211 protein-coding genes, 4 tRNA genes and 11 pseudogenes (1 of these 226 cut by a window edge) are annotated in these 224,125 nt (G+C 63.5%); 157 read left to right on the plus strand and 69 right to left on the minus strand.

The window, feature by feature from the left end:
• Positions 1–2,407, plus strand: the 3' portion of a protein-coding gene (locus OEW28_RS16115; RefSeq protein WP_263735831.1) for a calcium-binding protein. 422 nt of this gene lie to the left of the window's left edge; 2,407 of the gene's 2,829 nt are visible here — the last part of the coding sequence; its start codon lies beyond the left edge, outside the window; the stop codon is at positions 2,405–2,407.
• A 2-nt stretch (positions 2,408–2,409) separates the two neighbouring features.
• Here the strand turns inward: OEW28_RS16115 and OEW28_RS16120 are convergent, their stop codons facing one another.
• Together OEW28_RS16120 and OEW28_RS16125 are read right to left on the minus strand one after the other, a co-directional pair.
• A complete protein-coding gene (locus OEW28_RS16120; RefSeq protein WP_263735832.1) occupies positions 2,410–3,336 on the minus strand; it encodes a glycosyltransferase family 2 protein in 927 nt (308 codons plus the stop codon).
• Between the two features lie 65 nt (positions 3,337–3,401).
• Entirely contained in the window at positions 3,402–4,184 is a 783-nt protein-coding gene (locus OEW28_RS16125; protein ID WP_263735833.1) for an ABC transporter permease, read from the minus strand.
• 73 nt (positions 4,185–4,257) lie between these two features.
• Here OEW28_RS16125 and OEW28_RS16130 point away from each other — a divergent pair, with 73 nt between their 5' ends.
• Both OEW28_RS16130 and OEW28_RS16135 read left to right on the plus strand, forming a co-directional pair.
• Complete coding sequence (locus OEW28_RS16130; RefSeq protein ID WP_263735834.1) at positions 4,258–5,469, plus strand: sugar transporter; 1,212 nt, start codon at positions 4,258–4,260, stop codon at positions 5,467–5,469.
• Entirely contained in the window at positions 5,466–6,152 is a 687-nt protein-coding gene (locus tag OEW28_RS16135; RefSeq protein ID WP_263735835.1) for an ABC transporter ATP-binding protein, read from the plus strand. The genes OEW28_RS16130 and OEW28_RS16135 overlap by 4 nt, the downstream gene beginning before the upstream one ends.
• A 12-nt stretch (positions 6,153–6,164) precedes the next feature.
• On the opposite strand, the gene OEW28_RS16140 is transcribed toward OEW28_RS16135, so the two are convergent.
• Complete coding sequence (locus OEW28_RS16140; protein ID WP_263735836.1) at positions 6,165–6,650, minus strand: VOC family protein; 486 nt, start codon at positions 6,648–6,650, stop codon at positions 6,165–6,167.
• A 98-nt stretch (positions 6,651–6,748) separates the two neighbouring features.
• Positions 6,749–7,783 (minus strand): tryptophan--tRNA ligase, encoded by a 1,035-nt coding sequence (gene trpS, locus OEW28_RS16145; protein WP_263735837.1) that lies wholly within the window; start codon positions 7,781–7,783, stop codon positions 6,749–6,751.
• Between the two features lie 87 nt (positions 7,784–7,870).
• Between trpS and OEW28_RS16150 the strand changes: the two genes are divergently transcribed.
• The gene (locus OEW28_RS16150; protein ID WP_263735838.1) at positions 7,871–8,557 is read left to right on the plus strand and encodes a rhomboid family intramembrane serine protease; all 687 of its coding nucleotides are present in this window, start codon (positions 7,871–7,873) and stop codon (positions 8,555–8,557) included.
• Here the strand turns inward: OEW28_RS16150 and murJ are convergent.
• From murJ to OEW28_RS16165, 3 genes are read right to left on the minus strand one after another with little or no spacing between them, the layout of a single operon-like run.
• Positions 8,548–10,092, minus strand: coding sequence for a murein biosynthesis integral membrane protein MurJ (gene murJ / locus OEW28_RS16155; RefSeq protein ID WP_263735839.1), 1,545 nt, complete (start codon positions 10,090–10,092; stop codon positions 8,548–8,550). The genes OEW28_RS16150 and murJ overlap by 10 nt on opposite strands.
• Complete coding sequence (locus tag OEW28_RS16160; RefSeq protein WP_412174811.1) at positions 10,092–12,878, minus strand: [protein-PII] uridylyltransferase; 2,787 nt, start codon at positions 12,876–12,878, stop codon at positions 10,092–10,094. The genes murJ and OEW28_RS16160 overlap by 1 nt, the downstream gene beginning before the upstream one ends.
• Complete coding sequence (locus OEW28_RS16165) at positions 12,862–14,025, minus strand: penicillin-binding protein activator (protein WP_263735840.1); 1,164 nt, start codon at positions 14,023–14,025, stop codon at positions 12,862–12,864. The genes OEW28_RS16160 and OEW28_RS16165 overlap by 17 nt, the downstream gene beginning before the upstream one ends.
• Before the next feature lie 90 nt (positions 14,026–14,115).
• Between OEW28_RS16165 and rsmI the strand changes: the two genes are divergently transcribed.
• The 4 genes from rsmI (at position 14,116) to OEW28_RS16185 (ending at position 17,264) form a co-directional block, all read left to right on the plus strand.
• Positions 14,116–14,976, plus strand: coding sequence for a 16S rRNA (cytidine(1402)-2'-O)-methyltransferase (gene rsmI / locus OEW28_RS16170; protein WP_263735841.1), 861 nt, complete (start codon positions 14,116–14,118; stop codon positions 14,974–14,976).
• The gene (locus tag OEW28_RS16175; protein WP_263736031.1) at positions 14,973–15,326 is read left to right on the plus strand and encodes a YraN family protein; all 354 of its coding nucleotides are present in this window, start codon (positions 14,973–14,975) and stop codon (positions 15,324–15,326) included. The genes rsmI and OEW28_RS16175 overlap by 4 nt, the downstream gene beginning before the upstream one ends.
• Positions 15,327–15,393: 67 nt before the next feature.
• A complete protein-coding gene (gene gshB, locus OEW28_RS16180) occupies positions 15,394–16,341 on the plus strand; it encodes a glutathione synthase (RefSeq protein WP_263735842.1) in 948 nt (315 codons plus the stop codon).
• Positions 16,338–17,264, plus strand: a complete 927-nt coding sequence (locus tag OEW28_RS16185; protein ID WP_263735843.1) for an alpha/beta hydrolase — start codon at positions 16,338–16,340, stop codon at positions 17,262–17,264. The genes gshB and OEW28_RS16185 overlap by 4 nt, the downstream gene beginning before the upstream one ends.
• Here OEW28_RS16185 and OEW28_RS16190 read toward each other — a convergent pair.
• On the minus strand, positions 17,261–18,775 hold the full coding sequence (locus tag OEW28_RS16190; protein WP_263735844.1) for a YifB family Mg chelatase-like AAA ATPase: 1,515 nt from the start codon (positions 18,773–18,775) through the stop codon (positions 17,261–17,263). The genes OEW28_RS16185 and OEW28_RS16190 overlap by 4 nt on opposite strands.
• A gap of 58 nt (positions 18,776–18,833) precedes the next feature.
• Positions 18,834–19,715 carry a glutathione S-transferase gene (locus tag OEW28_RS16195; protein ID WP_263735845.1) on the minus strand — a complete coding sequence of 294 codons (882 nt, stop codon included), beginning with the start codon at positions 19,713–19,715 and terminating at the stop codon, positions 18,834–18,836.
• A gap of 152 nt (positions 19,716–19,867) precedes the next feature.
• Here OEW28_RS16195 and coaBC point away from each other — a divergent pair, with 152 nt between their 5' ends.
• From coaBC to OEW28_RS16235, 8 genes are all read left to right on the plus strand, one after another.
• Positions 19,868–21,073: a bifunctional phosphopantothenoylcysteine decarboxylase/phosphopantothenate--cysteine ligase CoaBC gene (gene coaBC / locus OEW28_RS16200; protein ID WP_263735846.1), complete on the plus strand. Its 1,206-nt coding sequence runs from the start codon at positions 19,868–19,870 to the stop codon at positions 21,071–21,073.
• A 50-nt stretch (positions 21,074–21,123) separates the two neighbouring features.
• A complete protein-coding gene (gene dut / locus OEW28_RS16205; protein WP_263735847.1) occupies positions 21,124–21,591 on the plus strand; it encodes a dUTP diphosphatase in 468 nt (155 codons plus the stop codon).
• Between the two features lie 37 nt (positions 21,592–21,628).
• Positions 21,629–22,675, plus strand: coding sequence for a HesA/MoeB/ThiF family protein (locus OEW28_RS16210; RefSeq protein WP_263735848.1), 1,047 nt, complete (start codon positions 21,629–21,631; stop codon positions 22,673–22,675).
• Positions 22,676–22,760: 85 nt separating this feature from the next.
• On the plus strand, positions 22,761–24,782 hold the full coding sequence (locus OEW28_RS16215; RefSeq protein WP_263735849.1) for a M3 family metallopeptidase: 2,022 nt from the start codon (positions 22,761–22,763) through the stop codon (positions 24,780–24,782).
• Positions 24,783–24,918: 136 nt separating this feature from the next.
• Positions 24,919–25,998: an NAD(P)/FAD-dependent oxidoreductase gene (locus OEW28_RS16220; RefSeq protein ID WP_263735850.1), complete on the plus strand. Its 1,080-nt coding sequence runs from the start codon at positions 24,919–24,921 to the stop codon at positions 25,996–25,998.
• Between the two features lie 2 nt (positions 25,999–26,000).
• Positions 26,001–26,657, plus strand: a complete 657-nt coding sequence (locus OEW28_RS16225) for a class I SAM-dependent methyltransferase (RefSeq protein ID WP_263735851.1) — start codon at positions 26,001–26,003, stop codon at positions 26,655–26,657.
• A 94-nt stretch (positions 26,658–26,751) separates the two neighbouring features.
• Positions 26,752–27,087: a carboxymuconolactone decarboxylase family protein gene (locus tag OEW28_RS16230; protein WP_263735852.1), complete on the plus strand. Its 336-nt coding sequence runs from the start codon at positions 26,752–26,754 to the stop codon at positions 27,085–27,087.
• A 79-nt stretch (positions 27,088–27,166) separates the two neighbouring features.
• Positions 27,167–27,934, plus strand: coding sequence for a GH25 family lysozyme (locus tag OEW28_RS16235; RefSeq protein ID WP_263735853.1), 768 nt, complete (start codon positions 27,167–27,169; stop codon positions 27,932–27,934).
• A 62-nt stretch (positions 27,935–27,996) separates the two neighbouring features.
• Here OEW28_RS16235 and OEW28_RS16240 read toward each other — a convergent pair whose 3' ends face one another.
• Both OEW28_RS16240 and OEW28_RS16245 read right to left on the minus strand, forming a co-directional pair.
• Positions 27,997–30,498, minus strand: coding sequence for a GcvT family protein (locus tag OEW28_RS16240; RefSeq protein ID WP_263735854.1), 2,502 nt, complete (start codon positions 30,496–30,498; stop codon positions 27,997–27,999).
• A 125-nt stretch (positions 30,499–30,623) separates the two neighbouring features.
• Complete coding sequence (locus tag OEW28_RS16245) at positions 30,624–31,256, minus strand: TetR/AcrR family transcriptional regulator (RefSeq protein ID WP_263735856.1); 633 nt, start codon at positions 31,254–31,256, stop codon at positions 30,624–30,626.
• 125 nt (positions 31,257–31,381) lie between these two features.
• On the opposite strand from OEW28_RS16245, the gene OEW28_RS16250 reads away from it, so the two are divergent.
• The 12 genes from OEW28_RS16250 (at position 31,382) to OEW28_RS16305 (ending at position 43,840) form a co-directional block, all read left to right on the plus strand.
• Complete coding sequence (locus OEW28_RS16250; RefSeq protein WP_263735857.1) at positions 31,382–32,632, plus strand: Zn-dependent hydrolase; 1,251 nt, start codon at positions 31,382–31,384, stop codon at positions 32,630–32,632.
• Positions 32,633–32,726: 94 nt separating this feature from the next.
• On the plus strand, positions 32,727–34,184 hold the full coding sequence (gene hydA / locus OEW28_RS16255) for a dihydropyrimidinase (RefSeq protein ID WP_263735858.1): 1,458 nt from the start codon (positions 32,727–32,729) through the stop codon (positions 34,182–34,184).
• A 2-nt stretch (positions 34,185–34,186) separates the two neighbouring features.
• Positions 34,187–34,987 carry an ABC transporter ATP-binding protein gene (locus OEW28_RS16260; RefSeq protein ID WP_263735859.1) on the plus strand — a complete coding sequence of 267 codons (801 nt, stop codon included), beginning with the start codon at positions 34,187–34,189 and terminating at the stop codon, positions 34,985–34,987.
• A gap of 141 nt (positions 34,988–35,128) precedes the next feature.
• A complete protein-coding gene (locus tag OEW28_RS16265) occupies positions 35,129–35,992 on the plus strand; it encodes an ABC transporter permease (protein WP_263735860.1) in 864 nt (287 codons plus the stop codon).
• The gene (locus OEW28_RS16270; protein ID WP_263735861.1) at positions 35,989–36,840 is read left to right on the plus strand and encodes an ABC transporter permease; all 852 of its coding nucleotides are present in this window, start codon (positions 35,989–35,991) and stop codon (positions 36,838–36,840) included. The genes OEW28_RS16265 and OEW28_RS16270 overlap by 4 nt, the downstream gene beginning before the upstream one ends.
• Positions 36,841–36,861: 21 nt before the next feature.
• Complete coding sequence (locus tag OEW28_RS16275; RefSeq protein WP_263736032.1) at positions 36,862–37,842, plus strand: ABC transporter substrate-binding protein; 981 nt, start codon at positions 36,862–36,864, stop codon at positions 37,840–37,842.
• A 53-nt stretch (positions 37,843–37,895) separates the two neighbouring features.
• On the plus strand, positions 37,896–38,108 hold the full coding sequence (locus tag OEW28_RS16280; protein ID WP_263735862.1) for a hypothetical protein: 213 nt from the start codon (positions 37,896–37,898) through the stop codon (positions 38,106–38,108).
• Positions 38,109–38,117: 9 nt separating this feature from the next.
• Positions 38,118–38,291 (plus strand): hypothetical protein, encoded by a 174-nt coding sequence (locus tag OEW28_RS16285; RefSeq protein ID WP_263735863.1) that lies wholly within the window; start codon positions 38,118–38,120, stop codon positions 38,289–38,291.
• A gap of 85 nt (positions 38,292–38,376) precedes the next feature.
• Positions 38,377–39,687 carry a helix-turn-helix transcriptional regulator gene (locus tag OEW28_RS16290; protein ID WP_263735864.1) on the plus strand — a complete coding sequence of 437 codons (1,311 nt, stop codon included), beginning with the start codon at positions 38,377–38,379 and terminating at the stop codon, positions 39,685–39,687.
• Positions 39,688–39,749: 62 nt separating this feature from the next.
• Positions 39,750–40,019 carry a hypothetical protein gene (locus tag OEW28_RS16295; protein ID WP_263735865.1) on the plus strand — a complete coding sequence of 90 codons (270 nt, stop codon included), beginning with the start codon at positions 39,750–39,752 and terminating at the stop codon, positions 40,017–40,019.
• Positions 40,020–40,021: 2 nt separating this feature from the next.
• Positions 40,022–42,712: a sensor histidine kinase gene (locus OEW28_RS16300; protein ID WP_263736033.1), complete on the plus strand. Its 2,691-nt coding sequence runs from the start codon at positions 40,022–40,024 to the stop codon at positions 42,710–42,712.
• Between the two features lie 81 nt (positions 42,713–42,793).
• Positions 42,794–43,840 carry a FliM/FliN family flagellar motor switch protein gene (locus OEW28_RS16305; RefSeq protein WP_263735866.1) on the plus strand — a complete coding sequence of 349 codons (1,047 nt, stop codon included), beginning with the start codon at positions 42,794–42,796 and terminating at the stop codon, positions 43,838–43,840.
• Between the two features lie 12 nt (positions 43,841–43,852).
• On the opposite strand, the gene OEW28_RS16310 is transcribed toward OEW28_RS16305, so the two are convergent.
• From OEW28_RS16310 to OEW28_RS18880, 4 genes are read right to left on the minus strand one after another with little or no spacing between them, the layout of a single operon-like run.
• A complete protein-coding gene (locus OEW28_RS16310) occupies positions 43,853–44,278 on the minus strand; it encodes a protein tyrosine phosphatase family protein (RefSeq protein WP_263735867.1) in 426 nt (141 codons plus the stop codon).
• Between the two features lie 10 nt (positions 44,279–44,288).
• A complete protein-coding gene (locus OEW28_RS18870; protein ID WP_318527577.1) occupies positions 44,289–44,465 on the minus strand; it encodes a DUF6691 family protein in 177 nt (58 codons plus the stop codon).
• Complete coding sequence (locus OEW28_RS18875) at positions 44,402–44,668, minus strand: DUF6691 family protein (RefSeq protein WP_318527565.1); 267 nt, start codon at positions 44,666–44,668, stop codon at positions 44,402–44,404. The genes OEW28_RS18870 and OEW28_RS18875 overlap by 64 nt, the downstream gene beginning before the upstream one ends.
• The gene (locus tag OEW28_RS18880) at positions 44,665–44,985 is read right to left on the minus strand and encodes a YeeE/YedE family protein (RefSeq protein WP_318527566.1); all 321 of its coding nucleotides are present in this window, start codon (positions 44,983–44,985) and stop codon (positions 44,665–44,667) included. Before OEW28_RS18880 ends, OEW28_RS18875 begins: the two co-directional genes overlap by 4 nt.
• A gap of 145 nt (positions 44,986–45,130) precedes the next feature.
• On the opposite strand from OEW28_RS18880, the gene OEW28_RS16320 reads away from it, so the two are divergent.
• Together OEW28_RS16320 and OEW28_RS16325 are read left to right on the plus strand one after the other, a co-directional pair.
• Entirely contained in the window at positions 45,131–45,454 is a 324-nt protein-coding gene (locus OEW28_RS16320; RefSeq protein WP_263735868.1) for a TraR/DksA family transcriptional regulator, read from the plus strand.
• A gap of 117 nt (positions 45,455–45,571) precedes the next feature.
• The gene (locus OEW28_RS16325) at positions 45,572–47,653 is read left to right on the plus strand and encodes an enoyl-CoA hydratase-related protein (protein WP_263735869.1); all 2,082 of its coding nucleotides are present in this window, start codon (positions 45,572–45,574) and stop codon (positions 47,651–47,653) included.
• Positions 47,654–47,672: 19 nt separating this feature from the next.
• Here the strand turns inward: OEW28_RS16325 and OEW28_RS16330 are convergent, their stop codons facing one another.
• Complete coding sequence (locus OEW28_RS16330) at positions 47,673–47,888, minus strand: hypothetical protein (protein ID WP_263735870.1); 216 nt, start codon at positions 47,886–47,888, stop codon at positions 47,673–47,675.
• Positions 47,889–48,031: 143 nt separating this feature from the next.
• On the opposite strand from OEW28_RS16330, the gene OEW28_RS16335 reads away from it, so the two are divergent.
• Both OEW28_RS16335 and OEW28_RS16340 read left to right on the plus strand, forming a co-directional pair.
• Positions 48,032–48,292, plus strand: a complete 261-nt coding sequence (locus OEW28_RS16335) for a DUF2312 domain-containing protein (RefSeq protein WP_263735871.1) — start codon at positions 48,032–48,034, stop codon at positions 48,290–48,292.
• 98 nt (positions 48,293–48,390) lie between these two features.
• Entirely contained in the window at positions 48,391–49,830 is a 1,440-nt protein-coding gene (locus tag OEW28_RS16340) for a PhoX family protein (RefSeq protein WP_263735872.1), read from the plus strand.
• A 48-nt stretch (positions 49,831–49,878) separates the two neighbouring features.
• Here the strand turns inward: OEW28_RS16340 and OEW28_RS16345 are convergent, their stop codons facing one another.
• Positions 49,879–50,751: a hypothetical protein gene (locus OEW28_RS16345; RefSeq protein ID WP_263735873.1), complete on the minus strand. Its 873-nt coding sequence runs from the start codon at positions 50,749–50,751 to the stop codon at positions 49,879–49,881.
• An 89-nt stretch (positions 50,752–50,840) separates the two neighbouring features.
• Here OEW28_RS16345 and OEW28_RS16350 point away from each other — a divergent pair, with 89 nt between their 5' ends.
• The 14 genes and pseudogenes from OEW28_RS16350 to OEW28_RS16415 all read left to right on the plus strand — a co-directional run bounded on the left by OEW28_RS16350 (position 50,841) and on the right by OEW28_RS16415 (position 64,161).
• Complete coding sequence (locus OEW28_RS16350; protein ID WP_412174812.1) at positions 50,841–52,529, plus strand: ABC transporter permease; 1,689 nt, start codon at positions 50,841–50,843, stop codon at positions 52,527–52,529.
• Between the two features lie 47 nt (positions 52,530–52,576).
• A tRNA-Thr gene (locus tag OEW28_RS16355) sits at positions 52,577–52,652 on the plus strand.
• Between the two features lie 215 nt (positions 52,653–52,867).
• A complete protein-coding gene (locus OEW28_RS16360; RefSeq protein ID WP_263735874.1) occupies positions 52,868–54,292 on the plus strand; it encodes a circularly permuted type 2 ATP-grasp protein in 1,425 nt (474 codons plus the stop codon).
• Between the two features lie 3 nt (positions 54,293–54,295).
• Positions 54,296–55,237: an alpha-E domain-containing protein gene (locus tag OEW28_RS16365; protein WP_263735875.1), complete on the plus strand. Its 942-nt coding sequence runs from the start codon at positions 54,296–54,298 to the stop codon at positions 55,235–55,237.
• Positions 55,238–55,240: 3 nt separating this feature from the next.
• Positions 55,241–56,038, plus strand: a complete 798-nt coding sequence (locus tag OEW28_RS16370; protein ID WP_263735876.1) for a transglutaminase family protein — start codon at positions 55,241–55,243, stop codon at positions 56,036–56,038.
• A gap of 141 nt (positions 56,039–56,179) precedes the next feature.
• The gene (locus OEW28_RS16375) at positions 56,180–56,473 is read left to right on the plus strand and encodes a ribbon-helix-helix domain-containing protein (RefSeq protein WP_263735877.1); all 294 of its coding nucleotides are present in this window, start codon (positions 56,180–56,182) and stop codon (positions 56,471–56,473) included.
• Positions 56,474–56,563: 90 nt separating this feature from the next.
• Positions 56,564–56,959 carry a VOC family protein gene (locus tag OEW28_RS16380; RefSeq protein ID WP_263735878.1) on the plus strand — a complete coding sequence of 132 codons (396 nt, stop codon included), beginning with the start codon at positions 56,564–56,566 and terminating at the stop codon, positions 56,957–56,959.
• A 32-nt stretch (positions 56,960–56,991) separates the two neighbouring features.
• Positions 56,992–57,513, plus strand: a complete 522-nt coding sequence (locus OEW28_RS16385; protein WP_263735879.1) for a Twin-arginine translocation pathway signal — start codon at positions 56,992–56,994, stop codon at positions 57,511–57,513.
• An 18-nt stretch (positions 57,514–57,531) separates the two neighbouring features.
• Positions 57,532–59,100: a GMC family oxidoreductase gene (locus OEW28_RS16390; RefSeq protein ID WP_263735880.1), complete on the plus strand. Its 1,569-nt coding sequence runs from the start codon at positions 57,532–57,534 to the stop codon at positions 59,098–59,100.
• A gap of 69 nt (positions 59,101–59,169) precedes the next feature.
• Positions 59,170–59,559, plus strand: coding sequence for a MurR/RpiR family transcriptional regulator (locus OEW28_RS16395; RefSeq protein ID WP_318527568.1), 390 nt, complete (start codon positions 59,170–59,172; stop codon positions 59,557–59,559).
• A 157-nt stretch (positions 59,560–59,716) separates the two neighbouring features.
• Positions 59,717–59,911 (plus strand): annotated as a pseudogene (locus OEW28_RS16400) (carboxymuconolactone decarboxylase family protein); the annotation flags it as partial.
• A gap of 166 nt (positions 59,912–60,077) precedes the next feature.
• Positions 60,078–60,151 (plus strand) — tRNA-Gly (locus tag OEW28_RS16405).
• Positions 60,152–60,379: 228 nt separating this feature from the next.
• On the plus strand, positions 60,380–62,170 hold the full coding sequence (locus tag OEW28_RS16410) for an ABC transporter transmembrane domain-containing protein (RefSeq protein ID WP_263735881.1): 1,791 nt from the start codon (positions 60,380–60,382) through the stop codon (positions 62,168–62,170).
• Between the two features lie 92 nt (positions 62,171–62,262).
• Entirely contained in the window at positions 62,263–64,161 is a 1,899-nt protein-coding gene (locus OEW28_RS16415) for an acyl-CoA synthetase (protein ID WP_263735882.1), read from the plus strand.
• Between the two features lie 4 nt (positions 64,162–64,165).
• Here OEW28_RS16415 and OEW28_RS16420 read toward each other — a convergent pair whose 3' ends face one another.
• The 6 genes from OEW28_RS16420 to OEW28_RS16445 are packed head-to-tail and all read right to left on the minus strand — an operon-like array spanning position 64,166 to position 70,020.
• Entirely contained in the window at positions 64,166–65,101 is a 936-nt protein-coding gene (locus tag OEW28_RS16420) for a hypothetical protein (RefSeq protein WP_263735883.1), read from the minus strand.
• Complete coding sequence (locus tag OEW28_RS16425; protein ID WP_263735884.1) at positions 65,101–65,835, minus strand: sulfite exporter TauE/SafE family protein; 735 nt, start codon at positions 65,833–65,835, stop codon at positions 65,101–65,103. Before OEW28_RS16425 ends, OEW28_RS16420 begins: the two co-directional genes overlap by 1 nt.
• Before the next feature lie 5 nt (positions 65,836–65,840).
• On the minus strand, positions 65,841–67,154 hold the full coding sequence (locus OEW28_RS16430) for a TRAP transporter large permease (RefSeq protein WP_263735885.1): 1,314 nt from the start codon (positions 67,152–67,154) through the stop codon (positions 65,841–65,843).
• A 9-nt stretch (positions 67,155–67,163) separates the two neighbouring features.
• Positions 67,164–67,706, minus strand: a complete 543-nt coding sequence (locus OEW28_RS16435; protein WP_263735886.1) for a TRAP transporter small permease — start codon at positions 67,704–67,706, stop codon at positions 67,164–67,166.
• A 60-nt stretch (positions 67,707–67,766) separates the two neighbouring features.
• Positions 67,767–68,738, minus strand: a complete 972-nt coding sequence (locus OEW28_RS16440; RefSeq protein WP_263735887.1) for a TRAP transporter substrate-binding protein — start codon at positions 68,736–68,738, stop codon at positions 67,767–67,769.
• A gap of 31 nt (positions 68,739–68,769) precedes the next feature.
• Complete coding sequence (locus OEW28_RS16445) at positions 68,770–70,020, minus strand: NAD(P)/FAD-dependent oxidoreductase (protein WP_263735888.1); 1,251 nt, start codon at positions 70,018–70,020, stop codon at positions 68,770–68,772.
• 171 nt (positions 70,021–70,191) lie between these two features.
• Between OEW28_RS16445 and OEW28_RS16450 the strand changes: the two genes are divergently transcribed.
• Both OEW28_RS16450 and OEW28_RS16455 read left to right on the plus strand, forming a co-directional pair.
• On the plus strand, positions 70,192–70,887 hold the full coding sequence (locus OEW28_RS16450; RefSeq protein WP_263735889.1) for a GntR family transcriptional regulator: 696 nt from the start codon (positions 70,192–70,194) through the stop codon (positions 70,885–70,887).
• Positions 70,887–71,606: an aspartate/glutamate racemase family protein gene (locus OEW28_RS16455; RefSeq protein WP_263735890.1), complete on the plus strand. Its 720-nt coding sequence runs from the start codon at positions 70,887–70,889 to the stop codon at positions 71,604–71,606. Before OEW28_RS16450 ends, OEW28_RS16455 begins: the two co-directional genes overlap by 1 nt.
• 3 nt (positions 71,607–71,609) lie before the next feature.
• Here OEW28_RS16455 and OEW28_RS16460 read toward each other — a convergent pair whose 3' ends face one another.
• Entirely contained in the window at positions 71,610–73,220 is a 1,611-nt protein-coding gene (locus OEW28_RS16460; RefSeq protein WP_263735891.1) for a phospholipase D-like domain-containing protein, read from the minus strand.
• Positions 73,210–73,899 carry an SOS response-associated peptidase gene (locus OEW28_RS16465; RefSeq protein WP_263735892.1) on the minus strand — a complete coding sequence of 230 codons (690 nt, stop codon included), beginning with the start codon at positions 73,897–73,899 and terminating at the stop codon, positions 73,210–73,212. Before OEW28_RS16465 ends, OEW28_RS16460 begins: the two co-directional genes overlap by 11 nt.
• Positions 73,900–74,124: 225 nt before the next feature.
• Between OEW28_RS16465 and OEW28_RS16470 the strand changes: the two genes are divergently transcribed.
• The 8 genes from OEW28_RS16470 to OEW28_RS16505 all read left to right on the plus strand — a co-directional run bounded on the left by OEW28_RS16470 (position 74,125) and on the right by OEW28_RS16505 (position 80,551).
• A complete protein-coding gene (locus tag OEW28_RS16470) occupies positions 74,125–75,309 on the plus strand; it encodes a tyrosine-type recombinase/integrase (RefSeq protein ID WP_263735893.1) in 1,185 nt (394 codons plus the stop codon).
• A gap of 71 nt (positions 75,310–75,380) precedes the next feature.
• The gene (locus tag OEW28_RS16475) at positions 75,381–76,001 is read left to right on the plus strand and encodes a hypothetical protein (RefSeq protein ID WP_263735894.1); all 621 of its coding nucleotides are present in this window, start codon (positions 75,381–75,383) and stop codon (positions 75,999–76,001) included.
• A gap of 71 nt (positions 76,002–76,072) precedes the next feature.
• Positions 76,073–76,330, plus strand: a complete 258-nt coding sequence (locus tag OEW28_RS16480) for a helix-turn-helix transcriptional regulator (RefSeq protein WP_263735895.1) — start codon at positions 76,073–76,075, stop codon at positions 76,328–76,330.
• A gap of 104 nt (positions 76,331–76,434) precedes the next feature.
• A complete protein-coding gene (locus tag OEW28_RS16485; RefSeq protein ID WP_263735896.1) occupies positions 76,435–76,713 on the plus strand; it encodes a winged helix domain-containing protein in 279 nt (92 codons plus the stop codon).
• Positions 76,710–77,006 (plus strand): hypothetical protein, encoded by a 297-nt coding sequence (locus tag OEW28_RS16490; RefSeq protein ID WP_263735898.1) that lies wholly within the window; start codon positions 76,710–76,712, stop codon positions 77,004–77,006. The genes OEW28_RS16485 and OEW28_RS16490 overlap by 4 nt, the downstream gene beginning before the upstream one ends.
• The gene (locus OEW28_RS16495; protein WP_263735899.1) at positions 76,996–77,805 is read left to right on the plus strand and encodes a hypothetical protein; all 810 of its coding nucleotides are present in this window, start codon (positions 76,996–76,998) and stop codon (positions 77,803–77,805) included. The genes OEW28_RS16490 and OEW28_RS16495 overlap by 11 nt, the downstream gene beginning before the upstream one ends.
• Positions 77,806–77,819: 14 nt before the next feature.
• A complete protein-coding gene (locus OEW28_RS16500) occupies positions 77,820–78,086 on the plus strand; it encodes a hypothetical protein (protein ID WP_263735900.1) in 267 nt (88 codons plus the stop codon).
• A complete protein-coding gene (locus OEW28_RS16505) occupies positions 78,083–80,551 on the plus strand; it encodes a hypothetical protein (protein WP_263735901.1) in 2,469 nt (822 codons plus the stop codon). The genes OEW28_RS16500 and OEW28_RS16505 overlap by 4 nt, the downstream gene beginning before the upstream one ends.
• 684 nt (positions 80,552–81,235) lie before the next feature.
• On the opposite strand, the gene OEW28_RS16510 is transcribed toward OEW28_RS16505, so the two are convergent.
• The 3 genes from OEW28_RS16510 to OEW28_RS16520 form a co-directional block, all read right to left on the minus strand.
• Positions 81,236–82,081 (minus strand): hypothetical protein, encoded by an 846-nt coding sequence (locus OEW28_RS16510; RefSeq protein WP_263735902.1) that lies wholly within the window; start codon positions 82,079–82,081, stop codon positions 81,236–81,238.
• A gap of 51 nt (positions 82,082–82,132) precedes the next feature.
• Entirely contained in the window at positions 82,133–82,639 is a 507-nt protein-coding gene (locus OEW28_RS16515) for a hypothetical protein (RefSeq protein WP_263735903.1), read from the minus strand.
• 746 nt (positions 82,640–83,385) lie between these two features.
• On the minus strand, positions 83,386–83,961 hold the full coding sequence (locus tag OEW28_RS16520) for a hypothetical protein (protein ID WP_263735904.1): 576 nt from the start codon (positions 83,959–83,961) through the stop codon (positions 83,386–83,388).
• A 279-nt stretch (positions 83,962–84,240) separates the two neighbouring features.
• Here OEW28_RS16520 and OEW28_RS16525 point away from each other — a divergent pair, with 279 nt between their 5' ends.
• Both OEW28_RS16525 and OEW28_RS16530 read left to right on the plus strand, forming a co-directional pair.
• Complete coding sequence (locus tag OEW28_RS16525; RefSeq protein WP_263735905.1) at positions 84,241–85,050, plus strand: DNA-processing protein DprA; 810 nt, start codon at positions 84,241–84,243, stop codon at positions 85,048–85,050.
• Complete coding sequence (locus tag OEW28_RS16530; RefSeq protein WP_263735906.1) at positions 85,047–85,694, plus strand: hypothetical protein; 648 nt, start codon at positions 85,047–85,049, stop codon at positions 85,692–85,694. Before OEW28_RS16525 ends, OEW28_RS16530 begins: the two co-directional genes overlap by 4 nt.
• Positions 85,695–85,977: 283 nt before the next feature.
• Here OEW28_RS16530 and OEW28_RS16535 read toward each other — a convergent pair whose 3' ends face one another.
• The 3 genes from OEW28_RS16535 to OEW28_RS16545 all read right to left on the minus strand — a co-directional run bounded on the left by OEW28_RS16535 (position 85,978) and on the right by OEW28_RS16545 (position 86,956).
• A complete protein-coding gene (locus OEW28_RS16535) occupies positions 85,978–86,298 on the minus strand; it encodes a hypothetical protein (protein ID WP_263735907.1) in 321 nt (106 codons plus the stop codon).
• 56 nt (positions 86,299–86,354) lie between these two features.
• A complete protein-coding gene (locus OEW28_RS16540; RefSeq protein ID WP_263735908.1) occupies positions 86,355–86,735 on the minus strand; it encodes a hypothetical protein in 381 nt (126 codons plus the stop codon).
• Positions 86,736–86,881: 146 nt separating this feature from the next.
• Positions 86,882–86,956, minus strand: a tRNA-Thr gene (locus OEW28_RS16545).
• A 90-nt stretch (positions 86,957–87,046) separates the two neighbouring features.
• Between OEW28_RS16545 and OEW28_RS16550 the strand changes: the two genes are divergently transcribed.
• From OEW28_RS16550 to OEW28_RS16635, 19 genes and pseudogenes are all read left to right on the plus strand, one after another.
• Positions 87,047–87,214, plus strand: coding sequence for a hypothetical protein (locus tag OEW28_RS16550; RefSeq protein WP_263735909.1), 168 nt, complete (start codon positions 87,047–87,049; stop codon positions 87,212–87,214).
• A 4-nt stretch (positions 87,215–87,218) separates the two neighbouring features.
• Positions 87,219–88,487 (plus strand): UDP-N-acetylglucosamine 1-carboxyvinyltransferase, encoded by a 1,269-nt coding sequence (gene murA / locus OEW28_RS16555; protein WP_263735910.1) that lies wholly within the window; start codon positions 87,219–87,221, stop codon positions 88,485–88,487.
• A 3-nt stretch (positions 88,488–88,490) separates the two neighbouring features.
• The gene (locus OEW28_RS16560; RefSeq protein WP_263735911.1) at positions 88,491–88,967 is read left to right on the plus strand and encodes a DUF2948 family protein; all 477 of its coding nucleotides are present in this window, start codon (positions 88,491–88,493) and stop codon (positions 88,965–88,967) included.
• A gap of 104 nt (positions 88,968–89,071) precedes the next feature.
• Complete coding sequence (gene hisD / locus OEW28_RS16565; RefSeq protein ID WP_263735912.1) at positions 89,072–90,382, plus strand: histidinol dehydrogenase; 1,311 nt, start codon at positions 89,072–89,074, stop codon at positions 90,380–90,382.
• Complete coding sequence (locus OEW28_RS16570) at positions 90,382–90,861, plus strand: UPF0262 family protein (protein ID WP_263735913.1); 480 nt, start codon at positions 90,382–90,384, stop codon at positions 90,859–90,861. Before hisD (OEW28_RS16565) ends, OEW28_RS16570 begins: the two co-directional genes overlap by 1 nt.
• A gap of 2 nt (positions 90,862–90,863) precedes the next feature.
• Positions 90,864–91,331 carry an arsenate-mycothiol transferase ArsC gene (locus tag OEW28_RS16575; protein WP_263735914.1) on the plus strand — a complete coding sequence of 156 codons (468 nt, stop codon included), beginning with the start codon at positions 90,864–90,866 and terminating at the stop codon, positions 91,329–91,331.
• 395 nt (positions 91,332–91,726) lie between these two features.
• Positions 91,727–92,125: a ketosteroid isomerase-related protein gene (locus OEW28_RS16580; RefSeq protein WP_263735915.1), complete on the plus strand. Its 399-nt coding sequence runs from the start codon at positions 91,727–91,729 to the stop codon at positions 92,123–92,125.
• Positions 92,122–92,709 carry a GNAT family N-acetyltransferase gene (locus tag OEW28_RS16585; RefSeq protein ID WP_263735916.1) on the plus strand — a complete coding sequence of 196 codons (588 nt, stop codon included), beginning with the start codon at positions 92,122–92,124 and terminating at the stop codon, positions 92,707–92,709. The genes OEW28_RS16580 and OEW28_RS16585 overlap by 4 nt, the downstream gene beginning before the upstream one ends.
• 82 nt (positions 92,710–92,791) lie before the next feature.
• Positions 92,792–93,685 (plus strand): carbon-nitrogen hydrolase family protein, encoded by an 894-nt coding sequence (locus OEW28_RS16590; RefSeq protein WP_263735917.1) that lies wholly within the window; start codon positions 92,792–92,794, stop codon positions 93,683–93,685.
• 83 nt (positions 93,686–93,768) lie between these two features.
• Positions 93,769–93,987, plus strand: coding sequence for a translation initiation factor IF-1 (gene infA, locus OEW28_RS16595; protein ID WP_037209844.1), 219 nt, complete (start codon positions 93,769–93,771; stop codon positions 93,985–93,987).
• A gap of 1 nt (position 93,988) precedes the next feature.
• Entirely contained in the window at positions 93,989–94,567 is a 579-nt protein-coding gene (locus OEW28_RS16600; RefSeq protein ID WP_263735918.1) for a Maf family protein, read from the plus strand.
• Positions 94,564–95,616, plus strand: coding sequence for a ribonuclease E/G (locus OEW28_RS16605; protein WP_263735919.1), 1,053 nt, complete (start codon positions 94,564–94,566; stop codon positions 95,614–95,616). The genes OEW28_RS16600 and OEW28_RS16605 overlap by 4 nt, the downstream gene beginning before the upstream one ends.
• Positions 95,613–95,789 (plus strand): DNA gyrase inhibitor YacG, encoded by a 177-nt coding sequence (locus tag OEW28_RS16610; protein ID WP_263735920.1) that lies wholly within the window; start codon positions 95,613–95,615, stop codon positions 95,787–95,789. Before OEW28_RS16605 ends, OEW28_RS16610 begins: the two co-directional genes overlap by 4 nt.
• Positions 95,790–95,871: 82 nt before the next feature.
• Positions 95,872–95,947, plus strand: a tRNA-Phe gene (locus tag OEW28_RS16615).
• A 61-nt stretch (positions 95,948–96,008) separates the two neighbouring features.
• Positions 96,009–96,197 (plus strand): annotated as a pseudogene (locus OEW28_RS18885) (DUF6538 domain-containing protein); the annotation flags it as partial.
• Positions 96,198–96,591: 394 nt separating this feature from the next.
• Complete coding sequence (locus OEW28_RS16620) at positions 96,592–96,903, plus strand: hypothetical protein (protein WP_263735921.1); 312 nt, start codon at positions 96,592–96,594, stop codon at positions 96,901–96,903.
• Between the two features lie 105 nt (positions 96,904–97,008).
• The gene (locus tag OEW28_RS16625) at positions 97,009–97,224 is read left to right on the plus strand and encodes a DUF1127 domain-containing protein (protein ID WP_263735922.1); all 216 of its coding nucleotides are present in this window, start codon (positions 97,009–97,011) and stop codon (positions 97,222–97,224) included.
• A 170-nt stretch (positions 97,225–97,394) separates the two neighbouring features.
• Positions 97,395–97,811, plus strand: coding sequence for a site-specific integrase (locus tag OEW28_RS16630; protein ID WP_263735923.1), 417 nt, complete (start codon positions 97,395–97,397; stop codon positions 97,809–97,811).
• A 705-nt stretch (positions 97,812–98,516) separates the two neighbouring features.
• Positions 98,517–98,657 carry an exonuclease domain-containing protein gene (locus tag OEW28_RS16635; RefSeq protein ID WP_412174813.1) on the plus strand — a complete coding sequence of 47 codons (141 nt, stop codon included), beginning with the start codon at positions 98,517–98,519 and terminating at the stop codon, positions 98,655–98,657.
• 33 nt (positions 98,658–98,690) lie between these two features.
• Here OEW28_RS16635 and OEW28_RS16640 read toward each other — a convergent pair whose 3' ends face one another.
• Both OEW28_RS16640 and OEW28_RS16645 read right to left on the minus strand, forming a co-directional pair.
• Complete coding sequence (locus OEW28_RS16640; RefSeq protein ID WP_263735924.1) at positions 98,691–101,714, minus strand: efflux RND transporter permease subunit; 3,024 nt, start codon at positions 101,712–101,714, stop codon at positions 98,691–98,693.
• Positions 101,711–102,889, minus strand: a complete 1,179-nt coding sequence (locus OEW28_RS16645) for an efflux RND transporter periplasmic adaptor subunit (RefSeq protein WP_263735925.1) — start codon at positions 102,887–102,889, stop codon at positions 101,711–101,713. The genes OEW28_RS16640 and OEW28_RS16645 overlap by 4 nt, the downstream gene beginning before the upstream one ends.
• 481 nt (positions 102,890–103,370) lie before the next feature.
• Here OEW28_RS16645 and OEW28_RS16650 point away from each other — a divergent pair, with 481 nt between their 5' ends.
• The 9 genes from OEW28_RS16650 (at position 103,371) to OEW28_RS16690 (ending at position 112,675) form a co-directional block, all read left to right on the plus strand.
• Positions 103,371–103,559, plus strand: coding sequence for a hypothetical protein (locus tag OEW28_RS16650; protein ID WP_263735926.1), 189 nt, complete (start codon positions 103,371–103,373; stop codon positions 103,557–103,559).
• Between the two features lie 204 nt (positions 103,560–103,763).
• The gene (locus OEW28_RS16655; protein ID WP_263735927.1) at positions 103,764–106,370 is read left to right on the plus strand and encodes an ATP-binding protein; all 2,607 of its coding nucleotides are present in this window, start codon (positions 103,764–103,766) and stop codon (positions 106,368–106,370) included.
• Positions 106,371–106,973: 603 nt separating this feature from the next.
• Positions 106,974–108,116, plus strand: coding sequence for an aminomethyltransferase family protein (locus OEW28_RS16660; RefSeq protein WP_263735928.1), 1,143 nt, complete (start codon positions 106,974–106,976; stop codon positions 108,114–108,116).
• A 196-nt stretch (positions 108,117–108,312) separates the two neighbouring features.
• Positions 108,313–108,453 (plus strand): entericidin A/B family lipoprotein, encoded by a 141-nt coding sequence (locus OEW28_RS16665; protein WP_263735929.1) that lies wholly within the window; start codon positions 108,313–108,315, stop codon positions 108,451–108,453.
• Between the two features lie 19 nt (positions 108,454–108,472).
• Positions 108,473–109,240: a flavodoxin family protein gene (locus OEW28_RS16670; RefSeq protein ID WP_318527571.1), complete on the plus strand. Its 768-nt coding sequence runs from the start codon at positions 108,473–108,475 to the stop codon at positions 109,238–109,240.
• 139 nt (positions 109,241–109,379) lie between these two features.
• On the plus strand, positions 109,380–110,330 hold the full coding sequence (locus OEW28_RS16675; protein ID WP_263735930.1) for a complex I NDUFA9 subunit family protein: 951 nt from the start codon (positions 109,380–109,382) through the stop codon (positions 110,328–110,330).
• Between the two features lie 106 nt (positions 110,331–110,436).
• On the plus strand, positions 110,437–110,637 hold the full coding sequence (locus OEW28_RS16680) for a hypothetical protein (RefSeq protein WP_263735931.1): 201 nt from the start codon (positions 110,437–110,439) through the stop codon (positions 110,635–110,637).
• A gap of 19 nt (positions 110,638–110,656) precedes the next feature.
• Complete coding sequence (locus OEW28_RS16685; RefSeq protein ID WP_263735932.1) at positions 110,657–111,979, plus strand: glycine cleavage T C-terminal barrel domain-containing protein; 1,323 nt, start codon at positions 110,657–110,659, stop codon at positions 111,977–111,979.
• Between the two features lie 135 nt (positions 111,980–112,114).
• Complete coding sequence (locus OEW28_RS16690; protein WP_263735933.1) at positions 112,115–112,675, plus strand: type 1 glutamine amidotransferase domain-containing protein; 561 nt, start codon at positions 112,115–112,117, stop codon at positions 112,673–112,675.
• A gap of 20 nt (positions 112,676–112,695) precedes the next feature.
• On the opposite strand, the gene OEW28_RS16695 is transcribed toward OEW28_RS16690, so the two are convergent.
• Genes OEW28_RS16695 through OEW28_RS16715 form a run of 5 tightly spaced genes read right to left on the minus strand, consistent with a single transcriptional unit; the run spans position 112,696 to position 117,263 of the window.
• Positions 112,696–113,427: an SDR family NAD(P)-dependent oxidoreductase gene (locus tag OEW28_RS16695; RefSeq protein WP_263735934.1), complete on the minus strand. Its 732-nt coding sequence runs from the start codon at positions 113,425–113,427 to the stop codon at positions 112,696–112,698.
• Complete coding sequence (locus OEW28_RS16700; RefSeq protein WP_263735935.1) at positions 113,424–113,972, minus strand: DUF3833 domain-containing protein; 549 nt, start codon at positions 113,970–113,972, stop codon at positions 113,424–113,426. The genes OEW28_RS16695 and OEW28_RS16700 overlap by 4 nt, the downstream gene beginning before the upstream one ends.
• Positions 113,969–115,231: an MFS transporter gene (locus tag OEW28_RS16705; RefSeq protein WP_263735936.1), complete on the minus strand. Its 1,263-nt coding sequence runs from the start codon at positions 115,229–115,231 to the stop codon at positions 113,969–113,971. Before OEW28_RS16705 ends, OEW28_RS16700 begins: the two co-directional genes overlap by 4 nt.
• Positions 115,228–115,986 (minus strand): DUF1365 domain-containing protein, encoded by a 759-nt coding sequence (locus tag OEW28_RS16710; RefSeq protein ID WP_263735937.1) that lies wholly within the window; start codon positions 115,984–115,986, stop codon positions 115,228–115,230. The genes OEW28_RS16705 and OEW28_RS16710 overlap by 4 nt, the downstream gene beginning before the upstream one ends.
• The gene (locus OEW28_RS16715) at positions 115,983–117,263 is read right to left on the minus strand and encodes an NAD(P)/FAD-dependent oxidoreductase (protein WP_263735938.1); all 1,281 of its coding nucleotides are present in this window, start codon (positions 117,261–117,263) and stop codon (positions 115,983–115,985) included. Before OEW28_RS16715 ends, OEW28_RS16710 begins: the two co-directional genes overlap by 4 nt.
• 57 nt (positions 117,264–117,320) lie before the next feature.
• Here OEW28_RS16715 and OEW28_RS16720 point away from each other — a divergent pair, with 57 nt between their 5' ends.
• From OEW28_RS16720 to OEW28_RS16745, 6 genes are all read left to right on the plus strand, one after another.
• Entirely contained in the window at positions 117,321–118,022 is a 702-nt protein-coding gene (locus OEW28_RS16720; protein WP_318527572.1) for a sigma-70 family RNA polymerase sigma factor, read from the plus strand.
• Positions 118,019–118,654 carry a ChrR family anti-sigma-E factor gene (locus tag OEW28_RS16725; RefSeq protein ID WP_263735939.1) on the plus strand — a complete coding sequence of 212 codons (636 nt, stop codon included), beginning with the start codon at positions 118,019–118,021 and terminating at the stop codon, positions 118,652–118,654. Before OEW28_RS16720 ends, OEW28_RS16725 begins: the two co-directional genes overlap by 4 nt.
• A 39-nt stretch (positions 118,655–118,693) precedes the next feature.
• Positions 118,694–119,356, plus strand: coding sequence for an SDR family NAD(P)-dependent oxidoreductase (locus OEW28_RS16730; RefSeq protein ID WP_263735940.1), 663 nt, complete (start codon positions 118,694–118,696; stop codon positions 119,354–119,356).
• 245 nt (positions 119,357–119,601) lie between these two features.
• Complete coding sequence (locus OEW28_RS16735; RefSeq protein ID WP_263735941.1) at positions 119,602–120,744, plus strand: efflux RND transporter periplasmic adaptor subunit; 1,143 nt, start codon at positions 119,602–119,604, stop codon at positions 120,742–120,744.
• A gap of 14 nt (positions 120,745–120,758) precedes the next feature.
• Complete coding sequence (locus tag OEW28_RS16740) at positions 120,759–123,860, plus strand: efflux RND transporter permease subunit (protein ID WP_263735942.1); 3,102 nt, start codon at positions 120,759–120,761, stop codon at positions 123,858–123,860.
• A 191-nt stretch (positions 123,861–124,051) separates the two neighbouring features.
• Complete coding sequence (locus tag OEW28_RS16745) at positions 124,052–126,088, plus strand: DEAD/DEAH box helicase (protein ID WP_263735943.1); 2,037 nt, start codon at positions 124,052–124,054, stop codon at positions 126,086–126,088.
• A 115-nt stretch (positions 126,089–126,203) separates the two neighbouring features.
• Here OEW28_RS16745 and OEW28_RS16750 read toward each other — a convergent pair whose 3' ends face one another.
• Entirely contained in the window at positions 126,204–126,668 is a 465-nt protein-coding gene (locus tag OEW28_RS16750) for a trimethylamine methyltransferase family protein (protein WP_263735944.1), read from the minus strand.
• A 277-nt stretch (positions 126,669–126,945) separates the two neighbouring features.
• A complete protein-coding gene (locus OEW28_RS16755) occupies positions 126,946–127,842 on the minus strand; it encodes a LysR family transcriptional regulator (RefSeq protein ID WP_263735945.1) in 897 nt (298 codons plus the stop codon).
• 130 nt (positions 127,843–127,972) lie between these two features.
• Here OEW28_RS16755 and OEW28_RS16760 point away from each other — a divergent pair, with 130 nt between their 5' ends.
• The 4 genes from OEW28_RS16760 to OEW28_RS16775 all read left to right on the plus strand — a co-directional run bounded on the left by OEW28_RS16760 (position 127,973) and on the right by OEW28_RS16775 (position 131,573).
• Positions 127,973–128,548: an NADPH-dependent F420 reductase gene (locus OEW28_RS16760; protein ID WP_263735946.1), complete on the plus strand. Its 576-nt coding sequence runs from the start codon at positions 127,973–127,975 to the stop codon at positions 128,546–128,548.
• Between the two features lie 24 nt (positions 128,549–128,572).
• Positions 128,573–128,995 carry a DoxX family protein gene (locus tag OEW28_RS16765; protein ID WP_263735947.1) on the plus strand — a complete coding sequence of 141 codons (423 nt, stop codon included), beginning with the start codon at positions 128,573–128,575 and terminating at the stop codon, positions 128,993–128,995.
• Positions 128,996–129,046: 51 nt separating this feature from the next.
• Positions 129,047–129,871 carry a 4,5-DOPA-extradiol-dioxygenase gene (ygiD, locus tag OEW28_RS16770; RefSeq protein WP_263735948.1) on the plus strand — a complete coding sequence of 275 codons (825 nt, stop codon included), beginning with the start codon at positions 129,047–129,049 and terminating at the stop codon, positions 129,869–129,871.
• A gap of 130 nt (positions 129,872–130,001) precedes the next feature.
• Positions 130,002–131,573, plus strand: coding sequence for a trimethylamine methyltransferase family protein (locus OEW28_RS16775; protein ID WP_263735949.1), 1,572 nt, complete (start codon positions 130,002–130,004; stop codon positions 131,571–131,573).
• A 38-nt stretch (positions 131,574–131,611) separates the two neighbouring features.
• Here the strand turns inward: OEW28_RS16775 and OEW28_RS16780 are convergent, their stop codons facing one another.
• The 4 genes from OEW28_RS16780 to OEW28_RS16795 form a co-directional block, all read right to left on the minus strand.
• On the minus strand, positions 131,612–132,550 hold the full coding sequence (locus OEW28_RS16780) for a LysR substrate-binding domain-containing protein (RefSeq protein ID WP_263735950.1): 939 nt from the start codon (positions 132,548–132,550) through the stop codon (positions 131,612–131,614).
• 154 nt (positions 132,551–132,704) lie between these two features.
• Positions 132,705–133,184: a thioesterase family protein gene (locus OEW28_RS16785; RefSeq protein WP_263735951.1), complete on the minus strand. Its 480-nt coding sequence runs from the start codon at positions 133,182–133,184 to the stop codon at positions 132,705–132,707.
• The gene (locus OEW28_RS16790) at positions 133,181–134,047 is read right to left on the minus strand and encodes an amidohydrolase family protein (RefSeq protein ID WP_263735952.1); all 867 of its coding nucleotides are present in this window, start codon (positions 134,045–134,047) and stop codon (positions 133,181–133,183) included. Before OEW28_RS16790 ends, OEW28_RS16785 begins: the two co-directional genes overlap by 4 nt.
• A complete protein-coding gene (locus OEW28_RS16795; RefSeq protein WP_318527573.1) occupies positions 134,037–135,020 on the minus strand; it encodes a nuclear transport factor 2 family protein in 984 nt (327 codons plus the stop codon). Before OEW28_RS16795 ends, OEW28_RS16790 begins: the two co-directional genes overlap by 11 nt.
• A gap of 141 nt (positions 135,021–135,161) precedes the next feature.
• Here OEW28_RS16795 and OEW28_RS16800 point away from each other — a divergent pair, with 141 nt between their 5' ends.
• The 15 genes from OEW28_RS16800 to OEW28_RS16870 all read left to right on the plus strand — a co-directional run bounded on the left by OEW28_RS16800 (position 135,162) and on the right by OEW28_RS16870 (position 149,094).
• Positions 135,162–136,211, plus strand: coding sequence for an ABC transporter ATP-binding protein (locus OEW28_RS16800; protein WP_318527574.1), 1,050 nt, complete (start codon positions 135,162–135,164; stop codon positions 136,209–136,211).
• Positions 136,212–136,265: 54 nt separating this feature from the next.
• Positions 136,266–137,474 (plus strand): ABC transporter substrate-binding protein, encoded by a 1,209-nt coding sequence (locus OEW28_RS16805; protein WP_263735954.1) that lies wholly within the window; start codon positions 136,266–136,268, stop codon positions 137,472–137,474.
• Between the two features lie 81 nt (positions 137,475–137,555).
• Positions 137,556–138,578, plus strand: a complete 1,023-nt coding sequence (locus OEW28_RS16810; RefSeq protein WP_263735955.1) for a carbohydrate ABC transporter permease — start codon at positions 137,556–137,558, stop codon at positions 138,576–138,578.
• Entirely contained in the window at positions 138,578–139,732 is a 1,155-nt protein-coding gene (locus OEW28_RS16815) for a carbohydrate ABC transporter permease (RefSeq protein ID WP_263735956.1), read from the plus strand. The genes OEW28_RS16810 and OEW28_RS16815 overlap by 1 nt, the downstream gene beginning before the upstream one ends.
• Positions 139,729–140,265: an ester cyclase gene (locus OEW28_RS16820; protein WP_263735957.1), complete on the plus strand. Its 537-nt coding sequence runs from the start codon at positions 139,729–139,731 to the stop codon at positions 140,263–140,265. The genes OEW28_RS16815 and OEW28_RS16820 overlap by 4 nt, the downstream gene beginning before the upstream one ends.
• A 5-nt stretch (positions 140,266–140,270) precedes the next feature.
• On the plus strand, positions 140,271–141,599 hold the full coding sequence (gene hisD / locus OEW28_RS16825) for a histidinol dehydrogenase (protein WP_263735958.1): 1,329 nt from the start codon (positions 140,271–140,273) through the stop codon (positions 141,597–141,599).
• The gene (locus OEW28_RS16830) at positions 141,596–142,648 is read left to right on the plus strand and encodes an ester cyclase (RefSeq protein ID WP_263735959.1); all 1,053 of its coding nucleotides are present in this window, start codon (positions 141,596–141,598) and stop codon (positions 142,646–142,648) included. The genes hisD (OEW28_RS16825) and OEW28_RS16830 overlap by 4 nt, the downstream gene beginning before the upstream one ends.
• Complete coding sequence (locus OEW28_RS16835; RefSeq protein WP_263735960.1) at positions 142,648–143,412, plus strand: SDR family NAD(P)-dependent oxidoreductase; 765 nt, start codon at positions 142,648–142,650, stop codon at positions 143,410–143,412. Before OEW28_RS16830 ends, OEW28_RS16835 begins: the two co-directional genes overlap by 1 nt.
• On the plus strand, positions 143,412–144,434 hold the full coding sequence (locus OEW28_RS16840; RefSeq protein ID WP_263735961.1) for a LacI family DNA-binding transcriptional regulator: 1,023 nt from the start codon (positions 143,412–143,414) through the stop codon (positions 144,432–144,434). Before OEW28_RS16835 ends, OEW28_RS16840 begins: the two co-directional genes overlap by 1 nt.
• Positions 144,431–145,420 carry a nuclear transport factor 2 family protein gene (locus tag OEW28_RS16845; protein ID WP_263735962.1) on the plus strand — a complete coding sequence of 330 codons (990 nt, stop codon included), beginning with the start codon at positions 144,431–144,433 and terminating at the stop codon, positions 145,418–145,420. Before OEW28_RS16840 ends, OEW28_RS16845 begins: the two co-directional genes overlap by 4 nt.
• Positions 145,421–145,579: a hypothetical protein gene (locus OEW28_RS16850; protein WP_263735963.1), complete on the plus strand. Its 159-nt coding sequence runs from the start codon at positions 145,421–145,423 to the stop codon at positions 145,577–145,579.
• A 12-nt stretch (positions 145,580–145,591) separates the two neighbouring features.
• Entirely contained in the window at positions 145,592–146,560 is a 969-nt protein-coding gene (locus OEW28_RS16855; RefSeq protein ID WP_263735964.1) for a cupin domain-containing protein, read from the plus strand.
• 17 nt (positions 146,561–146,577) lie between these two features.
• Positions 146,578–147,702 carry a cobalamin-independent methionine synthase II family protein gene (locus OEW28_RS16860; RefSeq protein ID WP_263735965.1) on the plus strand — a complete coding sequence of 375 codons (1,125 nt, stop codon included), beginning with the start codon at positions 146,578–146,580 and terminating at the stop codon, positions 147,700–147,702.
• A complete protein-coding gene (locus OEW28_RS16865) occupies positions 147,699–148,406 on the plus strand; it encodes an alpha/beta fold hydrolase (RefSeq protein ID WP_263735966.1) in 708 nt (235 codons plus the stop codon). The genes OEW28_RS16860 and OEW28_RS16865 overlap by 4 nt, the downstream gene beginning before the upstream one ends.
• Positions 148,399–149,094 (plus strand): RraA family protein, encoded by a 696-nt coding sequence (locus OEW28_RS16870; protein WP_263735967.1) that lies wholly within the window; start codon positions 148,399–148,401, stop codon positions 149,092–149,094. The genes OEW28_RS16865 and OEW28_RS16870 overlap by 8 nt, the downstream gene beginning before the upstream one ends.
• A 510-nt stretch (positions 149,095–149,604) precedes the next feature.
• Here the strand turns inward: OEW28_RS16870 and OEW28_RS16875 are convergent.
• Positions 149,605–150,138: pseudogene (locus OEW28_RS16875) on the minus strand (ISKra4 family transposase); the annotation flags it as partial.
• 92 nt (positions 150,139–150,230) lie between these two features.
• Here OEW28_RS16875 and OEW28_RS16880 point away from each other — a divergent pair.
• The 4 genes and pseudogenes from OEW28_RS16880 to OEW28_RS16895 form a co-directional block, all read left to right on the plus strand.
• A pseudogene (locus tag OEW28_RS16880) lies at positions 150,231–150,854 on the plus strand (IS5 family transposase); the annotation flags it as partial.
• Between the two features lie 409 nt (positions 150,855–151,263).
• Positions 151,264–154,065, plus strand: coding sequence for an MFS transporter (locus tag OEW28_RS16885; protein WP_263735968.1), 2,802 nt, complete (start codon positions 151,264–151,266; stop codon positions 154,063–154,065).
• Positions 154,066–154,083: 18 nt separating this feature from the next.
• Positions 154,084–155,109: an ABC transporter substrate-binding protein gene (locus OEW28_RS16890; RefSeq protein ID WP_263735969.1), complete on the plus strand. Its 1,026-nt coding sequence runs from the start codon at positions 154,084–154,086 to the stop codon at positions 155,107–155,109.
• 121 nt (positions 155,110–155,230) lie between these two features.
• Complete coding sequence (locus OEW28_RS16895) at positions 155,231–156,229, plus strand: ABC transporter substrate-binding protein (protein WP_263735970.1); 999 nt, start codon at positions 155,231–155,233, stop codon at positions 156,227–156,229.
• A gap of 368 nt (positions 156,230–156,597) precedes the next feature.
• Here the strand turns inward: OEW28_RS16895 and OEW28_RS16900 are convergent, their stop codons facing one another.
• From OEW28_RS16900 to OEW28_RS16910, 3 genes are all read right to left on the minus strand, one after another.
• Positions 156,598–156,786 (minus strand): hypothetical protein, encoded by a 189-nt coding sequence (locus OEW28_RS16900; protein WP_263735971.1) that lies wholly within the window; start codon positions 156,784–156,786, stop codon positions 156,598–156,600.
• A 107-nt stretch (positions 156,787–156,893) separates the two neighbouring features.
• On the minus strand, positions 156,894–157,787 hold the full coding sequence (locus OEW28_RS16905) for an MBL fold metallo-hydrolase (protein ID WP_263735972.1): 894 nt from the start codon (positions 157,785–157,787) through the stop codon (positions 156,894–156,896).
• A gap of 45 nt (positions 157,788–157,832) precedes the next feature.
• A complete protein-coding gene (locus OEW28_RS16910) occupies positions 157,833–158,156 on the minus strand; it encodes a MoaF-related domain-containing protein (protein ID WP_263735973.1) in 324 nt (107 codons plus the stop codon).
• Positions 158,157–158,251: 95 nt separating this feature from the next.
• On the opposite strand from OEW28_RS16910, the gene OEW28_RS16915 reads away from it, so the two are divergent.
• From OEW28_RS16915 to hpaR, 8 genes are all read left to right on the plus strand, one after another.
• Positions 158,252–159,736, plus strand: coding sequence for an aldehyde dehydrogenase (locus tag OEW28_RS16915; protein ID WP_263735974.1), 1,485 nt, complete (start codon positions 158,252–158,254; stop codon positions 159,734–159,736).
• Positions 159,737–159,761: 25 nt separating this feature from the next.
• Positions 159,762–161,024, plus strand: a complete 1,263-nt coding sequence (locus OEW28_RS16920; protein WP_263735975.1) for a Tm-1-like ATP-binding domain-containing protein — start codon at positions 159,762–159,764, stop codon at positions 161,022–161,024.
• Complete coding sequence (locus OEW28_RS16925) at positions 161,021–161,614, plus strand: GNAT family N-acetyltransferase (protein ID WP_263735976.1); 594 nt, start codon at positions 161,021–161,023, stop codon at positions 161,612–161,614. The genes OEW28_RS16920 and OEW28_RS16925 overlap by 4 nt, the downstream gene beginning before the upstream one ends.
• Before the next feature lie 154 nt (positions 161,615–161,768).
• Positions 161,769–162,158 carry a 5-carboxymethyl-2-hydroxymuconate Delta-isomerase gene (locus OEW28_RS16930; protein ID WP_263735977.1) on the plus strand — a complete coding sequence of 130 codons (390 nt, stop codon included), beginning with the start codon at positions 161,769–161,771 and terminating at the stop codon, positions 162,156–162,158.
• A 62-nt stretch (positions 162,159–162,220) separates the two neighbouring features.
• Complete coding sequence (gene hpaD, locus OEW28_RS16935) at positions 162,221–163,204, plus strand: 3,4-dihydroxyphenylacetate 2,3-dioxygenase (RefSeq protein WP_263735978.1); 984 nt, start codon at positions 162,221–162,223, stop codon at positions 163,202–163,204.
• A 178-nt stretch (positions 163,205–163,382) separates the two neighbouring features.
• Complete coding sequence (gene ald / locus OEW28_RS16940) at positions 163,383–164,495, plus strand: alanine dehydrogenase (protein ID WP_263735979.1); 1,113 nt, start codon at positions 163,383–163,385, stop codon at positions 164,493–164,495.
• A 4-nt stretch (positions 164,496–164,499) separates the two neighbouring features.
• Positions 164,500–166,374 (plus strand): SulP family inorganic anion transporter, encoded by a 1,875-nt coding sequence (locus OEW28_RS16945; RefSeq protein WP_263735980.1) that lies wholly within the window; start codon positions 164,500–164,502, stop codon positions 166,372–166,374.
• 293 nt (positions 166,375–166,667) lie between these two features.
• Positions 166,668–167,105, plus strand: a complete 438-nt coding sequence (gene hpaR, locus OEW28_RS16950; RefSeq protein ID WP_263735981.1) for a homoprotocatechuate degradation operon regulator HpaR — start codon at positions 166,668–166,670, stop codon at positions 167,103–167,105.
• A gap of 324 nt (positions 167,106–167,429) precedes the next feature.
• On the opposite strand, the gene OEW28_RS16955 is transcribed toward hpaR, so the two are convergent.
• The 7 genes from OEW28_RS16955 to hpaE all read right to left on the minus strand — a co-directional run bounded on the left by OEW28_RS16955 (position 167,430) and on the right by hpaE (position 175,678).
• The gene (locus OEW28_RS16955) at positions 167,430–168,893 is read right to left on the minus strand and encodes an iron-containing alcohol dehydrogenase (RefSeq protein ID WP_263735982.1); all 1,464 of its coding nucleotides are present in this window, start codon (positions 168,891–168,893) and stop codon (positions 167,430–167,432) included.
• Positions 168,894–168,956: 63 nt separating this feature from the next.
• On the minus strand, positions 168,957–170,027 hold the full coding sequence (locus tag OEW28_RS16965) for an aldolase/citrate lyase family protein (RefSeq protein ID WP_318527576.1): 1,071 nt from the start codon (positions 170,025–170,027) through the stop codon (positions 168,957–168,959).
• Positions 170,028–170,038: 11 nt separating this feature from the next.
• On the minus strand, positions 170,039–170,839 hold the full coding sequence (gene hpaH, locus OEW28_RS16970) for a 2-oxo-hept-4-ene-1,7-dioate hydratase (protein WP_263735983.1): 801 nt from the start codon (positions 170,837–170,839) through the stop codon (positions 170,039–170,041).
• Positions 170,839–171,693, minus strand: a complete 855-nt coding sequence (locus OEW28_RS16975; RefSeq protein ID WP_263735984.1) for a fumarylacetoacetate hydrolase family protein — start codon at positions 171,691–171,693, stop codon at positions 170,839–170,841. Before OEW28_RS16975 ends, hpaH begins: the two co-directional genes overlap by 1 nt.
• On the minus strand, positions 171,690–173,087 hold the full coding sequence (locus tag OEW28_RS16980; protein WP_263735985.1) for a pyridoxal phosphate-dependent decarboxylase family protein: 1,398 nt from the start codon (positions 173,085–173,087) through the stop codon (positions 171,690–171,692). Before OEW28_RS16980 ends, OEW28_RS16975 begins: the two co-directional genes overlap by 4 nt.
• A gap of 188 nt (positions 173,088–173,275) precedes the next feature.
• Positions 173,276–174,130 carry a 3,4-dihydroxyphenylacetate 2,3-dioxygenase gene (hpaD, locus tag OEW28_RS16985; RefSeq protein ID WP_263735986.1) on the minus strand — a complete coding sequence of 285 codons (855 nt, stop codon included), beginning with the start codon at positions 174,128–174,130 and terminating at the stop codon, positions 173,276–173,278.
• 39 nt (positions 174,131–174,169) lie between these two features.
• Complete coding sequence (hpaE, locus tag OEW28_RS16990; protein WP_263735987.1) at positions 174,170–175,678, minus strand: 5-carboxymethyl-2-hydroxymuconate semialdehyde dehydrogenase; 1,509 nt, start codon at positions 175,676–175,678, stop codon at positions 174,170–174,172.
• A 293-nt stretch (positions 175,679–175,971) separates the two neighbouring features.
• On the opposite strand from hpaE, the pseudogene OEW28_RS16995 reads away from it, so the two are divergent.
• A pseudogene (locus OEW28_RS16995) lies at positions 175,972–176,094 on the plus strand (IS6 family transposase); the annotation flags it as partial.
• Between the two features lie 224 nt (positions 176,095–176,318).
• On the opposite strand, the pseudogene OEW28_RS17000 reads toward OEW28_RS16995, so the two are convergent.
• Positions 176,319–176,432, minus strand: a pseudogene (locus OEW28_RS17000) (IS6 family transposase); the annotation flags it as partial.
• A gap of 127 nt (positions 176,433–176,559) precedes the next feature.
• On the opposite strand from OEW28_RS17000, the pseudogene OEW28_RS17005 reads away from it, so the two are divergent.
• A pseudogene (locus tag OEW28_RS17005) lies at positions 176,560–177,006 on the plus strand (aldehyde dehydrogenase (NADP(+))); the annotation flags it as partial.
• A 252-nt stretch (positions 177,007–177,258) separates the two neighbouring features.
• Here OEW28_RS17005 and OEW28_RS17015 read toward each other — a convergent pair.
• The 6 genes from OEW28_RS17015 to OEW28_RS17040 form a co-directional block, all read right to left on the minus strand.
• Positions 177,259–178,212: a sugar kinase gene (locus OEW28_RS17015; protein WP_263735988.1), complete on the minus strand. Its 954-nt coding sequence runs from the start codon at positions 178,210–178,212 to the stop codon at positions 177,259–177,261.
• Positions 178,213–178,227: 15 nt separating this feature from the next.
• Positions 178,228–179,274 (minus strand): L-idonate 5-dehydrogenase, encoded by a 1,047-nt coding sequence (locus tag OEW28_RS17020; protein WP_263735989.1) that lies wholly within the window; start codon positions 179,272–179,274, stop codon positions 178,228–178,230.
• 10 nt (positions 179,275–179,284) lie between these two features.
• Positions 179,285–180,562 carry a TRAP transporter large permease gene (locus OEW28_RS17025; protein WP_263735990.1) on the minus strand — a complete coding sequence of 426 codons (1,278 nt, stop codon included), beginning with the start codon at positions 180,560–180,562 and terminating at the stop codon, positions 179,285–179,287.
• Between the two features lie 4 nt (positions 180,563–180,566).
• Positions 180,567–181,061, minus strand: a complete 495-nt coding sequence (locus OEW28_RS17030) for a TRAP transporter small permease (protein WP_263735991.1) — start codon at positions 181,059–181,061, stop codon at positions 180,567–180,569.
• 65 nt (positions 181,062–181,126) lie between these two features.
• On the minus strand, positions 181,127–182,098 hold the full coding sequence (locus OEW28_RS17035) for a TRAP transporter substrate-binding protein (RefSeq protein ID WP_263735992.1): 972 nt from the start codon (positions 182,096–182,098) through the stop codon (positions 181,127–181,129).
• The gene (locus OEW28_RS17040) at positions 182,095–182,841 is read right to left on the minus strand and encodes a GntR family transcriptional regulator (protein ID WP_263735993.1); all 747 of its coding nucleotides are present in this window, start codon (positions 182,839–182,841) and stop codon (positions 182,095–182,097) included. The genes OEW28_RS17035 and OEW28_RS17040 overlap by 4 nt, the downstream gene beginning before the upstream one ends.
• Before the next feature lie 102 nt (positions 182,842–182,943).
• Here OEW28_RS17040 and uxuA point away from each other — a divergent pair, with 102 nt between their 5' ends.
• The 3 genes and pseudogenes from uxuA (at position 182,944) to OEW28_RS17055 (ending at position 186,401) form a co-directional block, all read left to right on the plus strand.
• Positions 182,944–184,155: a mannonate dehydratase gene (gene uxuA / locus OEW28_RS17045; RefSeq protein ID WP_263735994.1), complete on the plus strand. Its 1,212-nt coding sequence runs from the start codon at positions 182,944–182,946 to the stop codon at positions 184,153–184,155.
• Positions 184,152–185,618 carry a mannitol dehydrogenase family protein gene (locus OEW28_RS17050; protein ID WP_263735995.1) on the plus strand — a complete coding sequence of 489 codons (1,467 nt, stop codon included), beginning with the start codon at positions 184,152–184,154 and terminating at the stop codon, positions 185,616–185,618. Before uxuA ends, OEW28_RS17050 begins: the two co-directional genes overlap by 4 nt.
• Before the next feature lie 104 nt (positions 185,619–185,722).
• A pseudogene (locus OEW28_RS17055) lies at positions 185,723–186,401 on the plus strand (IS6 family transposase).
• On the opposite strand, the gene OEW28_RS17060 reads toward OEW28_RS17055, so the two are convergent.
• Positions 186,389–188,038, minus strand: a complete 1,650-nt coding sequence (locus tag OEW28_RS17060; RefSeq protein ID WP_263735996.1) for a thiamine pyrophosphate-binding protein — start codon at positions 188,036–188,038, stop codon at positions 186,389–186,391. The pseudogene OEW28_RS17055 and the gene OEW28_RS17060 sit on opposite strands and share 13 nt — an antisense overlap.
• A 10-nt stretch (positions 188,039–188,048) precedes the next feature.
• Positions 188,049–189,611 (minus strand): class I adenylate-forming enzyme family protein, encoded by a 1,563-nt coding sequence (locus tag OEW28_RS17065; RefSeq protein WP_263735997.1) that lies wholly within the window; start codon positions 189,609–189,611, stop codon positions 188,049–188,051.
• A 161-nt stretch (positions 189,612–189,772) separates the two neighbouring features.
• On the opposite strand from OEW28_RS17065, the gene OEW28_RS17070 reads away from it, so the two are divergent.
• Together OEW28_RS17070 and OEW28_RS17075 are read left to right on the plus strand one after the other, a co-directional pair.
• Positions 189,773–191,317 carry a winged helix-turn-helix domain-containing tetratricopeptide repeat protein gene (locus OEW28_RS17070; RefSeq protein ID WP_263735998.1) on the plus strand — a complete coding sequence of 515 codons (1,545 nt, stop codon included), beginning with the start codon at positions 189,773–189,775 and terminating at the stop codon, positions 191,315–191,317.
• A 43-nt stretch (positions 191,318–191,360) separates the two neighbouring features.
• Positions 191,361–191,782: pseudogene (locus OEW28_RS17075) on the plus strand (ATP-binding protein); the annotation flags it as partial.
• A gap of 56 nt (positions 191,783–191,838) precedes the next feature.
• Here the strand turns inward: OEW28_RS17075 and OEW28_RS17080 are convergent.
• Positions 191,839–192,123, minus strand: a pseudogene (locus tag OEW28_RS17080) (IS6 family transposase); the annotation flags it as partial.
• 427 nt (positions 192,124–192,550) lie between these two features.
• Between OEW28_RS17080 and OEW28_RS17085 the strand changes: the two are divergent.
• The 10 genes from OEW28_RS17085 to OEW28_RS17135 all read left to right on the plus strand — a co-directional run bounded on the left by OEW28_RS17085 (position 192,551) and on the right by OEW28_RS17135 (position 203,231).
• Entirely contained in the window at positions 192,551–193,363 is an 813-nt protein-coding gene (locus OEW28_RS17085; RefSeq protein WP_263735999.1) for a class I SAM-dependent methyltransferase, read from the plus strand.
• A 737-nt stretch (positions 193,364–194,100) separates the two neighbouring features.
• Positions 194,101–195,111, plus strand: a complete 1,011-nt coding sequence (locus OEW28_RS17095; protein WP_263736000.1) for a LacI family DNA-binding transcriptional regulator — start codon at positions 194,101–194,103, stop codon at positions 195,109–195,111.
• A 96-nt stretch (positions 195,112–195,207) separates the two neighbouring features.
• Positions 195,208–196,857, plus strand: a complete 1,650-nt coding sequence (locus tag OEW28_RS17100; protein WP_263736001.1) for a GMC family oxidoreductase — start codon at positions 195,208–195,210, stop codon at positions 196,855–196,857.
• A gap of 63 nt (positions 196,858–196,920) precedes the next feature.
• Positions 196,921–197,439 (plus strand): VOC family protein, encoded by a 519-nt coding sequence (locus OEW28_RS17105; RefSeq protein WP_263736002.1) that lies wholly within the window; start codon positions 196,921–196,923, stop codon positions 197,437–197,439.
• An 84-nt stretch (positions 197,440–197,523) separates the two neighbouring features.
• Positions 197,524–198,936, plus strand: coding sequence for an extracellular solute-binding protein (locus OEW28_RS17110; protein ID WP_263736003.1), 1,413 nt, complete (start codon positions 197,524–197,526; stop codon positions 198,934–198,936).
• Between the two features lie 65 nt (positions 198,937–199,001).
• Positions 199,002–199,892 carry a carbohydrate ABC transporter permease gene (locus tag OEW28_RS17115; RefSeq protein ID WP_263736004.1) on the plus strand — a complete coding sequence of 297 codons (891 nt, stop codon included), beginning with the start codon at positions 199,002–199,004 and terminating at the stop codon, positions 199,890–199,892.
• A 4-nt stretch (positions 199,893–199,896) separates the two neighbouring features.
• Positions 199,897–200,721, plus strand: coding sequence for a carbohydrate ABC transporter permease (locus tag OEW28_RS17120; protein WP_263736005.1), 825 nt, complete (start codon positions 199,897–199,899; stop codon positions 200,719–200,721).
• Positions 200,722–200,730: 9 nt separating this feature from the next.
• Entirely contained in the window at positions 200,731–201,798 is a 1,068-nt protein-coding gene (locus OEW28_RS17125; RefSeq protein WP_263736006.1) for an ABC transporter ATP-binding protein, read from the plus strand.
• A gap of 9 nt (positions 201,799–201,807) precedes the next feature.
• Positions 201,808–202,806, plus strand: coding sequence for an MDR/zinc-dependent alcohol dehydrogenase-like family protein (locus OEW28_RS17130; RefSeq protein WP_263736007.1), 999 nt, complete (start codon positions 201,808–201,810; stop codon positions 202,804–202,806).
• Positions 202,803–203,231 (plus strand): GlcG/HbpS family heme-binding protein, encoded by a 429-nt coding sequence (locus tag OEW28_RS17135; protein WP_263736008.1) that lies wholly within the window; start codon positions 202,803–202,805, stop codon positions 203,229–203,231. Before OEW28_RS17130 ends, OEW28_RS17135 begins: the two co-directional genes overlap by 4 nt.
• On the opposite strand, the gene OEW28_RS17140 is transcribed toward OEW28_RS17135, so the two are convergent.
• A complete protein-coding gene (locus OEW28_RS17140) occupies positions 203,228–203,869 on the minus strand; it encodes a TetR/AcrR family transcriptional regulator (RefSeq protein ID WP_263736009.1) in 642 nt (213 codons plus the stop codon). The two genes, OEW28_RS17135 and OEW28_RS17140, sit on opposite strands and share 4 nt — an antisense overlap.
• Positions 203,870–204,125: 256 nt before the next feature.
• Between OEW28_RS17140 and OEW28_RS17145 the strand changes: the two genes are divergently transcribed.
• From OEW28_RS17145 to OEW28_RS17180, 8 genes are all read left to right on the plus strand, one after another.
• Entirely contained in the window at positions 204,126–205,235 is a 1,110-nt protein-coding gene (locus tag OEW28_RS17145; protein ID WP_263736010.1) for a sugar ABC transporter substrate-binding protein, read from the plus strand.
• Positions 205,236–205,304: 69 nt separating this feature from the next.
• Positions 205,305–206,270, plus strand: coding sequence for an ABC transporter permease (locus OEW28_RS17150; RefSeq protein ID WP_263736011.1), 966 nt, complete (start codon positions 205,305–205,307; stop codon positions 206,268–206,270).
• A gap of 9 nt (positions 206,271–206,279) precedes the next feature.
• Positions 206,280–207,785: a sugar ABC transporter ATP-binding protein gene (locus OEW28_RS17155; RefSeq protein ID WP_263736012.1), complete on the plus strand. Its 1,506-nt coding sequence runs from the start codon at positions 206,280–206,282 to the stop codon at positions 207,783–207,785.
• Positions 207,786–207,794: 9 nt separating this feature from the next.
• Positions 207,795–208,736: an ABC transporter permease gene (locus OEW28_RS17160; RefSeq protein ID WP_263736013.1), complete on the plus strand. Its 942-nt coding sequence runs from the start codon at positions 207,795–207,797 to the stop codon at positions 208,734–208,736.
• Between the two features lie 12 nt (positions 208,737–208,748).
• Positions 208,749–209,774, plus strand: coding sequence for a zinc-dependent alcohol dehydrogenase (locus tag OEW28_RS17165; protein ID WP_263736014.1), 1,026 nt, complete (start codon positions 208,749–208,751; stop codon positions 209,772–209,774).
• Positions 209,775–209,785: 11 nt separating this feature from the next.
• Positions 209,786–210,349, plus strand: coding sequence for a hypothetical protein (locus tag OEW28_RS17170; protein WP_263736015.1), 564 nt, complete (start codon positions 209,786–209,788; stop codon positions 210,347–210,349).
• A gap of 47 nt (positions 210,350–210,396) precedes the next feature.
• Positions 210,397–211,899 (plus strand): aldehyde dehydrogenase family protein, encoded by a 1,503-nt coding sequence (locus OEW28_RS17175; protein WP_263736016.1) that lies wholly within the window; start codon positions 210,397–210,399, stop codon positions 211,897–211,899.
• A gap of 1 nt (position 211,900) precedes the next feature.
• On the plus strand, positions 211,901–213,511 hold the full coding sequence (locus OEW28_RS17180; protein WP_263736017.1) for a GMC family oxidoreductase: 1,611 nt from the start codon (positions 211,901–211,903) through the stop codon (positions 213,509–213,511).
• Between the two features lie 64 nt (positions 213,512–213,575).
• Here the strand turns inward: OEW28_RS17180 and OEW28_RS17185 are convergent, their stop codons facing one another.
• Complete coding sequence (locus tag OEW28_RS17185; protein WP_263736018.1) at positions 213,576–214,394, minus strand: aldo/keto reductase; 819 nt, start codon at positions 214,392–214,394, stop codon at positions 213,576–213,578.
• Between the two features lie 135 nt (positions 214,395–214,529).
• Between OEW28_RS17185 and OEW28_RS17190 the strand changes: the two genes are divergently transcribed.
• Genes OEW28_RS17190 through OEW28_RS17205 form a run of 4 tightly spaced genes read left to right on the plus strand, consistent with a single transcriptional unit; the run spans position 214,530 to position 218,468 of the window.
• Positions 214,530–216,110: an acyl CoA:acetate/3-ketoacid CoA transferase gene (locus tag OEW28_RS17190; protein ID WP_263736019.1), complete on the plus strand. Its 1,581-nt coding sequence runs from the start codon at positions 214,530–214,532 to the stop codon at positions 216,108–216,110.
• Positions 216,110–216,895, plus strand: a complete 786-nt coding sequence (locus OEW28_RS17195; RefSeq protein ID WP_263736020.1) for an enoyl-CoA hydratase/isomerase family protein — start codon at positions 216,110–216,112, stop codon at positions 216,893–216,895. The genes OEW28_RS17190 and OEW28_RS17195 overlap by 1 nt, the downstream gene beginning before the upstream one ends.
• Entirely contained in the window at positions 216,892–217,203 is a 312-nt protein-coding gene (locus OEW28_RS17200; protein ID WP_263736021.1) for a Dabb family protein, read from the plus strand. Before OEW28_RS17195 ends, OEW28_RS17200 begins: the two co-directional genes overlap by 4 nt.
• Entirely contained in the window at positions 217,203–218,468 is a 1,266-nt protein-coding gene (locus OEW28_RS17205; RefSeq protein WP_263736022.1) for a glycerate kinase type-2 family protein, read from the plus strand. Before OEW28_RS17200 ends, OEW28_RS17205 begins: the two co-directional genes overlap by 1 nt.
• 12 nt (positions 218,469–218,480) lie before the next feature.
• Here the strand turns inward: OEW28_RS17205 and OEW28_RS17210 are convergent, their stop codons facing one another.
• Positions 218,481–218,936: a MaoC family dehydratase gene (locus OEW28_RS17210; protein ID WP_263736023.1), complete on the minus strand. Its 456-nt coding sequence runs from the start codon at positions 218,934–218,936 to the stop codon at positions 218,481–218,483.
• A complete protein-coding gene (locus OEW28_RS17215) occupies positions 218,933–219,946 on the minus strand; it encodes an aldo/keto reductase (RefSeq protein WP_263736024.1) in 1,014 nt (337 codons plus the stop codon). Before OEW28_RS17215 ends, OEW28_RS17210 begins: the two co-directional genes overlap by 4 nt.
• Positions 219,947–220,086: 140 nt before the next feature.
• Between OEW28_RS17215 and OEW28_RS17220 the strand changes: the two genes are divergently transcribed.
• The 5 genes and pseudogenes from OEW28_RS17220 to OEW28_RS17240 all read left to right on the plus strand — a co-directional run.
• On the plus strand, positions 220,087–221,217 hold the full coding sequence (locus OEW28_RS17220) for an acyl-CoA dehydrogenase family protein (RefSeq protein WP_263736039.1): 1,131 nt from the start codon (positions 220,087–220,089) through the stop codon (positions 221,215–221,217).
• Positions 221,214–221,984, plus strand: a complete 771-nt coding sequence (locus OEW28_RS17225; RefSeq protein WP_263736025.1) for a 3-ketoacyl-ACP reductase — start codon at positions 221,214–221,216, stop codon at positions 221,982–221,984. The genes OEW28_RS17220 and OEW28_RS17225 overlap by 4 nt, the downstream gene beginning before the upstream one ends.
• 12 nt (positions 221,985–221,996) lie before the next feature.
• A complete protein-coding gene (locus OEW28_RS17230) occupies positions 221,997–223,148 on the plus strand; it encodes a dihydrodipicolinate synthase family protein (RefSeq protein ID WP_263736026.1) in 1,152 nt (383 codons plus the stop codon).
• Positions 223,148–223,990 (plus strand): sugar phosphate isomerase/epimerase family protein, encoded by an 843-nt coding sequence (locus OEW28_RS17235; RefSeq protein ID WP_263736027.1) that lies wholly within the window; start codon positions 223,148–223,150, stop codon positions 223,988–223,990. Before OEW28_RS17230 ends, OEW28_RS17235 begins: the two co-directional genes overlap by 1 nt.
• A gap of 22 nt (positions 223,991–224,012) precedes the next feature.
• Positions 224,013–224,125, plus strand: a pseudogene (locus OEW28_RS17240) (electron transfer flavoprotein subunit beta/FixA family protein); the annotation flags it as partial.

Consider the following 224,125-nt stretch of genomic DNA (forward strand, 5'->3'; position numbering starts at 1 on the left):
GCCCGCGGCGGCAGGACTGGCGGTCTGGTCCATCGCGCCCGGCTCAAGCGTGCTCACGCAGGGGAGTGGGTTCGCAGACACGGCATCCACCTATCTGACGGCGCCGAACGTCCTTGCCTCCGCCACGATCGGAGGCCAACCCTGGGTCTTTGCAGCCTCGGCAATCGATCACGGTGTGACCGCGCTGAGGCTGGGATCTGGCGGCACGCTGACACATGCCGGTTCCCTTGGCGCTGCCGAGGGATTTGGCCTGAACGCGCCCGCGGCGCTTGAGGTCGTCCAGCAGGGCGGCCAAGGCTATCTGATCGTTGCCGACACCGGCAGTTCTTCGCTTTCAGTTCTGCGGCTGGATGCGACCGGCCTGACGCCGACGGACTTCGTGATCGATACGCTATCCACCAGGTTCCAGTCCGCGGGCACCCTGTCGGTGCTGACTGTCGATGACAGAACCTACATCGCCGTAGGGGGCGCCGATGATGGCGTTTCGATCTTTCGGCTTCTTCCGGACGGCCGGCTTTTTCTGGAAACGACGATCGCGGACACAGCGGGAACGTCGCTTGCCGATGTCGCTGCCCTTCAGCTTGCTCTTGTCGGGTCGGAAGTTCAGCTGTTCGTGGCATCCGCTTCCGAGGATGGGATCAGCCAGTTCCGTATTCAGCTTGGCGATCGGGGTCTTGACCTTGTCGGCGGGCCGGGGGCTGAGGCCCTGTCCGGATCGGCATCGAATGACGTTCTGTTCGGTGCGGCGGGCGACGATACCCTTGTGGGTGGCGCGGGCAACGACATCCTGATCGATGGAGCGGGGGCGGACATTCTGCGAGGAGGGGCAGGAGCGGATGTGTTTGTCCTCTATGCGGACGGCGTTTCTGATCGGATCGAGGATTTCGACATCACGGCGGACCGCCTGGACCTGTCGGACTGGCTGATGTTGCAAAGTGTCGGCCAACTGATGATCGAGGCGACGGCGACGGGTGCCGTCCTGCGCTATGGCTCTGAAGTGCTGGAAATTCTGACGCATGACGGCAGCGCGCTTCTGCCGGGACAGTTCAACAACGCAAATATCCTCAACCTGCCGCGCCCGGCGGTCGAACTCATTCATCGCGGCCGCGTGCTGGCGGGTGGACCCGGCGCGGATGCGATCGCCGGATCCATCTTTGCCGATCTCATTTCTGGTGGCGCCGGCGATGATACGATCAGCGGGGGTGATGGCGAAGACAGCCTTGCAGGCGGCGCGGGCGCCGACCGTCTGGATGGCGGGGCAGGGTCCGACTGGGCGGACTACTCGGCCGCGACGGGGCCCGTCACGGTCGACATGGTCACGCCCGCCAACAATCGGGGCGAGGCGCAGGGGGACACATACATCTCGATCGAGAATGTTCGGGGCACGGCCCTGGCCGACGATCTGCGCGGGGATGGCGGCGCCAATCTGCTTGAGGGCGGCGCGGCGAACGACTGGTTGACCGGTCGGGGCGGAGACGACACGCTGCGAGGCGGCAGCGGCACCGACAACCTGGTCGGAGGCGAGGGTGCCGATCTTCTGGACGGGGGCGAGGGACTTGACCGGGTCGTCTATTCCGACGCGACTTCGGGACTTCGAGTCGACCTTCTCTACCCCGGAACGAACACCGGGATTGCCGCTGGCGACATTTTCGTCTCGGTCGAAGCCGTGCGTGCGTCGGCCCATGACGATCAGGTCTACGGCGATCAGGGGAACAACACCCTTGATGGCGGAACCGGCAACGACGTGATCTATGGGCGCGGCGGCAACGACTGGCTTCTGGGCCGCGCGGGCAATGACCTCGTGGACGGGGGGGATGGAAACGACATCCTGCTTGGCGGCCCGGGTGCCGATCGGTTCGTGGGAGGTGCGGGCACGGACCGCGTCCACTACGGGGACTCGGCCGTGGGTCTCGTCGCGGACCTGATGACACCGGCGAACAATACGGGGATCGCTGCGGGCGACACGTATTCCGGGATTGAGAACCTGCAAGGGTCACAGGGCAACGACACTCTTCGCGGGGACGGGGGCGACAACATGATCCTTGGTGCGCGCGGCGACGACCTGATCTACGGGCGGGGCGGCAACGATTTCCTTGTCGGGCTGGATGGCAACGACACCTTGTTCGGGATGTCGGGGGACGACACGCTGGAAGGCGGGGCGGGTGCGGACACCTTCGTGTTCGAGCCGGGCAACGGAATCGACCGGGTCAAGGATTTCCAGGTCGGGCAGGATGTCCTTCGCTTCGATCCCGCGCTTGCTGTGGGGATGGATGCCTTGGATCTGATCTCGACATACGGTCATATGACCTCCGCCGGCGCGACCTTCGATTTCGGCGGAGGCGATGTGCTGATCATCCGGAATGTCGCAGATCCCATGGATCTGATCCACGACATGGTGATCGGCTGAGATCACATGCGCCCGATTGCGGCCGCGAGGGCCAGTGACAGGTCACCCGCGCGGCTTTGCCGGAAGAATCCTGCCGCCTTCAGGCGCCGCAGCGCCGTCAGTCCGCGGTCGCGGCGAAGGCGCTGGAACGCATCCAGGCAGTCACGATTTTCCTGCGTCAGCAGCGGGGCGGTCCGCATCAGCTCTGCCGAATTCGCACAGTTCCAGGCTGCGAACCGCCCGCCCAACAGTTGGGAAAGGCGACGGAAGCGGGCCGCAAGCGACAGGTTGGCGCCGATCTGGTTGGCATCGTGCTGACGATACAGCACCGTGGCTACGGGGTCGAAAACGATCTGCCCGCCCGCGCCGGAGATCAGCTGATAAAGCCACCAGTCATGGCATGTGGCGCCCTCCGCGGGTCCCGCGTCAAGCGCAAGCATCCGCGCCAGCCCGTTCAGGACCATCGTATTGCCACCCGCGATGCTTTGAACCAGTGCATTGCGAAAGCTCGGACGGTGGCGCGGCAAGGGAGAAATGCCGCGGATTGTCAGCGTCTTGTCCGCGATCCACGTCCGGCTTCCATACAAGGCGGCCCTGTCCTCGCTTGGCGCAAGTGCCGCGAGCGCACGGCTGAGCTTGCCCGGAAGCCAGACGTCGTCCTGATCCGCGAAGGCAAAGTAATCCGCGCTGATCCTTGCGTCGCACAGCAGAGAAAGGAAGTTGACCGTGCTGCCGCGCGCGGGCCCCTTGCGCCAGACGATGCGGCGTCCGGGGTGCGAGCGGGCGAATTCCGCGACGATGCCAAGGGTCCCATCGCTCGATCCGTCGTCCGAGACATGCAGCGACCAGTCATCGTGATCCTGCGCCGCGATGGAATCGAGCTGCTCACGCAGATAGCGTGCGCCGTTGTAGCTGGCCAGCAGGATGGCGACGTGACTGGATTTGTGCATCGGGGTCCCCGGATTGTGCGATGCTGGCAGCATTGGCGGCCAATGGTTAACCGATCCCCTTCATCTCAGATCTGAAGCAATTTCCCGGTTTGCCCCCGGATCAGGATCATCCCGGCCAGAAACAGCGTGGCCGCCACCCCCATCACATAGGCCGCCGAGGCAAATGCGCCGGGGTCGGGGCCGAAAAAGCCATCGCGCATCATCTCGACCACATGGGCGACGGGATTGAGCCAGAGCCATTCCGACAGCCCTTCAGGGATGCGCCGTGCGGTGAACAGGATGCCCGAGACCAGAAAGACCGGTCTGTTGAGGACCGACCATATTTGTCGCCAGGTCGGGAAGATCGCCGCGAGCGCCGCGTTCAGCGTCCCCATCCCCGTCCCAAGCGCAGCGGCCAGCGCAAGCGACAGGGCGATTCTGTCCGGCGCGATCTCCGGCAGCTGCGGCTGCGCCATAACGATGGGGATCAGAACCGTGGCTGTGACCGCCACGTGGGTCAGCGTCTCAAGCGCGGCGCGGGCAAGAAGCACGTCGGTGGGCCGGACCGCTGGATAGGTCAGCAGGCCGCGGTTCGATTGAAGCGCCGCCATCAAGGCGGACGTTAGCGAATTGTACATCAGGAACGGGATAATCCCGGTGGCATAGAAAAGCGTGAAGCTTGACCCAAGCGGAGGTTTCGGCGCGATGAGCGCGAAGGCAAGCGACAGGATCACGATCCCCCCGACCGGCTCTGCCAGGGCCCAGGCATACCCGCCCCATGATCGTCCGAAGCGCGCGCAGGTTTCGCGCACGACCAATGCCGCGATGATCCTTGCCGTTTCGCGGTGCCGGGGGGTGGCTGCACGCATCCTACGTTCCTTTCGTGTCTGTGCGACAGGCGCGATCCTGCCCATCGATGGTTAAAAAAACGGAGTGCCTCTGATGTCCCAGGCCGCCCTTGCGTCATCCCTTCGCGCGGTGCCGGTATTCCCGGCGGCTCCCGATAGTTCGCAGCGCCCGCCCGAGCCCCTGGCGCGGGCGACCTTGCGCGGCGCGGCGCGTCGCCGCCGTGGTTGGCTCCGGCTCAGTTTCGCCTTGGTGGTGTTGCTTCCCGCAGTTGCCGCGGCGACCTATCTGTTTGGATGGGCGCAGGATCAGTATCATTCCCGTGTCGCGTTCTCGGTCCGGTCCGAGTCGGGGCCGGTTCCGATCGAGCTTGGCCTTCTGGCCGCCGTCGGCGGGGCGGCGCAGGCCCAGGCCCCGGACTCGGACATCCTGTTCGACTACATCATCAGCGAAGCGATGGTCGCGGCGATCGACCAAGACCTGGATCTGACCCGGATCTTCCACCCGTTCGAGGGCGATCCCGTGTTCACGCTGGCGCCCGATGCGAGCCGCGAAGACAAGGTCGATTACTGGCAGCGGATGGTGCGGGTGCGCCGCGATGCCGCCACAGGGGTTCTTGACGTCGAAGTGCGCGCCTTCAGGCCAGAGGATGCCCAGGCGCTGACGGCGGCGATCTACCGGGAAAGCGATGCCCTGGTGAACCGGTTGTCCGAACAGGCCCGCGAGGACGCCATCAGATACGCCACAGCGGACCTGGCGGAAGCAGAGACCCGGCTGCGCGACAAGCGGCGTCTTCTGGCCGAGTTTCGCGACAGCAACCGCATCGTCGACCCAGAGGCGGACATTGAAGGTCAGATGGGCCTGCTCAACGCTCTGCAATCCGAGCTTGTGCAGACGCTTGTCGAGAGGGACATGCTTCTGACGTACGCCAAGGCCGACGACCAGCGCGTCGCGCAGGCCAATCGGCGGGCCGATGCGGTCAGCAACCGCATCGAAGCCGAGCGGGAAAAGCTGGGGCTCGAAGGAGACACGCGCGCGATGGCGGCGCTTCTGGGCCGATACGAGGAATTGCGAACCGATCTGGAATTCGCGGCTGGCGCCTATACTCAGGCTCTGGCCGGCCATGCCGCCGCCCTGGCCGAGGCGCGGCGCAAGGCGCGCTATCTGGCGGCGCATGTCTTACCCACGCTTCCCGAAAGCGCGATCTATCCCCGCCGCACCCTTCTGTCCGGTCTGGTGGTCCTTGCGCTTACGCTTGCCTGGGCGATCGGGGCGGTTCTTTGCTACAACATTCGTGACGCACGTTGAGCTGTCTCGCGGTCGCCCAGCCGGATGTCGGCATAGAAATATCGGACCTTTCAAAGGGATTTCCGACGCCAGTCGGCTGGAAGTCCCTGTTTTCGGGTTTGACGGTTGCCCTGCCTGCGGGCGCGAGGATCGCGCTGCTTGGCGCAAACGGCGCCGGAAAGTCGACGCTGCTTGCAATCCTTGCCGGCACAATCAGGCCCGATCGGGGACAGGTCCGCACAGGAGGGCGCATCTCGTGGCCGCTGGGTTTTTCGGGTGGCTTCGCAAGCGATCTGACGGGGCTTCAGAACGCCCGCTTCGTCGCGCGGATTCACGGGGCGGATACCGATTCGATGGTCGATTTCGTCACCGAGTTTTCCGAGCTGGGCTCTGACATGCGCCTGCCCGTTCGTGCTTACTCCGCGGGAATGCGCGCGCGCCTAGCCTTCGGGCTTTCGATGGCGCTCGATTTTGACTGGTACCTGGTGGACGAGATCATCGCGGTCGGGGACCAGCGGTTTCGTGCGCGGGCGGAGGCGATGTTCCGGGAACGGTTGGCCCGCTCTGGCCTGATCATGGTGTCCCATGCACCGGCGATCCTGCGCCAGTATTGCCACGGCGCGATCCTGCTGCATCGCGGTCGGGCCGAGGTGTTCGACGATATCGAACCGGCGCTGGCACGTCAGTCCGCGTTGGCGGGCTGACCCGGCAGGTCTTCAGGTCGCCTCTGCCAGCAGGGCTTTCAGATCCAGTGGCCCGGTGACCATTGCAAGCTCGCCATTGCCGTCACGCGGCCAGTCGGCCTGATCCCGATCTCGGTAAAGCTCCACCCCGTTCCCGTCGGGGTCCCGCAGATAGATCGCTTCGCTCACGCCATGGTCGGATGCGCCGTCAAGCGGATAGCCCGCCTCGACCAGGCTCTTGAGAACCCGCGCCAGATCGCGGCGCGAGGGGTAGAGGATCGCGGTGTGGTAAAGGCCGGTGTGACCCGGTGCAGGCGGCGTGCCGCCCCGGCTTTCCCAGGTGTTCAGCCCGATGTGGTGATGGTATCCCCCGGCCGACAGGAAGGCAGCGCCCTTGCCATAGCGTTGCGTGACCTCAAGACCGAGCAATCCGGAGTAAAAACCGATCGCGCGTTCCAGGTCGGCCACCTTCAGGTGAACGTGGCCGATGCGCGTGCCCGCCGGTGCCGTGTAACCCATGACGTACCCTCTCTGTCGCGAACGCAGTATGGCACGACCGGCGCGCACGGGAAGGCGCGCAATCGCATGGGCGCTGTGCGGAGAATGACAGGCCCGGCTCAGGCCCGCGACCGGATCATTCCCACGATGTCGTAGGTCTGCCTCAGGATGGGCGAGGCGATCGCGTTGGCCCGGTCCGCCCCGTCACCCAGAGTGCGATCGATCTCGGCGGGGTCCGCCATCAGACGCTTCATCTCTCCCGAGATGGGGGCGAGCTTGGCAACGGCAAGATCGACCAGCGCCGGCTTGAACGTGCCAAATCCCTTGCCGCCGAACTCCGCGATGACCGCCTCGGTCGTCATGTCCGCAAGGGCTGCGTAGATGTTGACCAGGTTCTTGGCCTCTGGCCGGTCCTTCAGTCCCTCCAGCGTTTCGGGCAGCGGCTCGGGATCCGTCTTGGCCTTGCGGAACTTCTGCGAGATCGCATCCGCCTCGTCGGTCAGATTGATCCGGCTCGCGTCGGAAGGGTCGGATTTCGACATCTTCTTCGACCCGTCGCGCAGGGACATGACGCGCGTCGCCGCGCCTTCGATCACCGGTTCGGTGATGGGGAAGAAGTCAACGCCGTAATCGTGGTTGAACTTGGCCGCGATGTCGCGTGTGAGTTCCAGATGCTGCTTCTGGTCTTCGCCGACGGGCACGTGCGTCGCGTGATACAGAAGGATGTCCGCCGCCATCAGCGAAGGGTAAGCGAACAGGCCCAGGCTTTCGGCCTCGGCGTTCTTGCCCGCCGTCTTGTCCTTCCACTGCGTCATCCGGCCCATCCAGCCCATGCGCGCGACGCAGTTGAAGATCCATGCCAGCTGAGCATGGCCCGGCACCTGGCTCTGGTTGAAGAGGATGGAGCGCCGGGGATCGATGCCTGCCGCGATGAAGCCTGCCGCTGCCTCGCGCGTCTGGGCGCGCAGCTTTTCCGGGTCCTGCCAGACGGTGATCGCGTGCAGATCGACGAGGCAGTAGATCGTCTCGATGCCTTCGTTCTGCTTCTCGACGAAGCGTTTGAGAGCGCCCAGGTAGTTGCCCAGCGTCAGACCGCCCGACGGCTGGATGCCCGAAAAGATGCGCGGGGTGAATTTGGAGGTCGCCTCGGCCATGGTCCGTCCCACTTGTCCGTCTGGAAATTTGTGCCCCGCTCGCGTATCGCAGGGGGGAAGTCCCGTCAACGCCGGAAGGAGATCGCGATGCGGCCAGGTTATGACGAAGCACCGCTGAACCCTCTGCCGGGGGTGGTGTGGCTCTTGCTGCTGCCGCTTGTCGCGATGGAGGCGGTGATCGGACTTGGCAGGGCCGGGCTGGCCGGCGGCGGCATGGGCGAGGCTTGGCGCAACGACGCGCTGCAACGCTTCGCGCTGCCGCCACAGTTGCTTGAGACGATGATCGACACCGGACAGTATCCGCTCGACGGGCTCTGGCGGTTCGTAACCTACATCTACGTCCACGGAAGTTTCACGCACGCGATCTTCGTCTTGGTTTTCCTACTGGCGCTCGGCAAGATGGTGGCAGAGGTCTACAAGGCCTGGTCGGTCCTGGTGATCTTCTTCGGCGCGGGCATCTTCGGCGCGATCATCTATTCGCTGGTGCCGGGGATCAGCTATCCGCTTTTCGGGGGATACCCGGCCGTCTACGGGCTGATCGGCACCTTCACCTTCATGCTGTGGGCACGGCTCGGCGCTGAGAACGCCAACCGCTACCGCGCCTTCACGCTGATCGGGTTCCTGCTGGGTATCCAGTTGTTGTTCGGGCTGCTCTTTGGCGGAACACCCGACTGGATCGCGGACCTTGCGGGGTTCGGCTTCGGTTTCGGTGCGTCCTTCGTCGTGGGGCCTGGCGGTCCCGCGCATCTGCTGCAGCGTATCCGTCAGCGCTGACGCGACAGCCCCGCGCGCAGATCGGACGGGCGGAATGCGCCCGTCAGCACGGCGGCGATCGCAAAGCTTGCCATCCCGCCAAGTACCAGAAGGAACAGCCCAAGAATGCGGGCGTGTTCGCGCTGAAGCATGTCCGACATCAGGATGGACAGGCCCCAAAGGCAAAGGCCCATAAGCGCGGCGGCCAGCATCGTGCGCGGCAGGCGCCTGCGGAAGCGTTCGTCCGCCTTGGCCGCGTCGCCCATGTGGCGCACACCCCACCAAAGCTGCGCCGTCATTGCCCAGCCCGACAAGGTCGTGCCCCAGGCGGCTGCGCTGAAACCGATCAGCGGGGCCAGGCCGATGGCAAGAGCCGCGTTCACAACCATCGAGTGCACCGCGAAACGAAACGGGGTCCGCGTGTCTTCGCGCGCGAAATACAGCGGTTGCAGCACCTTCTGCAGGACGAAGGCCGGTAGGCCCAGGCCGTAGATCGCCAGCACATGGGCGGTGGGCAAGGTGTCGGATGCCTGGAATGCGCCTCGCTCGAACAGGACCGAGATGAGCGGGACGGGGATCACGACCAGCGCCACAGCCGCCGGGATTGTGAGGAACAGCGCGAACTCCAGCGCCCGTGACAGGGCGTGGCGGCTGCCGCCGATGTCGCCGGTCTTCAGCCTCCGCGACAGGTCAGGCAGCAGGACGATCCCGATGGCGATGCCGACGACGCCAAGGGGAAGCTGGTAAAGCCGGTCGGCGTAGTTCAGCCAGGCGATGCCCCCTTCGAAAAAGCTGCCGACCTGGCGCCCGACCAGCAGGTTTATCTGGACCACGCCGCCCGCCAGCACCGATGGCGCCGCGATCGCCAGCAGCCTGCGCAACTCGGGCGTGAAGCGCGGACGCCGGAAGCGAAGCGGAAAGCCCATTCGCGCCGCGGCGATCCAGACCAGCGCCAACTGCGCCAGCCCGGTGATCGGGGTCGCCCACGACAGGGTGAGCCCCATGTCCCAGCCCTGATCGCGCGCGACCACCATCGCCGCGATGAAGATCAAGTTCAGCAAGACCGGCGCACCGGCCGCCGCGATGAAGCGTCCGCCCGCGTTCAGAAGCCCGGAAAGCAGCGCGGTCAGCGAGATGAAAAGGATGTAGGGAAAGCAGATGCGCCCGAACTCGACCGCCAGCGGAAGGCGTTCGTCCCCCGCGAATCCACCCGCCATGGCAAGCACCAGCCAAGGCATCGCGACCATCGCCACGACCGAGACGCCGGTCACCACGATCGCCAGGCCGGTGAATGCGTCCTCGGCAAAGCCGCGGGCGTCTTCGCCGGATTCCAGCTTCTTGGAGAACATCGGCACGAAGGCCGTGTTGAAGGCGCCCTCGGCGAAGAAGCGGCGGAACATGTTGGGCAGCGAAAAGGCGACCAGAAAGGCCTCGGCCACCGGACCGGTGCCAAGATAGGCCGCGATCAGCATGTCGCGCAGGAATCCCACGACCCTGCTGACCAGCGTCCAGGCCCCAACGGTCAGAAACCCCCTGACAAGGCGGATCGGCTGCATCAGGCCTGCGCCCTTTCCGCGCCTTCGCGGATCGCCTGCTGCAACTTGCGTTCAAGGCTTTCGCGCTTGGCCTTGGTGTGCAGCTTCAGCCCGAACATGTCCTTGACGTAGAACGTATCGACGACCTGGGCCCCGTAGGTCGCGATCACGGCCGAGGCGATGTAGATGTTGTTGTTCGCCAGCGTCCGGGTCAGGTCGTAAAGCAGCGCGGGACGGTCGCGCGTATCGACCTCGATGATCGTGTAGATCTCGGAGCCTTCGTTGTCGAAGGTGATGTGGGTCGGGAACCGGAACTGGCGTTCGCGCTTCTTGATCTTGTCACGGGTCCTCAAAGCCTCGCGCGCGACGACCTCCCCTTTCAGTGTCCTTTCGATCGTGGTTCGCAGCCGGGGCAGGTGTTCTGCCTCGTAGGGGTGGCCCTCGGCGTCCTGCACCCAGAAGGCGGCGGTTGCATAGCCATCCTTTGACGTGTAGGTGCGCGCGTCCACCACGTTCGCCCCGACAAGGGCAAGCGCCCCTGCCAGGCGTGAAAAGATGCCGGGATGGTCGGCAAGCGCGAAGCACGCCCGTGTCGCGTCCCGGTCCAGGTCGGGCTTGATGTCGATGCGGATCTCATCGTCCGCGATCCCGCGCAGAAGCTGCGCGAAGACGGCCTGGGTTTCGGTCGAAAGCCCCTGCCAGTAGGGGCCGTAATGCCGCCCGGTTTCCTTGCGCAAGTCCTTGGCGTCCCAGCCTTTCAACGCCTCGCGCAGTGCGCGCTTCTGTTCGTCCTGCCGTTTTTCGCGGTTGACCGATTCCAGTCCCGCCTCAAGCGCGTCCGAGGTTTCGGCATGGAGCCTGCGCAGCAGCATCGCCTTCCAGTTGTTCCAGGTGTTCGGCCCCACGCCGCGGATGTCGCAGACCGTCAGCACGGTCAGAAGATCAAGCCGTTTCTTGGTCTTCACCACCTTGGCGAAATCCCTGACCGTCCGTGGGTCCGAGATGTCACGCTTCTGCGCCATGTCGGACATGAACAGGTGATAGCGCACCAGCCATTCGACGGTTTCGCATTCTTCCGCGTTCAGACCAAGCCGCGGCGCCACCCGCCGCGCGATCTGCGCACCCAGGATGGAATGATCCTCGGGTCGGCCCTTGCCGATATCGTGCATCAGAAGCGCCACGTAGAGCACGCGCCGGTTCACGCCCTCTTCCAGGATCGACGAGGACAACGGCAGTTCCTCGATCAGTTCCTTCCGCTCGATCTGCGCCAGGGTCGAAATCGTCTGGATCGTGTGTTCGTCCACCGTGTAGTGATGGTAGACGTTGAATTGCATCATCGCGACGATCGGCTCGAACTCGGGGATGAAGGCCGAGAGGATGCCAAGTTCGTTCATGCGCCTGAGCGCGCGTTCAGGGTTTCCGTGTTTCAGAAGCAGGTCAAGGAAGATGCGCGTGGCTTCCCGATCCTCGCGCATGTCGTCGTCGATCAGGTGCAGGTTCGCGGTCACGACACGCATCGCGTCGGGATGGATCAGGTAGCCCGTGCGCAAGGCCTCTTCGAAGATGCGAAGCAGGTTCAGCTTGTCCGACAGGAATTCGCGTTCGTTGCCGATGGCAAGGCGCCCATTCTCGATCCGGAACCCCCAACGCAGCTTCTTGCGGCGCCGGAAGAAACCGGCAATCGCCGCCTCGCGCTTGACATGCCGTGCTTCAAGCACGGTCAGGAACACGCGCGTCAGTTCGCCTACATGGGTCGCATGGCGGAAATAGTCCTGCATGAAGTGTTCGACCGCGCGCCGGCCGCCCGTGTCGCGGTAGCCCATGCGGGATGCGACCTCGACCTGAAGGTCAAAGGTCAGCTGATCCGCCGCACGCCCCGTGATCAGGTGCAGGTGGCAGCGCACCGCCCAAAGAAAGTTCTCCGCCTCCTGGAAAGCGCGAAACTCGTCCGCGCGCAGCAGCCCGACATCGACCAGTTCGGCCGAACTGCGGACGCCATGAATGTACTTGCCAATCCAGTAAAGCGTCTGAAGGTCGCGCAGCCCGCCCTTGCCTTCCTTGACGTTGGGTTCAAGCATGTAGCGCTGGCCGCCTTGGCGTTTGTGCCGTTCGGCGCGCTCCTGAAGCTTGGCCTCGATGAACTCGGGCGCAGTGTTCTTGAAAAGCTCGCCCCGCAGTTTCTTGCGCAGATCCTCGGAAAGGGGTTGGTGACCGATCAGGAAGCGACGCTCGAGAAGCGCGGTGCGGATCGTGTAATCCTCGCGCCCCAGCCGAAGACAGTCCTTCACGGTGCGGCTGGCATGGCCGACCTTCAGCCGCATGTCCCACAGGATGTAGAGCATGGATTCGATCACGCTCTCTGCCCAGGGCGTCATCTTCCAGGGTGTCAGAAACAGAAGGTCGACATCCGAAGAGGGGGCCATCTCGGCACGGCCATAGCCGCCGACGGCAAGCACGGCGATTTTTTCGGCCTCTGTCGGGCTGGACAGCGGATGCAGAAGGCGCGTGGCCGCGGCAAAAGCCGCGGCCACCACCGCATCGGTCAGGGCGGCATAAGCCCGCGTGATGGTCCGCGCGTCACGCGGCGCGGCGCGCAGCGTCGCCTCGATCGCCTGTAGCCCGTCCTGGCGGCCGGCGGCCAGCGCCTTGACGATCGCTGCCCGCTTCGCGCGAATGTCGGTCAGCTCTGCCGTTTCCGCGGCCAGCGCGGCGATCAGCGCTTCGGTGTCCCAAAGCGTCAGATGGCCCAGAATTGGCCCGGCCTCTTGCCCTGGTGCGGGGGCGGCCGCCTCAGAAACCGGCGCCACCGAAGCTTCTCGGAGCTGGGTCGATGATGACGATCTGGCCGTTGCGGATCTCTGCCACGGCCAGGGCTCGTTCGTTGGTGCCATCCGGCAGGAGCCTGAAGACCCCGTTCACACCGGCGAAGCCCGCGCTCTGGGTCAGCGCCGCCCCGGACAGGGAATTCCCCGAGCCCGATCGGGCAAGCGCCCCGATCGCCGCGATTCCATCATAGGCAAGCCCGGCGATGGGCAGCGGCACCGATCCGTATCTGGCCGCGAAGCGCGACTGGAAGGATGACGAAGGCGCAGGATCGGGAAGCGCGAACCAGCCGCCCTGCAGCCCGGACAGGGTCAGGTTGGCAGGCGAGGTGTCCCACCGCGTCAGGCCGATCAGCTTGACCGCGTTCGTGTCCAGGCCGTTTTCCGGCAGGAGTTGCGCCAGCAGTTGAAGGGCGCCGCCGCTGTCCGCGGTCAGAAATACCGCGCTCGCGCCGGAGGCGTTGATCCGCGCCACGATGCCGGGCGCCGCGCTGATGATCCCCTGTTGCGAGAACTCGTAGCTCATCGTGCCCGCGCTGCTTGCCGGAGACCGCGCGATCGCCGTTTCGATGGCGCGCCGACCCGTTTCGCCAGCCGGGGTTCGCTCGTGCAGGACAAAGATCCGGTCGCGGCCTTGCGCGGCGGCAAGGCGGACAAGCCGGTCTGCGGTGTTGGGATAGGTCTGGCCAAGAACGAAGACATTTCCACCCGCGATGTCGGTCACGTTGGAAAAGGCCAGAACGTTGACGCCAGAGCCAGCGACAGCCCTGCCGGCCGCGTTCGCCGACTGGGCGTAGACCGGACCCAGGATGATCGCGGCGCCGTCCGCCACGGCGTTCTGCGCCGCGTTTGCCGCCCCGGCCGGGTTGGCGGCGGTGTTGTAGACCCGCAGATCGACCGAGGCGCCCTGAAGGTCGCCCGCCGCCATTTCCGCCGCCTGACTCAGGTTCTGCGCCAGGACCTCGTCCGACGCGTTGCCCGATCCGCCCGGCACCAGAAGGGCCACCGGCACGGGTTTTCCGGGTTGCAAGCCACCGCCGCCCATGGGACCCGGGCCGCAGGCGGTCAGCGACAAAAGCGACAGCGCCAGCCATGTCAGAGGCTTGCGGGCGGATTTCAAAACGGCGAACATGGAAAAGACCTCATCCTGGCGCAGCAGAAAGTTGCGCCGACCCTATGCGTTTCGCGGGGTGAAGTAAACTTTGCAACGGGCCTTGTAACCATGACCGGCGAAATTCAGAAACTGGCGCCGGGGCTGTATTTCGTCTCGACCCCGATCGGCGCGGCCCGCGACATAACCCTGCGCGCGCTCGACATCCTGGCCTCCGCCGACGTGATCGCCGCCGAGGATACGCGAACACTTCGCCATCTGCTCGAGATCCATGGCATTTCCGTCGGCGGGCGCCCCCTGGTCGCCTACCACGACCACAACGGGGACGAGGCGCGTCCGCGTCTGCTTCGCGCCCTGTCCGAGGGCAAGTCGGTCGCCTATGCCTCCGAGGCCGGGACGCCCCTTGTCGCCGATCCGGGGTTTCAGCTGGGCCGCGCAGCGGCCGCGGCGGGGCACATGGTGACCGCGGCGCCCGGCGCTTCGGCGGTGCTTTGCGCGCTGACAGTATCGGGGCTGCCAAGCGACCGTTTCCTGTTTGCGGGTTTCCCGCCTGCCGCCGAGGGTGCGCGCCGCCGGTGGCTTGCCGACCTTGCGGCGACACCCGCTACGCTGATCCTTTATGAATCTCCGAGGCGCGTAGGGGATTTGTTAACCGAACTGGCCCAAGGCTTCGGTGGGGACCGGCAGGCCGTGGTCTGCCGCGAACTGACAAAGAAGTTCGAAGAGGTGCGGCGCGGAACCTTGTCCGCCCTTGCCGAGGAGTTCGCCGCGCGCACGGTCAAGGGCGAAGTCGTCGTGCTGGTGGATCGCGCGCCCGAACGCGCCGTTGATGCGGCGGACATGGAGGCGATGCTGTGCGAGGCGATGAAGACCCTGTCTGTCAAGGACGCCGCGGCGATGGTGGCGGAGGCCCTGAAACTTCCCAAGCGGGAGGTGTATCAGGCGGCGCTGAAACTCGGGCGCGACGGATAAGAGGGCAGGCCGCCTTTCTTGCGGGGCAATCCGCCGAAGAGCAGGTGGCGCGGCGCTACATCGCCGCCGGGGCGTCTGTCGCTGCGCGGCGCTGGCGCAGCAAGGCCGGTGAAATCGACCTGATCCTGCGTGAGGGTGCCCGGGTCGTATTCGTCGAGGTCAAGTTCTCCGAAACGCTTTCCCGAGCCGCTGAAATGCTCGGCCCGCGCCAGATCGCCCGGCTTCGCGCTGCGGCACAGGTCTTTGTCGCCGGAGAGCCGTTGGGGCAGGATACGGAAATGCGCTTTGACGTCGCGCTTGTCGATGCGCGCGGGCACGTCGAGGTGATTGAAAACGCGCTTGGGATTTGACGCCGGACGTTGCATCCGGCAGTCCCATGCGCCATCACTCCGCTGACGGACAGGAGCGGGGGACGCCATGGCACTCAAGGTAGCAATCCAGATGGATCCGATCGGACCCATCAACATCGACGCGGACTCCACCTTTCGCATCGCGCTTGAGGCCCAGACGCGCGGGCATGAGCTTTTCTACTACACGCCCGACCGCCTGTCCTATCGCGCAGGCCGCATCCTTGCGCGCGGATGGCCGCTGACCCTGCGCCGGGAAAGGGGCAATCACTTTACCCTGGGTCAGGAGACCGAGGTGGATCTGGCCGATTGGGATGTCGTCTGGCTGCGCCAGGATCCCCCCTTCGACATGAGCTACATCACCAACACCCACATGCTCGAACGGCTGACCCCCGGCACGATGGTGGTCAACGACCCTTTCTGGGTGCGCAACTGTCCGGAAAAGCTGCTGGTGCTCGATTTCCCTCACCTCACCCCGCCGACGCTGATCGCCCGTGACCTGGCGACAATCCGGTCCTTCAAGGCCGAGCACGGAGACATCATCCTCAAGCCGCTATATGGCAACGGCGGCGCGGGTGTCTTCCGGCTTGATCCGAACGACCGCAACCTCGCCTCGCTGCACGAACTGTTTGCCGGTATCAACCGGGAACCGTTGATCGCGCAGAAATACGTTCCTGCCGTGGTGAAGGGCGACAAGCGCATCATCCTGGTGGACGGCAAACCGGTGGGTGCGATCAACCGCGTGCCCGCCGAGGGCGAAACCCGGTCGAACATGCACGTGGGCGGGCGGCCCGAAAAGGTAGGTCTGACCGAGCGCGACCGCGAGATCTGCGCCGCGATCGGGCCCGCGCTGCGCGAAAAGGGCCAGGTATTCGTGGGCATCGACGTGATCGGCGACTGGCTGACCGAAATCAACGTGACCTCGCCCACCGGCATCCAGGAGCTTGAACGTTTCGATGGAACCAATGCCGCCGGGATGATCTGGGAGGTGATCGAGGCGCGGCGGACGGGGCGGTGAGCATCAGGCTCAGGCTGCTGAACGCGGGGCTCAAGTCGATCGTCAAGCCTTCGCTGCGGCGACAGTCAGAGCCCACCCGCGCCCGCGCAGCCTTCGAGATCGTTGCACGCCTCGCGTTTGCCCGCCCGCGCGGCGTGGCGATTCGGCGAAGCGAGGGTTGCGGCATGACGCCACCCGCTGTCCGGTTCACGCCACCTGAACCGGCGGCCAAGGTCCTGCTCTATTTCCATGGCGGCGGGTTTGTCGCCGGATCGCCCCGCACGCATGGCGGGATGCTGGCGCATCTTGCGCGTGGCGCCGGTATCGAGGTTTGCGCCCCCGACTACAGGCTTGCGCCAGAGCATCCCTTCCCTGCGGCCTGGGACGATGCGCGTGCCGCGTGGGACGCGCTGATCGACGACGGTCTAAGCCCTTGCGACATCGCGCTTGGCGGCGACAGCGCTGGCGGCGGGCTCGCCCTGTCGCTGCTCGCCGACTTGTGCCGCGAGGGCATGCCACCCGCCGCGACGATCGTCTTTTCGCCACTGACCGACATGACCGGGTCCGGCGCGTCGATCCAGAAGAATGCCGGAACCGAAGTTCTTTTGCCGTTCGAGCGCTTCGATGAGTTGATGCGCATGGCGTTGGGGCCGCACGACCCGGAGGATCCACGCGCTTCGCCGCTTTTTGCCGATTTTCCAAGCTGTTCGCGGGTTTTCTTCGCAGTCTCGGATGCCGAGGGGCTTTTCGACGACAGCGCCCGGCTTTTCGCGCGCCTCAAGTCCGAAGGCGTGCGGACGGAACTGCACATCGGACGTGCCTGCCCCCACGCGTGGCCGATCTTCGCAGGGCGTCTGGCCGAGGCCGATGAAACGCTGCGCGTGGCCTGCGGCTTTCTGAGGAATGCCCTTGGCATGACGGCGATGGCGGCGGAACTGCGCTAAAGCGATCTGGCGAGCGTCAGGCGATAGCTGACCGCCTCGGCTACATGAGGTTTGCGAACCGTGCCTGAGCGATCCAGATCCGCGATGGTGCGCGCGACGCGCAGAACGCGATGGTAGCCGCGCGCCGAAAGGCCGAAGCGCTTGGCGATCTTCAGAAGCAGGTCCTTTCCCTCCGGGTCCGGTTCGGCGATCTCTTCCAGCAGCCTGCCCTCTACCTCGGCGTTGACGCGGATGTCGGGGTGATCCTTGAACCGCGCCGATTGGATTTCCCGCGCTGCTGACACTCTGATGGCAACATCGGCGGAGCTTTCCCCCGTCGCCGGCAGGTCCAGATCGGTGAAGGATACCGGCGGCACCTCGACCCGCAGGTCGATCCGGTCCATCAAAGGCCCAGACAGCCGCCCCAGGTAGTCTTCCCCGCACAGGGGGCTTTTCGGACAGGCGCGGGCGGGGTCCGACAGGTAGCCACAGCGGCAGGGGTTGGCGGCTGCCACCATCAGGAAGCGGCAGGGGTAGCGCACATGGGCGTTGGCGCGGGCAACGACGACCTCCCCCGTTTCGATCGGCTGGCGCAGGGTTTCAAGCACGGGCCGTGGGAACTCCGGCAGTTCGTCCAGGAACAGGACACCGTTGTGCGCAAGGCTGATCTCGCCCGGTTTCGCGCCGCGCCCTCCGCCCACGATGGCCGCCATGGATGCCGTGTGGTGAGGCTCCCGGAAGGGGCGGGTGCGGCTGATGCCGCCCTCGTCAAGCAGCCCGGCAAGCGAATGTATCATCGAGGTTTCCAGCGCCTCGACCGGGGACAGAGGCGGCAGGATGCCGGGAATGCGTGCGGCAAGCATGGACTTGCCTGACCCCGGCGTGCCGACCATCAGCAAGTGATGCCGGCCCGCCGCGGCGATCTCGAGCGCGCGTTTCGCGCGTTCCTGACCCTTCACGTCTCGCAGGTCGCGCGTGCCGGATGCGGCCCGCACTTCCCCTGGGGTCGCGACGGTGATCGGAGACCGGCCCGCGAAGTGGCCCAGCACCTCGGCCAGGGAGGCGGCGGCAAAGACCGGCGTCGCCGTGACCCAGGCCGCCTCCGGCCCGCAGGGCTTGGGACAGAGGAGCCAGCGTTCCTCTTCCGCCGCCGCCATCGCGGCGGGAAGCGCGCCCGCGACTGCGACCAGCCGGCCGTCCAGCGACAATTCGCCCAGCGAGACGGTTCGCTCCGCATCCTCGCGCGGGATGATGTCGATTGCCGCCAGCAGCGCCAGCGCGATGGGCAGATCGAAATGCGACCCTTCCTTGGGAAGGTCGGCCGGCGAGAGGTTCACCGTGATCTTCTTCGAGGGCAGTGCAATGGAGAGCGCCGTAAGGGCGGACCGCACGCGGTCGCGCGCCTCGCTGACGGCCTTGTCGGCAAGGCCGACGATGGAAAAGGCCGGAAGCCCGTTCGCGACGGCACACTGTACCTCGACGATGCGCGCCTCCACGCCCTCGAAGGCCACCGTGAAGGTGCGCGCAACCATCCGTTCCAACTCCGCTATCGAATGGTTAACCGGTAGCGGCGCGACGGTTTAGAAAGGGTTAACGTGGCGCGCTGGCCTCCGACATCTCCATGAATTTCGGCCAGACCTCGGGATCATGCATCGTCTTGTCACGGCAGAACGCGTTGCAGAACCCCCAGACCCGCCCCTCAAGACGCAGGAAGTGGCTGACCGGCTTGCCGGAATAGGGGCAGGCTTCATTGAGCGAAGGACCCTTGCAAGCTTCCGCCTTCAGGGGCGTCGGGCCGGGCCAGGGGCGTTCGGCATAGGGTTTGTAGTAGCTGGGCTGCACGAGGTTTTCGGCCTGTCCCATGGCCCGCCAGCGGCGGAAGGACGGATCCGTCAGATGCGTCATGACATAGTCCTGCGCCGCCTTTGAAACCGGCAGGTTGTAGGTGGCGATCCGCGTGGCCACCGGGGCGAAGAACGCATCCGCAGCGGTGTAGCGACCGAAAAGCCAGGGGCCGCCTGCGCCGAACCGATCGCGGGCGCGGGACCAGATCAGCTCGATCCGGGCGATGTCGGCCAGAACCTCGGCGCGCGGGGCGCTGTCCTGATAGCTTTTCAACAGGTTCATGGCGCAGTCACCGCGAACCGCCGTGAAGCCCGCGTGCATCTCGGCGACCATGTATCGCGCCATGATCCGGGCGGCCGGATCATCGGGCCAGAGACCCGCATCGGGGTGCCGTTCGACCAGGGTCTCAAGTATGGCGATGCTTTCGCCGATCACCTCACCCTCCGGGGTGCGGACAGCGGGCACCAGCCGCGCGGGCGCAAAATCCTCAAGCAGGCGCTGCACCTGGTCGGTGTAAAGCACGCAGGTGCGGACCTTGACCGGGATTCCGAACTTCTCGAAGAAAAGCCAGCCCCTGAGCGACCAGCTTGAATAGCTGCGGTCCCCGATGGCAAGTTCATAGGTCATCTGAATCTCCCTGTTCGGCGCACCCTAGCCACGGCGCGCGCGGTGCGCACGCGATGATTTGTGGCGCCGCGCATCACGGATCGTGAACCATGCCGCGGCTTGTCATCCCGCGCCCCCGGGCCTAATCCTGATGCAGGCAAGGGAGAGGGCCGATGCTGACGGGCAAGCGTATCCTTCTGGTGATCGGCGGCGGCATCGCGGCCTACAAGTCGCTGGACCTGATCCGGCGGCTGCGCGAACGCGGCGCCTCGGTGACGCCGGTCCTGACCCGGGCGGCGGAGGAGTTCGTAACCCCCCTGTCGGCGGGCGCGCTTGCCGGGACGAAATGCTTTCGCCACCTGTTCGACCTGACGGACGAGGCCGAGATGGGCCATATCGAACTGTCGCGTTCCGCCGATCTGGTCGTCGTCGCGCCCGCGACCGCGGACCTGATGGCGAAGATGGCCGGGGGGCACGCGGATGATCTGGCGTCCACTCTTATGATGGCGACGGACAAGCGGGTGCTGGTGGCACCGGCGATGAACGTGCGGATGTGGCTGCACCCGGCGAACCAGCGCAACATCGCCCTGCTCAGGCGTGACGGCGTGCTTTTCTGCGGTCCGAACGAAGGGGACATGGCCTGCGGTGAATTCGGCCCGGGCCGCATGGCAGAACCACTGGAAATCGTGGCGTCGGTGCAGGCGGCATTGGGCGAGGGGCCGCTGAAGGGGCGCCACGTCATTGTGACCTCGGGGCCGACCCACGAGCCGATCGATCCGGTTCGCTACATCGCCAACCGGTCCTCGGGCACGCAGGGCACGGCGATCGCCGGGGCGCTGCGGGACCTTGGCGCGAAGGTGACGTTCGTCACGGGCCCCGCCAGCGTTCCGCCCCCGACCGGCGTCGAGGTGGTGCGGGTTGAAACCGCGCGACAGATGCTGTCGGCAGTCGAGGCCGCGCTGCCCGCAGACATTGCTGTGTTCGCGGCTGCCGTGGCCGACTGGCGTGTGGATAACGCGGCGGGGTCGAAGATGAAGAAGGACGGGACGGGTCGGGCGCCCGCGCTTGAATTCGCAGAAAACCCCGACATCCTTGCGACCGTGTCGAAGATGGCGACCGGACGCCCGGCGCTTGTGATCGGATTTGCCGCCGAAACGGATGACGTCATCGCAAATGCCACCGCAAAGCGTGACCGCAAGGGCTGTGACTGGATCGTCGCGAACGACGTTTCCCCCGCGACGGGGATCATGGGCGGGGAGGAGAACGCGGTGACGCTGATCACCGCGGCGGGTGGCGAAGAATGGCCCAGGCTCCCCAAGGACGAGGTCGCGCGGCGGCTTGCCGCGCGCATCGCCTCGGTCCTGGGGGCGGATGTCTAGGCTGGGACCTGGCGGCGGGCGATGTCGATCGGGAATGAAGGGGGCAGGCGATGGTGCCGGTGATCCGGGTGATGCGAGAGGACTGGGCGGATCCGTCCGTGCAATTGCCATCCTACGAAACCGCCGGCGCGGCCGGCGCCGACATTCGCGCGAACCTGCCACCCGAGTTGCGGGTAATGGGGTTCGAACTGGCCCCGATGCAGCGGGCGGTGGTGCCGACGGGCCTGCGGGTGGAAATCCCCGAAGGCTACGAGGCGCAGATCCGTCCCCGTTCGGGGCTGGCTTTGAAGCACGGGATATCCCTGCCGAACACGCCCGGAACGATCGACAGCGACTATCGCGGGCCCTTGGGGGTACTGCTGATCAATCTCGGGTCAGAGCCCTTCGTCATCGGCCATGGCGAGCGGATCGCGCAGATGATCGTCGCCCCCGTCGTTCAGGCCCGGTTCGAGGCCGCCGACGCGTTGGGACAGACGGTTCGCGGAGGGGGCGGGTTCGGCTCTACCGGGCGCGCATGAAGGACCTCTGGTCAGGTCGTGATTGGTGGGAGTTGGCATGACGGTTTTCCTGATAGCGGCGGCGATGGTGGGCTTCGGCCTTGCGCTGCGGCTGCCTGCGCGCATCGTCTGGGTCATGCTCGGCACGCTTTGGGTCGCGGTCATGATCGTTCACCTTGCCCTGCCGGGTGACCATGCCCTGACACGCGCCATCGGCGGCAGCTTCGGGCACTGGCTGGTCGCGGGCGGCGGCGTTATCCTGATCCTTCTCTACCGCGCGGCCCTGTCCGCGATCCGCGCGCGCGCGCGTCCAGCTCCGGATGCGCCGGCCCGGCCCGGCACTTTCAGCCCCGCCGAACTGGACCGCTACGCCCGCCACATCGTCCTGCGAGAGGTCGGCGGACCCGGCCAGAAGCGGCTGAAGGGGGCGAAGGTTCTTGTCGTGGGCGCCGGGGGGCTGGGATCGCCCGCGCTTCTTTACCTGGCCGCCGCAGGTGTCGGGACGATCGGTGTCGTCGACGATGATACCGTCTCATCCTCGAACCTCCAGCGCCAGGTCATCCACACCGATGCCCGCATCGGCCAGCCCAAGGTCTTTTCCGCCGAGGCGGCGATGAAGGCGCTCAACCCCTTCATTGACGTGCGCCCCTACAACCGGCGACTGTCCGCGGAAGATGCGGCCGCCCTGTTCGACGAGTATGATCTTGTCCTGGACGGATCGGACAATTTCGACACCCGCTACATGGTGAACGCGGCCTGCGTCGCGGCGGGCAAACCGTTGATCTCGGCTGCGATCACCCAGTGGGAGGGGCAGATTTCCATCTACGACCCCGCGCATGGCGCCCCTTGCTACGCCTGCATCTTTCCGGACCGGCCAGCCGACGGCCTTGCGCCCGCCTGCGCCGTCGCGGGGGTGATGGGGGCGCTGCCGGGGGTCGTCGGCGCCATGATGGCCGTAGAGGCGATAAAGGAGATCACCGGCGCGGGCGATGTGCTGCGTGGTCGGATGCTGATCTACGACGCGCTTTACGCCGAGGCGCGCGGGATATCTCTCAAGCGCAACCCGGACTGTGCGGTCTGCGGTAGCGGCGTCGGACCGGCCTGACTGCGGGTCCTGACTGTCGGAACGGCGGACGCTCTGGCAATTCGCCACGGGCCCCCATAGCTTGCGGGTGTAAAGGAGATCCCTGATGACCAATCCGCTGCTTTCCGACTGGACCGGAGACTTCGCCCTTCCGCCGTTCGCCGCGATCCGGGATGAAGATTTCGGACCCGCCTTCGACGCGGCGCTGGCCGAGGCCCGGGCCAATATCGCCGCGATCGCCGAAAGCGCGGATGCGCCGAGCTTTGCCAACACCATCGCCGCGATGGAACTGGCCGAGGAAACACTGTCGCGCGTTGCGGGCGCATTCTACAACCTTGTCGGCGCCGACAGCACGCCCGCGCGCGAGGCGCTTCAGCGCGATCTGGCGCCGAAGCTTTCAACCTTCGCCTCTGAAGTGACGATGAACGAACGGCTCTTTGCCCGGATCGAGGCGCTGTGGCAGGCGCGCGACAGTCTGGGTCTGGCTGCCGAAGAGGCGCGCGTGCTGCACCTGACCCGGCGCAGCTTCGTCCGAGCGGGTGCCAGGCTTGAAGGCGCGTCGCGGGACCGGATGACCCAGCTCAAGGCGCGCCTTGCGGTCCTGTCCACCGAGTTCACGCAGAACCTTCTGGCCGACGAACGCGACTGGTTCATGCCACTTGAGGCCGCCGATCTGGAGGGCCTGCCCGACTTCGTTGTGGCCAACGCACGCGCCGCGGCGGAAGAACGCGGGCGCGAAGGCCATGTGGTGACGCTCAGCCGGTCGCTGATCGTTCCTTTCCTGCAGTTTTCGTCGCGCCGCGCCCTGCGCGAGAAGGCCTATGAGGCCTGGACGGCGCGCGGCGCGAATGGGGGCGCCACCGACAATCGCGCCATTGCCGCCGAAATTCTGAAGCTGCGGGAAGAGCGGGCGAAGCTCTTGGGCTATGACAGTTTCGCCGCCTACAAGCTTGAGACCGAGATGGCCAAGACCCCGGACCGCGTGCGCGATCTACTGATGCGGGTCTGGGACCCCGCCCGGGCAAAGGCGATGGAAGACGCCGAAGTTCTGACCGGCATGATGCACGACGAGGGCATCAACGGCGCACTCGAACCCTGGGACTGGCGCTACTACGCGGAAAAGAGGCGGGCGCGGGACCACGCGCTGGATGAGGCGGCGCTGAAGCCCTACCTGTCGCTCGACGCGATGATCGCGGCTGCCTTCGATTGCGCGTCGCGGCTTTTCGGCCTGTCGTTCCGGCCGCTGGATGTAGCGCTCTACCACCCCGATGCCCGCGCCTGGGAGGTCACGCGCGACGGGCGGCACATGGCGGTCTTCATTGGCGACTATTTCGCAAGGCCCTCCAAGCGCTCGGGCGCCTGGTGTTCGGCCTTCCGCCAACAGCGCAAGCTTGGGGGCGAGGTGCGCCCCGTCGTCGTGAACGTCTGTAACTTCGCCAAGCCCGCGCAGGGGGAACCCGCGCTTCTGTCCTGGGACGACGCGCGGACGCTTTTCCACGAGTTCGGACACGCGCTGCACCAGATGCTGTCGGACGTGACCTACGAAATGATCTCGGGGACATCGGTCGCCCGCGATTTCGTCGAATTGCCCAGCCAGCTTTACGAGCACTGGCTGGAGGTGCCCGAGGTGATCGAGACCCACGCGCGCCATGTCCGGACGGGCGAGCCGATGCCGAAGGATATGCTGAGCCGTCTTCTGGCGGCCCGGAACTTCGATCAGGGGTTCGCCACGGTGGAATACGTGGCCTCGGCCCTGGTCGATCTGGCCTTCCACGAAGGGGCCGCGCCCGAGGATCCGATGGCCGCCCAGGCCAAGGTTCTGGACCGGATCGGAATGCCCTCGGCGATCCGCATGCGCCACGCGACTCCGCAGTTCGCGCATGTCTTCGCGGGCGATGGCTATTCGGCTGGATATTACAGCTACATGTGGTCCGAGGTCATGGATGCCGACGCCTTCGAGGCCTTCGAGGAGGCGGGCGATCCCTTTGATCCTGCGACGGCCGAAAGGCTTGAGAAATGGGTGCTGTCGGCGGGCGGTTCGCAAGAGGCGGAAACGCTCTACATCGGGTTCCGGGGCCGGATGCCCGGAGTCGAGGCGCTGCTGCGGGGGCGGGGGCTGTTGGACTGAAATCGGCAACCCAGCGAGTGGTTCGACATGCCGCGGTGAGTTCGGAATCAACCCCGGAAAACGGCTTGCGAAGATTTCTGCAAGGGCCGTTTAGACGCCCCTTTTTCTTTCCCGCGCGCGGTGACATGGTGCCGCCATGCTTACCGATATTCTGATCATCGGCGGTGGAATCGCGGGCGTTTCCGCGGCGGCGCGCCTGTCCCATCTGGGCTCGGTGGTGCTGGCCGAGGCCGAATCCGCCTTGGCCTGGCACGCCTCGGGCCGGTCTGCGGCGCTTTATGAACCGGGCTATGGCACCGGCGCCGTGACCGATCTGACCCGGGCAAGCGGCGCCTACCTTGCCGAGGCGAATGGCGGCGTGCTGTCGCCGCGCGGCCTGATGATCGTGGGGGGCGCCGGTGACGACGCCGTGTTCGCGGCAGAGGCCGGCGCGATGGCCCTGGCCCCGATAACCTTGGATGAAGCCCGAGCCATGGTGCCGATCCTGTCGCCCGATCGCGTGGCGATGGCGGCCTATACAGACGCGGCGCGCGACATCGACACGGATCTTCTGATCCAGAACTTCGCGCGCGAGGCGCGTGCCAACGGCGCGAGGATCGAGACGGGGCTTGCCGTAACCGGCATCGAACGGTTGGCCGGGGGCTGGCGCGTCGTCACCGCCCAGGGCGACATGACCGCGCGCATCCTTGTCAACGCGGCCGGGGCTTGGGCGGACGGCATCGCGCGCATGGCGGGTGTCAAGCCCCTTGGCCTTCAGCCCAACCGTCGATCGATGGTGCGTATCCCGGGCCCGGCGAACCAGGACGTCGCGCGCTGGCCGATGATCTTCGGCGCGGGCGAGACCTGGTACATGAAGCCCGATGCCGGGGCGCTGATCGTGTCGCCGGCCGATGAACATCCGATGGATCCGCACGACGCGTGGGCCGACGACATGGTGCTGGCCGAAGGCCTTGCGCGGTATGAGGAATTCGTGACCGAACCCGTGACGCGGCTTCTGGCGTCCTGGGCGGGGCTGCGGACCTTTTCGCCCGACCGCGTTCTGGTGATCGGCGAGGATCCGGTGGCGAAGGGATTCTACTGGCTGGCAGGGCAGGGCGGATACGGTTTTCAGACCTGCCCCGCGGCCAGCCGCCATATCGCCGATCTGATCGGGGGCTGTACGCCTGAAATCGGTATCGCGGCGACAGCGCGGCTGTCGCCCGCACGGTTCGCCTGACGATGCCGCCGCGCCGGCTGAAGCTTGGCTATGCGACCCCTGCCAAAGGCGGTGACGCACGGCTATTCGCGCCGTCTGCCGAACGAAACGCCGGGGCGATCATTGACGTTCTGCATCGCCATGCGCCGGCACGTGGACGCGCATTGGAACTTGCCGCGGGGACAGGGCAGCATTCGGCCGCCTGCGCCGCGGCCTTTCCCGATCTGAACTGGCAGCCCACGGATGGTGCCGAGGCGGCACTTGCCTCGATCGCGGCCTGGCGTGACGCGGCGGGCCTGGCGAACCTGGCCGAGCCCGCGCTTCTCGACGTCTCCGCACCCGGATGGGGGGCGGCCAGAGCCGGGCAGGACCTGGTCCTGGTGGCGAACCTTCTGCACCTGATCAGCGCCGCAGAGGCCAAGACGGTTCTGGGCGGGATCGGCCAGGCCCTGGCGCCGGGCGGCACGGCGGTGATCTACGGCCCCTTCCGCCGGCAGGGAAGGCTCACAAGCGAAGGCGACATCGCCTTTGACGCCGATCTGCGCCTTCAGGATCCCGAGATCGGCTACAAGGATGACACCTGGGTCATTCGGTCGGCCAGCGAAGCGGGGCTTGATCTGGTGGCGGTCGAGCAGATGCCCGCCAACAACATGTGCTTCATCTTTCGGCGGCAGGGGTGAGGCGACATCACATTCCTATTTCGGAATGGATTGACCTTGATCAAGGCGAACGGCGGCATGACGTGGAACTCCGGCCCGAAAGCAAGGAGTGATCATGAGCTATCGGGAAGAGATTGATGAAATGCGTGGCGAGCTGCGGGTCCTGAACAAGGCCGTTCCAGCCGCGATGGGCGGCTTTGCCGCGCTGTCGAAGGCAGTCAAGGACAACGGTCCGCTCAGCGTCAAGGAAAAGGAATATGTGGCGCTTGGCATGGCCGTGGCGCTGCGCTGCGAGCCTTGCATCAACTTCCACGTCGAGGCGCTGATGAAAGCGGGCGCCACGAGAGAGGAACTGGGTGACGTACTGGCAATGGCGGTGCAGATGAGCGGCGGGCCAGGCGTGATGTACGCCGCTCACGCGCTTGCCTGCTGGGACGAACTCGCGGCCTGAACGGGGTTTCGTCGACGGTGACAGAGTCGTCGATTTCCGCTATGATGATGCCAAACGCGAAGAACAGCGTGAGGCAGACATGAGGGCAGTATCCAGCCTTGTAGCAGCAGCCATTGCCGCCGTGACGCTTGTCGGCTGCGGCGGCGGCCATCCGCACGGCATTCCCAGCCGGTTCGACGATGCCGATCCCTACGCTTGGCGCCAGAACGCGCCCGACACCTATCCTGTGCACGGTATCGACGTGTCGCGCTGGCAAGGGGCGATCGATTGGCACAGGGTGGCGGGTTCGGGCGTGGGCTTCGCCTTCATCAAGGCGACCGAGGGCGGGGATGTGGCGGATCCGCTTTTCGACAACCATTGGCGGGGCGCCGCGGCGGCAGGCATTCCGGCTGGCGCCTACCATTTCTATTATCATTGCCGCGGCGGGGCAGAGCAGGCGCGATGGTTCCTGGAAAACGCGCCGCCACGCGCGGGAACGCTGCCCCCAGTGCTGGACATCGAGTGGACCCAGTCGCGCAACTGCCCGCGCCGTCCTGATCCCGAAACCGTCAGGGCCGAGGCGCAAGCCTTTCTGGATACGGTGAGGCTGGCCTGGGGCAAGACGCCGATCATCTACACCACGGTCGATTTCTGGGAACAGAACCAGCTTTGGCGGCTGGGCAACTACCCGTTCTGGCTTCGCTCGGTCGCGGGGCATCCGCATGACACCTTCGGCCACCGCAACTGGACCTTCTGGCAGTATACCGGCACCGGGCTTGTTCCCGGCGTGCGTGGGCAGGTCGACCTGAACGCCTTTGCCGGAAGCGAGGCCGCCTGGCAGGCCTGGCTGGCGGCGGCCACGCTCTGACGCGAAAGGGGCCGGTTTCCCGGCCCCTTTCCAGTTCTCCGTCCCGGACGATCGGCCCCGGATCAGCCGTTGACGCGGATACGCTCGTTCTTCGGGTCGAACGGGCTGTCCTCGACGACCTCGGCATCCCATTCCTGGCGCAGCATCCGCACCTTCAGCTTGGTGCCGACGGCGGCCAGATCCGGACGGACGTAGCCCATGCCGATCTGCTTGCCGAACGCGACCGAGTAGCCGCCCGAGGTCAAGCGCCCGATCTTCTCGCCGTTCAGCAGCAGCGCTTCCTTGCCCCACGGATCGGTGTCCGACGGACCGTCGATCAGAAGCGTGACGCACATCGCGCGGACGCCGGTGTCGATCATCGCCTGTTTGCCGTGGAAGTCCTTCGACATGTCGATGAACCGGTCAAGACCAGCTTCCGCCGGGGTGGCGTCGCGGCCCAGCTCGGTGCCGAAGGCGCGGTAGGACTTCTCCTGGCGCAGCCAGTTCTGCGCGCGCGCGCCGACCAGCTTCATGCCGTGCTTTTCGCCCGCCGCAAGCAGCAGGTCCCAAAGGTAGCGCTGCATCTCGATCGGGTGGTGAAGTTCCCAGCCAAGCTCACCGGTGTAGGCCACGCGGATCGCGTTGACCGGGCACATGCCCAGCTCGATCTTGCGGGCGGAAAGCCAGGGGAAGCGCTTGTTCGACAGCGCGGTTTCCGGCTCTGCGTCCTTGATGATCTCTTTCAGGATGTCGCGCGACTTCGGACCGGCGATGGCGAAGACGCCCCACTGGGTGGTCACATCGTTGATATCGATGTGGCCGCCACCGTTCGCCATGAAGTCCTCGGCCGACTTGCGCAGGAAGTCCGCGTCATACGCGGTCCAGGCGCCGGCGGAGACAAGGTAGTAGTCGTTCTCGCCGTTGCGGACGATGGTGTATTCGGTCCGCGTCGTGCCTGCCGACGTCAGCGCGTAGGTCAGGTTGATGCGGCCGATCGCCGGCAGCTTGTTGCAAGTGAACCAGTCTAGGAACGCCGTCGCGCCGGGTCCGCGCACGGTGTGCTTGGTGAAGGCGGTCGCGTCGATCAGGCCGGCGGTCTCGCGGATCGCCTTGGCTTCATCGACGGCGTATTGCCACCAGGCGCCGCGCCGGAACGAGCGGGAATCGTGGTCGAACGACGCGGGCGCGTCCTTCGGGCCGTAGTAGTTGGGGCGTTCCCAGCCGTTCACCTGGCCGAACTGCGCGCCAAGCGCCTTCTGGCGGTCATAGACCGGCGCGGTGCGCAGCGGGCGGCAGGCTTCGCGCTCTTCGTCCGGGTGGTGCAGAACGAAGACGTGGTCGTAGCACTCTTCGTTCTTGCGCGCGGCATATTCGGTCGTCATCCAGCTGCCGTAGCGCTTGGGGTCAAGCGAGGCCATGTCGATTTCGGCTTCGCCGTTGACCATCATCTGCGCCAGGTAGTAGCCGGTACCGCCCGCCGCGGTGATCCCGAAGCTGAAGCCTTCGGCCAGCCACATGTTGCGCAGGCCCGGGGCGGGGCCCACCAGCGGGTTGCCGTCCGGCGTGTAGCAGATCGGGCCGTTGAAGTCGTCCTTCAGACCCACGGTTTCCGAGGTCGGGATCCGGTGGATCATCGACATGTACTCTTCCTCGATCCGCTCCAGGTCGAGCGGGAAGAGGTCGGCGCGGAACGATTCCGGCACGTCGTAGAGGAAGCGCGCCGGGGCGCCCTTTTCATAGGGGCCAAGGATCCAGCCGCCGCGCTCTTCGCGGACATACCACTTGGCGTCGGCGTCGCGCAGCACCGGGTGCTCCGGGTTGCCGGCGGCGCGCCAGGCCTGAAGTGCCGGATCGGGCTCGGTGACGATGTACTGGTGCTCGACCGGGATCGCCGGGATCTTGATGCCCAGAAGGCGGGCCGTGCGCTGAGCGTGGTTGCCGGTGGCGGTGACGACGTGTTCGGCGTGGATTTCAGCAGTTTCCTCGCCGGGCACAAGGTTGCCGCCCTTTTCGACCATCTTCGTGACCGAGACGATCCATTCGGAGCCGGTCCAGCGGTAGCCGTCCACCTGCCACTTGCGCTCGATCGTGACGCCCAGCTGGCGCGCGCCCTTGGCCATGGCCTGGGTCACGTCGGCGGGGTTGATGTAGCCGTCCTGCGGGTGGAAGAGCGCGCCTTTCAGGTCCTCGGTCCGGACCAGCGGCCAGCGCTCCTTGATCTGGGCGGGGGTCAGGAATTCATGGTAGACCCCGGCGGTTTCTGCGACCGACGAATAGAGCATGTATTCGTCCATCCGCGCGTCGGTCTGCGCCATGCGCAGGTTGCCCACGACCGCGAAGCCCGCGTTCAGGCCGGTTTCCGCCTCGAGCGTCTTGTAGAAGTCGACCGAGTACTTGTGGATGTGCGTCGTCGCGTAGGACATGTTGAACAGCGGCAGAAGGCCGGCGGCGTGCCAGGTCGAGCCCGAGGTCAGCTCGTCCCGCTCCAGCAGCATCGTGTCCCATCCGGCTTTCGCAAGGTGATAGGCGATCCCGCAGCCGACGGCTCCGCCGCCGACGACTAGGGCTTTGACATGGGTTTTCATGGGCCGACTCCTCGGGTCAAATGATTGGACCCTATCTGCCAGAGGCACCGTTTTCTTGAAAGGTCAGCCCGACGCTTGTTGAATGAAAAGCGACACGGCGCACGGTCGTTTTCAGTCGTGAGCGATTACAGCGCCCCGATCCCGCGCAGGATGATCGTCTTGACGCTGGCCTTCGCCGCCTTCCACTGCTGATCTGAAAGCGGCATCCCGCCGTTCAGCGTCTCGATCTGATGGCCGAAGTCGGCGTAATGCTGCGTTGTCGCCCAAAGCATGTAAAGCAGGTGGTTGGGGTCGATGGGCGCCATCTTGCCCTCGTCGATCCACTTTTGGATCAATCGGGCCCGTCCGGCGGTCCAGTCGCGCAGCGTGGTTTCCAGGTAGTCCTGGATGACCGGTGCGCCGTGCATGACCTCGCTTGCCCAGACCTTTGAGCCGAACGGATGACGGCGCGAGATTTCCATCTTGGCATCAATGTAGGCGCCGATCGCCTCGACCGGTCCGGGCGCATTGTCGAAGCTGTCGGCGGCGTGCAACCAGATTTCGAAGATCTGCTGCACCACCTTGCGGTAAAGCTCTTCCTTCGTCGCAAAATAGTAGTGCAGGTTGGCCTTGGGCAGCCCGGCCATGTCGGCGATCAGTTGCATCGTCGCGCCGCCGAAACCGGCTTCGGCAAAGACCTTTTCGGCCGCCGCCAGGATCCGCGCCTCGTTTTCCTGCCGGATCGCGCCGCGCTTCGATATGCGTTCGACTTCGGTCATGGCCTCCAAGATAATCGTTGACCGGTTGGTCAGGTTGTGGTGCTTTTAACCTTGACCATATGGTCAGGAAGCGAGTCGTCGCAAGGGGCATCAAGATCCCGGTCGGGCGACCAAGGGAGATAGCCATGGCAGCACCCGGAGAGAACCTCCGCATAGATCCCGCGCGACTGTGGGACAGCCTGATGGAGATGGCCAAGATCGGTCCCGGCGTCGCGGGTGGCAACAACCGCCAGACCCTGACCGACGCCGACAGCGAGGGCCGGCACCTGTTCAAGAAGTGGTGCGATGCGGCGGGCATGACCATGGGCGTCGACACGATGGGCAACATGTTCGCGACCCGCGCGGGCGAGGACCCGGACGCGGCGCCGGTTTACATGGGCTCTCACCTTGATACCCAGCCCACGGGCGGCAAGTACGACGGTGTCCTTGGGGTTCTGGGCGCGCTGGAATGCGTGCGCACGATGAACGACCTTGGCATCAGGACGAAACATCCGATCGTCGTCGTCAACTGGACGAACGAGGAGGGAACGCGCTTTGCCCCCGCCATGCTCGCCTCGGGCGTGTTCGCGGGCAAACACACGCAGGACTTTGCCTACGACCGCGAGGATCACGACGGCAAGAAATTCGGCGACGAGTTGAAACGCATCGGCTGGGTCGGCGATGAGCCGGTCGGCGACCGCAAGATCCACGCGCTGTTCGAATTGCATATCGAGCAGGGTCCGATCCTTGAGGCCGAGGGCAAGGACATCGGCGTCGTCACCCACGGGCAAGGCCTGCGCTGGATCGAGTGTACGGTGACGGGCAAGGAGAGCCACACCGGATCGACCCCGATGCACATGCGCAAGAACGCAGGCCGGGGTTTGGCGCTGGTCACCGAGCTTGTCCACGAGATCGCGATGAAGAACCAGCCGAACGCGGTGGGCGCGATCGGCCATATCGATGTCTATCCCAACAGCCGCAACATCATCCCGGGCCGCGTCGTCTTTACCGTCGACATGCGGACCCACATTCTGCCCAAGCTGAACGCGATGGTCGATGAGCTGATGGCGCGCGCCCCCAAGCTCTGCGCCGATATCGGCGTGGGGTTCGAGGCCAGGATCGTCGGCCAGTTCGACCCGCCCGCCTTCGACGAGGGCTGCGTGGCGGCCGTGCGCAACGCGGCCGAGCGGCTGGGCTACAGCCATATGGATATCGTCTCGGGCGCCGGCCATGACGCCTGCTGGATCAACGACGTAGCACCCACCGCGATGATCATGTGCCCCTGCGTGGACGGTCTGTCCCACAACGAGGCCGAGGAGATCACCCCGGAATGGGCGGCTGCGGGCACGGATGTTCTCCTGCACGCGGTCCTGGAGACGGCGGAGGTCGTGGGGTGAGCGCAAAGCCGGGGGCGCTGCCCCCGGACCCCCGGGATATTTGAGAAAAGAAGAAGGGGCGGATCGCCGCCATTCTGACAGGAGAGTGAAAGTAATGGCGACCACAGTCATCAAGAACGGCACCATCGTCACCGCCGATCTGACCTACAAGGCGGATGTGCTGGTCGAGGGCGGCAAGATCACCCAGATCGGCGAGAACCTGAAAGGTGACAAGGTGCTCGACGCCACCGGCTGCTATGTCATGCCCGGCGGCATCGACCCGCATACGCATCTGGAGATGCCCTTCATGGGCACCTACTCAAGCGATGATTTCGAAAGCGGCACCCGGGCGGCGCTGGCGGGCGGGACGACGATGGTGGTGGACTTCGTGCTGCCCTCGCCGGGGCAGGGGCTGCTGGATGCCAAGCAGATGTGGCACAACAAGTCTGGCCGGGCGAATTGCGATTACAGCTACCACATGGCCGTTACCTGGTGGGGCGAGCAGGTCTTTGACGAGATGAAGACGGTGGTCGAAAAGGAAGGCATCACCACCTTCAAGCATTTCATGGCCTACAAGGGCGCGCTTATGGTCAATGACGATGAGATGTACGCCTCGTTCCGCCGACTGGCGGAACTGGGCGGCATCGCGCTGGTGCATGCCGAAAACGGCGACGTGGTGGCAGAGTTGCAGCGCAAGCTTCTGGAAGAGGGAAACACCGGCCCCGAGGCGCACGCCTATTCCCGCCCCCCGCAGGTCGAGGGCGAGGCCACGAACCGCGCGATCATGATCGCGGACATGGCGGGTGTGCCGCTTTACGTCGTCCACACCTCCTGCGAGGAGGCGCACGAGGCGATCCGACGCGCGCGGATGCAGGGCAAGCGCGTCTGGGGCGAGCCCTTGATCCAGCACCTGACGCTGGATGAAAGCGAGTATTTCAACCAGGACTGGGATCACGCCGCCCGCCGCGTGATGTCGCCGCCTTTCCGCAATCGCAAGCACCAGGAAAGCCTGTGGGCGGGCCTGCAATCCGGGTCGCTTTCCGTGGTCGCGACCGACCACTGCGCCTTCACGACCGAACAGAAGCGGTTTGGGGTCGGCGACTTCACCAAGATCCCGAACGGAACGGGGGGGCTTGAGGACCGGATGCCGATGCTCTGGACCCACGGGGTCGCGACCGGCCGGCTGACACCGAACGAATTCGTCGCGGTCACCTCGACCAACATCGCCAAGATCCTGAACTGCTATCCGCGCAAGGGCGCGGTGCTGGTGGGCGCGGATGCCGACCTTGTCGTTTGGGACCCCGAGAAGGAGAAGGTGATCAGCGCCGGGACCCAGCAGTCAGCGATCGACTACAACGTGTTCGAAGGGCAGAAGGTGAAGGGTCTGCCGCGTTATACGCTGACGCGCGGGGTCGTTGCGGTGAACGACGGCAAGGTCGAGACGCGCGAGGGTCACGGCGAGTTCGTGCGGCGCGAGGCCGGCAACCCGGTCAACAGGGCGCTGTCGAGTTGGAAGGAACTGACCGCGCCGCGCCCGGTCGCGCGCAGCGGCATCCCGGCCAGCGGGGTCTGACGGTGAAGGATACTGTCGCCACCGCAAGGCCGGTGATCGAGGCGAAGGGTCTGGGTCTGACGTTCCAGACCAACGACGGCCCCGTCCACGCTCTGACGGATGTGAACCTCACGATCGGCAAGGGCGAGTTCGTCAGCTTCATCGGGCCGTCGGGTTGTGGCAAGACGACGTTTCTTCGGTGTATCGCCGCGCTGGAACATCCGACGCAAGGGGCGCTGACGGTCAACGGCACCTCACCCGATGCGGCGCGTCAGGCGCGGGCCTATGGCTATGTCTTCCAGGCGGCGGGGCTTTATCCCTGGCGCACGATTGCAGGGAATGTGAAACTTCCGTTGGAAATAATGGGATATTCCAAGGCCGAGCAGAACGAACGTGTTCGAAAAGTGCTATCCTTGGTGGACCTCGACGGCTTCGGGAAGAAGTTCCCGTGGCAGCTTTCAGGGGGGATGCAGCAGCGCGCCTCGATCGCGCGTGCCCTGGCCTTCGATGCCGACATCCTGTTGATGGACGAACCCTTCGGCGCGCTGGACGAAATCGTGCGCGACCGGCTGAACGAAGAGCTGCTGAAGCTTTGGGCGGCGACGGGTAAGACCATCGGTTTCGTCACCCATTCCATCCCCGAGGCGGTCTATCTGTCCACGAGGATCGTCGTAATGAGCCCACGGCCGGGACGGATCACCGACGTGATCGAAAGCACGTTGCCAAAGGAACGGCCTCTGGAGATCAGGGATTCTAGGGAATTCATCGAGATCGCGCACCGCGTGCGGGAAGGGCTGCGGGCGGGGCACGGCGATGAGGTCTGAGCTTCGCATGAACCCATTCGGCCGACACCGCGGACATCGCCCGCCCTGGGCCGGGTGCGGGGGGCTGTCTGCCCCCCGGTCGCCGGCCGCGCCGGCGACGCCCCCCGAGGATACTTGGGAAAAGAAGACGGGGCGGGTTGCATGAGGTCGGTCCTGCCCATCCTTGCCGTGCTTCTTGCCATCGTCGCGGTCTGGTACATCGCGGCGATCAGGATGAACTCGACCTGGACCTACGACCAGGCGGCACGGGCGGAAACCGAGGTTTCCTTCGCCGAGGTCGTGGTCGACACGATGGCGCAGGAGCGCCCGGTTCTGCCCGCGCCGCATCAGGTGGCGGTTGGCCTGTGGGAGGGTTTGTTCGGTCAGAAGTTCACTTCGAAGCGCAGTCTTGTCTATCATGGCTGGATCACGCTCTCGGCCACGCTGGTCGGGTTTGCGATCGGCACGGGGCTGGGTATCCTGCTGGCCGTGGGGATCGTTCACAACCGGGCGATGGACCTGTCGGTCATGCCCTGGGCGATCGCAAGCCAGACGATCCCGATCCTGGCCATCGCGCCCATGGTGATCGTGGTTCTGGCATCGGTCGGCGTGACCGGGCTTTTGCCGAAGGCGGTGATTTCCGCCTATCTGTCGTTCTTTCCGGTGGTCGTGGGCATGGTAAAGGGGCTCAGAAGCCCGGACCGCATGCAGCTTGACCTTCTCAAGACATATAACGCGAGCCGTTGGGCCGCGTTCTGGAAGTTGCGGCTTCCCGCGTCGATGCCTTACCTTTTCGCCTCGCTCAAGGTGTCGATGGCGGCGTCGCTTGTCGGCGCCATCGTGGGTGAGCTGCCGGCCGGGGCGACTTCCGGATTGGGCGCGCGGCTTCTGTCGGGCAGCTACTATGGCCAGACGATCCAGATATGGGCCGCGTTGTTCGCGGCGGCGATACTGGCGGCCGGATTGGTCATCGTGATCGGCGCGATCGAGAAGGTGGCGCTACGTCGGATGGGAATGGTGCGATGACGTGGCTTTGGGGTGCGATCCTGTTCTGGCTGGGTGCCTGGGGCCTCAATGCCTGGGCCGCGAACCAGCCCTTCGCGCGGACCCGCGCGGGCAAGCTGGCGATACCCGCTCTGTTCGGCGTGACGCTGCTGGTTCTTTGGGAAGGCATTGTGCGCGGGCTGGACGTGCCTGGCGTCATCCTGCCCGCGCCGTCCGTCATATGGGGAACGATCACGACCTCTGTCCCGACGCTTTGGCAGGATTTCGTCCAGACGATCTTGAAGGGCGGGCTGTCGGGCTATGTGATCGGTTGTGGCGCGGCGATCGCGACGGCGATCGCCATCGACCGCTCGCCCTTCCTGCAAAAGGGCCTGCTGCCGGTCGGAAATTTCGTCGCGGCCCTTCCCATCGTCGGCATCGCGCCGATCCTTGTCATGTGGTTCGGCTTCGACTGGCAGTCGAAGGCGGCGGTGGTCGTCGTGATGGTCTTCTTCCCCGTGCTGGTGAACACGGTGGCGGGGCTAGCCGCGACCGACCGGATGCAGCGCGACCTCATGGCGACCTATTCGGCCAGCTATTGGCAGACCCTGATGAAACTGCGTCTGCCGGCGGCCATGCCGTTCATCTTCAACGGGCTGAAAATCGCGACGACCCTTGCCCTGATCGGGGCGATCGTTGCCGAATTTTTCGGCTCTCCCATCAAGGGGATGGGATTTCGCATCTCGACCGCCGTTGGCCAGCTTGCGCTGGACATGGTTTGGGCGGAGATTGCCGTGGCGGCCCTGGCCGGTTCGGCATTCTACGGGCTTGTGGCGCTGATCGAGAAAGGCGTCACCTTCTGGCATCCGTCGCAGCGGGCGCGGAGCTGACAACAGGGGAGCAATGACATGATGAAATGGACGGTTTCGGTTCTTGCGGCGGGGCTTCTGGCCACCGCGGCGCAGGCGGCCGACGACGTGACGCTGCAGCTGAAATGGGTCACGCAAGCCCAGTTCGCAGGCTATTACGTCGCCAAGGACAAGGGCTTCTATGAGGAAGAGGGGCTGAACGTCACGATCCTTCCGGGCGGACCGGACATCGCGCCCACGCAGGTGATTGCGGGCGGCGGCGCCGACGTGATGATCGACTGGATGCCCTCGGCGCTTGCGGCGCGGGAAAAGGGCCTGCCGCTGGTCAACATCGCGCAACCCTTCAAGTCCTCGGGGATGATGCTGACCTGCCTGAAGGAAACGGGCGTCACGGGGCCTGAGGATTTCAAGGGCAAGACGCTGGGCGTCTGGTTCTTCGGCAACGAATACCCGTTCCTGTCGTGGATGGCGACGCTTGGCATTCCGACCACGGGTGGCGCGGACGGAGTCGAGGTTCTGAAGCAGGGTTTCAACGTCGACCCGCTTCTTCAGAAGCAGGCGGCCTGCATCTCGACCATGACCTACAACGAATACTGGCAGGTCATCGATGCCGGGATAAGCCCGGATGACCTCGTCACCTTCAAGTACCAGGACGAGGGCGTGGCGACGATGGAGGACGGGCTTTACGTGCTTGAGGGCAACCTTCAGGACCAGGCGTTCGAAGACAAGATGGTTCGCTTCGTCCGCGCGTCGATGAAGGGATGGAAGTGGGCCGAAGAAAACCCGGACGAGGCGGCGATGATCGTTCTGGACAACGACGAAACCGGCGCCCAGACCGAAACCCACCAGAAGCGGATGATGGGCGAGATCGCCAAGTTGACGGCCGGCTCCAATGGCGCGCTTGATCCTGCCGACTACGAACGCACGGTTGCGACGCTTCTTGCAGGCGGATCGGATCCTGTGATCTCGAAAGCGCCCGAAGGGGCCTGGACGCACCAGATCACGGACAAGGCGCTTCAGTAAACCTTTGCACCTGAAAGGCTCGGCGCGGGACGGCAACGTCCCGCGCCTTTTTCATGCCGATGCCGGATGTCGCCGCCGGTCCCGGAACTGTCTTCGCCGCGATCGCAAGGGTTGCCGGTTGCATCGCGATCCTGGCGCCACGCGACAAGTTCACCATTGCCAGGATGGTGGCCATTGATGTTGCTCAATTCGTCCCGGTGCGGGGGCTTTGGTCTTGCTCTTGGAGCCGGATCGGGGTCTATCTGGCGCTGGCAGGTCAGATCTAGGGGGATGGCATGGCGATGCATTCGGGGCTTCGGAAAAGCGGGCGCGCAGTGCTGGCTGCCGTGGCATTCACGGTTGTGGCGATGGTCGCGGCTTGTGACCGGGACAAGGTCGAGCTGACCCAGTGCGAAGGCGATTTGCCCGAGATCGCGCGGACCTCGGACGTCGCGCCGCCGAACTGCTGATCGGTAAAGCAGCTGGCAAGCCCCTATCCTTGCAATGGATTTCTGTTAATCTTGCAGCCGCTGCGCAAGGCTGGGAGGAACGGATATGGCGCGCGGGGCGCTGACGGGATCGCGGGTGCGCGAACGGCGCGCGCTGGCCGGTCTGAAGCAGGCCGATCTGGCGCGGGCAGCTGGCATATCCGCGGCTTATCTCAACCTGATAGAACACAACCGCCGCAGGGTCGGGCCGGAACTTCTGTCGCGACTGGCTGCGGCGCTTGGCGTCGATGAAACCTCGCTTGCCGAAGGCGGCAAGAGTGCGCTGTTTGACGCACTGCGCGAGGCCGCGGCCGGGGTCGGGGCGGGCGAGGTGCCGCCGGAGGTCGAACAGATCGAGGAATTCGCGGGCCGCTTTCCGGGTTGGGCGGCGCTGCTGGCCGCGCGGCAGCGCCGGGTCGGGGACCTGGAACGGACCGTCGAGGCGCTGACCGAGCGCATGGCCCATGATCCGCATCTGTCGGCCTCATTGCACGAGGTTCTATCTGCGGTGACGTCGGTCCGCTCGACCGCGGCGATCCTTGCGGAAACAGAGGATATCGAACCGCGCTGGCGGGCGCTATTCCATCGGAACCTCGGCAACGATTCCCTGAGGCTGTCCGAGGCCGCGGCGGCGCTTGTCGCCTATCTCGACCTTGCCAAGGAGGCAGAGACAGGCCCGTCCTCGCCGCAGGAGGAGGTCGAAGCCTGGTTGGCGAACCAGAACTACCACGTCGCGGCGCTTGAAGGCGCGTCTGCCCCCGCGCCCGAGGACCTGGTTCAGGGGGCCGTGGACCTGGCCACGACGCCCGCGCGGCGCCTGGCCGTGCAGCACCTGACTCGCTATCGGCAGGATGCGCTTGCGATGCCGCTTGGCGCATTCCGCAAGTCGGTGGCGGAGCTTGGGCAGAATCCCTCGGCCCTTGCCCGCGCCTTCGGCACGCGCCTGACGCAGGTATTCCGGCGCCTTGCAAGCCTGCCGCCCGACGAGGGCATGCGGCAGGTCGGGCTGGTCGTCTGCGACGCGGCTGGGGCGTTCACCTTCCGCAAGCCCGCGCCGGGCTTCGCCTTGCCGCGCCATGGTGCGGCCTGTCCGCTCTGGCCGCTCTACGAGGCGCTGGCCCGGCCCGGTGTTCCGATCCGGGCGGTGATGGAGGTGGCGGGCCGTGTGCCGCAGCGCTTCGAGGTCTTTGCGATCGGAGAGGTGAGCCATCCGCAGGGCTTCGACGGGCCGACGGTGTCAGAGGCGGCGATGCTGGTCCTGCCCGCGGCAACGGTCCGGACCGATGCCGAACTGATGGTCGGGGCCGCCTGCCGCATCTGTCCGCGCGCCGATTGCGCCGCCCGGCGCGAGCCCTCGATCCTGCTTGAGGGCGTTTGACGGTTTTCTTTGACAGGCGGGGCGCGCAGTCGCGATGATCGCCGCAATGGGGGAGGTGATGCATGAGCCGTAAGCCGAGGCCGCTCTTTCTGGAACGGCGAAGCTATCGACGCAGGCGCCTTTCGGATGCCGCGCGCATTCTTCCACTGCTGGGATTTGTCCTTTTCCTCGTCCCGATCCTGTGGTTGCCCGCCGAAACGCCTGCGCCCGATACGGGCCGTGGCGGCGTCTATGTTTTCGCCGTTTGGTTCCTGCTGATCATCGCCACATTCGGGCTGTCGCGCGTCCTGTCGGATGACGAGGACGCCAAGCGCCCCGACGGGGATGACTGATGGTGCCTTTCAACATCCTCGTCGCGGTCTGCCTGTTCTATGTTCTGGTGCTGTTCGTTGTCGCCTGGGCGGCAGAGCGGCGCGCCGAACGCGGACGGGCGCACTGGCTGCGGTCCCCCACGATATACACGCTGTCGCTGTCGATCTATTGCACGGCTTGGACCTTCTACGGGGCGGTCGGCTATGCGGCGCGATCCGGCCTGGAATTCGTCACGATCTACCTTGGTCCTTCGCTGATCATGGTGGGCTGGTGGTGGTTTCTCAGAAAGCTTGTCCGCATCGGCCGCAGCCAGCGCGTGACCTCGATCGCCGACCTGATCTCGTCGCGCTACGGCAAGTCGAACCTGCTTGGCGTGATCGTGACCTTGATCGCGGTTGTCGCGGCGACCCCCTACATCGCGCTTCAGCTTCAGTCGGTCACGCTGTCCTTCGGCGTGTTCGCCTCGGGCACGCCCGAGGGCTGGGGGCTGCCCGATCAGGGCGCGACCGCGCTTTGGGTGGCGGGGGGGCTTGCGATCTTCACCATTCTTTTCGGAACGCGGAACCTTGACGCGAACGAGCGTCACCATGGTGTTGTGACCGCCATCGCGCTTGAAGCGGTGGTCAAACTGGTGGCACTGCTGGCGGTGGGGATCTTCGTCGTCTGGGGGGTGGCCGGAAGCTGGGCCGAAGTCTTTGCCCGCATCGACGCCTCACCCATCGCCGACTGGGAGCTGAAGCCCGCGCGGTGGATCGGGCTGACGATGGTATCCGCCGCCGCCGTCCTGACACTTCCGCGCATGTTCCAGGTCATGGTCGTCGAAAACTCGGACGAGCGGCATCTTGAGACCGCTTCCTGGGCGTTCCCGCTGTACCTGCTGCTGATGAGCCTGTTCGTCGTTCCCATCGCTGTCGTCGGCCTGTCGGTCCTGCCGCCGGGATCGAACCCCGACCTGTTCGTGCTGACGCTGCCCTTGGCCTTCGATCAGGGAAAGCTGGCGATGCTGGCATTCCTGGGCGGGTTCTCTTCGGCAACGTCGATGGTGATCGTGGCGGCAATCGCGCTGGCCACGATGGTCTCGAACCATATCGTGGTGCCGCTCTGGCTGGCCTTCCGCGAAGGGGGGGCGCGCGCGCCGGGCGATGTGCGTGGGATCGTCCTGACCTCCCGACGGGTGTCTATCGCGGGCATCCTGGCGCTGGGATATATCTACTACCGCCTGTCGGGCGGGTCCGCGGCGCTGGCGGCGATCGGCCTGATCGCCTTCGTGGGCGTTGCGCAGATCCTGCCCGCGATGATGGGCGCGATCTTCTGGCGGGGCGCCACGGGCCGTGGCGCGGCACTTGGGCTGGTGACGGGCTTCCTGGTCTGGCTCTACACGCTCTATCTGCCCTCTTTCGGCGAAGAGGGGCTTTTGTCCCATGCCGTCCTGGCTGAAGGGCCGTGGGGAATATCCTGGCTCAGGCCCCAGGCGCTGTTCGGGTCCGAGGCGCTGGACCCGCTTCTGCACGCGGTCTTCTGGTCGCTGGCGTTGAACACGCTGGCCTTCATCGCGGGTTCGCTGCTCAGCTTTCCCACGCCTCTGGAGCGTCTTCAGGGGTTGGCGTTCGTCAACGTCTTCGATCATGCCCCGGGCCAGGGCGGATGGTCGCGCGGCGGGGCCGAGGCCGAGGACCTTCTGGCGATGTCGCAGGGCATCCTTGGCGCAGAAGAGGCGCAGGAGTTCTTCCGTGCCGAAGCGGCTGCGCAGGGGCGTGCCGGCTTCCTGCCCGACACCACGCCCGAGTTCATCGAACGGCTTGAGCGGCGGCTGGCGGGCTCGGTCGGTTCGGCGACGGCCCATGCGATGATCGCGCAGTTCGCCGTCGGCGCTGCCGTATCCGCGCAGGACCTGATGGCTGTCGCCTCCGAGGCGCAGCAGATCATGGAGTATTCCGCGCAGCTTGAAGCCAAGTCAGAGGAACTGGCCCGCACCGCGCGGCAGCTTCGCGACGCGAACGACAAGCTGACGGAACTGTCGGTGCAGAAAGACGCCTTCCTCAGCCAGATCAGCCACGAGCTGCGGACGCCCATGACGTCGATCCGGGCGTTTTCCGAGATCCTGATGGATGAGGACCTGCCGGCGGACATGCGCAAGAAGTACGCCTGCATCATCCAGGACGAGGCGATCCGTCTGACAGGGCTTCTGAACGACCTGCTCGACCTGTCGGTACTTGAGAACCGCAAGGTTCAGCTGAACGTCCGTGTCGCGAACCTGCACGATCTGATAGATCGCGCACTGCAATCCGCGGGATCGACGCGGCCGGAGCGGTCCTTCCTGATCCACCGCGACATCGCTTCCGAGCACATGCCTGTCTTTACCGACACCGATCGGCTGGTGCAGGTCTTCATCAACCTGATTTCCAACGCGCGAAAGTACTGCGACGCCGAGCGGCCAGAACTGACGATCAAGGTGCGGCGCCGGTCATCCCGGATCGAGATCGACTTCATCGACAACGGCGCAGGCATACCGAAGAAGTCCCAGACGCTGATCTTCGAGAAATTCGCGCGCCTGACGGACACGAGCCGCGCGGGCGGTGCCGGCCTTGGCCTTGCGATCTGTCGCGAGATCATGGTCAACCTCGGAGGATCTGTCGCCTATCTGCCCGGACAGGGCGGTGCGGCCTTCCGGGTGACCCTGCCGGTGCGCAAGGGGGCAGAAAAAGCCGCCTGACACGGCCGGGCGACGTGTCGCGTCAACCAATCGCTAACCGCTTCCTGCGACACCTCGCAAAAGGGGCGCGAGGCGTATCGGATGGCTGAGGCCGCGGCAACTGCAGTGAAGCGCAAGCTCATGGCCAAGGGGGGCGGCGGAGACGCCGTGCTTCATGCCTTTGGCCAGGCTATCGCCCGCGCGGCACATGACCTGTTCGCCTTGTCCCTAAGGGTGAATGCGCAGTCGATCTCGCTCAGGTCCCTGACCGAACTGCCCGAACTTCTTGAGGATCACGCCCTGCTGACCCTGCTTGACGGCCCGAAGGAAGCGATCGGGCTTTGCGCGGTGGGGGCAGGGCTGTTGTCTGCGTTGATCGAGATGCAGATGACCGGGCGAATTGGACCGACCGCGCCTGATCAGCGGCGTCCGACCCGCACCGATGCGGCCATGATCTCGCCCTTTGTCGACGCCGTGCTGATGGGCGTGACGGCTGCGCTTGAGGAAAGCGATGACCGCGTTTGGGCCAGCGGGTTCAATTATGCCTCCTGCCTTGAGGATCCGCGGCCGCTTCAGCTCTTGCTTGAGGATGGTGCGCTCAAGGTGTTGCGGATCGGCCTTCTTCTGGGCAACGAGGCGATCCGGGAAGGTAGCATCCTTCTGGCCTTGCCTTCCAACGGCAGGGCACAGGCGCCGGCGTCCGGCACCGGAAACGCTGCGGAAGGCGCGCGCGACTGGAGCCAGAGCCTGGAACGCGCTGTTCTTGGGGCTCCGGTCGTGGCGGAAGCCTTGCTGGGACGCATCCGCTTGTCGGCGCAGGGGATGCTGGACCTGAGGCCCGGAATGCTGCTGCCCCTGCCTTCCGAAAGCATCGGGCGGGCAACACTGGAAGTCGGCCTGGGCGGGACGTTCGCGCGCGGCCGATTGGGGCGCATGCGCGGGATGCGCGCGCTCAGGATCGACGAACTCTCGGAGATCGCAGCGCCGGAGCCCGCGGTCTTCGTCACGCCGCTCCCCCCTCCGATGCAGGGGCTTGGCAGCGCCCGAAGTTCCGCCGCGACAGTCGGGGCGGACAGGGCAGACCATGCCCAAGACAACGCGCGCGATGCGCGCGCGCGCCTTGAACGGACTGCGCGCCAAGCCAGCTAGGCCAAGGGCGTGTCAACGCTGGGCGAGATCCGAAAGACGTGCGCGAAACGGTTCAAGGTCGTATCCCCACTTGGCGGGGCGCGCGATCAGTTCGTCGGTGGGCAGCTTGCCGGCCTGGCTGAACGCCCAGGCGATCGAGGACCGGTTGCCCGAGGCGCAATAGGCAAGGACCGGCCCTTCGGTTTCGGCCTGAACCCGGCCCTGGGTCGCGATGTTGTCCGGGGTGAACGCGCCCGGGATCAGCGGGTTCTCGATGAAGGTCATGCCCGCAGCCTCGACCACGGCGCGCATGTTGTCCGCGCAGATCGCATCGGGGATTTCAGCATCCGGCCGGTTGCAGATGACGGCCACGAACCCGGCAGCCTTCAAGGCGGGGACATCCTCCGGCAGGATCTGCGGGGACACCGCGTAGGTTGGGGTCAGGTAGCGGAATTCCATTATCGTCTCCTCAGCCGGCAGCAAGGCGGTCGATCCGCACCCGCAATACTGGTGCCGCGACCATACCTGCCAACATTGCGATAAGGAAGAGCAGGCCGTTCCATCCGCCAAAGGGCAGGATCGCTACCGAAGGGCCTGGGCAAAGGCCCGCAAGGCCCCGGCCGAAGCCGAGGAAAAGCGAGCGGATGACAAGGGCCTGGTCGGCCTCGCGGAAGGGGGCGGAGGGGGGGGCGGGGTCAGCGCGCCGCCGGACATCGGGGACCTGCGGCGCGGTGCGATCCGCCAGGCGATGGCCATGGGGATGATCGCCGCGGCCAGGACGAAGGCCAACGTCGGGTTCCAGTTGCCGAAGACGTCGCGCCAGCCGATGACTTTCGTCGTGTCGGTCATGCCAGATACCATTGGGCCCGCCGCGTGCCCGCGCCCACCATCAGCCCCGCAGCGATCAGGATCAGCGGCCGGGTCGTCAGATGAGTGGCGGGCTTGCCCAGCACCAGCCAAAGCAGGCCGGGCACGAGCGCGAGGCTCGAAAGGTAGGCAAGGTTCTCAAGCGCCGAGGCTCGGCTGGCGCGTTGTTCGCTTCCATCGGCAAGACCGCCGATGATCCCGGAAGCCCCCATGATCCTGCCGTTCAGCCACAGGTATGCCGCGGCCGCGGTGCCGATCATCGCGCCGCCGACGAGTCCCCAAATCCAGTCCGACTGCATCCGTCACCCTCTTGTGTCCAACCATCGAGATCGTCGGGCCCGTCCCGGCTGAAATGGGGAAGTCATCACGCCTCCGGATTGACTTGCGTCAATGCCCAGTTTGGCAGAGCCTGTGTAATTGAGAGACAGGATCAAGGAGACGCATATGAAATCCGTCGCAACCCGCAAGGCAGAACTTGAAGCGCGCCGCAAGGCGCTGCTGTCTCGGATCGAGGAGATCGGACAAGAGCTTGACGCCCATGACTCGAAGGATTGGGAGGAGCTCGCCGTCGAGCGGGAAAGCGATGAGGTGCTTGAGGATCTGGGCAACTCGGCCCAGAACGAATTGCGCATGATCGACGCGGCGATGCACCGCATCGAGGACGGTGAATACGGCTTCTGCGTCCAGTGCGGCAACGAGATCACCGAAGAGCGGCTTGATCTGCTGCCTGCTACCCCATTCTGCCGCGACTGTGCGCAGCTCCGCTGACCGCGCGACGCCAAGGTTGCGAAATGCGGCGGCGGCGATAAGCTCCGGTCAGGGCAGCAGTGCGTTCCGTATCTGACTGAATCGGGCGCAACCGGGATCGGCGAGGCGCGTGCAGGCATGGCAGAGCTGGTAAGGGCCGTGAACAGCGATGGCATCGCCTTGCTGCGCATTGTCAACCCGCCGCTCAACCTCTTGTCTCAACCGGTTCGCGTGGCCCTTTTGGCCGCGCTCGAGGCCGCCGAGGCCGATCCGTCGGTCGAGGCGATCGTTCTTGCCGCCGAAGGCCCGAACTGGTCCGCGGGCGAGGACATCAAGGAACTTGACCTGCCTGCCACCCGTCCGTCGTTGTCAGACGTGTGCGACGCCGTCGCGGCCAGCCTGAAGCCTGTCGCCGCCGCCATGCGTGGCAGTGTTTCGGGCGGCGGGCTGGAATTGGCGCTCGCGGCGGGGACGCGCGTGGCATCGGCGGATGCGCGCTTCGGATTTCCGTGGGTCGCGCTTGGCATGGCGCCCGGTGCGGGCGGGACCCAGCGTGCGCCGCGCCTGATCGGCGCACGCGCGGCGCTGGAGTTGATGCTTGGCGGGCAGATGATGTCGGCGCAAGGTGCCCGCGCCGCAGGTCTGATCGATGCGGTTTCGGATGATGCGGTGAGTGCCGCAAAGGATATTGCACGTGCGATGGCGGGTGGCGCGCCGCCCCCGGTGCGTCCGGCCACCGCCGATGGCGTCGACCGTCCCGGCGCCTATCTTGCCGCCGTCGCCGAGGCCCGCGCCGCACTGCGCGACACGCAAACCGAGGCGCCTGCCCGCATCATGGAGTGCATCGAGGCCGCGGCCCTGCTGCCCGAGGCCGAGGGGTATGAGTTTGAACGGGTCGCCTACGAAGAATTGCGCGCCAGCCCCGAAGCCGCTGCATTGCGCCATCTCCACCAGGCCGAGCGCCGCTTGCTGCGCAACCCCGACCTGGGCGCGATCGAGATCGCGCCGCGCCGCACGGTTGCCCTTGCAGGTGAGACCCTGGTCGTGGCCGATCTGGCGCGCGATCTGCTGCATCGGGGCTGGCGCGTCACCCTGTTCGATCCCGCGACCGAGATCCTCACCCGCACGATCGGATTGGTTGCCGCCCGCTTTGAGCACGACGAGGCACAAGGGCGCATGTCTGCCGCCGCGCGCCAGGAAGCCTGGGCGCGCTTCGACGGCGCGACCGAGTTCCGTGATTTGCAGGGGGTCGATGTCGTATGCGACCTGTCCGATCTTGCCGGGCGCGAAGCCGAAGCGCGCATGGCCGAGTTCGGACGCGTCGCGGCAGAGGGCGCGATCCTCGCGACTTCGGCGACCGGGCCGAATCTGGACAAGGCGATCGCGGTCTCGCGGCGGCCAGCGGCCGTGGTGGGCCTGCGCCCGGCCGGACCCGAGACGTCGCGCCTGTTCGAAATCGCCGCAAGCCGGATCACCGACCGGGAAATCCTTGCAGCCGTTCTGGGTCTGCTGGTGCAAAGCGGGCGGAGCGCTGTTCGGACCGGACTTGGCAGCGGCAGTTTGGGGGAACATCTTTTCGGCGCGTTGCGGTTCGCCGCCGACACGCTGCTGGAAGAGGGCGCCAGCCCGTACCAGGTCGATGCCGTGATGGTCGCGCAGGGGTGGCATGCTGGCCCCTACGCGGCGCTCGACCGGCAGGGGCTTATCTCGGATCTTGAGTGGCGCGCGCGGCTTGAGGCCGAAGAGGTCCGCCCGCTTGGAAACGCGGGGATCGGGCTTGCGCTGCTGGAACTGGGCCGGGGCGGGGTCGCCACCGGGGCGGGCTACTACCGCCACGAGGCAAGGGACGGCGAGCCCGTTCAGGACCCGGACGTCCTGCGGATTCTCGCGGAACATCGTGGCGGGCCGGGGCGGACGATTTCCGCGCAAGAGATACGTACGCGTCTTGGCGCAGCACTTGCCAACGAGGGCGCGCGGCTTATCGAAGAGGGGCTGGCCCGGCGCCCTTCGGACATCGATATTGTCGCGATCCTTGGGATGGGCGCGCCAAGGACAACGGGCGGGCCGATGCATGCGGCAGAGCGCGCGGGGCTTCTGACGGTTCGAAACGTGCTGCGCAAGCTGGCCCAAGGGCGCGACGAACGGTTCTGGCGCCCTGCCGCGATCTGGGATGAAATGATCCGGTCGGGGCGCCGCTTTGCCGATCTGAACGGCGCGTGACGCGGTCGCCGCAGTTGTCTTATCCCAGGACGATCCCGACCACGACCATCATCAGGCCGATGGCGGAAAGCAGTAGCGCCCCCAGGTTCCAGGCGATCACGCGCTGAATCCTGGCGCGCAGCTCGGCGTCGTCCAGTCCCGCGCGCCGCGCCTTCGCGACGCTGACGATACAGGCCACCAGACCCGCCAGCCCCAACAGCGTCACTGCAGCACCTGTCCAGATCAGCCAGCCCATGTCGCCTCCTTGTCTGACGCATCCTGCCCTAGCGCGGGGCGCGGCAGAGGGCAAGTCCATGGCGCGCCGCGACCGCCTGCGGCCCCTTGAAGCGGCGCGCCCTAGGCTTTAGTCAGGACGCCTGTCCGAAAGGGAGTCCCAGGATGAACCAGCCCGTGTCCGACGCCACCTACAACGTCACCGCCGACGAACTGCGTCAGTTCATCGAGCAGTACGAGCACCTGGAGGCCGAGAAGAAGGACGTCACAGAGCAGCAGAAGGAAATCATGGCCGAAGCGAAGGCGCGGGGCTATGACACCAAGGTGATGCGCAAGATCATCGCGCTCAGGAAGCGTGACAAGGATGACATCGCCGAGGAAGAGGCCGTGCTGGAAATGTACAAGGCCGCGCTTGGCATGAGCTGAAGCCGGGACGCATTTTCATCGTCACGTCACCAAACCGAGAAAATTCCATCAAACTCGTGCTGCATGGAATGCCCACGGAAAACTTTCTGGGGGTAACCATGAAAAGCCTTGCTCTTCTTTGCCTGTCTTCAAGCCTTCTGGCGGTGACCACGGCTTCGGCCGAAGATTTCGGCGCCGGCCGCGACATCGCTCTTGCCGAAAATGCCGCCGGTCTTTTCGGCGTGGCCGGGCCCTTGGCGGCCTCGACAGAGCCTTCGGTCGAGACGGGCTACCGCGTGGCGGACCAGTCCGCTGGCGATCAGCTTCTGCTGGCCTCGGGCCTGAGCGCTGAGTACGTCACCCGCGCGGCCGGCAATCATCTGGACATGATGGTCTTCTGGCCTGCCGAAAACCCCACTCACATGGTTGCCTGCATCGAGGGCAAACGGGAAGAGATCGCGGCTGGCAAGTTCAACCCGGCGATCCAATCGATCGATCTGGCGAACGGTGAGGTGCGGACCCTTGTTCGGGGCATGGACCGTTGCGACGGGATCCGCACGACGGCCTGGGGCACGATCCTTGCGACCGAGGAAACCGACGATGGCGCAGCGTGGGAGATCATCGATCCGCTCGGGCTCGACAATGCCGTGATCTCGGATCGCGAAGGCGGCATTGCCTCGGATCCTGCGCGGCTGGTCAGGCGGCCGAAACTGCCGGTGATGGCCTGGGAGGGCCTCACGGTCACGCCCGAGGGCGTGGTGATCGGCGGCGATGAGCTGCGACCGGGAACCGCGGCGGCAGACGTCGATGGCGGCGCGATGTTCAAGTTCGTGCCGGCCGTGGCGCATGGCGGTGGGGCGATCGAAAGCCTTGACCAGTCGCCCCTGGCCGATGGCAGATCCTATGCGATGCAGGTGTCTTGCGTGAAGGGCAAGGTCCAGGCCGGGCAGGGCTGCGAGGTCGGCAACGCGCTTTGGGTGGAAATCGACCCGACGAACGCGCGCGCCGATGCCGACGCCAAGGGCGCGACCGGGTTCTACCGCCCCGAAGATCTGCATGCGGATCCGACCTTTGCCGGCGAAGGTGTCCGCTTCTGCTGGACCAACACCGGTAACGAAGGTGCGGGCCACTACGGCGAGGTGCTCTGCGCCATCGACCGAGAGCCGATGGCGACGCCGCAACCCGACGCCGAGGGCAAGCTGGCCATGACCGTGAAGGTCAACCGCTTCATCGAGGGCGACCCCGAGCTGAATTCGGTCGACAACCTGGACTTCCAGCCGGTGACGGGGATCCTCTACGTCGTCGAGGATCACGAGAATGGCGATGTCTGGGCCTGTCTGCCCGACGGCTGGGACCGTGACCTGAAGTCCGACGGTTGCGTCCGCGTGCTATCGGTCAAGGACAGCTCGGCCGAACCGACCGGCTTCATCTTCGCGCCCGATGGTCGCACGGCCTATGTCTCGATCCAGCACTCGGACGATACGAACATGCCGATGGTCGACGATTACGCCACCGACGACCTGATCCGCATCACGGGTTTCCAGGCAGTGGCCAACTGAACCCCCGACAGGATTGCGAAGGGCGGCGTTTCCGCCGCCCTTCTTGCATCATGGCCAAAGGAACTCGACCCGCGGAAAGGACGCGATCGCGGCGACGTCGGCATCATATTCGGCCGTCATCTGGTCGATCAGAGTCTGGGACCAGCCGGGCAGTTCTATGGCCTCTTCCGCCGCACCCTCGCGCAGGTGCGCCGCGAGCACTTCGGCGGTGATCGCGCGGCGGCTTTCGATGTCGCGCGGGGCGGTCGACAGACGGGACTCGAGCGTGGCCAAGCCCGCGGGCGTCAGCAGGGTCGCGAGAAAGTCGTTCTCTCCCTCAAGCGCGATTTCGGGGTTCAGATCGGCCATGCGGCGCAGCAGTTCGGGCCACACGAACGGAAGGTCCTCATCGCACCAGAGGACAAGCCGCGCATCGGGGACGCGCTCGAATATACGCTCGATCACGGGGCGCCAGCGCATTTCCAGCGGGTGGGCGGCCCCCATCACGTCGCGATAGCTTTGCCCCCGCTGCATGCGCACCAGCGCGGGCACCAGCGTGGCGGGATTGCGCAACCCGATGTGGAATTCGCACGCACCCTCGGCGAAGATTCGCGACAGCGCGGCAACATTTCGCGGCGCGTTGGCGTAAAGGCCGTCCTCTCCGATCGAATGCATGGGAATCGACATGAGGAAATCGTGGCTGAAGATCAGGCGGCTGGCCGGGGTTCCGTCCAGCAGGTCCTCGATGATCATCTGCCCCGCGTCCTGCCCCAGAAGCCCGCCCGAGAGCGACTGCATGGCGCGGCGCAGAACCGGCCTGAACTGCGCAGGCGAAGGTACGGCGACCCCGCGGTCGACCAGAAGCCCGCGATTCTTGAGAAGCGCCTTCAGGATACGGCCTTCGTCGGTGCAATGCGCGCCGATGTGATAGATGACCTGCATACCGAAACGGTTCCCGTCTGTGTTCGACCGGGGCGGACAGTATACGGGCTTTCTGGACAGGAAAACCGCTTTCGGCTAACCCCGTCGCCATGACCAACGACATGCCAGCCCCGATCCCCGGTTCGATCGCCCCCGGCGCGCGCAAGCGGGCGGGCAGCGGGGTCTGGTCGCTGGCGGCGCTGGTCATCGCCGCGCTCGTTCTGCTGCCGATCCTGTCGGTCGTGGCCATCGCCTTTCATCCCAGCGAAAACATCTGGCCACATCTGCTGTCGACGACCTTGCCGCGCTACCTGGGCAACACCACGCTGCTCACGCTCGGGACGGGCGCGCTTTCGGCCGCTGTGGGCGCGGGGGCGGCCTGGCTTGTGACGATGTACCGCTTCCCGTTTTCGCGGCTGATGGAGTGGCTGCTGCTTCTCCCGCTGGCCATTCCGGCCTATGTCGGCGCCTATGCGCTTGTCGACTTCCTGGAATATTCCGGGCCCGTTCAGACCACGCTGCGCGAGGCGATGGGCTGGACCTCGGCGCGCGACTACTGGTTCCCCGAAGTCCGTTCGCGCCTGATGGCTATCGTCGTGCTGTCGGCGGCGCTTTATCCCTATGTCTACATGTTGGCCCGCGCGGCCTTCCGCGAACAGTCCGCCGGCAGTTACGAAGTTGCGCGCGCTCTGGGCGCCGGACCTGTCGGGTTGTTCCTGCGCGTCGGGCTGCCGCTTGCCCGTCCGGCAATCGCCGCCGGCGCCGCCATCGTGATGATGGAAACGGTCAACGATTTCGGCGTCGTCGATTTCTTTGGCGTCCAGACGCTGACGACGGGCATCTTCTCGGTCTGGCTGGAATCCATGAACGCCGGCGGTGCGGCGCAGATCGCCTGCGTGATCCTGACGATCATCCTGGTGCTTGTGGCGCTGGAAAAGGTCAGCCGCCGCCATTCGCGCTACTACCACTCCGCCCGCCAGCCGCGCCCGATCGCGCGGGTCGAACTGAAGGCGGGCGCGGGGCTGCTGGCCTTGGGCCTGTGCGCGCTGCCCTTCGCCACGGGCTTCCTGCTGCCGGTCGGGGTCATCGGGGCCCACGCACTCGACAATCCCGAGGCATGGGTCAGCAAGGGGCTGGTGCGGGCGTTCCTGAATACCCTGACGGTGGCTGGATCGGCGGCGGCGGTGACGGTCCTGGGCGCGCTTCTGATGGTCTATGGCGTCAGGCTAACCGGGCGGCGGCTGCCCCGGCTGCTGCTGCCCGCCACGACGATCGGCTACGCCGCGCCCGGCGCGGTGCTTGCGGTCGGCATCCTGATCCCCATGGCGGCCTTCGATCACGCGGTGGCCGATACGGTGCTGTACCTGACCGGCTTCGATCCGGGCCTGCTGATCACCGGTTCCGCGGCCGCGATCGTGTTCGCCTATTCCGTTCGCTTCTTCGCCATCGCGCAAGGTGCGCTGGATACCGCCTTCGGGCGCGTCTCGCCTTCGCTTCCCATGGCCGCGCGATCGCTTGGCCGCACCGCCGGCGGCTCGCTGCGCGAGGTCTATCTTCCGCTGATGAAAGGCTCGGTCGGAACGGCGCTCTTGCTGGTCTTCGTCGACGGGGTCAAGGAATTGCCGGCAACGCTTCTGCTGCGTCCTTTCAACTACGATACACTGGCCACACGTGTGCATGAGAAGGCGAGTCTCGAGAATCTGGGCGACGCGTCCCCGCCCGCGCTGCTGGTGATCGGGGTCGGACTTCTGGCCGTCGGACTGATGGCGCGCGCCCAGATGCGCCCCGGCTCAACCTGAGGCTTCCTCTTGCGTGGACCGGGCAACGCGTTTATTCCAGCCGCAGTGCCCCTATAGCTCAGCTGGTAGAGCATCTGATTTGTAATCAGAGGGTCGGCGGTTCAAGTCCGTCTGGGGGCACCAGTTTCCAACATCGATGAACTGTGGTTCTTGCGGCCATTCGAGGCGTGGCGGCCTGGATCTTGGGCAGCCAGATGCCGCGGCGCATGGCCCAGGATGTGCCCTTTATGCTTGCAAAGGCCAAGTGCGCAGCGCAGAAATTAGGCAATCCTGGATTGTCCCGGCGGCGGCGTTCAGCATGCATGGATTCCGGCGGACTTGCGCGCCGATGGTGGGTCATGAGCCAAGAATCGATCTTTGACGAAATGTGGGGGCGCGAGGGAAGCTTGCGCGATCCCTACCGCAGGTTCAGCGGCTGGCTGGACGGCGAGGATCCGAAGCGGCTTCGCGCCAAACAGCGCGAGGCCGAAGACCTGTTCCGGCTGACGGGCATCACTTTCAACGTCTATGGCCGCGCCGAGGCCGAAGAGCGGCTGATCCCCTTCGACATCATCCCGCGCATCGTTTCGGGCGCCGAGTGGACCCGGCTGTCGCGCGGGATCGAACAACGCGTTCGGGCGATCAACGCCTTTCTGTTCGACATCTACCATGGACAGGAGATCATCAAGGCGGGGCGCTTGCCGCTAGAGATGATCAGCCGCAACGAAGCCTTCCTGCCCCAGATGATCGGCGTTTCGCCTCCGGGCGGGATCTACACCCATATCGTCGGTATCGACCTGGTGCGCACCGGGCCGGATGAATTCTACGTTCTTGAGGACAATGCGCGCACGCCGTCCGGGGTCAGCTACATGCTGGAGAACCGCGAGACGATGCTGCAGATGTTCCCCGAGCTTTTCGCCCGCAACCGGGTGCAGCCGGTCCAGACTTATCCGGCCGATCTCTTGCGCTCGCTCGCGGCCTGCGCGCCGGAAAACACCGGTGCCAACCCGACCGTCGCGGTCCTGACACCAGGCATCTACAACTCGGCCTATTTCGAACATGCGTTCCTGGCCGATCAGATGGGAATCGAGCTGGTCGAGGGGCAGGACCTTCGCGTGGTGGACGGCCGCGTTGCGATGCGGACCACGCGGGGCTACAAGGCGATCGATGTCCTGTACCGCCGGGTGGACGACGATTTTCTCGATCCCCTGAACTTCAATCCCGAAAGCGCGCTCGGCGTGCCGGGGATCATGGACGTGTATCGTGCGGGCGGCATCACGATCGCCAACGCGCCGGGCACCGGGATCGCCGACGACAAGGCCATCTATTCCTACATGCCCGAAATCGTCGAGTTCTACACGGGGGAGCGTCCGCTTCTGGGCAACGTGCCGACCTGGCGCTGTTCCGAAAGGGAAGCCCTGGCCTATGTGCTTGACCACCTGGATGAACTGGTGGTGAAAGAGGTCCATGGCTCGGGCGGCTACGGCATGCTGATCGGGCCGACGTCAAGCAAGAAGGAACTGGCGGCGTTCCGCCAGAAGCTGATCGCGCGGCCCTCCAACTACATCGCGCAGCCGACGCTCAGCCTTTCGACCGTGCCGATCTTTTCGCGCGCGGGACTGAGCCCCCGGCATGTGGACCTGCGGCCGTTCGTGCTGATGAGCCCGGACGGCATCAAGATCACGCCCGGCGGCTTGACGCGCGTCGCGCTCAAGAAAGGGTCGCTTGTCGTCAACTCCTCGCAGGGGGGCGGCACGAAGGACACCTGGGTGCTGGAGGACTGACGGTTGCTGGGCAAGACGGCCAACGGGCTTTTCTGGATGTACCGTTACCTCGAACGGGCGGAAAACACCTCCCGCCTGATCGAGACGGGCCAGCGCATCGCGCTGACGCGTCTTGGCGCCTCTGCCGAGGAGTGGCGCTCGATCCTGGAAACGGCCGGTGTCTACTCGGGCTACGCTTCGGTCCATGACACGCTGTCGAAAGAAGCTGCGATCGACTGGATGCTGCGCGATCCGGCCAACCCTTCCTCCGTGCTCTCGTCGATCGCGGCGGCGCGTCAGAACGCGCGGATGGTTCGCACGGCGCTGACACACGAGGTATGGGAAGCGACGAACAGCGCCCACATGCGCGCGCAGGAGCTTCTGTCTCGAAAGGTGGGCGAACGAGACCTGCCCGGCGTTCTCGGTTCCATCCGGCAACGTGCGGCGCTGGTGCGCGGGGCGACCCACGGGACGATGCTGCGCAACGACATCTACGATTTCGCCCGCATCGGCACTTTCCTTGAGCGCGCGGACAACACGGCGCGGATCCTTGACGTGAAGTACTACGTCCTGCTGCCTTCGGTGTCCGCCGTCGGTTCCACCGTGGACAACGTGCAATGGGAAACGATCCTGCGCGCCGTGTCGGGGCGCGGCGGCTTTCGAATGGAATACGGCGCCAGCGCCGGTCCACGCGAAATCGCCCAGTTCCTGATCCTGGACAAGCGGATGCCGCGCAGCCTGGCCTTCTGCCTTGGCAAGATCCGCGACAATCTGGGCTATCTCGACGGGGATTCCGGCCAGCGCTCGCCCGCGCTTGCCAAGCTGGATCACATCGAAACCACCTATCTGAGCCACGATATCGACGCGGTCTTCGATTTCGGCCTGCACGAATTCATCCAGAAGATGCTGACTCTTCTGGCGGAGATCGGCCGCCAGATCGAGATCGACTACAGATTTTACGAGTGATCCATGCGCCTGAAAGTCTCCCACGCGACGCGCTACCGTTTCGATCACCCGGTCAGCTACGGGCTTCAGCAACTGCGCAAGACGCCCAGGGCGAGCGACGCCCAGACGGTGCTGGCCTGGACGACCTCGGTGACCGGCGGAAAGAAGGAACTGTCGTTCGATGACCATCACGGCAATCGGGTCGAGTTGATCAGCTTCGAACGCGATGTGAGCGAAGTGGTCGTCGCAAGCGAAGGTGAAGTGGAGCTTCGCGACACCAATGGCGTCGTTGGGCGGCACGCGGGTCCCGCGCCCCTGTGGCTTTACGCCCGCGCGACCCGTCGCACGCAGGCCGGCGCCGGGGTCAAGGCTCTGGTGCAGGCGGTCGAAGGGGACGGAGCGCTTGCGCGGATGCACCATCTGATGGGGACGGTCCTGGACGCGGTCCGTTACGAGGTCGGCGCCTCTGACCCTGGCTGGGGGGCTGAAGCGGCGCTTGGAGCCGGGCGGGGCGTGTGTCAGGATCACGCCCATGTGTTCATCGCCTGCGCGCGCGAGATGGGCGTGCCCGCGCGTTATGTTTCCGGCTACCTGATGCTGGACGGCCGTATCCAGCAAGAGGCGATGCACGCCTGGGCCGAAGCCCATGTCGAAGGACTGGGGTGGGTCGGCTTCGACGTGGCGAACGGGATCTGCCCCGACGATCGCTACGTTCGCGTGGCGACCGGGCTTGACTACGCCGATGCGGCACCCGTGATCGGCACGCGCATCGGCGGGCAGGGCGAGGCATTGGACATCCAGATCCAGGTTTCCCAGCAGTAGCTCCATTCGCCATCGGGCTTTTCGATTTGATGGGACCCGGAGTGCGCGCAGTTTCCGTCCGTGCGAAACCCCGCAAAAAGTTGACGATCCGGCGATTCGGTCACAGAATGTGTGCCTTCGCGACCATGTCGAAGGTGGACCATGTGCGAGATCTTTGCAGGGCAGGACCCGAACCGCTATGAGTGCGTCACGCGTCGCTTGCGGTTGAACGGCCAAAGCACATCCATCCGGCTCGAGCGTTCGTTCTGGCGCATTCTTGACCGGATCGCCGAGCGCGAGGGCCTGACGACCCCGGCCTTCATTTCGCGCCTTCACTCCGAAGTGCTTGAGCTTCATGGCGAAGCTCCGAACTTCACCTCGCTGCTGCGGTGTGCCTGCACCATTCATCTTGGCGAATACGAACAGGATGCCGGCGCGCGGATTGCCGCCGAATAGGAACTTTTTGCGCCTGTAGTACCCCGCTACTACCCGTCGCCTGAATTGGTCATTTAGTCTTACCAAAATCGCAAGAATTTTGGAGGGCCAATGGCAAAGGCGATTCATTCGATGATCCGCGTTCTCGACGAGGCGCGCTCGGTCGATTTCTACTCTCGCGCTTTCGGGCTCTCTGTCGCCGACCGGCTGGACTTCGAGAGCTTCACCCTTGTCTATCTCTCGAACCCCGAGACGAGCTTCGAGCTTGAGTTGACGGTCAACAAGGGCCGGACCGAGCCCTATGAGCTTGGCGACGGCTACGGCCATCTTGCCGTTTCGGTGAGCGACATCGACGCAGAGCACGCACGGTTGACGGCGGACGGTCTGGCGCCCCGCAAGCTTGTCGATTTCAAGAACGGCGACGTCACGGTCGCGCGCTTCTTCTTCATCGCTGACCCCGACGGCTACCAGATCGAGGTCATCCAACGTGGCGGCCGGTTCCTGTAACCGGCCATGTTTTTTGCTCAAGGGAGGACATGATGAGCAAGATCGAACGGCAAGGCTTGACCCGCCGCGCGCTGCTGGCGCGTTCGGTTGCGGCCGGCGCCCTGGTCGTCGCAGGGGCCGGCTTCATCGCTGCCCCGAACGCGGCCTGGGCGGTCGAAGTCAGGGTCATTTCCGAGCACCAGATGGCGACCCTGGTCCAGATGGCGCGCGATATCTATCCGCACGACAGGATCGCGGATCAGTTCTACGCGATCGCCGTCAAGGGCTACGACGCCGAAGAGCGCAAGGCGCTTGTCGAAGAGGGTGTGGCGGCGCTTGACGCGGCTGCGCAAGCCGCCGGCCATGCCGACTACGTCTCGATGGGCTGGGAGGAAGACCGCGTCAAGATACTGCAGGCCATGGAGGATTCCGGCTTCTTCCAGACCGTCCGCGGCGGCCTGGTGACCGGACTTTATAACCAGAAGGAAGTCTGGCCGATCTTCGGCTACGAGGGCGAATCCTTCTCTCAGGGCGGCTACATCGAGCGCGGCTTCGACGACATCAATTGGCTTTGACCACGGAGGAGTGGAAACATGGTCGCGAAATTTGATCTGACCGACGACTCCGTCGTGGTTGTCATCGGCACCGGCGCTGGCGGCGGGGTGCTTTCGAACGAACTGGCGCAAAAAGGCGTCAAGGTCGTCGCCCTTGAGGCAGGCGGGCGCTATCTACCCGAGGACTACATCAACGACGAATGGGAAAGCTTCGGGCAACTTGCCTGGACCGACCCGCGGACCACGTCGGGCGACTGGCGCGTTGCCAGGGACTTCTCGGGCCTTCCGGCCTGGATCGTCAAGGCGGTGGGCGGCACGACGACCCACTGGGCCGGTGCCTCGATCCGCTTTCAGGAACATGAGTGGAAGGCGCTTTCGACCTATGGTGCCGTCGAGGGGGCAAACCTGCTGGACTGGCCGATCGACGCGGCCGAGATGGCGCCATGGTACGAAAAGGCCGAAGCCAAGCTGGGCGTGACCCGCACCGGCGACCGTGCGGGCCTTCCCGGCAACAACAACTTCAAGGTCTTTGAAAAGGGCGCCAAGGCGCTTGGCTATACCGAAGTCCATACCGGCCGCATGGCGATCAACTCAGCCGACTACGACGACAGGATGGCATGCCAGCAGACCGGCTTCTGCTTCCAGGGCTGCAAATGGGGCGCCAAGTGGTCGGCCGCCTACACCGATATCCCGCGCGGCGAGGCCACCGGCAATCTCGAAGTGCGCGACCACGCCCATGTGGCCAGGATCCTGCACGACGAAAGCGGCAAGGTGACGGGGGTCGAGTACTTCGACAAGGACGGCAACCTGCAGATGCAGAAGGCGCGGATCGTCTGCGTCGCGGGCAACAGCTTCGAAAGCCCGCGCCTGCTTCTGAACTCGGCGTCCGAGATGTTCCCGAACGGGCTTGCCAACAGCTCGGATCAGGTCGGCCGCAACTACATGCGCCACACGACCGGCTCCGTCTACGCGGTTTTCGAAAAGCCTGTCCGGATGTGGCGGGGGACCACGATGGCGGGCATCGTGCAGGACGAGGCGCACCATGATCCATCGCGCGGGTTCGTCGGCGGGTACGAGCTTGAAACCCTCTCGCTCGGGATCCCGTTCATGGCGGCGTTCCTCAATCCGGGCGGCTGGGGCCGTTCCTTCACCACAGCGCTCGACAGCTATGAAAACATGGCCGGCATGTGGATCGTGGGCGAGGACATGCCGCAGGCGACCAACCGCGTCACGCTGTCCGACGTGAAGGATCAGTGGGGCCTGCCCGTCGCCAACGTGCACTTCAGCGATCACCCGAACGACGTCGCTATGCGCAACCACGCCTACAAGCAGGGCATGGCGATCTACGAGGCCGTGGGCGCGACCCGCACATTCCCGACGCCCCCCTATCCGTCGACGCATAACCTTGGCACGAACCGCATGTCGGAAAAGCCCGAGGACGGGGTCTGCAACAAGTGGGGTCAGACTCACGACATCGCGAACCTGTTCATCTCGGACGGCAGCCAGTTCACGACCGGCGCTGCGGAAAACCCGACGCTGACCATCGTGGCACTCGCGATCCGTCAGGCGGACTTCATCGCGCGCGAAATGGCTGTGGGCAGCATCTGATAGCGCTGTCGCTTGGATCTCTGCCGGGCCGCGTGGTTTCGCGGCCCGGCAGGTCAGCCCTTCACCGGAATGGTGGAGTTTCACGCCATCCCGCAGGCGGGTTCGAATGCCGCTGACGACATCGCCTGGGCGGATGGCCGCGACGTCCTGATAGCTATGACTTGCCACCCTTACAGGCGCGAGGCGGTCGAAACGGTGAAGATCGCCCGCGAGCAGGGCGTCACGGTAATCGCGATTTCCGACAGTCCGGCAAGCCCGATCTCGGTGCTCGTCCAGCATCGCTTTGGCGTATCGGTCGATACGCCGCAGTTTTTCCCCTCGTCGGTCTCGCCGATGGCGCTGCTCGAAACGCCCCTGAGTTTCGTAATAGCGGTCGCAAGCCCCGAGATCGTCGAGCGGGTCAAGAAGTTCCACAAACAACGGCATCAGCTTGGTCTCTACCTGGAGGATCCCGACTAAACGCTCCGCTCCTCCATTCGCTAGAAGCGCGCTACCACACCGACCCCACGATCTTCGCGGCCGAGGGCGCAAGCTGAACCGTCCGGGCGCCTTCCTTGAGCCGACGGTGCTGCAGGTCACCCCTGACATGACCATCGCAAAGGACGAGGTGTTCGGAATGAACCTCGCCATGATCGGCGCGCTTGGAAAGATGCACGAATGGGACGTGCACTGCCGCGGCGCCGTCAACAACCGCGTCACCAAGGAGGAGATTCGCGCCATCATCCACGTGATCGGCATCTACTGCGGCGTTCCCCGGGCGTTGGAATGTTTCCGCGTCGCCCGGAAGGTGCTGGAAGCCGACAACACGTGAAAACTGGCGCAGCCGTTTGGGTCGGCCGAAGCCGGTGGATCCGCCGGGCCGGCGATCGAGAGGGCGCGAAAATCACTCTGGCGTCACTTCATGCAGGATGCGCCGGCGGATATGGCGATCGCTCCCTTGACGCGAACCGGAACCTGCATTAGCTAGCAGGTCCTGCGCGGGCGTTGTGTAATGGTAAGACCCTTGCCTTCCAAGCAAGAGACGCGGGTTCGATTCCCGCCGCCCGCTCCAACCCACATCCAGCAGATGCAAGGTGCACTTCGCCGTACGTCCGGTCGCTGACCTTCGTGCGAAGGCCCGTGCTGTTCAACCACGACAGCACATCGCTTATCGCGCGCAACCGCTTTGGCTCGCCCATCCTGTCGTCTTCGTGTCTGTTCGCGTGCGCAGCGAGGTCTTTTTTGCACCTTGTTCCCGGCTGGACCTGCGCCTAAACCCGGTTCGTCAACAGGAGGTTTCATGGCGCGACGTTCCGATCCGACACCGTCCGACCGGCAATCGTCCCAGCGTATGCGATCCCTGGGCGCGCTCTGGCCGTTTCTCAGACCCTATCGCGGCCTGGTGGCCCTTGCGATCTGCGCGTTGGTCCTGACGGCTTCGGTGTCCCTGATCCTGCCGCTTGCGGTGCGCCGCGTGATCGACCAGTTCAACGGCGCGACCGAACTTCTGGACAGCTACTTCCTTGTCGCGCTTGGCTTCGCGGCGCTTTTGGCCGTTGGCACGGGTGCGCGCTACTACCTGGTTACGCGGCTGGGTGAGAGGGTCGTGGCCGACATCCGGCGCGCGGTTTTCGACCGCGTCATAGGGATGAGCCCATCCTTCTTCGAACGCATCCTGACGGGCGAGGTGCTGAGCCGCATCACCACGGACACGACGCTGATCCTGTCGGTGATCGGATCGTCGGTTTCGATCGCACTGAGGAACTTCCTGATCCTGATCGGTGGGGCTGGGCTGATGTTGCTGACGTCGCCCAAGCTGACGATCTATGCGCTGCTGATCGTGCCGGTCGTGATCGTTCCGATCATCCTTCTTGGGCGGCGCCTGCGCGCGCTCAGCCGCGAAAATCAGGACTGGATCGCCGAAAGCTCGGGCAACGCGTCAGAGGCGCTGCTGTCCGTGCAGACCGTTCAGGCCTTCACGCACGAGAGCGAAAACCGGGCGGCGTTTGCCGATGTGACGGAACGCTCGTTCCTGTCAGCCAAGAAGCGGATCGGCACGCGGGCGGTCATGACGGTGATCGTCATCTTCTTGATCTTCGCCGGCGTGGTCGTGGTTCTTTGGTCGGGCGCGCGCGATGTGCGCGCAGGCGGGATGAGCGTTGGCGAACTTGTTCAATTCGTCATTTACGCGGTGATGGTCGCGGGCGCGGCGGGCGCGCTGTCGGAAATCTGGGGCGAATTGCAGCGAGCGGCTGGCGCGACGGAACGTCTGGGCGAATTGCTCGCAGCCGAGGACAGCGTCAGGGACCCTGCCCAACCCGTCGCGTTGCCGCGGCCCGCGACCGGGGCGGTCGCATTGGAAGGCGTGACTTTCCGCTATCCGGCGCGGCCCGAGATATCTGCGCTCGAGGGGGTGGACCTGTCAGTGCGGCCGGGCGAGACGGTGGCGCTGGTCGGTCCTTCGGGTGCCGGCAAGACCACGGTGATCCAGCTTCTGCAGCGGTTCTATGATCCCGACGAGGGGCGAGTGACGATCGACGGGATCGATCTGCGCGACATGGCGCGTTCGGACTTCCGCCGCGCGATCGCGCTGGTGCCGCAGGATCCGGTCGTCTTCGCGACGACGGCGCGCGAAAACATCCGCTTCGGCCGGCCGGACGCGACCGACGCCGAGGTGGAGGCAGCGGCCCGCGCCGCCGCCGCCCATGATTTCCTGTCCGCGCTACCGCAGGGCTACGACAGCTATGTCGGCGAACGCGGCGTGATGCTCTCGGGGGGGCAGAAGCAGCGCATCGCGATCGCGCGCGCGATCCTGCGCGACGCGCCGATCCTGCTTCTGGACGAAGCGACCTCGGCGCTGGATGCCGAAAGCGAGGTCGCGGTGCAAAAGGCGGTCGAGGCCGTGGCGCGCGGGCGCACCACGCTGATCGTCGCCCACCGACTGGCGACCGTGAAGAAGGCCGACCGCATCGTCGTCTTCGACCAGGGCCGTATCGTGGCCCAGGGCACGCACGACAGCCTTGTGAGCGAGGGCGGGCTTTACGCGCGCCTGGCGCGGCTTCAGTTCACGGAAGGCCAGGCGGCGGAATAGGGGCCGCGTACCGTTTCGCTGCGTCGCGCTTGCCGCAGGATGCTTTTGACCGCATCTTTTCCCGAAGGCCCGGAAAGGGCAGGGGAGGAGAGATGACGAAATTCGTGACCCGCGCGGACCGTGACGCGATCGAGCGGGAAATGCCATGGGGCGAGCGCGACCTGCCGCAGACCCTTCATGCCTTTCTCGCTCGGACGGCAGGGCTATACGGCGACCGCAATGCGCTGAGCTTTCAGATCCTTGCCGATCCCGGATCCAAGGCGGAAACGCTGACCTGGGCCGACCTTCACGCCCGCGTCACGCGGGCCGCCAACCTGTTCCGAAGCCTTGGCGTCGGGGAAGGGGACGTGGTGGCCTACCTTCTGCCCAACGCGACCGAAACCGTGGTCACGCTTCTGGGCGGGGCGATCGCGGGGATCGTCAATCCGATCAACCCGTTGCTTGAGCCCGAACAGATCGCAGGGATCCTGCGGGAAACCGGGGCCAAGGTCCTGGTCACGCTCAAGGCGTTCCCCAAGACGGACGTGCCGCAGAAGGCCGCCGAGGCCGTGCGGCTGGCGCCGAACGTGAAGACGGTGCTTGAGGTTGACCTGAGCCGCTACCTGCCGTTCCCCAAGCGCTGGATCGTGCCCTTCGTCCGGCCCGAGAACCCGATCGCGCACCAGGCCGTCGTGAGGGATTTCAAATCCGAATGTGCCAGGATGCCCGGCGACCGGCTTTCCTTCGCAGACAGCGCGGGCGACAGGGTTGCCGCCTATTTCCACACGGGTGGTACGACCGGGCTGCCCAAGGTGGCGCAGCACAGGTATTCCGGCATGATCTACAACGGCTGGCTTGGCGGCACGCTGCTGTTCGATGAAACCGACGTTCTGATCTGTCCGTTGCCGCTGTTCCACGTCTTCGCAGCCTATCCGGTCTTCATGTCCGCGATCTGGTCGGGGGCGCATACGGTCTTTCCGACGCCGGCGGGGTACCGGGGCGAGGGCGTCTTCGACAACTTCTGGAAGCTGATCGAGCGGTGGAAGGTCACGTTCCTGATCACGGTTCCCACGGCCATCGCGGCTTTGATGCAGCGCCCGGTCAATGCGGATGTCTCCTCGCTCAAGATCGCGATTTCGGGCTCTGCCCCCTTGCCGATCGAGCTTTACAACCGCTTCAGGGCCGCAACGGGTGTCGAGATCGCCGAAGGCTATGGCCTGACCGAGGCGACGTGCCTTGTGTCCTGCAATCCGCCCGAGGGCGACAAGAAGGTGGGATCGGTCGGTCTTGTCCTGCCCTATTGCGACGTGCGCATCCTGAAGTGCGAGGCGGACGGCACGGTCAGCCACGAATGCGCGACCGACGAGGTGGGGGAAATCTGCGTGTCCAGTCCCGGCGTTCTGACAGGATCCACCTACACCGAGACATCCAGGAATGCCGGGTTGTTTGCCGAAGGACGATTGCTGCGGACCGGAGACCTGGGCCGGATCGATGCGGACGGCTACCTGTGGATCACGGGGCGGTCGAAGGACCTGATCATCCGGGGCGGGCACAACATCGACCCCGCGATCATCGAGGACGCGCTGATGGGCCACCCTGCCGTGGCCATGGCGGGGGCGATCGGCCAACCCGACGCCTTTGCGGGCGAACTGCCCTGCGCCTATGTCGAACTGGTCGCCGGGGCATCGGTCACGCCGGCTGAACTGGTCGCCTTCGCGGCAAAGAACCTGGCTGAACGCGCGGCGCTGCCGAAGCACGTCGAGATCCTGCCTGAGTTGCCCAAGACGGCGGTCGGCAAGGTTTTCAAGCCCGCGCTGCGCAAGCTGGCCATCCGCCGTGTCTACGATGCAGCACTGCGCAAGGCGGGTCTGGCCGTCTCGGTCGTCGATGTCTATGAGGACAAGCGGCGCGGCCTTGTCGCACGGCTGCGGCGCGAAGGCGAGGTGGACGAAGAGCAGCTTGGACACGTTCTTGGCGGCTTCACGCGGCCCTGGGAATGGAGCGAGGACTGAAGGTCTACGCCGCCCGCGCCCGGTGAAGCCCCCGGGCGAACAGGGGCGTCAGGTACATCGGCACCTGGTAGCAGCCGACGAAGACCATGAGCGGTGCAAAGACCTCGGGCGGGAGCGCGACAAGGAACAAAAGCACGTTGCGATTGCCTGCGACGATGCCGAATGTCCCTGCCTCGGCCCCCGCGCCACGGGCGCGCAGGACGGCCGATGTCGCTGCCTGCAGGCCAAGGTTCAGCGCGAAGGCGAAGGCCAGCCAATAGCCAAGTCGAAGCGGATCGGACACTAGAACCGGGCCCACCTCTGCCATCAGCCCGATGACGATGACGGCACCCAGCATCGCGCCCGCGCCATCGGCCGCGCGGATCTGCGGCTCGCGCGCTTCGGGCAGCAGCAGCGCGCGCAGGGCGAATCCGGCCCCCGCGCCCAGAAGGATCGTCGCAAGCAGCCTGCCCTCGGCAATCAGGACGCCTGTGCCGGCACCCACTCCGGGCAGCGCGGCAAGAACCGGCAGGGCCGTGAGCGGCAGCAGAGCGGTTCCCAGAACCAGCTGACGCAGCGCAGGTTCTGGCGGCAGACCGCTGAGCACCGCGAGTCCGGGCCCCATGCCGACGGGGGGCGCCGACATGACGAGCAGGGCGATCGCGGCCTCTGGGCGGTGCAGCAACCCGGCGGCCCACAGGCAACCAAGCGCGGTCAATGGCAGCAAGAACTGAAGCGCCAGCGCGATTCTGAGCGTGAGGACCAGATCCGACAGTGCCCCCACCGCGCGGGACAGCCCGATACGGAACGCCGCCAAGCCGATCAGCGCCGCCGCCATGGGGCCAAGCCAGGGGGCTATGTCACGCGCAAGGTCCGGCAGGCTCGCCCCCGCGAGAAGCCCGAGGATCAGCAGCAGCCGGCCATGGCGCGCTGCAAGTCGCAGGAGGCCGCCGCCGGTCATTACAAAATCGCCCTGAGCGTCAGCAGGACGGCCGCCAGCGCGCTGGCGGCAAGCATCAGGCCACGGTAGCGTCGGTCGAAGATGCCGTCGAAACGTCTGGCGGTCCAAAGCCCCGCGACCATTGCCGGCGCCATCAGGGCCGCCAGCCCCGCATCACCCCAGCCCAGCCGTCCCGCGCCCCAAAGACCCGCAAGCGATGCCGCGCAGCCCAGGGTGAAGAAGGCGGCCAGCGTCGCGCGCGCCTCGCGTGGCGGTCGGTCCTTGTAGATCAGCGCCAGCGGCGGCGCGCCGACCGAGGTCAGTGTGCCCATCAGCCCCGACAGCGCCGCCAGGGCCACGAGCTTGGGCATGGAGAACCGCAGCCTCCATCCAGCGGCCGAAAGCACGACGGCCAGCCCGATCATCCCTGCGAATGCCAACGAGAACGCACGGGGGTCTGACGTCCCCGCGATGAAGGTCGCGGCAAGCGCCACGCCCGCGATCCGGCCCGCGGTGCCTGTCCAGACCTCGCGCCACTGGATGAGTGGCGGCGCCTGCAGTGCGACCCAGAGCGATGATGCAAACCCCAGGATCAGCGCCGGGGCCGGCACCAGTTCGGGGTCGAGCAGCGCAAGAAGCGGCGCGGCGGCAAGGCCAAACCCCATGCCAAGCCCCGCCTGCACGATCGCGGCGAAGAACACGATCCCCAGCACGGCGGCCAGCAGCAGCGGAGATCCGGCAAGGATCGGTTCCACCGCGGTTACCCCGGCGTCTGGCGCATGTTTTCGGGCAGCCAGGTCGCGAGTTCCGGGAAAGCGATCAGCACGAAGACCATGACGACCATGATCAGGAACATCGGGAAAGCCGCCCGCGCGATGAAGTTCATCTCGTGCCGTGTCATGCCCTGCAGGACGAACAGGTTGAAGCCGATGGGCGGAGTGATCTGCGCCATTTCCACCACCACGACGATGAAGATGCCGAACCAGATGATGTCGATCCCCGCCTGCCGGATCATCGGCTCGACCACCGCGATGGTCAGCACGACCGAGGAGATGCCGTCAAGGAAGCAGCCGATGACGACGTAGAAGACAAGAAGCGCCATCAGAAGCTCGAACCGCGTCAGGTTCAGTGATCCGATCCATTCCGCCAGCGCCCGCGGCAGGCCGGTAAAGCCCATAGACAGTGACAGGAACGAGGCGCCGGCAAGGATCAGCGCGATCATCGCCGACGTCCGGGTCGCGCCCATCAGGCTTTCCTTCAGGCTCTTCCAGGTGAGAGAGCCCTGAAACCCCGCCAGGGCCATCGAACCCAGAACCCCGAACGAGGCGGCCTCGGTCGCGGTGGCGAAGCCCAGGTACATGGAGCCGATGACCAGAAGGATCAGCATGAGGACCGGTATCAGGAAGCGGGAGTTCGAGAGCTTTTCGGCAAAGCTCATCGAGGGCTCGGCGGCCGGGCGGTAGGTTCCGGAGATCCGTGAATAGATCGCGATGTAGCCCATGAAGAACATTGCAAGCACAAGGCCCGGCAGGATGCCCGCGATGAAAAGCTTGGTGATCGATTCATTGATCGTCACGCCGTACACGATCAGCGTTAGCGAGGGCGGGATCATTAGCCCCAGCGTCGCCGCCCCCGCCAGCGTACCGATGACCATGTGTTCGGGGTAGTCGCGCCGCAGAAGTTCGGGGATCGACATCTTTCCGACCGTCGTCAGGGTGGCCGCCGATGATCCCGAAACCGCCGCGAAGACGGTGCAGCCGACGACGTTCGTGTGCAAGAGCCCGCCGGGCAGCCGCGCCATCCAGGGGCTGAGCCCGCGGAACATGTCCTGGGACAGGCGTGTTCGGTACAGGATTTCCCCCATCCAGATAAACAGCGGCAGCGCGGTCAGCGACCAGGACGACGAAGACCGCCAGATCGTGGTCATCATCGCGTCGCCCACGGGGCGGGTCGTGAACAGCTCCATCCCCACGAATGCAACGCCCAGAAGGGCGAGACCGATCCAGACGCCAGATCCAAGCAACAGGAACAGGGTGAAAAGAAAGATGGCGAGCGGCCAGAATTCATGCGCCACGGTCCGCTCCTACTCTGCGTGGGATTGATCGGCGAGCGTTTCGCGGATGTTGTCGCGCCCGGTCAGGATCAACGTGACAAGGTTGTCCGCGAAAGCCACGGCCAGAAGGCACGCGCCGAAGGCCATGGGCGTCTGCACGATCCACAAGTGCATGGCGTCCTGGCCCTGGCTCACGTCCTTGAGCTTCCAGGACCAGTACACCAGCCGGACCGCGTACCAGGCCAGGTAGGTCGACGCCGCGCTGGCGATGACAAGACACCACAGCTCCCCCCAGTAGCGGTGTCGTCCGAGCGCCGTCAGCGCCAGCCCGACGCGGATATGCGCGCCGGAATTCAGCGCCGAGGCGAATGCCAGGAACGACGCAGTCGCCATCAGGTAGCCCGCGTATTCGGACGAGCCGGGAAACGTGAAGGCGAACCACCGCGCGCACATCTGCACCACGATCACGACCAGGATCCCGATCAGGCAGAGCGCCGCGACAGCGCTTGCCGCAGTGTAGATCCGGTCCAGCGTGCGACGCAGGATGCCTGAATTCGGGTCCGCTTCGGCCATTGGCCCCTCCTTTGCCAGGCGGCGGGACGGGGCGTTTGCCCCGCCCCGCGCTGTTTGAGGTCAGTTTCCGCGATAGGCGGCGATGGCGGCCTTGCCGTCTTCGCCCGCGCTGGCCAGCCACTCCTCGGTCATGGTGGCGCCGAATTCCTGCAGCCCGGCCCTGAGTTCGTCCGACGGGCCGCTGACCGTCATGCCGTTTTCCGCCAGCGTCTTGAGGTACTGATCAGTCAGTTCCTTGGCGCGCGCCTCGCCCGCGGCGGCCGCCTTGGCGCCGCAATCCATCAGCGCCGCCTTGCCCGCGTCGTCCAGCGCGTTGTAGGCGTCCTTGTTCACGAAGATCGTGTTGCGCGGCAGCCAGGCCTGAACGTCATAGAAGTGCGTCAGGCTTTCCCAGACCTTTGAATCCACCCCGGTCGAGCCCGAGGAGATGAAGGCCTCGGCCACGCCGGTCGCCAGCGCCTGGCTCAGTTCGGCGGCTTCGATCTGGACCGGGACCATGCCCGCCAGTTCGGCGATGCGCGCCGTCGCGGCGTTGTAGGCGCGGAATTTCACCCCGGCCATGTCCGCGACCGAATTGACCTCTTTCTTGAAGTAGAAGCCCTGCGGCGGCCACGGCACCGAATAGACATAGACCAGGTTCTGTTCGTCCAGCGCCGCCGCGACGGCGTCCTTGGCCGCGGCCCAAAGCTTGTCGGACTCGTCGAACGATGTGGCAAGGAATGGGATCGAGTCGACACCGAAAAGCGGATTTTCGTTGGCGTGCGCCGACAGCAGACGTTCGCCGATCGGGGCCTGCCCGGTCTGGACCGCGCGCTTGATGTCGTTGCCCGCAAACAGCGAGCCGCCGGCGTGAACCACGATGTCGATGCCGCCCTGCGTCGCATCCCTTACGCAAGAGGCGAAAGCCAGCCCGTTTTCCGAGTGATAGTTCGTCGCCGGATAGGCCATCGGCATGTCCCAGGTTTCCGCCGAAAGCGCGGTCGCGCCCAGGCAGAGGGCGGCGGTGGCCATGAGCGTCGCGGTGATCTTCATGTCTTCCTCCTGTTGGTTCTTGTCTTGCGGGTCATTGAAAGCGGTCGGGTGCATAGGGTGCAAGGTTTATGTTGGGCGTCTCGCCGCTGATCAGCCCGGCAAGGATCCGGCCGGTCCGTGGCCCTGCCGTCAGCCCGATGTGGTGATGGCCGAAGCCCGTGAACGCGCCGCGCATCGCCGGCACCTTGCCGATGAAGGGAAGCGAGTCGGTGGGCGCTGGCCGATGCCCCAGCCATTCGTCCTTGCGGCTCCATTTCAGGTCCGGCATCGCGGCGCGGACCTGGCGTTCCAGAAGCCGCAGCGGCGCGTCCGAGGCCGGGGCGTCGAGCCCTCCGAATTCGACGATACCGGCAAGGCGCAGACGGCCCTCCATCGGCGTGATGACGAACTTGCCCGAAGCGACCATGTTGGCGGACCTCGGCGTGATCGAGGGGTCCCAAAGTTCGACATGATAGCCCCGTTCGCTTTCCAGCGGGACGTTCAGGCCCAGTTGGCGGCCGAGTGTGCCGGACCAGACGCCGGCGGTCAGGACCACGCGATCCGCCGCGATGGTGTCGCCGCCCGCGCGCACGCCTGTGACCTGGCCGTCTTCCGACAGGATCGCCGTCGCCTCGGACCGCAGCAGCCGCCCGCCCAGGCGCTCGACATGGGACGCGAGGGCCGAGACATAGCCGCCGGGGTCCTTGATGCGGCCGTGATCGCCGAAACTGGCGGCAAAGCCGATTTCGGGACCAAAGGCCGGTTCGTAGTCGCGCCATTCCCGACCCTCAAGCTCGCGCCAGCGCAGCCCCATCTCGCGGCGCAGGCCGAACCCGAAGGCGTCCCCCTGATAATGCGCCCTGTCTCGGTAAAGGAAGTTGTAGTCGCAGGGCACGATGTAGCCCTCGGCCCCGGTGCCTTCCGCAAGCTGGCGGTGCTGCTCAAGGCTGTCGCCGACGATGGGGGTCAACCCCTGGGCGATGCGGCGGGCATCGGCGGCGTTCGCGTGACGCAGGTAGGGGAACAGCCAGGGCAGAAGACGCGGCAGGTAGGACCAGCGAAGGAACAGCGGCTGGTTCGGGTCCAGAAGCATCCGCGGGGCCTTTGCGAGCAGTCCGGGCGCCGTGACCGGAACCACCGAGCAGGATGCCAGGACGCCCCCGTTTCCGTAGCTGGTGCCCCCGGCGGGACCGCGCGGGTCCAGGATCGTGACCTGGTGGCCCTTGCGCTGCAACCAGATCGCCGTCGCGACGCCGTTGATCCCGGCGCCGATGATCGCGACATGCAGCGGGCTCTGGGTCATCCGTGCAATCCTGTGGCAACACCCGGACGGTCCTTGAATGTTTCATCGGCGGACGGCCGGGCAGTGGATAAGCGTAGGCTGGCTTTGAATGTCGGGCTGTATTCAGGGATGCATCTTGTGGAGCGGGGTGCCCTGTGTCAACCTGATCCGCGAAGGATGCGAGGGGGCGAAATGGCCGAGGGCCGGGTCGAGGCGCTTTATGCGGCGATCAAGGAAAGGGCGGTCACATTCCGCATCCGGCCGGGCGAACGCATCAACGAAGGCGCACTGGCGCAGGAGCTCGAGGCAAGCCGGACCCCGCTGCGCGAAGCGTTGAATCGGCTGGTCGCCGAACGGCTGGTCGACTTTCATCCCGGCCAGGGCTTTTTCTGCCGCGCGCTTGAGCCGAACGCGATCCATGACCTTTACGAGCTGCGCGAGGCGCTGGAAGTACTGTCGATCCGCCTGGCCTGCCGCAGGGCGGAGGATGCGACGCTTCGGCAGCTGGCCGACAGCCTTTACGCGCAGGATACCGGCCTGGCCGGTCGCACCGTCGGCGAGGTGACCGAGGCGGACGAATCCTTTCACCTTGCGATCGCGCGCGCGGGCGAAAACGCGGAGCTTGTCCGCCAGATCGAGGCGGTGAACGATCGCATCCGGTTCATCCGCTGGGTGGACATGGGCCACAGGGTTGCCGCGACCAAGGCCGAGCACAGGGACATGGCACAGGCGCTGCTGGCCCGCGCCGAGGATCGCGCAGCCGCCATCATGCAGGCGCACATCGCCAAGCGCATGGATCAGATCGTGGCCGCTGTGAAGGAGGGCTATTCCGCGATCTATGTCGACGGGCCGCAGACGGTTTTCGGCCGCGTTCTGGAGGCCGATTGATGAAGGTGAGCGGTGGCAAGGCCGTCTACGGTGCCGCGGTCGGCATCCTGATGCTTGAGGCACGCTTTCCCCGCATTCCCGGCGACATGGGCAACGCGCTGACCTGGCCCTTTCCGGTGCACTACCGCGTGGTCCGAGACGCCTCGCCCGATCGGGTGGTGCGCAAGGGCGCCGAGGGGTTGCTGGACCGGTTCATCGCCGCGGCGCGGGAACTGGTGGCGGATGGCGCGGACGGGATCACGACCAATTGCGGCTTCCTGTCTCTCTACCAGAAGGAGCTGGCCGAGGCCGTCGGCGTCCCGGTTGCCGCCTCGTCGCTGATGCAGGTGGGCATGGTGAACGCGACGCTTCCGCCCGGACAGCGCGCGGGCGTCCTGACCATCTCTGCCTCGACGCTGACCCCCTTGCACCTGGAACGGGCGGGTGTGCCCAAGGGGACGCCCATCGGCACGACCGAGGGGTTGCGCGAATTCACGCGCGCGATCCTTGACAATGAACCGGCGCTGGACGTCGCGGCGGCGCGGGCCGACAACGTGGACGCGGCGCGGGCGCTTGCGGCGGCGCATACGGACCTGGGGGCGATCGTTCTGGAATGCACGAACATGCTGCCCTATGCAGCGGACATCCGGCGTGCGACGGGGCTGCCCGTCTATTCGATGTACAGCTTCGTCAGCTGGTTCCAGTCCTCGCTGGTCCCGCCGCGTTTTCCCGATCCTTAAGGGTCAAAGGTCTTCCTCTATCGGCAGGATGCCACCAAGGATGGCGATGAAGCGCGCAAAGAAGCCTGCGTCCGGATTTGGAAGGAAGGTCGTGCGGTCCGACCCCTTGCGGCGCAACCAGCGCGGAAGCCCGGTTTCGCCCACGTCCACGTGATAGGCCGCAGTGTCCGCGATGCGACCCCATTGGTCCGAAAGGTGGCGGGCCAGTGCTGGGCTGTCGATGCGATAGATGTGTTCGGTGTTCAGCTTCAGCGATCGCGGGTCAAGATTGGGAGACCCGATCAGCACGAAGCGGCGATCCACGATGATCAGCTTCGAATGCATGACGGTGCGGTCGACCGGAATGCTGGCGCCCGGTTCCAGGATCGCGCCCGCGTCCGCCCGGATCTCGTAGAAATCGACGCCCCGTGCCGCCAGTCTGTCCCGATAGCGGGAATAGGTTCCATGCACGATGGAATGGTTCGTCGTGGCAAGGGAATTGGTGACGACGGTCACGTCAACGCCTCGCTCCTCGAGCGACTCAAGCAGTTCCGAGCCCTGATCCTGCGGCACGAAATAGGGTGTGACGATAAGAACCTCGGACTGCGCTGCCCGCAGGCTGGCATACAGCGCCTCTGCGACCGGTTGGGGCGCGCTGCGCGGATTCATGGACAGTTTCGAGGGCAGATCCATGATGAACTCGGCCTTGCCTGGCCATTCGCGCGCCTTCCCTCTGGCAAGCCTTGCCGTCGCACTTTCGGGAAGGGGGCCAAGATCGCCGGGCGCTTCAATTACCGCCTGAAACGCGCCTTCAGAGCCGAGCCGGGGCTTGAGGCGCTGATAGGGCACGGCGAGCCGATCCCGCCAGTAAAGTTCGAAGCCCGCTGACAGCGGGCCGACAGCGCCGCCGCGAAGCAGGATGTCGAAATCGGCGAAATGCAGGTAGGGGTCCTGCCCGAAATATTCGTCGCCCACGTTCCGCCCGCCGACGATGGCGGTTCGCCCGTCTACGATCAGCGCCTTGTTGTGCATGCGCCGGTTCACGCGGGTGTGGTCCAGCACATAGCCAAGAACTGCGGGCGCATGGCGCGAGAACGGATTGAAGGCGCGAATGTCGATGTTCGGGTGGCTCGTCAGGCCGCCGACGCGGTCGTCCTTCATCGCCATGAAGACATCGTCGATCAGCAGGCGCACGTGCACACCCCGATCGGCCGCGTCCAGAAGCGCCTGCGAAACGGCGCGCCCGGATCGGTCGGCGCGCATGATGTAGGTCATGACGTCGATGCGGCCTTTGGCCTGGCCGATCAGGTCGAGCCAGGTCGCAAGCGTCTCTTCCCCGGACACGAGCGGATATATCTGCGCGGGCTCCGGCCGGGCGACGGGCAGGGCGTAGGCAGGCTGGCCCGGGTTTGCGCCGGGGCGGATCGCGGCGCGATCGGCCGCATCGAAGGGAACCGAGGTGCAGGCCGAAACGGCAAGCAGGCAAAGAGCCAGCCATAAGCCGCCCCGGAAGCGTCCGTGCGCGACAAGGGCGCGGACCGTCTGCCCTGAACTTCGTTCCATCCGCCAGTCATGCCTCATTTCGCCGTGCGAACCAAGCGCAGGCAGGGTCATGCGCGTCATATCAGCGATCATCGCCCACGGGCTCGATCACTTCGGGGCCATCAGAATCGCGTGTCAGCGGAGCCACGCGATGGAAACGAAAGCGGCCATCCCAGCCCGTGCCAAGGGTTTCTCGGGCGGTCTTCGTATCGATTTCCCCGGCGATCCAGAGAGCGATGTCATCTGGGCTCACGATCACTGGCATGCGGTCATGAAGTCCCGCGATCTGGGGAAGTGCCGGGCGCGTCAGGATCGTGCAGGTGCGCGTGCCGTCGCGAAGCCGCGATGCGAGGCCCGCAAAGAAAAACACGGGCGCGTTTGTGTCCAGCGAGATGAACCATGGCTTGCGATGGCCTTTCGGGCCGGTCCATTCGAAATAGCCAAGCGCCGGAATGACGCAACGTCCCTTGTCCCAGGCGGCCCGGAAGGTCGGCTTTTCCGATGCGCTTTCGATGCGCGCGTTGAAGGTCGTCTGCTTCCAGTCCTCGACCGCGCCGTCGAACCAGCGCGGGACGAACCACCACCTTGCGGTCGTGAGCACCGGCACGTCCATTCCGCCCAGCACCGTGACCTGCTGCGTGGGCTTGATGTTGTAGCCGCCCGCCGCGGGCGGCGCGACGTCATCGACGCGGAATGGGCCGCGCAGAAAACCCTCGACGATCTCCTGCATTTGCGCCGCTGTCAGGCTGGGGGCCGAGAAACGTCCACACATGGGCGCACCATGGCACGGGATCACGATCCTGACCAAGGGGCGAGTGCCAACGATTTCGGAGTAACTGGTGCTGCGAGAGGGCATTGAATTGCCTTGCCAACCTGTCTCATCCGCAGTCAACATCTCAAAAAACTACTGATTTTCAAGAGGAAATCTGTTTCATCCTATTTCACGGCGGTTCATTTTGTGCCATATCTAGTGGTGGATTGAGAGGTGGATTGGATTATGCGCTACAAACTCTCTTCAAAACAGATAGAGCGTTCCAAGCCTGGAAAGTACGCAGATGGCGACGGGTTGTGGTTCGTAAAGCGCTCCGATGGAGGCGCTCAATGGGTTTTTCGGTACACCCTTCACGACCGTCGCCCCGAAATGGGGCTCGGCAAGTATCCCGAGGTTGGGTTGGCTGAAGCTCGTGAGTCGGTTGCTAAATGGCGTGCAGTTCTTCGGGACGGCCAAGATCCAATCAAGGTTCGAAATCGCCAGAAGCGCGAAGCTGCCCGCGCAGACAACACTCTCAGCACTGTAGCGAGGGAAGCCTTCGAGGCGCGGAAGGCGGAGTTGAAGGATGACGGGAAAGCCGGCCGATGGTTCTCGCCGCTGGAAATGCATGTCCTGCCGAAACTTGGGACAGTGCCGATCGAGGAAATCGACCAGAACGACCTTAAGCGCGTCCTCGCGCCGATCTGGCACGACAAGGCCGATGCCGCGAAGAAGGCACTGACCCGCCTAAGCATCGTAATGCGCCACGCGGCCGCCATGGGGCTAGAGGTCGATTTGCTCGCGACGGAGAAGACGAGAGCCCTGCTTGGCAAGTCTAGGCATGTGATCCAACACATCCCGGCTCTGCCATGGAAAGAGGTCCCCGATTTCTACGCGAGCCTGAATGACGGTTCGGTAACGCATCTGGCGCTGCGGCTTCTGGTCCTTTCGGCAGCACGTTCGAAGCCAGTTCGGTTTTGCCGGATGGAGCAGATCGCGGGCGACGTTTGGACCATTCCGGCCGAGTTGATGAAGGGCCGCAAGGGTCAGGTCTCCGATTTCAGGGTTCCGCTTTCGCAGGAGGCTCTTGGGGTGATCGAACAGGCGAAGCCTTTTGCCCGTGATGGCTACTTGTTTCCAAGCATCCGTAAGGGCGTGATTTCTGATGCGACGTGGTCCCGCCTCATGGAGCGCCGCGGTATGGATGCACGCCCGCATGGTTTCAGGACTAGTTTCAGGACCTGGCTTGCCGAGGCTACAGACGCGCCTGAGCAGGTTGCCGAGACATGCTTGGCCCACGTTACAGGCACGAAGGTTGCGCGTGCCTACCAGCGATCGGACTTTCTGGAGCAGCGCCGCGTCCTGATGGAGCGCTGGGCGGACTTTGTGACGGGTGGCGAGGGCAAAGTCGTGCAGATGGTGCGGAAGTGAGGCCGGATCTTCAGTCGATCCTTGAGAGGATCGGATGGGCAACGGTGAAGGCAAGAGCGCCAGCATACGCCTTGAAACTCGAGGTCCGGCTTCGCGATAGCTCACGGGACAACGCCGCCAAGACGGCAAAGGTTGAGCGCGAGCGGCTCGAGCGCTTCATCGAAGACGTTCTGCGGGTGAAGGGCTCGGCCGATGCGTTGGCAATCACGTCGAAGAGCTTTGTCGATTTCGAGCTTTCCTCCTCATCTGAGCGCGATGGCGTGATACCGAACCGCACACAGGATGCAGTAGATCAGCTGCTGGCGCTGGGTCCCGGCCTTGTGGCGTTAGCAGAGTATTTAGACGAGGCGGCTGCACGCGCTCGCGGTGGCAGACCACGTAAAGACGCAGCGTTTCGTATTGCTGAGGCGGTGGCTGAAATCTACGTGATTGGGCGAGGCGAGATGCCTGCCAAGAGTTCGTCTGCTGAGGGGCTGGCTTCTGGCGAGTTTAGCAATGTCTGCCATGAAGTATTCAAAGCTCTCGGCGTAGATTCTTCACGGCGCACACTGGAGCCACTCCGCGCCGCGATTGATAGGCTAACTGGCGAACGTCTCGACAGGTTGATGGCAATTCGTTCGGGCGCGTTCTCGCGCGATCTGCCATCGCTCTTTGATTTGGCAGCTAAGGGAAAACTAGACAGAAAATCCTGAGTTTTCCCTTTCGACCGACCCGTTTTGAGTGTGCCAGCATGACCTCAGGTGAGCAACCATGAGATGCAGTCATGTCCAAGTTGGAATTCGAATCCCCGATCAAACAGACCAGCCAAAGCCAAGCCTTCGAAGCCACCCAGGCGGTCGACCCAATGCTGAGCGACATTGAGGGGGCGAACGTTATGGGCTTCTCGAAGTCATCCTTCCGTCGTCGGGTGGCCGATGGGACAATTCCGCCGCCTGTCAAGATTGGCGGGCTGAGTCGCTGGCCGCTTTCTGAACTTCTGGCGGTAATCAAACGAGCCAAGGACGCTCGCAACGCTGCCTAACAAAAACCCCCACCAACCGAACCGGGTGGCAGGGGGTAATTGTGGTTCCTCGCAAGGCCACAGATACCATCCTCCCCCGGATCGCGCAACAAAGGCGATCCACGATGGAATTCCGAGTAACTACCAAAGATGGCGATCAGCGCCTGAAGGTGACCGGCCGCAGCGCTTGGCTCCTATCCCTCCTGTTGAAGGCTGGCGACGAGGGCTTGTCCGCGAGACAATTGCCGGCCGGGCTCAGATTGGCCGGGTATGTGCACAATCTTCGGAAGGCCGGCGTCGCGATCCGAACCAGCTACGAAGCGAACGATGGCTCCTATGGCGGCGCGCACGGCGTCTACCGGCTGGAGTCGGCCGTTCTGCCGATCGAAGGGGGCGAGGGATGAACGCCTCAGTCCCGATCAAACTCGATCACCGCGAGAGCAGCGACACCTACTGCGCCGAAATCATCCGATCCGGCCGCTGGCGGATTATCGAAGGCAACTGCGGGATTCAGTGGGTGCTCCAGCACCAGGCTCGCTGTGGAGGCCCGGATACAGCCCGATGGGAGGGGCGGCACTACTGTCAGACCCGCGACGCCCTCGTGCGGCTCTGGTGCCATCTCGCGGGCCAGGACGGGGCACTTCTGGAAGCGATGCTGCCCGACCGGTTTCCGAAAGGGGGGTGCCATGGCGAATAGATCGACACAGGGCAGCAGTGGGGCGAGCACGCTTTCCAAGCGTCAGGGCTGGACCGGCATTCCCAATCGCATCTTCGCCGATGAGCGGCTTTCGATGGAGGCGATCGGGTTTCTCGGGCTCCTGCTTTCAATGGCCGAGGGCTGGGTGTTTCGTGACCGTGACCTTCAACAGCGTGCTCGCCTGGGTGAGAATAGATACCAACGCGTCAAAGCCGAACTAAAGGCCTCTGGGTATCTCCGCATTGAGCGAGTCAGGGGCGATGAAGGGCGTTTTGGCGGATGGTCTTGGGACGTTTCCGATACTCCCACCGAAACCGGGGTTTCCCGTACTTCGGTTAAACCGAGTTTCGGAAAATCGGGGGTACATAAGCCTACCAAGACGAAAGAACACCAAAAGGAAGAAACACCCCTAACCCCTCAAGGGGAATGCGTGAGAGATGGAAAATCTCTTCTCTCAGACAATGAACAAGCTCTGAAACCTTCCGACATCTCAGAACTGTTCCAGAGGCTATGGAAAGAATACCCAAGAAAGGAAGGCGAAGAACCTGCGCTCAAAGTCTTTCAGCGGGCGATGAAGAGAGGTGCAGACGCAGAGGCAATCATCGCAGGCGCCAGGCGATACGCTGAAACTGACCGGGTCGCGAGAGGCGTCTCGATGGGCCTTGCCAAATGGCTCAATAATCAACGTTGGCGAGATCCGGTGCCGGATGAGGACCTGTCGCCTGAACAACGTCGATGGAAAGCGAGGCTAGCGGCGCTGAAGGAGCGTGAAACCGAGAACTGGGGCGACCCATGCTGAACAGGAGAACAAGCATGACGGCGAACGCAGAAACAGACAAACGCTATGGCACCGAGTTCGGATCAGCGGAACGGCGCGCGCTGAACGACGAACGCGCGACCGAACTGCGGGCCCAGATCGCACTCGATGGAGATTTCCCGGTGCCAGGCTGGACGCTTGGCGAAGGCGTACCGGACATGATGGCGAACGAGGCGCTGGCTTGGCTCGACGCTGTGCAGCGCGAGACGGACGAAATCTGTGCCAGAATGGACGCGCTGATTGCTGAGAGGTCTGGCCAATGAGTTTCTTCGACTGTCTTCAGGATGCGATCGACGAGGGCTCTGCTGACAAAGAGCGCGGGAAGCTGGCGCAGCGTCTCTGGCGCGACCTTGCCGACAAATACGAGCGCCAAGGGCATCCACGCCATGTGGCCGAAGGGCTTGCCGCGGAGGATGTGAAGGCCGCACTCAGGAAGGAGGCGGGCAACAAGCGCCACGTCTACACTGCGACAATGGCCGCGCGGCGCCGGGCCGAGGCGATAGTCGCGCAATCGGATCAGATCGGCACCATCGCAACCGACGCGCTCGAATTCGCCGCCAACTCTCCTAACCGCGCGGCATCGGTCATCGGGCAGCAAAGGGCCATCGTGCGTGCCTGGCATTCTCGGCTTGCTGGCCTCTTGAAGGACCACCACCGCGACCTGCTGGGCCGAACGCGCAATCCGGCGCAGCTTCGCAACGTGGTGCGGGAGCTTCACGGTGAGAGCACGGGCGACTTGGCCAGCATCGCGATTGCCAACAGCGTGCGCCAGGCCTTCGAGGATTTGCGGCTGATGTTCAACGAGGCGGGCGGGCTGATCGGTAAGTTGGAAAACTGGGGCTTGCCCCACACCCACAACCAGCGCGCCATTCGCAAAGCAGGATATGACGCCTGGACGGCAGCGGCGCGAGGCCGCATCGCTTGGGACAAGATGGAAGACCGCCTGACCGGCCGACCGCTGGCCGAGCCCGGAGCCATGCCCCCAATCGAGGTGCAGGACGCCATCCTGCGCGAGGTTTACGACAATCTGGCTTTCGGCAAGCAGGCGAGTGAGGCGGTCTATGGGCGCTCTGACGGGGAAAGCCTTGCCCTGCGCCGCAGCCACGAGCGCACGCTGCCCTTCCGGTCGGCTGATGACTGGATCGAGTACAACAAGCGCTTCGGGACCGGCGATCCGTTCGCCACCATCATTTCACACGTTCACAAGATGGCGCGCGACATCGCGATGATCCGCGAATTTGGGCCGAACCCGGCGCTGGGCATGGACTACCGCGCGCAGCTTGCCGTGGGCCGTGCGCGCGAGATGGGCGACGTGCAGTTGGCGCGGCGGATCGAGGGCAACGCGGCGCACGCGAAGCGCATGATGGTCATCTTGAACGGTAGCCTCGTGCCGGCCGGGCCGTGGCAAGAGGCTGTCGCGTCATTCATGTCGACCACCCGACACGTCCTCACCGCGGCCTTTCTCGATCGCGCCGTGATTTCGGCATTCTCGGATACCAACAGCATGCGGATGGCCGCGGCGTCGATCGGCATGAACCCCGGCAACGTACTGACGCGCCATGTGAAGCTGATGGCCGATGGCATGAGCCGTGAAGAAGCGCTCAGGGCTGGATGGATCGCGGACACGCTCGCAGACCCCGGACTGGCGCTCGCGAGGTTCCAGAGCGAGGTTCCCCCTGCCGAACTGGCTGAACGGCTCTCATCCGGCGTCCTGCGCATCCAGGGGCTATCTGGGTGGACCGACTACGCCCGCATTGCTTTCCAGATGGAGATGAGCGGGCACTTTGCCTCGCAGGCAGGCCGGAAGCTGGCGGACGTTGACGAGCCTTTGCGCGGACTTCTGCGGGACAAGGGCATCACAGAAAGTGAATGGGCAGCCTTCACCGATCCCGCCACGCTCTTCACTGCATCGAACGGCGCCACCTTCGCGAGTCCCATCTATTGGCGAGAAGCCACGGACATGTCCCGCGCCGAGGCTGACGACTTGTTCCTGCGGCTGCAATCGATTGTAGAGGAGCAGACCGAGTTTGCCGTGCCGACCAATTCGACTTGGGCGCGCGCCTTTGTCGAGGGCGGAATGCCGCCCGGTTCGATCGGCTATGAACTCGCCAAGTCTGGCCTGATGTTCAAGAGTTTCACCATGACCTTCACGGTGAACCAGTACCGCCGCATCATGTCGCTGCCGACCTGGCCGAGCCGGGCCAGCTACGCCGCCAACATGGCTGCCGGCGCCACCATCATGGGCGCCATCGCGTTGCAGATTACCGACCTCGTGAGCGGCCGTGACCCGAGCGACATGACCACGCCCGAGTTCTGGGCCACCGCTGCCCTCAAGGGCGGTGCCTTCGGTCTTCTGGGCGACGTGGCAGGCTCTGCGGAGCGTCCCTTTGGAGGGCTGCCGGCCTACGCGGCGGGGCCTGTCCTCTCGGCCGGTCAGGACGCCTGGGGGCTGATCTTCGGGAACGCCCTGAACCTCGCCACGGGCAAGGAGACGCACTTCGCCAAGGACGCTGTTCGCGCGCTCGATCGCTATGCGCCGGGCTTTGACTTGCCGGTATTGGGTGAAGCGCTCGACCGTATGTTCAGCGACCAGTTGCTGTTGCTACTGGACCCCGACGCCGCGGACGCTGTGGCGCGGGCCGCGAAGCGGAAGAAGCGGGATTTCTGGCTGCCGGGCGAGATTACCCCGTCGCGCCTTCCTGACTTCTTCAAGGCCGTAGGAGGCTGAGCAGGATCTGCCCATCCAATCCGGTATGCGATTGGCTCAATCCGGTATGTGTTTGAGCCAATCCAACATCGCTTTGGGTCAATCCAGTATCGTTTTGCGGGCGTCGGACGGGCGAGCGAGAGGCTGCCGCCCGTGAGAACATCCACCCCTTCCCGCTTTGCCGTCGTCCTTTCTTCGCGCAATTTTCTTGCTGCATTGGGTTTTCGCGCGATGAGGCGGAACCGGCGGGCGGTTTCGGGCTGACCAACTCGCGCGGGTGAAATCACCTATTGTGTAAGGCTTGGGTATATATCGAACGGCCCTCGGGTATATACCTGCACCCGCCAGCCCCCTTCCGGGCGTCTGGGATGGCGTATTACAGATCCGGCGCGGTGTAATGCCGCTGTGCGGCTCTGAGAGGCCGGATACGACCGCATCGCGGTTCCGGCGTTGTGTCTGCACGGAAGTGCCCGATGCCTGCACAGCCTGCCCCTACGCGCCTATCGCGCCATGTCACCCGGCCTTTTCGGAAGCTCTGCTCATTTTGCGCTTGTAAGGGCCGCTCACCCGGCGCAGCAGCCGATGCAAGCCGAGTGAACGGGTCGCGCGTCCTGCGCTGGCCTCGGTGGCGCCTGCTGCGTCGATAGGGCGGGGTCGAACTGCGCTGACAGCCCAAGCAAGAGCAGTGCAGCCGAGCCGCCAGGTCTACCCCTTGCGCACCTTGATCGCGTCGCATTCCTCGCCGGGACAACGGCCGATGGAATGGATCGACTGGTGGTACAGCCCCTTCTCGCCGTTCTTGCGCGTATTGCAGTCCTTATGCGCACGCTGAAGGTTCGGGATGTAATTGTAGGCCACGGTCATCTCGTCTTTCATGAACGCATGAAAGTGCCATCCCTGGTAGCAGATGACTGTGAGCGGCACGCCCGGCGGTTTATCCTGAAACGCCGCCCAGCTGTCCTTGTGGTCGATATCGGTTTCGTCGCCGGGATTAATGGGATTGCGGCAGATCCCGCAATGCGTCTGCAAGTTGATCGTGTCCTTGGTGGCTTTCCTGAACGACAGCCCCTCTCGTGTTCCCATATATACCGCCCTAGGGCCGTCGACCGTGTAGAGCGTGTCTGGCAGTTTGGGCTTCCGAGGTGTGCGATCCCGCCCTCTTGCCTCGATAACAGGGTCCATATCATCGGGGATCGGCGTCCCCATTTCGACCCGATACGCACGGATAAACCGGTCGCAGAGCCTTGATAGTTCTTCCCACTCTTTCATTTGCGAACGAAGGGCGCGCTCGAATCTTGTATCCTCGGGCGACTTGAGCGTCGGCAGAAGCATCTTGATCTGTTGCTGGTAGGCGTGCGCGTCGCCCCTAAGTGCTGGTCGATATGTCCTAGACCGCTCGGAATACTCTTGCGCCGTCTGGTGGAGTCTAGCGAAGTGCGCGACGTCGATCGGAGTCTCGTCGCGATCTCGCCTTTTGGGCGAGGCGTCGCGCAGACGAGTCACGAAGGTGCGGTATTCGTCCTCATCCATGTTCGTGTCGAATTGGGACATGGGCGTCTCTCCCTTGCTGTGCCGTGCTTCGTTCGCGTATCGGCTCAGAGCCTAGCCGAGCACCCCCCTCAGATCGTTCAGCGCCACCCGCAGGGCGGCGCGCACTGTCGTCGTCTGGAACGGATTGTCGTCGATCATCAACAGGATCGGATCGCTGTCGAGCAACGCGATGTAATCCCGCGTGATCGCGCCAGCCTCACGCTGCAGATCTGCGCGCTCCTTCGGATCGTCGGCGTTCAACGCCGCATCGAGCGTGTCAAGCAGGCTTTCGTCGATGTTTTCAAGCACGCTCTGCAGTTTCGTGGCCGTTTCGGCGACCTCGCGCGCGTCCTCCGCGTCCTTGAAATGGGCGACAATCTTGGCTTCCAGTGAGTCCACCTGCCGGATCACGTCCTTGCGACACTTGTCCCATGAAAGACGGAGCTTTTGCAGCTCGACGAAGGAGACCCTGCCGGCACCTTCCGGCCGCGCTGGTGCGACGCGCTCTTGGCCCGGTTTCGGCACCGGGACGCCGAGATAGGCGGAGACGAAGGCTGATTGCTTTGCGGTCAGAGGCATCGGTTCCCTCCGGGGCGCATAATTTTCATGAGTATACCAGATCTCTTGAAAGTTGAGCCTACCGGCTGTCGCGGATCCTTTCAACCGGCCTGGTCGCAGGCAATGAGCGGGCGCGGAAAGAGCTGCTCTTCATGCGCATCGGGGCCATGAAGCGGGAAGGGTTCGAATGGCATCTCCGCTCGCGTGTCCTGCGCTGGCCATGGTGGCGGCAATGTGGCGCGCGCCATGGAATCGCCCGGTTCGGATGCCTCAGGACTTCCGCGGAGCGCATTCAATTCAAGAATTGGGTGGAAACATGGCGGAGAACCGTCGAAATGCGGCAGCAAAACGGCGAAATATTGCTCCTTTTGGGGCGGTGTTTAGAAAGCAATGTCAAGGGCTTGATAGCCAATTCTCGGCGATCCAGTGTCCCCATCAGCGTCGTGAGTTGTTCCGTTTCCTATCGTACAGATCAAGGTCAGTCATGTCGTCGCCGACACCCGAACCCCCGCATCGTTTCAGGCGCGTTCCGTCCTCGAAAGGGGCGAAGCAGGTCTTTCTGACGCTTCTGTTGGCGCCGTTCCTGATTTGCCTGCTTGTCTGTGACATCCTGGGCGACAATGCCGTAGGCTGGTGCGTCCGGCTTCGCAGGTGGGTTGCTCGGCAGTTGGGACGCGATGATGCGCCGAAATAGTCGTAGCCAGCACGTGATATTGAAAGGCGAATTTGAAAGATGCTCCGGGACCGATCATCAGTCCCGGAGCCGGTTAGATGGGCGTCAGAGATTGTGCATCACCTGCGACATGGTCATGGCCACGCGCAGCGTGTCTTCCTCTTTGGGCAACTGTCCCAACATGAACCGGATAATCGGCGTCTTCGCTTGCAGAGACTCCAGCATCCGTAACGCCTTTGTGCCCATCAACGACTTCCACGATTTGCTGGCCGGGCCGCACGTACTCGTAGCCGCCCCGATCCCTCTGCCGGGCGTCCACGGAAACGTTGACCTCTGTCGCCGCCTTGCCCTCGCGCAGGAGTAGGTCAATCACCCGCAGCTTGGCGTTCTCGCTCCCCGTCTCAAGAATGTCCCGCGCGACCTCCAGCGCCCGAAGCCGCGCCACGGCGCGCAGATGGCCAACGTCTCGCGCCATGCTCTCCTGTTCCTCCCGGATCAGGTCCTGCACCACCGTCCGCTTGAGCGCCTTGGCGAAGCCGTTACGGCTCAGGCCGGCCTTCTCGGCCGCGTTGGCGATCGACAGGTTTTTACGCACCCTGAAGCCTACAGCGGCGCGGACACGGGGTGAGATGCGAGCGGGGCGGGGCGTGATGGCAGAGAGATTGGTCATGCACCAAGAATGCCTTATGATGTGTAGGCGAGCGGATGCACGAACGACTGCAGGAATACGTATGCCCAAGCGCCATGGTGGGCGCTAGGTATTGTCATTGACTGACCTTCGGAGCAATCTAGGCAAAAATCAGCTTCGACTGATGGCTGAGGGAGACGCAAATGACTGCTAACAGCGCGTTGACATGCCGTGAGTAGGTTGGCCCTGACTTGTGACGATGGGCCGGCGCGATCAACCATCTCACCACGGCGAGAACTTGGTGCCTATGAGGCGCTGTTCATGCAGCAAGGCGCTACTTTCAAGACATTAGCTGAGAAATTCGCCTCGGATGAAACAGCTTTACCGTCAGATTTTGTCTCACCGTTTGAGGCGGATCAGACCGCCACTGCGGTAATCGAGAGCCTGCATAAGTCGGGCGTTTACCACTTTGGAGTGCGCATCAACAAGGCAGGTGACTATCCAGCGAGACTGCGTGACGCCAAGTATCCCGTTGAGCTTCTCTACTACCAAGGCACCTGGGAACTCAGCGAAATGCGGAGTCTTGCCGTAGTCGGAAGCCGTAAGCCGTCCGAGGAAGGCATTAAGCGGGCCGCGCGCCTTGCGAGAGAACTTGTGGCGCGGAAGTTCGCTGTGGTTTCCGGCCTTGCTGCCGGTGTTGATAAAGCTGCCCACGAAGCTGCGCTCGAAGCAGGTGGCCGGACGATAGCTGTGATCGGCACGCCACTCGGTGAGAGTTACCCAAAGGAGAATGCAGAACTGCAAACGCGCATAGCGCAAGAACACTTGCTCGTGTCGCAAGTTCCAGTGCTTCGATATGCTGCACAACCATTTCAGCACAGGAGGTATTATTTCCCGGAGCGGAACGCGACCATGAGCGCACTGACAGAGGGGACAATCATCGTGGAGGCCGGAGAAACATCCGGAACGCTAACTCAAGCACGCGCCGCCCTTTATCAAGGTCGAAAGCTATTCATTTTGGATAGCTGCTTTAATAATCCCGCTATCACGTGGCCTGCACGATTTGAAAAAGAAGGCGCCATCCGGGTTCGTGAGCCGGCTGACATTTGGAAGGCATTGCCATTCGAATGAGTTTCACAAAGGTTGACGAATTAATAAGGGCCGATCACAGTGCTCTTATTGAAGAAGATAACTGCATCTTTCTCCGCGAGTACAAGGCGAGCGCCGGCTTCAAAGGGGAGACCAACAGTCTCATTTGGAACCTGAAGAAGAAACCAAGTGAACGCCTAACTAAAGCGGGTTGGCATCACAAGGGCCGTTGCATCAAGCAGGTTTCCAAGGAGTTCGCAGACGCTCTAAATCCGAAGTGGTTAGACCATGCGACCTTAGTACCCACTCCAGGTTCGAAGGCGATAGGGCACCCTGACTATGATGACCGCATGGAACAGATTTGTCGGGGGATACGGCCTAGCTTAGATGTCCGTTGTCTTGTCAAGCAGATCGCTTCAATGGAAGCCTCGCACACAGCCGAAGGCGGCAACCGCGCGTCGGTGGAAGAACTTCTAGCAAACTACCAGATTGATGAAGCGCTCTCACTCCCTTTGCCAACGGCAATTGGTATTTTTGATGATGTTCTGACCGTCGGAAGGCACTATCGCGCTATGCATACGGTTCTGTCTCAGAGGTTTCCGGGCGTCCCGATCACTGGGATATTCGTCGCGCGGACCATACATCCCAATCCATTTGAGAACATTGATTTTGCGGCTGATTTTTGAGATTAGATCGCCATCAACTCCCAAGATTGTTTGACGAATGGCCACCCATCTGCTTGAATCTCCTGTTGTCCGGTTGTGGTCCAACCAGCAATCTTAAGCAGGCAGCCAACGATGCGCCGATCTCGCTATGAAAAAAATTGAAAACCGCGCGTGTAGGGGTCGAGTAGAGATATCGGCGTGCGCGATTTCCCCCCCACCCCCCTGCCGAAGGCTCCCCCCGGTACAGAAAGACGCCCCCCTCATCGCGAAGGGGGCGCCCGTCAGGACTTGGCCTTGCCGCGGTTCAGCGCCGGGCGAATTTCGATGTATCGAACGGACAAGCGTTCCCGGTCGCCTTGGCATCGACCACCCGGCCCTGGCTGAGTGTCAGGGTGCGCGTGCAGATGAACGTATGCTGCCCGGCGTCTCCGTAGGTTCCTACGGTCTGGTAGGACTTCACCCAGTCGTATTGCTTCGCGCCAGCGACCGATCGCTCAGCGTCGGGGTAGCCCCATTGGGCGATTGCGTCCTCAAGCGTGGCGCCGTTCCAGGTCGCCAGTGCCGCCCCGTTGTCACCGGCCGTGCAGGCAGAGAGCAGGAGGCAGAGTGCTGCCAGTCGTTTCATGGTCTTTCCTTTCGGGGATGGAGAAAGGCCGGGCGCTGTGGCCCGGCCCGTGTCGCTCAGACGGTGACGGCGTCGGCGCCAAGGGCTTGCTGTGCCTCTGTCGCCAGAAGATCGGCATCCCATCCATCGAAGGCGCCGCCCAAGTCTGCCATGTGGACCTTGATGTAAAGGTCTCGCAACGATGCGGGCGGCAGGCCGAAGATCCGCCGCTCGATCGCGTCCAGTGCCACGCAGCGCTCATCGAGCAAGGCGTCGGGGCAGACTTCCGGCAGGGGTGACGCTCGTAGCGCCTTCCACTCGTTGAACAGCGCCTCAATGGTCGACACCTGCGCCGCTTCCGAGATTGCGGCAGTAGAGATGCCCGAGACCGCCACCAAGTCCGCCAGTGAAGCCGATGCGAGCATGTCGCGCCGCGTCGTGCTGAGTTCCTTCGTCATTTCGATACCCTTTCAATGCGCCAGACGGCGCGAATGCCGGTGCGCTTGCGCGCAATCCAGCGTGCCACGTTGGTGGATGAAAAGGTGGATTGAAAACCGATCATTCTCAGCAATTAGCTGATTTTCATCAGTTTTCTTTGGGGCGATGGTGCTGCGAGAGAGGATTGAACTCTCGACCTCTCCCTTACCAAGGGAGTGCTCTACCACTGAGCTACCGCAGCCCGATTTCGTGGGGCGCGTGTTAGACGCAAACCGCGCGGCGCGCAAGGGCAATCTGGACCCTTTTTGCCATCCGCTGTAGGAAGGGCGCCATGGACAGGAAACCCCCGAATACATCCGCCGAAAAAGGCGCTGAAACGCGCGAGGCGCGGCTCAAGGCGGCGCTGAAGTCGAACATCGCGCGGCGCAAGGCGCAGGCGCGCGCACGCGGCGCGAAAGCGGCGGACGCGGACGGCACGGGGCAGAAGAAAGAAAGCTAGGTCAGTGGACTCGATTCTTGTACGGGGCAACGGCCCCCTGAAGGGCAGCATACCGATCGCGGGCGCGAAGAACGCCTGTCTGGCGCTGATGCCCGCGACGCTTCTGTCAGACGAACCGCTGACGCTGACGAACGCGCCGCGGTTGTCGGACATCCGGACGATGACGACGCTGCTGCAGTCGCTGGGGGCAGAGGTCACCTCGATGCAGGATGGCAGGGTTCTGGCGATGTCGAGCCATGACCTGTCGAACCTGACCGCAGAGTATGACATCGTCCGCAAGATGCGCGCTTCGAACCTTGTGCTGGGGCCGCTGCTGGCGCGGGCGGGGCGTGCGGTCGTGTCGCTGCCCGGCGGCTGTGCGATCGGCGCGCGGCCGATGGATATCCACATATCCGGCCTTGAGGCGCTTGGCGCGACGATCGAACTGAAGGACGGCTACCTTCACGCCGAGGCGCCGGGCGGGCTCAAGGGCGCGGTGATCGAACAGCGCTTCGCCAGCGTCGGTGCCACGGAAAACATCGTGATGGCCGCCACCCTTGCCAAGGGCACGACGGTCCTGAAGAACGCCGCGCGCGAACCCGAGATCGTGGACCTGGTCAGGTGCCTGCGCTCGATGGGGGCGCAGATCGAGGGCGAAGGCACCGGCACCATCACTGTCGAAGGGGTGGACCGCCTGCACGGAGCGACCCACCCGGTCGTCGCCGACCGGATCGAGCTTGGCACCTACATGATCGCGCCCGCGATTGCCGGGGGCGAGGTCGAACTGATCGGCGGCCGCATCGACCTGCTGCCGGCCTTCTGCGAAAAGCTGGACGCCGCGGGGGTGTCGATCGCTCAGACCGACAAGGGCCTCAAGGTTTCGCGCAAGAACGGTCGGATCCGTGCGGTCGATGTGAAGACCGAGGTTTTCCCCGGTTTTCCAACCGATCTGCAGGCGCAGATGATGGCGCTGATGTGCACCGCCGAGGGGGTGAGCGTCCTGGAGGAGACGATCTTCGAAAACCGTTTCATGCATGCGCCGGAACTGATGCGCATGGGCGCGCAGATCGACGTGCATGGCGGCCACGCGACGGTGACCGGTGTCGAGCGCCTGAAGGGTGCGCCGGTGATGGCGACCGACCTTCGCGCCTCGGTCAGCCTCATCCTTGCAGGCCTCGCCGCAGAAGGCGAAACCGTCGTGAGCCGCGTCTACCATCTTGACCGGGGTTACGAACGCGTCGAGGAAAAGCTGTCTGCGTGCGGTGCGGACGTGGAGCGGATCAGGGGCGAATGAACCATGGTTGATGCGACCTTCGAGGACGGGGCGGAGCGGCCGCTGGCGCTGAGGGCGGAAACGGCCGAGGATCTTGGCGTGATTTCGGCGCTGGTGCAGGACGCGGTCCTGCCGATCACCGAAATCCGTTACGACCGGCGGCGGCGCGAACTGGCGCTGTTGCTGAACCGGTTCCGCTGGGAGGACCGCACGGCTGCCGAGGCAAGAAAGCGGGTCTACGAACGGGTGCAATCGGTTTTGATGATCGGCGATGTGCAGGGCGTCGCATCGCAGGGAATCGATCGGTCGGATCGCGACACGGTCCTTTCGGTTCTGTCGCTGGCGTGGGAGCCGCTCGAGGATGGCACGGGACGTCTGATGATCACCCTGGCAGGCGACGGGGCGATCTCGGTTGCGGCGGAATGCCTGGACGTCACCCTGAAGGACGTGTCGCGGCCCTACGCGGCGCCGTCGAGAAAAGCGCCTACGCATCCGGACTGACGGTCAGCCGGGCGGATCGGCAACGCCCGTGCGTCTTGGCGTCCGCGGGTGCTTGAGGCGGGACGCCGGCTTCGGTAAGTGGGCGAAAGACGAGGAGTTCGCCCATGCCCCATTTCCTGAACACCAGCGCGGACGGTTTCGAAGCGGCGTTCGCGGCGCTGCTGTCCATGAAGCGCGAGGACGCGCCCGACGTGGACGCGGCGGTGGCAAACATCATCGCGGACGTCAGGGCGCGCGGCGATCAGGCAGTGATCGAGCTGACGGCGAAATTCGACCGGCTGAATCTGACGACCGAGACGCTTGCCTTTTCCGAGGCCGAGATCGAGGCAGAGTGCGCCAAGGTCGGGGCCGAGGACCGGGTGGCGCTGGAAATGGCGGCTGAACGCATCCGTGCCTATCACGAACGTCAGATGCCCTCGGACGCGCGGTGGACCGATGCCTTTGGAGCTGAACTGGGCTGGCGATGGGGGCCGGTGTCGGCGGCGGGGCTTTATGTGCCCGGCGGGCTTGCCTCCTATCCGTCCTCGGTCCTGATGAATGCGATTCCCGCAAAGGTCGCGGGGGTCGAGCGGCTGGTGATCGCCTGTCCGACACCGGGCGGCGCAGTCAATCCCTTGGTCCTTCTGGCGGCGCGGCTTTCGGGCGTCGACACCGTCTACCGGATCGGCGGGGCGCAGGCGATCGCGGCGATGGCCTACGGCACCGCCACGATCCGGCCGGTCGACAAGATCACCGGGCCCGGAAACGCCTATGTCGCCGCGGCAAAGCGGCGCGTATTCGGTCGCGTCGGGATCGACATGATCGCGGGCCCGTCCGAGATCCTTGTGATCGCCGACCGCGACAATGACCCCGACTGGATCGCGCTGGACCTGCTCAGCCAGGCCGAGCATGACGAAAGCGCGCAGTCGATTTTGGTGACGGATGACGCCGATTTCGGGCAGGCAGTGGCCGCCGCCGTCGACAAGCGGTTGGAGACGTTGGAGCGGCGTGCGATCGCGGGCGCATCCTGGCGCGACTACGGCGCCGTGATCGTCGTCAGGGACCTGGCCGAGGCTGCGGACCTTTCCAATCGCGTCGCGCCAGAGCACCTCGAGCTGTGCGTGGCGGACCCCGAGGCGCTTTCGGCGCTGACGATCCATGCCGGCGCGATCTTCCTGGGACACTGGACACCCGAGGCGATCGGCGACTACGTGGGCGGGCCGAACCACGTTTTGCCGACCGCGCGTTCGGCGCGGTTTTCAAGCGGACTATCGGTGATGGACTTTCTCAAGCGCACGACCCTGGCCCGGATGACGCCGGCCGCGCTGGCAGCCATCGGCCCCGCCGCCGAGCGGCTGGCGGTGTCCGAGAGCCTCGAGGCGCACGGGCTGTCCGTGCGCGCCCGGCTCGATCGCCTGAACGAAGGAGGCGCGTAATGGCCCGCATCTGCCAGATCGACATCGACGACACAGGTCTGCCCGCGCCCACGCCCGAGGTGGAGCAAGAGCGCAAGGTCGCGGTATTCGACCTGCTTGAGGACAACAGCTTTTCTCTGCCGAACCGTGGCGACGGCCCCGCGCCCGCCGGCCCATTCCGGCTGGGCCTGGCGATCCGCGAAAAACGGCTGGTCTTCGATATCCAGTCCGAGGCCGGCGACAAGGTGGGCGAAATCCACCTGTCCCTGGGGCCCTTCCGCCAGGTGGTGAAGGACTACTTCCAGATCTGCGAAAGCTACTTCGAGGCGGTCAAGCGCCTGCCGCCCAGCCAGATCGAGGCGATCGACATGGCGCGTCGCGGCATCCACAACGAGGGCGCGCGCATCCTCATCGAGCGGCTCGAGGGCAAGGCGGAACTGGATATCGACACCGCCCGCCGCCTTTTCACCCTTATCTGCGTCCTGCATTTCGGAGGGTGACCTTGGGCAACGGGCTGCCGCATTCGGTGCTCTTCTGCTGCGACCACAACGCCGTCCGTTCGCCTATGGCGGAAGGGTTGATGAAGAAGCTCTACGGTCGCAAGACCTACGTCCAGTCCGCGGGCGTCAAGAACGACCTGGAGGTCGACGGCTTCGCGGTCACGGTCTGCAAGGAGATCGACGTAGAGCTTTCGCGCCACCGCGCCCGCAGCTTCGAGGAGATGCAGCAGTGGGGTGATGACCTGTCTGGGTTCGACCTTGTGATCGCGTTGTCTCCGGCAAGCCAACGCCAGGCGCTTGAGCTGACGCGCTATTTCCACCTTGAGGTCGAGTACTGGCCGATCATGGACCCGACCGGCATCGGCGAGACGCGCGAAACCAAGCTTGCCGCCTATCGTCAGACGCGCGACCAGATCAAGTCGAAGATGCTTCAGAGGTTCGGCCCTCCGACCGAGGAAAACGCCGCCTGACGCGCAAGACAGCGAGTCGAAGGGGGGTGGCAGCCTGATCCCGGCATTACTTGCTGACACCTTGGTGGCAGTGGGAACGCAAGGACGCCAAGCACGGCAGAAGGCGCAAGGTTGCAGTGTCTTGGGCGGATGACCGGAATTTGGGCGATCCGGCGCGGCGCGCGACCTGCTGCGCCCCGTGAGTCCAGGCCGGCGTAAGAGGCCGGGACGAATGGGGCTCTGACGGAAACGCCCCAATGCGGCGCGCGCGCCGATGCGCAAGTCACGACGCGCCGCAACCGAGGATGGGATGCTGTCGCAAACGCGCTGATTTTCGTCTTGCGTGGTCTTGCGTTGAATTGAGTTTGCGGGCTAGCCACGGGCAAGCCCTGAAAAAACCGCCGAGGATTCCGCCGATGAGCCGCGACACCATTCAAGCCTACTACGACGCCTTCAACCGCGGCGATACCGACGGGATGATCGCGACGCTGCACGACGACTTTGCCCACCATGTGAACGAAGGGGCCACGCGGCTTGGCAAGGAGGCCTTCGCCGAGTTCTGCCGTCACATGAGCGAAACCTACAAAGAATTGCTGACCGACTTGGTGGTCTTCGCCAATGACGAAGGCACGCGGGGCGCGGCCGAGTTCGTCGTTAACGGCACCTATCTGAAGACCGATCCGGGCCTGCCCGAGGCGAAAGGGCAGAAATACGTTCTGCCGGCGGGCGGGTTCTTCACGCTGAAGGACGGCAAGATCACGCGCGTCACCACGTATTACAACCTGCAGGACTGGATCCGGCAGGTCAGCCAATGACAATCGAAGTCCTGACGCTGACCGGAGAGGCCTTCGAAGCCGCGTTGGATGATGTCGCCCGGCTCAGGATCGATGTGTTCCGGCACTGGCCCTATCTTTACGACGGCGACATGGACTATGAGCGCCGCTATCTTTCGCGCTACTGCGGAAGCGGCGGCGCGGTTCTGGTCGGTGCGTTCGACGGCGCAAAGCTGATCGGCGCGTCGACCGGTGCGCCGATGGACGAGCACTCGGACGACTTCGGCGCCCCGTTCGCCGCGCGCGGCATGGATCTTGAGCACATCTTCTATTGCGCGGAATCGGTTCTGCTGCCGGAATACCGGGGCAGGGGCCTGGGGCATGCCTTCTTCGATGCGCGCGAGGCGCAGGCGCGCCGCCTGGGGCGCAGGTATGCGGCGTTCTGTTCGGTCATCCGGCCCGCGGACCACCCCGCACGTCCTGCGGACTACCAGCCGCTGGATGTCTTCTGGCGCAAACGCGGATACGAGCCGCAGCCCGGCCTTGTGGCGGAATACAGCTGGAAGGACCGGGGGCAGCCCACCGAAACCGTGAAGGAGCTGCAGTTCTGGATGCGGGCGCTTTGATCCGCAGGGGCCGTCGGGCCCGTTTCGCCACAGCCGCGCCCGGGACCGTCGCGCTTTCGGGGCGGCAGAGAGAGGACAGGACATGAAGATCGCCGCCGCCGCCTATCCGCTTGATTGGTTCGATGACTGGTCCGCCTACGAGGCCAAGATCACCCGCTGGGTTGAGCGGGCGGCCGGGCAGGGGGCCGAAATCCTTGTCTTTCCCGAATACGGTGCCATGGAGTTGGCAAGCCTGGGCGGTCGCGCGGTCGCGGCCGATCAGGAAGGCTGCCTGCACGAGGTGTCGCGCCACAAGGCAAATGTCGACGCGCTTCATTCCCGTCTGGCCGCGGAACATGGCGTCCACATCCTTGGCGCGTCCGGGCCAGTCTTTGATCCCGCGATCCACCCCGGCCGCCCGGTGAACCGGGCGACGTTCTACGGCCCAGATGGCGTTCTGGGGCATCAGGACAAGGCCATGATGACCCGTTGGGAACGCGACGACTGGGACATCGCGCCGGGAACTGACATCAAACTGTTCGCGACACCGAAGGGCCCAGTGGGCGTGTCGATCTGCTATGACAGCGAATTCCCGCTGCTTGCGCGCAGCCTGGCAGAGGCCGGGGCCGAGATTCTGCTGGTGCCTTCTGCGACCGAAACGCTTGCCGGATTTACCCGTGTCCGTGTCGGTGCAATGGCGCGCGCCTTGGAAAACCAGATGGTCGCCGTCCATTCTCCGGTCGTGGGCAATGCGCCCTGGTGCGCGGGAATGGAGGAAAACACCGGTCGCGCGGCCATCTACGGTCCGCCGGACCGCGGGTTCCCGCCCGAGGGCATTCTGGCCGAGGGTGGTATGGGCGAGCCGGGCTGGGTCATCGCCGAAGTCTCGCTTGAGGCGATTCGCGAGGTCCGCGCTGACGGCGGTGTTCTTAACCTGAAGCACTGGCCCGAGCAGACGGGCCCGTCCGGGAATGTCATATTCGTGAATACCCCTTGACAATGCGCTTGAAAAATCCCGTTTGCGGGCGCATTTAAGGCGCGCCCGCAGACTTTGGCGGGCGGACTGATAATGGAGTGACCATGGCCAAGGAAGAAATGCTCGAATTTCCTGGTGTCGTGAAGGAACTCCTGCCGAATGCGACGTTCAGGGTCGAGCTGGAAAACGGCCATGAGATCATTGCGCATACGGCGGGGAAGATGCGGAAGAACCGCATCCGTGTTCTGGCCGGCGACCGGGTTCAGGTGGAAATGACGCCCTACGATCTGACGAAGGGCCGCATAAACTACCGTTTCAAGTAACGTGCGGCTGATCCTGGGATCGGCCAGCCCGCGCCGGAAAGAGCTTCTGGCGCAGATCGGGCTTGTGCCCGACGACATCCGCGCACCCGACATTGACGAAGACCCTATCAAGGGCGAACTTCCGCGCCCCTATTGCGCCCGCATGGCACGAGAAAAGGCGCTTGCCGTTCCTTGCGGGGAGGGTGAGGTCGTGCTGTGCGCCGACACCACGGTGGCGCTTGGCCGCCGGATCCTCGGCAAGCCCGCGGACGCGGGCGAGGCTGCGGCGTTTCTCTGGGCGCTTTCGGGCCGCCGCCACCGCGTCATCACCGCAGTCGCCGTCCGTCAGGGCGAACGTCTTTGGGAACGGGCGGTCGAGACGATCGTCAAGGTCAAGCCGCTTTCGGATATCGAGGTGAATGGCTACCTTGGCACGGGCGAATGGGAGGGCAAGGCCGGGGCTTACGGGATCCAGGGTCACTTCGGCGCGCTCATCCCCTGGATACAGGGGTCGTTCACCGGCGTCGTTGGCCTGCCCGTGGCCGAAACGGCATCGCTTCTTCAAGCGGCCGGCATAAAGGTATTCGGAGGCAACGCATGAAGGGTCGTCTGGTCGCTTTGGGCGAATACCGTGGCCGCGAAGCTGCTGCCCTTGTCGTCGATGGACGGCTTGAGGATGTGCTGATCGCACCCGCGGACGACGCGGCGCCGGCACCCGGCGCGATCCTGCGCGGCACGCTCGACCGGTTCGTGAAGGGGCAAGGGGGCGTCTTCGTCAAGCTGCCACAGGGGCGCAAGGGCTTCCTGCGCGAAACCCGGGGTCTGACGCCGGGTCAGCCCATTCTGGTGCAGGTTTCGGGCCACGCCGAGCGGGGCAAGGCGTTGCCGCTGACGACGCGGCTCTTGTTCAAGGGGCGTCTGGCGATCGTGACGCCAGAGGCGCCCGGCTTGAACATTTCCCGCCGCATCCGCGACGAGGATGCGCGCGCCCACCTTCAGGCCCTGGCCGAAGCGGGCATGGTCGGATCGGACTATGGCCTGATCCTGCGCTCCGCGGCGGAATTCGAGGAAGACGATACGGTCGCCGAGGACATCGCCACGCTTCGGGATCTTGCCGAACGGGTCATGGGCGATGACACGGGCGCGCCCGAACTTCTGGTCGACGCGCCACTCCCGCACGAGGAAGCCTGGCGCGACTGGGCTGAACCCGCACCTGATGACGTGGCCGAAGGGCCGGACGCCTTTGCGCGGCATGGCATCGACGACATGATCGATCAACTGCTGTCGCCCGAGGTGAAGCTGCACGGCGGCTGGACCATGGTGGTCGAGCCGACGCGCGCGCTTGTCGCCGTGGACGTCAACACCGGCGCCGACACCAGCCCCGCCGCCGGGCTCAAGGCCAATATCGCCGCCGCGCGTGATCTTCCGCGTCAGCTGCGGCTGCGCGGCCTTGGCGGTCAGGTGGTGGTCGATTTTGCGCCCATGCCGAAGCGGGATCGCGCGGCGGTTGAACAGCAGCTGCGCGCGGCCTTCAAGTTGGAAGCGGCGGAAACCAGCCTTGCCGGCTGGACTCCCTTGGGAATGTACGAAATCCAGCGCAAGCGTGATCGCCTGCCTGTTGCCGAACTTCTCGGGGGGATCGCCCCTTGACCTGCCCGATCTGCCGCAAGGACACCGACCCGAAGTATAGCCCCTTCTGTTCCAAGCGCTGCGCGGACATCGATCTGGGCCGCTGGCTGACCGGCGGCTACGTCATTCCGGGGTCGGCTGACGACGAGGACTCCCCGGCACCCGGAACATCTGGCGACGAACCGATCCACTGACGCGGAATTTCCGCCATTTCCCTCTGGACAGCCACCGCGCACTCGCCTAAGAACGCGCCACCCGGGCGGCGACGCCCCCGGTGCCCAGATAGCTCAGTTGGTAGAGCAGCGGATTGAAAATCCGCGTGTCGCTGGTTCGATTCCGGCTCTGGGCACCACCTCCACCGCCATCCCATTGATACGCCTCGGTTTATTGCTGAAACCGCGCGGGCGTAGGACATGGCGTATGACAAATCGATCCCTTTTTCGTTCCTTAAGGATGGCGTCTTTTACTTTGAGCGCAGAATCCCTCGGGACGTCCAGCATCACTACGACACGCAGAAAATCGCCTACTCGTTGAGAACTCGGTCTGCGATGGTGGCTGCGTCACGAGCACGCCGAGCAGCAGATCAGCTGGACGAGTACTGGTACCACTTGAGGATCAAGGACACGGCCCTGCCAGGGAAGCATAGGCTGCGGATTGCCGCTAGAAACCAATCACACCCGCCGTCGAAGACGTTGAACGAAACCGTGAATCTCTCCGAGGCAGTTGGGATCTATCTGAGGCTGAAGGGCAAGGGACGCCCCGCGACTTTCAAAAGAGCCGCTGAGCGTTCCTGCGGCTACGTCATTGATATTTGCGGTGACAAGGATCTTCAGGCCTACACGAAGGCTGATGCAAACCGCTTTCGGGATTCCCTCATCGAGCGTGGTCTGTCTGGCAGCAGTATAACGCGAGTATTCGGCACTGTTCGATCTGTCGTGAACTTTGGTGCCAGTGAGCTGGGGGTCACGATGGCGAACCCATTTGGGAACGTCTACTTTGATCGGCAAGCTGGTGTTAAGGATCGTGTGCCGCTGGGCCCAGAGACCGACGGAGTTCGGCAAGGCACCAGCGAAGCGCACCAAGCGGATCTTCGGCCTCGCCGAAAAGTTCGGCGGCAATGCGGCGCCGGGCGACTGGTCGGCCTTCGGTCAGAAGCCGGGCAAGAACGCACCAAGCCTGGTGTCCACGAACGGGAAGCGCCTTGCCCTCCGCGGACAGGATGACAGGCCTTCCGAGCAATCTGATCCGCATCGGTTCACCTCGCTGATGGCCGGTCCATCCGCTCCAGCCTATCGGCAGGCCGTGTGACGGGCCGTTTGAAAGTCTTCCTCCTTGAGGGCGGACGATCAAGCGCGAGCGCACACGCGGCCCGGCGAAGATCGAATCGCAACCATCAGCCAAGGAACAAAGACCATGGATACCGCCCTGAAGAAACGTCATGAGTCGCCTCCGCGTGCATCGCACCGGCTCTCTCGTCTCCTACTGTGGTTCATCGCCGCCGACGTTGCCTATCGCCAGGCCCGGATACTGGCCGAAATGCCGCCGGAGCGGTTGCGCGATATGGGCATCAGTGCTGAAGAGGCGAAAGCGGTCGCCTGGTGGCCGCCCCTCTTCGGAAAGAAGGCCTAGACAGTTGCAGGCGGTCCGCGGCCTTCTTTGGCGAGGCAACGCATCCCCTGCATGCGCTAAGACCTGCGGGTTCGAGGCGCTCCCTCGCCGTAATGCCGGATGGCCGTGTCTTGACTAGACCAAACTAGTTTTAGTCTTGTGGTAAGTCGTAGGGGCTGGCAGGTCCAGTCATGACCATCGCCAACCCACCCGCCATTTGCGCGCGCCGTCCCGGTCTAGTCAGGGGCCGTGTCGCAGGCCAGAAGCAACCGCTCCTGCCCAAACACGTCTGGGCCCATCGGGTGCGCCAGGAGATCTTCGGGAACCACGGCGACCTCGCCCATTTCAACCTTGCCATCGACAGCAAACTCCGAGGCTGCGACCTCGCGAAACTGGAGGTCGTAGATGCTAATGCGTCAGTGCGAGTCAACGAGGGCGCCCGGATTATCCAAAACAAGACTAAGCGGTCCGTTCGGTTCGACATCACCGAAAGCATAATGAGGTGGCTCGCGCGATGGATGGAGGAGCCCTTGATGATCGGCTCGGAACATCGCTGGCCTGGCCGGTTTCACGAGCGCCTGCACATCTCGACCCGGCAAACCGATTGACATGTCAGCCTTCGGGCAGCTTGGAGCCGTTCGCGCCCGTTCAGATCCATGCGTTCACGTCAATGCTAGTGTGCGCTTTCCGGCTCGCGCAGCTTTACATCAACGCCGTTTTGTCAGCGTTATTGCTCACGCTACCTTTACATTTTCGACGAACACCTCGCGCCCGAGGCGAAAACGTCAAGGTTTGTTGGGTTTTCGATGTAAAGCAATGTCAAGCTACGGGGGTAAAAGCTCCCGTTTTGATGCCCGAAACCGGCCCATTCGGCGAGTTACCTTTACGCTAAGTTGACAGACCTTTACGTTTTCAGGGTGAGAATCGCGCTTTTTCGGCTTTTTCCAAACGCTGCTCACCGCACCTGTTGCTCACCTGACGCGCCTAGACATGCAGCTGGTTCAACCCTGGTTGGTCTCTTCAGTAGAGCGCTCTTCGGCTCGGACTATTTCCGAGGACAGCAATTCGGAGAGAGGACGCAAGCTACCGCGTGGCTTTGCTGCACTCGGCACCTAGACCGCCATCTTGCTTCCTCATGGATCCGCTCCGCACCATCTTCGGCTTGTCCTAGGCGCATAGGACAGCAGCTCGGACCGGAGGCTGAAACCTGCTCCAGAGGGCGCATTTGAGATGACCAGCGCGAGCTGCGGCGAATGAGCGGAGAGCCCCGTTGTCCGTGCTTGCCGCTCAGGGTATGCAGGACCGTGACCTTCGTGTTCTACGATCTGGAGACCACCGGCACCTCGCCGGCCTTCGATCAGCCGCTTCAGTTCACGGCGATCAAGACGGACGATGACTTCAACGAGATCGAGCGCGTCAACCTCCGCTGCCGTCCCGCGCGTCTCTTGAAATAACCAGATCAGACTCCCTTCGTCGCGAACCTTTGGTTACCGCGTCAACCTCCGACCGAAGCCGAGCCGGTTTCGAAGCCCCTCGATGACGCCAAAGAGTGATGGCACGAAGAGTAGCGACAGCAGGGTGGATACCAACAACCCGCCGATCACTGCCGTGGCCATCGGTGAGCGGAATTCTCCACCCGCCCCGAGCCCCAGCGCACTCGGCACCATTCCCGCTGTCATGGCGATCGTGGTCATGATGATCGGCCGGGCGCGCTTGTGGCCGGCGTCGATCACCGCGTCCTTCAGGCTCATGCCGCTGCGCTCGCTCTGGATGGCAAATTCGATGAGCATGATCGCGTTCTTGGTCACGATGCCCATGAGCATCAGGAACCCAATGACGACTGGCAGGCTGATGGCCTTGCCGGCGATCACCAATGCTCCGATGGCACCGCCGACCGACAGAGGCAGCGACAGAAGGATCGCGACTGGGATCACGAAGCTGGAGAACAGGAGAACCAGAACCACGTAGACCATCATGATCCCCGCCGCCATCGCGAGTCCGAAGCTCGTGAACACGTCGCCCATGACCTCGGCGTCGCCCGAGCGTTGGATCTCGGTGCCCTCCGGCATGTTGCTGGGCGTGGGCAGCGCCTCGACCGCGGCCAACGTCGGCCCCAGGACCGCGCCGTCGGCAAGATCGGCCTCGATGGTCGCACGGTTCAGCCGGTCGTAGCGGTCGATCACCGCCGGGCCGTTGCCGATCTCGACATCGGCGAGGACGAAAAGAGGGATCGGCGCCCCTGTGGCCCTCGGAACTCGGATCGTCTGCAGGCGGGAAAGATCGTTGCGGCTTTCGGCTGCGATGCGGACTATGACCGGAATGCGCAGATCGCCGACCGAGAACTTGGCCAGATCCGCCTCGTTGTCGCCGATCGTGGCCACCCGGATCGTGCTAGCGATGCTGCCTGCGGTAACACCGAGATCGGCGGCGATTTGCGGTTTTGGGATCAATCGGATCTCGGGGCGGGTGAGAGCGGAACTGTCCGAGATGTTGCGCACCATACCAAGCCCGTTCATCTCGTTCGCGATCGCCCGCGCGGCAGTCGCGGCCTGGTCCTGGGTGTCGCCCAGGACCGCCAAGGTGATGTCGCGCTGACCGTCCGAGGTGAAATTGGCTCGGATATCCGGAACTGCGCGCAGACGCGGCTCAAGCCGCCGTTCGATCTGCCAGGCGGCGATGTCGCGTTCCTCGCGTGGGCCGTAGTCAACGACAACCAGAGCGTCCGTGACCGCCTTGTTCCCTCCCCAGACGAATACGCTCTTGACGGCGGGATCCTGGGTAATGGCCTCGGTCAGAGATCGTGCCACATCGCGTGTGTTGTCGAGGGTGCTTCCCGGCGGCAGTTCAACCGTAATGACCGAACGGCCCTGATCCTCGAGTGGAAGGAATTCTGTAGGAAGGAGCGTGGCCGAGAAGATCGAGCCGGCGAACACCACGAGGCCAAGCAGCAGCGTCGCGGCGCGGTGCCTGACGGTCCAGCGCAGAACGGCAAGGTATCGGCGCATCAGCCAGCCGTCGGCCTTTTCCATTTCCACGGCGTCGTCCTTCAGGAAATAGGCTGAGAACATCGGGGTCAGAAGGCGCGCCACAATTAGCGAGAAAAAGACCGCAAAGGCGACTGTCAGGCCGAACTGCGCAAAATACTGCCCCGCGATCCCGCCCATGAAACTGACCGGCGCGAAGACGGCGATGATCGTCAGGCTGATGGCGATGACCGTCAGGCCGATTTCGTCGGCGGCCTCGATGGAGGCCTCATAGGCGCGCCGTCCCATCGCGATGTGACGTTCGATGTTTTCGATCTCCACGATCGCGTCATCGACGAGGATGCCGGTAACCAGAGTAATACCGAGGAGGCTGACGATGTTGAGGGAGAAACCCAGCATGTGCATCGCCATGAATGTGGGGATGATGGAGAGCGGCAAGGCAAGGGCGGTGACCACCGTCGCCCGCCAGTTCCGCAGGAACAGAAACACCACCAGGACCGCGAGCGCAGCGCCTTCATAGAGCGTCTCCATCGCGCTTTCGAAGTTGCCCTGCGTGTAGACCGTGGTGTCGTCGATGAGGGTGACCGCAAGGTTCGGGTAGTCAGCGGAGAGCGTTGCGAGCCTTTCCCGGACAAGTTCGGCCACGCCAGTGTCGCTGGCACCCCGGGCGCGATAAACGCCGAAAGCCACGACCGGCTGACCGTTGAAGGTGGCGAAGTTCTCCGGATCGTCGGCGCCGTCGACAATCGAGCCAAGCTGGTCGAGCCGGATCGTGCGCTGCCCCGATATCGCCAACGGCGTAGCTGCCAGCTCTTCGAGTGTCCCTGCACTGGCCAGCGTGCGGATCGAGAACTCCTGGCCGCCGAGATCACCGCTGCCGCCGCCAAGATCTATGCTGGTGGCGCGTAGCTGAGATGAGACCTCGCTCGCGGTTATGCCCAGCGACAGGAGCCGGTCAGGTTCGAGATCGACGAGGATTGCCCGGTCCGCGCCACCGATCCGCGATATGCCGCCTACGCCCGGCAAGCTTTGCAGTTCGCGGGCAATCACCTCGTCCACGAAAGTCGAGAGTTCTTCGATCGTCTGGGTGCGGTCGGCGACAGCGTAGGTCATGATCGCTTCGCCCGTCACATCGACAATGCGGACGATCGGCTCGGTCAGGCCGCCGGGCAGTTCGTCTCGGACACCCGTCACGGCGTCCTTGACATCATTCAGCGCCACATTCGTATCCGTCTTGAGCAGGAACTGGATCGTGATCGTGACCGCCCCGTCGCCCGTCGTGGAGAGCACGTGATCGACGCCGGAGATGCCGGCGACCGCGTCCTCGATCGGCTTGGTCACCTGCGTTACCAGCTCCGCAGGCGATGCCCCGGGCTGGCTTGCGGTTACGGTGATGATCGGGACGTCGATGTTTGGAAAGCGCGTCACGGGCAGGGCAATGAAGCTCCAGGCCCCGACGACGCAAAGAACAAGGAACAGCGCGATCGAGGGCACTGGGTTCTTGATGGCCCAAGTCGAGAAACTCACGGTCCCGCTCCCGTCGCGGCCTCCACCGGCCGCACATGATCACCGTCGCGGAAGAAGGCGCCGGCGCGGGCGATGACGGTTTCGCCTGGCGCAAGCCCCGTCATGATCTCTCGATAGGATCTCCAGATCAGGCCCGGAACCACTTCCCGCCGTTCCACCGTGCCGTCTCGGACCACTTGGACGTAGGGCCCCGCGTTGTCGGTCAGGACGGCCGTCACTGGCACGGTCGTCGCTTCGTGCCGATCGGTGACGATGCTGCCGCTGGCAAATACGCCCGAGCGCAGCGCGGCATCGCCCTCCACAGTGATCCGGACTTCTCCGAGCCGCTTTACCGGGTCGACTGTCGGCGCGACGATGCGAACAAGCCCGATCAGGTCTCCGTCCGCGCCGGACACCTGCACGCTGCCACCCTGCCCAGGCTCAAGCTCGCCAAGCGAGGTCTCGATCACTTCTGCCGAGAGTTCGATCACGCCGCCGCCGATGATCGTCATGAGCGGTGCCTGCCCGACAGCTGTCAAGGCGCCGACGTCGGCATTGCGGGTCCCGATGATCCCGCCAACCGGTGCCACGATCTGCGTCCAGGATAGGTTCAGGCGCGCGATGTCGCGCTGCGAGAACGCTTGGGCACGCTGCGCCTCGGCGATAGTCAGCCCGTCCCGTGCCGAAGCGGCAGCCGCGCGCGCCGCCGCCGCTTGTGCCAAGGCGGCGTCGTAGGTCGCTTGGCTGACGTTGCCGCCCTCCATAAGCGTGACCATCCGCTCCAGTTCGGACTCCGCCTGCGTCTGGCTGGCTTCAGTCGATGTGATCTGGTTGCGCGCCTGCCGGATCGCCGACTCGGCACTGGCGACCTGTGCCTCGGCCTGCGAGAGTTGAGCTTCGAACAGGTCGCTGCGCAGGAGGACGAGAACATCACCAGCGTTAACCCAGTCGCCAACGTCCACATTGACCTTGCGGATTTGCACTCCTGTCAACTGCGGCGTGACCAGGATTTCCTCCCGTGGGACGAGAGTTCCGGTAATAGGAACCTCCGCAATGACCTCTCGAATTTCCGTCGGCACCACGGTAACGGTGGGTGTCGCGCTATCGCCGGTGTTCTGGGCGGGCAGGGCGGATGGGGCCAACGCGGACCATCCTCCGACCACGTAAGGAAGAAGAAACCGCAGCGATCTAGCCATCGCGAATCCCTGCCCGTGAACCTATGATCTCTATAAGTCGCCGCGACTCAGGCGCGCATTGTAGCTTTTCTTCTCAGCTCGGTCGATTGGCCGCCTCGTTTGGTCCAATCAACATCAGTGCTCGCTAGTCCTATGCGCGCAGTTCGTGGCCTTCTTGCGGGAACGATGGTCGGCTCCCGACATCCGGGAGACCGAGTGGATGACGATCGAGAAAGCGCGCAGCGCCATCACTGAGTTGCGTGCTGACTCAGCTGTGGACCAGCGCCACGTCGACGCGATAGCCGCGTTCATAGATGAGCGCGAAAGCTGGCTGATGTGATCACCGTCTCGGTCAGCGGATCGAAGGTGCTGACGCATGACGGTTGGCGATCAGCGCAGAAGGCCAATATCGCGCAGAAGATAGTCCGAGAGATAACCCGCAAAGTAACGTAGGGCTTTGCGCTGTTTCGTTTGTCGTTTCTGGCCGCTACGGAACGGGAAGGTGATCGAGGTCATCATTGTCGTTTTCTCCTTGCGACCGATCGATTTGCTGATGTCAGCAGAACGGCCGAAAGACGGGGTGGTGGAGTTGGCTCATCGAGAGCGCGCCTTCGTGGCGACGGTCACCAACGTTGTGATAGGACCTGCCCTCGCTGGCGGCCCGTCTGCTCGTCGGTTCGCGATCAACTGATTGCGCCGGGGTGGTCCTGACAAAGCGGAACATCGTTCTTGCCTTTCATCTCGAGTTGGTTGCGTGTCTCTGTCCGTCAATGTGACAGGGGCCTGGAACGTCCGCGTCGGAGGGAGTCCCCATTTTTCGCGCTGAAGCTCCCCATTTTTTCAGCAACGAATTGCGAAAACCGATATCGTTTCCCTAGGGAGATCGGGGTTCGTCATGCAGCTTCACGAGCGTGCCGAGGCGCTAAGGTCACTCAAAGAGCGTTTCCAAGCCGCCCTTGACGGGCACGGCTCATGCATCGTTGTCCAAGGTGAGGCCGGAATTGGGAAGTCTACGTTATTGCACAGCTTTGTCGGATCCTTGCCCGAAGACGCCAGGGTGCTGCGCGGCGCTTGCGAGGATCTTTCCATCGCTGAACCACTCGGCCCTCTTTGGGACCTGGCGCGCGAGGCAGGCTGGCAGCTCAATGCAGACTTGGGCGGAACTGGCGGTAGGCTGGCGGCATTCACCGAAGCGCTGGCATCCATCTCGGCTCTGACTGTTCCGACGCTGGTTATCGTCGAGGACCTGCACTGGGCCGACATCGCCACGATCGATTTCCTGAAATTCGTGGCGCGCCGTCTGGATGGGCGCCGCCTGATGCTCGTGGTCACCGCGCGTAGCGACGATCCGCGCGGCAGGACGAACATCAGACAGATGTTGTCCGGTGTCCGCCCGGATCGTGTGAACCGTATCGACCTGAAACCGCTGTCTAGGGATGCTGTTGCAAAGCTCGCTGAAGGCACCGGGCTGGACGCCAACGCATTGTTCAAAGTTACGAACGGAAATGCCTTCTATGTGAGTGAACTGGTTAAGAGCGGGCTGTCCCAAGTCCCGGCCAGCGTCGAGGACGCCGTCCTAGCTAGGCTTGAGGCACTGGGCCGCGGGGCGCGCAACGTTGCGGAAGCTGCCTCGGTCTTGCCCCGGCGGGCCGAAGCGCGCTTCTTGATCTCGATTGTCGGTGCCGGGGGCGAGGACGCAATCGAGGAGTGCCTGTTGAGCGGCATCCTGGAACCCCAAGGCGACTTTCTGGCCTTTCGCCATGAAATTGCTCGTTTGGCGGTCGAGTCATCGCTTGTGCCTTCGGTGCGGCGCAAGCTGCATGAAAAATGCCTCGCACTTATGGAAGCTGAAGGTGCAGGTTTCTCAACGCGGCGTCTGCACCACGCGCGTCAGGTGGGCGACGAGAATACGCTGCGACTTCTCGCGCCCCAGGCAGCAAGAGAGGCACTGGAAATGGGTGCGGTGCGAGAAGCCTGCGCCTTTTTCGACCTGGCCCTAAAGTATCCGCAACCGATGAGCGATCCTGAACTGGCGGAGTTTCTGGAGCAGGCTGCCTGGGCAAACTACCTGGTCGGGACGAACAACCGCTCGATATCTCTTCAGTCTTCCGCGCTCGAAATCTATCGGAAGACAGGCGACGCCCTCAAGGAAGGCGACAGTTACCGCAAGCTGTCGCGCTATCACTGGCTGTCGACCAAGATTCCACAATCAAGAGAATTCGCGGACAGGGCGGTTCGCGCACTGGCCAATCACCGCGGTCCGGAACTGGCGATGGCCCTGTCGACGCAGTCGCAGCTCTTCATGTTGGACAAGGTCTTTTCTCGGGTCGGTGAGCCTGCCCGAGAGGCGATAGCCCTGGCCCGCGAATTTGAACGCCCTGATATAGAATCTCACGCCCTGAACAATCTGGGGCAGTCGCTTGCCCTGGCTGACCCTGAAGCCGGTCGGCAGATGCTGCGCGAAAGCATCGCGATCGCCATGCGCCTGAACGACACTGACAACGTCGCGCGCGGCTATACAAATGCTGCATTCTATGAAATCGACCTTCTGAACTTTCCCGACGCAGAAGCGTTGGCGCAAAAGGGCATAGACTACAGCAACAACCACGAACTCGACGGCTACAAGCTTTACCTTTCGGGTGCGTTAGCGTGGATCCTGTTGCGACAGGGCCGCTGGAGCGAGGCAGAGAGCCTTGAGGAAGCAGGTTTCGCAAGCGATGCTCCGCTCGATGAGGAAATCCAGTTCTTCACGTCAGGTCGGAGCTTTACAGGAGCATGCGCGATCGCTTGGCTCGCGACCCGTAGAGGCAATCCGATACCGGAAGCAGTGACACGCTTCCTTTCTGCATTCATGGTCGGTGCCGATGAAATGCAGCGGCTCAACGTGCATGCCTCCATATTGGGTGAACTTGCCTGGCATGAACGCGCTGACCGCGACGACGCGGTCGATGCGCTACGCCGGGTCGTTCAACGCGCGGAAAATGTGGCGCTGGCCCCGGAATCCGCAATTTGGCTCAAGCGTCTGGATCCGGGAGCGAAGATAGTATTAACGCCGGAGCTTGGGCTGCCCTACAAGCGCGAGCTTGAGGGGGACTGGGCCGGCGCTGCGGAAGCCTGGTCGGCGCTCGGCGCTCCATTCGACGAAGCCATGGTTCTAGCTCAGGGGGATGAAGCCGCCCGGCGAAAGGCGATCGCCATACTGACGCGGCTTGGAGCAACGGCCACTGCGGACCGCGTTCGTGCGGCGATGCGCAGCGAAGGGATGGCGGACGTTCCGGCGATGCCGCGATCCTCGACCCGAGAGAACCCCCTTGGGCTTACGAACCGCCAGCTGGACGTTCTGCGCGCCCTGAATGAGGGTTTGTCGAACGCCGAAATCGGCATTCGCCTGTTCGTGTCACCAAAGACGGTGGATCACCATGTCTCGGCGATCCTGGCAAAGCTCGATGTATCTACACGTGGGGAAGCGGCCGCGAAGGCACGCAAGATGGACATCCTGTGATCAGGCGGGAGCTTGTTCGAAAGCGATGAATATGGTCCGGTGGACAGTGCGCAATCGCTCAGAAGGCGAACTACAGATCGCTGGATAGCGAGCCGTAAGCCGCCGCGCTGAGGAATGGCTCGACGTCTGCATACAAACCGACAAAGCGTCCCATGGTCGAGAAGCCAGACTTAAGATGCTCAGTAGTCCGAGACGGACAGATCCCGCTTGAAGTCGAAGTCCTAGATGATCCGAACATCCATGATGGGGATGCGCTCTGGCGCCGCCGACATCCTGGCGTTTTGACTTCCCACCCAACTTCCACGGCGGAGCTGTCGAAAGTAGGTAGTTTGTATATAACTGTCGCTTTTTGAGCGACATACAGAGACTTCAGATCCTCTCCCTTATTGTGAGGATTGCCGTATCCTTCCGATGACAACGACCAGCACCGAGAGTGCGCAAACCGGGAAAACAGCGGGGAGAGAAAATGCAGACGTTGCGCCATAGAAAGAACGTCAAGATATTCCTGGCCGCCGCTATGGCGGTTGCGCCCAGCCTTGGCTTTGCGGCCGGAGCAGAAGCCCGCTGCCGGGCCGTGAGATCGCGGCAGGGCGACAGCGCCGCGTGACGCCGCTCTACCACGGGCTCAAGGAAAAAGGCGCGGTCTACACCGAGGTTCATGGGTGGGAACGGCCCAAGTACTTTGCCCCCAAGGGCTTTGTGGAAAAACTGCAATACCGCCGCAACAACACCTTCGATCTGGTCGCTGCCGAATGCCGCGCGGTGCGCGAACGGGGCGGCATCATGGACCTGTCGAGCTTCGCCAAGTTCGATGTTCTTGGCCCGGGCGCACCAGCCCTGCTTGACCGGCTGACCGCCAACAGGCTGCCGCAGAAGCCGGGCGGCATCTGCCTGACGCATGTCTTGTCCGAAGGGGGGCGGATCGAGGGCGAATGGACCATCACTAGGCTGGCCGACGATCATTTCTATCTTCTGTCGGGCGCCGGATCAGAGCGTCAGGCGTTGGATCATCTGCAGTTTGCAGCCGGCGATGATGTAACCATCGTGAACCAGACGGATGAGCTTGGAATGATCCTCCTGGCCGGTCCGAGGGCACGCGAGGTTCTCGCGCCGCTGACCGACGCTGATTTGTCGAATGCGGCCTTCCGCTGGCTCTCGGGGCAGGAGATTTCCATCGCGGGCGTTTCGGTCCGCGCCCTGCGCGTGAACTACGTGGGCGAACTGGGCTGGGAACTGCACGCGCCGATGGCTGAACTTGCGCGGCTTTACGATGCGATCTGGTCCTCGGGCGCGGCGCATGGCATTGCCGATTTCGGCGTCCACGCCGTGAACAGCCTGCGGATGGAGAAGGGCTATCGCGGCTTCGGTTCGGAACTTACCAACGAGATCACGCTTATCGAGGCCGACTGCGAGCGCTTCTACGCACCCGGCAAGGGCGAATTCCGCGGCCGGGAGGCGACCGAGGCCGTGCGTCGCAAGGGGATTGCTACCAGGCTTGTCTACGGCGAGGTCGCCGCAACCGACTGCGACATCCACGGCGGAGAGCCCGTGATGCAGGGCGATGCCGTTGTCGGCGTCTGCACCTCGGGCGCGTATGGCCACGTGACCGGCAAGAGCCTTGCGTTCGCCTACGTCGAACCCGGAAAGGCCCAGGAGCTTGAAATCGTCGTCCTGGGGGAACGCCGGGCGCTGACGCTGTGCGCCGAACCGGTCTGGGACGCCACGAACGCGAGGCAAAAGGCGTAAGCGTGGCGGGACTTTTCCAGCCCAGAGCCGAAAGCCGGAAATCAAGCCGGGCCTGAGCTTGACCGTCGGGTCAGCCGGCGGGCGAAGAAGCCGAGCCTGCCATGCGGCCAAGGCATTGCCGTAAACCGCTGGTCGCAGGGAACAAGGGGCCAGCCCGATGCGTTGTCCCTCGTTCTGGATATCAGATGGAGGCAGCATGACCCGCAACGCATTCGTAGTCCTGGGGACGCTCGGTTTCCTGTTCCTGTCCGCCTGCGAAACCATAGAGGGCGCGGGGCGCGACATCCAGACGGCGGGTGAGGCCGTCACGGATTCCGCGCAGGACGCGCATTACTGAACCACGCAGAACTCGGGGAATGAGCCATGCAATCGCGACAGGATACCGATATCAGCCCTCGGGTCAACCGTCGGAGTTCGACGGGATCAGGGCGGTCTTCGTGAACACATCCCTCAAGAAAAACGCCAAGGAAAGCCATACCCAACTGTTGTTGGATGTCTCCGCACGGATGATGAGGCGTAACGGCATCACGGTCGATATGATGCACCTGCTTGATCACCATGTTCCGCCCGGCATCTATCCGGACATGACCCAGCACGGATGGGACCGGGACGACTGGCCCGGACTTTGGCGGAAGATCCTTGCCGCGGACATCCTGGTCATCGGCACCCCGATCTGGCTTGGCGAGGAAAGCAGCGTGTGCCGCATCCTGATCGAACGGCTGTACGCTATGTCCGGCAAGCTCAACGACAAGGGGCAATCCATCTTCTACGGCAAGGTGGGCGGTTGCGTGGTCACGGGAAACGAGGACGGCATCAAGCATGTCGCCATGACCGTGCTCTACGCGTTCAGTCACCTCGGCATCACGATCCCGCCCCAGGCGGATTGCGGCTGGATCGGCGAGGCTGGCCCCGGTCCGTCCTATGGGGATGAAGGGGATGACGGTAGCGGCGTGGGCTTTGACAATGAGTTCACGCAACGCAACACGACGATCATGACCTGGAACCTGATGCATCTGGCAAGGTTGCTTCGCGCCAACGGCGGGTATTCCAATCGCGGAAACGACCGCAATGCCTGGAGCGAGGGTCATCGCTTCGGCCACGAAAACCCCGAGCGGGTCAGGTGAAAGGCCGCCGCGATCGGCATCGCCTTGGCGTCGCCACGCGGTAAAGCCGAAGTTTTTCGTGACGGTGAAACGTTTTCGTGCCGCGGACGTTGAGGTTGAAAGCCGGTGGTCGACCGGATTTGCCCGAAGGAGCAGCGCCATGCCGCAAGACGGTCTTGTCACGGTGTTCGGCGGTACCGGATTTCTGGGCCGCAGGGTGGTCCGGCATTTGCTTGATGCCGGCCATCGCGTTCGCATCGCGGCCCGCCACCCCAGGCGCCGGAAGGATCTGCTTGCGAACCCGCAAGCCGAAGCCGCCACCGCGGACCTGTTCGAGCCCGAAACACTGCGGGTGGCGCTTGAGGGGGCGACAGGAGCCGTGAATGCCACCAGCCTCTACGTCGAGCAGGGCGACATGACTTTCGAGGCCGTGCATATCGACGCCGCGGGCCGGCTTGCAAGGCTTGCAGGCGAGGCAGGCGCGCGCCACTTCGTCCAGATGTCCGGAATAGGGGTCGATCCAGATGCGGACGATCGCTACATCCGCGCCCGCGCCCATGGCGAAAGTGCGGTCTGCGCCGCCTTTTCCGACGCCACGCTGATCCGGCCTTCGGCGATGTTCGGTTCCGGCGATGCATTGATTTCCGCCATCCTTCGAACGGCGCGGCACTTTCCCGTCTTTCCGCTGTTCGGGCGCGGCCAGACCCGGATCCAGCCGGTCCATGTCGAGGATGTGGCCCTTGGCATCGCGACCTTGCTGGACAGCCAGTCCCCCGGGGGCGTCCCCGGCGGCGTCCCCAGGGACGTCCCCGGGGGCGTCTACGAATTCGCAGGCCCCCGCGTCCTGACTTACCGGCAACTCGTGTCCGAAGTCTTGCAGGCCGCCGAACGTTCGCGCCCGCTGCTTCCGGTCCCGTTTCCGGTCTGGCAGGCCATCGCGGCCGTGGCCGAATATCTGCCGGGGGCGCCGCTGACCCGCAGCCAGATCGCGCTGGTCAAAACCGACAATGTCGCCCAGGGAAGCTGTGCCGGTCTGGGCGATCTGGACATAACCCCGACCGACATCACCGAGTTCGTCCGCCGTGAATGCCGCGGCGAAAGCGCGATCTGAGCGCCGGCGGCAGGGCTTGGCTCAGGTCGGCGGGGCAGGCGAAAGCCCCAACGCCGCGGCGAACAACATCAGGGCTTGGGTGCCCGAGACAGGAAAGGAACATGCCATGATCACCAATCATTCAGCCACGGCCGCCATGGTCAGCATGGTCGATGTGCCGCCAAGCGACAGGCCGCCGCAGGAGGCGCCGCCGCCGTACCCGCCCGAGGAGATCCCGCCGGAGAACGAGCCATCGGAACCGCTTCCGCCCGATGAAACGCCAGAGGACCTGCCGCCGGAAAGCCCGCCCCCGCAGGATCCGGCCTGACGTCGAGGGAGTGCGAAACGTGGAAAAGCTCCGGTCACACCCGAATGTCCCCAGCGTCGATCAGTCCGATCGCAATGTTCCGAGAAACCTTCGTCAATCCGGTCCGACCCCGGTCCAGATGCTGATCTCGACGCGGGTGCGAAAGTCCCCGTTCTGGCATCTCTCGATCGAGGCCGGGTGCTGGCGGGCGACGGTCTACAACCGGATGTACCACCCGCGCGGTTTCGTGAAACCCGAACACGGCGGCGCCATGGCGGAATACCAGGCGCTGGTCGAACGCGTGACGCTTTGGGACGTGGCCGTCGAACGGCAGATCCGGGTTCGTGGCACCGACGCGGAGGCCTTCGTGAACTACGTGATCACCCGCGACGCGACCGCGCTCGAGGTCCTGCACGGGAAATACGTGATCCTGTGCAACGAAAGCGGCGGCATACTGAACGACCCCGTCCTGCTGCGGCTTTCGCAGGACGAGTTCTGGTTTTCGATCTCGGACTCGGACCTGATGCTTTGGCTTCAGGGCGTCAATCTGGGCAAGCGCTTCGACGTGGACATCGCCGAGATCGACGTGGCGCCGTTACAGGTGCAGGGGCCGCTTTCGGAGGCCTTGATGGTCGATCTGTTCGGCGACGCAATCCTGGAACTGCCCTACTACGGCCTGATGGACGCGGAAATCGCGGGCTCTGACGTCGTCATCAGCCAGACCGGTTTCAGCGGCGAAAAGGGCTACGAGGTCTATGTCCGGAACGCCTCGCAACACGCCGAGGCCGTCTGGTACGCGATCCGCGGTCGTGGCGCGCGTTACGGCCTGCGGGTGATCGCCCCGGCCCATCACCGCCGGATCGCAGCCGGCATCCTGTCCTGGGGGCAGGACATGGACTCCGAAACCTCGCCCTTCCAAGTGAATCTCAGCTACCAGGTGCCGCGCAAGAAGGAAGCGGACTACATCGGCAAGGAAGCGCTCGAGCGCCAGAGGGAGGAGTTGGAGCATGGCCGCCCGCCCTTCCAGCTGAAGCTTGTGGGTCTGCGCGCCGGCGGCAAGCCGATCACGGACTACGCCCCGGACTTCTGGCTGATCAACACCCCCGACATGGAAAGGGTTGGCTACGTCACCTCGGCGTGGTGGTCACCCGAACTGCGCACCAACATCGTCCTTGGGTTCGTGCCCTGGCGGCTGTCCGATGTCGGGAACGAATTCATGATCGAACTGCCAAGCCGTTATTCCGAAGGCGAGGGGCAGGCGGAACCGGCCAACGCCGTCGTCTGCGAGATGCCGTTTCGTAAGTCCGTCAATCCAAGCGCCCGTGAACAGGCGCGTTCAAAGGGGCGCGACTTTGCGGACTAGGATCGCCGCGCAAGCAAGCACTTCGTCAGGCGGTGCGACAGGGCGCAGCGATCGTGACGCGCGGGAACAACGGGCGCTTCCACCTGTTGATCTTCCATGCCGCGCCGCACTGCGCGCAAACGACAGGAGAGTGTCATGCCCAAGATCGACAAGGCCCGCGTTCTTGTCATCGCGACGGATGGATTTGAGCAATCCGAACTGGAAGTGCCTGTGGACGAGCTCAAGAAGCGGGGCGCAGAGGTCTGGATCGCCAGCCCCGACGGCAACGACATCCGCGGCTGGAAGAACGGCGACTGGGGCCAGACCGTCTCGGTCAACGCCTCGATCGGCAATGTGCGCGAGGCGGCTTTCGACGCCCTGGTCCTGCCTGGCGGGCAGATCAACCCGGACGTCCTGCGCACGAAGCCGGAAGCCGTCCAGCTGGTGCGCGACTTCCATGACGCAGGCAAGGCCATCGCCGCGATCTGCCACGGCCCCTGGCTTCTGATCGAGGCCGATGTGGTGAAGGTTCGCGACGAGACATCCTATGAATCCATCGCCACCGACATGAAGAATGCCGGCGCGAACTGGAAAGACGCCGAGGTCGTGGTGGACCAGGCGATCATCACAAGCCGCTCTCCGGCCGACCTGGGGGCGTTCGTCGGCAAGATCGTCGAGGAGATCGAAGAAGGACCGCACAAGCGCGATGCCGCGTGATCGGCGCGTGAGGCCGGGTCCTACCGCCTGAATATCCTGTGGAAAATCGACAGGGGCAGAAGCTTGCCCAAGGTAAACAGGAGCGAAAACGGGACCGGGAAATCCGTCCTGAACTTGCCGCGCGCCATGAATGCCACGATCTGCTCCGCCGCATCCTCCGGCGTCATCAGCGATGGCATGTGGAAGGCGTTCTTGTCCGTCAGGCGCGTTTGGATGAAGCCCGGATTGGCAATCTGCACCTTGATGCCGGTCCCGCGGGTGTCGGCCAGCATCGTCTCGGCCAGGCTCATCAACGCGGCCTTGCTCGCGCCATATCCGATGGCGCCGGGAAGGCCGCGATGGGCGGACAACGAACCGATCAGGACGACATGCCCGCTGTCACGCTGGATCATCTTCGGGACCATGCGGCCCAAAAGGCGCATCGCGCCCATGAAGTTCACCTCGCAGATCGCCTCGGCTTCGTCCGCGTCCCATTCCCTTGTGGACATCGGCTCATACCGCCCTGCGCAGTAGATCACGCCGTCGACGGGACCAGCCGCCTCCACGGCCTTAGACACGGAATTGCGATCGGTCACGTCCATGGGGATCACCACAGCCCCCGCGATATCGTCCGCCAGCGACCGAAGGCGCGACGCGGTCCTTGCCGAAAGGACGACACTGGCGCCCGCCCGTGAAAGCGCGGCGGCCAGCTCCCGGCCCAGCCCCTCGCTTGCCCCGACGATCCAGTAGGTCTTTCCGGAAAATCCGGTCATGGCGCGGGCCGGATGGTGGCGACAAGTTCGGCCACCTTCACGCCGAACTTGCGCATCTCGGAGCGGTTCATGATCGTCCCGTTCTCCATGAGATAGAGCCAGTCCGAGGCGTCAAGGACATGGCCACCGGAAGATTCGGGAAGCCTGATGCTGTAGCGCAGATGGGCGACCGCTCCGGCCTGTTCGCCCCGAGCCACGCCCACGATGTCGTCCGCCTCTCCGGTGAAGGATCCGTCCCCGGAAAAGGAAATCCGCCAAAGCCGCTCTTGCCCGCCGCCGTCGGCATAGCGGAAGCTTTCCTGCAGCGTCCCGCCGTCCTCATCCCAGGTGCCGGTCATGTCCGCGACGAAGCGCGTGACGACGCGTCCGTTCGGGCCGTAGATCACGCCTTCCGACACCAGAGGCCCCGACAGGTGCCTGCGGATGTCCATCTTGGGGGCCGTATCCGCATAGTCGGCGATCTTCTGAGACGAGAAGCTGAAGAACAGCCGCTGTGTGGCGATCAGCGCCGTGAAGATAAGCAAGAGTATCAGAAGGGTTTTCATGTCTGGTCTCCGGGCAAGGGGACGATCAGGACGTAGCCGATGACCCCGATCTTGAAGAGGCAGGGAAGGATGGCATAGGCGAAGGTGAGGGCCTGCAGCGCGGAGCCACCATTGGTCTGGCCCGGCAGGTAGCCGCGCAACTCAAGCAGTGGCAGAGCGATCGCCGCGGCTCCGGCAAGCGCGAGTTTCGAGACGAGCGCCCAGAGCCCGAATGCCTGACCGGCGGGGAGGCCGGCATCCGAGAGCGAGCGCGAAAACAGCGCTGGAAGGATGACCATGTCCGCGCCAAGTGCCGCGCCCGAGGCGATGCAGATCACGACGAAGGCCCCGGACTCGCCCGGCCCAAGAGTGGCGGTTCCCGCGAAGGCCAAGACGGCAAGGCCCATGCCGGACAACAGGACCGGCCGGGCGCCGAACCTGGAAACCAGAGCAGCCCAGGCCGGCGCGGAAAATCCGGCCGCGGCGAAGAACAGGACGAGAAAGGCGCCAGACAGGTCCGGGGCCTCCAGCCTGTCCTCGACGAAGAACAGGAACAGCGTCGAGGTCAGCGCCACGGGCAGCGCGTTCAGGAACCCCAGCAGCAGCAGGCCAATCGACCCTGCCTGCCGCAGGGATGTCAGCGACAGCGGTTGAACCGGGCTGCGTTCGTGTTTCCAAAGTCCTCGGGTCGCGGCCCAGGCCAGCAGGCAGAAGACGCCCAGCCCGAGCCCGAACAGGCGATAAGCGATATCCTCGCCATATGCGATGCCCAGCAGGCCCGGTGTGACGGCGGCCAGAACGACCCCGAACACGATCCCCGCCTCTCGGAAACCGGCGATTCCGAAATGCGCACTGCCCTGTGCGGGCCCGGCCAGCGCCACGCCTTGTCCGTAAACAAGGATCGTCGCAGTGCTGAAGGCCGTGAACAGGATGGCAAGGGCGATGATCAGCCAAAGCACCCGGTCGAACCAGGGCTCGGTTGCGAAAAGCATCACGAAGCCAAGGGCCAGCCCGCCCGAGGCCGCGGCGGCAAAGGCTCCCCGCTGTCGCGGAAGACGGTCGATCATGCGCCCGATCAGCGGGTCCTGAATAAAGTCGAACACGCGCATGGCGATCAGGACCAGGCCCAGTGCCGAAAGCGAGATGCCCAGTTCCCCGACGGCGAAACGGGGCAGGTGGATGTAGAGCGGTAGGCCAGCGGACGCCAACATTGCCGCGAAAACGCTGACCTGCAGCAGCGTCCCGTGGCCAATTGGCCCGGTTGAACACCGCGTCGTCATCCGCTCACATCCTTGACCGGCGGCGTCGGGCGCGGATGATAGGGCGCCCGCTTCAGCACGAGCCTGAGCGCCTGCCAGTGGATCAGGGCGATCGTGCGAACCGAGCCAAGGGGGCGGCGAAGCATCACGCCCAGGATGGACCGGTTGCCCAGCCGGCGACGGGGACCGGAAAGCGTGGCACGAAGACCCTCATCCCCGTCCCGAAAGTCGATCGATATCGCCAGCCGGTCCTGGCCCAGCACGAAACCGAACCGGTAACTTCCCGAAACGGTCTGGAACGGCGAGACATGGAAGATCTTGTCCGCCTCGATCCGGTCGTCCGGACGGATGGCGGCAAATCCCGGCTTGGAGCAGAAGTAGCAGTGCCGGTCTCCGAAGGTGTTGTTGACCTCGGCGATGACCGCGATCAGGTCTCCGTCCCTCTCGACCATCCAGAAGCTGACGGGATTGAACACCTTGCCCAGAAAGCGCGGCTGCGTCAGCAGCAACAGCGTGTCGCGCGCATCCAGCGCGCAACCGCGTGCCGCAAGGACCTCCCGCGCCCAGGCCGCGCCGCGCCCCCGGCCGCGGCTGCCGCCATGGTCGCGGTCGTGAACGGCGAACAGGTTGAAACGGTTGCGCGAAAACAGCGAAGGTCCGGACGCCGAGTCCGCGTCCATCAGGACATAGTCGACGCCATAGCGGAACGCGTTGGCGATGCGGCCCTTGCGGGCGTGGGTCGTATGTCCCGCGATATGTTCGGGCCAACGCGTCATGCTGGCTGAAGGCTCAGAGCGTCGGCAATGCGAACGGCGCTTTGGAACCCGTCTTCGTGAAAGCCGTAGCGCGTGTAGGCACCCGCGAACCAGGTCCGGTTGCGCCCCTGGATCCCGCCAAGTTCCCTTTGCGCGGCGAATGCCGCCGCGTCGAACACGGGATGCCGAAACACCTTTTCGTCGTAGACGAGGTGATCGGGGATATCGTCCGACGGATTGAGCGAGACGAAAAGCGGATCGCGTTCGGGGATGTTCTGCAGACGGTTCATCCAGTAGGTCACACCGATCTGCGTGCGGTTCTGGCGCGTGTCGCCCCTGTAAACCCAACTGGACCAGCAGCTTTTGCGTCGCGGCATCTGGGCCGGATCGCAGTGCAGGACGACACGGTTGTCCTGATAACGCAGGCGGGAAAGCACGTTGATTTCGCCCTCGGTCGGCTGCGTGATCAGCCGCAGCGCCTGATCGGAATGGCAGGCAAAGATCACCTCGTCGAAACTTTCCGGCTCGGCGCCTGCGACGTGAACCTGTGCCGAGCGATCATCGCGCGTGACACCCTTGACCTGCGCGCCCAGCCGCAGGTCGCAGCCGACCGTGCGCAGTCGCGCCTCGAGCCTGCGGACGTATTCGGCGCTTCCGCCTTGCACCGTCCACCACTGGTGCTGGCCACTCGCGCTCAGCAGCGCGTGATTGCGGAAGAACTGGACAAGCGTGCGCGCCGGAAAGTATCCGATCTGATCGGTGGGGGTGGACCAGATCGCGCCGCAGATCGGCATCAGGTAGTAGTTCCGGAACCAGTTCCCCAGGCGCAGCCGGTCCACGAGGTCGCCGATGGTCATGACGTCATCGGAAACGGCGGCTTCGGCCCGGGCGTTGAAGTGCAGGATGTCGCGAAGCATGCGCAGATAGGACGGTCGCAGCGCGTTGCGCTTCTGTGCGGTGATCGCCGCGAAATCCGCAAGCCCATATTCGACCCGGCCGTTGTCGATCGTCGCGCCGAAACTCATGCAGCTTTTTGCGACGGGAACGTCAAGGTCCGCGAACATCCGCGTCAGGTTCGGATAGTTCGCGTAGTTGAAGACGATGAAGCCCGTATCGACCGGCTGGTCGTTGTTCTTTCCGGCTATGATGGTTCTGGCATGGCCGCCCAACCGGGGTTCGGCTTCGAACAGGGTGACGTGGTAACGCCGGGACAGCAGATAGGCCGAGGCAAGGCCAGATATTCCGCCACCGATCACGGCGATACGCTTGCGGTCCAAGGGCAAGGCATCAAACGACATTCAGGTCACTCCTTTTTGACCTTGATACGGCTCCGTCGTCCGCCCGGATCATTTTTTTTGATCCGCACAAAGGCCATGCGCGTATTGATCCGCATGTTGAACCTCGTGCGTTTGCCTGCGACAGTCACGACAGTTCCGCCCTTTCAGGGTGGACTGGATGGCGTGTTCGTCGCCGACAGGGTGCAGGACGGTATGACAGAAGCTGGAGGTGCAGAGATCAGCCCGCAGACGGCGTGGATGATCGCCGTGCGCGACCGGCGTGACCGAGCGGCCTTTGCAAGGCTGTTCGACTACTATGCCCCAAGGCTGAAATCCGTGACGCTCAGATCCGGCACGCCCGCCGCCGAGGCGGAGGACATCGTGCAGGACGTCATGCTGGCTGTCTGGCACAAGGCATCGCAGTACGATCCGGCGCGCGCCGACGTGTCCGGCTGGATCTACAGGATCGCGCGCAATCGCCAGATCGACCTTGCCCGCCGCAAGGCGAGGCCGGAGCCCGAGGACCTGATGCTGGACGCAAGCCATGCGCCGGAAGCCGATCAGATCGTGGCGATGGCGCAAGAGGCTGGCGAACTTCGGCGCGCGCTCGGGCAACTGGCGCCAGAGCAGAAGAGGCTCATCGAGAAAGCCTATCTTGGTGACATGTCCCATGTGGAGATCAGGGAGGACACCGGGCTGCCGCTGGGGACGATAAAGTCCCGGATCAGGCTGGGGCTGGAACGACTGAGGTATGAACTGAAAGAGCTGCGCAAGACATGACGGATATCAGCCATCACGTTCCGGACTGGATGATCCGCGACTATGTCGGCGGCGCGCTGTCCTACGCGTTCGATCTTGTCGTCGCCACGCATGTGTCCATGTGCGACGAGTGCCGGGCGCGTCTTGGCGCGCACGAGGCTCTGGCGGGCGCCGCGCTTGACGCGTCAGGACCTGCCGAGGTGTCCGACGGGCTGCGTGATGCGGTTCTTGCCCGGCTTGACGACAGGCCCCGGCAAAGGCCGCGGCCCGCCGCCTTCGGCGTGTTTCCGGCGCCGCTGGCCGAGGCGCTGCATGGACGGCCGCCGCGGTGGCGGTCGCTGGGCTTGGGCGTTCGCCAATGCATCCTGCATGAAGACCGGACCGGCAGCGCGCGCCTGCTGTTCATCCCGCCCGAACAGGCGGTGCCCGAGCATGGGCATCGCGGACTTGAGCTGACATTGGTGCTGCAGGGCAGCTTCCACGATGAAACCGACCAGTTCGAGGTGGGCGATCTCGAGGTCGCAGACAGCGATCTGACGCATGTGCCGGTTGCGGGCAAGGGCGCGCCCTGCATCTGCCTGGCGGCAACGAACGCGCCGCTTCGCTTCAAGGGGTTTCTTCCGCGTCTGACGCAGCGGCTGTTCCGCATCTGACACCGATCGCTTTTCGGCGGACGAATAGAGGGGGCGGACATGCGAAATGCCTTGGTGATCGGCGCATCGGGCGGAATCGGGGCGGCCGTGGCGGCGGCCCTGACATCCCGCAGCGTCGACGTCGTCCCGCTGTCCCGGCGTGCCGACGGCATGGACCTTACGGAGGCCGCATCGGTCGAACGCGTGATGGCGGGCCTGAGCGGCCCGTTCGACCTGATCCTGATCGCGACCGGCGTACTTGCCAGCGCGGGGTGCCGGCCCGAAAAGTCGCTGGCCGAGATCGATGCCGGCGCGATGGCCCGCGTCATGGCGATCAACGCAATCGGCCCGGCCCTGATCCTGCGTCACGTGCCCCGCCTGCTTCCGCGGCGGGGGCGCTCGGTCGTCGCGGTGCTGACAGCGCGCCTGGGGTCGATCGGGGACAATGCATTGGGCGGGTGGTATTCCTACCGCGCCTCGAAGGCTGCGGCGAACCAGATCGTGCGCACGAGCGCGATCGAGATCGGTCGACGGCACAAGGATGCCATCGTCGTGGCGCTTCATCCCGGCACAGTCGCGACGACCTTCACCAAGGACTATCCGGGGCACCGCAAGGTCGCGCCAGAACTGGCGGCGGCAAACCTTCTTGGCGTCATCGAGGGGCTGACGGCTGAGGACAACGGCGGTTTCCGCGACTGGGAAGGCAACGCCGTTCAGTGGTGACGCTTGTTGGAGGCCAGGCGCGCCTCTGCAATCCGCTTTCGCGCGTGACCGGGTCTTCGCGGAGTGACCTTGCAGGGATCAGGACGCACAAGACATGTGCATGGCGCCGGATCGTGCGGAAATCATCTGAATCCTTGCGTCGGGATCGCCGCGGCCGCCGCCAGCGCTGAAAACAGCAACTGGTGTCCGGACGCGGGACCTGTTTGAATACGCGCGGAACACGGGATTTGGCCGGTGGGGGCTTCATGGTACGTCTGACATTTGGTCTTTGCGCGGCGCTGATCGCGGCGCCAGCCGCCACACTTGCCCAAGGCGCAGGTGGCGGGCAGCCTCAGCCCGTCACTGTCGTCACCTTGGATACGCAGTCCGTGACACTCAAGTCGCCCTTGCCCGGCCGCGTCGCCGCCTCGGGCGTTGCCGAGGTGCGCCCGCAGGTCAACGGCATCATCACCGAGCGCCTGTTCGAGGAAGGGGGCGAGGTGCAGAAGGGCGATCCGCTCTACCAGATCGACCCGGCAAGCTACGAGGCCACGGTCGCCGCCGCCGAGGCGGCCCTTGCGCAGGCCGAGGCCTCGCTTCGCGCCGCCGAAAGCGAAGCCACGCGGCAAGAGACACTGCTTGGCCGGTCCGTGGTAAGCCAGCAGAACCTGGATGACGCCATCGCCGCGCGCGACGTGGCCGATGCCGCCGTCAAGGTCGCCCGCGCCAACCTGATGTCGGCGCAGATTGACCTTGATCGGACGACCATAAGGGCGCCGCTTTCGGGCGTCGTCGGACTTAGCGAAACCACCCAGGGCGCACTGGTGACCGCCGGCCAGGCGACGGCGCTCACGGTTATCCGCGATCTTGATCCGGTTTACGTGGACGTGACGCAGTCGGCGGCAGAACTTCTGCGCTGGCGCCGCTCTGACGCATCCGTCAACGGCGCGGACCAGACCGTCACGCTGCGTCTTGCCGACGGGTCGCAATACGAAGAAACCGGCCGACTTGAGGCCGCCGAGCCCCATGTCAACGAACTGACAGGCGTCGTCGTGCTGCGGCTCGAATTCCCCAACCCCGATCACCTGTTGCTTCCGGGCATGTATGTACAGGTCGAGATGCCCCAAGGGGTCGTGGAAAACGTCGTGCTTGCCCCGCAGGAAGGGGTCAGCCGCGACCGGCGCGGTCTTCCCACGGCGATGGTGGTGAACGCCGATAACCTCGTCGAGCGCCGGCAGCTGACCGTGTTGAGGGATCAGGGGGCAAGCTGGATCGTCACCGAGGGCCTAGGCTCGGGTGACCGATTGATCGTTGAGGGTCTGCAGAAGATCGCGCCGGGCGCGACGGTCGTCCCGGAAGAACGCGGGTCCAGCACACCGCCGGAAGCAGCCGCCGAAACCTCCAACTGACCGGAGCCTGACGAATGGCACGCTTTTTCATCGACAGGCCGGTCTTCGCCTGGGTGATCTCGATCCTGATCATGGGGGTCGGGCTTCTGTCGATCCTGACCTTGCCCATCGCGCAATACCCGCAGATCGCGCCCCCCTCTGTCCGCATCTCTGCCTCCTATCCCGGTGCGTCGGCGGAAACGGTGGCGAATACCGTGACCCAGATCGTCGAGCAGCAGATGACGGGTCTGGATGGTCTGCGCTACATCTCGTCCAGTTCGACGTCCGATGGCTCCGCTTCGGTGAACCTGACTTTCGAGACGGGCACCGACGCCGACATCGCCCAGGTCCAGGTTCAGAACAAGCTGGCGCAGGCCACGCCGCTTCTGCCGGAAACCGTGCAGCGCCAGGGGTTGCGGGTTCAGAAGTCAAGCTCCAGCTTCCTGATGGTCATCGCGCTGATCTCGGAAGACGGAAGGCTGGACCAGTTTGACCTGTCCGACTACCTGAACTCGAACCTGGTGGATGAGTTCAGCCGGATCGAGGGCGTTGGCGGGGTTCAGGTCTTCGGCTCGCAATACGCTATGCGCATCTGGCTGGAGCCTTCGAAGCTGGCGGCGTTTCAGCTTTCGCCCGGCGATGTGGTCAATGCGGTCTCGGCGCAGAACGCGCAGATTTCAGCCGGTGCATTCGGAACGCTTCCGACTGTCGAAGGGCAGCAGCTGAACGCGACGATCACCGCGCAATCGCTCTTGTCCACGCCCGAGGACTTCGAGAACATCGTGCTTCGCGCCGAAACCAACGGGGGCCTTGTGCTTCTGAAGGACGTCGCGCGCGTCGAGGTCGGGGCGCAGGACTATTCGACCATCGCCAGGTTCAACGGCAAGCCGTCGTCGGGCATGGCGGTCCAGCTTGCCCCCGGCGCGAACGCACTCGATACGGCGCAACGGGTAAAGGACCGCATTGCGCAGTTTTCGGAATTCTTCCCCGATGGCGTCCGCTACGTCATCCCCTATGACACGACGCCCTTCATCGAGATTTCGATCAAGGAGGTCGTCAAGACGCTGTTCGAGGCGATCGTGCTCGTCTTCCTGGTGATGCTGCTGTTCTTGCAGAACGTGCGGGCGACGCTGATCCCGACGCTGGCGGTGCCGATCGTGATCCTCGGGACGTTTGCGATCCTTGGCATCGCGGGCTTCACGATCAACGTCCTGACCATGCTTGCCATGGTGCTGGCGATCGGGCTTCTGGTCGATGATGCGATCGTTGTCGTCGAGAACGTCGAACGCATCATGGAGGAAGAGGGCCTTTCCCCGCGCGAGGCCACGCGCAAGTCCATGGACCAGATCACCGGCGCGCTGGTGGGCATCGCGCTGGTGCTGTCGGCCGTTTTCGTCCCGATGGCATTCTTCGGCGGCTCCACGGGGGTCATCTATCGGCAGTTCGCGATCACGATCGTTTCGGCCATGACACTTTCGGTCGTCGTTGCGCTTACCCTGACACCGGCGCTTTGCGCCACGATCCTGCGCGCCAAGGACGCCCACCACACGAACCGCGGCATCCTGGGGCTGTTCAACCGCGGCTTCGAAAAGGTGCTGGATGGATACAGCTGGACCGTGGGCCGCGTGATCGTGCGGCCGATTCGCGTGGGACTGGTCTACCTGATGATCGGCGGCGGGATCTGGTGGCTGTTCACCACCACGCCGACCGGGTTCCTGCCCAACGAGGATCAGGGCATCCTCATCACGCTCATCCAGGGGCCGACAGGTGCGACTGCAGAGCGGACGCTGAAGGTCGTTCAGCAGGTCGAAACCTATTTCAACACCGCCGAAAAGGAAAACATGGATTCCATGTTCGGCATCGCAGGCTTTTCCTTCGCCGGCAGGGGCCAGAACATGGGGCTTGCCTTCATCCGCCTGAAGGATTGGGAAGAGCGTCCGGATCCCGCGCAAAGCGCCCAGGCCGTCGCGGGGCGGGCGTTCGGGGCCTTCATGGGCATCCGAGACGCCATGGTGTTCCCGATCGTTCCGCCCGCGGTGATCGAGCTTGGGAACATCTCGGGCTTCGATTTCTACCTTCAGGCCCAGGGCGGGCAGGATCACGAAGCCCTTCTTGAAGCGCGAAACACGCTTCTGGGAATGGCTGCGCAAAGCCCGCTGATCGGCTCGGCGCGTCCTTCCGGGCTTGAGGATGCGGCGCAGTTCAACCTGGATATCGACTGGCGCGCAGCGGGCGCGATGGGGGTGTCGCCGACCGATATCGGCAACCTGCTTTCGGTCGCCTGGGCGGGTCGCTACGTCAACGACTTCAACGATAACGGCCGGATCAAGCGCGTGTACGTGCAGGGCGAACCCTCGTCCCGCGCGACGCCTTCGGACCTTCAGAAGTGGCGCGTTCGGAACAGTTCGGGCGACCTTGTTCCATTTTCGAACTTCACGTCCGAACGCTGGCAATACGGTCCGCAGGGCCTGTCCCGCTACGGCGGCGTTCCGGCGATGCAGATCCAGGGCTCGCCGGCCCCGGGCGTCAGCACCGGAGAGGCGATGGCCGAGATCGAGCGGCTGGCGGCCCAGCTTCCCGGCGGATATTCCGTCGCATGGACCGGCCTGTCGCTTGAAGAACGCGAAGCCGGGGGGCAGGCGCCGCTGCTATACGCACTATCGCTTGCCGCGGTCTTCCTTTGCCTTGCCGCGCTTTATGAAAGCTGGACGATCCCGTTCGCGGTGATGCTGGCCATGCCGGTGGGCGTGATCGGCACGCTTGCCGCGGCCCGCTACGGCGGTTTCGACAACGGCGTCTTCTTCCAGGTGGGCCTGCTGACGGTCATCGGTCTGACGGGCAAGAACGCGATCTTGATCGTCGAATTCGCCCGGGACCGCGTCGCGGCGGGCGAAGAACTGTTCAAGGCCGTGCGCGAGGCCGCCCGTTTGCGTTTCCGGCCCATCATCATGACCTCGATGGCGTTCACGCTGGGCGTGCTGCCACTGGCCCTGTCGACGGGGGCGGGGTCGGGCGGGCGGTCTGCGGTCGGCGCGGCCGTTCTGGGGGGCACGCTCAGCGCGACGATCCTGGGCGTCATCTTCGTGCCGTTGTTCTTCATCGTCGTTCAGCGGGCATTCGGCCGGCGCGTCCGGTGAAACCGCCCTTGGACGGATGAACCGGGCGACTTGCGGTCCCCAGCCGCCGGCATAATAGGCGAAACCTGACGCTTTTCGGGGATTCGCGCCAATTGGCAGATATACTTCTGCCTCAAGTCCCGTTACAGACGCGGCTTCCCCGCCGCGCGGACACCTGTATGGCCGTGACGGCCCTGTTGGATTTGGATGCCATGATCTCTCTCCTCTCCGAAGCCCTTGCCGAACGCGGCTTCGACACCCTTACCCCCGTGCAGGAGGCCGTGACCGAGCCCGATCTGACTGATGCCGATCTGCTGGTTTCGGCGCAGACGGGGTCCGGCAAGACGGTCGGCTTCGGGCTTGCGATCGCGCCCACGCTTCTGCGCGAGGATGATCGCTTCGGCCCGGCCGCGACGCCCCTGGCGCTGGTTGTGGCCCCGACGCGCGAACTTGCCTTCCAGGTCATGCAGGAACTGCGTTGGCTTTATGCACGGACGGGGGCCGTCGTGTCCTCCTGCGTGGGCGGCATGGACATCCGCGCCGAGCGCCGCGCGCTGGAGCGGGGGGCGCATATCGTGGTGGGCACGCCTGGCCGGCTTTGCGACCATGTCCGGCGCGGCGCGCTGGATCTGGGCGACATCCGCGCCGTCGTCCTGGATGAAGCCGACGAGATGCTGGATCTGGGCTTCCGCGAGGATCTGGAGTTCCTTCTGGGCGCCGCCCCCGAAGACCGCCGGACGCTTCTGTTTTCGGCCACGGTTTCCCCGATGATCGCCAAGCTGGCCGAGCAGTTTCAGCGCGACGCGCGGCGCATATCGACGATCAACAAGTCTGAACAGCACTCAGACATCAGCTACAAGGCGCTCCGCGTGGCGGCAGCGGATGCGAACCACGCGATCTTCAATCTGCTGCGCTACCATGACGATCAAAGCGCCATCGTGTTTGCCAACACCCGCGCGACCGTCAATCAGCTGAGCGCACGCCTCTCCAACCGCGGGCTTGCTGTTGTCACGCTGTCCGGGGAACTCAGCCAGTCCGAGCGCAGCCATGCCCTTCAGGCGATGCGCGACGGGCGCGCACGGGTTTGCGTAGCGACCGATGTCGCTGCGCGCGGGATCGACCTGCCCAATCTGAACCTCGTGATCCACGCCGATCTGCCGACCAACACGGAAAGCCTGCTGCACCGTTCGGGCCGCACGGGCCGGGCGGGACGCAAGGGGATCTCGGTGCTGATCGTTCCGCCCAGGACGGTCAAGCAGGCCGAACGGCTTTTGAAATGGGCGAAGGTCACGGCGGAATGGACCGTGCCGCCCTCGGCCGAGGACATCATTCAGCGTGACGAGGAACGGTTGCTGAACGACCAGTCCTGGAGCGAACCCGTCACCGAAGAGCAGGCGGAAGTCGCGGCGCGGCTGCTTGCCCGCCACGGGGCGGAGGCCGTCGCGGCTGCCCTTTATCGCATGCACCAATCGCGTCACGCGGCACCGGAAGAGCTGTCGCCACCCGACATGCCTGCGGCGCGCGAACACAAGGACTTTGGCCCTAGCCGCTGGTTCGCGCTTTCGGTCGGGCGCAACGACCGCGCGGAACCGCGCTGGCTTCTGCCGCTGTTGCGCCGCAGCGCGGATCTTGAAAAAGCCGCGATCGGCGCGATCCGGGTGCAGGAATCCGAGACATTCGTCGAGATCGCCGAGGCAAGCGTGGGCCAATTAATGGCGGCACTTGGTCCCGACGGCGAGATTCAGGACGGGATCCGGGTCCGGCCGCTTGACGGCCTGCCGGAGTTCTCGCGCCCCGCGCGCGCCCCGCGTCCCGAGGGCGCCAAGCCCTGGCGCACGCGCGACGAAGGCGAGGCGCCCCGGCCCTGGAAGGCAAAGCCCGGTTCGCCGAAACCCAATTCGCCGAAACCCGGTTCGCCTAAGCCCGGGGCGGGAGCCGCCGGGCGTTCCGAACGCCCCGATGCCGGCAAGTATGAACGGAAACCGCGCCGCGACCAGTCCTCATCGCCTGGCTGGAGCGCCGCAGACGCCCCGTCCGAGCAGACGTACAGCCAGGATGCACCGGGCGCGCGCAAGCCCAAGTACCAGCCCAAGGAGGGCAAGAAGCCCGGCGCCAAGCCTGCGCCCAAGCACAAGTCCGCGCCAAAGCCGGATTCGAAGTGGGCCTCGAAAGGCGGGCCGCGCAAGCAGGGCAAGCCCTCGGCTCCGCGCGCTGCCGGGCAGGGCACGCCCCACCGCCGCAAGACCTAAGAGCTGAGATCCGGAAAACCGCCGGGCGCGTACGAGACCGCTGGGGCTGGCGCTTGCGCCAGTCCCGCAGCCTTTGTCCGATCCGCGCAAAAGGGCGGGCGGCGGCGGTGGCCGGTCAGCCCAGAGTGTTGCGGTGGGTGACGGTTGACTTGCCGAAGAAGCTGCGGAACACCTTGGAGAAGTGCGAGGTCGACCGGCAGCCGCAGGCCATGGCGATCTCGGTGATCGACTGTTCGGTCTGAAGCAGCATGTTGCGCGCGCGGTAGGTCCAGCTTGACGGGATCGAAGAAATCAGTTCGCGCACAAGCCCCCTGTCCAGATGCACCCGCTCGCCGCGCACGTCGGCGCCTGCCTTGCGCCAGTCTTCAAGCGCGATGTCGTCGCGGAAGACCACGCCCACTTCGTCAAGGATCAACATCGAGGCATCGTCGATGCGCGCGATCTGTTCAGGGGTCATGGGCTCGCACTCGGGAAGCGCACGCTTGAGTGCGGGCAGCATCTCGAAATCGGGGGCAGCGCGCATCGCCCTGCGTGCGCCCCGCCCGCCAGACCGTGCTTGCCGTGTCGGATTCTCTGTCATCTTGCCGTTCCACGAGACTATTCGCCCGCAATAGGCGTTCCAAAGGCAGTTACCGACAGTCGTCCGGGCGAAGCAAACCAGCATTTTTGCGACATGGGCATGGCCAGCATAGGGGGCGCCCAGTCCGCAATGGCACAGTGGCATGCCCAAAAGGACATGCAGACCGGGCGGAACCACGAATTTCAGGGCGTGGGAACGTGCAATCTCACCCTCGTGTCGGTCCGATTCCGGGGTGCCGCACGCGGTTCGGACCGTATGTCGATCGGCGGCGCGAAGATCACAGCAGGTTGGTTGAGCGGATGTCGGACGCCGCGAAGTCGATCAGGGCACGGATCTTGCGCGGAAGCGTCCGTCCCTCAAGATAGGCGGCGCTGACCGGGCTCGGGCTGCCCGTGTATCCGTCAAGCAGGGTTGACAGCCGTCCCGCCGCAAGATCGTCGCGGATCGCGAACTTCGGGGCAAAGGCAATGCCCTTTCCTGCGGCTGCAAGGGCGCAGGCCGCGCGCACGGAGTTGACCAGGAGCCGCCCTTCGACGGTCACGACCGTCTCGGCCCCGTCCTTCCACAGCGGCCATCGGCGCGGGTCGCGGCGATTGGTGTCCACGATGAATGCATGCCCGGCAAGGTCCGCAGGGGTCCTTGGCGTGCCCGACCGTGCCAGGTACTGAGGACTCGCCACCAGGAAGGTCTGCACTTCGCCCAGCTTGCGGGTCTTGATCGACAGCATCTCGGACCTGCCGACACGGAAGGCCAGATCTATGCCTTCGGCAGCCAGATCCACGAAGCGGTCATCCAGCCTCAGGTCCAACGTCAGATCCGGATGCTGTTGCGCGAAACGTCCCAGCATTCCGACGACGTAGGTTTCTCCGAAGGTCACGGGCGCGGATATCCGGATCACGCCGGTGAAACCGCGCGATCCCTCGGACGCGCCCGTCAGCAGATCGTCCAGCTCGTCCAGCAGGGCCGGGGCTCGTGCCAGCAGATCCTCGCCCGCGGGGGTCAGGCCGACCTTTCGCGTCGTGCGCTGAAACAGGCGGACACCAAGACGCTGCTCAAGCTCTGCGACGTATTTCGAGGTCAGGCGGTTCGAGATGCCAAGCTGGTCGGCGGCCGCGGTGAATGAACCGGCCTGCGCCGTCGCGACAAAGGCCCTCAGTTGTTCGACAGTGTCCATTGGCCGGATCCTTTGAGAACAAAATGTGGGAAGTCATTCCGGATAATCTTCATTTTATGCGCTGTCCGCAACGCCTAGGTTCAGGGCAGTTCAATGATCGCCCCAAGGGGCCATGGAAAAGGACATCGAAATGAAGATCGCAATCATCGGGACTGGGAATGTCGGCTCGGGTCTGGCTGGTGTTCTGACGCGCAGTGGGCATGACGTCACGTTGGCGGCCCGGGACGCCAACCTCGCCGAGGCCACCGGTGGCGCAGACGTCGTAATCCTGGCAACACCCTTCGGTGCCGCGGCCGATCTGGCTGCGCGCGTTGACTTTTCGGGCAAGGTGCTGGTCGATGTGTCGAACCCGGTCACCGACGACTTCTCGGGACTGCAGGTCGGTCATCTGAGCTCGGCGGCCGAAGAGATTGCCAAGCTCGCGCCCGGCGCTTCGGTCGTGAAGGCCTTCAACACGATCTTCGCGCAGCATTATGGGACGGGTCTGAAGATCGGCGATCGCGCGTTGCAAACCTTCGTCGCCTCGGATGATGGGGCCGCCCGAGACATCGTCAAGACGCTTGCCTCGGACATCGGCCTGGAACCCGTGGATGCTGGCCCGCTCAAGAACGCGCGCTACCTGGAGCCGCTCGGCTTTCTCAATATCCAGTTCGGCTACGTGTTGGGCAAAGGCACCGCGATTGCCCCGCAACTGCTTGCCGCTTGACCCCGCCAATACAGGAGAAAAACCATGACGCAGAACACCTCATCCGACTACGCCGCCTTTGTGCTTCGTGCGGCGAGCGGCGCACTCTTCATCGCCCATGGGCTGATGAAGGTCCTTGTCTTCACCGTCCCCGGCACAGTCGGCTTCTTCGAAAGCCTCGGGCTTCCGGGGGGACTTGCCTACCTTATCATCCTGGCCGAACTGGCCGGCGGCGCGGCCCTTGTTCTGGGCGTGGCGACCAGGGTTGTCTCTCTTGCCTTGGTTGCTGTCCTTCTGGGTGCGGCATGGGCCCATTCCGGCAATGGCTGGGCTTTTTCGAATGCCGGGGGGGGATGGGAGTTTCCGCTGTTCTGGGCGGTCGTCCAGGCCGCGGTCGCCCTGATGGGGCGGGGCGCCTTCGCGCTGCGCCTGCCGGCCGTCGACAGGCTGCTTGGCCAATACGCCTGACTTGCCGGGCCGCCGGAAAGGCGGCCCATTCTCTGAAACCGGAGCAACAAGATGAGCACGCTGCAAGGCCTTGAGAGCCTCCGCGACCGCCTTTCCCCGACCGCGCGCATGCCGGTGGTCTTCCTTGGCCACGGCAGCCCGATGAACGCGATCGAGGACACGCAATTCAGCCGCGCCTGGTCGGAACTGGGCCGGGCGCTGCCCCGCCCCAGGGCGATCCTGGTGGTGTCGGCACATTGGATGTCGCGGGGCACGACCCTGGTGGATGTGACTGCCGCACCAAGGACCATACACGATTTCTACGGGTTCCCAGACGCGTTGTATGCAGAGCGCTACGCCGCACCGGGCGATCCGAAGCTGGCGCGCGAGGTCGTGTCGCTTCTGGCCAGCCACCAGGGGGCCGAAGATGACCGCTGGGGACTGGATCATGGTGCATGGACCATTCTCAAGTTCCTGTACCCCGAAGCCGATGTGCCTGTCTTCCAGATATCCATCGACATGACCAAAGATCTGGACTGGCATCTGGAAATCGGCCGGGTCCTTTCCGATTTGCGAGATCGCGGTGTCCTGATCCTTGGGTCCGGAAACGTCGTTCACAATCTGCGCGTCATGCGGCCCGGCGGCGCGCCGCAAGACTTCGCGCTTGAGTTCGACGCCCTTTTCGCGGAGCGCCTGACCGACCGGGATTTTGGCGCGCTCTCTGACCGGGCGAAGCTGGGCACGCTGCTTCAGATGGCGCACCCAAGCGTCGATCACTACCTGCCGGCGCTGACGATCGCAGGGGCCTCGGTCAGCCGGGACCTGCTGACCTTCATGACCGGGTCGATCGAACTCGGGTCCGTATCGATGCGGTCCTTCGTCTTTCATGCCGGGTGATCGCCGCCGTCAGTTCGTGCAGCCCGCGACGGAAACGTCATAATCAGAACTTATCAAGTTGATGAAACTTTTCCAGCGTTACAGAAGGGTGGGGCAGGTCTAGCTTCGGTCGCATTTCATGGGGGTGAACATGCTCGAAGCCGATCTCGCACTATCCGAAGCCAAGCCTCAACGCGGAGGTCGGGGCGCGCGGCGCGAACGCAGGGCCCATTCGGCGCAGGATCAGGGACGTCCCTACATCGTGCGCGGCATCCCCACCTACGACATCCTGTCCGAGGAAAGCCTGGTCCGGATCGAGCAGACGGCCGAGCGCATCCTTGCCGAGATCGGGATCGAACTTCGCGAGGATGCCGAAGCCCTTCGGCTTTACCGCGAGGCGGGCGCCAAGGTCACGGACATCTCGGCGGATGTCTGGAACCTGAAGTTCGAGCCGGGCATGCTGCGGGAAATCCTCAGGACCGCGCCGGCCGAGTTCACGCAGCACGCGCGCAACCCCGCCAACTCGGTCCGCATCGGCGGCAAGAACGTGGTCTTTGCGCCCTCCTACGGATCACCTTTCGTGATGGACCTGGACCGGGGCCGCCGCTACGGCACGATCGAGGATTTCCGCAACTTCGTGAAGCTTTCCCAATCCTCGCCCTGGCTGCACCATTCTGGCGGCACGGTCTGCGAACCGACCGACGTGCCGGTGAACAAGCGCCATCTGGACATGGTGTATTCCCACATCCGCTACTCCGATCGGGCCTTCCTGGGATCGATCACCGCAGCCGAACGCGCGGCGGACAGCGTCGAAATGTGCCGTATCCTGTTCGGGGCCGACTTCGTCGACCAGAACTGCGTGGTCATGGGCAACTTCAACACCACGTCTCCGCTGGTGCTGGACGGTGTCACGACGGCGGGCATCCGTACCTACGCCGCGGCCAACCAGGGGTCCATCCATCTGCCCTTCCTTCTGGGGGGCGCGGTGGCGCCGCTGACAATCGCCGGGATGGTGGCGCAGGGTCTGGCCGAATCCATGGCGTCCTGCGCGCTGACCCAGCTTGTGCGCCCTGGCGCGCCGGCGGTTCTGGCCAGCTTCTTCTCCTCGATGTCGCTCAGGACCGGCTCCCCCACCTTCGGCACGCCCGAACCTGCGATCGGCTCGCTCGTGATGGGTCAGCTGGCGCGGCGGCTGAACCTTCCGCTTCGCTGTGCGGGGAATTTCAGCACCTCGAAGCTGCCCGACGGGCAGGCGATGCAGCAGTCGATGATGTCGATGATGTCTGCCATTCAGGGCGGCGCGAACTACGTTCTGCATTCGGCGGGGTTTCTCGACGGGCTCCTGTCGATGTCCTACGAGAAGCTGGTGATGGACACCGACATGTGCGGCGCGCTCCATGCCTATATGGATGGCATGGAGGTCAACGATGACACCCTTGGCTTCGACGCTCTGGCCGAGCTTGGGCCGGGCCAGCACCTGTTCTCGACCGCCCATACGCTGCGCCACTACGAGACCGCCTATTGGGACAGCGCGCTGAACGACGACCAGCCCTGGGAAACCTGGGACGAACAGGGCGGCATCGACTATGCGTGGCGCGCCAACGCGCGGTGGAAGAAGCTGCTGGCGGAATATCAGGCCCCGGCCCTGGATCAGGCTACCGACGAAGCCCTTCTGGACTTCATCGATCGCCGCAAGAGTTCGATGCCGGACATGTGGTACTGAACGTTGCGGATTGGCCGGGGCACAGCTTTGGTCCCGGCCTATTTCCCGGCGGCGGGGACCGTTGCCTGCGCATCCTTGCGCTGGTCCAGCAGCCAGTCGCGCACGCTGGCGGCCGCGTGTGACAATGGCCTGTCCTTGGGCCAGACAACGTAGAAATCCTTGGCGGTCGTCACCATGTGGCCCGTCAACCGCACAAGAACCCCCTTTTCGACCAGACCCTCGACAAGGTGCCGCCAGCCAAGCGCGATGCCCTGGCCTTCGATCACGGCCTGAACGACCAGAACATAGTCGTTGATCTTCAGCCCGCTTGGCACCTGGTTGCCAGGAACTCCGACCGAGGCAAACCAGTCCCGCCATGTCGTGGCCGAGCGGAACGGTTCCTCCAGGTGGATGAGCTTGCAGGAAAGCAGGTCCGACGCCTGAATCGGTTGGCGGATCTGCGGCAGGTATTTGGCTCCGCAGACCGGGTAGATTTCTTCCGACGCCAGGACCTCGGCGTGAAGCTGCGGCCATTCCTCGGCTGATCCCCCCCGGATCCCCAGCGGCGCCCCTTCGGTTTCAAGCTCAAGATCCCGATCCGCCGTCTGGATCCGCAGATCGACGCCGGGAAGATCCTCGCGGAACTTCGTCATCCGGGGTACCATCCAGAAGGAAGCGAAGGCGGTTGAACAAGCCAGAGTCACCTGGTTTCCCGTCGGCGTCGCGCGAATGTCCTGCGCCGAGCGCTGGATGTGCGACAAGCCGATCGAGACATCTGTATGAAACTTCTGCCCCACCTCGCTCAGCCGTACGCGGCGGAACTCGCGCAGGAACAGCGTGCGCCCAAGCTGCTGTTCCAATCGGTGGATCGCGTAGGAAACGGCAGCTTGGGTCATGCCCAGCTCGCGGGCGGCGGCGCTGAAACTTGACAGTCGGCCCGCGGCCTCGAACACGATCAGGCTGTTGATCGACGGCAGAATCCTGCGAAGCGTTTCCATAAGTCTAGCTTGTCGAAGTCATGATGCCTGTCCAGCCACACAAGCTGCATTGCCTTTCCTAGCTCGCATGAGAAGTCATGAACAGCCCCGATCCTCCTGCCGTTTCGGAATGGGGCATATGGAACAGAGCCACGCCGGGGGATCGGCGCCCGGATCAAGTCCGGGTGTTCGGCTGGATCGAGAGGCTTCGCGCCCTGAACCCCAACGTGTCTTGCTGGCCGCTGGGTATCCGCGCGTGTTCGAGCCGTCTCTGGATGACGTCTGGGATCGGTTCGCCGCGTGGTTGCGGCTGTTGCCGAACATGCATCTCGATCATTTCCGAAACGGCGACGACATCGGATCCGGCTTTCATCACCGACCAGAGATGCAGGCGCTTGCTGTTCGAATCCAGCAGGCGGGTTTCGACCGCCAGATCGTCCCCAACCCGGACTTCCTTCAGAAACCGCTTGTGATCCTCGAGCAGGTAGATGGTGCAGCCGGTCGCCTTTCGGTACGCGGCGTCAAACCCAACCTCGTCCTGAAAGGCGTCGACGGCATGGCTGAAGACCAGCCCGTAGTATGCATCCTGCATGTGTCCGTTGTAGTCGATCCATTCCGGCCGAACGGAGGTTCGATAGTGAAAAGTTCGGGTCATGGCAGGGCGTAGAACCTCGCTGCGGTGTCGTGGAAGACAGAGAATGTCGCGGCCTCTGGCACAAGGCTTTCGTAGGCGGCGACGACATGGGCGTAGTCCGAATAGAGCGAATCCACGGGGAAGTTCGACCCGAACATGCACCGGTCCGGCCCGAACTGCTCAAGGCAGGTCTCGACGACGGGCCGGATGCTCTCGGTGCTCCAGTCGTGATCGAACATGCCCAGTCCGGACAGCTTGCAGGTGATCTGCGGCCGATCCGACAGGAGGCGCAGGCGCGAAGCCCAGTCCCGAAGTCCCGCCGGACTTCGGTCGTGCGGCGAGCCTGCATGGCAAAGTGCGATCGCGGTGCCCGGCGCGGCGTCCAGCACGCGCGCCATGCGTTCGTAAAGTTCAGGGATCAGCTGAAGGTCGAACGACAGGCCCCGTTCGCCGACCGCCCGAAGTCCTGCCGCGAACCGTGGATCGTCGAGCAGCGCGTTGGTGCCGGTCCGGGCATCCTCGCCCGGCGCGCGGCCGACGATCTGGCGGACGCCGCGCACAGATGGCAGGGTCTGGTACCGGTCGAGCTGCCGGGACAGGTCCGGCGCCGTCAGATCGCAGAACACGACCTGCGCAAGCGGCCAGCCCGGGTTCGCCTCGGCGACCCCCTGCACCCATGTCGCCTCGGCCCAGCCGTCTTCCGCGCCGACCTGGATGTGGACTGACGCCCCGAAACCGCGCGCGTCGCGCCGGAACTCGTCCATCAGATAATCCCTTTGGATCGGAGCAGGGTCGCCAAAGAAACGCCGGGCGCCCTTTGCCATGAGCCACGGGTAGCGCACCGCGGACAGGTCCCAGAGGTGATGATGGGCGTCAATACGCATCAGCGGCTCCGGTGGCCTCGGCCAGGAAGTCGCGGCCCTGCATCTTCCAGAAATGCAAGAGGTCGATGAAGACCCAATTCTCGGCCAGTTTGTCGCCCGCGCGTCTGTAGATGTCGATCACACGGAACTGGCCGGGCGTGTCACTTCCCGGCAAACCCATGAATCCACCTGTGGGGATGGCGGTGAAATTGGGCCAGCCGAAGAAACCGCCGTAATGCCCTTCAGCCAGCCGGGCGATATGCGTCGTGCGCGACCGCTGGCCGAAGCCCGCGCGGAAGGGGCCAGAATGCTGCTTGGCATAGCGTTCGATCGTGTAGGTCGCGCCGATCCCGGCCGGTCCCCACCAGATCATGTCGTCGTGCCAGCTGCGGGCAAGCTCTTCTTCCAGCGGCAGTCCCAGCTTCCATTGGCCAAGATCTGAGATCATGGCATTGATCGCGTCCAGAGTCCTTCGCCCCTCTGCTTCGGGCTGGGGGCCGTAAAGCAGCCCGTCATGCGTCATCGGGCCGGGCTGGACGAGATGCGCTGCAGTCTGGGGAGGAAAGGGGTTCTGACCGGCTTGCGTCATCAGGTGCGGAATGTCGAAATGCATCGCGGTTTCCGTGATCCGGTCCCCGTCGACCCGGTAGAACGCGCAGTATCGCAGGAACGCCATCTTTCCGGTGGGCAGAATGCCCAGCCATGGCTGATCGAACAGGCCCATCAGATGCCCCATCGACACCACCCAGACGCTTTCGAACCCGTCGATCTGGTTGCGACCGGCAAAGAAGATATCCTCGCGTCGCTGGAGCCTTGTCAGAGCCGATTTCAGCGGCTCCCAGAACGTCGAAGAAAGCGCGTCGGCGCCGTGCAGTTCGCCGAAGGGATGACACCCGCGCCACAGATGGTTCGGAGTGATGAAGGCGGCAAGCGATTCGCCGATCTGGGCACCGCGCGCGGCATCCAGCCGTTCGTGGAATCGCCGAACCAGCATCTTGTGTTCCTGGAATTCCGACACGTTTTCAGCCTCTTGGGATATTTTTGCAGACGTATGCAAAAACAGCTTGCCGGAAAGGTCTCCAAAAGTCTACCGTAATTGCAAGCGTATGCAAAACGTTTGCAGAGGGAGGCGACCTTGGCCGAAATCAGATTGTCCGGTGTGACCAAGCGTTGGGGCTCTTTCATCGGTGTCGACAAGTTCGACCTTACGATTGCCGACCGGGAATTCCTGGTGCTGCTGGGTCCTTCGGGCTGTGGCAAGACGACGACGATGCGCATGATCGCCGGGCTGGAGGACCCGACCGACGGGGAGATCCTGATCGACGGCAAGGTCGTGAACGACCTGGAGCCCAAGGACCGGGACGTGGCGATGGTGTTTCAAAGCTACGCCCTCTATCCGAACCTGAACGTCTATGAGAACATCCGGTTTCCGCTGCGGGTCCGGGGCGTCGATCCGGCGACCCACGATGAAAAGGTCCGGCGCGCCAGCGCCATGGTCGAGCTGGACGAATTTCTGCACCGCAAGCCGGCGGAACTGTCCGGTGGGCAGCGTCAGCGCGTTGCGCTTGCGCGCGCGATCGTGCGTGAGCCGAACGTGTTCCTGATGGACGAGCCGCTGTCGAACCTCGACGCGAAGCTTCGCGTGTCGACCCGCGCCCAGATCAAGAACCTCAGCCACGAGTTGGCGGTGACCACCATCTATGTCACGCATGATCAGATCGAGGCGATGACGCTGGCCGACCGCGTGGTGGTCATGGAGAAGGGGGTGGTCCAGCAGGTCGGCAGCCCCACGGAAATCTACGACAAACCGGCCAACACCTTCGTGGCCAGCTTCATCGGCAGTCCCGCGATGAACCTGATCGATGGCAGGGCCGAGGGCGGCGTCTTCAGGGCGGATCGCACCGAAATTGCGAACCTGCCGGTCGGCGACGGTGCCGTGACGCTTGGTTTCCGAGCCGAAGATGCGGTGGTCGCGCGAGATGGCGGCCAGATAACGGCGCCGATCTACACGCTGGAGCTGCTTGGTGACGCGACCATGGTCAGCGTGCGGATCGGTGGCGCGCTGGTCAGCGCCAAGGCCGACAAGACCTTCCGTGCGGAAATCGGAGAGATGATCTCGATCCGGGTTCCGAACGAGCATTGCCACCTGTTCGACGCGAGGACGGGGGCGCGTATCGGGGACTGACCTCAACATCGGGCCAGGCATGCGAACTGGCCCAAACACAGGGAGACGCAAGGAATGAATCTGAAGACGATCCTGACAGCCGGTGCGATCTGCGTTGCCGGCGGCGCCGCGAGCGCCGAATGCGCGTTTGACAACACCGTCCCGCTCCGGTCGCTGACCGCCGGGTTCGAGGCGTGGAAGGCGGTCACCGATGCCATGGCCGAATGCGGAAACTTCGAAGCGAACCTCGACCAGGAGTTCAGCGAAAAGCAGCCTGAAGCCTTCGCGGCGAACCCTGCGCTTTACCAGATCGGCGGCGTCGCCAATTCGACCATGATCCCGCTGCTGACCGCAGGAACGATCCGGCCGCTGGATGATCTTGTCGCCAAGTATGGCCAGAACCTTAGCCCCAACCAGTTCATCCGGGTGGACGGCAAGGTCATGGCCATCGCGATGATGGTGAACAACCAGCATCTGATGTACCGCGAAGACATCCTTTCCGATCTCGGCATCGCTGTTCCCACGACCTATGAAGAAGTGCTCGCTGCGGCGGCCGCGATCAAGGAAGCCGGCGTGGTGGACTACCCGATCGGGGGCACCTTCATGACCGGTTGGAACCTCGGCGAGGAATTCGTGAACATGTACCTTGGAGAGGGCGGACAGTTCGTCGATGACAAGAACATGCCCACGATCAACAACGAAAAGGGCATCGCCAGCCTCGAAATGCTCAAGGCGCTGACCGAGTACATGGATCCGGAATTCCTGGTGTCCGATTCCACCTATGTCCAGCAGCAGTTCCAGCAGGGCAAGATCGCGATGGCCAACCTCTGGGCCAGCCGGGCGGGTGCCATGAACGACGAGGCGGAAAGCCAGGTCGTGGGCAAGGTCAAGATGGCAGCCGCTCCGATGGGATCGGTCGCTCCGGCGTCGTCGATCTGGTGGGACGGCGTCGTGATCGCGGCCAACATCAGCGACGAGGAAGCTGACGCCGCCTTCCGTGTCGCGATGGAAGGGCTCGACGCCGAAATGGTTAAGGCGCACAACGACGCCTCGGTCTGGTTGATCCCCGGCTACGAACCCGGCGAATTGGCCGCCGGTGCCGCCGCGACCGCCGCCAAGGGCGCCTTGCCCTATCCGGCCTCGGCCGCCATGGGGGTGATGCATTCCGCCCTCGGCAACGGCATCGCGGACTATCTGACCGGTGCCAAGGACGCGCAAACGACGCTTGTCGACATCGAGGCCGCCTACACGACCGCGGCCAAGGAAGCCGGCCTGATCAACTGATACCCTTGGCGGGGCCACCGCTCCGGGTGGCCCCGCGTTTCCCCTCGCCTTGACCTCATCCCGGCCAGAACTGGACAGGACATGAAATTCAAGACATTCGCAGCGTTCGTCGGACCCTCGGTGCTGATGATGCTTCTGTTCATTGCCTTTCCTCTGGTGAAGGTGTTCTGGCAGAGCTTCAACGTGACCCAGCCGGTCTATGAAACCGTCGAGGTCGAGAAGTGCACGCCGGGCTTCCTGACCCAGATCTGCACCACCGAGTTTCAGACCATCCCGCAACTGGACGACAACGGGGATGTCGTCACCCGCACGACCTATGTCGGGCTGCAAAGCTACCGCAACGTCCTGGAAATGGAACGCTTCTGGACGGCCGCCAAAGCATGGTCCTGGTCCGGCATCATGACCATCGATTTCTGGAAGGCCCTACGTTTCACGCTGATGTTCACCCTGGTCACCCTGCCGCTGGTCGTGGGTGTCGGCCTGCTCATCGCGCTGGCGATCAACAATGCCGCTGCCGCGATCCGGGGGCCGGTGATCTTCGTGTCCCTCTTGCCGTTCATCATCACCCCGGTGATCGGGGCCCTGTCGATCAACTGGCTGTTCCGGGGCGACGGCATCCTGACCGCGCTGCTCGAACATTGGCTTGACCGCGATCTTGCCCTTTTCGCGCAGGCCTGGACCATCGAACTGATGATGATGTTCTACCGCGTCTGGCACGTCGCGCCCTTCGCTGCGATCATCTTCTATGCCGGTCTGCAGACGGTCAACCAGGACAGCCTTGAAAGCGCGATCATCGACGGCGCGACCCGCTGGCAGCGCCTGCGCCTGATCATCGTACCGCACCTGATGCCGCTGATCATCTTCGTCGCAATCATCCACCTGATGGATACCTACCGGGTGTTCGAGGAAATCGTGGGTTTCCGCAGCCAGGGCTACGTGATTTCCCTGCAGTGGCTGACCTATGACTTCCTGACGCCGGATCAGGCGGGGAACCGTTCCATCTCGCGGGCTTCGGCTTCGGCCATGCTGACAATGATCGGCATCGCCGTCCTGCTCGTGCCACTTCTCAAGCGCACATGGCGCGACCACAGGGGGACCAGCTGATGAGCGCCCGCGCCCTTGGACAACCCGCATCCCTGCGGGTGCTTTCTAACGGATTTCTGGCCTTCTGGTGCCTTGTCGCCGCCTTCCCGATCTTCTGGATCACGGTGATGAGCTTCAAGTCGCCCGTGGATGCCTTTGACGACAATCCGCTGAACGTGATCTTCGGCCCGGCCACCCGGGCCGCCGGCAACGGGTTGTCGATCCTCGACATCGCCCTCGGGCTTGGCCTGATCTGCGCGACGATCCTCTATTCCATGCGCAGGCTGCCGAAAGCCGTCAGAACCTACGGCGCGGGCCGATCCATGGCGCTTGCATGGATCGTAGCTGTCCTGCTGGTCGCGGTTGTCTTCCTCGTGCTGTTCTTCGTCGTCCTGCCGTGGGTGACTGGGCTGCTGAACCCGGTTCTGGGCCCGCTGGGGCGCGATGTCCTGGGTGCCACGACCGAGCATTACCAGACCGTCTGGGTCGACCGCGGCTTCAGCAACAACTTCAAGAACTCGATGATCGTGACGGCCGGGGTCGTGTCGGTCTCGTTGACCTTCGGAACGCTCGCCGGTTACGGCCTGGCAAGGTCGGGATCGGTGCTCGCCTTCTGGATCCTGATCATCGCGCTCGTGTTCCGTGCGCTGCCGCATTCGGTGCTTGTCGCCGGATACCTTCCGGTCTTCATCAACTCGGCCGAGTGGCTGGCGCCGATCCTGGGCGAGAACGCGCCAACGCTTTACGGCAAGCCCTTCGCCGTGATCGCGGTCCTGGTGGCGATCAATCAGCCCTTCACGATCTGGATGCTGCGCAGCTTCTTTGCCAACATCCCCGCCGATCTTGACGAGGCCGCGCGGGTCGACGGCTGTTCGCACTTCAAGGCGTTCCGGCTGGTGATCATGCCGGTGATGTGGCCGGGGGTCATCACCACGGGTCTGTTCAGCTTCCTGCTGGCCTACAACGACTTCCTCGTCACCTCGCTGCTGCTCGACGCGTCGAACCAGACCATGGTTCCGGCCATTGCCGGCATGTTCAATCGCGAAACCACCACGACCGACCAGGTCGTTGCAGTCGCCGCCGCCGTGTCGATCACGGCGCCGCTCTTCGTTCTCGTCATGGTCTTCCAGCGCCAGATCGTTTCCGGTCTCACTGCGGGGGCGGTCAAGGGATGATCGGCGCGCGCCCCGAACAGTCGGTCCTGAGCCGCGACACCGACCTGTCCAAGACCGAGGCGACGCGCGCGGTCATCGAGGGAATGGTGGATGGTCTGAACGATCATCGCATCAACGACATCGGTGAGTTCTTCGCCGACGGGTTCCGCTGGATTGGGAACCAGGGTTGCGGCACCAAGCGCGGCCTGAAGGAATTCCAGGACAACTGGCAGCGCCCGTTCCAGGCGGCATTTTCCGACAAGGTCTGCGTGGACGAAGCCAGGCTCTACATGGGCGAGTGGGCCGCGGCCTTCGGGCGGCAAGAGGCCACCCATTCGGGCGACTTCATGGGTGTGGCCCCGACCGGCAAGCGCGTCGAGATCCGCTACATGGATTTCTGGAAGGTGGAGGACGGCAAGATCACCGACAACTGGGTGATGGTCGATTTCCCCCATGTTTTGGCGCAACTCGGCGTCGACGTGTTCGCTGGCCAGGGTTGGGAAACCTTTGACCGGGGTGAGCGCACGCCGCCCCGACCGGACAAGCAAGGATAAGAGCAATGGCAATCGAATATCTCAAGCGCAGCAAACCGGACGCGGAAAAGGCCGAGGATGACGCCAAGGTACGCGATGTCGTTGCCGCGACGCTGGCCGACATCGAAGCCCGTGGCGATGCCGCCGTGCATGAACTGGCCGTCAAGTTCGACGGATACGATCGTGCAAGCTATCGGCTTTCCCAGGCAGAGATCGAGGCGATCATCGCAAAGGTCAGCCCGAACGACATGGCCGACATCCGGTTCGCGCAGGAACAGGTCACGAATTTCGCGCGTGCCCAGCGTGCCTCAATGACCGATATCGAGGTCGAAACCCTTCCCGGCGTGATCCTCGGGCACAAGAACATCCCCGTCCAGTCCGTGGGCTGCTACGTGCCGGGCGGCAAGTTCCCGATGGTCGCTTCGGCTCATATGTCGGTGGCAACCGCCAAGGTCGCGGGCGTGCCCCGGATCATCGCCTGCACGCCGCCCTTCAACGGCGAGCCGAACCCGGCGGTAATCGCGGCCATGCATATGGGCGGCGCCGACGAGATCTACGTTCTCGGTGGCATTCAGGCCGTGGGCGCCATGGCGATCGGCACCGAAACGATCGAACCCGTGCATCTGCTTGTCGGGCCGGGCAACGCCTTCGTCGCCGAAGCCAAGCGTCAGCTTTTCGGCCGCGTCGGCATCGACCTTTTTGCCGGGCCGACGGAAACCATGGTCATCGCCGACGAGACGGTTGATGCCGAAATGTGCGCGACCGACCTTCTTGGCCAGGCCGAACACGGCTACAACAGCCCCGCCTGCCTGATCACCAATTCGCGCAAACTGGCCAACGACACGATGGCCGAGATCGACCGCCTGCTGACGATCCTGCCGACCGCCAACACAGCCTCTGTCAGCTGGCGGGATTTTGGCGACGTGGTTCTATGCGACACGCATGAAGAGATGCTGCAGGTCGCCAACGACATGGCCTATGAACATGTGCAGGTGATGACGGACCGGGACGACTGGTACCTGGACAACATGCACAGCTATGGCGCGCTTTTCCTTGGACCCCGCACCAATGTCGCCAACGGCGACAAGGTGATCGGTACCAACCACACGTTGCCGACGAAGAAGGCCGGGCGCTATACGGGCGGGCTCTGGGTTGGCAAGTACCTGAAAACCCACAGCTACCAACGGGTCGTGACCGACGAGGCCGCCACCATGATCGGCGAATACGGGTCGCGCCTGTGCATGCTTGAGGGCTTTGTCGGGCACGCTGAACAATGCAACCTGCGCGTCCGCCGATATGGGGGGATCAACGTTCCCTATGGCGAAGGCGCGCCTTACCGGAAAGCCGGCGAATGACCGACCGTCACACGGCCAACAAGGCGTTGATCGCACCGCTCCGGGCGGCGATGTATGATTTCGACGAAACCGAGCTGCGTCGTCAGCTGGCCAACATAAGCGCGCCGGACGCGGTGTTCCGCCTCTGCCATCCGTTCGGCGACAGCGTCGGTTCGGATGCCTTCTTTGACGCGGCCTACAAGGGCCTCGTCGAGGCATGGCCCGATCTGGAGCGGCGCGACTACATCGTCATGGCGGGCGAGGATGGCGACGGGGCCGACTGGGTCGGATGTGGCGGATATTACACGGGTCTTTTCCTGTCCCCGTGGCTCGACATTCCGCCGACCGGCCATCAGGCGGTGATGCGGTTCCACGAATTCTTCCGTATCGCGGACGGCAAGGTCGTCGAATTCCAGGCGATCTGGGACATCCCCGAGGTGATGATGCAGGCGAATGCCTGGCCCATGGTCCCCAGCCTTGGCCGCGAATGGCACGTGCCCGGCCCCGCGACGCAGGACGGCCTTGTGCCGGGGCCTCATGATCCGGAAAGAAGTGCCGCCACCTGCCAGCACATCGTCGACATGCTGAACCATCTTACGAAGCACCCAAGCCAGGGCGGGCCCGAGGTGATGGAGATGGAACGGTTCTGGCATCCGAAGATGAACTGGTACGGCCCCTCGGGCATCGGCACCGGAAGGGGCATTGCGGGGTTCCGCCACTGGCACCAGATTCCATTCCTGAACGGAATGCCGGACCGGGGACAACATGCAGACGAGACCACCCATCATTTCTTCGGCGACGGGGACTATGCCGCGGTGACGGGCTGGCCCAACATGAGCCAGACGCTGTCGCATGACGGCTGGATGGGGATCGCCCCGTCCGGCAAGCGCATCACGATGCGGAGCCTCGACTTCTGGCGGGTGGAAAACGGCCTGATCCGCGAAAACTGGGTGCTGGTCGACATTCTGGACGCCTACCGTCAACTTGGCGTCGATGTCTTCGCCCGGCTGCGCGAATTCAACAAGGCGCGTGTTCCGGGATCGGTCCCGTTCCCGGTTGGAGGGCGGTGATGCGCCTGCCATCGACGCCCTCCTTCCGACTGGACGGCAAGCGCGCCCTCGTGGCCGGGGCCTCATCGGGCATCGGCCTCGCCTGTGCCACGGCGCTGGCCGAGGCCGGGGCAGAGGTGACGCTGGCCGCGCGGCGCAAGGACGCGCTGACGGAGTGCGCCAGGGCCCTGGCCAACAACGGGTGGCGCGCGAACGTGCTTCAGCTTGATGTCGCTGATCTTGGGGCGGTTCGCGCGGAGGTGGAGGCGGCCGAACCGTTCGATATCCTTCTGAATGCGGCAGGGCTCGCGCGGCACTCTCCGGCGCTTGAGACGACCCCTGCCGACTTCGACGCCGCCATGGCGGTGAACCTGCGCGGGGCCTATTTCCTGATGCAGGCGGTGGCGCGGCGGCTGATCGAGACCGGGCGGCCAGGGTCGCTGATCACGATTTCCAGCCAGATGGGCCATGTCGGCGGGCAGGACCGTGCGGTCTATTGCGCGACCAAGCACGCGGTCGAGGGCATGACCAAGGCGATGGCGATCGAATGGGGACGGCATCGTATCCGGGTGAACACGATTTGCCCGACGTTCATCCTGACCGATCTGACCCGGCCAACCTTTGATGATCCGGCGAAGCGGTCCTGGATCGAGGAGAAGATCAAGCTGGGCCGGCCCGGCGAGGTCGAGGATATCATGGGGGCGGCGGTCTATCTGGCGTCGGACGCTTCGGCGATGGTGACCGGGAGCTCTCTGATGGTCGATGGGGGGTGGACGGCGGACTGATGGCGCAAAGCAAGGTCACATCGGCAGAGGTTGCCGCGCGGGCGGGCGTCAGCCAGTCGGCGGTAAGCCGGGTATTCACGCCGGGGGCATCGGCCTCGGCAAAGACCGTCGCCAAGGTGCGAAAGGCCGCCGAGGAACTGGGCTACCGCCCGAATGTCCTGGCGCGGGCGATGGTCTCGGGGCGCAGCCGGATCATCGGCCTGGTCGTGGCCTACCTCGAAAACCAGTTCTACCCGGTCGCGCTTGAGTTGCTGTCCAACGCGCTGCAAGTGCGCGGTTACCACATCCTGATCTTCACCGCGCCGAACTCCTACGATGACGGGATCGACAGCGTGATGCAGGATCTGATGGACTACCAGGTCGACGGCATCATCGCCGCGTCCGTGTCGATGAGCTCGGACCTGAGCGCGCGGGCAAAGGACCTTGGTATTCCCGTGGTCCTTTTCAACCGCAGCCAGGACGATGTCGAGGTCTCCAACGTCACCTCGGCCAACCGGCTGGGCGGGCGCAAGGTGGCCGAATTCCTTGTTGCAGGCGGTCATGAGCGGATCGCCCATATCGCAGGCTGGCAGGGAAGCTCGACGGGCCGGGACCGGCAGGCGGGATTCCTCGAGGTCCTTAAGGCGGCAGGTCAAAGCCCGTTTGCCATAGTCGATGGCATGTACAAGCGCGAGGTCGCGATGGAATGCGCCCGGAAGCTTCTCGGCAACGCCGAAAGGCCGGACGCGATCTTTGTCGGCAACGATCACATGGCCTTTGCGGTGATCGACGCGATCCGCGAGGCGGGGCTGCGACCCGGCCATGACATCTCCGTCGTGGGGTTCGACGACGTGCCGCTGGCCAGCTGGGGGGCCTATGACCTGACCACCCTGCGCCAGCCGGTCGAGCGCATGGTCGAAAGCACGGTGGACCTGATCCTGCGACAGATCGAATCCGGGGACGCCGCCCCCGAACGCATCGAAATCGAGGGAGAGCTGGTTTTGCGCGGCTCGGCCCGTATTCCCGAAGGATGGACTTCATGAAAGGGTTTGATCCCAAATTCGCCGACTTCCCGGACTACATCATCGGAATCACCAAGGAGATCTGGGAAGACCGCGGCATCGCGACGCTGCACGACTACTATGCGCCCGATATCATCGTGCGGTCTCCGGCCTCCGTCGTGGTCGGCAATCAGGGCGTCATCGCCGCGACCATGGCGACATTGGCCGAGTTCCCCGACCGGACGCTCTTCGGCGAGGACGTGATCTGGTCCGGAACGCCGGAGGAGGGGATGCTGAGCTCGCACCGGCTGCATTCCACCGCAACTCACGCCAATCCCGGCGTCTACGGCATGCCGACAGGCAAGAAGCTGCACTACCGGATCATCGCGGACTGCCATGCGATCAACAACCAGATCAACGATGAATGGCTGATCCGCGACCAGGGCGCGATTGTCCGCCAATTGGGGTGGGACCCGAAGGACTTCGCCCGCGATCTGATCGCCCGCGAAGGTGGTCCGGACAATTGCGTCCGCCCCTACACGCCCGCGAACGATGTCGAGGGCCCCTACAGGGGCAAGGGCAACGACAATGAATGGGGCGCCCGCTACGCTGACATCCTGACGCGGATCATGGGGGCGGATTTCACCGTGATCCCGAAGGAGTACGACCGGGCCGCGAACCTCGAGTATCCGGGCGGCGCGCAGGCGCTGTCCTTTGACGGCGCCGACCAGTTCTGGATGGGGCTGCGGGCCGCCTTCCCGGATGCGGAGTTCCGCATCCATCACGTGATCGGCCGCGACGACCCGATGATGCCGCCGCGCGCCGCCCTGCGCTGGACGCTGCACGGAAAGCACAGCGGCTGGGGCAGTTTCGGCACACCGACCGGGGCCGAGGTCTTCGTGCTTGGCGCCAGTCATGCCGAGTTCGGTGCGCTTGTCGGTGGCCAACCGAAGTTGCGCCGCGAATGGGTGCTGTTCGACGAAACCGCGATCTGGAAGCAGATCCTGCTGCACACCGGAGAGTTGTGAATGGCCGTCCTGACCGAAAGCGCCGCTGTCCATCGCCTGCATGTCTTCCTGGCCAGCCGGCGGGCCCGGCGCCTGAACCTGCGCCCGCCCGGAGGGGCTGGTGACGCCAAGCCGGGCAGCGCCGCCCGGATCGCTTGCCAACGCTCCAAACTCCATTGATCGGAAATCAGAATGTCCAACCCAGATATCGAAGCCCGCATCGTCCGCTACGGCGATCTCAAACCCTGCAAGACCGCCTTCATCGACGCCCACACCCCGGGCAGCAACCAGAAGGAAAACTTCACCATCATCGGTGGCGGTGTGTCGGAAAGCCCCGACCAGCACGTCCATATCCGCGAAACGCCCGGCTTCAACATCGGCGCGGCCGGGCAGCCGCCGAAGTGCCGCAACTCGCTGCACAGCCACACCACCGCCGAAGTCTTCTTCGTTCTGAAGGGCCGCTGGCGGTTCTTCTGGGGCCGCTGGGGCGATGCGGGTGAGTTCATCGCCGAGGAAGGCGACATCTTCAACATTCCCACGGGCATTTTCCGCGGGTTCGAAAACGTCGGCACGGACTACGGCATGATCATGGCCGTGCTGGGCGGCGATGATGCCGGCGGCGGCGTCACCTGGGCCCCGCAGGTGATCGAGGATGCGCGCGCACACGGCCTCGTCCTTGGTGAAAACGGGGTCCTCTACGACAGCAAGAAGGGCCAGCAACTGCCCCACAACGTGTCGCCCATGCCGCTTCTGACCGAAGAGCAGTTGAAGGCTTACCCCGAGGTGCCTGTCGAAAATGTCGTGCGCGACTATGTGGCGCGCTACTGGGACCTGATGGCGCTGGCCGCGAAGAAACCCGCCAAGGTGATCGGCCAGGACGCGTTGCTGAAGGACAAGCCGGGTTTCGAGGTCGATTTTCTGACCCGTGGCTCGATCTCCGCCGAGCCCCAAAGCCGCGACAAGCACACGGTGCTGATGCCGGTGCGCGGGCATTGGCGGTTGACGGTCGGCGACTACGAAACCGTTCTGAACCCCGGTGACACCGCCCTTGTCAATCCCGGCGAGCCGCACGCGCTGGAACCGTCGATGACGGGCGAGGCGAGCCTTTACCGGGTGGTCCCGACCGACGACGCCCCCGGCGCCACCTGGACCGGAAACTGACCAAGGGAGGAGCCCGCATGAGCAGGATCAACACCACCCATGTGGGCTCCTTGCCCCGGACACAGAAGGTCGTGGACTTCATCTTCGCCCGGGAACGGAACGAGAAGTATGACCCGGCCGCCTTCGATGCGGCCATGACCGAGGCCGTGTCCGAAACGGTGCGCCGCCAGGTCGCGGCCGGCGTCGGGATCGTGTCGGATGGAGAAACCTCGAAGATCAGCTACGCCACCTATGTCAAGGACCGCTACACCGGGTTCGACGGCGACAGTCCTCGCAACGCGCCGGCCGATCTCAAGCTCTTTCCCGGCTTCCTTGAGCGGCTGGCAAGGGAAGGCGGCACCCCGAAGTATGCGCGGCCCATGTGCGTGGGCGAGGTGCGATCAAAGGGGCAGGGGGAACTGCAGAAGGACATAGCCAATCTCAGGGCCGCGATGTCCGCGCATGGAGCGGAGCGCGGATTCATGAACGCGGCCTCGCCCGGCGTGATTTCCCTGTTCCTTCAAAATGCCCATTATCCGACGCGCGACGCCTATCTTGCCGCGCTGGCTGACGTCATGAAAGAGGAATACGAAACCATCGTCGCCGCTGGGCTTGACCTACAACTCGACTGTCCAGATCTGGCGCTGTCGCGGCACATGCTGTTCACGGACCTTTCGGACGATGATTTCGTCAAGGTCGCGGCAAGCCATGTGGAGGCGCTGAACCACGCGCTTCGGGACATCCCCGAAGACAAGGTGCGGATCCATATCTGCTGGGGCAATTACGAAGGGCCCCATGTCTGCGACATCCCTATGGCCAAGATGTTCGACACCCTGATGTCGGCCAAGGCGCGTTACGTCCTGTTCGAAAGCTCCAACCCGCGTCACGGCCACGAATGGACGGTGTTCCGCGACCGCAGGCGCGACATACCCGCCGACAAGGTGCTGGTTCCCGGCGTCGTCGACACGACGACGAACTTCGTCGAACACCCCGAGCTTGTGGCAGAGCGCCTTCGGCGGTTCGTCGACATCGTCGGGGCGGACCGCGTCATCGCGGGCAGCGATTGCGGCTTCGGCACCTTCGCGGGCTTCGGTGCGGTGGATCCGGACATTGCCTATGCCAAGCTGGCGGCGCTGTCCGAAGGGGCTGCGCTGATCTCGTGAAACTGCCACTGGTTCTTCTGCCCGGAATGATGTGCGACGCCCGCCTGTTCGGGCCGCAGATCGACGCGCTTTCATCGGAACGCGTTGTAATCGTGATGGACCTGACCGCGGCTGACAGCGTGCAGGGATTGGCGGTGGACGTGCTGGCCAAGGCGCCGCCCCGCTTTGCGCTTGCCGGCCTATCCATGGGGGGGATCGTGGCAATGGAGATCGTGCGGCGCGCGCGCGACCGTGTGCCGGGTTTGGCCCTTCTCGACACCAACCCCCTGGCCGAGGACGATGCGGTCAAGGCCCGGCGCGCGCCGCAGATGGCCAAGGCCCGCGCCGGGCGTCTGGGTGAGGTGATGCGGGATGAGATGAAGCCCAATTATCTCGCCAACGGGCCGGACCGGCAGGACGTGCTCGACCTTTGCATGGCGATGGCCATGGATCTTGGCCCCGAGGTCTTCTGCCGCCAGTCCATCGCCTTGCGCGACCGGCCGGACCAGACCGAGGCCCTTCGCGACTACCGCGGTGCGGCGCTGGTGCTGTGCGGGCGGCAGGACGCGCTGTGCCCCGTGTCACGGCACGAGTTGATGCACAGCCTGATCGCGGGGTCGCGCTTTGAGATCCTCGAGGGGGCAGGGCACCTGCCCACGCTGGAACGACCAATTGAAACCACGGCGGCCCTGCGCCGCTGGCTATCGGAGACCGATCATGGATGACACGCTTCTGACCCTTTTGCGCTCGGTCGACACGCCCACCGTCTGCAACGCCATCGAAGTTGTGGAGGGCAAGCGCGGTTTCGACCGCTTCACACGCGGCACGGTTCTGTGCAGCGATCCGGCGGCCGGGGCGATCGTCGGCTACGCCCGGACCGCGAAGATCGCTGCCGCTGCCCCGCCGACGGAACCGCCCGAGGTGATCAAGGCCCGCCGGATGGACTACTACCGTCACATGTCGTCCGGAACCCGCCCGGCGCTGGCGGTGGTTGAAGACCTGGACGGCGAAGGGGCCGTCGGCGCGTTCTGGGGCGAAATCAACACCACGGTCCACAAGGGCTTTGGCCTGTCCGGTGCGCTGACCAACGGGGTCATGCGCGATCTGGGTGACTTGCCGGAGGGCTTTCCCGTGATCGCCGGTTCGATCGGGCCAAGCCACGCCTTCGTGCATGTTCGCGAAGTGGGGACGCCGGTGTCGGTTTTCGGGCTGCGGATCGAGGATGGCGACCTGGTGCACGCGGACCGTCATGGGGCCCTTGTGATCCCGCAACGCCATGTGGCGCATCTTGAAAACGCCATTCGCAAACTGCTTGAAACGGAACAGATCGTCCTGGAACCGGCGCGGAGGGGAGACTTCGATTTCGTGACCTTCGAAGCGGCCTGGCAAGCTTTCGAACGGGCCCGAACTTAGGTCAAGTTGATGGCATGGATGCCCCCAACGCCGATGACGCAGGCGATCTCGTTCATCCGGTAATGCGCGATTGTTGTGTCGACTTGCGACTGAAGCCAGATCTGTCAGTATTTCCAAGATGCTTCAGATGAAAGCGAATGGTCGCATCGTCGTGCCCGCGGCGGGGCAGGGCTGCTGGAGCAAGCCGTCAAGTCCAGTGGCAGCGTCGACCTCCGGCGCGCCATGCGGGCTGCCCGTCTTGCGATGGCACTCAGGAAGATCCGCGGGGACCCAGCCTTCGCACTTCAGAGTTCCAGATCGGAGGTGTGGCTGAACTGTCTCGCTGCTTTCGCCGCGGTTAGGAAACGACCGCTAGTCAAGGCGGCGGTGGTCAGCACCGGCATCGATGGCTTTGCCAAGGGTTGCGTCGCTGGCGGCATACGAAAAGGAACCGCGCCTGCTAGCCGCGGCTGATCAGATCGTGGGACGCACTCGGCAAAGAACCTCCGCATTGGCAGCAGATTCTCACAATCAAGGGCAAGAAATGTCGCGACCGACGAGCACGGCGGCGCGGACAACGGCGACGCGGTGTGCTCCCTTTGGCGACCATCTCATTTGGCGGCGCTTTCCCATGCCGGTGTTGCCGATGTCGTCTGCGCAGCCCTCTGCACGAGATGAGGAGATCGGAAAACCCCTGCGATGCCGCCAGCCCTGTTTGGTCAGGTTGCCGATGTTGTTCGCAAGGTATGAATAGAGTTCGCGGCACCGAGCTTCCACCCGCCGCGCTGCTTCAGTCGCCAGACGGTCATCTGTAGCCAGCCGCGCGCAATCGACCATCAACCATTGCAGACTGATTGTAGCCGTTAGAACTTTTCCATGCCACAGGTACCATCGCAGCGTTTCGGCCGGACGTTTGAACAGCACTGGAATACCGGAGAAGCCCCTGATCTGCAGCAGGCCCTGTACCGCGTTCTCGACGGGCTGAATACGCATCGAGACATGCCACCAGTCGAGGATGTGGCGAACCTTTCCACCGACGGCATCGCGCACGAGGTTTGGCAGGGCTCGTCTCGACAATGATCCGCACGTCCATGGCGGTTTCCCTCTCAATGAACCACCAGCATACACAGACACCCCCAGGTTTTGCCCACTCCGCGCTGAACCTGCTAATCGACATCGAGCCGGTAAGCGCCACCGGTTCGAGCGAACCGGCGAGGGGGATCAAGGCCGAAGGTGAAGGCGAATGGCAGGCCCGCAAGCTCGGCGTTCAGGAGCGCCGCCGATGGCGCAAGGTGCATCTGGCCATGGATACCGCCACCTCCGATATCCGCGCGGTCGAGTTTACCCCCAGCCGGTAAGGCGACAGCCCCGTCCTGCCAAGCCTGCAGGGCCCGATCCCGTACGACGAGGACATCGGCACCGTGACCGTGGACGGCGCCTACGATACACGGCGCTGCCACAGCGCCATCATCGCACGCGGCGGCACGGCGATCATCCCGGTCCGCTAGAACGGGCGGGTGTGGTAGGACGGCTGCCCTGCCGCAACCGCCTGAAACGAAACCCTGCGCGCCACGCGTCACTACGGCCGGGCGTTCTGGAAGCGATGGACCGGATACCACGCCCGCAGCCGCGTCGGGGCCAGGATGCAATGCCTGAAGGCCTTCGATGAGCGCATCGCCGCGAGAGACCCCGATCGCCAAACCGCCGGCATCCACATCCGCGTCGCACTGATCAACCGCTTCGGCGCCCTCGGCAGCGCCGAGATCGTCCACGTAGCCTGAATGGGAGCGGCAAAGGCTGTCACGCCTCAAGCCGCCTTCCTGCAAAAACGTCCGTTTCAACCAAGACGCAACCTCTCCAGCAGGCCCCTCTTCAAGGCCCACCGCGCCGCTGCTCTTGCCGAGTGGCGTGGTCTATGCGCGGAATAAGGGACAGCGTTACTGTCCTTGCCAAGACGAGTTCGAATTGGTCTGACCCCACCCGGCATCCAGCTTCGCGCGGCAGTCAGGTGTAACCGCAGGTGCAGTCTGATGAAGCAGCACGACGCCGCAAAGCCGGGCCTCTCGGTGATGCTGCAAGTACCCCGTTCCGCAGAGACCTTGATATTGTTGGTTGAAGCGGCCAACCTCGGGATCGCAACCTGAAAATGACTCTGCGCTCTCCGTCTCGGTAACCCTCAGAAAGGCGCCAATGCGATTTCGGAGTTGGATCGTCACAACGCTGGTAATCGGGATCGCGCTTTCGGTGCTCTCCGTCCTGCTCGTCCTGCAACACAACGCGCTTTACTCCGAACTGCTCCGGCAACGCATCTCGGTGATAGCCCAGACCACGGCAGAGACCTTCCGGCCGATCCTCGATCTCGGCCTGCCGATCTCGATGTTGCGGGACGGGGACAAGATCGTGGCGCGCGGCACCAAGATCGATCCCGAGATCGTGGCCGTCCACGCGGTCAATCCCGCAGGGATCGTCGTCCACAGCACCGGGACGAAGCCCGCCACGCTGTCGAACGACGTGCTGCTGTCCATGCGGCTTTCGGATCGCGACTTCTGGGGTCACGAGACCGAGGACATGATCTACAGCGGGTTTTCGATACGTCATGAAAAGGACGGGCCGCTGTCGGGGGCCGTGGTGGTGGAATATCCGCATGAGTTGCTGGATACCGCATCGCAGAATATCGTTCGGATCACGCTGCGCAGCGCGCTTCTGATCCTGATTGGAACATCGGCTCTCGCTTTCGCGCTGATCTATCTGGTTCTCGAACGTCCGCGGCGCAGGCTCGCGGAGCTTCTGGATGTCTACGGCGCCGGAAAGACTTCGACGATCGCCGCTTCCTCCCTCAAATCGAACGAGAACGGGCTGCTCGATACAGAGTTCTCGCGTCTTGCGCTGAGTCTGCACGATGCCGAGAAAGCCTATGACGAGGCACAAGAGGCAATCGCCTCGTCGGTGGAGGGCCGGCAGATTCCGTTCACACGGACGGGCCGTCATTCCGAGGAGACGTCACCGGAGCAGACCGGGCGGCTGAAGATACTCTTACTGGCGCGGGTCGTGCCGATCACGATCGTTTTGCTCATTGCCTCCGTCCTGATCCTGGCCGCAGTGGTGATGAGCGCGGTCACAAGGTCGATCGAACCGGAACTGGCGGCGCGGACCGATCTGATCGGAACGGTGGTCAGCGAGAACGTCCAGCGTGCCCTCGACAGCGGCATCGCCCTTGATGAGATCGTCGGCGCGGACCGCTACTTCGGCGACATGCTCGAACGGCTTCCGGAAGTCGCCTACATAGCGATCGCGACGGGGCGGATCGTGATTGAAGCCGGCGAGCGCATAGACCCCTACCTCGCGCCTCCGAGGGAGAGGCGTGGAGTGAGGAGCCACCCAATCCTGCATGACGGCGAGGAAGTCGCCTACGTCGTCATCGACATTGACCCGCGCTTGATCGCGCAACGGTTTCGAAACGTCTTGCTGGATTCCGCGGTAATCCTGCTGGTGACGGTCCTGCTGGCATGGGAGGTAATGTTGCTTCTCACAGGGCGTACTCTGACGGGCGGACTGGCGCGCCTGCAACGGCTGAGCGCCATGCAGGCAGCCGGTGATTTTTCCCGGCGGGTCGCGGTCAGTGGACAGGGTTCGGTCCAGGCGCTCCTGACCAGCGTTTCGAACCGTGCCCAGGCCCTGCACGGCGCGTTCGCCTCGGCAATCGAGGCGGCTGCTCCGACCAGGCGTCCCGCGATCCAGGAGGTCGGCAAGCAGTTTGGTCTCTCGCCGGGCGGACCAAGATTGCTTGAGAGCTCCTCCTTCTCAAACATTCGGCTGGCGCTCTTTCTGTTCGCGGCGGCCGACGAGTTGCCGCTGGCCTTTCTCCCGATCTATACCCGCTCGGCGGACAATCTCTGGCCCTGGCTCGACCAGTCCGTGCTGATCTCGTTGCCGCTTGCCGGATATCTGCTGGCCATCGTGACGATGTCGCCCTATGCGCGCGTGCTGGTCGAGCGGTTCGGGGTCAGGGGGCTGTTCTTCGCCGCGGCGGTCCCGACCCTCGTCGCGCATATCGGCCTCTTCGCTGCCAGCACCGCGCAGGAGATCATCCTGTGGCGCACCGTCACCGGCTTCGGCTACGCGCTCGTGACCCTCGCCGCGCAGGACTACGTCCTGAGCGTCGCAACGAAGGCCGACCGGGACAGGATGCTTGGCGTCTTTACCCTCGTCCTCTTTGCTGGCGTGTTTTCCGGAGTTGCGCTTGGCGGCGTCCTGGCCGATCGCCTGGGGCCTTCGAATGTCTTTCTGGTTAGCGCCGCCCTGATCGCGGCCTCCGCACTGCTCAGCCGGTGGTTGATTGCGCCCGAGATTGGCCGCAGGCAGACGGAAAAGACGACCGTGCCGGACAAGGCAGCCAAGTGGCGCGTGTTGACGGATGCACGCCTTGCCGCCTTGATCTTCGGGGTCGCTGTGCCGGGGGCTGTGCTCTTGCAGGCCTTCGTGTCCTACCTCGTCGCGCTCACGTTGAACGCGCAGGGCGCAAGCGCGGCCGAAATCGGCAGGATCCTTATGCTCTACTTCGTCTCCGTCATGGTGGTCAGCCCCCTTGCAGGGCGCCTGGGGGAGTTGCTTCGGCTGCCCGGCGCGGTGCTTTGCGTTCTAGGCGCGGGTATCTCCGGACTTGCCCTTCTGCCGGTAGTCGCAGCGCCGTCCCAGCAGGCGATGGTGATCGCCATGATCGGCACCGGGACGGGCGGCGCGCTAATCCGGGGCACACAGGTCTCTCTCGCGCTGAGCATGGCGGAGGCGAAACTCAGCGGACCCGGTCCCGCCGTGGTTCTCGGCGCCCTGCGCACCGGCGAGCGCCTCGGCAGTATCGTCGGCCTTGTCCTCATCGCGTGGCTTTCCGGGGCGGTTGGATACGCCGCCGCGACGCTGGCGGTGGCGGTCTGGACGTTGATCGGTGGCGCAGTTTTCGCCATCAGCGGCGGCAAGAAGTTGTTGGCAGCTTAGTGATTCAAGGGGGGCATCATGGCTGAATGGAGAAACAAAAGCAGAGCCGCCGCTTCGAAATTTATCGCGGCACTCTGTCTGCTTGCGTCCTTCTCCACCCCGTTGCAGGCAGAAACCAAGGTCATTCTCGGCATCTTCTACTATGGCTGCGACGAGCTCTGCCACGGCGTTCAGTTCGAACTGGCGGATAGCGGCTTCGACGTGAAAATGGACGTTCGCAATCTCCAGCAGGACATGGCGCTGGTGCCTGGCCTGATTGAGGAAGCCCGAACCCGCAAGGTGGACCTTGTCATCACCCATGGCACGAGCGCAACCCTAGGTACCATCGGTCGCTTGGAGGATGCTGCCGACCCTCGGTTCCTGTCCGACATTCCCGTTGTCTTTACCCAAGTGGCCGATCCATTTGGCAGCAACATTGCAGAAAGCTTTGAGCGAAGCGGGCGCAAAAACGTTGCAGGCACCTTCAACCGTGTCCCGGAAGCGGTGAACATTCAGGTCGTTCGCAGCTATGATCCCAGCTTCGATAAACTCGGCCTGCTCTACAATAGCAACGAGGAGAACTCGGTCATCAAGCGAGACGAACTTGCTGCGCTCGCGCCAACGCTCGGGGTGGAACTGGTCGCGCTGGAGATCGAGCCAGGTGTATCGGGACCACCAGATCCCGAGCAGATCCCCGAGCGCATGGCCGAACTGGCCGCCGCCGGGGTCGAGTGGCTCTATCTGGGGTCTTCGTCGTTCCTGCGGCAGAACGGCACTCTTTTCACGGAGTCCGCGGTCGAGCACGGGATCGCGGTCGTGAGCCCATACGAGGCCCTTGTGCGCGACAGCAGTGCGCTTTTGTCAATCGCGGCTCGTGAAGAGGATGTGGGACGGCTCGCCGCTCGCCAGGCGCTTGCCATCCTGCGCGATGGCAAGATACCCGGGGAACTGCCGATCCTGAGTGCGACCGATTTCGCCTATGTCGTAAACATGGATGTCGCCCGGGCCCTGGACAGGATCCCACCCTTCGCGTTCCTGCAAATCGCCGCGACGGTGCAGCGCTGATTGTCTGATCCGATCTGGTCCCTGGCCGAGCGCGGCGCTCCCCCGCGAAGCGCCGCTTAGCTTGACAGCCCACCGCATAAAGCCTTGACTGAACGAAGGCTTCAAGAATGGGAGAGGCTTGATGCGCACCCTGCCTGCCAAGCTGCTGGCACCGGTCATCTTGACCGTGTCCCTGTCCCAGGCAGCCGCAGACACGAAGACGATCTACGCCGTCACCTTTGACCTGTGCGATCCCGTCTGCGAGGGCTTCGAGGCGGCGTTCGAAGAAAGCGGTGTCGATGTCGAGATCATCTGGCGCGACTACGAATTGGACAAGTCGCGGCTGCCGGGGCTTGTCGCAGAGGCCCGCGCGCTTGGACCCGACTTGATCCTTACAAATGGCACGACCGCGACGCTCGGTATCGTCGGCACCTTCGATGATCTTGGAGGCGGTGCGTTCATAAGCGAGCTTCCGGTCGTTTTCACGAATGTCGCGAACCCTTTCAGCGCCGGCATCGCCAAAGACTTCGATGGTTCCGGGCGGCCCAACGTGACGGGCACGTTCAACAGGCCCGACGAGTCCTTGAACATCAAGGTGATCCAGACCTACGACGACAGCTTCGATACGCTGGGCCTGCTCTACAATTCCAACGAGGCGAACTCCGCGATCAAGCATGACGAGTTGTTGGAACTGTCCCGAACCATGGGGTTCAGGCTGGTGGCGGTCGAGTTGTCAAAGGACGGCGCGCGCCCGGATCCGGATGTCTTGCCAGCGGCTCTGGACCAGTTGCAGCAAGAGGGGGTCCGCTGGATCTACGTCGGGTCCAGTTCATTTCTTCAAACCAACGGAGACGCCTTCACGCGTGGCGCCATCGAGCGCGGCATGGCGGTCGTGAGCCCATACGAGCATCTGGTGCGCAAGAGCGATGCGCTCATCTCTGTGGCGGCCCATCTCAAGGACGTGGGACGGCTTGCCGCCGAGCAAGCGCTGAAAATCCTGCGAGACGGCCAGAGCCCCGGCGATTTGCCAATCCTGCGAGCCGCCGACTTCGCCTATGTCGTGAACATGGACGTCGCGCGGGAACTGAACAGGATGCCGCCGTTCTCATTTCTCCAGATCGCCGAGACGATCCACGACTGACCGTGAAACCTGGCGCGCGTTCCACCGCTCGAAAAGTTCACACTTGACCAATGGTCGAGGCACTGTGGGGGCGCTTCGTAGTGTAGTGCCTTCGCCAGCCCTCGATTAGGCTTCGTCAGACAAACTTGGCTTGAGGCTGGGCTGGGCGCTGACTAGCGTCCGACCATGACCAAACGCAGCCCGTTCAAGTACTTTGAGGCGTCACCTGAGATCATCCGCCTGGCGGTGATGCGATGGCGGGGTCATGTTCGGGACTGCGATAGGCGGAACGGACGACGGGCGGCTTGCTCAGCCGGTCGGACAGCGCCTGCAGCTTGCCGAGAGCGGGTTCGTTGATCGGCAGTTTCCTGGCGCCGCGACAAGCAATCTCAGCCGGGCTGAATTTGGGCCAGCGCCAAGTCTCGTCGGGCCCCTCGCGTCAATGGATCGTTTGGTGTGTAAAGCGGCCACTGCTCGGTGCCGAAGATCTTCAGCTTGATGGCCACGCCGGCCAGCAGCGCGTGGGAGCCCGCGGTGGTCTCGGCGCGGACGACAGTCTGCACGGCGGCGCGGCGCACGACCCTCGTCTGATTTGCGACAAGGAAGCGCAAGCTCTTTTGGGCAGTCATCGTGGGTGGCCGGCGGCCGGTCGGGATGTTATCCGGCCGACCGCTCGGCCCTTGGCTTAACCCCAGGTCATTTCGCCTTTGGCGACCTTGGCGCCGATCTCCAGGGCAACGTCAAGGCCTGCATCCGGATAGCGCTTCTTCATGGCCGCAATCAGCGCGTCACCGTCTGCCGCCTTGGCGAATTCCTCTTCATAGGCGACGAGGTATTCGCGGGTGAAGGTGACGCCCGAAAGGTCGGTCGGCCAGCCTTCGGCCATGTGCCCCGGAACGACCACCTTGGGATCGCGGGCGATGATCTCGTCCAGCGCACGAATCCAGGCGGCCCGGTCTTCGGGCTTGGGCACGTCTGCAATCCAGAGGTGCAGCCCGCCATAGACCAGAACCCCGCCGAACACCGCCTCCAACGAGGGCACCCAATGGTAGCGGCGGTCGGTCATGTCGGCGATGGTTACGATCTCGATCACCTCGCCGTCGACATCCAACGCATCGACCTTGGAAGCCTCCGGGACCACCGCCTCCTCGACCGTTTGCGGGCCGTTGTCGCCAAGCTGCGGCCCCCAGGCCTCGATCTTGCCGGGAAGCTTCTTGGTCAGCAGCTCGACCGTCTCGGGGGCGGCGATGACGCGGGCATCGGGGAAGGCCTCGGTGATCGGGCCGAGGCTGAAATAGTAGTCCGGATCGTTGACGGTGACATAGATCGTGGTCAGCGTCAGGCCAGTCGCCTTGATCGCCTCGGCCACGGCCTGGCCGTCCAACAGGGTGAAGCCGCCGTCGATCAGCACCGCCTCGGTGCTTCCCTTGACAAGCACCGGCGCGCGGAGAAAACCGCTCTCATCGGCCGGGAAGTAGTCCCAGCTTAGGCCGGATTGCGCCAGGGCGGGCAGCGGCACGATGGTGGCGGCGACTCCGGCGGCGAGCGAGGTCTTCAGGACGGTTCTACGGGTAATCACAAGGAATCTCCTTTGCTCGTTGGGAAGCTGTTTGGGGCGGAGCAGTCAATCGAGGCGAAGCCAATCCCCCTTCAGGGTTAGGAAGGTCTTGTCGGGCATGGTGATGGCTCCATGTACGATGGCGTTTTCGAAGTCCTCGACATGGGTGACGGTGATGCCGTCGGCTTCCTGCCAGGTCATCATGAAGACGCCGGGGCGGATATAGGTGGCCCGATAGGTCTCGGTTGTCGCGGCAGTTTCGAAATCTTCGGCGTCGAACGGAGCCCAACGTAGGGTCTTGCCTTCCGTGTCAAACTGCACGCGAAAGGCCGGGTCGCCATAGTCGGCCTTGTAAACATGGCCGAGGCCCGGAAAGGCAGTGTCGCACATTCTTGGGTTCCTTTGTTGGGTCAGGCGGGGCGCAGGGACGCGATCAGGTCGTCGGCCTCACGATCTTCACGACACTCAAATGAGGTAAGCTTCAAATGGACCAGATCAAAGTCGACGCGCTGCGGGCGCAACCCGTCCCCACCTATGGTCATTTGATCGATGTTCAATTTCTACCTGCATCAGATGGCGGCACGATGGATGTCCTTTCGCCGCTTGATGGTCAGGTCCTGACGCAGGTGGCAAAAGGAACGGTCGCGGATATGAAAACCGCGATCGCCTCGGCACGCGCCGCGTTTGAAGACGGACGCTGGGCAGGCCAAGCGCCCGCGGCGCGCAAGAAGGTCCTGCACAAATGGGCCGACCTGATTGAGGCGAATGCGCTGGAACTGGCTGTTCTGGGCGTGCGTGACAATGGCACGGACATCAGCATGGCGATCAATGCCGAACCGGGGTCTACCGCTGGCACCATTCGCTACTACGCCGAGGCGCTGGACAAGTTGTATGGTGAAATCGCCACGACGCCCAGCGACATTCTGGGCATGATCCACAAGGAACCGGTCGGTGTCGTGGGCGCGATCATTCCTTGGAATTTCCCCCTGATGATCGGGGCCTGGAAACTGGGACCGGCATTGGCCATGGGCAATTCGGTGGTGTTGAAACCGGCCGAAACTGCATCGCTCTCGCTGATCCGCCTGGCAGAGCTGGCACATGCCGCCGGACTTCCGCCCGGCGTTGTCAATGTCGTCACCGGAGAAGGAGCGGTGGTGGGCGAGGCGATGGGCCTGTCGATGGATGTCGATGTGCTGGTTTTCACCGGCTCGGGAGGCACAGGGCGGCGGCTTATGGAGTATTCCGCCCGCTCGAACATGAAGCGCGTCTATCTTGAGCTGGGCGGCAAGTCCCCGAACATTGTCTTCGCCGATGCGCCGGATCTGGACATGGCCGCCAAAGTGGCTGCCGCCGGTATTTTCCGCAACGCCGGTCAAGTCTGCGTTGCCGGCTCGCGCCTGCTGGTCGAGGCGTCGATCCACGATGATTTCGTCGCTGCGGTGGTAAAGGCAACCGAGGCGATGCGGGTAGGCGATCCGCTGAGCCTCGATACGCATATCGGTGCCATCAACTCCGAAAACCAGCTCTCGCAGAACCTCAAGTTCGTCGAGACCGCACAAGCCGAAGGTGGTGCAATTGTCACCGGGGGCTCGCGTATCCTGCAAGAGACGCGCGGCTATTTCATGGCCCCGACCATCTTGACCGGCGTGACGCCTGACGCCACGCTGTCCCAGAAAGAGGTTTTCGGTCCGGTTCTCGGTGTTACCCCCTTTGAAAGTGATGATGACGCGATCCGCATCGCCAATTCCACCGTCTACGGGCTTGCGGGTGCGGCCTGGACATCGAACCTGTCACGCGCCCACAAGATGGTACGCGCTGTGCGTACCGGCGTGATGCACATCAACACCTACGGCGGTGCAGATGGCACGGTGCCGCTGGGGGGTGTCGGTCAGTCTGGCAACGGGACTGACAAATCGCTGCACGCGATCGAGAAATACGTCAATCTCAAGACCGCGTGGATAAAACTGTAATCCGCAACCGAGGGAGACGTCCGCCATGCCAGACAAGACAATTCTCGTGATTGGTACCTATGACACGAAAGACGACGAACTGGACTATCTGGCCGGTGTGATCCGCAATCAGGGTGGTCGGGTAGTCACGATGGATGTGTCGGTTTTGGGCGATCCGTCCAGACCGACAGACTACTCCAAACACGACGTGGCGGAAGAAGGCGGCAGTTCCATCGCGCAGGCGATTGCCGCCCGTGATGAAAATCACGCGATGCAGATCATGGCAAACGGCGCGGCGCTGCTGACGGCGCGGCTTTACGCCGAAGGCCGGTTTGACGGAATGGTCGTTCTGGGCGGCACGATGGGCACCGACCTGGCGCTTGATGTGACATCCGCGCTGCCGTTGGGCGTGCCCAAATACATCGTGTCGACCGTCTCCTTTTCGCCGCTGATCCCGCCCGAACGTCTGGCCGCCGACACCCAGATGATCCTCTGGGCCGGGGGGCTTTATGGCCTCAACTCGGTGTGCAAGGCCTCTCTCAGCCAGGCGGCAGGCGCAGTGTTGGGAGCGGCCCGCGCCGTCGTTCCGCGCGAGGCGGCAAAGCCCCTGATCGGGATGACCTCGCTTGGCAAATCGGCACTGAAATACATGGTTCCACTGAAGCCGGCCCTCGAAGAGCGCGGGTTCGAAGTTGCGGTGTTCCACGCGACCGGCATGGGCGGACGGGCTTTCGAAAGCCTTGCCGGGCAGGGGGCCTTTGCCTGCGTCTTTGACTTCTGTACGCAGGAACTGGGCAACTTCGTCAACGGATCGAATATCTCTGCCGGGCCGGACCGGCTTACCAATGCCGGCCGCTCCGGCACCCCGCAGCTTGTCGCACCGGGATGTTATGACCTTGTCGACATCGTGGGCTGGCAGCCATTGCCGGAAAAATGGAAAGACCATCCGCGGCACGAGCATAACCGTCTGCTGACTTCGATCGTGCTGAATGAAAGCGAACGGCGGGTCGTCGCACATAAACACAGCGAACAACTGTCCACCGCCCAAGGCCCCGTGGCCATCCTGCTGCCCCGCGACGGGCTTGGCGAATGGGACCGCGAGGGTGCCGAGCTGCACGACAAGCAGGGGCTTGAAACCTTCCTGAACGCCCTGCGCGACACCCTGCCGGACAATGTCGAGACACATTGGATCGACGGCCATATCAACGATGCCGTATTTGCAGACACGGCACTGGAAATCTTTGATGCCTGGTGCGCCGCGGGACTCGTCAAATCGTCGACGCCAGCCTGGAACCAGAGTGGGAAATGAGTGAATCCGGACTTGACCGCGATCCGCGATTTCGGCTCGCCACGGATCGAGACCTGCCCGCGATCCTGCCTCTTGCCAGATCGACTGTTCCAGGCTTCGTGGATGAACTTTGGTCAAGGCTTGCTGGCAATGGCGAAACGGCCGAGGAGTTCGGGCGACGAGCTCAGCATGCCTTCATCGAGGTGGGTCAAACGATCGTCGCGGACGCCGCCGACAAGATTAGTGCGATGCTCATCTCGTACCCGATGGCCAGTTCGCCCAATCCACATGTCCCGGGCATGGACGACATGCTCAGACCCCTCATGACCCTGTTTCAGAAGGCGCAGGGGACTTGGTATCTGCATGGTATCGCGACCGTGCCGGACTTTGAGGGACAAGGCCTTGCGTCGGGGTTGATGCACGTGGCGGAAGACCTCGGCAGATCGGCCGGCAAGTCGAGGATAAGCTTGCTGGTCATTGATACCAATCTGAGCGCCATTCGGTTCTATGATCGGCGCGGCTACGCGACCACCGCCACGGCACCCGTTGTCAAGAAGGGGTGGCAAACCACCGCCAAGGATTTGCTGTTGATGGAGAAGCCGCTTGGGTAGCGAACAAGCCAGGGCATTGGTAAAAAAAGAAAAGTCCTGCTCATCCGATCTTAGCGCGCCATTCTGCACTCAGCCGGAATTCCGCCCTCGAAACGGTTGACACAACACAGATTATTACTTAACATAACAACAGTTAACCTAGCAATGGTCGGCAATGCCTCACTTTCATATCGAATATTCAGCCAACCTCGACGAGGTCGTCGATATGGCGCAACTCTGCGAGGCAATCCGCGCGGAGGCTGCCGCGATCGATGCCTTTCCGATGCCGGGCATCCGCGTACGCGCCACGCGCGTCGATCACTATGCGATCGCGGACGGGAGCCCCGAACACGGGTTTATCGATCTGTCAGTTCGCATTCGCGAAGGCCGCACGGATGATGTGAAGCACGATGCAATCGCGCGCGTCTTCGCGACGCTAAAGGCATTTCTTGCACCCGCGATGGCAACACATTCCATCGCCCTTTCCGCCGAATTGCGCGACATCGATGCAGCCCTGTCGCTGAAGTTCGGAAACATCCGTGATCATCTGCGCGGCGACACATGAAAACGTCGTTCCACCCAACTTCAGCGAAACCGCGACGCTAAGCGTGGCCAAGGAGACATCATATGCCGATCCCAGCCCCCAATCTGTATCCTGACTTCAACACCATTCGCCTGAGCCATGTGTGTCTGAACGTCAAAGACCTGGCCGCGTCCAAGGCGTTCTATACCGACATGATCGGACTGCAGGTGACGGATGAAACGGACAGCCACGTCTATCTGCGTGCCATGGAAGAGCGCGGCCATCACTGCATCATTTTGCAAAAGTCGGACCAGCCCGGCACCGTCGAAGTGATGGGCTTCAAGACCTTTGACGAGGCAGACCTGGACCGCGCGGAGGCCTACTTCAACTCCAAGGGCCGGCCGACAGAATGGGTCGAGCGCGCCTATCAGGGCAGGACCCTGTTGACCTCCGATAACATGGGCATCCCGCTTGAGTTTTATCACAAGATGGATCGCCTTGCCCCGATCCACCAGAATTACGCGCTGTATCGCGGCGTGAAACCGCTTCGGATCGACCACTTCAACTGCTTCAGCCACGATGTTGATGCTTCGGTGGCCTTCTACTCTGATTTCGGTTTCCGCGTGACCGAATACACCGAGGACGAAGATAGCAAGAAGCTCTGGGCGGCATGGATGCACCGCAAGGGCGGTGTGCACGACATGGCGTTCACCAACGGCACCGGCCCGCGCATGCACCACGTCGCCTTCTGGGTTCCGACGCCACTGAATATCATCGACCTGCTCGATCTGATGGCGACATCCGGCTATTTGAAGAACATCGAACGCGGCCCCGGCCGTCACGGTATCTCCAACGCGTTCTTCCTGTATATCCTTGACCCTGACGGGCACCGCATCGAGATCTACTGTTCGGATTATCAGACGGTCGATCCTGATCTGGAAGCCATCAAATGGGACTTGCAGGATCCGCAGCGCCAAACCCTCTGGGGCGCGCCCGCGCCGGAAAGCTGGTTCAAGCACGGAACCCGGTTTGTCGGGACCGAGGTGAAGGACTCGGAAATCGCGGCCAGCCCGATCATCGCCCCCTGACCCACGTCCACCGAAGGCAGCCTTCATTGCGGCGATAACAGCCGGAAGGGTGCCGCCCAGAACATTCACGTGTCGCAGCTGACGCCGGCACCATCCCGCGACCACCGCGTCGCGGGACCGAGTGCTTTGGCTGCTTGTGCAAGATGACCTGAAACACGAACCCAGAGTTGGAGACCCAATGCAAATCGGTACGGTAAAAGAGATCAAGAACCACGAATACCGTGTCGGACTGACGCCCGAGAGTGTTGCGGAACTTGTGGAACACGGCCACGCCATCCTTGTTGAACAGGCAGCCGGCGAAGGAATCGGTGCAAGCGACGATGATTACCGCGCTGCCGGTGCCGAGGTGGTTGCGACGGCCGCCGAGGTTTTCGAGCGTGCGGAGATGATCGTTAAGGTCAAAGAGCCACAGCCCGTCGAGACAGCTATGCTGCGCCCCGGCCAGATCCTCTATACATATCTGCACTTGGCCCCCGATCCGGAGCAAACCAAAGCGCTGATCGCTTCCGGCGCAACTTGCATCGCCTACGAGACTGTCACAGCCCCGAATGGCGGGTTGCCGCTGCTCAAACCGATGAGCCAGGTCGCAGGGCGCATGTCTGTGCAGGCAGGCGCAACCGCCCTGGAAAAGGCGCATGGCGGTCGCGGTGTTTTGCTCGGCGGCGTTCCCGGTGTGCGTCCGGCCAGGGTTGTTGTCCTGGGCGGCGGCGTCGTTGGGTTCAACGCCGCGCAGATGGCCGTTGGCCTCGGCGCCAATGTGACGATCCTTGATCGCAATACCGATACGCTTGAAAAACTGGCCAACCATTTTGAAGCCAGCGCGAATACCGCATATTCCACGCGCACCCGCGTTCTGGAACTGATCTCGACCGCAGATCTGGTGATCGGCGCTGTTCTGATCCCGGGGGCCGCCGCACCGAAACTGGTGCGCCGTGAAGATCTGGCCTTGATGCAGCCCGGTGCCGTGCTGTGCGACGTTGCCATCGACCAGGGGGGCTGTTTCGAGACCTCCAGGGCCACGACCCACGCCGAGCCGACTTATGAGGTCGACGGCATTGTGCATTACTGCGTGGCGAATATGCCCGGCGCCGTTGCGCGCACCTCCACCTATGCGCTCAACAATGTGACGCTGCTCTTCGCGCTCCGGATTGCCAACAAGGGCTGGAAGGTGGCACTGAAAGAAGATCCGCACTTGCGGCAAGGGTTGAACGTCTGGGACGGCAAGATTACCAATGCACCCGTCGCCCAGGCCCTGGGCCACGATTTCGTCGCGCCGGAAACCGCGCTTTGATCTGATGTCTGGCGCGCAAGGGCAGTTTTGCGCGCCATACAGAGTGCTCCCCCCCAAAAAGGCGCCTGTAGGCAGCATGAACACCTGGCTCTCACATCTCAACCGTCTCTCGCCCGTCCGTCCGTGGATGGGCGCGATCACCCCGCTTAGCCTGCGCTCTGATCTGATCGCGGGTCTGACGAATGCGACGATCGTGCTGCCACAGGGGGTGGCTTTTGCGATCATTGCGGGGCTGCCCCCGCAGTATGGCCTGTTTACCGCGATGATCGGCACATTTGTTGCGGCAATATGGGGCGCGTCCTCGGTCATGGTGTCTGGCCCGACAACCGCGATATCCGCAGTTGTCTTTGCCACGGTCAGCGAATTCGCAACACCCGGCAGCAGCGATTATGTCAGCCTGGTCCTGCTCCTGACACTCATGGTCGGGCTGCTGCAACTGACCGCTGGCCTGATCGGATTGGGCAGCCTCATCAGTTTCATTTCCCATTCGGTCATCGTTGCCTTCACCGCCGCCGCCGCGTTTTTGATCGCGGTGTCACAACTCGGCCCGGCCGTTGGATTGGAGAACGGGCAGGGCGGCGCGATCCACAGGCTGGTCGCCATCTGGGAGAACCTTGACGGTATAAACCCGACGGCTGCCGCGATCTCGGTGGTGACACTGGCCTGCCTGATCGGGGTCAACGCGATCGACAAGCGGATACCGGCATATGTGGTGGCGCTTGTGGTCGGTTCGCTCATGGGGGTCATTATTGGCACCGACGCCGCGGGCGTGCGCACTTTTGCCGCGCTGACATCCGCTTTCCCGACATTCTCCCCCCCGGAGGTGTCCTTCGATAGCGTCGGATTGCTTTTGCCTAGTGCCGTCGCTGTCGCATTCGTCGGCTTGCTTGAGGCGATCTCGATCGGAAAATCCTTCGCAATCCGCAGGGATGAAAGCCACGACGCCAACCAGGAAATCGTCGGGCAGGGCATGTCGAACACGATCGGCAGCTTTTTCCAGTGCTATGCCGGGTCCGGGTCCTTCACCCGCTCAGGGCTCAATGCCTCGTCCGGGGCCGTGTCCCCCTTGTCGGCGATTTTTGCGGCCGTTTCGCTGGCGCTTTTGCTGCTGCTTGTGGCCCCATTGCTGCAATTCGTGCCGGTTCCGGCGATGGCCGCCATCATCCTTTATGTGGCGTGGAAGCTGATCAATTTCGCCGAGATCCGGCACATCCTGCGTTCCAGCCGCTCCGAAACCCTCATACTGCTCGTCACATTCGTCACCGGCCTCGTGTCTGAGCTTGATTTTGCCATCCTTGCCGGTGTCGTGGTGTCCCTCAGCGTGTTCCTAAACAAAAGCGCACATCCCATCGTCTCTGTCGGAGCGCCGACGGATGTGAATGGCCGACGGGTTTTTATGAACGCTGCGGCCCACAACCTTCCGCAATGCCCGCAGATCAGCAACACGCGGCTTGATGGTCCGCTGTTTTTCGGATCCGTGGAACATGTCGGACAAGCCTTCAAACGTCTTGAGCAGGGATTCGGACCGCGCACGCGTATCCTGAACTTGAAAGGCGTGGGCAAGATAGATCTGGCCGGTGCCGATTTCCTGTTGAACGAACTCGGCCGCGCACGCAGGCACGGGCGGAATTTGTATCTGATTGCGGCCAATCCTCAGGTGCTGAATGTACTGAAACGCTTTGGCATCATGGCAAGACTTTCTGACAAGAACCTGCACAACCACAAATCGACAGCGATCGAAGCGGCTGTCTTGGCTGCGGATGATGATATTTGTGCCGGGTGCGAATTGCGTGTGTTTCACGAATGTACAAAAAAGGCGAAGCCGCCGGACCTGAAGACAGGGTCAGGCGATCAAGCTGGCTTGCAATCGGCACCGTAGCAGCCCTGACTTTGGCCAGGCGCTTCCAACCAGCAGCGCCGCCACAGCGACGCGGCGGCGCCGTCTGACGGAGCGGATGATATGGCCGCGGGCCCGGCTGCCTTGCTGGTGCAAGCGTGTCCTTCCCAGCCCAAAGCCTGCAAGGCGGTCAATATCGCATGAAACCCCGATCGGACGTACCGGCACGTCTTTATTAACTCGGCAAGCTTGAATATATTAAATGAAAACTGAAATACCGGTGTTGGACTGTCCACGATGCTGTGGAAATGATCTCAGAGACGTTCGGTGGCAACATGAAAAAACATCTTCCTTCAACATCCAGATCCCTGCCATTCGCACTCATCCGCGCCCGCGAAGGTGTCATGGGGCCGATCCGCGACATGCTCGCCGAGACCGGAATTTCGGAACAGCAATGGCGGGTTCTGCGTATCTTATCGGAGTGCGGACCACTCGACAGTTCGACCCTGGCAGAGAGGGCAAGCCTGCTGCATCCCAGTTTGACCCGCATGGTCTTTGCGATGGACAAGAAAGGGCTTGTTACGCAAAAACGCAGCGACACGGACAGACGGAGGCAAGTCATAACCATCGCCCCGGCGGGTCAGGACATCATAGACAGCAACTATGAACATGCGCTTCGTATCGTCCGGGATTTCAAGGCCAAGCTCGGCGAAGACCGGTACGAGCAACTGATTGATTTGCTGCAAATGCTTGATCCACACGGGGATCAATAGAAGCCGATCTGCACGACGTCGAAAGCGGAGAACGTCGTCTCACGCTGTGCTCTCCAGCCACTCCAGAATTGGATCTGTTTGCCAAGTTGCGTTCAGCGTTGGGGTGTGTCCAACACCTTCAAATTCAAGGAACTCGGCATGTAGCAACCTTCGGTGCATTTCATTGGCCAGATCTACCGTCAGGAAATCGGACTCTGAGCCACGCAGGACCAGCACCGGGCACGAGATGCGCTCCCCGAAGCTCCAAAGACCGCGTCGAGCCCTTTGGCCATAGTTTCGATGAAGTCTTGCGCCTCTTTGAGAAGCGGCGTTTTCTGGTCCGCTTCAGCCATCGTTTTGTCCCGCTTTCGCTGCCGAGGGGGCCGCCGGGGTCCGTTGCCGTGCTCCCCTCAGCTCTTTCTTCAGGCCGCGTACCTCCTTGCGCAGGGCATAGAGGCTCTTGTGCAGATCATCGACTTCTGAATGGGTCGGCATGGAACGCGCTTCGCACCAGGCCTCGACCATCTCGGCTTCGCGCCACCTGTAGTCGACACCGCTGCGAAGAAATTTGCGATGCGCCTCCAGGAATTCACCGGTGCGTTGGGTCTTGATCAACTCATCGTTGAGGATCGCGAACCATTTGTCGGTGACGGCCCGCGGTCCTTTCTGCCAGACATCGACCTGGTCCGACATCTCGTGCGAGAAGGTTTCGAAGGCCCGGGTCCAGGCATTGCCGATAACCAGCTGACAGGCATTGCCGGCCTCTTTCAGCGCGGCCCATTCCTTGAGCCCCTTCAACCCCTGCCGTTCCAGCGTGCCGATGTCCGACAATTCCGGCGCGTCCACGATGTTCCGCAAGGTCGCGGCAAGCGGGTCCGATGCGCCCTGCATCATACGGGAGGGATCCATGAGACGGGCCAGCGTGTCGGACATGATCCCGTCGTCTTTCATCCAGGCCGCATGCGGTACGGCCTCGGCGAAATCCGCCATGGCCTTGCGGAATGTGTCGAACGGGTTGGCGTCCGGCGCGCCCTTGGCGGCATTTTCCCCCGCCGTGCCCGCCAACATCGACCCCAGCAACATGCCGCCGCGCGCCTGGCGGTCGTCCGGCGTATGGCAGGCCGCACGGATGTTTGCGCCCAACAGATCAAGCGCCTGCTTGGCAAGACGGTCCGACACCACATTTTTCAGTCGTTTGGACGTAAAGGCCTCGATCGCGTGGACCATCGCGTCGATCCCCGTCGCGGCGGTGACGGCAGCAGGCAGACCCACGGTCAGTTCTGCATCCAGAATGGCGTAGTCCGGCAAGAGCTGTGGCGCAACAACGCCCTTCTTCTCATTCGTGCCCGTGGTCACGATGGAGATCGGTGTCACCTCGGAACCGGTGCCGGCGGTGGTCGGAGCCAGAACCAGCGGAAGCCGCTCGCCACGCACCAGGTTGACGCCGTACATGTCGGAGATCGCCTGGTCGGTGTTCAGCAACACGGAAATCAGCTTGGCAGTGTCCAGCGACGACCCGCCGCCCACGGAGACAACACCGTCGACACCCTCTGCGCGCGCCTGTTCCTTGGCGTTCAGGATCATCGCTTCGGGCGGATCGGGCTGCACGTCCGAACATGTCCAGACATCAACGCCCGCGCGTTTCAAACCGTCCAGGGCCGCATCGGCGAGCCCCAGTTTGAGAATGATATCATCGGTGACGAAGGCGACCTTGCGGCACCCCCTTGCGGCCATGACGTCGCCGATCTTCGCCGTAGCGCCGACCTCGGAAAGGACTGATCGGGCGGTTTGGAATGCAAATGAACTCATGAGGGCCCTCATTGATGGGGCCGCCGGAAAGCAGATGAAAGGAAAGGGGGGGGCGACGATCCGTCAGAGGGGCGGCGCATCCGACCAGGCGATTTCGAGATCTTCCCGAAAGGCGAACCGTTTCAGATGTGCCTCGACGACGGAGATCCAGGCTGCGAGATCGGCTCTCGGACCTGCCGTCGCCACCACGTCAAGCCTGTCGGACTGCGCCTGCATCTCGACCTTCTGACCGTTGGCAAAGACCACCTGGCCTTCGGTTTCGTCAAAGGTGGCTTCGGCCTTGTGCGACCAGTGCTTGCAAAGCTGCTGCAAATAGCGCCCGCCGTTTTCGGTTCTGACCGTGCCCCAAGCGCATTGATCCGGCAGCAGGCCAAGCGCGGTTTTGGCCGCGTTGCGCATGCCATTGGCAAACAGGACAACGTCGATCTGCGTGGCAACAAACGTCGCCCCGATCTCCAGGCAGGCCTCCTGCATCGCCCTGTTCATGGTCAGGATGCCGCCCGCCTTACCCGCCGCCACGATCCGGCGCATCCCGTCAAGAACGGCCTCTTCGACCTCGGGCGCACCGGCATTGCCGATATGACCCATATCGGCGGCCAGATCGGACGGGCCGATGAACACTCCGTCAATGCCCTCGACTTGCAGGATATCGTCGAGCGCGGCCATGCCCGCGCGGTTCTCGACCTGCACCAGAAGGCAGATCTCGTCCCGCGCGGTGGTTAGATAGTCCGCAATGCCCGCAAATTCCGAAGCCCGCGCCAATGCCGACCCGACACCGCGCACACCGTGCGGCGGATAGGTTACGGCACGCACCAGTTCACGCGCCTGTTCGGCGCTTTCGACCATGGGCACCAGAAGGGTCTGGGCCCCGGCATCAAGGTACTGCTTGATCATCCAGGTCTCACCCACCACCGGGCGGACGACGGGGTGGCTGTTGCTGGCGGCAATGACCTGAAGCTGCCCGATGATCGACCGCAGATCATTGGGCGCATGTTCGCCATCCACCAAAAGCCAATCGAACCCGGATTTGGCGCTGATTTCCGAAACATATGGGTCTGCAAGGCCAAGCCAGCACCCTATCTGCGGTTTTCCTGCGGCAATGGCGGCTTTGAACGGGTTATGAGGCGCGGGCATCTGCGGGTTCCTTAGGCAAAACTGACGTCGACGGATCCGAAATCACCGAAGTCCGCGTGAATTTCTGTCCCGGCAGGACATTCGACTGGGCGAATGAACGAGCCCGACAGGATCACATGACCGGCTTCTATTTTTTGGCCGTATTGCGACATGCGCTTGGCCAGCCATGCGACGCTCTCGGCCGGGTCGTTCAGAACGCCGGCTCCAAGACCAGTTTCCTCGACCGTGCAATTGCGGCTGGTGATCGCCCCGACCCAGCGCAGATCGAATGCATCCGGCGCATGGCGCTCAGCGCCAAGAACGATCCCCGCATTCGCCGCATTGTCGCTGATCGTATCCAGAACGGTGCGGGTCTTGCCGGTGTCGGGATCGACCCGCATGATGCGGGTATCGAGGATCTCGATCGACGGCGCCACGTAATCGGTGGCGGCCATCACGTCCTCCCGGGTCACATCGGCCCCGCCCAGCGGCGATTTCATCACGAAGGCAATCTCGGCCTCGATGCGCGGCTGGATGAACCGGCCCGCCGGGACCTCGGCGCCATTTTCGAACATCATGTCATCAAACAGGATGCCGCTGTCGGGGATATCAATGCCAAGCGCATATTGCATCGCTTTTGACGTCAGCCCGATCTTCCAGCCAATGGTCTTGCGCCCCTGCGCCAGCTTGCTGTGACGGATCGCGTTTTGCACCTCATAGGCGTCATCCATCGTCATTTCGGGATGGCGCAGCGTCAAAAGCCTGATCTGTTTCCCGGTGGTTTCGGCGGCCAGAAGGTCCGCCGCCGCGCGGCTGTGATCATCAGGGGTCATCACAGAACCTCGTCTTCGACAGTATTGCGCAATGTGCCGATTCCGTTGACTTCGATTTCGACCACATCGCCGGGTTTCAGATAGATCGGCGGGTCAAACCGCGCGCCTGATCCGGTGGGCGTGCCGGTGACGATGATGTCGCCGGGCTGCAACGTCATGAAGGTCGAGATATATTCAATCTCGCGCCGGATCGGGAACATCATGCGGTCAAGCGTATCGTCCTGCCGAACCTCGCCGTTCACACGGGTTAGAATGCGGGCCTCATCCAGTTGCGCGGCATCGGTGAAGGGCACAAGCCACGGCCCGATCGCCCCGGAATTGTCCCAGTTCTTGCCCTGGGTGACGTTGAATTTCGCATGTCGCACCCAGTCACGGATCGTGCCCTCGTTGCACAGGGTCACCGCCGCGATGTGATCGTAGGCGTCGTCCTGGCTGATCCGGCGACCGCCCTTGCCGATGACGATGGCTACTTCGCCCTCGTAATCCAGTGTGTGGTTTTCCGGCGGACGGATCAGGGGCCGGTTATGGCCGGTAAAGCCGCTGGCGAAACGCGGAAACAACGACATGTATTTCGGTTGCGCACTGCCGTCCTTGTACTCGGCATTGCGATCCGGAAAATTCACCCCGACGCAGAGGATGCGCGGTGCATTGGGCAGCACCATCTCATACTCGAACTCGGTATGGGTGACGGGTTTGCCATCAGCCGCCTGCCCAAGATCCGACAGCCCGCCCGCACGAACGGCATCAAGAAGGGTCGGCCATTGCGGAAACACGCCATCGAGCGCAATCATGCCATCATCGGTGACTGCGCCATAATGGATTTCGCCATTGGCGGAATAGGTTGCAAATTTCACGAGCTTTTCTCCCATACATCCTTGATGACGTCATACGCCATCATCACATCTGCACGCGTCGTGTCGAACTGACCGACCTGAAAGCGGATGACCTTGCGCCCGGCGAACATGCCCTGGGTCACGTAGATCCGCCCATCGTCATTGAGCGCATCCACCAGCCTTTGTTGCGCCGCGTCATCGCCCGGGCAGCAAAAGGAAAACAGGCTGAGGATCGGTTCGGTGACGATCTCGAAACCGTCCAGCGCCCTGAGCGCCTCACAGACTTCCTCGGCCCAGGCCACGTGGTTGCGGATGCGGCTGCGCAGCCCCTCCAGCCCGTAAGAACGTATGAGGAACCAGAGCTTCAGCGCCCGAAAACGGCGGCCCAGGGGGATCGTCCATTCCGAGTAGTTGGTGACAGCCGCGCCGGTGGTCTTGAGGTATTCCGGCTCAATCTTCAGCGTGTCGAGCTGCGGCATGGCATCGCGCAGGAACTGCACCGAGCAATCGAACTGCGCGCCCAGCCATTTATGCGGGTTGAAAACGATGCTGTCGAACCCGTTCACACCCTGCCAGAACGCGTCACGGAACTCCGGGCAGATCATGGCCGACCCCGCCCATGCCGCGTCGAGATGGGTGTAAAGGTTATGCGCTTTCGCCACCTCCAGCACTGGCTCAAGGACGTCGGAGCCACCGACACCGGTGCCGCCGGTGATGGCAATGATCCCCGCAGGCGTGTGGCCCGCCGCGATATCGGCCTTGATCGCGGTGTTCAGCGCGGCGGCGTCCATCCCGTGACGCGGGCCTGTGCCGGGGATCTTGACCAAGTTCGCCTGGCCGATACCCGCCACCCAACACGCCCTGTCGATCGAGGAATGTACCTGATCGGAACAGTAGATGCGCAGATGCCCCTTGTCAGACAGCCCGTCGCGGTTGCCCGAATAGCCGGTGGCCCGTTCGCGCATCGTCAGCACCGCCGACAGCGTTGCCGAAGAGGCGCTGTCCTGAATGACGCCGGTAAAGCCCTCGGGCAGCCCCATGGCCTGACGCAACCAGTCGACCATGACGCCTTCGACCTCGGTCGCGGCAGGGGAGGTTTGCCAGAGCATGCATTGCGCGGCGACCGTGTTTACAAGATGTTCGGCCAGGATCGACGGCGGCGCGGCGTTGGCCGGGAAGTAAGCAAAGAAACGCGGGTGCTGCCAATGGGTCATGCCCGGCATCACGATGGCTTCGAAATCGGCCATGATCGCATCCATGGCCTCGCCGGTTTCCGGCGGTGCCGCGGGCAGCTGCGCGGCGATATCGCCCGGGGCGGTCTGTGCCCGGACGGGCCGCTCACGCAGCGACTTGTGATAGTCCGCGCCCCATTGCGAGATGGTTTTGCCCCAGTCGGAGAATTCGTCCCAATTCATCACTCAATCCTCGCCATGATTTCCGCGCATGCGGTTGTTTTTGATCTTGAGACCCACACCGAGCCCATGGCGCACACCTCGCGCCCCGGCTCCGAGGGTTTCACCTTGAACAAACTCGGATGACTTTTGGTCGCGTTCTGCCGTGCCAAACGCCATCCGGTTGCTTTGATGGGCGGACTGCGGGGCTGTTACTGGACGGGGAAAATCACGTTTGTCTGACCGGTCCCGGACGACGGGAAGTATTCGGTCACAACTTCGCATTTCGCGTCGTACTTGTCCCAGCCCAGAGCGCCGTAGAGCATGGCCGTATCATGCATCGACCCTTCGCCGCTGCAGTACTCGGCATACTCGGTCATCATCTTGAGGAAGGTCGCGTGATCCCCGTTCTTCCACATTTCCAAGACATGCAAATCGACCTGGCGGTTGAATTCGCTTGAGATGGTGAAGGTGCCGTTATTGGCGGCATAGTCCTTGTTCGCCCAGATTTTATGGCTGAGCGAGCCCGAGGCGACCAGCAGCACTTTTTCATCGCCGGCCTCGATGGCCTCACGAATAGCCTCGCCGAGAACCCGGCTTTCCTCATGGCTGTGAGATGTACACCAGGCACCGATCGACACAACCTTCATCTCATGCTCGCGGCTCATGAACCGCATGGGAACCAGCGTGCCATATTCCACTTCGAGGCTGTCCAGATGATGCGCCAGCGTATAGACGCCCTTGTCGGTCGCGATTTTGGCAATTGCATCGCCCAGCTCAGGATTTCCCTCGTATTTGTAGGGCAGGTTCTGGATGAACTGCGGGAACTCGTTCGAGGTAAACAGCCCTTCGAAATGGGAATTCGCGTTGATGTGATAACCTGCGTTCAACACCCAGTGCGTGTCGCAGATGACAACGGTTGTCGCGCCCAGTTCCTTCGCGCGGCGCGCGATTTCACGGTGCCCATCAATAGCCGGCTGCCGTTTGCCTTTGAGCGGGCCTTCCTGTTCGGACATCAGCAATGTCGGAACGTGGGTCATCTTGGCCGCGAGAACGAGTTCTCCCATGGTCTTCTCCTTCGGTTTCGAAATACAATCGCTTAGGTTTCAGGCGCCAAGACGCATGATCTTGTGCTGACCTGTCGCGAACGCGATGTTTTTCTGTTCCATGTAGAATTCGAACGACCAGTCCCCGCCGTCACGGCCGATGCCGCTGGCCTTGACGCCGCCAAACGGGGCCGGCAGGTGGCGCACGTTTTCCGAATTGACCCAGATCATCCCTGCCTCGAGCTTGTCGGAAAAGCGCAGGGCGCGCGTCAGGTCGTTGGTCCAGATATAGCCCGTCAGCCCGTATTGCGTGTCATTGGCCATCGCGAGGGCTTCTTCCTCGGTCGTGAACGGGATCGAGGTCAGCACCGGGCCAAAGATTTCCTCGCGGGCAATGCGCATCTTGTTGTTGGCATTGGTGAACAGGGTCGGCCGCACGAAATAGCCCTCGTCGCCAACGGTCACGCCACCTGCGGCGACGGTCGCGCCGTCTTCCTTGGCAATATCGAAATAACTGGTGACCTTGTTGTAGTGTTCTTGCGTGACGATCGGCCCGATCTCGGTCGCCGGATCAAGCGGGTGGCCGACCTTGATGTTGTTCACCCGTTCGATCAGACGCGCCTCGAACTCGGCCTTGATCGTGTCCTGGATGAGCAAGCGCGACGACGAGGTGCAGCGTTCGCCGTTGATCGAGTAGATCATGAAGATCACGGCATCCAGCGCACGTTCGAAATCGCAATCGTCGAACACGATGACAGGGTTCTTACCGCCAAGTTCAAGGTGCATCCGCTTGAGCGTATCGGCACCCTGTTTCGTGATGATGCTGCCGGTGCGGCTTTCGCCGACAAAGGCGATCGCCTTGATCGCGGGATGTTCAGTCAGGCGTTTGCCCGCGTCATGACCGTAGCCATTGACCGTGTTCAGCACGCCTGGGGGCAATCCGGCCTCTTCGGCAATCTCGACCAACAGCCGCGCGGTCAGCGGGCTGTCTTCGGCGGGCTTGTGGACCACCGTGCAGCCAGCAGCGAGGGCCGGGGCGATCTTCCAGGTCGACAGCATGAAGGGCGTATTCCAGGGCGTGATGACGCCCACCGGCCCGATCGGCGTGCGGGTCGTGACATTCATCAGCGTGGGCGATTTCAGATGCTGCCCGTCCCGCGCCGCGGTGACCTGATCGGCAAAATAGCGGAAGTTCTCTGCACCACGCAAAGCCGCCTTGGACATGAACCGCCATGTCTGCCCGGTATCCCAGCATTCGCAAAGGGCGATCTCTTCGGCACGGGCTTCGATCGCCTCGGCCACATTGATCAGGATCTTCTTGCGCTCCAGCGCGGGCATGTCGCGCCAGGCCGGGAATGCGGCGGCGGCGGCTTCGGCGGCCTGGTCAACGTCGGACTCGTCGGCACGGGCCACATCACAAATAACGCTTTTGTCGACCGGCGATGTGGATTGAAACGTGCCCGCGGATCCGGGGCGATCTTCGCCCGCAATTCGATTCAAGATCCCGCTCTCCCTAAAGCGCGCGAGGTGGCCGTTCAATTTTTGAAGATTTTGATCGAGTACGCTCATGACTATCCCTATTTGATCTCGCGGCAAACGTCACCGCGACCATGCCGGTACACATGGCGCTTGAATGCGAAGCGTTTGCGCATCAGTTTGACTGCACCTGTTAATTAACATATGTATCATTAACAACGCAACTGTCAAGGTGAGATTCACATCCGCCCGGCGTTGCGGAAGGCCAGAAATTTACTTCACGTAGCCATGCGCCTGCGCAGATTTATCCGACGGGCGGCGTCAGAGGACCTTGGCTTGCGGCGGGGCAGGGCGCCGACTGGCGCCGTGTAAGAACAGACCCGTTCATGTACTCCAAGACGAGCCGCGAGATCATCCGTCTGGCGCCGATGCCGTCCGTACGTTTTCTGCTGTCGCTGCGGAACGTCGAGAACCTGTTGCGCGGTCCTGATCTTCTCTTCGACCGAGTGGGGCGCGGTCAGAAGAACTTTGCTTGAGCCGAGGCAGGACGGTCTCGTAGGGTTAGGTCGCAGACTTTGGCTGTGCCTGAACGATGTGGCTGTTCTCGTTCTCTTACGCGGCCAGCGCTGCAAACCGGGCAAACGGGCAGGGTCCAGGAGTCAGTTGGCCGTTACGGATCATGTTCGCCACCTTGATACCCGCGAGCGTGGAGGATGCTGGCGGGAAGGATTTGAACCCAGCGATTGAGCCTTGCATGATCAACCCTGACGCCGCGCTCGGCCATGATCTCTTCAAGATCACGATATGATAACCGGTAGCGGACATAGAAGAAGACTGCGAAGAAGATTACATCTTTCGGAAACTGGGCGCATTTGGATCAGATCATTCCAGCGTCTCCCCTTGGCGACCATCAACTACAGAATAGTCCGCCCACAGACCTGTGGACGCCTTTCGGTGAAGTTTGCGACAAAGCCGTGCTGACCTCCATGTGCGACCTGAGGGCCGCCACGCCCTATCTTTTCGCCACGACGGGCAAGGAGTGGCTCGCCAATGCTGTTCTGGGTGAGGAGGTCTTCGGGCCTCTGAGCCTGATCGTCCGCGTCGCGGACGCGGCCGAGATGAGGCAGATCGCGCTGAGCCCGCATGGCCAGCTGACCTGCACCCTGCATCTGGACGCGTCCGAAATGGCGCTCGCCGCAGACCTGATGCCGGTTCTGGAGCGCAAGTCTGGCCGGGTTCTGGCCAACGGCTTCCCGACCGGGGTCGAGGTCTGCGACGCGATGGTCCACGGTGGCTCCTATCCCGCCTCCACCAACTTCGGCGCGACCAGTGTCGGAACCCTGTCGATCCGCAGGTTCTTCAGGCCCGTCTGCCATCAGAACTTGCCGGACGCGCTGTTTCCGGACGACCTGCGCCCATGATCCCGCGCCGCCCCGAGGACAACTTCAGCCCCAAGGCCTTCCGGGAGCATCTGGAATAGATTGCCGGCTGGCTCGTGGCCGGCCTGATTGTCGCCGGCGGCACGGGGGAGCTGTTTTCGCTACGGCATATTTGCACATCGTGTAGGGGGTGGACCCCGGCCTCGGAACCTGTGCGGACACAGAACTGTTGTTGATGATGCGCCCCCCCTGGGGCGTCTTGCGTGACGCGCGTCACATTCTCAGACGCCCGGGTCAGATAAACGCGCCAACTGCTTTCCACGCCCCGCTTTCGACAAAGTCCCTGACAGCCCGCTTCGGGGCACGTGCTCCGGGGTGCGCGATCACGACACAGGCCAGCCGATGTCCCGCCTGGACGGCATCCTGCGGCGTTCCCCCCCGCAGACGCGACGCAAGATATCCGGCGTTGAACGAGTCCCCTGCGCCCGAGGTGTCGAGGATCGTTGTCGCTGGCGGAGTTTCAATGAAACCTGTCGCTCCGTTCGACGCGAAGAACACGCCTTCGCCACCGTTCTTGACGACCACTTCTGCGGCGCCAGCACCTGCATATCGGTCGATCGTCGCCTGGGGCGACGTGTCATTCCAAAGGTCTCGCTCGTCGTCGAAAGAGGGCAGGACGATGTCCGTCAGGGTCAACATGTCACGGGTGGCCCCGCGGGCCTGGTCGCGCGATGCCCAAAGCCTCGGCCGGAAGTTCGGATCGAAAACGATCCTCGCCCCGCCCGAGCGTGCCGCTGCCAGAACTTCGAACAAATTGGCGCGTCCAGCCGGTGACAGGATCGCAAGTGTGACGCCTGAAAGATAGAGGCAATCCGTGCCGGCGATCGCGCCGGATAGACTGTCCGTGTCCTCCGCAAGGTGCCGCGCCGCAGATTCTCCGCGCCAATACTGGAAGCTGCGCTCGACCCCATCAAGCTCGATCAGATAGAGCCCCATGGTGCGCGCCGGATCGCGCGCGACGCCAGAGGTCTCCAGCCCGTCCGCGTCAAGCAGGCTCAGGAAATCATCCGACAGCTTGTCGCTGCCGACGCGTGTGACGAATCCGCAGCGCGCAGCGTCGCCCAAGAGTTGCGCCATGTGCCAGATCGTATTGAAGGTGTCTCCGGCGAAGTTGCGCCGGTAGAGCCCGTCGCCCACTGGGGCGAATTCGACCATGGCTTCACCGATGGCTGCAATCCTGGGACGCATTCGCTCACCGCCCGCTTAACTGGTCTCGAAAGTCAGATGAACCTTGACCGACCGGCTGCGGTCGGCGGCGATCTTGAAGGCATCCGCCGCCCTGTCCAGCGGATAGCGTGCCGTGATGATCGGACGGACGTCGATGCGGCCGGAGGTGATCGCCTCGACCGCCGCGGCGAATTCCTCGTGGAAGCGATGCGTGCCCTGAACCCGGATTTCCTTGGCCACCAGCGCGTTGATCGGCATCGGCGTATCGCCCACGACCCCCACCTGGACCAGCGTGCCGCGCGGGCGAAGTGAGGCGATCGCGGACTTGATCGCGGGCGCGGCGGCGGAACATTCGAACGCGATGTGGAAGTAGCCCTTATCTTCGGCATAGCGGTCCATCTCGCCTCCGTCGCGGGCGACGTTGATGACGCGCGTTGCGCCCATCGTCTTTGCGACCGCAAGCACGGCGTCGTGCAGGTCGGTGACGACGATCTCAGCCGCCCCCGCCGAGGCCGCCGCGGCCGCGCAGAGAATGCCGATGGGACCAGCCCCGGTGACCAGCACCCGCTTGCCTCGGATCTCGCCCGCCATGTTCGCGGCATGAAGGCAAACCGCCAGTGGTTCGGCGCAGGCGACCGCGCCCAGATCGGCGTCATCCTTCAGGGGAATGCATTGGGCCGCATCGACGACGATGCGGTCACGGAAAAGGCCCTGCTCGTGCGGCAAGCGGATGGCCGATCCGTTGAAGCGCATGTTCAGGCAATGCATCGGCAAGCCCTCCGCGCAATAGGCGCAGGTGCCGCAAGGGCGGCTCGGGTTGATCGCCACCTTGACGCCCGCGGTCAGCCCCGCGACGCCGCCACCCACCGCGATGACGCGGCCGGAGGCTTCGTGTCCAAGGATGATCGGTTCGCGAACGCGGATCGTGCCGATGCCCCCATCGCTGAGATAATGCATGTCCGAGCCGCAGATTCCTCCGGCGGCGAGGCCGACCACAACTTGCCCCGAGCCCGGTTCGCCGATCTCCTCGGTTTCGATGCGGAGGTCGTTTTGGCCATAGAGGCGGCAGACGCGGGTTTTCATGGGGCCTCGCTTACGGGATCAAGAGAGATGGCAGCCAGGTGGCAAGCGGCGGGAAGTAGGAGACCGCGAGCAGCACCAGGATGTTGGTCAGAAGGAACGGCAGGATCGCACGAACCACCGGGGCAAGCGGCAGGCGGGCGATGTTCGCACAGACGAAGAGGCAGACGCCCACGGGGGGGGTCGTCAGGCCGATCATGAGGTTCAAGACCGCGAAGGTCGCGAAGTGCAAGGGATCGATGCCGACCGCCTGCGCCAGCGACAGGAGCGGCACGAAAAGGATGATCAGCGCGGCGATCGTCTCCATGAACATGCCGACGAAGAGGAGCAGCAGGTTGATCAGCAGTATGACCGCGAACTTGTTGTCGGTGATGGAGAGCACGGCCTCGGCTATAGCCTGCGGGATGCGTTCGGATACAAGGATCCAGCCGAAGACATTCGCAAAGCCGACCAGGGCCAGGATGCCGGCGGCCGAAACGGCGCTGTCCGTGACGATCCGTGGCAAGGCGCGCAGCGGAAGTTCCCGGTAGACGAAAGCCCCGACGACAAAGGCATAGAGGCTCGCGACCACCGCCGTTTCGGTGGGCGTCGCCAGGCCCGACAGCAGCCCGTAGATGATGAGGAAGGTCATCGCGATTGCCCAGATGGCGCCCCCGAAGGATCGCGCGACTTCGCCAAAGCCCTGCCAGGGCTGGTGCGGGAAGCCCCTGCGGACCGAGATGACATAGGCCGTCACCATCATCGCCAGCCCCATCAGGATGCCCGGGATAGCCCCCGCAAGGAACATTTTGCCGACGGATATGCCCGACAGCGCGCCGACGATGATCATTGGCACCGAGGGCGGGATGATGGGGCCGACCGTAGACGACGCGGCGGTCACGGCGGCAGAGAAGTCGCCCGGATAGCCCGCCTTCTTCATGCCTGGGATCAGCACGCCGCCGAGTGAGGCGGCGTCGGCGACGGCAGTTCCCGTGACCCCGCCGAACAGCATCGATGCGGCGATGTTGGTCAGGCCAAGGCCGCCCCGGATCCAGCCGACGATGGCATTCGCGAAGCGGATGATCCGGTTGGTGATGCCGCCCTGGTTCATCAGGTTGCCGGCAAGGATGAAGCCCGGGATCGACAGGAGGACGAAGACGTCCATGCCGGCATACATCTTCTGCGGCATGACGACGACGGGCATCCCCGCGATAAGCAGGTATCCGAGCGACGAGAGCCCGAGCGTGATCGCGACCGGAATGCCGAGGGCGAGGCCGATGAGGAAGATGGTGAAGAGAATCGCCACGTCCATGAGTTCACTCCTCCTCGGGTCTTTCAGGCGTTCCGTCTTCGAGGCCGCCGAGCATGCCAACGATCCGGAGCAGGCCGAAAAGAGCGAGGCCAGCCAGCATCAGCCAGACGGTAAAGTGTATGAAGTCCATGCGAATGCCGAGAGCTGGTGCCATCTGCATCTTGCCGATGGCCACGTATCTCCACGCATGCGGCAAGAGCCACGCGGCCAGACCCGCCGTCGAGACCGCCGCGAGAAGGCGCAGGAGCCAGGGCAGGCGGCCCGGAAGCGCCTCGCTGATGACATCCACGTTGACCAGATCGCCGGTGCGGAACGCAAGGCCGGCCCCGAAAGCGATCATGTAAAGCAGCGCGTAACGCGTCAGTTCCTCGGTCCAGACGGGCGAGGAGCCGGTGAGGCGTCCGACCACCTGCAGCAGAACCGCCGCCATCAGGATGGCGAACGCAAGACCGGCGCCGAGGCGCGCGACGAAGACGATGGCGTGGATGAAGCGGGCCATGTGCCGGTTCCAGGCTGCAATGCCAGCGCCGCGAGACTGCGGCGCTGGCGATTGAACGGTTGGTTTCAGTTCGCGAAGAGGCCTTCGACGATCGGCTTGATCTCGTCGTTGACATTGGCCAGGACGGCGTCCTTCGCGGCGGCCTGGAAAGCGGCGGCGTCGACATCGACGAAGGTCATGCCCTTCTCTTCAAGGAAGGCGCGGTCTTCGGCGAGCGAGGCGTTGAACAGCTCGCGCTCATAGGCCTGGGCGCGGGCGGCTGCTTCCATGACCGCGGCCTGATCGGCCTCGGACAGCTTGGCCCAGGTCGATTCCGCGATCGTCAGGTAGATCCACGACCGGACGTGGTCGGTCAGGTTGACGTGGCTCTGGACCTCGTAGAACGACGCGGAGCGGATCAGCGCCAGCGGATTTTCCTGCGCCTCGATCGTGCCGTTCTGCAGCGAGGTGAACACCTCGGAGAAGGCCATCGGGCCGGGGTTGGCGCCAAGCGCGGCCCAGACGTCGACGAAAAGCGGCACGTTCGGCACGCGCATCTTCAGACCGTTCAGGTCGGCGGGCGTCGTGATCGGGCGGTTCGAGGTCAGGTCGCGGGCGCCGCGCGCGAAATAGGCGATCGGGCGGATCTGCACCTTCTCGATGATCTGCTGCTTGATCTCGTCCCCGACCGGGCCGGAGGCGAAGGTGTCCATATCCTCGATGGTCTTGAACGCATAGGGAACGGCCAGAAGTGCCGCCTTGGGCGCCCAGTTCTGCAGCGATTCGCCGGTGATCGTCATGTCGACCGTGCCGAGCTGCATGCCGTTGATCAGATCGACTTCCTTGCCGAGCGACTCGTTGGGGAAGACCTCAACGGCGATCCGGCCCTCGGTCAGCGCCGAAAGCTCTTCGCCGAACTTGACCGAGGCCTTGTGCCAGGAGTTGTCCTCGTTGGCCAGGTGACCAAGCTTCAGCGTCATCTCTTGCGCCGAGAGCGGTCCTGCGAACACGGCAGCGACCGCCGCCGCAAGCGCGGTAAGCTTGAGATTGAAAGTCATGCGATTGTTCCTCCTTGTATGGGCGCATTCACCGGCGGGGGCATGTCCCCGTCCGGCAGATCGAAAAACCGGGCATTGGCTTCGATGATTTGCGGCAGGTCCTTCAGAACCTCCCGCAGGTGAAAGCGGATGGCTGAATTCGCACCGGCGATGTCGCCAGCCTCGATCCGGTCAACCACGGCGCAGTGCTGCGCGATCAGGGTGTCGACGCGGAACTCGCCCAGCGACAGGTAGCGGACGCGGTCCATCTGCGACTTCAGGCCTTCGATCTGCCGCCAGGCTCCAGCCTTTCCGGCAGCTTCCGCGAGGGTGCGGTGAAACAGGTCGTCCAACTGGATGAAGCCGTCCGCATCTTGCCGATCAAGCGCGTTCTGGCGTGCGAGTTGCGCGCGAAGCTCGGCGATCAAGTCAGGGGAGCGCGCATCGGCCAGGATCTTGCAGATGTCGGCTTCGATGGCCTCCCGCAGGAACCGGGCGTCCAGGACCGCGAAATAGCCGATCCGCGTGACGATCGTCCCCCTTTGCGGGCGGATCTCGAGAAGCCCCTGGTCAGCCAGCTTGATGAACGCCTCGCGCACCGGCTGGCGACTGACGTCATAGGTGCTCGCCACCTCGGACTCTGAAATCCGGTCACCCGGCTTGAGGTCGTTCTTGATCACGCGCTCCCGCAGGATACGCGTGACCTGCGGCGTGATTGGCGCCGAATGGTCAAGCTCCCAGGCCGAATAGCGCTCGATCTTCATGATTCGGCATCCTCCCGACCGCTTGCTACCATACTTCCATACTAGTCAGCAATTACTGTCGATGCTATGAAGACCGCAAGGCTTCGAGTCGGGAGAAAGACTATGGAACAGACTTGGCGATGGTTCGGACCGCAGGACCGCGTGAGCATTTCCGACGTTGCGCAAGCTGGCGCCACCGGGATCGTCTCGGCGCTGCATCATGTGCCGACGGGTGCCGTGTGGTCTCCCGAAGAGATCGCCAAGCGGCAGCGAGAGGTCGCGACGATGCCGGACGGCACGCCGTCGCAGCTCACCTGGTCTGTCGTCGAAAGCCTTCCGGTGAGCGAGGACATCAAGAAGCAGCAGGGCAACTGGCGGGCACATGTCGAGAGCTACCGCCAAAGCCTGCGAAATCTCGCCGCTGCCGGGATCGAGGTGATCTGCTACAACTTCATGCCGGTCCTCGACTGGACGCGCACCGACCTGGCCTGGCGGCTGCCCAATGGCGCGACCTGCATGCGCTTTGACCTGACAGACTTCGTGGCCTTCGACCTTCACATCCTGAAACGGCCCGGCGCCGAGGCGGACTATGACGAGGTGCTGAAGGACGCCGCCGCCCGCCGCTACGCCGAGATGTCGGCTGATACGGCCGAGCAGCTTGCCGGCAACGTGGTCTTCGGATTGCCCGGGGCGGCCGAGAAGTTCAGCCTTCAGGACGTGCGTGAACACCTCGCCCAATACGCCCGGATGAGCGAGGAGACTCTGCGCCAGCACCTGATCGACTTCTTGTCTGAGGTCGCGCCGTTGGCCGAGGAACTGGGCCTCAAGCTCTGCTGCCATCCGGACGATCCGCCGTTTCCGCTGCTTGGCCTGCCGCGCATCATGTCGACGGAGGAGCAGTACCGAATGGTGATGGACGCCGTCGACATCCCCGCAAACGGCATCACGCTCTGTTCCGGATCGCTGGGTGCGAGGCCGGACAACGATCTGCCCGGCATGATGGAACGGATGGGCGACCGGGTCCATTTCCTGCATCTCCGCAATGTGAAACGAGAGACCGCCGACGTTCGTGGCTCCTTTTATGAGGCGGAGCATCTCGGCGGCGACACCGACATGGTCGCGCTGATCGAGGCCGCGCTGCGAGAGGAGGCGCGCCGGAAGGCTGCCGGGCGCAAGGACTGCTCGATCCCTTTCCGCCCGGATCACGGGCAGGATATTCTCGACGACCTCGGCCGCCGCGCGCAGCCTGGATATCCGTCAATCGGGCGCCTCAAGGGCCTGGCCGAGCTTCGCGGCATCATCGCGGCGCTTGAGCCCCGGATCGCTGCCGAATGAGCCCGCGCCTGAGCTCTTTCGAAGGTCTTCCCGAAGGTGTCGCGGTCCCCGCCTACCGGGCGCAGGCGCATCGACCCGGCATCGTTCATATCGGCCTGGGCGCCTTCCACAAGGCGCACCAGGCGGTCTATACCGACGATGCCCTCACCGCCGAGGGCGGCGATTGGCGGATCATAGGCGTCAGCCTCAGAAGCACCGCGCCGGCCGAGGAACTGACGCCACAGAACTGCCTTTACACCACCCTCGAACGCGGGGCCGAAGGGACGCGCGCGCGCGTGATCGGATCGATCGCCGCCGCACTCTGCCTCCAGGGCGACCGCGAAGCAGTGCTGCGGGCGCTCTGCGACCCGGCGACGAAGATCGTCAGCCTGACGGTCACCGAGAAAGGCTACGGCATCGACCGGAAGTCCGGCGGCGTTGACATCGGTCACCCGGCCATCGCCGCGGACCTGGCCGATCCCGCCAACCCGCAGGGCGTCGCGGGCCTTTTGGTCTGGGCGCTTCATCAGCGGCGGGCGGCGGGCGTCGCCCCCTTCACGGTGCTCTGCTGCGACAACCTGCCGGAGAATGGGCCCTTGGTCCGGTCGCTGCTGATCGACTTTGCTCGGCGGACCGATCCCGAACTTTCCGCTCATATCTCCGCCGAGGTCGCCTTTCCGGCCACGATGGTTGACCGCATCACCCCGGCACGAAGCGACGCGACACTGCGGCTGGCGGGAGAGCTGACCGGACACGCCGATGCCGCCGCGGTCGAGTGCGAGACCTTCCGCCAATGGGTGATCGAGGACCAGTTTCCCACGGGACGCCCCGCCTGGGAGGCGGGCGGCGCGCTCTTCGTTCAGGACGTGCGCCCGTTCGAGGACATGAAGCTTCGCATGCTGAACGGCACGCATTCCATGCTGGCTTACTCGGGGTTCCTGGCTGGCCACAAATACGTGCGCGACGTGTTGGCCGATCCAGCATTGGCAATCATGGTCAAACGCCACCTCGCTGCGGCTGCGGCTACGCTCGGCGATCTGCCGGGCGTTGACCTGGACGCCTATGCCGAAGATCTTGCCAAGCGTTTCGCGAACCCTCACCTGGCGCATGAGACGTACCAGATCGCGATGGATGGTTCCGAGAAGATGCCACAGCGCATCTTCGCCCCGGCCATGGAGGCGCTGAGACGGCATCAGCCGCTGGACGCCTTCGCCTTCGCGACCGCTGCATGGATGCGCTACACGCTGGGGCACACGGAGGACGGCAAGAGTTATGGCTTGCGCGACCCCTTGGAGGCGAAGCTGAGGCCCGAAGAGGGTTCAGCGCTCTCGGCCGATCGCATCATGGAGCATCTGGGCAATGTTCCTAACCTCATTCCCCACGACCTCCGCGAAAGCGATGAGTGGAATCACGCAGTGCGTGAAAATCTGGAAGGCATTCTGAGGGACGGAATGCCCTCGGCTATCGCGCGGGCGGCTACTTGACGGGACGACGCCAGACGGGATTTGTCGCAAACTTCTGCGTTTGACCCGTGCGGGTCTCGGGCGGACATTGCCCTCATCCACGCGCACCGGACGGAGGCGGAACGATGATCTCGTTCAAGCGCGCTCAGTATTGGAAGGAGGTAATCCTGTTCGCGGTGTTTTTCTATGCGCGCGACACGGGTGTCGCATCGGGAGCTGGAAGAGATCATGGCCGGGCGCAGGGTTCGGGCCGATCACGCGACGCTTGACCGATGGGTCGCAAAGTATGCGCCGCTGATCGCCTCAAAGGCCCGCCGCCGGACAGCCCCGACTGACCGATCCTGGCGGATGGATGAGACCTGCATCAAGGTGACGGGTGAGTGGACCTTCCCTTGCCGAGCGGTCGACAAGCACGGGAAGACCCTTGATTTCTTGCTCTCGAAGCGGCGCAGCAAGACGGTGGCGCCCAGGGTTTTCGCCCGAGCCCTGAAGATGAATGGCCGACCTCGGAAGATCGTTATCGGCAAGCGCAGAGCCAGCACCGTCGGCATCACCGCGATCAATCGGATGCCGAAGCGCTTCGGTTGCCCGATCCCGATCGAGATGGTCCGGATCAAACACTTGCACAACATGGTCGGGCAGGATCATTGGACGATCAGGAAACGGATCCGCCGCATGCACGGGTCCAAATCCTTCCCGTCAGCTTCGGCAACGCTCGAGGGCATCGAAGTCGCGAACCTGATCCGCAAAGGCCAGATGCGCCCGGACCAAGAGTTTGATCTTGAGAGCTCTCAAGTAACATAACGGGTGAAGGCAGCCGTAGTCGCCCGAGCGCGCCAATCCGTGACGACGTTCACCAATGCCACCTTCCCTTCGTCGGCCGAGGCAAAGGCACGCTTGAGCGCCGGTCGTATCTCGTCCGCCGACTGCACCAATTCGCCGACAGCTCCGAGCGCCTCTGCGAGCAAGTGATACCGGGTATAGCCAAGATCTCTGCCCGGCCGCTCGTGGTCTGGATCGCCCGTCCAACCACCATTCAGACTGATGACGATCACCAGCGGCAGATCGTGACGCACGAGGGTGTCGATCTCCATCGCATTCATGCCGAACGAACCGTCGCCATGCAGGACGACGACCGGCTGATCGGGGCAGGCAACCTTTGCACCCAGTCCGAGTGGGAGGCCAACGCCCATGGTTCCGAAAGTGCCGGAGTTGAGCCGATTGCCGGATACATGTGTCGGTATGACCTGGCGCGCGTAGTTCAGGATCTCCTGCCCGTCGACGCAGAGAACCGCCTCGCGCGGCAAGAGATCGCGCAGCTCGCGGCAAAGCCTGAGCGGGTGGATTGGAGTAGCAGAGGTCGCGATGATCTCTTCCTGCTCGGCGGCCTTGTCGCGGTTCCGCGTCGACAGACGCCGGCGCCAATCGGCAAAGCTGCCCCTGTCCACCTTCCCCGACAGCGCCTCTGCGAGAAGCGGCAAGGTCGCCCTCAGATCGGCCGTCAGGGCAAGATCAAGCGGGCGTGGCGGCATGGCAATCTCGTTCGGGTCGATATCTATCCGCACGAGCCGCGCATGGGCCGAGAACCGCGGAGGAGCCGCGTGGCCGATGATGTAGTTCATGCGCGTGCCGAGGATCAGGATCAGGTCCGCCTCGCGGAAGGCCGTAGAACGCGATGTCAGAAAGGCCAGCGGATGATCCTCGGGCACCACGCCGCGGGCTTGCGGCGTGGTGTAGAAGGGGATCCCTGTGGCTTCGAGGAACTCGCGCAGTTGCTCCTCCGCACCAGACCAGAGGACGCCGGAGCCGCACAAGACCACCGGCCGCTCGGCTGTCGCGATCAGCCCAGCCAGACGGGCCAGTTCGGATGGCGCGGGAACAGGGCGCGGATGATGCGCATCCCTCCACGGAGCGGGCCACGTGACGCGCGCCTCATCGACCTCGGCGAAAAGAACATCGGCCGGCAGATCAAGATAGACCGGACCCGGCCGTCCGGACATGGCAAGGGCGAATGCCCGGCCGATGAGTTCGGGAATGCGCTCGGGCTGCCGCACCTGTTCGGCCCATTTCGTACATGGTCGAAGAACCGACAGCTGGTCCATCTCCTGGAATGTGCCGTAACCGCTCTCGCCGAGCGGGGCTGAGCCGCCCAGGACGACAAGCGGCGTGCCATCGGCCCAGGCATGCGCGACACCTGTAACCAGGTTCATCGTGCCTGGCCCCGAGGCCGCCATGCAGACACCCGGCGCACGCCTCAGGCGGGCCCACGCATGCGCGGCGATCGCGGCGGCCTGTTCATGCCGCACGTCGATTCCCCTTATGCCAAGGTCGAGCGCCGCCTTCTCGACCGCGAGCATGGGCGCACCCATCAGGTAAAAGAACGTGTCGACGCCCTGCTGCTTCAACGCACGGGCAACCAGGTCCGAGCCGGTGATGGGCATGGTTTCCTCCTCAAAACTCAGGCGCCGAAAGGTCGGCAGCCAGGCGCTGCTTCAGTTTCGCATGCTGGATCTTCCCCGTGACTGTCTTGGGCATTTCCTCGGCGGCGATGAGGCTTATGGAACGGGGCCTTTTGAAACCGGCGATGCGGGTTCCGCACCAATCCAAAAGGTCACCGGATGCAAGGCCGGTTTCTCGCGGAACGATGACGGCATGGACCCGCTCGCCCCATAGCGGGTCGGGAAGGCCGATGACGGCCACATCGCGGACGCCCGGATGCATCGCCAGGACTGCCTCGACTTCGGAAGGATAGATATTCTCGCCTCCGGAAATGATCATATTGCTCCTGCGGCCGATCAGATGAAGATAGCCGTCCGCGTCGCGCCGGGCGATGTCGCCGACGCTGCAATAGTCCCCACGAAAAGCCTCTGCTGTCTTTCCCGGCAGGCCCCAGTAACCATCGAACGTATAGGAATTGCAGGAGTAAAGCTCGCCGCTCTCGCCATCTGCCACCTCGTTCCCGGCCTCATCAAGCAGGCGGATGCGCCCCGTGCCGATACATTCGCGACCGACCGATCCGAGTTTGGCAAACTGCTCATCTGGATGCAGCATGGTGACGTAACCTGTCTCGGTCGAACCATAGAGTTCATAGAGGCCCGCGGATGAAAAGAGCTCCATGATCGCCTGCTTGGTTTCCATCCTGGCCGGTGCAGATGAGATCATCAGCTTGTTCAGGGGCAGGCTTTTCGGCCGCGCCGTCCCGGGCAGGTCGAGAAGCATCGCGTAATGCGTCGGCACAAGCGACGTAAACGTGCTGCCAGTCCTAGCCAGGCTCGCCAGTGCCTCTCCAGGATCGAACGACGGCCGGGAGTAGACGCAGATCGGAGCCCCGACAAAAGCGAATGCGCCCATGAAGAAGTAGGAGTTCGCGTGACACATCGGCATGATCAGCATTGCCCGATCGCGCGCCGAAATATTCATTTCCAATGCCGTGGTTAGCGATAGCATCGTGGTTGCGACGTTGCTGCGGATCGCGCCTTTCGGGTGGCCCGTCGTGCCCGAGGTGTAAAGCAGCGCGTGTGCATCGGAGGCGCTGACCCCAGTGCTCGGGCTCGAGCCAGCGGCCGATCCGATCAGCGCCTCGTAGCCGTGCCAACCGGAAAGGCCCTCGGCCCCAATCACGACGAAGCGGTCCATCGGAACGGGCAGCGCATGGCGCACGTCATCGACGGCTGCGCAAAGCCCGGCCTCTGTGATGATGGCCCGTGCATCGCAGTCCTGGATGATATAGGCGACTTCGTTCGCGGAGAGCCGGAAGTTGATCGGCACTGCAACCAGCCCCGTCAGACTCGCGGCGGCATATATCTCGAGCCATTCGAGCCTGTTGTGGGCGAGGATGCAGAAACGATCGCCGGGCACCAGCCCCAGCCCAATCAGCGCATTGCCCAGCCGACAACTGCGCTGAAACCAAAGCGCGTTCGTCATGTCGCGCTCCAGGTCCGCCGCACCAACCGAGTTCGGGCGCAAGCGGGCCGCCTCGGCGAGCATATCGCCGAATGTTGCCAGGCCCCGCATGATCTATCCTCCCAGATGAGAAGATCCTTGCATCGGCGCGTCGCAATGTCCTTCGGCTTTGCCTGTTTTTCCGCTCGGATTTCCCTGAGATTTCCCGGTGCGCCCTTGTTCCGCATGGGTTAGCATGAGCCTTGCATGAGCAGGGCCCATGGGAGGGTGCCGTGATCTACGCGTTCGAGGGGATGAGCCTCGACACCGACCGCAGAGAACTCTTTCGCGGAAGCGAACGCATCTCGGTCGAACCCTCTGTGTTTGATCTCATCGAATATCTCGTCCTGAACCGCGACCATGTCGTCACCCGCGATGACCTGATCGAGAATATCTGGCACGGCCGCATCGTATCGGAATCCACCCTCACCAGCCGCACCACGGCCGCTCGACATGCATTGGGTGATCGGGGCGACGAACAGCAGTTGATACGAACGGTGCCGCGAAAGGGTCTGCGGTTCGTCGCCCGGGTCACGATTCAGCACGAGCGCGGCTCCGACGACGCGTCGGTCCCGACCCCTGTCAAACCGGCAATCGCCGTTCTCCCGTTCCTCAATATGTCGGGCGACCCGGAACAGGAATATTTCTCGGATGGCATTTCCGAGGACCTCATCATGGCGCTTGCCCGGCTTCGCTGGTTCTTCGTCATCGCCCGCAACTCGTCCTTTGCCTACAAGGGCCAGTCGGTCGACGTCCGCCAGATCGGCGAGGCGCTGGACGTGAATTACCTGCTTGAGGGGAGCGTCCGCAAAAGCGGTGACCGCATCCGGATTGCCTGCCAACTCCTTGATGCCGCTACGGGGAACCACATCTGGGCAGAGCGCTACGACCGGGAACTGACGGACATTTTCGCCCTGCAGGACGAGATCACGGCCAATGTCGTCGCCGCCATCGAGCCCGAGCTCGTCGCTGCGGAAGGGCGGCGGGCGCAACGGCGCGTTGCGGCCCAGCTGCAAGCCTGGGACCTTGTCGCACGCGAGTTGCCCCATTTCTGGAGATTTTCCCCCGATGCCTCCGCCTGCGCCATTGCAGGTCTGCGGCGCACACATCAGGCCTTTCCAGATTACGCCCCCGCCATGAGCCTGCTCAGCTTTGCCCTGCTCTTTTCCACCTATGCAGGTTGGGAGAGCGGATCGCGAGAGGAGGCGCTTGACCTGGCGCGGGCCGCAATTGAGATCGACAGGCGGGATCCTTGGGCGCACATGGCTGTCGGGTTTGCGGCCCTGACGGATCGCGATACCGACGAAGCTTTGCGATCCTTCGGGACAGCCCTGTCACTCAACCCGAACTTCGCGCCCGCCGTGGGTTTTTCAGGCTTCGCCATGGCGCTTGACGGGCGCTCGGACGAAGCGCTGGAATGGCTGGACCGGGCGACACGGATGAACCCGCGCGACCCATTTTCCAACATCTATTTAGCCCCGAAGGGGGCAGCCCTTTATACAGCACGCCACTATGACGAAGCCGTGACCTGGGCACGCGAAGCCGTTCGGATGCGCCCCGGCTATCTTGGCGGGCATCGCCTGCTTTGCGCTGCCCTGGCTCAGACGGGCCGGCTGGACGAGGCCAGGGAGGCGCTGAAAGAACTTTTGTCCCTGCGCCCCGACGCCGACCTCGCCTGGGTTCGCGCCAGCGTTCCCTATACCGAGCGCACAATGGAGCACTTTATCGAGGGCCTCCGAAGGGCCGGCTTGCCCGAAACAGCATCCAACCCGGACTAAATTCGAAACGATCAGTGCTCGCCAAAAGGGAAGCCGCTCGTTTGTGGCCACCGCGGTGAAGCGACAGCACGAGCCGAGGAAAATCGTCGGTGATCTTCGCAATACCGAGTTCAGCGAGATCGAGCCGTCGCGGCGCCATCGGTTCGAGCCCGATGGCAAGGGGCGCGGCCGATCAAATACCAGATGACCATCTCCAGGCTGCCACTGGCCAAGGAGATCGCCGAGTTCGACTTCGACGGCACGCCGGTCAACGAGACGCTGGTGCGCGAACTGGGTGGTGGCGGATTCCTTGAGCACCAGCGCAATCTGGCCCTGATCGGCGGCACCGGAACCGGAAAGACCCATCTCGCCCTCGCCATCGCGCGCGCCTGCATCCGAAGCGGCACCCGCGGCCGGTTCTTCAACGTCGTCGATCTGGTCAAAAAGCTCGATGCCGAAGCCCGCGCCGACCGGCAGGGGCGCATGCGGGGAGGACCTCCACGCGATGAAGTTCGTGCTTGCGCCCCAGAACCTATCCGACGGCGAACGACCGCCCGGTAAAGGTAGACCCACTCGTCCTTCACCTTGATATAGGTCTCATCCAAGCGCCAGGACCGGTTGGCGATTGCTTGCATGCGACGTGCGTTGGCAGCGATCAGCGGGGAATATCTGGTGACCCAACGGTTGAGCGTCGCATGATCAACCCGGATGCCGCGCTCCGCCAAGATCTCCTCCAAATCCCGGTACGACACCGGGTAGCGGACATAGAAGAACACCGCGATGAGGATGACCTCCTTTGGAAACAGGGCGCCCTTGAACGAGATCATCGTGCCCCCTCCCAATGGTGACCCGGCCCTCGAAAACTGTCGATTCAACAAGACACCCTGATCGAGAATCAAGTTTGCGACACAGCTCCTCGCCGAAACCTAAGGTTTTGCCGTCTGGTCCCACGGGTGCAGTGCACCCGATTGAAATGAACGGTCCTACTCGGAGGGCTCGCGAGAAACCTGCAATGGCCTCCAAGGGGTTGTCATACTCCTTCTCTGGGCACATCGTGTTCGGGATGTTGATGCCGTCAACCGTAGAGGAGACGCGAAATGTCAGCGGATGCCGAGTTTCCGAGGATCGGTCAGCACCTGGTCTTCTCCAAGGCCGGAATTCGGCTCTTCAGTGACAAGCAGAGCACCGCGTTGACCTTCGCAGATTGGTTGGTCGACCGGTCCAAAGCAGGGACACACGAATGAGGTAGTCACGATGACACGGGACCGTTACCAACTCGGACATTCTGCGGCCCGAATATACGAGGAGCAAAAGGTACGGGCGATCTTCGGTCCTCTGGCGCGGGCGACACTGAAGGCGGTTTCGCTCCGGCCAGGTGACAGGATTCTCGACGTCGCTTGCGGAACGGGGATCGTGGCTCGAACCATCCGTGATCTGTATGGCACCGACGTCGAGATTACTGGAAGTGACCTCAACGCCGGGATGATTGAAATGGCCCGCGGGATTACATCCGACCTCGATCCGCCAATAGAATGGGTCGTTGCCGATGCAGCAGACCTACCGTTTGATGACGGGACGTTCACAGTCTGCATGTGCCAGCAGGGCATCCAGTTCATTCCTGACAAACGGGGTGCTCTCCTGGAGTTTCGCCGGGTTCTATCGCCTGGTGGTCTGCTCGCGATCTCGGTCTGGGATGGCGCGAGTGCTTTTTTCATGGCGATGGCCGAGGCGCTTCGGCGGCACGTCGGGGAAGCCGCCGCCGAGCAGTCTCTTGCGCCCTTCACCTATCGGGCGGCTGAAGACCTACCACGTCTCCTGGCCACCACGGGTTTTCGGGACGTGGCCGTTCAGGCGATCTCGATTGACCGGATCATTGACAATCCGCAAGTCGACATTCCGAAGGAAATAATCGCCAATCCGGTCGGGTCTTCCGTGACGGCGAAGGGGGAAGAGGCCATGCGCACCATCGTTCGGGAGATCATTGCCGATTGCGAGGAGTACCGAGTTGGTGACACGCTCGCAGTGCCTCAAACGGCCAGCGTGATCACCGCTTCCACGGCGCAATAACATGTCGCGACATCGCGAGACCAGCGCCCCGCTGACGGTAGTCGCGATTATCCCTCGGCCGCCTGGTTTCTCCAATCGGGAGACGCCGTTCTCGTCGGCGGTTATATGCATCAGGTATTCGGCAGGTTGGCCCGAGCTTGGCCGCTCCAAGGAAAAATACGGCGGCACAGTCGGAGCCGATCTGATTTCACTGGATTCAAGGCCAGGACGCGCCCATATGCCAAACGCCCGATACCGGCGTGGCGAACGTTTGGTTAGCATCTCTGCCGGCTTGGCGGTGTTAAACGGCCGCTTCGGGGTGGGCGTGCTTCATCACCTTTCAGTTGTTTGCGATAGTCCGTCGAGGCCGTCGCCGAAAACTGTGCCGTCATCGCCTCGCTGATCGAAACCTCAAAATGAACGACGTGGGCCTGCACGCATGGCTGACCGCAACGCTCACCAGCATCGTCATAGGCCATGGGCAAAGCCAGGCCGCCGACCCGCTTCCCGGGAGCTACGCCAAAAAGTTGTGATTGGGACGCCGCTTGCCGTTGCACGGCCAGGCTTGTCTGATCTCCCGCATGTCGTCAGAGTTCGACCTGACGGGCAGGCTGACGCACCAATCAAGCCGGCAACGATCAGCACCTTGAAGCGGCCGAATTGCGAACCCGTTGCCCTCCGCCACCTTCGACTGGCTTGAAACTGACATCAAACATTCATAACGACTACTTTGCTGATGAAACGTTTCAGGTGCCGCCGTGAAGAAGATCGGTCTTAAGGAGGTCGCCGAGGCGGCAGGCGTGTCCGTCGCAACGGTGTCCTATGCCGTTTCTGGCGGTGGGAGCGTCTCTGAAAAGACGCGAGCACACGTCTTGAGAACGGCAGATTTGCTCGGGTTCATAAGAGATGAGTCGGCGGCAAGATTGCGATCAGGACAGTCGCGGCTAATCGGCGTCATACTCAATAATATCGTGAATCCGTTCTTCAGCGAACTGGTCGCTGAGCTTGAAACCACGGCCTATCACGAAGGGTATCTCACGGTTCTTGCCACCGCCCAGAACGATCTCGAGCGGCAGCAGAAACTTATCCAATCGATGGTATCCCAGGGCGTGGGCGCGATCATCCTGTCGCCTGTGCATGGGACGACGAGCGTTGATCTTGCAGCCGCCGAACAAAGAAATATTCCGGTGGTGGTTTGCGTTCGCGATGTGCCGGAAAGTGCCGCGACCTTCGTCGGGGTGGATGATCAGAAATCTGGCTACCTCGCGGCTCAGGCGCTCTTGGCGGCGGGGCACCAGAGGGCCGATTTCATAGGAGGATACGACCGCACAACAACCTGGGCAGGTCGCAAGCGCGGCATCGAGGCTGCGTTCGAGGATGCAGGCTTATCCCCGGAGCACTGCCGTTTTCGCCCAGGGACAATGTCTCCGGCAGTTGTGTCGGAAGAGGTCTCCAGGCTGATGACGAAAGGCGAGTTGAGCGATGCAATCATCTGCTTCAACGACAACCTGGCGACCGGTGTCTATTCGGCCGCCCAATCGCTGGGTAGACTCGTCGGGCGGGATCTATCCGTCGTCGGATTTGACAATGTTCCACTCGGCCGAGCACTGTCGCCCGGCTTGACGACGGTGGACATCTTTCCGGGCAAGCTTGGTTCCATCTCTGCCGATACTGCCGTGCGGCTGGTTCGTGGCAAGGCTCGCGATGAAGGCCGCGAAAACCGCCCTGAGCCGACACTCATGATGCGCGGATCCATCCATTCGCCCTGACACCAGAGGCATCACCGTCGTGATGCATGGCCCTTGACAAAAGGGCGCATTGGTGAAACGTTTAAGTAACGAGATGGTTACAAACGTCGGGTCGCAATGCCGGAAGTGGACTACATCATTGTCGGAGGGGGATCAGCCGGATGCGTCCTCGCCGCGCGCCTGAGCGAGGACGCAGGCGTTTCCGTTCTGCTTCTCGAGGCCGGGGGGCGTGACAAGAGCTTCCTTTTCCATTGGCCCGCGGGCTTCGCCAAGATGACAAAGGGTATTGCCAGCTGGGGCTGGTCCACCGTACCGCAGAAGCACATGCAGGGGCGGAAGATCTGGTTCACGCAGGCCAAGGTCATCGGTGGTGGGTCTTCGATCAACGCGCAGATCTACACCCGCGGAAATGCCCTTGATTACGACGAGTGGGCGGTCGAGCATGGGTGCGAGGGCTGGGCTTACCGGGATATCCTGCCCTACTTCAAGCGCGCCGAATCGAACGAAAGGTTCAACGACGACTACCACGGCATCGAGGGGCCTTTGGGGGTATCGATGCCGCGGGCGACGTTGCCTGTCTGCGATGCGTTCATCCGGGCCGGCCAGGAATATGGAATGCCCTACAACCCCGACTTCAACGGGAAAGCGCAACGGGGTGTCGGATACTATCAACTGACGCAGCGGAACGCACGCCGGTCCTCTGCCGCGGTGGCTTACTTGAACGGGGCGGAGCAGCGGCCAAATTTGACGGTCTGGACCGGAGCACAGGCAACCCGGATCAACGCTGAGAAGGGACGGGCGGTCAGCGTCGATCTCTACCGGGGCGGCACGCGAACCGTAGTTAGAGCCCGCCGCGAGATCATTCTTGCGTCGGGGGCGATCGGGACGCCGCGCCTTTTGATGTTGTCAGGCATCGGGCCGGCCGATCATTTGCGCAGCGTCGGCATAGATGTCGTGCACGACCTGCCCGGCGTCGGCGGCAACCTTCAGGACCATATCGATCTTTGCGCCATCGCGGAGTTGACCGGGCCTTTCAGCTATGACGGCTGGGACAGGCCGCACAAGACCATGTGGGCAGGGTTGCAGTACCTGCTGTTCAAGAACGGACCCGCGGCCGCATCGCTTTTTGAGACCGGTGCGTTCTGGTACGCGGACGAAACTGCGCGATCCCCCGATATCCAGTTCCATCTTGGTCAGGGCTCCGGGATCGAGAAGGGAATCGTCAAGATCAATGGCGCGGGAATAACACTGAACAGCGCCTTCATGCGTCCCCGGTCCCGTGGCACGGTAAGGTTGTCCGGTTCAGACCCGTTTGCGGCGCCTCTGATCGATCCCAACTACTGGTCAGATCCCTATGATCGCGAAATGGGCCTGAAGGGGCTTGAAATGGCTCGAGAGATTCTCGCGCAGCCTGCGCTCTCGAAGTTTGTCCGCAAGGAGGTTCTGCCAGGCCCCGATGTCAGAACCCGCGACAGTCTTTTCGACTATGCCTGCAAGATGGCCAAGACGGACCATCATCCCGTCGGAACGTGCAGGATGGGCAAGGACGCCATGGCCGTCGTTACCCCGGAACTCGAGGTGCACGGAATGGCCGGTCTGAGGGTCTGTGACGCGTCCATCATGCCGCGCATAAACTCTTCGAATACAAATGCCCCGACGATCATGATCGGGGAGAAGGCGGCAGACTTGATTCTCGGCAAACCGGCGCCGAAACCTGCCCTGTTCAGCTTCGAAAGAAACGATGCGTGTCGGTTTGCGGTCGCGTGAACGGTATGTCTGCAAGTTAATGGTTGGTTTCTTATTAACTAACCAGTTATGGGAGAAATAGCGATGAGCTCTATACTAGGACTGCATCACATCGGCTTCACGGTCCCGGACATGGAAGAGGCCGTGAGCTTCTTCCGCGATGTGTTCGGCGCGGTCACCATCATGGAATGCGGTTCGGTGGACGTGGACGATGATTTCATGGCCCGCCACCTTGGCGTGCCAAAGGGCGTCAAGATCGCCGATCAGCGGGTAATCCAGGTCGGGCGCGGGGGATCGCTGGAGCTCTTCGAATACAGCGGCGTCGCCGGCGAGCAGCGCCTCAAGCACAACGGTGAAGTCGGCGCCATGCACATCGCGTTCGAAGTTGATGACGCCCACGCGGTCGCCGAGCGGATGCGGGCGGCGGGTGTGGACCTCCTTGAGGGGCCGACACTGATCGAAAGCGGCCCGATGGAGAACCTCGTATGGCTCTACCTGCGCGCACCTTGGGGTCAGTACCTGGAAATCGTCAGCAACAACGGGCCGCTGGGCTACGAGGCTGCCGGCGGACCGACGCTCTGGACGCCGGCAGCCGGCTCCTGAGCGAATGATGTGAGGCGGACCGCTCGCGGGCCGCTGATCGTAACTGCGTGCCTCAACGGCACCCATCAACAGAGGAGGAATGGAATGTCATTCATGAGGACGGTGGCGTTGACAGCTGCCCTGGCGGCGGGCGCCGCAGGAGCGGCAAACGCCGAGAAGCAATTCGAAGGCGTCGAGCTCAAGATGCTCGGGATCGGAGATACATCCGTGACGCGGCTCGCGCCCATCGTCGGTGAGTTCGAAGAGCTGACCGGCGCCAAGGTCCAGATCGACATGTTCCCGTACCCGGGACTGATCGACAAGATCATCATCGAAGCAAGCTCGGACAAGCCTTCCTACCAGCTTCTTTGGGTCGACAGCCCCTGGGTCGGGATGCTGGGCGAAGCCGGCGCGCTTGAGGATCTCACCGATCTGGCCAAGCGCGATGCCGAGGAAATCGGCCTCAAGGACATTGTCCCGATCCAGCTCCAGGAAAATACCTGGCAGGGTCGCCTTCTGGCATTCCCCGCGTCCGGTATGATCTGGTCGACGAACTATCGCAAGGATCTCTACGAAAACGCCGACGAGATGGCGAACTTCAAGGCGAAGTATGGCTACGATCTCGCCGCGCCGAGCACTTGGGCGCAGTACCGCGACCAGGCCGAGTTCTTTACCCGCAAGGCCGGCGATACCCTCGCGGGAGAGACGCTTGAAAAGGATTTCTACGGCAACGCGCAGGCCTTCAGCCGTGTTGCCGGCGCGATCACGCATGACTATTTCCCGATCATGCGGGCCTTTGGCGGCGACTACTGGGATCCCGGCACCGGGCTTTGCGCAATGACCGGTGAGGCCCATGTGAAGGCCGCCGAGTTCATGAAGTCGCTCGTCCCGTCCAACCCGCCCGACTACCTGGGTCTGATGTGGGACCTGCGCACCGGCTACATGGAGCGGGGTGAGACTGCGCTTTCCAGCTACTGGTCTGTCCGCACCGTGCGCCTGACCAACCCGGCCGAGGCGATGGTTGCCGAAAAAGGGCTCGTTGTCGGCTATGCGCCTTCCCCGACCGCCGATGGCGCGCCGCAGCCGACCTATACCGGCGCGCTGTCCTTCGGCATCAACTCCAAGGCGTCGGACAAGGAAAAGGAAGCCGCTTGGGCCTTCATCAAGTGGGGCACGAGCGAGGCGATGATGCGCCGCTTCGCCGAAGAGGGAAGTGGTGTGAGCCAGTTCCGGAAATCCATTCTGTCGGACCCAGATCTTCAGGCGAAGTATCCCTACTATGGCGTTCTTCTGAGCGCACAGGAAAACGCCAAGCGCCGGATCTTCCACCCGTTCTACCAAGACGTTGAAGAAAACTTCGGCATCGAGCTGAACAAGTACATGGCAGGTGAAACCGAGACCGCGCTTGAAGCGCTGACGACCGCCTGCAACGCGGTCAACTCGCGGCTGAAGATCTTCCCCGAGGAGATGCGGCTGCGCTGGATCGATGATGTGCCTGCCGATGTCCTAAAGGACTGACACGCACGGTTGCCGCCCCGGCCCTTTCTCCGGGGCGGCGCAACTCCAAGGACAAGGTGAATGGCATGGGCTACATCCAGCGGCGGAACAGGCGCATCTTCCTGATTTTCTTATTTCCGGTCATCGTGGCACTCTTCGCTACCACGATCTACCCAATGCTTTACGCAGGCTGGCTCAGTTTCCGAAACTACGATCTCGCGAAACCGTTCATTCCCCGGGTCTTCGTCGGCTGGGCCAATTATGCCGAGGTGCTCTCCTCGGGTCCGTTCCTGCATGCCTTGATAACGACCTTCAAACTGATGGCGATCACGTTGTCCGTCCAGCTGGTCCTCGGGGTGGGCATCGCCCTGCTCGTGACGCAGAAACTGCGCGGAATGGGGCTTGTCCGTACACTTCTGCTGATCCCGATGATGATCTCTCCGGTAATCGTCGGTCTGGTCTGGCTTTTCCTCTATTTCCCGGAACTCGGATACCTCAACTACTTCCTCAGCCTGATTGGTCTTGGCCCTGTCTCTTGGATCACCTCTACGGACTGGGCGCTTCTGGCGATCGCGATAGCCGACATCTGGCAATGGACGCCCTTCGTCATGATGGGCACCGCCGCCGCGCTTCAGAGCCTGTCGCCCGAACCCTACGAGGCGGCGAGAATCGACGGTAATTCCCGCTGGGACGTGTTCAGCCGCGTGACCTTGCCGCAGCTCAAGCCGGTGCTTGTCAGTCTCATGTTCCTGCGCGCCATCGATGCCTTCAAGATCTACGACATCATCTTCGTGCTGACCAAGGGCGGCCCGGCAGACTCGACCGAGGTTATCTCGCTCTACATCTACCGGCAGTCCTTCACCTTCTGGCGGATGGGTGTCGGCGCCGCGGCCTCCTTCGTTTCGCTGATCATCATCTCGGTGCTGATCACCCTGTTCTTCAAGTCGCTTCAACGCGGTCAGGCCTCAAAGGGGTGATGCAATGGACAAACCTTCGACCCGCCAAGCAATCCTGGTCTACACGCTCCTGGCCATTATCCTGATCGTGTTCATGATGCCGATCTACCTGATCGTGTCGTCCTCGGTGAAGCCGTCGCCGATCATGTTCCAGAAGCCACCGGCCTTTATCTTCCCGGTGACCTGGGAACACTATGTCGACCTCTTCACCATGCGTCCGTTCGCCAAGTTCATCATGAACAGCCTGATCGTTGCGCTGGGATCGACCGCCTTCAGTGTGTTCATGGGTTCGCTCGGCGCCTACGCCATCAGCAGGATCCGGCACAAACGCATCAATGACGTTGCATTCTGGATCCTCTCGATGCGGATGTTTCCGCCGATCGCTGTGGTGGTCCCGTATTACATCATCTTCAAGACCGTGGGGCTTTTGGATACGCCGCTTGCGCTGATCATCGTCTATTCGACCGCCAATATCCCGCTGACCGTCTGGCTGATGAAGGGATTCTTCGACGAGGTTCCGACTGCATTGGAAGAGGCGGCATCCGTCGATGGCTACGGCCTCGTGGAGACGTTCTGGCGCATCACGCTGCCGCTGGCCGCGCCCGGTCTGGCTGTCTCGGCGGTCTTCTGCTTCATCTTCTCGTGGAACGAATTCCTCTTCGCGCTGATGCTGACCGGTTCTGAGGCACAGACTGCGACCGTCGCGGTCATGTCCTTCTGGTCCTCCGACGCGGTTCAGTGGGGCCGGATCATGGCCGGTTCGTTCATCATCCTAATCCCCGGTGTCATCTTCGTGCTCACCTGCCAACGCTGGCTCGTGCGCGGACTGACCATGGGCTCCGTCAAATAGGAACTGCACATGTCTGCGATCACACTTAGAAACGTTGTCAAACGCTACGGCGCCGTTCAAGTCGTCCACGGGGTCGACCTGACCATAGACGAGGGGGAATTCGTCGTTCTGCTCGGACCTTCGGGCTGTGGGAAGACCACGACCCTGCGCATGGTGGCAGGACTGGAGGACGTCTCAGAAGGAGAATTGAGCATCGGGGGGCGGGTTGTAAATAACCTGGCGCCAAAGGATCGCGGCGTCGCGATGGTGTTCCAGAACTACGCGCTCTACCCGCACATGACGGTTCGCCAGAACATGGAGTTCGCGCTGCGACCGATGAAGTTGGAGAAATCCGTCGTCGACAAGCGCATCGCGGATACGGCCGAAATCCTCGGACTGAGCCCGCTGATGGAGCGCCGTCCCGCCCAGCTTTCCGGCGGGCAGCGGCAGCGCGTCGCGATGGGCCGCGCTATGGTGCGTACGCCGAAGGTCTTTCTCTTCGACGAACCGCTGTCGAACCTCGACGCCAAACTGCGCACGCAGGTTCGGTGGGAGATCGGCAAGCTTCATCAGCGGCTCGGCACAACGGTGCTCTATGTGACACACGACCAGGTCGAAGCGATGACCCTGGCTGACAAGATCGTGATCATGCGGGATGGTTATGTAGAGCAGGTGGGTACCCCGGAAGAAGTCTTTGCTCACCCCAAGACCACCTTCGTCGCAACTTTCATCGGCAGTCCGGCGATGAACATGATCGACGGTCGGATCGAATCTGGACGCATGGTCGCCGAAGGCATCTCCTTCGCCATTCCCGCGCGCTACCATGTGTCCGAGGGGCAGGCCGTGACGCTGGGCATACGTCCAAGCGAAATCAAGATCGCAGCCTCAGACGACGCTGGCGCGCTGGATGCCCGGGTCGAAGTTACTGAATATCTCGGCAACGAGGCGCTGCTGGATCTGCGGATCGGCCGTCACGAGATGGTCGCCGAGGTGCCCGCCGCTGATCGCGTCGAACCGGGCAGAACCATTCGTGTTCGTTTCAACGAGGCGGCGCTTCATCTGTTTGATGCCCAGACGGGCAAGACGCTCGCGCTATAGGAGGGCAATGTGGCCAAAGAGATTGTTTTCCCGGCGAAGAACAGCTTCGCACTTTCCGACTATCAGGACCGTCCGCTTGGGCCGGACGAGATCCGCGGACCGACCGTCGCGACCCTGATCAGCCAGGGAACCGAGATGGGCTGGGCCGACGGCGACAACTTCCCCATTCAACCGGGCTATGCCGCCGTGTTCCGGGTCGAGGAGATCGGCGAAGCGGTCGAAGGCGTCGAAAAGGGTGAACTGCGATTCTGCATGGGCTATCACCGGGAGACGCAGCAATATCCCGCGCGCTTTACGCTGAAGGTCCCGGAGGGGATCGCGCCTGAGACGGCCCTGCTTTCCAGGTTGATGGGCGTTTCCATGACCACCCTGATGACCACGAAGGCACGCCCCGGAGACAAGGTGATCATCTGCGGCGCGGGACCGGTCGGCATCCTGGCCGCCCACAACTTCATCTGCGGGGGCTACGAGGTTTCGATCGTGGAGCCCGATGTGATGCGCCGGTCTCAGGCGCAGCAAAGCGGCGTAACCACCGTTCATCATGCGATGCCCCTCGAAGATCGGAAGTACCAGGGCAATGTCGCGCTTGTCGTCGATTGTTCGGGTCACGAAGGCGCGGTCCTTGACGGGTGCAGGATCGTTCGGAAAATGGGGGAAGTCGTCCTCGTCGGTGTTCCGTGGCGGCGCTACACGGATCTGAGCGCCCATGAGATCGCAAACGCGGTCTTCTTCAACTTTGTCACGCTCCGCAGCGGCTGGGAGTGGGAAGTCCCCGTCCTTTCGCGCGACTTCGTGTGGGAAGAACTCCTCGAGGGCTACAACAACGCGCCGCACAATACCTTCGGCGGTTTCGAGCGCGCAATGAAGTGGCTTGGCGAGGGGCGGGTGAAGACCGACGGGCTGATCGCCCATGTTTCCCCCAGCGATCCCGCAAAGGTCTATGCCGACATACGCGCGCGCGTGATCAAGGAACCGTTCATCGTTTACCGTTGGGATCTGACGAAATGAACAGTTTGCTGCGGCGCGAAATCGCACCTGCTCTGGCCCAGGAAATCGTGGCCGCGGCACTCGACCATGCGCGTTCGAACGGTTGGGAGGTTGCCGCCGCCGTCGTCGATCCCCATGGATTTCTCGTGGCCTTCGGGCGCACGGATGATGTTGCTTCGCCCATCGGTGACTTCGCAATCGACAAGGCCTACACCGCCGGCATGCTACGCAAATCCACTCAGGCCTTTGGCGAGAGAATGGCGTCAAGTCCGACACTGAGCCTTGGGCTGAATACTCGGCGAAGGTTCATCACATGGGGCGGCGGCGTCGCGATCTTCGAACAGGGTTCCTGCATCGCTGGTGTCGGGGTGTCCGGCGCCCAGGACTTCGAGGATATCGCTTGCGCCGAGGCGGCAGTCCGTTCGAAGGGGCTGGAGTGCCGTTAGCGGCTCACGCAAACCAGACGCAATATCGTTTCGATGTTGAAGGCCAGTCGCTCCTCAAGGGCTTCATCCTTCATCAGGTCGCGCTGAAACAAGATCGATCCCGTGAAGCGGTTCGTCAGATAGTAATAGCCGATCGCCGCGATCGTGATGTTGAGTTGCACCGGATCGATGCCGGGTCGGAACACGCCTTGCTCCACCCCTCGGTCGAGCAAGCCGCCGACCATGTTGACGAAACGACGGCTGACGACCTCGATGACCTCGGATTTTTTCAGGTGGCGCGCTCTATGTAGGTTTTCGCTGTTCACCAAGGTAATGAATTCTGGATTTCTCAGGTAGTAGTCCCAAGTGAAACGGACCAACCTCTCGAGGGCTTCCCGCGGTGGGAGGTGCTCCAACTCCAGCTTTTGTTCAGCGGTACGAATGTCGACATAGGCTTCTTCGAGAACCGTCTGGAACAGATCCTCCTTGTTGCCGAAGTAATGATAGATCATCCGCTTATTGGCTTTCGCCTGGTTGGCGATAATGTCAACCCGCGCGCCGCCGAGGCCGTTTTTCGCAAATTCCTTTTTTGCAGCGCTCAGTATGCGCGCTTTTGTCGCTTCCGCGTCACGCGGTCGTTTCGTCGGCTTGTCAGTCATCGCACCAACTTCTCTTCGGGACCACGCAACTCCTATCCGATCCTCTTGGCAATGGTCAAAGGATCATGGCAGGCGACGCGGTCTATCTAGAAATAAGTTTGCAACAGGGCTTGACGATTCTACAAGCATAGAAGTAACCAGTTAGTGCATTATGTCGGGCGTGACGTGGTGTTGATCGGGGTTTTGCCCTCGGACAGGGGAAACGCCCTTGCGGCACGAGGGCTGCGACGACGGGTAGATCGAAAGGGAGGACGGAATGTCATTCATCAAGCAATATATCGAACAGGAGAAGCTAAACCGCCGAAACTTCCTGTTTGCTTCGGCGGCGGGCTTGGGTGGCCTTGCGGCGGGCGGAATGTTCGGCCCCGGCATGGCGCGGGCCGCCATCGCGGACCCCACGATCGCGTGGAGCTACCGCAACCGGACCAACCCGTACTGGAACGAGATCGTCTCGGGCGGTGAGGCCTTCGTTGAAGGCCTCGGCATGAGCAAGGATGCCTTGGTGCACCTGATCAACGAGGGCTCTTCGGAGAAATCACTTGCGGACGTGAAGTCGCTGCTTGCTCGCACCAACGGGGAGCTGGCCCTGGCGATCGACACCAACGACGCGCCGAACTGCCGACCGATTGTCGAGGCCGTCGCTGCGGCTGGCGGCTACGTCTCGACCATCTGGAACAAGACGGACGATCTACATCCCTGGGATTTCGGCGACAACTACGTGAGCCACATGACGTGGTCCGACGAAAAGCCGGCCGAAGAAACCGCACGCATCCTTTTGAATGCGATGGGCGGCAAGGGTGGCGTTGTCCATCTTGGCGGCATCGCGTCCAACAACCCGGCAATCGAACGCCTTCAGGGTCTCAAGAATGCGCTGAAGGATTATCCGGATGTCGAGCTTCTGGCAGCTGAGCCGGCGGACTGGGATACTCAGAAAGCGAACCAGGTCATGTCCGGCTTCCTCACGCGATTCGGGGATGAAATCACCGGCGTCCACTGTGCGAACGACACCATCGCCTATGGTGTGATCGAAGCACTGCGCGCCGAGGGAATAGAGGACATGCCGATCGTCTCCTACGACGGCAACCCGCAGGCCGTGCAACTGATTGCCGAGCGCAAGATCCTCGCCACGGTGTTCACCAATCCGCACTGGGGCGGCGGCATCTCGGCATCGCTCGCCTACCACGCGGCGACCGGAGCGTTCAAGCCATCGGACGAGCCGAACGAGCATCGCGAGTTCTATGGCCCGACCATCATGGTCACGCCGGAGGATGCCGTCGAGTTCAAGGCCAAGTACCTTGATAATGTGCCGACCTATGATTGGACCGACTACTGGGGTCCGTCGAACGGTCAAATCCAGTACAAGTGATGCGTTGTAGGGAGCGGCAACTGCCGCTCCCTATTACCACACCACGCCAATCAAGTCCGGGAGGAGCGCGTGAACGGCATTCTGAGCCGCGAGACCCTAGTTAAATGGGCCCCGCTGATGGTTCTTCTTATCCTGGTCCTGTTCTTCACCGTTCTGGAGCCGCGGTTCCTTTCGGTGCGAAACCTCGCGCGAATTTCTGTCTCGGCGGCGCCGGCACTCATGGTGGCGCTTGGCGTTACCTTCATCATCATCATGGGCTCCATCGATCTGTCGATGGAAGGAACCGTCAGTGTCTCGGCTGTAATTTTCGCGTTCGCCTTTCTCTATCTGGGCGGTACCTTGTTCGGTTTGGCGTGGCTGGCCTTGCCGCTGGCGGTCCTCGTTGGTGCGGTGATCGGCCTGATCAACGGGATCGTTCACGTGAAGCTAAGGATTCCCTCCTTCATGGCATCACTGGCCATGGGGTTCGTCGGGACGGGTCTTGCGTTGCTTCTCACCGGCGGCGACCGCATCCGCGTCGAGGATGAGGCGTTCCGCGGCCTTCTGACCGAACGGTGGCTGGGCTTCCCGATAATGGTCTATGTCGCGATTGCCTTCGTTCTTGTCGGCTGGTTCATCCAGTCCCGCACCACGCTGGGTCGCAACTTCTACGCCGTCGGCGGCGGCGAGGAACTGGCCCATGCGTCAGGCCTGAACGTCAGCAAGGTCCGTATCCTGGGCTTTATGCTGGCCGGAATGTTCTATGCGGTCGGCGCGCTGCTTGCCGTGGCGCGCATCGGCATCGCCGAAACAGCAACCGGAAACAATTTCATGTTCATGTCGATCACCTCCGTCGTCGTCGGCGGCACGGCGCTCTGGGGAGGCATCGGCGGCGTTTGGAATACCCTTGTCGGTGTGCTGATCGTCAACGTGATCGGAAACGGAATGGTGGTGATCGGATTGCCCGGATACGTTCAGGATGCCGTTCTTGGTCTTCTGGTGATCGTGGCTGTGGTTCTGTCCACTGACCGCAAATCCATCAGTTTCGTGAAATAGGGGCCGACCATGTACGAACTTTGCAAGGTCGACAAGAAATTCCCGGGTGTCCACGCGCTCAAGGAAGTGGATTTCTTCATCGGGCGAGGCGAGATTGTGGGGCTCGTCGGTGAAAACGGCGCCGGCAAGTCCACTCTGATGAAGGTGATCTACGGCGCTTACCAGCCGGACGGCGGCACCGTCACCATCGACGGCAAGGCGGTGCGCTTCCAGAATCCGCGCCAGGCCATGGAGCATGGCATCGGCATGGTGTTCCAGGAACAGTCCCTGATAACGAACCTGACGGTGATGGAGAACATCTTTCTGGGCTTCGAACAGCAGTTCGTGAAATTCGGTGTCGTCCAGTGGAAAGCCATGGCAGTCGCCGCCAGCAAGCAGCTTGCCAAGGTCAAGCTCGACATCGATCCTTCGACGATCACCGCCCAGCTGTCGTTCGCGCAGCGGCAGCTGGTGGAGCTGGCCAAGGTTCTGACGTTGGAAGAACGCGTGGACGGCGATCTGGTTATTCTTCTGGACGAACCGACGAGCGTTCTGGCGCGCGAGGAGGTGGAACTCCTGTTTAAGCTCGTCCGGGATCTGACCAGCCGGGCTTCGTTCATCTTCGTGAGCCACCGCATGGATGAGGTGCTGGAGCTTTCGGACCGCGTCTATGTCATGAAGGATGGCGCTGTTGTCGATGTGGTGAGCCAGGCGGATGCAAGGATCGAGACAATTCAGCACAAGATGGTGGGGCGCAACGTCGATAAGGAATACTACCGCGAGCAGAAGCAAAAGCCTTACCGGCCGGATCAGGCCTTGGTGAAGTTCGACCGTGTCTCGGTCAACGGCAAGTACGAGGACATAAGTTTCGACCTGCACCGGGGTGAGGTGCTGTGCCTCGTCGGGACGGAGGGTTCCGGGCGCGAGGCCATTCTCCGTACGGTCTTCGGGCTGGAAACGCCGACGTCGGGCACCGTTTCCATCAAGGGCAGTGAAATCCGCAAGTTCAGCGCGCAGAGCGGTGTGGAACGTGGCGTTGGTTACGTGCCCCGGGAGCGCAAGGTCGAAGGCATCGTCGCCGGTATGAACGTTTACGAGAACATGACGCTGAGCCAGATGAAGAACTATTCGTCGGCGGGTGTGCTGCGCATCGGCGAGGAAAAGGATCTCGCCAGGAAATGGGTGGACCGTCTGGCGATCAAGACGCCATCGGTCTTCAAGGATTGCGGAGGCCTATCGGGCGGCAATCAGCAGAAAGTCGTACTCGCCAAATGGCGGTCCGGCGGCTCCGACATCATCCTGCTCGATCATCCGACGCGCGGGCTTGATATCGGCGCCAAGGAGGATGTCTACGACATGGTCCGAGAGATGTGCGACGACGGGGTCGGGATCATCCTTGTCGCGGACACACTCGAAGAGGCGATCGGCCTCAGCCACACCATTCTGGTCATCAAGGATGGCAAAGCCCAGCAGGTCTTCCACGGCAAGCCGGGTGACAAGCCCTCGCTTTACGACCTCGTCCATTACATGACCTGAGAGACGCCGATGAACCTCGAACGCATAAAGCCGCATCTGCCCTGGATCACGCTGGTCTCGCTCGTCCTCATCGTGGGCATCGGAGACAGCAACTTCCTGCGTCCGCACAACCTGATATCGATGGTCGCGGACATCATGCCACTCTTCATCATGGCACTGGGCATGACGCTCGTCATCTTCATCGGCGGCATCGACCTTTCTGCGCAATCTGTCGCGAACATGACGACGGTGGTCGCGACAGTTGCGCTGCCGACCTTCGGGATCGGGGCCGCCCTGCTTTGCGTTGTTGCCGGGCTGGCCATCGGGGCCATCTCCGGCTTCATAACAACGAAGTTGTTCGTCCCCTCGTTCGTGTCCACACTTGCGATGGGCGGCGTCGCCTATTCCGCGGCGCAGTATCTTTCAGGCGAACGCGCGCTCTACATGGACGCGACCTTGCGGGATGGCGCCTTCGGCTGGATGGTCGGTTCGTCCTTTGGCATCCCGCACGAAATCTTCCTCGGCGCGGTCCTTTTGCTCGGCACGCTGTTTCTGCAGTCGAGAACGACATTCGGGCGCGCCTTGAAGGCGGTCGGTGCGGGTGAACTTGCAGCCGTGGCTTCGGGGCTGAGTGTTACGCGCATCAAGGTGCTTGCCTTCGCGCTTTCCGGCATGCTCGCCGCCATTGCGGGGCTCTTGTTCTCAGTCAAGCTGTCGGGCGGCTCACCGACGCTCGCCAACGGATTTCTGCTGCCTGCGATTGTGGCCGTCCTCGTCGGTGGAACGCCGCTGACGGGTGGTGTCGGCGGCGTGGTCAACACGTTGATCGGGACGTTGATCGTCGCGGTCATCCGTGCCTCGATGCTCTACTTCGAGATCGACGCCACGATGCAGCAAATGATCTTCGGGATCATCCTTATCATCGCGATCGCCTCCACCATTGACCGCAGCAAACTGCGGGTCGTGAAGTAGGAGAGCGGGCGGGTGAAGGTAGCGGTCCTGACAAAGCCTGGATGCTTCGCGATGGAGGAGCGACCGGTTCCACGGCCGGGACGTGGCGAGGCGCTGATCCGGGTGACCCGTGTCGGCATATGCGGGACCGATCTGCACATTTTCGACGGCCACTATGCCGCGGACAGCCTGCCCATGGTGCCCGGCCACGAATTCACCGGGCGGATAGAAGATCTGGGGCCGGAGGTGACCGGGCTCACTATTGGTAGCAAGGCGGTCGTCGATATGAATATCGGCTGCGGAAACTGCTATTGGTGCCGTCGCAACGAAGTCCTCAACTGCCCCGAGATGCGGCAGATCGGGATCACCACGGACGGGGCCTTTGCCGAATACGTGGTCGTGCCTGCCAGGCTGGTCATCCCTGCGCCGGATCATATCCCCGATGAGGTTCTGGCGCTGACCGAGCCGCTTGCCTGTGTCGTGCGCGCTGCCCGCAAGGCGCAGGTAACGTTCGGGCAATCGGTCGTGGTCATCGGTGCGGGACCCATCGGCAACCTGCATGTGCAGCTTATGCGGACGATCGGCGCCGCGCCGATCATCGTCAGCGATCTATCCGAAGACCGTGTCCAGGCGGCGATTGAGGCGGGCGCAGATGCCGGCACCTCGGATCCCGATGCGCTGAGGGACATCGTGATGAAGGCGACGGGGGGACGAGGGGCTGACATTGTCATTGAAAGTGTCGGCCATCCAGCGCTTTACCGGCAGGCCACCGAGCTGATCCGCAAGGGCGGGCACATCGCCGCATTCGGTCTGACCGGGCCCGAGGCGGAGCTGCCGCTGCCGATCCTGCAAACGATCCTTCAGGAGAACTCGGTCAAGGGTTCGGTCGCCGGGATGGGGCCGGACATGCACGACGCGCTGACGCTGCTGGTCCACGGACGCGTCAAGACAGGGGCGTTTACCGGCACCAGCTTCCCGCTGGCGAAGATCCAGACAGCCTTCGACACGATCCGCGATCGCCCTTCGGACCTCAAGACGCAGATCGTGATTGGTGAATGAAGGAGGAGCCGATGAAGACGGAAGCCTACACATCCCGGCCCGACGGCATGATCCCCAACAGCCGTTTTCCGCTGCTTGTCCATCGAAACGCGCTCCCCGGCGGTGGAGCCGAGGCCGTGAAAGCACGATTCCGTGCGAACGGCTGGGGCAACAACTGGGAGTATCCCGGGGTCTATCACTACCCGCACTTTCATTCGACGACGCACGAATGCCTGGGGTGCGCCCGTGGCTGGATGGCGTTTCGCCTTTCGGTGGGCCAGGGCGGCTGGACGACGCTGCGGGTCGATGCGGGCGACGTGATCGTCATGCCTGCTGGCGTCAGCCACGAACATGTGGACGCGTCCGAGGACATCCTGATGTGCGGCGGCTACGCCGGCGGGCGCGACTGGGACAATATCCAGGAGGCGCATCTGACGCCTGAACTTTACCAAATCGCGTGCAAGTCCATCATGAGCTTACCGATCCCGGACAGGGATCCGGCGACCGGAGAGCCGATGTACGACTGGCACGATGCCTCTTCATCCGTCGACGGCGGTTGGAACGAATGGCGGGACGGTCTGAACGCGACCACCTGACCCCTGAAGCCGAGCCGCGCCGAGGCGCGGACAGAAGGAGAAAACTGATGGACAAAAGAAGCACCAGGCTGTCGCTCCCGGAAGCGCCCAGAAACTTTGGCTTTTACGTCGATGGCAAGTCCGTGCCCGCAGGCGACCGGGAGCTGTTCGAGCGCACCTCGCCCGGTCATGGCGTGGCCGTAACCCGCATTCCAAAGTGCACCGCCGCGGATCTCGACATGGCAGTGGACGCCGCACGGCGCGCCTTCGACGACCGCCGCTGGTCCGGGTTGAACGGGCAGGCGCGGGCGGCGGTGCTGCTCAGGGCGGGGGCGCTGATCCGCGAACGGGCCGAGGAAATCGCCTATTGGGAAACGCTTGAAAACGGCAAACCGATTTCTCAGGCTCGGGCAGAGGTGATGGGCTGCGCCGACATGTACGAATATGCCAGCGGCCTCGCCCGGAGCCTGCATGGGGACAGCTTCAACAATCTCGGGGACGGGATGTTCGGCCTGGTCACGCGTGAACCGGTTGGCGTCGTCGGCATCATCACGCCCTGGAACTTCCCGTTCCTGATCCTGTGCGAACGTGTGCCCTACATCCTGGCGTCCGGCTGCACCATCGTGGCGAAGCCGTCCGAGGTGACCAGCGCCACCACGCTGATCCTGGCGGAGATTATGACCGAGGCGGGCCTGCCCGACGGGTGCATGAATGTCGTCACCGGATCTGGCTCCACCATCGGCCAGGCCCTGATCGAGCATCCGCGCGTGGACATGCTGTCCTTCACCGGGTCGACAGCCGTGGGGCGGCGTGTGGTCGAAGCTGCGGGAAAATCGAACTTCAAGAAGCTCGGGCTCGAGCTTGGCGGGAAGAACCCCCAGATCGTCTTCGCCGATGCGGACCTGGACGACGCAGCCGACGGCGTGGCCTTCGGGATCGGTTTCAACACCGGGCAATGTTGTGTCTCTGGTTCGCGCCTGATCGTGGAGCGTTCGGTTGCAGATAAGTTCGCGGATATGGTCAAGGCGAAGTTTGCCAAGGTGCGCGTCGGCGACCCGCTGGACGAGGCGACGCAAATCGGGGCCATAACCACCGAGGCGCAAAACCGCGTCATCATGGACTACATCGCGCGCGGCCAGAATGAAGGCGCGCGGCTGATCTGCGGCGGCGAGCAGCTGGAGATAAGCGGCGGGCAATATATCGCGCCGACGCTCTTTGGCGACGTCACGCAAGACATGGCGATTGCGCGAGAGGAGATCTTTGGCCCGGTTCTCACGGTCATGCCGTTCGATACCGTCGAAGACGCCATCGCGATCGCGAACGATACGGAATACGGCTTGGCGGCAAGCGTTTGGACCAAGAACATCGACAAGGCCCTGATGGTGACGCGCCGCGTTCAGGCTGGTCGTTTCTGGGTCAACACGACGCTCGCCGGCGGCCCGGAGCTTCCGCTCGGCGGGTTCAAGCAATCGGGCTGGGGCCGCGAGGCGGGCGTGTACGGCGTTGAAGAATATACGCAGATCAAGTCGGTCCATATCGAGATCGGCAAGCGTCAACCCTGGGTCGAATGAGATGGCTGGCAGCGGATTTGATTATGTTATCGTGGGCGGCGGGTCGTCGGGTTGTGTTCTGGCGAACCGGCTGTCCAAGGACAGCACCTGCCGCGTCCTGTTGCTGGAGGCCGGCGGGAGGGATTGGCATCCGCTGATCCACATGCCCGTTGGCTTCGCCAAAATGACCACCGGTCCCCATACCTGGGGCCTGGTCACCGTGCCGCAAAAACATGCGAACAACAGGGAAATTCCCTATGCGCAGGCGCGGGTGATCGGCGGTGGGTCGTCGATCAACGCGGAGGTCTTCACTCGCGGAAATCCGGCCGATTATGATCGCTGGGCCGCGGATGAGGGCGCCGAGGGATGGGCGTTCAAGGACATCCAGAAGTACTTTCTCAGGTCCGAGGGCAACACGATCCTGTCCGGTGACTGGCACGGCACGGATGGCGAGCTGGGCGTTTCCAACATACCGGACCCGCAGCCCATGACGCGCGCCTTCGTGCAATCCTGCCAGGAACGCGGCATCCCCTACAATCCGGATTTCAATGGCAAGGTCCAGGAGGGCTCCGGGGTCTACCAGACGTCGACGAAGAATGGCCGCCGCTGCTCTGCCGCTGTCGGTTATCTGCGTCCGGCCCTCAAACGCTCGAACCTCAAGGTCGAAACCGGCTGTCTGGTGCATCGCGTCGTCGTCGAAAACGGGCGTGCAACCGGGGTGGAATATTCGCGCAAGGACGGGGCCAAGACCATTGTTCGCGCCGATGTCGAGGTGCTGCTGACGGCGGGCGCCATCGGATCCCCGAAGTTGATGATGCTGTCCGGTCTGGGCCCGGCCGATCATTTGCGCAGTCACGGGATACGTGTTGCCGCGGATCTGCCGGGTGTCGGCGAAAACCTGAACGATCATTTCGGGATCGACATCGTCGCCGAACTGACCGGGCACCAAAGTCTGGACAAGTATAACAAGCCGCACTGGATGATCTGGGCCGGTGCCCAGTACTATCTGTTCGGATCAGGGCCGGTCACGTCGAACGTCGTCGAGGGTGGCGCCTTCTGGTATGCGGACACCTTGCAGCCTGTGCCGGACCTGCAGTTTCATTTCCTTGCCGGGGCAGGGGCCGAAGCGGGCGTGCCGAGCGTGCCGAAAGGGTCATCGGGTATAACGCTCAACAGCTATACGCTGCGTCCGAAGGCACGCGGCACGGTTCGGCTTCGTTCGGCTGACCCGGCAGCTTTGCCGCTGGTCGATCCGAACTTCCTGGGTCACCCTGACGATGTCAGGACATCGGTCGAAGGCGTCAAGATCAGCAAGGAAATCTTCAGTCAGCCGTCCCTGCAGAAACACATCCGCAAGATCCGCTTCCCCGACGACGACGTGAAGACGCAGGCGGACTTCGAGGCCTATGCTCGGCAATATGGGCGCACATCCTATCACCCCACATGTACCTGCAAGATGGGCGCAGAGACCGATCCGATGGCCGTCGTCGACCCGCGACTGCGGGTGCGTGGCGTCGATGGCCTGCGGATTTGCGACAGTTCGGTGATGCCGAGCCTTGTCGGATCGAACACCAACGCGCCCACGATCATGATCGGCGAAAAGGCCTCGGATCTCATTCGCGGCAATCACTGAACCTTCGATCTCACGGATTTCGGGCGGCCCTTTCGGCCGCCCGTCTCATTTGCCTCTGGGCCGGTCAGTCAAAATCGGGTGCATAGGGAACAAGGCCCTTTCCGACGATGCGGTAGTTGATCTTGTTCAACTCCTCGATCCGCGCCATGTCGATGGAGGATAGCGAAAAATCCATCACATCGAAATTCGCCCGAATGTTGTCCGGTTTCGTGGACATCGTGTTGATGCTGACCCCTTTCTGAAGGATCCAGCGCAGCACCACTTGCGCGGCTGATTTTCCGTAGGCGTCACCGATCTCGCCAAAGAGAGGATACTTGAACACCTCGCCCCGCGCGACCGAACAGTAAGAGGCCAGGGGGATGCCGGTTTCGATTGCGGCAGCAAGCAATCTGCCCTGGTTCAGAAGCGGGTGGAACTCGACTTGGTTGGTGGCGATCGGCGCATCGAGGATTGCGCGCGCATCGCGCATCATCTGTGCCGTGTAGTTCGAGACACCGATGTTCGCGGCAAGACCTTCGTCAAAGGCTTTCTGAAGAAGTTTCAATGACGGAACAATCTCGCCGCCCGGCGTTGGCCAATGAAGAAGAAGAACGTCCGCCTTGTCGATCTGGAGATCCTTCAGGCTTTTCTCTACCGAGGGCAGGAACCTGTCGTCGGAGAAATTTGCGGTGTCGACCTTCGTCGTGATGCACAGGTCCTCACGAGGCAATCCGGTCGCCTTGAGCGCGGCGCCGGTGTCGGCCTCGTTCCCGTACATCTGCGCCGTGTCAAACGCCCGGTAACCGACTCCGGCAGCCGTCAGTATGGCATCGTGAAGCACTTGTCCCTTAAGGGGAAAAGTGCCGAAGCAACGCTGGTATGTTTTCTCGAAATAGATCGACATGGCCGGGTCTCCTCTGGTGTTCAATATGTAACTGATAAGTTACTTAATGGAAAGAGCAATACAATGAGGCTTGAACCATGACGGTCTTGCGGGCATAGTAAAATAACTAATTGGTTACTCAGGAGTCGCTGTCAGATGTCGAAGGTTCGCTCTGCCGCAGAAGCCGTCCGCTTGGTCCCGAGCGACGCAGTCGTGGCCGTAAATTCCTCAAGCGGTCTGTGCTGCCCGGACGCCGTTCTGGCAGCGCTCGGGGCACGTTTCGACGCGGAGGGCGCACCCCGCAATCTCACCACAATTCATCCGATTGCTGCGGGTGACATGTTCGGCACCAAGGGTGTGGATCACATTGCGAAGCCCGGACTTATTTCAAGGATAATCGGCGGTTCCTACCCGTCGGGACCGACCAATGCCGAACCGCCGCTGATTTGGCAGATGATCGTCGCCAACCAGGTGAAGGCCTATAATGTCCCTTCCGGGATCGTGTTCGACATGCTGCGGGAAGCGGCATCAAAGCGCCCGGGTGTCCTGACCAAGGTCGGCTTGCAGACATTCGTCGATCCGGAACTTGAAGGTTGCGCCATGAATGATGCGGCGCGCGAGGAGGCGGTTGTAAAGAAGATAACCTTCGAAGGCGAAGAATGGCTCTACTTCAAGTCGCTCGCACCCCACGTGGCGATCATTCGCGCGACGACGTCCGATGAGCGCGGCAACCTGAGCTTCGAGCATGAGGGAGCGTATCTCGGCGCCATGGAGATGGCGCTTGCCGCGCGGGCAAACGGCGGCTTGGTGATCGCGCAGGTGAAGCGCGTCGCCCAGAATGGGTCCATCCGCCCTCATGACGTGCGGGTTCCAGGGATCTTCGTCGACGTGGTCGTCGAAGCGCCCGACCAACTTCAGACGACGGCGACATCTTACGATCCGGCCATTTCCGGTGAGCTGATCAGGCCGCTGGATACCTTCCGCACTGTGGAATTCAACGTCGGCAAGGTTATTGCGCGGCGCGTCGCGCAGGAGTTGAAGCTGGGCTGGGCGGTGAACATCGGCTTCGGCATTTCTGCGAACGTTCCCCGAATTCTCGTCGAGGAAGGTCAGCACGGCGCCGTTACCTGGATGATCGAGCAGGGCGCTGTCGGCGGCATACCGCTCTTGGATTTCAAGTTTGGCTGCGCCGCCAATGCCGAAGCCTTTGTCGCTTCGCCGCACCAGTTCTGCTATTTCCAGGCGGGAGGGTTCGACGCATCGCTTCTTTCCTTCCTTGAAGTCGGCCGGGACGGCTCCGTCAATGTGTCCCGTCTGTCATCCGTGCCTCACCGGACGGCCGGCGCGGGAGGGTTCGTGGACATCACTTCGCGCGCGAGAAAGATCGTGTTCTCGGGCACTTTCAATGCCGGAGCAAAGATGCGCCTGGAAGACGGGCGGCTTGTCATCGACCGTGAGGGGAAAGTGGCCAAGTTCGTGGATACGGTCGATCAGGTCTCATTCTCTGGCATGCGGGCGCAGCAGCAAAAGCAGGATGCGACATATGTCACCGAGCGCTGCGTGATCCGCTTGCTTGGCGGCAGGCTGGTCGTGACGGAAATCGCGCCGGGCGTGGACCTCAAGAAGGACGTGCTTGGGCAGGCTGCAACAGACCTTGAAGTCGCGAATGACCTCAAGGTCATGGATGCGGCGCTGTTCCGGCCCGAGCCCATCGGATTGCAGCTGGTCAGCGCGTGATGCAGGGACAGGGATTTGGTCTGACCGTCGACGACGGAATTGCGATCCTGAAGATCGACCGGCCCGAAAAGCTGAACGCGCTGGACGCCGGAATGGTCGATACGCTGAGCGGCCTTTGCAGGCAGATCGAACACCGCGAGGACGTCGATGTCGTCATCCTGACAGGTACCGGCAAGGCATTCTGCGCCGGCGGAGATATCGTGGCATGGAGCCTCGAGAACCCCGAGCGCTTTGGCCGGCACTGGGTCCGCGATGGCCACGACGCCTTCGATCGGCTCGCGCGGCTGCGCCAGCCGGTAATCGCCGTTCTGAATGGACATGCGTTGGGCGGCGGGCTGGAGCTTGCGGCATGCGCGGATTACCGGATTGCCGAGGCCCATGTGAAGATCGGGCAACCCGAAGCGGGACTGGGTATCATTGCAGGATGGTCCGGCACTCAGCGTGCCGTTCGTCGATTCGGCGCGCAATGGGTCCGCCGGATGGCACTGTTCGGCGAGGTTCTGACCGCCGAAGACGCGCGCGCCGCCGGAATCATCGATGCGGTGGCAGAGACGGGCGCCGGCCTTGATCTGGCGCGGAACCTGGCTGCAAGGGTCCTGTCTCGAAGCCCAGTGGCCTCGGAATTGACGAAGATGCTCGTAAATGCCGCCGAAGGCGAAGAGACGGGGCGGGTGCTTGAATCTCTGGCCGGTCGGATTGCGGCGGCAAGTGATGACCTTGGGGAGGGCATCAGCGCCTTCAAGGCAAAAAGAAAACCGAACTTTGGCCGGAAGGGAAAGACATGATCCGCCATCTTGTCCATCTGCGGTTTCGCAGCGATGTGACGCCTTCCGACAAGCAGGCGCTCTTCGCGCGGCTGGCAGGTCTTTCGGACCGTATCGACGGCATTGTCGATTTCCAGACCCGTCGCAATGTTTCTGTAGAAACGCCCCTGGTGCGTGGATTCCTCGACATGTTCTGGTTCGATTTTCGCGACGCCTCGGTGCGCGACGCCTATCTCGTGGATGAGGTGCATCAGGCGATTGGGGTCGACATCGTCGCAGCGCTCGACGGGGGTGTCGATGGCGTCTTCGTTTGTGACATCGAACCCTGATGCGCGCCGAGGACCAAGCCCTTCTGACGGAGCTGTTTCATGCAGCTGTCGCCGCGGCGGACCCGAAAGCGGCGCTGCGTCCGCATCTTCCGGCTCGTCCCAAGGGTCGAGTGATCGTTGTCGGCGCCGGCAAAGGTGCAGCGCAGCTTGCCGCCGCGTTCGAGGACCTGTGGGGCGACCCGGTGGAGGGGGTTGTCGTCACGCGTTACGGCTACGCCGCGCCGACTCGTTACGTCCGCGTCCTCGAGGCCGCGCACCCCGTCCCGGACGAGGCGGGGCTGGAGGCGAGCCGGGCGCTCATGCAAGCCGTCGGTGGTTTGACACGTGACGACCTTGTCGTTGCGCTGATCTGTGGCGGCGGCTCGGCGCTGTTGCCCATGCCGCCAAGCGGATTGACGCTTGAGGATGAACGGGCGCTCAACACCGCGCTTCTCGCGTCGGGTGCCCCAATCGGCGTGATGAACGCGATCCGCAAGCATGTCAGCGGCATCAAGGGCGGCAGGCTTGCGGCGGCCGCATATCCGGCCAAGGTCGTCTCGCTCGTGGTGTCTGACGTGCCCGGCGATGATCCCGCACAGGTGGCGTCGGGTCCGACGGTCGCCTCTGCGGTGACACTCGACGAGACGCTTCAAACTATCCGAAACCGGGGTATCAGGCTGCCGGGCCGGATTGCAGCCTATCTTGAAGGCGCGGAGCCCGCGCCCCTGCCGGGGGACGCGGTGTTTGCCGGACATGAAACCGTCGTCATCGCATCCGCGCGTCTTTCACTCGAAGCCGCAGCCGCGCACGCGGAACGGGCCGGCTTGGCTGCGGTGATCCTTTCTGACGCGATCGAAGGCGAGGCGCGGGACGTCGGGCTTGTTCACGCAGGGATCGCCCGGGAAGTCGTCACACGGGGACGGCCGTTTCAGGCGCCGGTCCTCATCCTGTCGGGTGGCGAGACGACGGTCACGCTTCGCGGCAAAGGGGGGCGGGGCGGCCGCAACACGGAATTCCTGCTTTCCTTTGCGCAGGCCATCGACGGTGTCGAGGGCATCTCGGCGCTGGCCGCTGATACGGACGGTATCGATGGCTCCGAGAACAATGCCGGCGCCTTTGCTGACCATTCCAGCGCGCAGAAGATGCGTGGTGCGGGCATCGACCCCGCGGCAGCACTTCAGGCCAACGACGCCTGGGGCGCCTTCAATGCGATCGGAGATATCTTCGCGCCCGGTCCCACAGGGACGAACGTCAACGACTTTCGGGCGATTCTCATTCGAGGCTGACGCAATGCGGCGTCAGCGGCGGACCATCAGGCTGTTCGTGCCACGCTGAACGGTTGCCCCGTCTTGGTTTGTTACCGTAACTTCCAGCATCACGATGCCACGGTCGGGCTTGCTCGTCTCGCGCAGACCTTTGACGTCAATCGCGGCCTGGATGGTGTCCCCGGCGTGGACCGGCGCCAAGAAGCTCCAATCCCATCCGAGGGAGGCGATGGCGTCGAATTGTGCAGGCGCCTGGTTCTTGAGCCCGTCCACCAGCGAAAGCACGAGCAAGCCGTGCGCGACCCTTCCGGCAAAGCCGTATTCGGCTGCGGCATCGGCATCCATGTGGATCGCGAACCGGTCACCCGTAAGATCGGAGAAGCTGTCGATCATGCCGGCCGTTACCGTACATGTTCCGGTCTGGATCCGATCGCCGACCGCAAGCCGGGCCAGGCCATAGCTGCCCGGCCCGAGAAGGCGTGCGCTCACGGTGTCGGGGCGTCTTCGCGCAGAAGCCCCTTCGCCTTGAGGTCCGACCAGAATTCAGCGGGGATCGGATGGCTGAACCAGGCAAGGTTCTGCTGGAGCTGCTCGACCGTGCGGGTGCCCGCCATGAAGGTCGGGACCGCCGGATGCGCGACCACGAATTGCAGGGCCGCGGCGGGCAAGGGCACGTTGTGCGCCGCGCACACCGCCTCGATCCGGCGCACGCGGTCCATGATCTCGGCCGGGGCGGGGGCGTAATTGTACTTCGCGCCCGCCTTCGCGCCCGTAGCAAGGATACCAGAGTTGAAGCCGCCGCCCACAACCACCGCCGCGCCCCGTTCCTCACACAAGGGCAAGAAGGTGTCGAGCGCGTCCTGTTCAAGCAAGGTGTAGCGGCCAGCGAGCAGGAAGCAGTCAAAGTCGCGGCGCTCCAGCGCGGCTTGGCAGACCTCCCATTCGTTGACGCCGACACCGATGGCTTTGACCACGCCTTCGTCACGCAGTTGGGACAGGGCCTTCCAGGCGCCGTCCATGGCTTGTTCGAAGACCTCCGGCTGCTCGGCGCCACGGGTGAATACGTCGATATCGTGGATGAAACAGATATCCATGCGCTCGAGGTTGAGCCTCTGGAGGCTGTCCTCGAAGCTGCGCATGACACCGTCGTAGGAATAATCGAAATGCATGGTGAACCGCCCGGCATTGGTCCAGGGCGCATATTCGATGTCCTGCTTGCGCGCGGGCCTAAGGACGCGGCCCACCTTCGACGATACCACGAAGTCGTCCCGGTTCTTCCAGCGCAGGGAATACCCCGTTCGCAGTTCCGAGAGGCCGTGCCCGTACATGGGCGCGGTGTCGTAGTAGCGCACACCGTTGTCCCAGGCTTCTTGGATCATCGCGTCCGATGTCTCTTCGTCGATTTCCCGAAATATGTTGCCAATTGGCGCTGTGCCGAAACCGAAGGCCGTCACCTCCAGATCGACGCGTCCAAAACTTACCTTCGCAGCCGGTGTCATGTCGATCTCCATATGTAACTGAATGGTTATATAAACGCTTTCCTTTCGACTGATCAAGCCCCTCGGCATCTTGACCGGGCAGAGAATCCGTCATACAAGTAACTATATAGTTACCGGAGGCAAGAATGTATCTTACGGAGATGCACCATCAGGTTCGAGATATGACGCGAGCCTTTGCAAACGACGTTGTTCGCCCGTTGGCGGAAGGCCTCGACCGCGACGAACGGTTCCCATCCGAGATTTACGACCAAATGGGGGACCTTGGCCTGTTCGGGATCTGCGTCCCGGAAAGCATGGGCGGCCCCGGATTCGACACTGTTGCATATGCGTTGGTCATGGAAGAACTGTCGCGCGGCTACGCGAGCGTTGCCGATCAGTGCGGTCTTGTGGAGCTCATCTCGACCCTCCTTGTCAGACATGGCACCGACGCGCAGCGCGCGCGCTGGCTGTCTGGCATCCTCGCCGCGAAGACGCGTGTGGCCTACTGTATCACCGAGCCGGAAGCCGGAACGGATGTTTCCGGTATCCGCACGAGCGCTGTGCGCGATGGTGGCGGGTGGGTGCTGAACGGAGGCAAGATCTGGATTCACAACGCGCCGGTTGCCGATGTCGGGTTCGTTCTTGCCCGAACCGACCCGGAAGCCGGCCATCGCGGCATGTCGATCTTCATCGTGGACCTTCACGCCCAAGGCGTTAGTCGCGGGCCCAAGGAGCACAAGATGGGTCAGCGCGCAAGTCAGGTCGGCGCGCTGAATTTTGACGATGTGCGCCTTCCCGCCGATGCGCTTCTGGGTCAAGAAGGCCGCGGCTTCCACATGATGATGAGCGTTCTCGACAAGGGGCGTGTCGGCATTGCGGCCCTCGCGGTCGGTATCGCCCAGGCGGGTCTTGAGGCGGCAGTGGGCTATGCGGCGCAGCGCAAGCAGTTCAAGCAACCTATCGCCGAGTTCCAAGGGGTACAGTGGCTTCTGGCCGATATAGCCAAGGACGTGGAGGCGGCACGTCTGCTTGTCCACAGTGCGGCGCACAAGCTCGACACCGGCGCAGATGCGACAAAATATTGCTCAATGGCCAAATGCTTCGCTGGGGACATGGCCGTTGCGCGAACGGCCGACGCCGTCCAGGTTTTTGGCGGATCCGGCTATATTCGCGGGTTTGAGGTCGAGCGCCTTTATCGCGATGCGAAGATCACACAGATTTATGAGGGCACGAACCAGATCCAGCGCATGATCATCGCGCGTGAGCTTCTGACCAAAGGGGCCGCAGCATGAGCGGGTACGCCGCGCTCGTCACCGGGTCCAGTCGTGGCATCGGTCTTGCCGCGGCCGTCGCTCTGGCGCGCGAAGGGTTCGCAATCGCGGTCAACGGGCCGGCCGACGACGAGGAACTGAAAGCGGCATCGGAGCGCGTGCGCGCCGAGGGTGTGCCGGTGTTCGCCGCGCCGTTCGACGTCACCGACTACGGCGCGCATGACCGCATGCTTGGCCGGATCGAGGATGCGCTCGGCCCGCTGACCACACTTGTCAACAATGCCGGCGTCGGCGTGATGCAGCGCGGTGACCCGCTGGATGTGAGTGAAGCCAGCTATGACCGCTGCCTTGCCGTCAATACCAAGGCGGCGTTCTTCCTCACACAGGCGTTCGCCCGTCGCCTCCTGGCACGGTCGCGCGATCGTTCCCTGTTCCACGCCGTCGTCAACGTGACGTCCTCCAACGCGGTGGCGGTCGCCGAGCCGCGATCGGAATACTGCGTTTCGAAAGCGGCCGCAGCCATGGCAAGCCGCGCCTGGGCGGTGCGTTTGGGGCGGGAGGAGATCGCGGTCTACGACGTTCAGCCTGGGCTGATCGCAACCGAGATGACCGCCTCTGTCATCGCGCAATATGAAGAGCGGGCGAAAGCCGGCCTTACCCTGCTTCCCCGCGTCGGCCAGCCCCAAGACATGGGCGCGATCATCGCTTCGCTGGCGTCGGGCAAACTGCCCTACACGACAGGACAAGCGATCTCGGCCGATGCCGGAATGCTTGTCCCCCGCTTCTGAAGGAGAGGCCATATGAAGATCGCCCTGCCGGACGAAAACGGCGCCCTGCACGAGTATATCCTGACCGGAACGCCGGTGGCCGAAACGTGCCTGCCCAAAGACCCGGCCCGCGTCGTCTACTCTGCGGCCCATGTGGTCGCAAACCCCTTCACCGGCAACGATCCTTCGGGAGCGGCGACGGTGGACTGGGAAACCACGATGCGCTTTCGCCACTACCTGCACGGCCTTGGCCTCGGGATCGCCGAGGCGATGGACACGGCACAGCGCGGCATGGGCCTCGACTGGAACGGCGCGCTACACCTGATCCGGCGAACGCGCGAGGAACTGCCCGACGCGCTGGTCGCCAACGGATGCGGCACCGATCATCTTTCCCCCGAAGACGCACGGTCGCTCGATGACGTGAAGCGCGCCTACATGGAGCAGCTGGGCGCTATTCAGGCCTGCGATGCGCGGGTGATCCTGATGGCCAGCCGCGCGATGGCCCGTGTCGCGACCACCCCGGACGACTACGCCCGTCTTTATGGAGAGATTCTCCAGTCGTGCGATCATCCGGCGATCCTACACTGGCTCGGCGAAATGTTCGATCCGGCGCTCGCGGGATACTGGGGCAGCGACAGGTTCGAGGATGCGCTCGACACCGTCGTGGCGATCATCGAGGCCAATGCCAACAAGGTCGACGGCATCAAGATTTCCCTTCTCGACAAGGGCAAGGAAGTGGCGCTCCGCCGCCGTCTGCCGCGCGGGGTCAAGATGTATACCGGGGACGACTTCAACTACCCCGAGCTGATTGAGGGCGACGAACAGGGGTTTTCACACGCACTGCTCGGCATCTTCGACCCGCTGGCGCCGGCGGCCGCGCATGCCGTCAATCTGCTGGGCAAGGGCGACACCAAGGGCTTCCGCGCAACGCTCGATCCAACGGTGCCGCTGGCCAGGCTGATCTTCCGGGCGCCCACACAGTACTACAAGACCGGTGTGGTCTTCCTTGCCTGGCTGAATGGTTTCCAGGATCATTTCGTCATGCTCAATGGTGCCCAGTCAATGCGCCCGCTACCGTACTTCACCGAGATCTTCCGGCTCGCGGACGGTTGCGGTCTGCTGCGGGACCCGGACATGGCCGTCGCGCGGATGAGGCGCCTTTTGGCGGTCTACGGCGTCGCGTGATGCGGGACTTTTCTCACGACAGGACGGCGCTCAGCCTCAATACCGCGACACTCGGCCATAATCTTGATGGGCATGGTGCCGGATGGACGCCAGAACAGGTAATTGATGGCTGCGCGGAACGCGGGTTCGGGGGAATCGTCTTCTGGCGCCGTGAGCTTGGTAATCGCGCTGCAGAGATCGGAGAGCGGGTTCGTGCGGCGGGTCTTCGCGTCGATGGCCTGTGCCGCACGCCCTACCTGACCGGGCGGGATGCGGGTTCGGACGCCGAAATACAGGCCTCGATCGACATGGCGGCCGCGCTAGGGGCGCCCATCCTGACGATCGTTACCGGCGGAACGGAACCTGGGACAAAAGGCGGCGCCGAAAGCCGGAAACGGCTTGCGGATCGCATAGCCCGGCATGCACCCCATGCGTCAGACTGCGCTGTCCGGCTCGCGATCGAGCCGCTCAACCCCATGTTCGGAGGGAACCGGACATGTGTATTTACCGTGCGCGATGCCTTGGAGGTCTGCGGTCTGGTCAGCATGGAGAACGTGGGGATCGCCGTCGACGTGTATCATGTCTGGTGGGATGCGACACTCGAGGAAAGCCTGGAGGAGGCAACCGACCACATCTATGGATACCACCTGTGTGACTGGCTCGAAGACACCGGGGACATGTTGCTTGACCGGGGAATGATGGGCGACGGCGTTGCCGATCTGAAGTTCATTCGGTCCGCCGTCGAGGCTGCCGGATATTCGGGGCCCTGCGAGGTCGAGATCTTTTCCGCCCGCGACTGGTGGTTGCGTCCGCCTGGTGAGGTGCTCGACAAGATCGTAGACCGCTTCCACACCCATTGCTGAATAAAGACGGAGATGCACGCCGATGAAGGTACTGGTGCCTGTGAAGCGGGTGATTGACTACAACGTGAAGGTCCGCGTGAAGGCGGACGGATCGGGTGTCGATCTGGCCAACGTGAAGATGTCGATGAACCCGTT

The organism is Albidovulum marisflavi, assembly GCF_025751435.1.
In the GTDB taxonomy this organism is placed as follows: domain Bacteria; phylum Pseudomonadota; class Alphaproteobacteria; order Rhodobacterales; family Rhodobacteraceae; genus Albidovulum; species Albidovulum marisflavi.

Coding starts and splice junctions, on each gene's coding strand:
- OEW28_RS16120 (WP_263735832.1), bottom strand. CDS start 3,336: ATGCACAAATCCAGTCACGTCGCCATCCTGCTGGCCAGCTACAACGGC.
- OEW28_RS16125 (WP_263735833.1), bottom strand. CDS start 4,184: ATGCGTGCAGCCACCCCCCGGCACCGCGAAACGGCAAGGATCATCGCG.
- OEW28_RS16130 (WP_263735834.1), top strand. CDS start 4,258: ATGTCCCAGGCCGCCCTTGCGTCATCCCTTCGCGCGGTGCCGGTATTC.
- OEW28_RS16140 (WP_263735836.1), bottom strand. CDS start 6,650: ATGGGTTACACGGCACCGGCGGGCACGCGCATCGGCCACGTTCACCTG.
- trpS (WP_263735837.1), bottom strand. CDS start 7,783: ATGGCCGAGGCGACCTCCAAATTCACCCCGCGCATCTTTTCGGGCATC.
- OEW28_RS16150 (WP_263735838.1), top strand. CDS start 7,871: ATGCGGCCAGGTTATGACGAAGCACCGCTGAACCCTCTGCCGGGGGTG.
- murJ (WP_263735839.1), bottom strand. CDS start 10,092: ATGCAGCCGATCCGCCTTGTCAGGGGGTTTCTGACCGTTGGGGCCTGG.
- OEW28_RS16165 (WP_263735840.1), bottom strand. CDS start 14,025: ATGTTCGCCGTTTTGAAATCCGCCCGCAAGCCTCTGACATGGCTGGCG.
- rsmI (WP_263735841.1), top strand. CDS start 14,116: ATGACCGGCGAAATTCAGAAACTGGCGCCGGGGCTGTATTTCGTCTCG.
- gshB (WP_263735842.1), top strand. CDS start 15,394: ATGGCACTCAAGGTAGCAATCCAGATGGATCCGATCGGACCCATCAAC.
- OEW28_RS16190 (WP_263735844.1), bottom strand. CDS start 18,775: ATGGTTGCGCGCACCTTCACGGTGGCCTTCGAGGGCGTGGAGGCGCGC.
- OEW28_RS16195 (WP_263735845.1), bottom strand. CDS start 19,715: ATGACCTATGAACTTGCCATCGGGGACCGCAGCTATTCAAGCTGGTCG.
- coaBC (WP_263735846.1), top strand. CDS start 19,868: ATGCTGACGGGCAAGCGTATCCTTCTGGTGATCGGCGGCGGCATCGCG.
- dut (WP_263735847.1), top strand. CDS start 21,124: ATGGTGCCGGTGATCCGGGTGATGCGAGAGGACTGGGCGGATCCGTCC.
- OEW28_RS16210 (WP_263735848.1), top strand. CDS start 21,629: ATGACGGTTTTCCTGATAGCGGCGGCGATGGTGGGCTTCGGCCTTGCG.
- OEW28_RS16215 (WP_263735849.1), top strand. CDS start 22,761: ATGACCAATCCGCTGCTTTCCGACTGGACCGGAGACTTCGCCCTTCCG.
- OEW28_RS16220 (WP_263735850.1), top strand. CDS start 24,919: ATGCTTACCGATATTCTGATCATCGGCGGTGGAATCGCGGGCGTTTCC.
- OEW28_RS16225 (WP_263735851.1), top strand. CDS start 26,001: ATGCCGCCGCGCCGGCTGAAGCTTGGCTATGCGACCCCTGCCAAAGGC.
- OEW28_RS16230 (WP_263735852.1), top strand. CDS start 26,752: ATGAGCTATCGGGAAGAGATTGATGAAATGCGTGGCGAGCTGCGGGTC.
- OEW28_RS16235 (WP_263735853.1), top strand. CDS start 27,167: ATGAGGGCAGTATCCAGCCTTGTAGCAGCAGCCATTGCCGCCGTGACG.
- OEW28_RS16240 (WP_263735854.1), bottom strand. CDS start 30,498: ATGAAAACCCATGTCAAAGCCCTAGTCGTCGGCGGCGGAGCCGTCGGC.
- OEW28_RS16245 (WP_263735856.1), bottom strand. CDS start 31,256: ATGACCGAAGTCGAACGCATATCGAAGCGCGGCGCGATCCGGCAGGAA.
- OEW28_RS16250 (WP_263735857.1), top strand. CDS start 31,382: ATGGCAGCACCCGGAGAGAACCTCCGCATAGATCCCGCGCGACTGTGG.
- hydA (WP_263735858.1), top strand. CDS start 32,727: ATGGCGACCACAGTCATCAAGAACGGCACCATCGTCACCGCCGATCTG.
- OEW28_RS16265 (WP_263735860.1), top strand. CDS start 35,129: ATGAGGTCGGTCCTGCCCATCCTTGCCGTGCTTCTTGCCATCGTCGCG.
- OEW28_RS16270 (WP_263735861.1), top strand. CDS start 35,989: ATGACGTGGCTTTGGGGTGCGATCCTGTTCTGGCTGGGTGCCTGGGGC.
- OEW28_RS16275 (WP_263736032.1), top strand. CDS start 36,862: ATGAAATGGACGGTTTCGGTTCTTGCGGCGGGGCTTCTGGCCACCGCG.
- OEW28_RS16280 (WP_263735862.1), top strand. CDS start 37,896: ATGCCGATGCCGGATGTCGCCGCCGGTCCCGGAACTGTCTTCGCCGCG.
- OEW28_RS16285 (WP_263735863.1), top strand. CDS start 38,118: ATGGCGATGCATTCGGGGCTTCGGAAAAGCGGGCGCGCAGTGCTGGCT.
- OEW28_RS16290 (WP_263735864.1), top strand. CDS start 38,377: ATGGCGCGCGGGGCGCTGACGGGATCGCGGGTGCGCGAACGGCGCGCG.
- OEW28_RS16295 (WP_263735865.1), top strand. CDS start 39,750: ATGAGCCGTAAGCCGAGGCCGCTCTTTCTGGAACGGCGAAGCTATCGA.
- OEW28_RS16305 (WP_263735866.1), top strand. CDS start 42,794: ATGGCTGAGGCCGCGGCAACTGCAGTGAAGCGCAAGCTCATGGCCAAG.
- OEW28_RS16310 (WP_263735867.1), bottom strand. CDS start 44,278: ATGGAATTCCGCTACCTGACCCCAACCTACGCGGTGTCCCCGCAGATC.
- OEW28_RS18875 (WP_318527565.1), bottom strand. CDS start 44,668: ATGACCGACACGACGAAAGTCATCGGCTGGCGCGACGTCTTCGGCAAC.
- OEW28_RS18880 (WP_318527566.1), bottom strand. CDS start 44,985: ATGCAGTCGGACTGGATTTGGGGACTCGTCGGCGGCGCGATGATCGGC.
- OEW28_RS16320 (WP_263735868.1), top strand. CDS start 45,131: ATGAAATCCGTCGCAACCCGCAAGGCAGAACTTGAAGCGCGCCGCAAG.
- OEW28_RS16325 (WP_263735869.1), top strand. CDS start 45,572: ATGGCAGAGCTGGTAAGGGCCGTGAACAGCGATGGCATCGCCTTGCTG.
- OEW28_RS16330 (WP_263735870.1), bottom strand. CDS start 47,888: ATGGGCTGGCTGATCTGGACAGGTGCTGCAGTGACGCTGTTGGGGCTG.
- OEW28_RS16335 (WP_263735871.1), top strand. CDS start 48,032: ATGAACCAGCCCGTGTCCGACGCCACCTACAACGTCACCGCCGACGAA.
- OEW28_RS16340 (WP_263735872.1), top strand. CDS start 48,391: ATGAAAAGCCTTGCTCTTCTTTGCCTGTCTTCAAGCCTTCTGGCGGTG.
- OEW28_RS16345 (WP_263735873.1), bottom strand. CDS start 50,751: ATGCAGGTCATCTATCACATCGGCGCGCATTGCACCGACGAAGGCCGT.
- OEW28_RS16350 (WP_412174812.1), top strand. CDS start 50,841: ATGACCAACGACATGCCAGCCCCGATCCCCGGTTCGATCGCCCCCGGC.
- OEW28_RS16360 (WP_263735874.1), top strand. CDS start 52,868: ATGAGCCAAGAATCGATCTTTGACGAAATGTGGGGGCGCGAGGGAAGC.
- OEW28_RS16370 (WP_263735876.1), top strand. CDS start 55,241: ATGCGCCTGAAAGTCTCCCACGCGACGCGCTACCGTTTCGATCACCCG.
- OEW28_RS16375 (WP_263735877.1), top strand. CDS start 56,180: ATGTGCGAGATCTTTGCAGGGCAGGACCCGAACCGCTATGAGTGCGTC.
- OEW28_RS16380 (WP_263735878.1), top strand. CDS start 56,564: ATGGCAAAGGCGATTCATTCGATGATCCGCGTTCTCGACGAGGCGCGC.
- OEW28_RS16385 (WP_263735879.1), top strand. CDS start 56,992: ATGAGCAAGATCGAACGGCAAGGCTTGACCCGCCGCGCGCTGCTGGCG.
- OEW28_RS16390 (WP_263735880.1), top strand. CDS start 57,532: ATGGTCGCGAAATTTGATCTGACCGACGACTCCGTCGTGGTTGTCATC.
- OEW28_RS16395 (WP_318527568.1), top strand. CDS start 59,170: ATGGTGGAGTTTCACGCCATCCCGCAGGCGGGTTCGAATGCCGCTGAC.
- OEW28_RS16410 (WP_263735881.1), top strand. CDS start 60,380: ATGGCGCGACGTTCCGATCCGACACCGTCCGACCGGCAATCGTCCCAG.
- OEW28_RS16415 (WP_263735882.1), top strand. CDS start 62,263: ATGACGAAATTCGTGACCCGCGCGGACCGTGACGCGATCGAGCGGGAA.
- OEW28_RS16420 (WP_263735883.1), bottom strand. CDS start 65,101: ATGACCGGCGGCGGCCTCCTGCGACTTGCAGCGCGCCATGGCCGGCTG.
- OEW28_RS16435 (WP_263735886.1), bottom strand. CDS start 67,706: ATGGCCGAAGCGGACCCGAATTCAGGCATCCTGCGTCGCACGCTGGAC.
- OEW28_RS16440 (WP_263735887.1), bottom strand. CDS start 68,738: ATGAAGATCACCGCGACGCTCATGGCCACCGCCGCCCTCTGCCTGGGC.
- OEW28_RS16445 (WP_263735888.1), bottom strand. CDS start 70,020: ATGACCCAGAGCCCGCTGCATGTCGCGATCATCGGCGCCGGGATCAAC.
- OEW28_RS16450 (WP_263735889.1), top strand. CDS start 70,192: ATGGCCGAGGGCCGGGTCGAGGCGCTTTATGCGGCGATCAAGGAAAGG.
- OEW28_RS16455 (WP_263735890.1), top strand. CDS start 70,887: ATGAAGGTGAGCGGTGGCAAGGCCGTCTACGGTGCCGCGGTCGGCATC.
- OEW28_RS16460 (WP_263735891.1), bottom strand. CDS start 73,220: ATGATCGCTGATATGACGCGCATGACCCTGCCTGCGCTTGGTTCGCAC.
- OEW28_RS16465 (WP_263735892.1), bottom strand. CDS start 73,899: ATGTGTGGACGTTTCTCGGCCCCCAGCCTGACAGCGGCGCAAATGCAG.
- OEW28_RS16470 (WP_263735893.1), top strand. CDS start 74,125: ATGCGCTACAAACTCTCTTCAAAACAGATAGAGCGTTCCAAGCCTGGA.
- OEW28_RS16480 (WP_263735895.1), top strand. CDS start 76,073: ATGTCCAAGTTGGAATTCGAATCCCCGATCAAACAGACCAGCCAAAGC.
- OEW28_RS16485 (WP_263735896.1), top strand. CDS start 76,435: ATGGAATTCCGAGTAACTACCAAAGATGGCGATCAGCGCCTGAAGGTG.
- OEW28_RS16490 (WP_263735898.1), top strand. CDS start 76,710: ATGAACGCCTCAGTCCCGATCAAACTCGATCACCGCGAGAGCAGCGAC.
- OEW28_RS16495 (WP_263735899.1), top strand. CDS start 76,996: ATGGCGAATAGATCGACACAGGGCAGCAGTGGGGCGAGCACGCTTTCC.
- OEW28_RS16500 (WP_263735900.1), top strand. CDS start 77,820: ATGACGGCGAACGCAGAAACAGACAAACGCTATGGCACCGAGTTCGGA.
- OEW28_RS16505 (WP_263735901.1), top strand. CDS start 78,083: ATGAGTTTCTTCGACTGTCTTCAGGATGCGATCGACGAGGGCTCTGCT.
- OEW28_RS16510 (WP_263735902.1), bottom strand. CDS start 82,081: ATGTCCCAATTCGACACGAACATGGATGAGGACGAATACCGCACCTTC.
- OEW28_RS16515 (WP_263735903.1), bottom strand. CDS start 82,639: ATGCCTCTGACCGCAAAGCAATCAGCCTTCGTCTCCGCCTATCTCGGC.
- OEW28_RS16520 (WP_263735904.1), bottom strand. CDS start 83,961: ATGACCAATCTCTCTGCCATCACGCCCCGCCCCGCTCGCATCTCACCC.
- OEW28_RS16525 (WP_263735905.1), top strand. CDS start 84,241: ATGCAGCAAGGCGCTACTTTCAAGACATTAGCTGAGAAATTCGCCTCG.
- OEW28_RS16530 (WP_263735906.1), top strand. CDS start 85,047: ATGAGTTTCACAAAGGTTGACGAATTAATAAGGGCCGATCACAGTGCT.
- OEW28_RS16535 (WP_263735907.1), bottom strand. CDS start 86,298: ATGAAACGACTGGCAGCACTCTGCCTCCTGCTCTCTGCCTGCACGGCC.
- OEW28_RS16540 (WP_263735908.1), bottom strand. CDS start 86,735: ATGACGAAGGAACTCAGCACGACGCGGCGCGACATGCTCGCATCGGCT.
- OEW28_RS16550 (WP_263735909.1), top strand. CDS start 87,047: ATGGACAGGAAACCCCCGAATACATCCGCCGAAAAAGGCGCTGAAACG.
- OEW28_RS16560 (WP_263735911.1), top strand. CDS start 88,491: ATGGTTGATGCGACCTTCGAGGACGGGGCGGAGCGGCCGCTGGCGCTG.
- hisD (WP_263735912.1), top strand. CDS start 89,072: ATGCCCCATTTCCTGAACACCAGCGCGGACGGTTTCGAAGCGGCGTTC.
- OEW28_RS16570 (WP_263735913.1), top strand. CDS start 90,382: ATGGCCCGCATCTGCCAGATCGACATCGACGACACAGGTCTGCCCGCG.
- OEW28_RS16580 (WP_263735915.1), top strand. CDS start 91,727: ATGAGCCGCGACACCATTCAAGCCTACTACGACGCCTTCAACCGCGGC.
- OEW28_RS16585 (WP_263735916.1), top strand. CDS start 92,122: ATGACAATCGAAGTCCTGACGCTGACCGGAGAGGCCTTCGAAGCCGCG.
- OEW28_RS16590 (WP_263735917.1), top strand. CDS start 92,792: ATGAAGATCGCCGCCGCCGCCTATCCGCTTGATTGGTTCGATGACTGG.
- infA (WP_037209844.1), top strand. CDS start 93,769: ATGGCCAAGGAAGAAATGCTCGAATTTCCTGGTGTCGTGAAGGAACTC.
- OEW28_RS16605 (WP_263735919.1), top strand. CDS start 94,564: ATGAAGGGTCGTCTGGTCGCTTTGGGCGAATACCGTGGCCGCGAAGCT.
- OEW28_RS16625 (WP_263735922.1), top strand. CDS start 97,009: ATGGATACCGCCCTGAAGAAACGTCATGAGTCGCCTCCGCGTGCATCG.
- OEW28_RS16630 (WP_263735923.1), top strand. CDS start 97,395: ATGACCATCGCCAACCCACCCGCCATTTGCGCGCGCCGTCCCGGTCTA.
- OEW28_RS16645 (WP_263735925.1), bottom strand. CDS start 102,889: ATGGCTAGATCGCTGCGGTTTCTTCTTCCTTACGTGGTCGGAGGATGG.
- OEW28_RS16655 (WP_263735927.1), top strand. CDS start 103,764: ATGCAGCTTCACGAGCGTGCCGAGGCGCTAAGGTCACTCAAAGAGCGT.
- OEW28_RS16665 (WP_263735929.1), top strand. CDS start 108,313: ATGACCCGCAACGCATTCGTAGTCCTGGGGACGCTCGGTTTCCTGTTC.
- OEW28_RS16670 (WP_318527571.1), top strand. CDS start 108,473: ATGAGCCATGCAATCGCGACAGGATACCGATATCAGCCCTCGGGTCAA.
- OEW28_RS16675 (WP_263735930.1), top strand. CDS start 109,380: ATGCCGCAAGACGGTCTTGTCACGGTGTTCGGCGGTACCGGATTTCTG.
- OEW28_RS16680 (WP_263735931.1), top strand. CDS start 110,437: ATGATCACCAATCATTCAGCCACGGCCGCCATGGTCAGCATGGTCGAT.
- OEW28_RS16690 (WP_263735933.1), top strand. CDS start 112,115: ATGCCCAAGATCGACAAGGCCCGCGTTCTTGTCATCGCGACGGATGGA.
- OEW28_RS16695 (WP_263735934.1), bottom strand. CDS start 113,427: ATGACCGGATTTTCCGGAAAGACCTACTGGATCGTCGGGGCAAGCGAG.
- OEW28_RS16700 (WP_263735935.1), bottom strand. CDS start 113,972: ATGAAAACCCTTCTGATACTCTTGCTTATCTTCACGGCGCTGATCGCC.
- OEW28_RS16705 (WP_263735936.1), bottom strand. CDS start 115,231: ATGACGACGCGGTGTTCAACCGGGCCAATTGGCCACGGGACGCTGCTG.
- OEW28_RS16710 (WP_263735937.1), bottom strand. CDS start 115,986: ATGACGCGTTGGCCCGAACATATCGCGGGACATACGACCCACGCCCGC.
- OEW28_RS16715 (WP_263735938.1), bottom strand. CDS start 117,263: ATGTCGTTTGATGCCTTGCCCTTGGACCGCAAGCGTATCGCCGTGATC.
- OEW28_RS16725 (WP_263735939.1), top strand. CDS start 118,019: ATGACGGATATCAGCCATCACGTTCCGGACTGGATGATCCGCGACTAT.
- OEW28_RS16730 (WP_263735940.1), top strand. CDS start 118,694: ATGCGAAATGCCTTGGTGATCGGCGCATCGGGCGGAATCGGGGCGGCC.
- OEW28_RS16735 (WP_263735941.1), top strand. CDS start 119,602: ATGGTACGTCTGACATTTGGTCTTTGCGCGGCGCTGATCGCGGCGCCA.
- OEW28_RS16740 (WP_263735942.1), top strand. CDS start 120,759: ATGGCACGCTTTTTCATCGACAGGCCGGTCTTCGCCTGGGTGATCTCG.
- OEW28_RS16745 (WP_263735943.1), top strand. CDS start 124,052: ATGATCTCTCTCCTCTCCGAAGCCCTTGCCGAACGCGGCTTCGACACC.
- OEW28_RS16750 (WP_263735944.1), bottom strand. CDS start 126,668: ATGACAGAGAATCCGACACGGCAAGCACGGTCTGGCGGGCGGGGCGCA.
- OEW28_RS16755 (WP_263735945.1), bottom strand. CDS start 127,842: ATGGACACTGTCGAACAACTGAGGGCCTTTGTCGCGACGGCGCAGGCC.
- OEW28_RS16760 (WP_263735946.1), top strand. CDS start 127,973: ATGAAGATCGCAATCATCGGGACTGGGAATGTCGGCTCGGGTCTGGCT.
- OEW28_RS16765 (WP_263735947.1), top strand. CDS start 128,573: ATGACGCAGAACACCTCATCCGACTACGCCGCCTTTGTGCTTCGTGCG.
- ygiD (WP_263735948.1), top strand. CDS start 129,047: ATGAGCACGCTGCAAGGCCTTGAGAGCCTCCGCGACCGCCTTTCCCCG.
- OEW28_RS16775 (WP_263735949.1), top strand. CDS start 130,002: ATGCTCGAAGCCGATCTCGCACTATCCGAAGCCAAGCCTCAACGCGGA.
- OEW28_RS16780 (WP_263735950.1), bottom strand. CDS start 132,550: ATGGAAACGCTTCGCAGGATTCTGCCGTCGATCAACAGCCTGATCGTG.
- OEW28_RS16785 (WP_263735951.1), bottom strand. CDS start 133,184: ATGACCCGAACTTTTCACTATCGAACCTCCGTTCGGCCGGAATGGATC.
- OEW28_RS16790 (WP_263735952.1), bottom strand. CDS start 134,047: ATGCGTATTGACGCCCATCATCACCTCTGGGACCTGTCCGCGGTGCGC.
- OEW28_RS16795 (WP_318527573.1), bottom strand. CDS start 135,020: ATGCTGGTTCGGCGATTCCACGAACGGCTGGATGCCGCGCGCGGTGCC.
- OEW28_RS16805 (WP_263735954.1), top strand. CDS start 136,266: ATGAATCTGAAGACGATCCTGACAGCCGGTGCGATCTGCGTTGCCGGC.
- OEW28_RS16810 (WP_263735955.1), top strand. CDS start 137,556: ATGAAATTCAAGACATTCGCAGCGTTCGTCGGACCCTCGGTGCTGATG.
- OEW28_RS16815 (WP_263735956.1), top strand. CDS start 138,578: ATGAGCGCCCGCGCCCTTGGACAACCCGCATCCCTGCGGGTGCTTTCT.
- OEW28_RS16820 (WP_263735957.1), top strand. CDS start 139,729: ATGATCGGCGCGCGCCCCGAACAGTCGGTCCTGAGCCGCGACACCGAC.
- hisD (WP_263735958.1), top strand. CDS start 140,271: ATGGCAATCGAATATCTCAAGCGCAGCAAACCGGACGCGGAAAAGGCC.
- OEW28_RS16830 (WP_263735959.1), top strand. CDS start 141,596: ATGACCGACCGTCACACGGCCAACAAGGCGTTGATCGCACCGCTCCGG.
- OEW28_RS16835 (WP_263735960.1), top strand. CDS start 142,648: ATGCGCCTGCCATCGACGCCCTCCTTCCGACTGGACGGCAAGCGCGCC.
- OEW28_RS16840 (WP_263735961.1), top strand. CDS start 143,412: ATGGCGCAAAGCAAGGTCACATCGGCAGAGGTTGCCGCGCGGGCGGGC.
- OEW28_RS16845 (WP_263735962.1), top strand. CDS start 144,431: ATGAAAGGGTTTGATCCCAAATTCGCCGACTTCCCGGACTACATCATC.
- OEW28_RS16850 (WP_263735963.1), top strand. CDS start 145,421: ATGGCCGTCCTGACCGAAAGCGCCGCTGTCCATCGCCTGCATGTCTTC.
- OEW28_RS16855 (WP_263735964.1), top strand. CDS start 145,592: ATGTCCAACCCAGATATCGAAGCCCGCATCGTCCGCTACGGCGATCTC.
- OEW28_RS16860 (WP_263735965.1), top strand. CDS start 146,578: ATGAGCAGGATCAACACCACCCATGTGGGCTCCTTGCCCCGGACACAG.
- OEW28_RS16870 (WP_263735967.1), top strand. CDS start 148,399: ATGGATGACACGCTTCTGACCCTTTTGCGCTCGGTCGACACGCCCACC.
- OEW28_RS16885 (WP_263735968.1), top strand. CDS start 151,264: ATGCGATTTCGGAGTTGGATCGTCACAACGCTGGTAATCGGGATCGCG.
- OEW28_RS16890 (WP_263735969.1), top strand. CDS start 154,084: ATGGCTGAATGGAGAAACAAAAGCAGAGCCGCCGCTTCGAAATTTATC.
- OEW28_RS16895 (WP_263735970.1), top strand. CDS start 155,231: ATGCGCACCCTGCCTGCCAAGCTGCTGGCACCGGTCATCTTGACCGTG.
- OEW28_RS16910 (WP_263735973.1), bottom strand. CDS start 158,156: ATGTGCGACACTGCCTTTCCGGGCCTCGGCCATGTTTACAAGGCCGAC.
- OEW28_RS16915 (WP_263735974.1), top strand. CDS start 158,252: ATGGACCAGATCAAAGTCGACGCGCTGCGGGCGCAACCCGTCCCCACC.
- OEW28_RS16920 (WP_263735975.1), top strand. CDS start 159,762: ATGCCAGACAAGACAATTCTCGTGATTGGTACCTATGACACGAAAGAC.
- OEW28_RS16925 (WP_263735976.1), top strand. CDS start 161,021: ATGAGTGAATCCGGACTTGACCGCGATCCGCGATTTCGGCTCGCCACG.
- OEW28_RS16930 (WP_263735977.1), top strand. CDS start 161,769: ATGCCTCACTTTCATATCGAATATTCAGCCAACCTCGACGAGGTCGTC.
- hpaD (WP_263735978.1), top strand. CDS start 162,221: ATGCCGATCCCAGCCCCCAATCTGTATCCTGACTTCAACACCATTCGC.
- ald (WP_263735979.1), top strand. CDS start 163,383: ATGCAAATCGGTACGGTAAAAGAGATCAAGAACCACGAATACCGTGTC.
- OEW28_RS16945 (WP_263735980.1), top strand. CDS start 164,500: ATGTCTGGCGCGCAAGGGCAGTTTTGCGCGCCATACAGAGTGCTCCCC.
- hpaR (WP_263735981.1), top strand. CDS start 166,668: ATGAAAAAACATCTTCCTTCAACATCCAGATCCCTGCCATTCGCACTC.
- OEW28_RS16955 (WP_263735982.1), bottom strand. CDS start 168,893: ATGAGTTCATTTGCATTCCAAACCGCCCGATCAGTCCTTTCCGAGGTC.
- OEW28_RS16965 (WP_318527576.1), bottom strand. CDS start 170,027: ATGCCCGCGCCTCATAACCCGTTCAAAGCCGCCATTGCCGCAGGAAAA.
- hpaH (WP_263735983.1), bottom strand. CDS start 170,839: ATGACCCCTGATGATCACAGCCGCGCGGCGGCGGACCTTCTGGCCGCC.
- OEW28_RS16980 (WP_263735985.1), bottom strand. CDS start 173,087: ATGAATTGGGACGAATTCTCCGACTGGGGCAAAACCATCTCGCAATGG.
- hpaD (WP_263735986.1), bottom strand. CDS start 174,130: ATGGGAGAACTCGTTCTCGCGGCCAAGATGACCCACGTTCCGACATTG.
- hpaE (WP_263735987.1), bottom strand. CDS start 175,678: ATGAGCGTACTCGATCAAAATCTTCAAAAATTGAACGGCCACCTCGCG.
- OEW28_RS17015 (WP_263735988.1), bottom strand. CDS start 178,212: ATGCGTCCCAGGATTGCAGCCATCGGTGAAGCCATGGTCGAATTCGCC.
- OEW28_RS17020 (WP_263735989.1), bottom strand. CDS start 179,274: ATGAAAACCCGCGTCTGCCGCCTCTATGGCCAAAACGACCTCCGCATC.
- OEW28_RS17025 (WP_263735990.1), bottom strand. CDS start 180,562: ATGGACGTGGCGATTCTCTTCACCATCTTCCTCATCGGCCTCGCCCTC.
- OEW28_RS17030 (WP_263735991.1), bottom strand. CDS start 181,061: ATGGCCCGCTTCATCCACGCCATCGTCTTCGTCGCGCGCCTCGGCGCC.
- OEW28_RS17035 (WP_263735992.1), bottom strand. CDS start 182,098: ATGACTTTCAATCTCAAGCTTACCGCGCTTGCGGCGGCGGTCGCTGCC.
- OEW28_RS17040 (WP_263735993.1), bottom strand. CDS start 182,841: ATGAAGATCGAGCGCTATTCGGCCTGGGAGCTTGACCATTCGGCGCCA.
- uxuA (WP_263735994.1), top strand. CDS start 182,944: ATGGAACAGACTTGGCGATGGTTCGGACCGCAGGACCGCGTGAGCATT.
- OEW28_RS17050 (WP_263735995.1), top strand. CDS start 184,152: ATGAGCCCGCGCCTGAGCTCTTTCGAAGGTCTTCCCGAAGGTGTCGCG.
- OEW28_RS17060 (WP_263735996.1), bottom strand. CDS start 188,038: ATGCCCATCACCGGCTCGGACCTGGTTGCCCGTGCGTTGAAGCAGCAG.
- OEW28_RS17065 (WP_263735997.1), bottom strand. CDS start 189,611: ATGCGGGGCCTGGCAACATTCGGCGATATGCTCGCCGAGGCGGCCCGC.
- OEW28_RS17085 (WP_263735999.1), top strand. CDS start 192,551: ATGACACGGGACCGTTACCAACTCGGACATTCTGCGGCCCGAATATAC.
- OEW28_RS17100 (WP_263736001.1), top strand. CDS start 195,208: ATGCCGGAAGTGGACTACATCATTGTCGGAGGGGGATCAGCCGGATGC.
- OEW28_RS17105 (WP_263736002.1), top strand. CDS start 196,921: ATGAGCTCTATACTAGGACTGCATCACATCGGCTTCACGGTCCCGGAC.
- OEW28_RS17110 (WP_263736003.1), top strand. CDS start 197,524: ATGTCATTCATGAGGACGGTGGCGTTGACAGCTGCCCTGGCGGCGGGC.
- OEW28_RS17115 (WP_263736004.1), top strand. CDS start 199,002: ATGGGCTACATCCAGCGGCGGAACAGGCGCATCTTCCTGATTTTCTTA.
- OEW28_RS17120 (WP_263736005.1), top strand. CDS start 199,897: ATGGACAAACCTTCGACCCGCCAAGCAATCCTGGTCTACACGCTCCTG.
- OEW28_RS17125 (WP_263736006.1), top strand. CDS start 200,731: ATGTCTGCGATCACACTTAGAAACGTTGTCAAACGCTACGGCGCCGTT.
- OEW28_RS17135 (WP_263736008.1), top strand. CDS start 202,803: ATGAACAGTTTGCTGCGGCGCGAAATCGCACCTGCTCTGGCCCAGGAA.
- OEW28_RS17140 (WP_263736009.1), bottom strand. CDS start 203,869: ATGACTGACAAGCCGACGAAACGACCGCGTGACGCGGAAGCGACAAAA.
- OEW28_RS17145 (WP_263736010.1), top strand. CDS start 204,126: ATGTCATTCATCAAGCAATATATCGAACAGGAGAAGCTAAACCGCCGA.
- OEW28_RS17155 (WP_263736012.1), top strand. CDS start 206,280: ATGTACGAACTTTGCAAGGTCGACAAGAAATTCCCGGGTGTCCACGCG.
- OEW28_RS17160 (WP_263736013.1), top strand. CDS start 207,795: ATGAACCTCGAACGCATAAAGCCGCATCTGCCCTGGATCACGCTGGTC.
- OEW28_RS17170 (WP_263736015.1), top strand. CDS start 209,786: ATGAAGACGGAAGCCTACACATCCCGGCCCGACGGCATGATCCCCAAC.
- OEW28_RS17175 (WP_263736016.1), top strand. CDS start 210,397: ATGGACAAAAGAAGCACCAGGCTGTCGCTCCCGGAAGCGCCCAGAAAC.
- OEW28_RS17180 (WP_263736017.1), top strand. CDS start 211,901: ATGGCTGGCAGCGGATTTGATTATGTTATCGTGGGCGGCGGGTCGTCG.
- OEW28_RS17185 (WP_263736018.1), bottom strand. CDS start 214,394: ATGTCGATCTATTTCGAGAAAACATACCAGCGTTGCTTCGGCACTTTT.
- OEW28_RS17190 (WP_263736019.1), top strand. CDS start 214,530: ATGTCGAAGGTTCGCTCTGCCGCAGAAGCCGTCCGCTTGGTCCCGAGC.
- OEW28_RS17195 (WP_263736020.1), top strand. CDS start 216,110: ATGCAGGGACAGGGATTTGGTCTGACCGTCGACGACGGAATTGCGATC.
- OEW28_RS17200 (WP_263736021.1), top strand. CDS start 216,892: ATGATCCGCCATCTTGTCCATCTGCGGTTTCGCAGCGATGTGACGCCT.
- OEW28_RS17205 (WP_263736022.1), top strand. CDS start 217,203: ATGCGCGCCGAGGACCAAGCCCTTCTGACGGAGCTGTTTCATGCAGCT.
- OEW28_RS17215 (WP_263736024.1), bottom strand. CDS start 219,946: ATGACACCGGCTGCGAAGGTAAGTTTTGGACGCGTCGATCTGGAGGTG.
- OEW28_RS17220 (WP_263736039.1), top strand. CDS start 220,087: ATGCACCATCAGGTTCGAGATATGACGCGAGCCTTTGCAAACGACGTT.
- OEW28_RS17225 (WP_263736025.1), top strand. CDS start 221,214: ATGAGCGGGTACGCCGCGCTCGTCACCGGGTCCAGTCGTGGCATCGGT.
- OEW28_RS17230 (WP_263736026.1), top strand. CDS start 221,997: ATGAAGATCGCCCTGCCGGACGAAAACGGCGCCCTGCACGAGTATATC.
- OEW28_RS17235 (WP_263736027.1), top strand. CDS start 223,148: ATGCGGGACTTTTCTCACGACAGGACGGCGCTCAGCCTCAATACCGCG.